Source organism: Allobosea sp. (genome assembly GCF_017308075.1).
GTDB lineage: Bacteria > Pseudomonadota > Alphaproteobacteria > Rhizobiales > Beijerinckiaceae > Allobosea.
In genome coordinates this window covers 112806-280899 of sequence record NZ_JAFKFX010000026.1, presented here as the reverse complement: position 1 = coordinate 280899, position 168094 = coordinate 112806, and the positions used below count along the sequence as shown (strand labels likewise).

Genomic DNA, 168094 nt, shown 5'->3' with positions numbered 1-168094 from the left:
CACGGTGGAAAGCACCGTCTTCGGTCGCATTCATGGCTGCGGGGAAACGGTCCTAAAAACCGGTCCTAACGCCCCTTTCGGGGCGGTCCTAAAACCGGAAATTATCTAGGAAAAGCAGTGAATGGCGCGCCCGAAAGGATTCGAACCTCTGACCCTCAGATTCGTAGTCTGATGCTCTATCCAGCTGAGCTACGGGCGCGTGGCAACGGAACGGAACGGCGGGAGCCGCGTTCGGCTGACGGATGTCGAATTAGCGAGTCGGGCCGCGCTTGGCAACCCCGTTCTCGCGACTTTCTTCGCGGATTTTTTTTAAAGGTCGCGGCCGGGCCTTTCCCGCCAGCCGGCCCGGGAGGCCGACGCCATGGTGCGAGACCTCGCCGGGCTGCCGCCGGAGCCGGCGTCCGGCACCGCCTCCAGCATACTGACCGTCAGCCCATCCTGCGCGACCAGACGCGGTCATGCAGCGTCATCCCGGCCAGCATGGCGACCACGAAAAGCGCGACCGGGGCCAGCCCCAGCGAGAGCGAGGCCAGCGCCGGGCCCGGACAGAAGCCGGCCATGCCCCAGCCCACCCCGAAGATCGCCGAGCCCAGCACCAGCCGCCGGTCCACCGGTGACGTCGCCGGCAGATGGAACTGCTCGTCGAAGACGGGGCGCCGCAGGCGCTTCAGCACGGCCATGCCGACGAGCGCGACCATGACCGCCCCGCCGAGCACGAAGGCGAGACTCGGATCCCAGGCCCCGAAGAGATCGAGGAAGCCACGCACCCGGGCAGGATCGAGCATGCCAGACATGGCGAGGCCGAGGCCGAAGACGGTGCCCGCCGCCAGGGCGGTGATCACTTGCGCGAATCGGTTCATGGCGCAGCGAGCCTCATCAGGGTAACGGTGACGATGCCGGCGAGAAGGAAGGTCGCGACCGCGACCGCCGAGCGCGGCGAGAACCGGGCGAGGCCGACGATACCGTGACCGCTGGTGCAGCCCGAGCCCATCCGCGTGCCGAACCCGACCAGGAGCCCGGCGAGCGCGATCACCGGCAGCGAGGCCGTGATCGTCACCGCTGGCCATTGCCCGGTGGCGAGCCGGTAGAGCGGTGGCCCGACGAGGAGCCCGATGACGAAGGCCGCATTGGTCGCGGCCTGCGTGCCGAGCACGAGCCGTCCGAGAATGCCGCTGATCCCGGCGACACGACCGTTCAGGAGCAGCAGCATGACGGCCGACAGGCCGATCAGCATGCCTCCTGCGAGCGATGGCAGATAGACCGTCATTCCGGCGCCTCCTCAGTACAGAAGATCTGGTGCAGCGTCTCGACCAGCCGCGCGGCCTTCGCCGCCGTCAGCCGGTAGAAGATCTGCTTGGCGTCGCGGCGCGTCTCGACCAGCCCGGCCTCGCGCAGCACGGTGAGCTGCTGCGACAGGGTCGGCTGGCGGATGCCGAGCATCTCCTCGAGCTGGCCGACCGAATATTCGCCCTCGACCAGGGTGCAGACCAGCATCAGCCGGTTGCGGTTGGCGAGGGTGCGCAGCAGTTCCGCCACCTCCCCTGCCTTGGTGGCGAGCTCTGCCCTGGTGTTCGCCTGTTCGGCTTGCATCGTCATCGCATCTCAGCCCCAGACCGCGCCCGGCAATGCGTCGAGCGGGATCTTCAGATAACGCCGGCCATTGCCTTCCGGCTCCGGCAGCCGGCCACCCCTGATGTTCACCTGCAGGGCATGGAGGATCAGCTTCGGCATCGGCAGCGTCTTGTCCCGGGCTTGGCGCAGCGCCACGAAGGAGGCTTCATCCTGGCCGGCGATATGCGGGTTGGCCCGCTTCTGCTCGCCGACTGTGCTCTCCCAGCGCGCTGCCCGGCCGCCCGGGCGATAGTCATGGCCGGTGAACAGCCGCGTCTCGTCGGGCAAGGCGAGAATGGCCTCGATCGAAGCCCATAGCGCCTTGGCGCTGCCACCGGGAAAATCCGCCCGCGCCGTGCCGGAATCCGGCATGAACAGCGTGTCGTGGACGAAGGCCGCATCGCCGATCAGATAGCTCACCGAGGCCAGGGTATGGCCCGGCGAGAACAGCACCGACGCCTCGAGCGATCCGAGCCTGAAGCGTTCGCCCGCCGCGAAGACCTTGTCCCATTGCGAGGCGTCGGCCGGAAAATCCGGCCAGTTGTAGAAATCCTTCCACAGACGCTGAACCGCGACGACCTCGGCGCCGATCGCCGTCGGCGCGCCGGTCTTCGCCTTGAGATAGGCGGCGGCCGAGAAATGATCGGCATGCGGATGGGTGTCGAGAATCCACTCGACGGTGAGGCCCTGCTGCGCGACATAGGCGAGGATGGTATCGGCACTGACGGTCGCGGTCGCGCCCGATTTCTCGTCGAAATCGAGCACGGGATCGATGATCGCACAGCGCGCCGTCGCCGGGTCTGCGACGACATATTGCACGCTGCCGCTGCGCGGCTCGTAAAAGCCCTTGACCTGCGGACTGCGGGCGCCCTCGCGGTCGAGCCAGGCTTTTGCGCCGGCAAGATCGAAGCCGAAGCGTGCGCCGAAACCCTGCACCTCCTCGGCCCTCATCCGTCCGCCCAGGACCTCGCCGAGCACATGCAGGGTCAAGGAGCGCATACCACCCTGGCAATGCGCCAGCACCGGCTCCGGCGCCGCGGCGAGCGCCGCCTGGAAGGCCTCGACATCGGCCCGGGTGATGGTCGTCCCGGTCACCGGTACGAAGCTGTAGGCCAGGCCCGCCTCGGTGGCCGCCTGCCTTTCGGCGGCCGAATCTGGCTGGCCCGGTTCCTCGCCATCGGGACGGTCGTTGACGATGGCCTTGAAACCCCGCGCGGCGAGGGACTTGAAGTCGACGAGGGAGGGCTGCCCAGCGACCGCAAGCCTCTCGGATATCTCGACGATTTTCATGGCGGCTCCCGTGGCTCGAAATTCAATATACATTTTCATATAATATATAATGACAGCTTGCAACCCCTTCGTCGCGCCACGCGGCCCCTCCCCGCTCTCATCGCGCGTTGACGCCGCCTCATTCCCGCCCTACTCGTAAACGCGACGGTTCCCTCACGGGATCAAAAGGGAACGCAGTGCGGGTGGCTCGCCACCCCATGCTGCGGCTGCCCCCGCAACTGTAAGCGGCGAGCCTTTCGCCATACGCCACTGGGGCCTCGGCCCTGGGAAGGCGGTGAGAAGGCGCTGACCCGCGAGCCAGGAGACCTGCCGTCAGTCGTGGTCACACGCGAACACGTTCGGACGGGGTGTTTCGATCGCTGGTTCACTTGCGCGCAACCCTTTCGGGTGCGGGCGGGAGATCGCGTTCGCGGTGACGTGCCACAACGTTGACCGCCGAGGTTTCTTCCGTGCTCCCCTTCCCCCAGACCGCCCTGCGCGGCCCCCTGCCGTTCGCCTTCCTGCTGCTCGCCGGCACCTCGTTGAACCCCCTTGCCGCCGGGGCCCAGTCGGGACCTGAAACGATCCGGCTCGACGAGGTCGTGGTCAGCGCCACCGGCACGCCGACCCCGGCACGCGAGGTCGCGAGCTCCGTCACCGTCATCACCGCCGACCAGATCCAGCGCGAGCAGCGCCGGACGCTGCCGCAGGCGCTCGCCGCCGTGCCGGGCCTCAACATCGTCCAGATCGGCGGCCCTGGCGGTCAGACCTCGGTGTTCATGCGCGGCACCAATTCGAACCACGTCAAGGTGCTGATCGACGGCATGGAGGCCAACGACCCGTCGACGCCGAACCGGTCCTTCGATTTCGGCTCGATGCTGACCGACGACGTCGAGCGCATCGAGGTGCTGCGCGGCCCGCAGAGCGGCCTCTACGGCGCCAACGCGATCGGCGGCGTGATCTCGATCGTCACCAGGCGCGGCGAAGGGCCGCCAAAGGCGACCGCGCGCGTCGAGGCCGGCTCGCACGGCACCTTCAACCAGGCCGTAGGCTTCAGCGGCGGCGACGACCGTTTCAACTACGCCTTCAACGTCTCCCATATGCGCTCGGACTCGACCGATTCCGTGCCGCCGAACCTGATCCCGCCGGGCGTGCGCGTGAAGCCCAATGCCTATGACGCCTATAGCTACTCCAGCCGCCTCGGCTTCGCCTTGACCGACACGCTCAGCGTCAACTGGGTCGGCCGCTATACCGACGGGCAGTTCCGCTCGACCTATGACAGCGGCTTCCCCAGCCGGCCGACATCCTATCGATCGCTTTCGAACTACGCCCAGGCCTTCACCCGCGGCGAGGTGGTCTGGGATCCGCTGGGAGGTCGCTTTGTGAACCGCTTCGGCGTGTCCTACTCGAACCAGGATCGCTCCTACCGCTCCCCCGACGCATTCGGAGCCCTCGGCCTGCCGACGGAGAATCTGGGTGAGCGGACCAAGCTCGATTGGCGGGGCGATCTCGAACTCGCCAAGGGGCACATGCTGATCGGCGGCCTCTCCTATGAGCGCGAGCGGCTGGACACCCCCAGCCTCACGGCCTCGAACGGCAACAAGGCGGCCTATCTCGAATATCAGGGCAATGTCGCCGACCGCTTCTTCCTGGCCGCCAACATCCGTCACGACCACGATGACAGCTATGGTGGCCACACCACCTACCGGATCGCGCCAGCCTACATCGTTCCAGGAACCGAGACCAAGCTGAAGGCGAGCTATGGCACCGGTTTCAAGGCGCCGACGCTCGCCGAACTCTTCATCGACTACCGGCCGGGCTTCAACTTCTTCGGCAACCCGAATCTCAAGCCGGAGGAAAGCCGTGGCTGGGACGTCGGCTTCGAGCAGCCGCTTCTGGACCGGCGCGTTCAGTTCGGTGCGACCTGGTTCCAGAACGACATTCAGAACCTGATCGCGACCAACGCGGCGCGCAACTCCTACGCCAATATCGGAAAGGCCGAGACGAAGGGCGTCGAGTCCTTCGCCGCGCTGCAGATCTCCGAGCAGTTGCGTGTCAGGGCCGACTACACCTTCACGCTCGCCAAGGATGAGGTCGCGCAACAGGGACTGCTGCGCCGGCCGCGTCACAAGGCAAGCGGCACCGTCACCTGGACCCCGATGGAGAAGCTCAGCCTCTCCGCGACGCTGATCTATGTCGGTCCCTGGGTCGACGGGAACCGGGACTTTTCGGTGCCTCGCCTGAAGGCCAAGGGCGCGACGCTGGTCAACCTCGCCGCCGAGTACAAGGCCACCGACAAGGTCACGGTCTTCGGACGCGTCGACAACCTGTTCGACAAGCGCTGGGAGAACCCCGTCGGCTTCCTCGTGCCCGGCTTCGGCGCCTTCGGTGGCGTCAAGGTCGCGTTCGGCGGATGATGGCGGACCGCCGCTCCAAACGCGCCCTCGGCGCAGCGCTCGTGGTCGCGAGCCTCGTGCTCGCGGCTACGCCGGCAGCGGGCGCGAGGCCGGAGCGCATCGTCTCGCTCAACATGTGCACGGACGAGCTCGTGCTGCGCCTCGCCGATCCCGCGGCGATCGCCTCGGTGACCTGGCTCTCGCAGGACCCGCGCAACGCCAATATGGCAGAGGCGGCCCGTCGGTACCCGGCCAATCACGGCCTCGTCGAGGAATTGCTGGCCTTCCGGCCCGATCTCGTCATCGCCGGGAGCTTCACCACCCGCAACACCGTCGCGCTGCTGAGGCGCGTCGGCGCACCGGTCAGGGAATTCGGCGTGCCGCGCGACCTCGGCGGGGTCAAGGCCCAGATCGCCGAGATGGCGGCGCTGCTCGGAGAGCCGGCCCGCGGCGAAGCCCTGATCGGCGAGATCGACGCCCGCCTCGCGTTCCTGGCGCAGCGTATCGGCAAGGAGCGGCCAAAGGCGCTGGTCCTGCGGCCGAACGGCTTCACCGTCGGGCGCGGCTCGCTCGTCGACGAGATCCTGACCAGAGCCGGCTTCGTCAACCTCGCCGCCGAGCTCGGCATCGACAATTACGGCCAGATCGCCCTGGAGACCGTGGCGCTCGGCGAGGCCGACATCCTGATCCTCAACACCAGCGAGGGCGGCCCGCCCTCGCTCGCCCATGAGATCCTGAACCACCCGCTGATCGGCAGGCTCGGCGACCGGCTGAGGCTCGTCGCCCTGCCCTCCAGGCTCTGGACCTGCGCCGGGCCGGCGGTGATCGACGCCATCGAAATGCTGATCGATGCGGCCGCCGCGCCGCGCAAGCCCAGGAGCGGACCGTGAACCCCGCCGCCACCGCCATCGCCACGGAAAGTCGCAGCCGCTATCGCTTTCTGGTCGCGCTGCTGACCGCCCTGCTCCTCGCCATGACGGCGCTCTCGGTCGCTGTCGGCTACGCGGATCTCGACCTTGGCGCAGCTTTCAGCGACTGGCTGGCCGGCCGCGCCAGCTTGCCGGCACTGGTTCTCGTCGAGTTGCGCCTGCCGCGCGCCTTGCTCGGCGCGCTCGTCGGCTTCAGCCTCGGCTTGGCGGGCGCCGCGATGCAGGGGCTGCTCCGCAACCCGCTGGCCGAGCCCGGCCTGCTCGGCATTTCCAGCGCCGCCGCCTTCGGCGCGGTGGCGATGTTCTATTCCGGCTTCGCCGGCGCCTTCCTGCTCGCCTTGCCGCTCGGTGGCATTGCCGGCGCGATGCTGGCGACGCTCCTGCTCTACGCTCTGAACGGGCGCGGCGCCGGCACCATGGCGCTGATCCTCGCCGGCGTCGCGATCAACAGCTTCGCCGGCGCGATGACCTCGCTCGCGCTCAATCTCGCACCGAACCCCTATGCGGCGCTCGAGATCGTCTTCTGGCTGATGGGCTCGCTCGCCGACCGCAGCATGGCCCATATCTGGCTGGTGCTGCCCCTGATGCTGCTCGGCTGGGCACTGCTGCTCTCCAGCGCCACCGCCCTCGACGGGCTCACCCTCGGCGAGGACACCGCCCGCAGCCTCGGCTTCGATCTCGGCTGGCTGCGCGCCCGGCTGATCGGCGGTGCCGCGCTGGCGGTCGGCGCCTCGGTCGCCGTCACCGGCGCGATCGGCTTCGTCGGGCTCGTCGTGCCGCATCTGCTGCGCCCGCTGGTCGGGCATCGCCCCGGCCGGCTGCTGCTGGTCTCTGGGCTCGGCGGCGCGATCCTGACGCTCGCCGCCGACATTGCCCTGCGGCTGATGCCGATCCGGCCCGAGCTCAAGCTCGGCGTGGTCACTGCCCTGATCGGCGCACCCTTCCTGTTCAGCCTGATCCAGCGGATGCGGAGGGCGGCGTGATGCAGATCGAAGCCAGGGACATCGCGGTCAGCCTCGGCGGCAAACTGGTGCTGCGCGGCATCGACCTTTCTTTGCGGGCTGGCGAGATGGTCGGCCTGATCGGCCCGAACGGCGCCGGCAAGACGACCTTGCTGCGTGTGCTCGCCGACCTGCTTCCGGCCGACGCCGGAAGCTTGCGCTATGACGGCCTCACCGCGAGGGCGCTCGGGCGCAAGACGTTGGCCAGGCGCATCGCCTTCCTGGCGCAGGGCGGCACGGTGCACTGGCAGATGCGGGCCGGCGCCGTCGTTGCGCTCGGCCGGCTGCCGCATCGCCGCCCCTTCGCCGATCAGAACGCAGCCGATCACGCCGCGATCGCGCGCGCCATGGCGGCCGCCGATGTCACTGGCTTCACCGAGCGCACGCTCGACAGCCTCTCCGGCGGAGAGCGCATGCGCGTCCTGCTGGCGCGGGCGCTGGCGGTCGAGGCCAGGATGCTGCTGGCGGACGAGCCGCTCGCCGGGCTCGACCCGCTCCATCAGCTCGAGGCGATGGCGCTGCTGCGGCGCACCGCACATGCCGGCGCCGGCGTGGTCGTCGTCCTGCACGATCTCAGCCTCGCCGGCCGCTTCTGCGACCGCCTCGTCCTGCTCGACCAAGGCCGCGTCTTGGCCGACGGCGCCCCCGATTCCGTTCTCGACGACGCCAATCTCGCCCGGGCCTTCGGCATCGAGGTCGCGCGCGGCGCACAGGACGGCCAGCCCTATGCCCTGCCCTGGCGACCGATCCCCCGCAAAGACGAGACTGCCTCATGACCAAGCGCGACATCACCGGCTTCATCCGCGAGCAGTTGCGGACGCAGAGTTCGCAATGGAATCTCGGCACCTTCGGCGCCATCGCCGAGTTCCAGCGCGATCCGGACGAGGCTTTCGTCCTGACCGACGAGCCCGGCCGGCTCGCCGCGACGACCGCACGTGGCGGCGTCGGCTTCGGCGATCTCTCTGCCGTCCGGCTCTTCGCCTCGGAGACCGCGATCGGCCAGAGCTGGAGCCACCGCATCTCGCTCTGCCTGCCGGCCGATGCCTGCGCCATGAACCGCCGTACGGTCCTGACCGAGCTCGGGCCCGACAGCGAGGCGCTCCGGCCACAGGACCGGGACGGCATCCTGTTCGACATGGGGCTCGGCACCTTGCAGGCCGATATCTGCATCCGCACCGCCGATCCCGGCCTGATCGGGACCTTACGCGCGGCGGCAGGGCGCTCGCTGTTCGAGTCCGGCAATCCCGCCATGGCCGCGATCGTCGCCGCCGGGCCGCATCGCGTCTTCATGGCGCGCTTCGGCCGCTGCGAGGTCTACCAGCCGATCCCGCCGGCCGACGGCAAGAGCCCCGAAGGCCCGCACACCCATGTCCTGCCGAAGCTGCTGCGCTCCGGCCGCACCCATGCCGCGACCGAGCCGGTGCCAGACGGCTTCGTGCCTTGCGCCCATCTCGTGCCGGCCCATCCGCTCAAGGATGGCCTCGGCCATCGCCGCCCCTGGGACCAACAGGCCCATGACGCCTTCCAGGCCATGCTCGGCGAGTACGGCGATGTCCGCCTGCTCGCCCTGAAGTCACGGCTCGCGGCCGCCATGGCCTCCGGAGCTCCGGCCGATGCGGCCGCGATCCCGGATGACCGTTTCGCCCGGCACGCCGCGAGGGTGCTGCTGCGCCAGATGCTCCAGAGCGGACATGCACCGGCGGCAAGCTGGACCGCCCTGCTCGAACGCGAGACCGGCGATGGCGACGAGGCAGCGGCCGCGGCAGACGATTACGGCCATGGCTGAAGGAAGGCCGGCGACCGGCGGGTCCGAACGCGTGTTCGAGCCGGCTGATCTGTCCAGCAGGAGCTTCGTCATCCCGGACAAGCGGCGAAGCGGCGCAGATCCGGGATCCACCTTAGGGCTATCGCGCTTTACGATGGATCCTGGGGCAAGCCCGGGATGACGTTCTGGATTCCAGCAAATGCGCTAAAGGCTAGCCCTGCCCGAGCTCCGCGTTGAGCTCCTGCGCCAGGCTCTCGTCGAGCGGCGCGCCGTCGGTCCAGCAATGCCGGACGATCGCAATCTTGCCGGCGTCGATCAGTGAATTCTCGTCGCCGGGCTGGCTGCTCTGCGGCCGGCCGCGCCTGATCCGCCAGACCGTGCGCTCGGGATCGTCCGCGACGATGTCGGCAGCGCCGGCGATCTTGTCGCGGCCGATCCGGGCCAGCCCGATCTCGGCAGGCAAGGTCTTGGGGAGGTTGACGCTGAGCCAGGCGCCCTCGCGCGCCCACTGCCCACGCCGCGCCCACAGACTGGCGAGCAGGGCCGTAAGCGCCGCGACGTCCTCCTCGCCATAGCCACCCTCCTTGACCCGCGACAGGCCGATCGCCGGCACGCCCCAGAAACAGGCCTCGCGCGCGATCGAGAGCGTGCCGGAATAGGCCGCGTCCTCACCGGTATTGCGGCCATGATTGACGCCCGAGAGCAGGAGGTCCGGCCGGCCGCCATCGCGGAACAGCACGGTCATGGCGCCGACGACGCAATCGGCCGGCGTGCCCGAGAGCGCGTAGACCTGGTTTTCGCGCCGCGTCAGCACGAGGTCGCGGTCTAAAGAGAGATGGTGGCTCGCCGCCGTCCATTTGCGCTCCGGCGCCACGACCCAGACATCGGACCAGAGGCGCGCGGCGGCGCGGCGCAGCAGGGCGATGCCCGGCGCGTCGATACCGTCGTCATTGGCGATCAGGATACGCATGGTTCAGCCTCAGATCTCGATGATGTCGCCCGGCTTGGGTGTAGGGTTGAGGCCCGGAATGCTGCGGGCCAGTGCACGCGCCGTGGCGGCGTCGCAGGAATGGGCCAGCACAACCGGTGCGCCATTGGCGGCGGCGAGCGCGGCATTCTCGGGCAGGGTCGGATGGGTCGGGAAGCGCAGCCATTGCGCCTTGCCCGCCGCCAGCAGGGCATCGCCAGGGCTGCCTTTCGGCACATGCCCGGTGAGCAGGACCGGCTGGCCCTCCGTCCGGGCCTGCGCGAGGGCGGCCGCCGAGGGGCCGGCCAGCCCCATCCCGTCATGGCAGAGCAGCGCCGCCTTCGGCAGCTTGTCGCCTTCGCGCCAGAGCAGCGCACCCGCGAGCTTGCGCGATAATTCGTCGGCAATGCCCGGAACCAGCCATTGCGTCGCGGCGATCTGCAGCGCCAGCGGCGCCTGCATCGAAGGATGGATCGCGATCGGCGTGTCGATCAGCGCGATCAGCTCGACGGAGCGGCCGGAAAGCGGCGTCGGCAGCACGGCGCCGCCCGGCTGCGCCTCGAGCCAGCGCGTCACGGCGAGGCCGCGTTCCCAGGCCGGCACCCGGTCCTCGCCATAGGAGGCGTCGAGCAGGAGAAGGTCGCAGGGCGGCATCGCGTCCATCGCGAAGACCGGGCTCGCCGGCACCACATCGCCGCAATAGCCGAGCCGGCGGCCATCGGCGCTCAGATGGCACCAGACCCCGCCGACGACATGGCCGCTGCGCCCGGTCTCGATCGCGATAGACCCGAGCCGGAAGGGCTTGCCCGCCTCGATGATCTCGAACCTCACCGCCTGGGCGAGCGCTCGTTCCTCGGCCGTGGCATAGGCCTGCAGCGTCGCATCGGTTTCGGCGGCAGCCTCGGCCGTCATCAGGATCCGGCCGGAAAACCCGTTGGCCAGACACCAGCCGAGCGCCCCGATATGGTCCTCATGCGCATGGGTGACGATGATCGCCTCGGTGGCGGCCAGCTCCTCCGGCGAGATCGCCGGATAGTAGCCCGGCCCGCGCGGCGCGCTGGTATCGACCCCGACATCGAGCAGAAGCCGGGTCGTGCCATGCGCGACGCCGATGCAGGTGCGGCCCTTCTCGCCGACACCGCCGTGAATTCTGAGCTTCATGCCGCGAGTTCCGGCTCCGGAATGACCCAGCCATCCCTGATATCGAGACGTATCGTTTCGCCGGGTGCGGCCGGCACCGGCTCGGGCGCGTCAAGATGCAGCACGGTCTCCTCGCTCGCCAGCGGGCGCACCTCCATGCGGAAATAGCCGCCCTGATAGGACAGGCGCTCGACGCGCGCGGCGAGGCCGCCCGCACCCGGAGCGATCGAGAAGTCGCGGGCCCGCAGACAGATCTTGGCCTGCGCGATCGCCGGCTGGTCGGACCGGCAGCGCATCACCGCTTCGACGCCGAGCACATCGACCTTGCAATGCCCCGCCTCAGGCTTCGAAAGCAGGCGCGCCGGCAGCACCATACCCTCGCCGATGAAGCCTGCCACCGTGGTGTTCGCCGGCTCGCGATAGAGCAGCGAGGGGCTGGCAAGCTGGAGCAGCCGGCCGCGGTCCATCACCGCGATCCGGTCGGCCAGCGCCATCGCCTCGGCCTGGTCATGGGTGATGTAGACCATGGTCGTGCCGGTGCGCTCGTGGAAGCGCGAGAACTCCTCCTCCATCGAGGCGCGCAGATGCACGTCGAGATTGGCGAGCGGCTCGTCGAGCAGCACCAGCGACGGCTCGGTGACGAGGCAGCGCGCCAAAGCGACGCGCTGGCGCTGGCCGCCCGAAAGCAGGCCCGGGCGCCGTTCGGCAAAGCCGGTGAGGCCGACGAGATCGAGCGCCGCGGCGACGCGCCTTGCACGCTCGGGGTCGCGCACGCCGGCGACCGTCAACCCATAGGCGACGTTTTCCGCCACGCTCATATGCGGCCAGAGCGCATAGGACTGGAAGACGATGCCGAGCTTGCGATGCTCCGGCGGCACATGCCGCTCGGGCGAGGAGAGCAGCCGGTCGCCAATGGTGATTTCGCCGCCATCGAGCTTGTCGAAGCCGGCGATCTGGCGCAGCAGCGTGGTCTTGCCGCAGCCGGAAGGGCCGAGCACCGCAATGAACTCGCCATCCTCGACATCGATGGAGACGTCGTCGAGCGCCGTATAGGACCCGAAATATTTGCGGGCCCGGTCGATCTTCAGTCGCGCCACGGCAGCACTCCCTGTGGCAGTTTCTTGGCGAAGAGCAGGGTCGAGAGCATCAGCCCGATGGTGACGAGGACCGTCACCGCCGCCAGTGCCGAGGCATAGGTCGAGTCGCCGCCCTGCTCGAAGGAGAACACCACCACGCCGAGCGTCTCCGTACCGGACGACCAAAGCAGGGCCGAGACGGTGAGCTCGTTGAAGGCGGTCAGAAAGATCAGCAGCGCACCCGCCACCGCCGCCGGCGCGACCAGCGGGAAGATGATGGTGACGAGCCGGCGTAGCAGCCCGGCACCGGCGATCTGGGCGGCTTCCTCCAGCGTCCGATCGAGCTGCAGATAGCCGCTGATGATCGGGCGCAGACCGAGCACCAGGAAGCGCGCGAGATAGGCGAAGACGATGATCCAGATCGTGTTGTAGAGCGAGAAGCCGAGCAGCGGCAGCGGCTTCAGGAAGAGCAGGATCGCGGCGATGGCGAGCACCACGCCCGGCATCGCATAGGGCAGCTCGGCAGCGACGTTGAGCAGGCGTAAGAGCCGCGACTTCTTCCAGACGATGAAATAGGCGAGCGGCACGCAGATCACCACGATCAGGATCGCGGCGGCGCCCGACATCAGGAAGCTATTGACGAAGGCGCGCTTCGAGGCGGCATGCTCAAGCAGCACATAGGCATAGTTGGCGAGCGTCGCGGTTTTTGCATTGAGCGGCACGCCGAAGGCCGGGATCAGCGAGGTCGTGATCAGGCCGAGAAAGGGCAGCGCCAGGATCAGGATCGCGACGGTCCAGAGCAGGATCTCGACCGGTGCGCGCCAGCGCCCGAGCTCGAAAGGCCGCGCCGCGCTCGACGTGGTGGTGATCCGGAAATCGCGCCGGCGCAGCATGAAATCCTGCAGCAGGATGCCGACCATGGCGATGAGGCCGATCAGCAGCGAGAGGATCGCGACCTCCGAGAGCACGCCCGGGCCGAGCCCGGCGAGGCGCTGATAGATCAGCGTCGGCAGCACCAGGAAATTGCCGGGAATGCCGAGAAAGGCCGGAATGCCGAAATTCCCGAGGCTAGAGACGAAGCAGAGCGCGATGCCGGCGATCAGCGGCGGCGTCATCAGGGGCAGTACGACGGTGCGCAGCACGGTGAGCGGGCTCGCCCCGGCGGCGAGGCCGGCCTCGATCAGCTCCTTCGGCAAGGCGCGCAGGCCGGCGCGCAGGGTCAGGAAGACCAGCGGCGCGTATTGCAGCCCGAGCAGCAGGATGATGCCCTCGCGCGAATAGAGCGGGTTCCTGCTGCCGAGCGGCGGCGCCATGCCGATCAGCTTGAGCAGCGTGCTCGACGGGCCGAAGAGCTGCAGCCAGGCCAGTGCCGTGACCTGCGGCGCGATCATCAGCGGCAGCACGAAGCAGAAGGTGAAGGCGTTGCGGGCGCGGATATCGGTCAGCGTCGTCAGCAGCGCCACCGTGCCGCCGAGCAGAACCGCGAGCACGGTGCCGGCGATGGCGGTGACCAGGCTGTTTGCCGTCGCCGTCCAGGTGGTCTGGCTGGCGAGGACCTTGCCGAGCGAGGAGGTCGAGAGCGCGCCGCCCGGCGCCAGCCCCTCAAAGACCAGCCGGCCGATCGGCAGCAGCGACAGCGCCGCGACGAGCAGGACGAGTCCCCAGAGGAGACCGGTCTCCACGACGCGCGTACGCGTCGTGGCAGCATCCACTAGGGACATGGGGCCGGTCTCAGTTGCCGAACATGGTGGCGAAGCGGGCCTTGTCGGCCTCGGTCGCCTTGACCACGGCCGCGATATCCGAGGCCATGACGTTGATCTTGGTGCCGGCCGGCAGCCAGGACGGCGAGCCGACGCTCGGCTTGGCCGGGATATAGCCCATGGTGAGCGCGAGCTTCTGGCCCTCATCCGAGAGGATGAAATCGACGAAGGCCTTCGAAGCCGCCTCGTTCTTGGTCGTCTTCAGGATCGCGACCGGCTCGGTGACCGCGGGGGCGCCTTCCTTCGGGAAGATGAACTCGACCGGCGAGCCCTGGGCCTTGGCGTTGAAGGCCATGAAGTCGACCAGCACGCCATAGGTCTTCTCGCCGCTGGCGACGGCGCGCAGCACGGCGCCATTGCCGCGCACCGCGACGGCCTCGTTGGCCTTGAGCTGCTCGAACAGCTTCCAGCCGAGATCGGGCCTCGCCGTCATGGTCGAGAGCATGATCGCGGCGGCGCCCGAATAGAGCGGGCTCGGCATCGAGATCTGGCCCTTCAGCTCGGGATTGCCGAGATCGTTCCACGAGGTCGGGCGGGTCTTGGCGCCGGTGTTGACGGCGATGCCGGTGGTGATCAGCTTCGAGCCGAAATAGGTCTTGTCAGCGTCGAACGAGCCGGGCTGCAGCCCGTCGACCTTGGCGCCGGAATAGGCGAGCAGGCGGCCATCCTTCTTCAGGATCTCCATGCTCGCCGCATCGGCGATCAGCAGCACGTCGGCGCGCGGCTGGCCGGCCGAGATCTCGGCCGCAAGCTTGCCCATGACTTCCGTGGTGCCGGAGCGGAAGATTTCGACCTCGACCTTGGGATAGGCCTTCTTGAAGGCGGCCGTCGTCTGCGCCGCGTCCTTCTCCGGCTGCGAGGTGTAGAGCACGAGCTTGCCCGCCGGCGCCTGGGCGAAGGCGGGGCTTACGGCCAGGAAGCCGCCGAGCGCGGCGATGACGAGGCTGCGTCTGGTCTGGGTCATTTTCTGTCTCCTCCGTTGTCTTCGTCGTCCTTGCCGCCTTAGGACGCCGGACGATCTTCGTCACTGTCGGGTAGCGGATCGTCGTTTCGGCCGCCGCATCGGGTCTGTAGCGCAGCTCTCGGCTTTCATCACAGGAGAACTTCCGGATTCTCCAGTGCCTCGCGCAGATCGGCCATGAAGCGCGCCGCCGTCACTCCGTCGATGATGCGATGGTCCGATGACAGGGTGAAGTTCGCCATCGGCCGCAGCACGATCTGCCCGTCCCGTCCGACTGGCTTCTCGACCGTGCGGCCGACGGCCAGGATCGCGCCCTGCGGCGGGTTGATGATCGCCGTGAAGCTGTCGACGCCGTACATGCCGAGATTGGAAATAGTGAAGGTTCCGCCGCCGAGCTCGGCCGGCGTCAGGCTGCGCTTGGCGACGCCCTCGCGCAGCCGCGCGAACTCCCGCGCCATGGCCGGCATGTCCATCGTGCCGGCGTCGCGCAACACCGGCACGACGAGATCGCCTTCGCGCTCCATGGCGATGCCGACATCGATGCGCTGATGGAAGCGCGTCGCCTCGCCTTCCGCCGAGGCGTTGAGCAGCGGGTGATGGCCGAGCACGCCGGCGGCGATCCGGGCGATCAGCACGGTCAGGCTCGGCTTCGGCGCGCCGAGCCGCTCATGCCTGGCGGCGAGCCGGCGCAGAAGCGCCTGCGCGGCGCTCATCTCGATTTCGCTGGAGAGATAGAAATGCGGCGCCGTGCGCATGCTCTCCGAAAGCCGCGTCGCGACGATGCGGCGAATGGCGGAGAAGGGCTTCAGCGTGTCGGCCGGGGCTTCGGCGCTGCGGCAGGTCGCGGCGGCACCATCGACTGCGACCGGTGCGGGAGCTGCCACCGCAGCGATATGGCTGCGGACATCGGCCTCGCCGATCCGCCCGCGTGGACCGGAGCCGGCAATGGCCCTGAGGTCGATGCCGTTCTGGCGCGCGACGCGGCGTGCGAGAGGCGTGGCGCGCAAGCCCACTGGAACAGCGCCGGCAGCGACGCCATTGCTCGCCTGGTTCGCAACGACTGTGGCCGTGGCGGAGGGCTGCGAAGCGGGCATCGCCGCAGGCTTTGCCGCCGGTGCCGCATCCTGCGTCTCGCCGTCGAGATAGATCCAGGCGACGGGCGTGCCGACTGCGATGGCGATGCCGGTCTCGGCCCGGATGCGGCGGATGGCCCCGCTCGCCGGCGCCTCGACCTCCATCACCGCCTTGTTGGTGCCGATCTCGAAGATCGTTTCGCCCTGGCGGACCTGATCGCCCTCCTTGACGTGCCAGGCCTCGATCGTGCCGGTCTCCATGTCCATGTCGACCTTGGGGAGGATGACCTCGACTGGCATCAGGCCTCTCCGCGGCGCAGGAGGTTGAGCGCGGCGGCGAAGATGTCGTCCTCTTGCGGCACCGCCGCCTTCTCCAGCACCGGATTATAGGGGATTGGCGCATCGACTCCGCCGAGGCGGACGATCGGCGCGTCGAGGAAGTCGAAGACCTCGCTCTCGGCGATCATGGCGGAAATCTCCGCGCCGATGCCCATGGTCTTGACGCCCTCATAGACCACCATCAGCCGGTGGGTCTTGCGCACGCTCTCGGCGATCGTGGTGAAGTCGATCGGGCGGATCGAGCGCAGGTCGATCACCTCCGCCGAGACGCCTTCATCCGCAAGCCGGGCGGCGGCCGCCTGCGCCTTCAGCGCCATGATCGAGGAGCCGACGATGGTGATGTCGGTACCTTCGCGGCGGATCGCCGCCTTGCCGATCGGCACGCGATAGGGCTCGGCCGGGACATGGCCCTTGGTCTTGTAGAGCAGCTTGTGCTCGAAGATCATCACGGGGTTCGGATCGTCGATCGCCGCCAGCAGCATGCCCTTGGCATCGTGCGGCGTGCTCGGCTGCAAGACCTTCAGCCCCGGCACATGGGCGAACCAGGCTTCCAGGCTCTGGCTGTGCTGGGCCGCGGCCCCGGTGCCCGAGCCGCCGGGCAGGCGCACCACCATCGGCACGCTCGCCTTGCCGCCGAACATGAAGCGGATCTTCGCCGCCTGGTTGACCAGCTGCTCCATGGCGAGCGTGACGAAATCCGAGAACTGGATCTCGACGACCGGCCGCATGCCGGTGATCGCGGCGCCGACCGCCGCCCCGGCGATGCCGAGCTCGCTGATCGGCGTGTCGATGACGCGCTCGGCGCCGAAGCGGTGGACGAGATCGCCGGAGACGCCGAAGGCGCCGCCATAGACGCCGACATCCTCGCCGAACAGGAAGACTCGGCTGTCGGCCTCCATCGCCTGGGCCAGCGCCTCGCGCACGGCCTCGGCATAGGAAAGCTCGCGCAGCTCCGCGGGCGCTTCGATCAGCTCAGATGGCATAGACGTCACGGGTCAGGTCTTTCGGATCGGGGTCCGGGCAGGTCCGGGCGAACTCGACGGCGGCATCGATCTCGCGCTGGGCGTCCTCTTCGAGCTTCATCAGCGCGGCAGCGTCGAACCGGTCATGGGCCTTGAGTTCGTCCTCGAGCCGCCGGATCGGATCCTGCGCCCGCCATTCCTCGATCTCTTCCTTGCTGCGGTAGAGATTGCGGTCGCTCTTGGAATGGCCACGCCAGCGATAGGTCTTGCACTCGATCAGCGAGGGGCCGCCGCCCTGGCGAGCCCGCTCGACCGCTTCTCGCGCCACCGCGGCGACGCCGGCGAGATCGTTGCCGTCGAGGCAATGGCCCGGCATGGCATAGGCGCTCGCCCGGTCGGCGACATTGGCGACCGCCATGGCGCGGGCGATGTCCATCGACATCCCGTATTTGTTGTTCTCGCAGACGAAGACGACCGGCAGCTTCCAGATCGAGGCCATGTTGAGCGCCTCGTGGAAGGCGCCCTCGTTCGAGGCGCCGTCGCCGAAGAAGACCATGCAGACCCGGCCGTTCTTCTGCGCCTTGATGCTCATGCCGACGCCGACCGCGATCGGCAGGCCGCCGCCGACGATGCCGTTGGCGCCGAGATTGCCACCCTCGACATCGGCGATGTGCATCGAGCCGCCGCGGCCCTTGCAGTAGCCGGTCTCCTTGCCGAAGAACTCGGCGAACATCAGCTTCGGCTCGGCGCCGCGCGCGATGCAGTGGCCATGGCCGCGATGGGTCGAGAGGATGTAGTCCTGCGCCTGCAGCGGCAGGGTCGTGCCGACCGCGCTCGCCTCCTGGCCGATCGAGAGATGCATCGTGCCGTGGATCAGCCCGCGCATATAGCTCGCCTCGGCCGCCTCCTCGAACTTCCGGATCAGGTGCATCCGGGTCAGCGCGGTACGCAGCGTCGCATCGTCGAGCGCCGCGAGCTCCGGCCGCTGGTTCGGCCGCGCCGTCTGCGCAGAACCTGTCTTCATGTCGTTCATGCCTGCATTCCCCCGCCGAGCGCGGCGACCATCGCGTCCTGCGCCCGTCGCACCTCGACGATCTTCAGGCGTTGATCGGGCGTGGCATCGGCCAGCGTGATCAACTCGCCCTTGCGTACCGCCCGCGTCATCGTCGCGCCCTGGGCGAGCCCGATCGGCAGCGCATTGCGCGCCTGCGCATCGGCCCGCGACAGGGCAAAGCCGCGATAGGCATATTCGCCGATCGCATCGAGCGTCTCGCCGACCGCAAGGTCGCGCTTGGCGACGCAGCCAACCTCGGCGCTCGGCACCGGCAGCGGACGCATATGGGACAGCCCGAACAGCGCGGCAGCTGCCGCCGAGAGCGGCACTTCCAGGCTGGTCAGGTGATAGGGCCGGAAGAAGGAATAATACGGTCCCGGCCCGAGATGCAGGTCGCTCATCCGCTCGCGCACCCTGGGATGGCGCATCTCGGCGACGCAGAACACGCCGGGCGCGACGCCCTTGGCGACAGTGAAATCGACGACGCCCTTGCGCGAGAGCAGGCCGCCCTCCTCCTTCGGACAGAAATAGTTCTGCAGCTCGGCGCGCGGCGCCTCCGGGCCGTGCATGCCCGGAATGTCGGGCACGAAGCCGCAGGCATTGGCGATCGCGACCATCTCGACCATGGTCTTCGAGCCGTCGACGAACTCGACCAGCATGCGCGGATTCATGTTCCGCCGGGTCGCTTCCTCGACATAGTCGGCCGGCACCGCCTCGATCCGGAACGGGTTGTTCTTGCCCTTGCCGGCGGCGACGACCGGATAGCCCATGGCGCGGACGAAATTGATCAGCTCCATCGCCGCCGCAGGCTCGTCGCCAGCACCGAGCGTGTAGACCACCCCGGCCTTCGCCGCCTCGGCGGCGAGATAGGAGCCGATGGTGATGTCGGCCTCGACATTCATCATCACGATGTGCTTGCGCGCCGCGATCGCAGCGAGCGCGACACGCGAGCCGGCCTCGGGATTGCCGGTCGCGTCGATGATCACGTCGACGACCGGCGAATTGCAGACGAGGTCGAGCGAGGTCGTCGCGGCGATGCGGCCCTTGCGCTGGGCGGTTTCGATCCCGGCCGCGTCGGAGACGGTCTCGGCGGCCGAGCCGGCGAGCGCCGCCGCCTGCACCACGCGCTCCGGCGCGATGTCGGCAACCGCGGCGATCGCGATGCCGGGCATCTGCGCGATCTGCACGACGATATCGGTGCCCATCTGGCCGGCGCCGATCAGCCCGACGCGGACCGGCCTGCCGGCCCGCTCGCGCTGCTCCAGCGCCTCGGCCAAGGTCAGCCCGGCCGTCGGCGACGCACCCATCGGAGGCGAAAATGCTGCCGCCATCGTCCGCTCATCTCCTCCCGGGAAGGATGGATCCTTGGAACATATGTTCATTCAACCAGACAAAAGGTCATTGCGTCGGTACTGTCAAGCGATCAGGATCGCGCCGGGATTGCCGAACCGCCGCCGGGAAGCGATGGTGCGGCGCGACGACGAGGAAACGACGGGAACTTCATGGCGCTGGAAGAGGAAGCCCGGGCGACAACGGAGCTGGTCGCGGACGCCAAGGTTCGCGCGGCCTGGCTCTATTATGTCGAGGGCCTGACCCAGGAGCAGATCGCCGAAGCGCTCGGGCTGAGCCGGGTCAAGGTCGTTCGCATCCTCGCGGCGGCACGCAATGAAGGCATCGTCCGCATCCGCATCGATGCGCGCTCGGCCAGGCAGGCCGCATTGGAGCGCGGCCTGGTCACGGTTTTCGGCCTGGACGAGGCGATCGTCGTGCCTGCGGCCCGCGATGCCGCCAACGTCCCCGCCCTGGTCGGCTATGCCGCCGGGCTCTGGCTGTCGGACATGCTAAAGGACAGCATGTCACTCGCCGTCGGTTGGGGCGAAACCCTGCACCAGGCGCTGCGCGGCATGCAGCCGCGCCAGATCGAGGCGATGTCGGTGGTCTCGCTGCTGGGGGGGCTGACCCATTCACGCAGCATCAACCCCTCCGCCGTGGCGCGCCGCGTCGCCGACATGTTCGGTGCCGACTGCTTCCAGCTGACCGCGCCGGTCTTCGTCTCGAGCGCCGAGATTCGCGATGCGCTCTGGCGCGAGCCGACCCTGCGCGCTTTGCGCGACCGGGCCCGCGCCGCCGATGTCGCCCTGCTCAGCATCGGCAGCCTCGGGCGGGATTCGACGCTGTTCCGCGAGGGGCTCGTACCGGAATCGGATCTTGAATCGCTGCGCGCCGCCGGTGCGGTCGGCGACCTGCTCTGCCATTTCATCGACGCCGAGGGCAGACCGGTGGACCACCCGGTGAACCGGCGTATCATGGCAGTGAGTCCATCCGATCTGACCGGGATCGGACTGGTCGCGATCGCCGGCGGCGGCGCCAACAAGGCCCCGGCCATCCGGGCAGCGCTGCGAGCCAGCGCGGCACGCGTCCTGATAACCGACGAAAGCGCGGCCGACGCGCTGTTGGCGAATATGGGGCAGAAGCATGACTGAGCGGCGCGAGGGCGGCGGACCGCGCCGGACGATCGGCACGGGAGCGTCGAGACCAGGCGGCAATCTGCAGCAACTCGCGCGCCATTCGCTGCAATTCCGGCCCTCGGATGTACGCCTCGTGCTCGAGCGGGTGCATTCGCATCTGGTCAAGCCGCGAATGAGCGCGGAGGAACTGCTCGACGTGGTGCGCGGCCTCGGCTTCGACAGCATCGAGGCCTTCGGCACCCGCATCGGGCTCGAACAGCGCACGGCCGAGAGCTGGTCGCGCTACGGCCTGTCGCGCGATGCCGCCCAGATTCTCCTCGCTCTGCTGAGCTATCGCCAGCGCCTCCTCGAGGCGATGGATGATTTCGAGAAGGAGACGCAGATCCCGCTCGACGGCTTCTTCGAGAACCACAAGCTGCCCTGAGCCCGGCGGAGCGCGACATGGTTCCGGCCGCCGGCCTTGACAGGGGCCGACACGGATTGCTGCCGAGGCCAGGATCATCGACCGACAACGGAGATCCGCTTTGACGACGACCGGGCCCAAACCGGGCTGCTGCAGCGTTTCGGGCGCACGACCGCCTGCCGCGAGAGCAGCCGGCATGGCGCCGCTGCCCTTGGGAGCGGGCCGCGACGAGACCGTCACGGTGGCGATCCCGGCCGGGCGCGCCGAGATCGGCACCGATCGGCCGCTTTTTCCCGTCGACGGCGAGGGACCGCGGCGCTTCGCTGAGCTGCCGGCCTACCGGATGGACGAGGCGGCCGTGACCAATGCCCGCTTCGCCGCCTTCGTCGCCGCGACCGGCTATGTCAGCGAGGCCGAGGAATATGGCTGGTCCTTCGTCTTCGAGCGCGATGTCGTCGGGCCTGCCGGCGATCTGCAGCGCCCGGGGGGCGCGCCCTGGTGGTGCCGTGTCGACGGCGCGAGCTGGCGGCAACCGGCGGGGCCGGGATCGACGATCGAGCAGCGCATGGACCATCCGGTCGTGCATGTCTCGCATCGCGACGCGCTGGCCTTCGCCGGCTGGGCGGGCGGGCGCCTGCCGAGCGAGGCGCAATGGGAACACGCCGCCCGCGGCGGTCTGCAGGGTGCACTCTATCCCTGGGGCGACGATGAGCCCGGCGATCAGGGACCCTTCCCCTGCAATATCTGGCAGGGCAGCTTTCCGAAGGCCGATAGCGGCGCCGACGGACATCGCGGCACGGCCCCGGCCCGCTCCTTCACGCCCAATGGCTACGGGCTTTACAATATGTGCGGCAATGTCTGGGAATGGTGTGCCGAGCCCTTCCGCGTCCGCTCGCTGAAGCGGGCCGCCCAGCAGCTCAACCGTGAGGCGGCAAGCGAGCGCCGGCAGGTGCTGAAAGGGGGGTCCTTCCTCTGTCACCGCTCCTATTGCCATCGCTACCGGATCGCCGCCCGCATCGGCTCGGCCCCGGATTCGAGCACCAGCCATATGGGCTTTCGACTGGTCCACCCGGCCTGAGGCGGCCGCGCCGACATCACCGCCGCACTGGCCTGGCGCGCTGGGGCATTGTCCTGCCCGCCTTTTTGTCCGAGGCTCGGCCGCGCCCTGCAACGGGGACGCATTCTTCACGAGGTCCGGCCGCCTTGCCTATTTCGCTGTTCAATCGCTACGCCGCCCTCGCCGGCTGCATCGCCGTCGCGCTCGGTTCGCTCCTGCTGCTGCCGCTCTGGTCCTGGCTCTGGCCCTTGACCCTGCTTGCCGGCATCCTCGCGCTGATCGGCCTTTATGATCTCGTGCAGACGCAGCATGCGGTACTGCGCAATTATCCGATCCTCGGCCATATCCGCTATCTCGTCGAAGGCATCCGCCCGGAGATCCGGCAATATCTGCTCGAAAGCGACGACGATCGGCTGCCCTTCTCGCGCAGCCAGCGCTCGCTGATCTATGCCCGCGCCAAGAACGAGGATGGCGACCGCCCCTTCGGCACCATGGTCGACGTCTATGCCGGTGGCTACGAGTTCATCGGCCATTCGATGCGACCGGCCGCAGTCGGCGATCCCGCGGGCTTCCGTATCGAGATCGGCGGGCCGCAATGCACCCAGCCCTATTCCGGCTCGGTGCTGAACATCTCGGCGATGAGCTTCGGCTCGCTCAGCGCCAATGCGATCCGGGCGCTGAACCGCGGCGCCAAGCTCGGCGGTTTCGCCCATGACACCGGCGAAGGCAGCATCAGCCCCTATCACCGCGAGAATGGCGGCGACCTGATCTGGGAGCTCGGCAGCGGCTATTTCGGCTGCCGCACCGCGGACGGTCATTTCGACCCCGAGCGCTTCGCCGCACAGGCGCGCGATCCGCAGGTCAAGATGGTCGAGATCAAGCTCAGCCAGGGCGCCAAGCCCGGCCATGGCGGCATCCTTCCGGCCCACAAGGTCAGCCGCGAGATCGCTCTCACCCGCGGCGTTCCGGAGGGCGTGACCTGCGTCTCGCCCGCGCGTCACAGCGCCTTCTCGACACCGATCGAAATGATGCAGTTCATCGCGCGCTTACGCGAATTGTCGGGCGGCAAGCCGGTCGGCTTCAAGCTCTGCCTCGGCCACCCCTGGGAATTCATGGGCATCGTCAAGGCGATGCTCGCCACCGGCATCCTGCCCGACTTCATCGTCGTCGACGGCGCCGAGGGCGGCACCGGCGCAGCGCCCGTCGAGTTCACCGATCATCTCGGCGTTCCGCTGCGCGAGGGCCTGCTCTTCGTCCACAACACGCTGGTCGGCACCAATCTGCGCAGCCGCATCCGCCTCGGCGCCAGCGGCAAGGTGGTCAGCGCCTTCGATATGGCGAGCGTCCTCGCCATCGGCGCCGACTGGGTCAATTCGGCGCGCGGCTTCATGTTCGCCATCGGATGCATCCAGTCGCAGAGCTGCCATACCAATCGCTGCCCGACGGGTGTCGCCACGCAGGACGCGCTGCGCCAGCGTGCCCTCGTCGTGCCCGACAAGGCCCAGCGCGTGCACAATTTCCACCGCAACACCTTGAAAGCGCTCGCCGAGATGCTCGCCGCCGCCGGCGTCAGCCATCCTTCGGAGCTGGGACCGCATCATCTGGTGCGGCGCACCAGCACGACCGAAATCAAGCTGTTCTCGCAGCTCCACCGCTTCCTCGAGCCGGGTTGCTTGCTCGAGAAGGGCGTCGACGGCGAGTTCTATGCCTCTGCCTGGAAGCTCGCGAGCGCCGAGAGCTTCGACGCGATCAGGGCCTGAGGCGCCTCCGGCCGATGACTGGCGGGGAGCAGATGAAGGCCCTGAAGTTCACGCCGCTGGCGAGCTTCAGCGGGCTGCGCGGGGTGCCGCTGCTCGCCCTCAGCCATAATGCGCTGTTTCCGGCCCTGACCCTCGACGCCGAGGGCGTGACCGTCAGGGTCCTGCGCTGGCACCGCCTGCGCTATGACGAGCTCGCCGTGATCGCGCTCGACCGCCGCCTCGGTCGGAAGCTGACCTTCGTGCCGAAGCGGGGCTGGCGCGATTTCACCGTGAGCTTCGCCGGGCCCGACATGCTGCGGGCCGTGATCGAGGTGCTGCGGCGCTTCGAGGCGCCGCTGTCTCCGCAGGCACTGGCCATTCTGTCCGGAAGCGCATCCACCCGTCTCTAGCGCAGCGCGCGCAGGGCATTGAGGATCACGACGATGTCGATCGCCTCCTGGAACAGCGCGCCCTGGACCGGCGGCAGATAGCCGAAAGCCGCGACCAGCATGCCGAGCACGGAGAGCCCGAGCCCGACGAAGACGCTCTGCAGGGCGATCATCCGCGTCCGCCGGGCCGAGGCGAGCGCCTTCGCCAACGGCTCCAGCGCATCGACCAGCAGCACGACGCCCGCCGCCTCCGAGGAGGCCGCGGCGCCGCGCGCACCCATGGCGACGCCGACGCTCGCAGCCGCCAGAGCCGGGGCGTCGTTGACGCCGTCGCCGACCATCATCACCGGCCCGGCCCGCTCTTCATCCCGGATGACCGCGACCTTGCCCTCGGGCGTCAGATCGCCGAGCACGGCATCGACCCCGAGGCTGGCCCCGACGGCGCGCGCGATCTCGCCGACATCGCCGGAGGCGAGCACGATCCGCTCGACACCGGCCCGGCGCAGGGTTTCGAGCGTCTCCCGCGCATCGTCGCGGAGCTGGTCCTGCAGCAGGATGATGCCGGCCAGCAAGCCATCGGCGGCAATAGCGACCATCAGCGTGCCCGGCGGCGCATCGGCGGCGAGCGCATCGGCATCGCCGCCCGTGCTGCGTCGCCCGACATAGCCGCCGCCGCCGATCGCGACGCGGCGCTCGCCGACCTTGCCCTCGATCCCCTTGCCGGGCGTCTCCGCGATCTCGGTCGGCGGCAGCAGCGCCAGACCGGCTTCGCTCGCCGCCTTGATCAGCGAGGTCGCGACGACATGCGCCGAGGCCTGGTCGAGGCTCGCCGCCAGCCCCAGCACCTCGTCCGGCGAGAAGCCGTTGACGGCGCGGATGCCGATGATCGTCGGCCGGCCCTGCGTCACCGTCCCGGTCTTGTCGAGCACGGCGATCCGGATGCGGGCCAGCGCTTCCAGCACGCCGCCATCCTTGACCAGGGCGCCCTTGCGGGCGCTCTTCGAGATGCCGGAGATGATCGCGACGGGCACGGCGAGGATCAGCGGACAAGGCGTCGCCACCACCAGCACCGCGAGGGCCCGGATCGGATCGCCGCTGAGGAGCCAGGCGGCGCCGGCGATGGCCAGCGTCAGTAGGAGGAAGCCGATGGCATAGCGATCGGCGAGGCGCGCCATCGGCGCCTTGCTCGCCTGCGCCTGCTCGACCAGCCGGACGATGCCGGCATAGGTGCTTTCCGCCGCCGGCCGGCTGGCGATCAGGTCGAAGGGCGCGCCGACCAGGGTCGCGCCGCTCAGTGCCTCCATCCCGCGTTCGAGGGTCTGCGGCAGCGATTCGCCGGTCAGCGCCGAAAGGTCGAGCACTGCGGCGCCCGCGGCGACATGCCCGTCGACCGGCAGCACGTCGCCGGTGCGGATCAGCAGGCGATCGCCCTGGCGCAGCTCGGCGGTCGCCACCTCCTCCAGCCCGCCATCGCGATAGCGCATCGCGGTGAAGGCGACGCGGCCGAGCAGCGCCGACATCTCCCGCCGCGCCCGCCCTTGCGCATAGGCTTCGAGCAATTGTCCGCCGGCATACATCAGCGCGACGACATTGCCGGCGAGCGGCTCGCCGAAGAGCAATGCGGCGCTCATCGACAGGGCCGCGACGATGTCGAGCCCGACATCGCCCCGGCGCAGCGAGCCGACGATCTGCACGAGCAGGGCGGCGAGAACCGGGAGCGTGGCGAGCGTCCAGACCCAGCCCGCCTCGGCGCCATGCCACCAGAGAACACCACCGATGGCTAGGCCCGAGAGCGCAACCGCGACCAGCGCGAGATCCAGCCGCTCGCGCCAGAAACCGGCGAGGCCGAGGTGCTGGCTCTTCTCGCGCCCGGCCGCGACGTCCCGCCTGCCGATTTCCGTCTCCGACACCGCCGACGCTCCCATGGATCGTTCGGCGAGCATTGTCACAGGCGCCCGGATTTTCCTACGGCCCGCCCCGCGCAACGCGGATACGCGGCAGCGCTTGACCCGAACGGCGTCAAGGGCGAACTGGACACCATCCGGGACCGGGCTGCCGGCGGCCCCGACAGCATCCCGATCGATCGACACAAAGGCGTCCCGGAAGGCACGTTCCCGAAGCAGGAACGGATTGCAGCCGGCGGAGCGCGCAAGGGAGCGGAAGACGACATGCAGCTCGTGCCAGTGAGCATCGTTTTCGATTTCGACGGGGTCATCGTCGACTCCGTCGCGATCAAATCGCAGGCTTTCCAGGACGTCTATGCCGACGCAACGCCGGAGCAGCTTGCCGCCATCGACCGCTATTACCATGCCCATGGCGGCGTCAGCCGACGCGAGAAGTTCCGCTATTTCGAGGCGGCGCTGTTCGGTCGCCAGACCGACCCGGCCGGGATCGAGGCACTGGCCGAACGCTACCGCACCATCGTCTATGAGAAGGTCGTCGCCTGCCGGCTGATCCCCGGCGCTCTCGACTTCCTGAACGACATCGCTCAGCGCCTGCCGCTGCATCTGGTCTCCGGCACGCCCCAGGAGGAGCTCGAGGCGATCGTCGAGCGCCGCGGCCTGCGCCATTTCTTCCAGCGCGTGATCGGCGCGCCGACCTTGAAGCCCGCCGCCTTCGCCGCGCTCACCGCCGAATATGGCCATGATCCCCGCCGCATGGTCGCGATCGGCGATTCGACCACCGAATTCGACGCCGCCCGGGGCATGGGCATGCCCTTCGTCGGCATCGTCGCCGAAGACATCGCCAACCCGTTCCCGCCGGCGATCCCGGTCCTGCCGGACATGACCGGCCTGGCACGGGCGCTCGGTCTCAGCGCGATGGCCGCCGCGACAGGCTGAGTGATACCGGCCGCAGCGGCAGCCGGAAGGCCTCAGCCCTCCGGCTTGCCGGTGAAGACATAGCCGACGCCGCGCACCGACTTGATCAGGGCCGGCGCCTTCGCATCGGGCTCGACCTTCTTGCGCAGCCTGGCGATCTGCGCGTCGATCGACCGGTCGAAGGCTTCAAGCATCCGCCCGCGGGTGCGCTCCATCAGCATGTCGCGCGAGAACACCCGTCCGGGATGGCCGGCGAGGACCGCCAGAATGTCAAACTCGCCGGTGGTCAGCATGATCTCGGCGCCGGCGGGGTCGAGCAGCTGCCGCCGGGCCAGATCGAGCTGCCAGCCGTCGAAGCGGATCAGCTCGCCATCGGTCTTCGGCGCAGGCACCTCGGCACGCGGCCGCCGGCGCAGCACCGTCCGCAGCCGGGCCAGCACCTCGCGCAGATGGAACGGCTTGGGAATGTAGTCGTCGGCGCCGATCTCGAGCCCGACGATCCGGTCGACGACATCGTCGCGGCCGGTCAGCATGATGATCGGCAGGTCGGAGCCGGCCCGGATCTCGCGCGCCAGCATCAGCCCGTCCTCGCCACCGGGCAGGACGAGATCGAGCAGGACGATGTCGACCCCGCCGCGCTGCAGGGTCTCGCGCATGCCACGGCCGTCGCCGACGGCGCTGACGCGATAGCCCTCGCCCTCGAAATAGCGGATCAGCATCTGCCGGATGCGCGCGTCGTCGTCGACGACGAGGATGTGCTCGGCGCGGCTCTGCGGCTCAGCCATGGCAAGATCGGGCGGCAGGCGGGCGGGCCAAGGCTGTTACAATCCGTTGCAATTCTCTACGCACGGTAACACGCGCATCGTTCCGGCGTCACGCGAGCAGGTTCAATTGCTACCATCGGATCGGAGGCGAAGACGGTGGCAATGATCATTGCAAGTGCGGTTTCCCAGCTGCCGGGGCGCGCCCCGATCCTTGCCGGCGCGCCGGACGTGCCGAGCCTGCACGGCCTGTTCTCGGGCCAGCCGCTCGAGAGCGTCGAGCCCGGCGCGACGCTGTTCTGGCAGGGCGACCGGTCGCGGCATGTCTTCGAGGTGCTGAAGGGCGTGCTGCGTCTGTACCGCATCCTGCCCGACGGGCGCCGGATCATCGTCGGCTTCGCGCAGGAGGGCGACATCATCGGCCTCGCACCCGACGCGCATTGCCAGGCCACTGCGGAGGCGGTGAACGAGGTCAGGCTGCGCCGGATCGAACGCTGCCGCTTCCGCACCCTCACCGACGCGTCGCCTGCCCTGACGCGCGAATTCATCGCCGCGCTCTGCGAGGAGGTCGCCGCTGCGCAGGAGCAGACGATGCTGCTCGCCCGCCGGGGTGCCGAAGAACGGGTCTGCGGCTTCCTGCTGCGGCAGATGCAGCGCGCTGCCGAGGGCGGCAATCCGGCAGCCACGATCCCTCTGCCGATGAGCCGTACCGACATTGCCGACCATCTCGGCCTCACCATAGAGACGGTCTCGCGGACCTTCACCAATCTGACCCAGCGCGGCGTGATCGCGCCGGAGGGGCGCCATGCCCTGTCCATCCGCCGCCCGGCGACGCTCGCCCGGCTTGCCGGCGCCGACAGCCAGGCCGATATTCGGCCGTGCGACACTGACGCGGCCCGGCAGGCCGCCTGGCCCCATTGATTCCTCGCGAGGCCGGATGACCAGAGCAATCCCCCCCACCGGAACGAGCTGGGAAAGCATCGACGAGCTCGTCCGGATCCTCGACGGCGCCAACCTGATCGTCCACGCGCTCGACGGCCGGATCCTGCGCTGGACCGCCGGTTGCGCGCAGCTCTATGGCTGGGACGCCGAGGAAGCCATCGGCCGCCATGTCGGCGAACTGCTCGGCACCGTCGCCGAGGGCGCGGCGGCGGCGATTTCCCATGAGCTGCGCGAACAGGGCAGCTGGCATGGCGAGCTGAGGCAGAACCATCGCAGCGGCCGGCCCGTCTTCGTCGCCAGCCGCTGTGTCGTGCTCTTGCCGGACGGGGAAGCCGAGCCGGTGGTCGTCGCCCAGAACATCGACATCAGCGACCTCAAATACGCGCAGGACGATCTCGCCGCGCGCGAATCGCATCTACGTTCGATCCTCGAGACCGTGCCCGAGGCGATGGTCGTGATCGACGATGTCGGCGAGATGATCTCCTTCAGCAAGGCGGCGGAGAAGCTGTTCGGCTACGCCGCCGATGAGGTCTGCGGCCGCAATGTCCGGATGCTCATGCCCAATCCCGACCGCGACCGGCATGACGGTTACATCGCGCGCTATGTCGCGACCGGCGAGCGCCGCATTATCGGCTTCGGCCGCGTCGTCACCGGCCAGCGCAAGGACGGCACCACTTTTCCGATGGAGCTCGCCATCGGCGAGGCCGCTGCCAATGGCAAGCGCATCTTCACCGGCTTCATCCGCGATCTGACCAGCCGGCATCGGATGGAGGAGGAACTGCGCCAGGCCCAGAAGATGGAAGCGGTCGGCCAGCTCACCGGCGGGATCGCCCATGATTTCAACAATCTGCTGACGGTGATCAGCGGCAATCTCGAAATGATCGAGCGGCGCCTGGAGGACAATGAGCTGGGCGTGCTGCTGCGCGAGGCCCAGGACGCCGCCGAGGACGGCGCCAAGCTGACCGGGCAGCTGCTCGCCTTCGGACGGCGCCAGACCCTCACGCCCAAGCTCACCGATATCGGCAGGCTGGTCTCGAACTTCGCCGACCTGCTGCGACGCACGCTCGGCGAGGCGATCGAATTGCGCACGGTGGTGACCGGCGCCGGCCACACCGCTTTGGTCGACACCGCCCAGTTGCAGAACGCACTCCTCAATCTCGCGCTCAACGCCCGCGATGCGATGCCGCGCGGCGGCCGTCTCACCGTCGAGATCACGCGCACGCGGCTCGATGCCGACTATGCCCAGAACCATCCGCAACTGCGGATCGGCGATTATGTCCTGCTCAGCGTCTCCGATACCGGCTTCGGCATGAGCGCCGAGGTGCAGCAGCGCGCCTTCGAGCCCTTCTTCACCACCAAGAGCGTCGGCGCCGGCAGCGGGCTCGGGCTCAGCATGGTCTATGGCTTCGCCCGCCAGTCGGGCGGCGATCTCCAGCTCCGGAGCGTGCTCGGCAAGGGCACGACGCTGCAGCTCTTCCTGCCGGCCGCCGCGCCGGCTCAAGCCGATCCAGCGCCACCGCCGGAGGAAGCGCCGCCCCCGGCCAGCCAGCCGCAGAGCCGCGAGCTGATCCTGGTGGTCGAGGACGATGCCAGGGTGCGGCGCGTCGCCGTCGCGCGGCTCGAAACCGAGGGCTATCGCGTGATCGAGGCCGCGACCGGCGCGCAGGCCCTCACGCTGCTCGGGGAGCATCCGGGGATCGGCCTGCTCTTCACCGACATCGTCATGCCCGGCGGCATGCTCGGCGACGAGCTCGCCAAGGAAGCGCGCCTGCTGCGGCCCGAGATCAAGGTGCTGTTCACCTCCGGCTATGCCGAGCCCGGCCTCCCCGGGCGCGATCTCGCCGAAGCTGGCTGGCTGAAGAAGCCCTATACGGCGCGAGAGCTGGCCACGCGGCTTCGCGAATTGCTCGACTGAGGAGCGCTGGCGCCGCCTGAGAGCGCGCCGGTCAGCCGAGCTTTCATTGAAAAGATGGGGAAAGGCCGCTGAACGTCGGCGCAGCGGCCTCGTCATTCCGGACAAGCCGCGCGAGCGGCGCCGCTCCGGGCTTCATCATAGGGCTGCGGAGCTTTGCGATGGATCCCGGCGCTCCGCTTCGCTATGGCCGGGATGACGGAGAGGTTTCGAGAGAACCTACGAGCGCTGCCGCGGAGCCGCGCCCCGCTGATCGGCCGCCGCCTCGGCCGCGACCGGCTCCGTGGCGAGGTCGTCATCGTCGAGGATGCGCCAGCCCGGCCCTTCCATGTCGCTGTACTGGCCGGTGCGCATGCTCCAGAAGAAGGCCGCGAGCCCGGTCAGCCCCAAAGCGAGCGCGAGCGGCATCAGCACGATCAGGATGTTCATGCGTTGCTCCCGTGACTGGCGGCAGCCGGCTGGCGGCCGGCCCGCAAGGCGTTGAGCGTGACGACCAGGGACGAGCCCGACATCGCCACCGCCGCCACCAGCGGGGTCGCGAAGCCGGCGATCGCGATCGGCACGGCGATGGCATTGTATAGCACCGCAAACCAGAGATTCTGCACCATCAGCCGGCGCGCCTTGCGCGCGATGCGCAGGCTCGCGGCGACCGGTGCCAGCTCCTCGCCGAGGAAGACGATGTCGGCAGAGGCCTGCGCCAGCTGGGTCGCGCTGATCGGCGACATCGAGGCGTGTGCGCGTGCCAGGGCCGGCGCATCGTTCAGCCCGTCGCCGACCATCAGCGTCCGACGGCCGCCGGCCGCAAGCCGCTCAAGCTCGGCGATCTTCTCGTCCGGCCGCTGCCCGGCCTTGAAGGCCGCGATGCCGAGCTGGCCGGCGAGTGGCGCGACCGCATCGACCCGATCGCCGGAGAGGATGACGACGTCGAGGCCGAGCGCCCGCAATTCGCGGATGCTCGCCGCCGCGTCGGGGCGCAAATGCTGGTCGACGGCGAAGACGGCGCAGCGCGAGCCATGGCGCCAGGCGATCAGCGAGGCCGCGGGATAGGCTGCGGACACGGCCGCTGCTTCGGCTTCGGCGCCACAGAAAGCTATGCTGCCGAGACGCATCTCGACATCGTCGACCACGGCGCTCAGCCCCACCCCGTGATGTTCCCGCACCGTCCCGAGCGGGCGCGGTTCGCCGGCTGCGGCCGCGATCGGGCGTGCCAGCGGATGCCGGCTCGCAGCCGCCAGCGCGCCGGCAGCCGCGAGGATTTCAGGGTCGATCGCCTCGCGATTGCTGAGCCCGGGTTCCGGCAGGGTCAAGGTTCCCGTCTTGTCGAAGACCACCGTGTCGACCTCGGCGAGGCGCTCCAGCGCATCGCCCTGCTTGAGCATGACCTTGCGCCGGAACAGCGCCGCCGCGGCGACGACCTGCACCGCCGGGATCGCGAGACCGAGCGCGCAGGGGCAGGTGATGATCAAGACGGTGATCGCGATGATCAGCGCCTGGTGCCAGGCGAGGCCGAACAGCATCCAGCCGAGGAAGGTCGCGAGCGCGGTCGCATGCACGACGGGGGCATAGAGCCTCGCCGCCCGGTCGGAGAGCCGGACATAGCGCGAGCGGCTCTCGACCGCCTGTGCCATCAGCCGGTCGATCTCCGAGAGCAGGGTCCCCGCACCGGCCGCCTCGACCCGGATCGTCAGCAGGCCCGAGAGATTGAGCGTGCCGGCATGCACACGCCCGCCGGCGGCGACCGAGACCGGTGCGGTCTCGCCGGTCACGAGGCTCTGGTCGAGATCGGAGGCTCCCGCCTCGACCAGCCCGTCAACGCTGACCCGCTCGCCCGGCCGCACCAGCACGAGATCGCCCGGCGCGATCGCGGCGATCGGCACGATGACGCTGCTGCCGTCGGCCGCCAGCCTCGTCGCCGTCTCGGCTTTGAGCGCCGCGAGATTGCCGGCGAGGTCGCGTGTGCGCCGCCGCATCAGCTGGTCGAGATAGCGCCCGATCAGGAGGAAGAAGATCAGCATCACCACGCCGTCGAAATAGGCGTGCTCGCCATGGTTCAGCGTGACGATGACCGACATGCCGAGCGCCAGAACGATGCCGAGCATGATCGGCACGTCCATGTTGACGGCGCCGGCCCGCAGCGCCCGCAGCGCGCTCTCGAAGAAGGGCCGGCCGGCATAGGCCGCCGTCGGCAGCGCGATCAGCGCCGAGAGCCAGTGGAAGAAATCCCGGGTGACCGGATTGATGTCGTTGCCGGTACCCGACCAGACCGAGACCGACAGCAGCATGATGTTCATCGAGGCGAAACCGGCGACGCCGAGATAGCGCAGCAGCCGCTTGTCCTCCTGCTGCGAGGCCTCGCGCTCGGTGCTCGGCAGGAAGGGATAGGCCTTGAAACCGAGCGCGGCGAGGCCGGAGATCACCGCCTCCGGCCGCAATGCCCCCTCGCGCCATTCGACGGTGACGCGCTTGAGGGCGAGATTGACGCGCGCGCTCAGAATGCCCGACTGCCCGGCCAGGCCGCGCTCGATCGCGTGCATACAGCCGGCGCAGCGTATGCCGTCGACGGCGAGCTCCATGCCGGCGACGCCGCCAGTGCCGTGCCGGACGAAGATCGAGAGGTCCTGGCCTTCAGCCATGGCTCAGTCCTTCAGCATCACGCGGCTGCGGGTGTCGAAGACGGCGGCGCCGTCGCGCTGGGCGCTCAGCACCAGCGTCCAGGCCCCGGCGGGCAGGTCCGACAGCTGCGCCTGATAGCGCCCGGGCGCGATCTCGGCGAGCACGACCTGCCGGTCGCTGCCGCGCCGCGCCGGATGCTCCAGCCTGACATCGACGGACAGCCCAACGACCGGCTGCCCGGACTTGTCCGCGAAGCTCACGGCCACCACCTCGGCACCGCCTTCCCGCCGCAGGTCGGCATCGACATGCCAGCCACGCTCGCCCTGCGCCCGCATCCGGGCGATCTCCTGATTGAAGCGCTGGCTGGTCTCGTAGGCGCTTTTCACGTCGACGCCCGGCATGGTCCGGATCGCGATCGTCATCATCACCGCGTTCACCCCGGCGACCACTGCGAAGAAGCCGATCATCGCGAAGAGCACGAAGCGGCCGCTGAGCCTGAACGGCGCGCGAGGCGCCGGCGGCAGGGCTGGCAGGTCGATCGGCATGGCAAAGCCTCCGCAGCAGGACATGGAGCTCTCGCTAGGGCAGGAACGGGAAAGCCTCGGAGCGAAGATTTCGCATGGACCCTGCCTCAACGCTTTGATCCCGATCAGATCGGGCCTCGGGCCGGCGCCGACTGCGCGCCCGCCCGAGGAAGTTCGGCGCTAAGGCGCCATGAAGTGATCCTCGGCCCGCACGACTTCGCCGGCGAAGAGATCCGAGGCGGTGATGGTGATCGGTTGCGACTTGTCGAGATGGACATCGGCCGGCACGGTGACCAAAGCGCGGACCTCGCGCGAGCTGTCGGCCTCGACCGTCACGATCGGCCGCGGATCCGCCGTCGCCTGCGCCTCGACCACCTCGATGCGCGCCCCCGCCGGCCCCGACACCGTCAGCGCGAAGGGCCGCGCCTCCGGCCGCTTGTTGAGCAGACGGACGGTGTAGCTGTTGCGGATCGAGCCGTCGCTGAGCTTGACGAACAGCGGCGAGCGTTCGTGCAGAACCGAGATATCGGCCATCTGGCGTGTCGCGAGCTGGTAGATCATCGCGCTGCCGACCACCAGGATGAGCGCGGCATAGGTCAGGGTGCGGGCGCGGATCGGCCGGTAAACCGGCTTCTGCCCGGCCTGCCGCCGCTTGACGTTGTCGTCGGTGTCGTAGGCGATCAGCCCGGCGGGATAGCCGACCTTGGCCATCACCGTGTTGCAGGCGTCGATGCACAGCCCGCACTGGATGCAGTCCATCTGCGCCCCGTCACGGATGTCGATCCCGGTCGGGCAGACCGCGACGCACTGGTTGCAGTCGATGCAATCGCCGGCCGGCGCGCCGGTGCTGCGCAGGCGCTGGGCCTGCTTGATCGAGACGCGCGGCTCGCCGCGATCATAGCGATAGGTGACGTTGAGCGCGTCGTCATCGGTTAGCGCCGCCTGGATGCGCGGCCAGGGGCACATATAGGTGCAGACCTGCTCGCGCATGATCCCGGCCAGCGTATAGGTGGTGAAGGTCAGGATCGCGATCCAGACATAGGCCGAGAGCGGCGCGGTGAAGGTCGCAAGCTCCTTCACCAGGGTCGGCGCATCGGCAAAGTAGAGCACCCAGGCGCCGCCGGTCCACCAGGCGATCACCAGCCAGACCGCGTGCTTGGCGGTCTTGCGCCAGGCCTTGTCGAAGGACCAAGGCGCTTCGTCGCGCTTGATCCGCTCGCGGCGGTCGCCTTCGAAGAAGCGCTCGACCACGAGGAAGAGATCGGTCCAGACCGTCTGCGGGCAGAGATAGCCGCACCACATCCGGCCCGCGACCGCATTCATCAGGAACAGCATGAAGGCTGCCAGGATCAGCAGCCCCGTGAAGTAGTAGACCTCCTGCGGCCAGATCTCGATGAAGAAGAAATAGAAGCGGTTATTGGCGATATCGGCCAGAACCGCCTGGTTCGGCAGATTCGGACCGCGGTCCCAGCGCAGGAAGGGCAGCAGGTAGTAGATGCCGAGGCAGAGGACCAGAATGCCCCATTTCACTCTCCGGTAAGGGCCGGAGACGCTCTGAGGATAGACCTTCTTCGACGGAGCGAAGAGTGGCAGGTCGTCTGCGTCGGCAGCTGACATCTTACTGACCCCCGCCCAGCGAATGCACGTAGACGGTCAGCGCCTTGATCGTCGTCGGGTCGAGGCGCTGGTTCCAGGCCGGCATCACACCGTTGCGGCTGTTGGCGATCGTCTCGGTCAGCGACGCCATGTCCATGCCGTAGAGCGAGATCGCGTCGGTCAGGTCGGGTGCCCCCATTTCGCGATTACCCTTGCCCTGGTCGCCATGGCAGGCGGCGCAGTTGTCCGCAAAGAGCTTGGCGCCGCCGCCGAGGTCGGCCTTCGGCTCGGTCGACAGGCCGGCGATCGAGCGGACATGGTTGGCGACGGCGCGGATCTGCGCGGCGTCCAGCATCTTCTCGCGGCCGAAGGCCGGCATCTGGCTGACGCGCGTATCGGGATCGCCGGCGAAGCGGATGCCGTGCTCCAGCGTCTTCTGGATTTCGGCGAAGGAGCCGCCCCAGAGCCAGTCGTCGTCATTGAGGTTCGGGTAGCCCTTGGCTCCGCCGCCGCCGACGCCGTGGCAGGCGGCGCAATTGTCGCCGAAGGCGGCCTTGCCCTGCGCCATGGCGATGCGGAACAGCTCCGGATTGGCCTTGATCTGCTCGAAGGAGGCTTCCGTCAGCCCCTTGGACTGGGCCGCGCGCTCCTGCTTCATCAGCGCCAGGTCCTGGGAGATCTCGATGCGCGAGGCATAGCCGATCACGCCCTTGGTCGCGTCGGTCACCAGCGGCCAGGCCGGGTAGACGATCCAGTAGCCGATCGACCAGATGATCGTGGCGTAGAAGATGCCGAGCCACCAGCGCGGCAAGGGCGTGTTCAGCTCCTGGATGCCGTCCCAATCATGGCCGGTGGTCGACTGGCCGGTCGCGGCGTCGATCTGCGGCGTGCTCTTGTGGTCCGCCATGGTTCAGTCCTCCCGCAGGGGGGTGCGGGCCGCTTCCTCGAAGCGGGCGCGGTTGCTCGGCCAGAAGGCGTAGGCGCAGATCGCCAGGAACAGGCCCATGAAATAGAGGACCCCGGTCGACTGGGCGAAATGGGCGAGCCAGGCATAGGTCGATGTCGTCATGACGGTGCTCACCGGATGTTGGCTTTGTCGTCGTAGAGCTTGAAGTCGACCAGCGTGCCGAGCACCTGCAGATAGGCGATCAGGGCATCGGCCTCGCTGATCTTCTGGGCATCGCCGTCGAAATCGCGGATCTGCGCCTTCGGATAGCGCTTCTCCAGCTCCGCGGCGCGCGGATGGTCGGGCGTCGCCTGCGCCTCGAGGTCGCGCTTGGCATCCTCGATCATCTCGTCGGTATAGGGCACGCCGCCGGCACGGTTGGCGCGCAGATGGTTGGCGATGTCGTTGTAGTTCAGCTCGGTCTTCGCCAGGAAGGGATAGCCCGGCATGATCGACTGCGGCACGAGATCGCGCGGCCGGTTGAGATGGGCGAGCTGCCATTCGTCGGAGTACTTGCCGCCGACGCGGGCGAGGTCGGGCCCGGTCCGCTTCGAGCCCCACTGGAACGGCTTGTCGTACATGCTCTCCGCAGCCAGCGAATAATGCCCGTAGCGCTCGATCTCGTCGCGCAGCGGCCGGATCATCTGGCTGTGGCAGTTATAGCAGCCCTCGCGCACATAGATCGCGCGGCCGGCGAGCTCCAGCGGCGTATAGGGCCGCATGCCCTCGACCTTCTCGATCGTGTTGCGCAGATAGAAGAGCGGCGCGATCTCGACCAATCCGCCGATCGAGATCACGATCAGCACCCCGATCACCAGGATGATCGAATTGGTCTCGAAGATCTTGTGCTTCGACCACAGCGACTGGCGCGGCGCCTGCTTGGGGGCGTCGAGGCTCGACATGGGACAGGCTCCTTACTGGGCGGGGACGAGCTGCGGATCGGGCGCGGGCTCGCGCTGCGACGCGCCGACCGCGTCGCTCCTCACCGTCATCCAGAGGTTGAAGGCCATGATCAGCGCGCCGGCCAGGAAGAGGCCGCCGCCCATCGCACGGATCACGTAATAGGGTTTCATCGCCGCGACCGTCTCGATGAACGAGTATTCGAGGAAGCCGAGCGAGGTATAGGCCCGCCACATCAGGCCCTGCATGATGCCCGAGACCCACATCGCCGAGATGTAGAGCACGATGCCGAGCGTCGAGACCCAGAAGTGCCAGTTCACCAGCTTGAGCGAATACAGACCCTTGCGGTTCCACAGCCAGGGCACGAGGCAGTAGATCGCGCCGAAGGAGACGTAGGCGACCCAGCCGAGCGCGCCGGAATGGACGTGGCCGATGGTCCAGTCGGTGTAGTGCGACAGCGAGTTGACCGCCTTGATCGACATCAGCGGGCCCTCGAAGGTCGACATGCCGTAGAAGGCGAGCGAGACGACCATCATCCGCAGGACCGGATCGGTGCGCAGCTTGTCCCAGGCCCCCGACAGCGTCATCAGCCCGTTGATCATGCCGCCCCAGGAGGGCATCCACAGCATGATCGAGAAGGTCATGCCGAGCGTCTGCGCCCAGTCCGGCAGAGCGGTGTAGTGCAGATGGTGCGGACCGGCCCAGATATAGAGGAAGATCAGCGCCCAGAAGTGGATGATCGAGAGCCGGTAGCTGTAGACCGGCCGCTCCGCACGCTTCGGCACGAAATAGTACATGATCGCCAGGAAGCCAGCGGTCAGGAAGAAGCCGACGGCGTTGTGACCGTACCACCACTGGAACATCGCGTCCTGAACGCCCGACCAGAGCACATAGGACTTCGGCGACAGCACCGAGACCGGCCAGGCCAGGTTGTTGCCGACATGCAGGACGGCGATGGTCAGGATGAAGCCGAGATAGAACCAGTTCGCCACATAGATATGCGGCTCCTTGCGCTTGGCCAGCGTCCCCAGGAAGACCAGGAGATAGACGACCCAGACCGCGGTCAGCCAGAGATCGGCATACCATTCCGGCTCGGCGTATTCCTTGCTCTGCGTAATGCCGAGCAGATAGCCGGTGCCGGCGATGACGATGAAGAGGTTGTAGCCGAGCACCACGAACCAGGGCGAGAGATCGCCGGCGAGGCGGGCATGGCTGGTGCGCTGGACCACGTAGAACGAGGTGCCGATCAGCACGTTGCCGCCGAAGGCGAAGATCACCGCCGAGGTGTGCAGCGGCCGGAGCCGGCCGAAATTGATCCAGGGCAGGTCGAAATTGAGGTCGGGGAAGGCGAGCTGCAGGGCGATGATCAGCCCCACGGTGAAGCCGGCGATGCCCCAGACCATCGCCGCGACGGTCGCGAACTTGACCGGCTCCATATTGTAGTTCGGCCGGCCGCCGATCTCCTGCGGCGCCGGAACCTGGCCGGGCCGGAAGCAGCGGTTCGCGATCAGGAACACGGACCCCAGCGCCGCCAGCGCCCCGAGGGCTGCATGGAAAGCGTACCCACGGTCCTCGGTCATCGCAGCGATCAGGATCAGCGGCAGCACGGCCGCGGCCGCGATCACCATCCCGCCTATCTCTCCTACCGTGGCCCGCCGGATCGGATAGCCTATCGCCGCCATGCGACACCCTTTCTTCTCGCTGCAGCGCAACACGGACGCCGCCCAGCGAGGGAGTTACTCCCGCGCGCGCCGCTCGGCCTTGATACAGATCAACTGACCCTGCAGCGTCTGAGGATACTGATGTTTTTCGAAGGAACGGCGCCAGTCGGCGCCGGGCTCGCGGTCATTTTGCACCGCAGCGAAACGCCGCGGCAGGCCCATCGCCGCCGCAACGCATTCAGCCCGCCGGAGAGGCCAGACCGGCGCGATCTCCCTTAGGCGATGGAGTCTTCAGGCCGCGGCGAGATTCGTCATGCCCTCGATGTCGAGCAGACGCACGCCATCGGGCACGATCAGGATCTTGCGGCTCTTGGCGAGCTTGCTGAAGGTTCGGCTGACCGTCTCGATCGTCAGTCCGAGGAAATCGGCGATATCCTGCCGGCTCATCGGCAGCTCGACCGTCGCCGAGGAGCGTCCGAGCCTCGTCCAGCGCTCGCGCATCGTCAGCAGGAAGCAGACCAGCCGCTCTTCGGCATTGCGGCGGCCGAGCAGCAGCATCTGCTCATGCGCCAGGGTCAGCTCATGCGTGGCATAGTCGTGCAGGCGGCGCAGCAGATGCGGCTTGGCGTCGACCAGCGCCGAATAGGCCGAACGGGGGAAGGCGCAGGCGGTGACGGTCTCGATCGCATCGGCCGAGAAGCCGAAGGCGTCGCGCATCGCCAGGCCGAGGAAGTCGCCGGGCAGGGCGAAGCCGACGATCTGCCGGCGCCCGTCGGGCAGGAGCTTGTAGAGCCGCACCGTGCCGCCGGTGATGTTGTAGACCGCCTCGGCCGGCTGGCCCTGAACGAACAGCGTTTCCTTGGCACCGAAGGTGACGGGGTGCGCCAGCGCATCGAGCAGAGCGAGCTCGTCATAGGCCAGGCAGGCGCAGATGCTCATCGGGCGAATGCCACAACTCTGGCAACCCGCCTTCTGGGGGCGTTGCTGGGCACAAGCCAAAACAGTGCAATCCACGGCGTCTCACCTCACTACGCCCCCGCATGGCGGGCACGCCGACCCGGGGAATAGTCATGCATCAAACCCTAGATTTGTAATTGATACGGATCAATGCGGGCGGGATGCCGCACCTGTCCTCTCCACCTGCCTGGGAGGGGCGTGACAAGGTGACCGAGGATATCCTGCAAGCACGGCGGATTGGAGCGGCGGAAGCGGGCCGGGCCTACCAGCTCGTCGCCATGTTCCATCCCGATATCAGCAAGGCGCAGTGGACGCGCTATCTGCGCTCCTTCAGCGCCAAGGACGGCCGGCGCGGCCTCGTCGTCCTCGAAGATGCCCGCGGCTGCATCCATGCGATCTTCGCCTTCGCCGTGCAGCGCTCGCTGCGCGACGAGGCGACGCTGCAGATCAGCGAACTCGCCACGGCCAGGCTCCCGGGCTCGGTACCGATGCGGGCCATGATGCGCTTCGCCGGCAAACTGGCGGCCGAACTCGGACTGCCTGCCGTCCTGCTCGACCTCGAACCGGTCTCGGTCGCGACCTTCGACGATCGCAGCCTGGCGCGCGCCGGCTATGCGCTCGATCGGGTCACGCTGCGGGCGTGCCCCCGCAGCTGAGCGCTGCCGGCCGGCCATCGCCCAAATCCAGATAGTTCGTACACGAACAATATCAATTCCGCCGCGCCCCCCCATTCGGGCTTGCCAGACGCGGCGTCGCCCCCGATGCTGACGCCGTTGCCACACGGCGATTCCGGCGCCGCGCCCCGCGCCGATCCAAAGGAGCTTTCAGCATTGAATTGGCACCATATCGGCTGCGATATGGCGAAGATTCCGCTCGCGCCGCATCCGGCCACGCCCGCCAAATTCGGCTTCCAGACCGGCGGATTCTCGCTCCTTACCCGCTTGACAAGATTTCCTCATGCTGAGATCGTTATTTGTATACAAATGAAATTTTGGCAGCATGCTGGAACGATAACAATCGCAGGCATGGACCTTATCGGGAGAGAGGCATGACGGATTTCTTTGGTTTCCGGCAGTTCGCGGCTGCTGCGGTCACGATGCTTTGCCTGCAGGCGCCGGTGCGCGCCGAGGAGATTTCCGTGACGCAATGGGGCGCGAGCCTCTATGGCGCACCCTATGCGGTCGCGATGGAGAAGGGGCTGTTCAAGCAGGCCGGCATCGACATCACCGGCATCATCGGCTCCGGCGGCGGCGGCACCACGGTCCGGAACATCCTCGCCAGCGCGACGCCCTATGGCGAGGTCGCGGTCTCCGCGGCGCTCGCCGCCAAGGCTCAGGGGCTCGACCTCGTCATCGTCAACACCGGGACGCGCAGCGTCGCCGAGGCCTCGATGGTCACCATGCCGAACTCCGAGGTGAAGAGCGTCGAGGATCTGGTCGGCAAGAAGGTCGCGATCACCTCGCCGAAATCCGTCTCGGAAATGCTCTTCCTGATGGTCCTGAAAGAGAAGGGCATCGACCAGGCCAAGGTTCAGCGCGTCGCCGCCGGCGGCTATGTCCCGGCGCTGACCATGCTCGAGCAGGGCGCGATCGCCGGCTCGGTGCTGATCGAGCCGCTCTCGATCATCCGCAAGGACAAGTACCGCACGGTCTACAAGGCCGGCGACATCCTGAAGCCGATGACCACCTCGGTCGGCATCACCACCCGCAAATTCGCGCAGGAGCACCCCGACAAGCTCAAGGCGATCATCGCGGGCCGCCGCGCCGGCGTGCAGGCGATCTACAAGGACCCGGCCGAGACCGCCAAGATCATCGAGAAGCTCTACAAGCTCGAGCCGGCAGTCGCCAAGGAAGCCGTCGACAACATGATCGGCCCGAAGATGTGGAGCGAGGGCGAGTTCAGCATCACCGAGCTCAACCGTATCGTCGAAGGCCTGAAGCTGATCGGCGAGGTCAAGAACGACATCGACTGGTCGACCGTGCTCGACAAATCCTTCCTGCCTGCCGATCTGCAGGCCAAGCAATGAACCCGGCCGCAGCGGGCGCCAAGGTCGTGACACTCAAGCAGCAACCGGCGCCCGTTGAAGCCCATGCGACGCTGCGCGGCGTCACGCGGATCTTCCAGCTGCCGAAGTCGACCCTGCACGCGCTCGGACCGATCGATCTGGATCTCGCCAAGGGCGAATTCTTCTCGGTCGTCGGCCCCTCGGGCTGTGGCAAGTCGACCTTGCTCGACATTCTTGCGGGGCTCAGCGCCCCGCAGGCCGGCACGGCGCATTTCGAGGGCAAGCCGGTCAACGGCGTGCCCGACGGGGTCGGCGTCGTCTTCCAGGAGGACGCCTCCTTTCCCTGGCTCAATGTCCGCGACAACGTCGCCTTCGGGCTCCGGCGCGCCGGCGTCGACCCGGCCGAGATCCAGCGCCGCGTCGACTATGCCATCGGCTTCATGGGGCTGAAGGACTTCGCGGCCTCCTTTCCGGCCCAGCTCTCCGGCGGCATGCGCCAGCGGGTCTGCATCGCCCGCACCCTGGTGATGCAGCCCAGGCTGATCCTGCTCGACGAGCCCTTCGGCGCGCTCGACCAGCAGACCCGCCTCTTGATGGGCGACGAATTGCTGCGGCTCTGGCGCGAAACCTCGGCCACGGTGCTGCTGATCACCCACGCCCTCGACGAGGCGGCGATGCTGTCCGACCGGGTCGGCGTGATGTCGACCAGGCCGGGCACCTTCATCGACTTCGTCGAAACCGGCTGGGAGCGCGACCGCGACAGCCGCGTGGTCTCGACCCCGCATTTCGGCGACATCACCGCCCGGCTCTGGGAGAAGCTGCGCGTCGAGGCGCTGAAGATCATGTCGGCCGGGAAGAGCTGAGCCATGTCGGAAAAATGGCTGCGCCTGATCGTCGTCGCGACGATGATCCTCCTGGTCGAGCTGCTCTGCCGGGTCGGCGTCATCCCCCGCATGGTGATGCTGGCGCCCTCGCAGATGGTGGTCGAGCTCGCCGAGATCCTGCGCACCGGCCAGTTCTCGGCCGATATCCGGACGACCTTCACCAACATCGCCATCTCGACGGCGCTCTCGATCGTGCTCGGCTTCGTCGCCGGCCTGATCATCTACTCGCTGCCGGCGCTGCGCCATGCGCTCGAGCCGCTTCTGGCGAGCTATTATGCCGTCCCGACCTTCGTCTTCTATCCGATCTTCATCACGCTCTTCGGCGTCGGCTCGGCCTCGATCATCGCGATCGCCGTGCTGCTCGCCGTGGTCTCGATGATCACCGCGACGCTGAACGGGCTCGACCGGATTCCGCGCGTGCTGCGCAAGACGGCGCAGATCTACCGGATGTCGCGGGCCAAGACCGCGCTCCTCGTCGAGCTGCCGGCGACGCTGCCTTATCTCTTCACCGGCGTGAAGCTTTCGGTCGCCTATTCCTTCATCGGAGTGATCGCCTCGGAGTTCATCCTCTCGGGCGCCGGGATCGGCTACGCCATCGCCTATGCCTACAACCTGTTCGAGAACGGGCACATGTACGCGCTGATCCTGCTCGTGCTGGTGACCGTCACCATCGTCAACACGATCCTCAACATGATCGACCGGCGCCTCCAGGCGCGCCGCCAGCGGTGAGGTGACGCCATGCCCAGACTCGCCGGCACTCTCATCGTCCTTTTGACCTTCATCCTGCTCTGGCAGGGCTTCCATCTCCTCGTCGGCTCCTCGGCCATCGCCTCGCCATTGCAGACCGTCGTCAAGCTCGGCTCGCTGCTCGGCACCGGCGAGTTCTGGCTCAACATCAGCGAAACGATGCGGGCCTTCGTCGCCGCTTTCCTCCTCTCGCTGCTCGGCGGCATCAGCCTCGGCATCGTACTCGGGGTCCGCAAGCTCGCCGGCAACGTCGCCGAGCCGATCCTGACCACGCTCTATTCTATCCCCAAGGTCGTGCTCTACCCGCTGGTGCTGCTCTGCTTCGGCCTCGGCATCTCCGCCAAGATCGCCTTCGGCGTGATGCACGGGCTGATCCCGATCACCCTGTTCTCGATGAACGCGATCCGCCAGATGAAGCCGGTCTACCGGCGCACCTCGCAGGTGATGCGCCTTTCGCCTTCGCAATCGGCCTTCACCGTGATCCTGCCGGCGATCCTGCCGGAGATCATCTCGGGCGTGCGCCTCGGCTTTTCGCTGACCCTGCTCGGCGTGCTGATCGGCGAGATGTTCGCCTCGCAGCGCGGTCTCGGCTTCCTTCTGACCAGCGCCATCAATCTCGGCCAGATCGACACGATCATGGCGATCGCGCTCCTGCTGACCGTCTTCGCGGTGAGCTGCAACAGCCTGATGATGCTGTTCAACCGCCAGCTGACACATCGCTAGGTCGGGCGGCGGCCCTGCCCTCGGCCCTCTTCGTCAGACCGGATCGGCGGAAAACTGTGCCGCTCCGGCATCCAGCTCCGAGAACCCGTCTTGCGATTTCAGACGGGCCTGATCCTGCGGAGCCATTCCGCCAGGGATGGCATCGCGAAGGATGCTTCAGGGGACCTGAAGCCATCGGGAGCAGGCTTCGAGACGCTGCGCCGCAGCTCCTCAGGAAAACGGGCTGCCATCCTCGAACCGGCTCCTGAGCCTTCCCGGCAAAGGATAGCTCCCTGCTCTTCCCCTGGCCGCCCGGGATGAGCTGTCAGAGGAAAAGTGGTGCCGACAAAGCAAAGCGGCCGGCCCATGACGGGGCCGGCCGCTTGCTTTTTATCTGCCGCTCAATCGGGCGGTTCAGCGCTCGACGAAGGCGCGCTCGATCACATAGTCGCCGGCCTCGCCATGGTTGCCTTCTTCCATGCCATGGTCCTCGAAGATCTTCTTGAGGTCGACCAGCATTTGCGGGCTGCCGCAGAGCATGAAGCGGTCGCTGGCGGGATCGAACGGGCCCAGGCCGATATCCTCGAAGAGCTGGCCCGAGGTCAGCAGATCGGTGATGCGGCCACGATTGCGGAAGGGCTCGCGCGTCACCGTCGGATAGTAGATCAGCTGCTCGCGGATCATCTCGCCGAGGAACTCGTCATTGGGCAGGTGCTGGGTGATCTGTTCGCCATAGGCGAGCTCGGCCACCTGCCGGCAGCCATGCACCAGCACCACCTTCTCATAGCGCTCATAGGTCTCGGGATCGCGGATCAGCGACAGGAAGGGCGCAAGGCCGGTGCCGGTGCCGAGCAGGAACAGGCGCTTGCCGTCCTTGAGATTGTCGAGCACCAGCGTGCCCGTCGCCTTCTTGCCGACGATGATGGGGTCGCCGACCTTGAGGTTCTGCAGGCGCGAGGTCAGCGGCCCGTCCGGCACCTTGATCGAGAAGAATTCGAGGTTCTCGTCGTAATTGGTGCTGACGACGCTATAGGCGCGCAGCAACGGCTTCTCGTCGACCTTGATGCCGATCATCGTGAACTGGCCGTTCTTGAAGCGGAACGTCGTGTCGCGGGTCGTCGTGAAGCTGAAGAGCGTATCGGTCCAGTGATGGACGCTGAGCACGCGCTCCTCGTAGAAATTGCTCATCTCGTCGTTCCTCGGTTAGCCCAGGAAAAAGCCGATCATCGAACGCAGGCAGGCAGCTATCACATCGCCGCGCGTTCGGAAAGAAGGTCGAGTTTGTCCGGTATTCCCTTCCAATCATCCGCATCGGCCGGCGGATCGCGCTTCTCGGTGATGTTCGGCCAGAGCGGCGCCAGCCTGGCGTTGAGCGCGAGCCACGCGGCCGCCCCCTCGGCATTGTCGGCGACGATCGCCTCGGCCGGGCATTCCGGCTCGCAGACGCCGCAATCGATGCACTCGTCAGGATGGATGACGAGCATGTTCTCGCCTTCATAGAAGCAGTCGACGGGACAGACCTCGACGCAATCCATGTATTTGCAACGGATGCAGGCGCTGGTGACTGCAAAGGCCATGCGTGATCCTTGCCGCTTGACAGGCTGGGAAGGCAGATGCAAAACTTGTTAGTACACAAACGATATGCCGCCTTCGATCACACTTGTCAATCGGGATCGGGACGGAGAGGATATCGCAGGCCTCACAGGAGGCGGCGAAGGCTTACGGGGCGGAACGAGATGGCTGAACTGCAGACGGCGACGGTCGGCGCCAACCACAAGCTGGTGATCAAGAATATCGGCTTGATGCTCTCCGGCGACATTGAGCGCCCGATCCTGGACGCCGACACGCTCGTCGCCATCGGCGGCAGGATCGCCGCGGTCGGCCGCTTCAAGGATCTCGACACCGACCAGGCCGACACCGTCATCGACGCCAACGGCACCGTGCTCTCGCCCGGCCTGATCGACAGCCATGTCCACCCCGTCGCCGGCGACTGGACGCCGCGCCAGAACCAGATCGGCTGGATCGATTCGACCATGCATGGCGGCGTCACCACCATGATCTCGGCCGGCGAGGTCCACACCCCCGGCCGGCCCAAGGACATTGTCGGGCTCAAGGCCATGGCGATCTATGCCCAGCGCGCCTTCACCGCCTTTCGCCCCGGCGGCGTCAAGATCCATGCCGGCGCGCCGGTGATCGAGCCCGGCATGGTCGAGCAGGACTTCAAGGACCTGGCCGATGCCGGCGTGAAGCTGCTCGGCGAGGTCGGCCTCGGCGGCGTCAAGGACGGCGCGCGGGCCAAGCAGATGGTGGCCTGGGCCCGCAAATATGGGATTCAGTCGACTATCCACACCGGCGGCCCCTCGATTCCCGGCTCCGGCCTGATCGGTGCCGACGTGGTGCTCGAGGCCGACACCGATGTCGTCGGCCATATCAATGGCGGCCATACCGCCTTGCCCGACAAGGAGATCCGCTGCATCTGCGAGGGCTGCAAGCGCGGCCTCGAACTCGTCCATAACGGCAATGAGCGCGCCGCGCTCTACACGCTGCGCGTCGCCCGCGAAATGGGCGAATTGCAGCGCGTCATCCTCGGCACCGACGGCCCCGCCGGCTCCGGCGTCCAGCCGCTCGGCATCGTCCGCATGGTCTCGATGCTGTCCTCGCTCGGCGATGTCCCGGCTGAAGTGGCCTTCTGCTTCGCCACCGGCAACACGGCGCGGATGCGCAGCCTCGATTGCGGGCTGATCGAGGTCGGGCGCAGCGCCGATTTCGTCTTCATGGACAAGGCCCAGCATTCCGCCGGCAGGAACTTCCTCGACTCGATCCAGCTCGGCGACCTGCCCGGCATCGGCATGATCGTGATCGACGGCATCGTCCGCAGCGGCATCAGCCGCAACACCCCGCCGGCCGAGAAGATCCCCTCCGTCCAGCACTGAGCGGGGGTCCACGCCCCATACCGCATGGTCGGCCTTGTGCCGACCATCCACGTCTTCGCTTCCATCGGCGAGGGCGTGTTCAGGACGTGGATGCTCGCCACGAGGGCGAGCATGACGGCGACGCACTTCCCCCGCGTCAAATCCCGCTTGCCGCGCGCCGCAACTTGTACTTATTCTCATTCGTATGCGAACGATTTGGGTCACGTGACGACAATCGCGATCAAAGGCGCCTCGCCCCGCCCGGACGAGCCATGAGAACGACGCGGCGCTTCGCCCTGCGCGTCAATGGCGCCGATCACCTCGTCGAGGGCGAGCCGCATACCCCCCTGCTCTTCTTCCTGCGCAACGACCTTTCGCTGAACGGCCCGAAATTCGGCTGCGGCCTCGGCGAATGCGGCGCCTGCACCGTGCTGATCGATGGCATCGCCGCCCGCGCCTGCGCCCTGCCGGTCCGGCTGGCGGAAGAGCGCGAGATCGTCACGCTCGAAGGACTCGCTGGCAGCGCGGGCCCCGATCCGGTCCAGCAGGCCTTCATCGACGCCCAGGCCGCGCAATGCGGCTACTGCATCAACGGCATGATCATGACCGCCAAGGCCTTCCTGGCCGTCAACCCGGCGCCGAGCGAGGCGCAGGTCCGCGAGGCGCTGCGCTATAATCTCTGCCGCTGCGGCACCCATGTCGAGATCGTCAGGGCCGTGATGCTCGCCGTCGCGCGCGCCCGGACCGGCGAGACGGGCACGCCATGAACCACAGCGCGATGAACGACAGCGCGCCGCCGCCTCCCCTCTCCCGCCGGGCGCTGCTGCGGCGCGGCGGGATCATCGCCGTCGTCGCGCCGCGCAAGGGCGCGCCCGCCGGGGACAGTTCCGAAGACGCGCTCGACCTGCATGTCTGCCTCACGGCCGAAGGGCGCATTCTCGCCTTTTCCGGCCATGTCGATCTCGGCACCGGCATCCGCACCGCGCTCGCCCAGATGGTGGCGGAGGAGCTCGACTTTCCCTTCGAGGCCGTCGAGATGGTACTCGGTGACACCGCCGATACCCCCGACCAGGGCGCGACCATCGCCAGCGAGACGATCCAGGTCACCTCGGTGGCGATGCGGATCGGCGCGACCCAGATCCGCACAAGGCTGATCGGGCTCGCCGCCGCGGCGCTTACCTGCAGCGAGGATGAGATCAGCCTGCGCGACGGCCGGCTCTATCGCGGCGAGGCCGACATCCCGGCGATCGGACTCGACACGCTGCTCGCCAATGAGCGCCTGCTGCTGCCGCTGGCCGAGAGCGCGCAGTTCAAGCCGATCGACCATCACAGGCTGATCGGCCGATCGGTGGCGCGGGTCGACATCCCCGCCAAGGTCGATGGCAGCTTCGTTTATGTCCATGACGTGCGCGTGCCCGGCATGCTGCATGGCCGTGTCGTCCGCCCGCCCTATTCCGGCATGGATGCCGGCGACTTCGTCGGGCGCAGCCTGATCGCAGTCGATCGCGACTCGCTCGCCGGCATTCCCGGCATCCGCGCCCTCGTCGTCGAGGGCGATTTCATCGGCATCGTCGCCGAGCGCGAGGAGCAGGCGGCGGAAGCGGCGCTCGCCCTGAAGGCCGAGTGGCGCTCGTTCACGCCGCCGGACCTCTCCGATGTCGCCCAGGCCCTGCGCACTCATCCCTCGACGCCGCGCCTGCTGGTCGACGAAGGCGATGTCGAAACTGCGCTCGGCAAGCTCGAGAAGCGGCTCGACCGCACCTATGTCTGGCCCTACCACATGCATGGCTCGATCGGCCCGTCCTGCGCCGTCGCCGATGTGCGCGCCGACGGCGTCACCGTCTGGAGCGGCAGCCAGAACCCGTTTCCGCTGCAGAACGACCTCGCCGTGCTCACCGGCCTGCCGCGCGAGCAGATCGACATCATCCGCCACGAAGCCGCCGGCTGCTATGGTCGCAACTGCGCCGACGACGTCGCCGCCGATGCGGTGCTGCTCTCGCGCGCCGTCGGCGCCCCGGTGCGCGTCCAGCTCACCCGCGAGCAGGAACATCTCTGGGAGCCGAAGGGCGCCGCCCAGCTGATCGACATCAAGGGCGGCCTCGGCCCCGGCGGCTCGCTGCCGGCCTATGACTTCCACACCTGGTATCCGTCGAACGCGGCGCCGACGCTCGCGCTGCTGCTGACCGGGCGGATCCCGAACCAGCCGGCGACGCTGCGCATGGGCGACCGCACCGCGGTGCCCTCCTACGACTACGAGAACATGCGGCTGACGGCCTATGACATGCCGCCGATCGTCCGCGCATCCTGGCTGCGCGGCGTCTCGGCCATGCCCAACGTCTTCGCCCATGAGAGCTATATCGACGAGCTCGCCCATGAGGCCGGCGTCGACCCCGTCGAGTTCCGCCTGCGCCACATCAATGACGAGCGCGCCGCCGAGCTGACGCGTGCCACCGCCGAACGCGCCAATTGGCAGCCGCATATCGGCCCGCGCATGGAGGAATATGGCGAGATCCTGCGCGGCCGCGGCTTCGCGCAGGCGCGCTATGTCCATGGCAGCTGGCCGGGCGTCGGCGCCGCCTGGGCCGCCTGGGTCGCCGATGTCGCGGTCAACCGCACGACCGGCGAGGTCACGGTCAGCCGCGTCACCGTCGGCCAGGACACCGGCATGGTCGTCAACCCAGCCGGCGTCACCCATCAGGTCCATGGCAATGTCCTGCAGTCGACCAGTCGTGTGCTGCGCGAGGAGGTGAGCTTCTCGCAGACCACCGCCGTCGCCGCCCGCGACTGGGGCGCCTACCCCGTCCTGACCTTCCCGGAACTGCCGGCGATCGACGTGCTGCTCCTCGACAAGCAGCACGAGGCGCCACTCGGCGCCGGCGAGTCGGCTTCCGTCCCCAGCGCCGCCGCCATCGTCAACGCCGTCTTTGACGCGACCGGCGTGCGCTTTCGCGAATTGCCGCTGACGCCCGAGCGCGTGCTCGCCGGCCTCGGGCGCTTACCGCCGTCAGCACCGGCCGCGCCGCAGCTTTCCGCCAAATCCCGCCGCTTCGGCCTGTGGAGCAAGCTCGGCGCCGCCTTTGCCGGTGCAGCGACCTTCGCCGCCGCCTCCTTCGCGCTCGCGCCGTCGATCGCTCCGATCGCCCGGCCCGATCCCGCGACCTGGTCGGCGGCGACGATCGAGAGAGGCCGCCAGCTCGCGGCGCTCGGCGCCTGCGCCGTCTGCCATACGGTGAAGGACGGCGTGCCCTATGCCGGCGGTCTCGCGCTCGAGACGCCTTTCGGCATGGTGATGACCACCAACATCACACCCGATCCGGAAACCGGCATCGGCAACTGGTCCTATCCGGCCTTCGAGCGGGCGATGCGCGCCGGCATCCACCGCGACGGCCGCCATCTCTACCCGGCCTTCCCCTATGCGAGCTACGCGAAAACCAGCGAGGCCGACCTCCAGGCGCTCTACGCCTTCCTGATGTCGCAGCCGGCGGTCAGGCAGGAGAACCAGCCGAGCCGGATGGTCTTCCCCGTCAATCTGCGCCCGCTGTTAGCCGGTTGGAACCTGCTGTTCCGGCCGCAGGGCGAGCTCAAGCCGGAACCAGCCCGCTCGGACGAGTGGAATCGCGGCCGCTATCTCGTCGACGGGCTCGGCCATTGCGGCGCCTGCCACACGCCGCGCAACGCGCTCGGCGCCGAGCGCGGCGGCCGCGCCTATCTTTCCGGTGGCGAGGCCGAGGGCTGGGAGGCGCCGGCCCTGACCAGGATCTCGGCCGGGCCGCTACCCTGGAGCGAGGCCGAACTCTACGCTTATCTGCGCACCGGAACCTCGCAGCATCACGGCGCCGCAGCCGGGCCGATGGCGCCGGTGATCGCGGAGCTCAAAGAGCTGCCGGATGCCGATATCAAGGCGATGGCGAGCTATCTCGCCTCACTCAGCGAGCCGCTGCCGGACGCCGAGATCGAAGCCCGCGCCAGCCGGATCGAGCTCGCCACCAGCGCCGCGGCAAATCCCGCGACCTCGCCGGTCGCACGCCTCTATCAGGGCGCCTGCGCCGCCTGCCACGAGCCCGGTCGCACGGCGGCGCTGGTCAATGCCGGGCCGGCGCTCGGCCTGTCCTCGAAGCTCCATGCCGCGACGCCGACCAATCTCGTCAACATGCTGCTGGAAGGCGGCCAGCATGGCATCGGCTCGATGCCCTCCTTCGCGACGGCGCTCGACGACCGCCAGATCGCCGAGCTCGCCGGCTATCTGCGCGGCCGCTTCGCCCGGGGGAAGCCGGGCTGGGAGGGGATTGAAGAGGCGGTCACGAAGGCGCGGAAAGCCGGACGCTGACCACTCGACGTCATGGTCGGGCTTGTTCCGGCCATCCGCATCTTCCTTCGCTCAACACGCGGATGCTCGCCACAAGGGCGAGCATGACATGGAGTTTCGAGCGCCAATCTGAAACGTGGACGCCTCTCAGCGCAGCCCGTCCTCGCCCTTGACCTCGTCATGGGTCAGGCCGCCGACGCGCGGCAGCGGGCGACCGCCGCTGGTCAGCGCCACCGCGACGACGATCTCGCCGGCGCGCGGCGCATCGGGAATGCGGACCTCCATGCCGTCGAAATGGCTGCGGACATAGGCGCCGGCCTTGTGGCCGAGCGGAATGTCGAGGACGACGCCGAGCGAACCGCGCTTCTTCGAGGACGGGATCAGAGCCGGCGCCTTGCCGAGCAGCTTGCGCAGCGGCGCGCCGAGCTTCGGGTGCAGGATCGCCGCCGCATGCTCATATTCGCCGTCCTCACCGACGGCGGCGGCCTTGCCATAGCCCTGCACGGCCTCGCCCTCGATGCCGAGCGCCTTCAGCGCATAGCGGCCGAGCAGGTCGCCGAGCTCCTCGCCGATCTCGATCAGCTCGGAGAGATCGGGCTGGTATTTGCCGGCGAAGGGATTGGCGATCACCGCCACCGCCGCGACCCGGCGGATCGCCGGCGCGACGGGCTGGCCCATCTCGGAATGGGTCTCGTCGAGTATGGTGACGATCTTGCGGATGGAAGCCTTCATCTCAGCCCGTCCTCGCCCTTGATCTCGCTCGCCTTCAGGCCGCCGACGCGGGCATGGATGCGTGAACCCGTCGTCATCACCAGCGCGAGCAGCAGTTCGTCGGCCCTGGGCGCGTCGGTGATGCCGATCTCGAAGGCGTCGAAATGGCTGCGGACATAGGAGGCGTTGACATGGGTGACCGGAATATCGAGCCGCGTGCCCGGCCCGCCGACCTTCTTGGTCGAAGGCACGATCGCCTTGGCGTCCCCCAGCAGTTCGCGCATCGCATAGCCACCCGGCACATGCCAGAGCGCGCCATGCTCGATCTCGCCGGCGGCGCCGACGATGGCACCCTTGCCATAGCCCTGGATCGCCTTGACGTCGCCGCCCATCGCCGCGAGCAGGCGCCGCGCCATGGCGAGGCCGAAGGGCTTGAGATCATCCATGAAGCCCTGGATGTCCTCGACATAGCGACCGGCGTAAGGATTGGCGATCACCGCCAGCGCCGCGCCGCGCTTCAGCGGCACGGACGCGGCCGGGCCGCCCTCGTGAAAGATCTCCTCCACGGTCACGGCATATTTCCGCACGACGATCTCAGGCACGGGCAAGTCTCCTCTCGGCTTGTTCTTGAAGGATCATAGGCGTGGCGAGAGCCCGGCTCACGCCCTGAAGATGCATCGCGGCGGCGACGATCAGGCCGGCTCCGCGCAGGTGCTGCGCCTCGGCGAGGCCGGCTGCGAGCGCCGTTTCGATTTCGGTCTCGGTCAGCGGTCCGACCTTGCGGGTGACGAGGCGCGCGCCGAGATCGCTGTCGACCTGGATGGCCTCGGCCGGCAGGCGCTCGATCGCAGCATGGCCCGGCAGGTCGATCGCATTGGCGATCACGGTCGCGGCCGCATCGGCCATGGCGGCGCTCGGGGCGAGCACGGTCACCGCCTCGGCGATGCCCAGTGAAAAGCTGCGGCCGAGATAGCCGGAGGTCGCGATGCCGCGCACCGGATCGCGGGCGGCGATGCTGGCGGTGGCGAAGAGATTTGGCCGGTCCGGACGTTCCACAAGGCCGATCCGGAAGGCCTCGCCATCGGCCAGATGCAGGGCGATGTCGCCGCCATTATTGACATAGGCACGCGCCAGCGGCGCAGCCTCGACCATGACGTCGAGGATTTCCTGCGCCACCGAGCCGGCAACAGCAGCCATCGGCGTGATGAAGATCCTGCCGGCGAAGGGGGCGACCGCCTGATGCATCCGCCGGGCGACCGGCCCTTCCGGAACCGGGCTGTTCGCCCGCACCGGCGAGCGTAGCAGGGCAAGCTCGCCGCAGAGCTCCGCGAGCAGCCCGTCGAAGCGCCGCATCGCCGCCCGATAGGCCGCCTCGACCGCCGCCGCCGGGCCGGTCGCCTCGACGACGAGGTCGATCGGCCCCTGCTGGAGCAGCAGGCGCTTGCCGTCTGGCAGCAGGCGCGCGGAGGGGGGCTCGAACATCGCTCAGCCGTGCGAGCGGCGTATCCGCTCCGGCGCCAGCGGCCAGGGATTGTCGAGCCGCTGCGGCAGCTTCAGCCGGCCGTCGGCGTTGAGCTCAGAAAGCGGCCGGACATGGTCCATATGCCCGCCGAGCTCCTGATAGTCGGAGAGCTTCATGGTGAATTCGAGCGGCGCGACCAGGGCCGGCGTCGGCACATAGCCGAAGGCGTTCTCGGGCAGGCGGGTGACGTCGACCATGAAGGTGATGCCGCCGCCCGGCCAGATATAGACCGGTGCGCCGCCGCAGGTGACATAGGTCAGCGCGTCCTTGACCGAGCGCGTCAGCCTGACGGGATTCTCGGTGACGCCGGCCCGCAGCGAACCGCCGGCGCCGCCGATAAACAGCACGGTCGAAAGCGCCGGCTCGCAATTCTCGGCGATGCGCTCGACCGGCTCGACCAGCCGCTCCGGCATCTGCATCTCGACCGGTACGAGCTTCTCGTCGAGCTCGTAATAGGCGGCGTGCTCGCCGGTGGTCGAGACCATCAGCAGGCGCAGGCCGGGATAGGCGACCTTCGGATCGAACGGCCCGAGAATGGTCAGGGGATCGCTGATATTGGTACCGCCCCAGCCGGTGCCGGGTTGCGCGACCTGGAAATAGCGGCCGGGCGTCGAGCGCCGCCCCTTCATCTTCAGGCCCGTCGCCGGCATGCCGAGCAGCTTGCCGGCCTGGTGCTCCGAGAGCACGCCGGTGATGTGGTCGTCGACGACCACGACCTCGTCGACCTTGCCATGCCATTGCTTGGCGAAGATGCCGATCGTCGCCGAGCCGCAGCCGACGCGCATCCGGCTTTCCTCGACGCCGTTGACGATCGGCGGCTTGCCGGCCTGGACGATGACGGTCTCGCCGCCATCGATCGTAAGCTCGACCGCCTTGCCGTTGCTGAGCTGGAGCAGCGCGTCGCAGGTGACGCGGCCCTCCTTCTTCGAGCCGCCGGTCAGGTGGTGAACGCCGCCGAGCGACAGCATCTGTGAGCCGTATTCGCCCGAAGTGACATGGCCGACCGCCTCGCCCTCGACGCGCACGATCGCGGTCTCCGGGCCGAGGAAGCGGTCGGTGTCGATCTTCACCTTGACGCCGCAATAGCTGAAGATGCCCTCGGTCACGACGGTGACCATGTCGACGCCGTCGACCTCGGAAGAGACGATAAAGGGCGCGGGCTTGTAGTCGGGATAGGTCGTGCCGGCGCCGATCGCCGTGACGAAGGTGCCGGGCTGGTGCAGGATGTCGCCATCCCATTCACGCGGGCCGGCGAAGGAAACCAACTCGCCGCCCTGATCGATGGTGCGGTCGAGCATCACATGCGGATCGACCCGGACGAGATTGCCGTCGACATTGCCATAGCGGTCGCAGGCACCGACCGCGCCCGGCTTGATGTAGCACATGACCGGACAGGCATCGCAGCGAATCTTGTCGTCGGCGGCCGTGGCCGTGGCCGTTTCCTCCAGGCTCATCGTCAACCCTCGCCGTCACTTCCGGCCATATCATTTGTATACAAATGATGGTGGCGCATGGTTGCCCGGCTGTCAAGTCGGCACTCTGCCCGGACGGGGTCCAGCCACCGGGCCGGGCAGAAGCGCGCAGGCCTGCTAAAGCCGCCACAGCCTGGGTTTTCTTCGCTTGCTCGCGCGATGAGCCAAAAGCCCGGCACCCGGCGAGACAGGCGGCCCGCTTGCCGCTATCCAGCTCTGATTGACAGCCCGAAAAATCGACTGTTATTATTCGTATACAAATAAATTTACCTTCGGATCGGCCGACCGATTCCGCGGGAAAAGGTCAAGGCGATCACGCCCGAGGAGGGGTTTCGATGTACGACAGCTTTGCGACGGATCGCCTGATCGATCTCTGGCTGACCGAGGATATCGGCGCCTGCGACCTGACCGTGCAGGTCATGATCGAGCCGGACGAGACCGGTAAGTTCCACATGAACGCCCGCGAGCCGATGATCGTCGCCGGCATCGAGGTCGCCGCCCGTGTCTTCAAGCGCTACGATCCCGAGCTCAAGGTGAAGCTGCTGGTCAAGGATGGCGACAAGGTCGAGAAGGGCGCCATCCTGATGGAGATCGAAGGCGCCGCGCGCAGCGTGCTGACCGCCGAGCGCACCGCGCTCAACATCGCCCAGCGCCTTTCGGGCATCGCCAACGAGACCGCGCGCTATGTCGCCGCCATCGCCGGCACCAAGGCGCGGCTGATCGACACCCGCAAGACCACGCCCGGCCTGCGCATGATGGAGAAGCATGCCGTGACCTGCGGCGGCGGCCTCAATCATCGCCTCGGCCTCGATAACGGCGTGATGATCAAGGACAATCATATCGCCGTGTGCGGCAGCATCACCGCCGCCGTCGAGCGCGCCCGCAAGACGCTGCCGGTGCTGACCAAGCTCGAGGTCGAATGCGACCGGCTCGAACAGGTCGAGGAGGCCGTCAAAGCCGGCGCCGATGTGATCATGCTCGACAACATGTCGGTCGCCGACATGACCAAGGCGGTCGGGCTGATCGCCGGCCGCGCCAAGGTCGAGGCCTCCGGTGGCATCCGCATCGACACGATCGGTCCGATCGCCCAGACCGGCGTCGACTATATCTCGACCAGCAAGATCACCCAGTCGGCACCCGCCGTCGACATCGGCCTCGACGAAGCCTGATCAGACCATGCGCCCGGGAACGTTCTTCTTTGTCGTCGGCCCCAGCGGCGGCGGCAAGGACACCTTGATCGACGGCGCCAGGCAGGTCCTGGAGCCAACCGGGCGCTATGTCTTCGCCAGGCGCGTCATCACCCGCCCCGCCGGCTCGCCCGGCGAGGCGCATGAGGCGGCGACGGATGCCGAATTCGCGGCACGCGAGGCCGCAGGCGATTTCCTCATCGGCTGGAGCGCCCATGGCCTGCGCTATGGCCTGCCCCGTAGCCTGCTGGGCGCGATCGAGAACGGCCGCCACGTCATCGCCAATGGCTCGCGCGCCGTCATCGCCGAACTGGCGGCGCTGCTGCCGCGTTTCGTCATCGTCGAGGTCACGGCACCGGCCGAGATCCTGGCGGCCCGCATCGCCGGACGCGGCCGCGAGCAGGGCAACGCCATAGGCGACAGGCTCGCCCGCAAGGTCGAGCCCTGGCCGGACGGCATCCGCACGGTCACCGTCTGCAATGATCAGAGCCCGGAAACCGGGATCGAGCGCTTCGTCGCCGCAGTCGAATCGGCCGCCAACACCTTGCGCCTGCGCCGCCTGCCGGTCTTCGCCGGGCGGGCCCATTGCGCCTGGCTCCCGGCCAAGGGCGAGCTCGTCAACGGTTTCGACTATCTCGGGCCGGGTCGGATCGAGATCACCGGCGCCGGCGCCAGCATCCGCTCCGACATCCAGGTCGCGGACCTGCCCGCCGCGCTCGCCCCCGACGAGATCGGCCTGTCCAGCGAGGCCTTTGCCGAGCTCGGCCTGGCCGAGGGCACTGAGGTCTCGATCCGGCGTACACCCTCGCCGGAAAGCCGCGCCGCACTGACTCGCAAGATCCAGGGCGGGGCGCTCTCGGAGGCGCAGTATCACACGCTGATCCGCGACATCGTCGAATCCCGCTATCCCGATGGCGAGGTCGCGGCCTTCCTCGTCGCGGCGACGCAGAAGCTCAGCGATGACGAGGTCGTCTCGCTCGCCCGCGTCCGCACCCGTTTCGCCCAGCAGATCAGCTGGTCCGACAAGATCGTTGTCGACAAGCATTCGATGGGCGGCATTCCCGGCAGCCGGATCACGCTGATCGTGGTGCCGATCATCGCCGCCCATGGCGCCTTCCTGATGCCGAAGACCTCGTCGCGCGCCATCACCTCGGCCGCCGGCACGGCCGATGCGATGGAGGCGCTCGCCGATGTCGAGCTCACCCCGGCGGAACTGCGCGCCTGCGTCGAGAAAGCCCGCGCCTGCATCGCCTGGAACGGCCGGCTGAACCATTCCGTCGTCGACGACGTGATGAACGCGATCACACGGCCGCTCGGCATCGATTCCAATCGCTGGTCCGTCGCCTCGATCCTGTCGAAGAAGAAGACGGCCGGCTCGACCCATGTGATCGTCGACCTGCCCTATGGCCCGCGCGCCAAGCTTAAATCGCAGGACGAGGCCGCCGATCTCGCCGCCCTGTTCGAGACGGTCGGGCGCGGGCTCGGCCTCGTCGTCGAGGCCTTCCCGACCGATGGCACCCGGCCGATCGGGCGCGGCATCGGCCCGGCGCTGGAATGCCGCGACGTCGCCTGGGCGCTCGACAACGACCCGCAGGCCCCCGCCGATCTCGTCGCCAAGGCGCTGTTCTTCGCCGGCCGCATCCTGGCCTGGGACCCGGCGCTGCGTTCGGTCGAGGCCGGACGCGCGCGCGCCGAAGAATTGCTGCGCTCGGGCGCGGCGCGGTCGGCCTTCGAGCGCATCGTCACGGCGCAGGGACGCCGCGAGCCGCCGGTGATGCCGGGGCTGCTGGTCCATACCGTTCGCGCCGAGCAGGCCGGCACGGTCACCGAGATCGATGGCTGGGCCGTCGCCGGCATTGCCCGGCGCGCCGGCGCGCCTTTCGACAAGGCCGCCGGCATCGATCTCCGCCGCAGCGTCGGCGACAGCGTCGCGATCGGCGATCCGCTCTTTGCGATCCATGCCAGCGCCTCGAGCGATCTCGAGGAGGCACGGGCGCTGGCGGCGCAGAGCGCCTGCTTCGTGATCAGATAGGCTGAGGAGCCCTCTCTTCTCAGCGCAACTGCTTAAGCAGCGAGAGCAGCGTCGTGCGCTGGCTCGTCGCCAGCGGCGCCAGCGTCACCTTGGTGACGGTCTCGGCCTTCGGCATCAATTCGCGGGTATAGGCCCGGCCGGCCTCGGTCAGCTGCACGATGACGCGCCGCCCGTCATCGGGGTCGGCAGTGGTGTGCACCAGCTTGCGCTTGATCAGCCGGTCGACCACGCCCTTGATCGTCGCCGCGTCCATCGCCGTCTGGCGCCCGAGCAGATTCTGCGAGCTGCCGCCTTCGAGATAGAGCCGCGACAGCACCGCCCACTGCGTCGGCGTCAGTTCCGGCCCCATGATCTCGTTGAACAGCGAGACATGGCGCTGGATCGCCTGGCGCAGGATGAAGCCGACCTGTTCGGAGAGGTCGTAGCTCTCCGCTTCGGGCTCGGCCGCGATGGCGTGGGAAGGGTCGGACCCCGACATTCAGCAATCCCCTTATCCTCACCGGATACGGTGTCGCGACCGCCGGGATAGCGATCGCAAAGGCGGGCAACGGCCCGTCCCTGCTATCTGGCCTCCCGGCGTGGGGTTTTCAATCGAATCTTGCCTTGCCCGCCCCCGACCAAGGGCGGAGGTCAGGGCTCCAGCCGTTTCACGGCGTCGCCTATGCGCTCGATCGCGGTCGTCAGCTGCTCGCGCGAGGTCGCGAAAGACACCCGGAAATAGGGCTCCAGCCCATAGGCCGAGCCCTGGACCACGGCGACATGACCCTCGCTCAGCAGATAGGAGACGAGATCGGTGTCGTCGGCGATGACCTTGCCGGCCGGCGTGCGCCGGCCGAGCAGGGCCGAGCATTCCGGATAGGCATAGAAGGCGCCTTCCGGCGAACGCGTCTTCAGGCCGGCGATCGCGTTCAGCCCCTCGGTGACGAGATCCTTGCGCGCGCGGTATTCCCCGACCGCCTGCGCCACGAAGTCCTGCGGCCCGGTCAGCGCCGCCACGGCCGCCGCCTGGGCGATCGAGCAGGGGTTCGAGGTGCTCTGCGACTGGATCTTGGCCATGGTGGCGATCAGCGGCGCCGGACCCGCGGCGTAGCCGATGCGCCAGCCGGTCATCGCATAGGTCTTGGAGACGCCGTTGACGATGAGCAGCCGCTCGCGCAGCTCGGGGCAGGCGGTCAGGAAGGAGCAGAACGGCGTCTGCGTGTAGTTGATGTGCTCGTAGATCTCGTCGGACATGACGAGCACCTGCGGATGCCGCGCCAGCACCGCGCCGAGCGCGGCGAGCTCCTCGCGGCTATAGGCGGCGCCGCAGGGATTGTTCGGCGCGTTGAACATCACCCAGCGGGTCTTCTTGGTCAGGGCCCGGTCGAGCGCCTCCGGCGTCAGCTTGAAATCGTCCTCGACCGGGCAAGGCAGCACCTTGGGCTCGCCGCCGAGCAGCAGCACCATGTCGGTATAGGAGACCCAGTAAGGCGCCGGCACCAGCACCTCGTCGCCCGGCTCCAGCGTCGCCAGCAGCGCATTGAAGATGATCTGCTTGGCGCCATTGGCGGCGGTCACCTCGCCACGCTGGAAAGAAAGCCCGTTCTCGCGGCTGAACTTCAGGACGATCGCGTCCTTCAGCTCGGGCGTGCCGTCGGCTGCAGTGTAGCGCGTCTCACCACGCCGCATCGCCGCGGCTGCCGCCGCGAGAACATGCGGCGGCGTCGCGAAATCGGGCTCGCCCAGGCTGAGATCGACGACCGGAACGCCGGCCGCCGTCATCCGCCTTGCCTCGATCGAGATCGCCATGGAGGGCGAGGGCTTGATCAGCCCGGCGCGCGTGCTCTGATACTGCATCGAGACCGATCCCGCTCCGCTCAGACCTTGACGTAGCCGAAGGCGAGGTCGCGCTCGGCCGCCGCCTTCTCGCGCTCGGCCGGCGCGCCATAGCCACCGCCGCCGGGCAGTTGCAGCACGAGCCGGCGTCCGGCCGGGACATGCTGGCGCCCCTTGGCCTGTAGCTTGGTGCCGTCGTCGAGCGACACCGAGCCCGGCGCGCCGTCCTGCCCGCCCTCGCGGCCGCGCGCCGGATGGGCGACGCGGTCGAACATGGCGTTGAAATGGAATTCGTGGCCCTTGGTCGCGCTGATCTCGACCACCTGGCCGAGCCCGCCGCGCCGCTTGCCTGCGCCGCCGGAGCCCTCGCGCAATTCCTTGCGCCAGAAGATCACCGGGCCGACATGCTCGGTCGCCTCGATCGACATGGTGTGGATGCCGCTCGGGAAAGCGGTGGCGCTGAGCCCGTCAACGCCGGGCCGGGCGCCGCCGCCGCCGCTGTTGAAGAGCAGCACCTCGGCGCGCTGGCCGCCGCCCTCGGGAGCGTCATCGCCGCCGAGCGGCCTGGCGGAAAGATGCAGGTTCCAGAGCGCGCCGGAGCCTTCGGCCGGGATCTTGCCGGGCAGCATCTTGTGGACCGCGCCGAGCACCGCATCCGGCACGAAATGGCCGAGCACATGGCGCACCGCGACCGGAGCCGGATGCTTGACGTTGAGGATGCAGCCCTCCGGCGCGGTGATCCTGAACGGCGCCAGCGAGCCGGCATTGTTCGGGATCTCCGGCGCGATCGAGCATTTCAGCCCGTAGCACGCATAGGCGACGGTATAGATCAGCGGGACGTTGATGCCCTTCGGGCTCGGCGGCGAGGTGCCGGCGAAATCCGTACCGATGCCGTTGCCGTCGACGGTGATCGTCACCGCGATGTCGATCGGGCTGCCATAGCCGTCGACGCGCATGACATTGTCGTAGACGCCATGCGGCAGGGCCGCGATCTTCTCCATGGTGGCGGCATGGCTGCGCTCGATCACGAAATCGGCGAGTGCCTCCAGATCGCCGATCCGGAACTCCTCCATCATGTCCATCAGCCGCTTGTGGCCGGTGTCGTTGCAGGCGGCGAGCGAATAGACGTCGCCGACGACCTGATGCGCCTCGCGGACATTGTTGCGCAGGATGTTGACGAGGTCGCGATTGACCTTGCCACGCTCGGCGAACTTCATGATCGGGATGAAGATGCCCTCTTCATAGACCTCGTTGGCATCCGGCCCGAAGCCGCGCCCGCCGACGTCGACGACATGCGCCGTGCAGGCGAAATAGCCGACCAGCACACCCTTGCGGAAGGACGGCGTCACCACCGTGAAATCGTGGAGGTGGCCGGTGCCCTTCCAGGGATCGTTGGTGATGTAGACATCGCCCTCGAAGATGTTCTCCTCGCCGATGTCGCGGATGAAGTGGCCGACCGCCTCCGCCATGGCGTTGACGTGGCCGGGCGTGCCGGTCACCGCCTGGGCGATCATCAGCCCGGCACGGTTGAAGACGCCGGCGGAGAGATCGCCGGATTCGCGCACCGAGGTGCTGAAGGCGGTGCGGATCAACGTCACCGCCTGCTCCTCGACGACGGAGATCAGGCGATTCCACATGATCTGCATGCGGACGTCGGACAGGGCGCTGGTGGCCATGGTTTCGCTCCTCTCGTCTCGGACTCAGGCGGTCTTCAGGCTGAGCAGCAGGCAGCCATCGGCCTGCATCACCGCCTCGCGCCCCGACGTCACGATTGTGGTGGTCTCGCGCTCGGTGACGATCGCCGGTCCGGCGACCCGGTCGCCGGGACGAAGCGAGGCGCGGGAGACGATCGCGGCCGGGACGAAGCCGTCGGCGGCGGCGTCAAAGAGCTGGCGCGGGGCGTCGCCGGCAACGCTGCGGCCGGAGGGCACGCCGCCGACCGCCGGTGCCGGCGGGGTCGGCGAGCTCGCGCGCAGCGACCAGCTGACGATCTCGATGTCGAGCCCGTCGATCAGCCGGTCGAACAGGCCCTCATAGGCCTCGTCGAACTGCCTGCGGAAGTGATCGCCGTCACCCGGACCATAGTCGCGGATCGCGATCGCGACCGGAATCTCCCAGCCCTGGCCGACATAGCGCATATAGGCGACGCATTCGAGCGCCGGCGCGATGCCGGGCGCGCCGGCATGGACGAAGGCGGTCGCCTCCTCGGCCAGCTCCCTCAGCACCTGGTTGATCCGCTCCGCGTCGAAGCGGCTGAGCCGGAGATAGGCGCTGCGCACCGATTCGAAGCCGAAAGGCGCGCGCAGGAAGCCGATCGCCGAGCCGACGCCGGCGCCGGGCGGCACCAGGAGCTTGTCGATGCCGAGCTTGTCGCAGAGCCGCGCCGCGTGCAGCGGCGCGGCGCCGCCGAAGGCGATCATGGTGAAGCCCGAGAGCTCCTTGCCGCTCTCCACCGCATGCATGCGGGCGGCGTTGGTCATGTTCTCGTCGACGATCTCGCAGAGGCCGAAGGAGGCGGTCGCCTCGTCGATGCCGAGCTTCTCGCCGATATCGCGGCGCAACGCCTGGCGCGAGGCCTCGCTCGAGAGCCTGATGCTGCCGCCGGCGAAATCCTCGGCGTCGAGCTTGCCGAGCAGGAGGTCGGCATCGGTGACGGTCGGCCGGTCGCCGCCGCGCTGATAGCAGGCCGGGCCGGGCTCGGAACCGGCGCTGTGCGGCCCGACGCGGATCTGGCGCATCGAGTCGACGGTGGCGATCGAGCCGCCGCCGGCGCCGATCTCGACCATCTCGATCACCGGGATCGAGATCGGCATGCCGCTGCCCTTCTTGAAGCGGTAGGTACGGGCGACCTCGAAGGTCTTGGCGGTCTTCGGCACCTGCTGCTCGATCAGGCAGATCTTCGCGGTGGTGCCGCCCATGTCATAGGACAGGACCTGGTCGAGCCCGTGGCCTGCCGCGATATGGGCGGCGAAGATCGCTCCGCCGGCCGGGCCGGATTCGAGCAGCCGCACCGGGAACTCGGCGGCGCTCTCGACGCTGATGATGCCGCCCCCGGAATGCATCATGAAGACCGGGCAGGAGGCGCCGGCCTCGCGCAGCCGGTCGACCAGCCGGTTGAGATAGGACGCCATCAGCGGCTTCACATAGGCATTGGCGCAGACGGTGTTGAAACGCTGGAACTCGCGCATCTGCGGCGAGACCTCGGCCGAGATCGAGACCGCCAGCCCCGGCGCGCGGGCGAGGAGCGCCGCGCGCATCGCCTGCTCATGCGCGTCGTTGAGATAGGAATGGATGAAGCCGATCGCGACGCTGTCATAGCCGCCGGCGACGATGCGCTCGGCCAGCGCCTCGATCTCGGCCGGGTCCGGCGCCTTGTGGACGCTGCCATCGGCCCCGATGCGCTCGTCGAGCACGAGGCGGTGGCTGCGCTCGACCAGGGGCGGCGGCAGGACGATGTCGAGATCATATTGCTCGAAGCGGCTTTCCGTCCGCATCTCGATGACGTCGCGGAAGCCCTTGGTGGTGATGAAGGCGGTGCGCGCGCCCTTGCGCTCGATCAGCGCATTGGTCGCCAGCGTCGTGCCGTGGATGATGATGTCGATCTCGCCGATGCCGATGCCGGCGATATCAGCCACCTGCAGCACGCCATCGATGATCGCCTGCTCGGGATTGGCATAGTTCGTCAGCACCTTGGTCGAATGCAGGCTGGCGCCGACCTCCACCACGATGTCGGTGAAGGTCCCGCCAATGTCGACGCCGACCCGGACCTGCTGTCCGCCATGACTCATGATCTGCTTCTCCGGAAAATCGGGGGCGCGTCAGGCCGAAGCCGGACGTGCGATGTCGAGGGCGCGGAAGCGCGCCGCCAGCGCGTCACCATGCCTGGTCAGCAGGCCGAGATCGCTGCCGACCGCGACGAAGCGGGCGCCCCAGTCGATATAGCGGCGGGCATCCTCCTCGAGCGGCGCGAGCACGCCGGTGACGGTCTGTCCGTCGCGGCCCAGCTCGAGCACCGAACGGATCGTCTGCTGGACACCGTCATCATGCGGATTTCCCAGCGCCCCGAGATCGGCGGAAAGATCGCTTGGTCCGATGAAGACCGCGTCGACGCCCTCGATGGCGGCGATATCCGCCGCAGCCTGCGCCGCCACGCCGGATTCGATCTGTACCGCGACGAAGCACTCCTCATGGGCGAGCGGGTGATAGCCCTTGACCCGGCCATAGCGGTTGGCGCGCTGCGAGACCGAATAGCCGCGAATGCCGTGCGGCGGATAGCGCGTCGCCCGCACCAGCGCCTGCGCCTGCTCGGCCGTCTGCACGAAGGGGAACAGGAAGGAGCGGATGCCCGAATCCATGAACTGCTTCACCGCATCCGGATCATGGCTGCGCATCCGCACCACGACCTCGGTCTCGTAGGCGGAAGCCGCACGGTGCTGTTCGATGATCGAGAGCAGATCATTGGGGCTGTGCTCGCCGTCGACGAGGAGCCAGTCATAGCCCGCTCCCGCCAGCACCTCGGTCACCACCGCGCTGCCGAGCGAACACCACAGCCCGACCTGCAGCCTGCCTTCGGCCAGGTTGGACTTCAGGGGATTACGAAGAGCCGTCATCTCAGTTTCCACCGTTCTGCTCTGCGGGTGCGGCCATCGCCAGCACCTCTAGTTGTATGACAACATATGAGACGGCGCGCCGCCCCGTCAATCTCGTGTCGCGGCCCTCCGCTGCGTCCGCCATTGCCGAGAGGCCGGGCAGGCAAGAGGGCCCCGACAGCCGCGGCGCGACGGTCGGGAGCGGATCCAAGCCCCCGTTCCGGCCGCGCGCTTCCTCAGCCCTGCATCATCTTCGGCAGCCCGGTGACGATCTGTGGAAAGACCACGATCAGCACCAGAAGCAGCATCAGCACGAAGAAGTAGGGGATCGCCGCCTTCGTGACCTGCAGGATGTCCTTTCCGGTGATGCTCTGCAGGACGAACAGGTTGAATCCGACCGGCGGCGTGATCTGCGCCGCCTCGATCAGCACCACCACGAAGATGCCGAACCAGAGCAGGTCGATCCCGGCCGCCTGCACCATCGGCAGCATCACCGAGGAGGTCAGCACGATGATCGAGATGCCCTCGAGGAAGCAGCCGAGGATCAGCATGAAGACCGCGAGCACGGCGAGCAGCGCATAGGGCGAGAGATTCATCGCCGCGACCCAGCTCGCCAGGGCCCGCGGGATGTCGACGAAGGCGACGGCGATCGTCAGACAGGCGGCGCAGGCGATGATGAAGGAGATCATGCACGAGGTGCGCATCGCCGACATCAGGCCTTCCATGAAGTCCTTGCGGGTGAAGCCGCCACCGGCCACCGCCAGGATCAGCGCCCCGATCACGCCGATCGTCGCGGCTTCCGTCGGTGTGGCGATGCCGCCATAGATCGAGCCGACGACCGAGCCGATCAGCAGCGCCACCGGGATCAGCCGGCGCGAGAGATAGAGCTTCTCAAGGAAAGGCACTGCCGGCTCGGGCGGCGGCATCTTGTCGGCATTGAACAGGCTCCAGATCGCCGTGTAGCCCATGAACAGGACCATCAGCAGCAGCCCGGGCACGACGCCGGCGATGAACAGCCGCGCGATCGAGACCTCGGCGGTAACGCCATAGACGATCATGATGATCGAGGGCGGGATCAGCAGACCGAGCGTGCCGGAGCCGGCCAGGGTGCCGATGGTGACGTTCAGCGGATAGTTGCGCCGCTGCAGCTCCGGCACGCTCATCCGCCCGATCGTGGCGCAGGTCACGGCCGAGGAGCCGGCGACGGCAGCCATGATGCCGCAACCGAGCACGTTGACGTGCAGCAGTCGGCCCGGCAGGCGCGAGACCCAGGGCGCCAGCCCCTGGAACATGTCCGAGGACAGCTTCGAGCGGAACAGGATCTCGCCCATCCAGATGAACAGGGGCAGCGAGGTCAGGGCCCAGCCCCAGCTCGAATCCCACAGCGTCGAGGCAATGAGCGAACCCATCGGCGCCGAGGTGAACAGCCCCATCATGACCATGCCGACCGTGAGCAGCGACAGCGCCACCCAGACGCCACCGGCGAGCAGCACAAGGAGCAGGCCCGCGAGGACCAGCGAGGAAACGACGACAGGATCCACGAGAGTCTCCTTCAGGCGACGGGCTTGTCGAGGCCGATCTCGTCGGGCGCCTCATAGCGCGGGCGACCGCCCTTCAGCTGCCAGACCAGTTCGTCGACGAAGGCGATCCACAGCACCGCGATGCCGAAGGCGACGCCCATCTGCGGAATCCAGAACGGCATGGCCAGGAGTCCCGGGCTGATATCGTTGAACTCGTGCGATTGCAGCGCGAGTTGCCCGACATGCCAGGCGAGATAGCCGACCACCACGGTGCCGAGCAGGCTGTTGAAGAGCTCGACAGGGCGCCGCAGGCCCGGCGGCAGCCGATCGACGATCAGGTTGATGCGGACATGCGCGCCGGAGCGGAAGGTATGGGCCAACCCGAAGAAGGTGGAGGCTGCGAGGCACATGCCCGCGGCCTCCGTGGCGTCGAGGGTGACGCCCCGTAGCCGCGCCACCATCTGGGCGATGATGGTGACGGCGATGCCGACCATGAAGGCTGCGGCGATGTAGCCGCAGCCGCGATAGAGCTTGTCGAGAAAGGCTCTGAGCACGGAAAGCCCCCGTTTCCTGCAGCTGGGCAGCGGTGCCTGGGGACTTACTTCATGCTCTTCTGATAGGCCTCGTAGACGGCCTTCTCGGCGTCATTGGCGGTGGCGAGCCACTCCTGGACCATCTCCTTGCCGATCGCCTCGATCCGGTCGAGCACTTCCTTCGGCGCCTGCGCGATGGTCACGCCATGGTCCTTCAGCACCTGCTCGCGCTCGGCGCTCGCCTTCTTGCTGAGCTCCCAGCCCCGCGCCGTGGCGCGCTCACCGGCTTCGATCAGCACCTTCTGCGTCGCCGGATCGAGCGCGCGCAGCGCCTTCTCGTTGACGATGATCGCGTTCTTGTTGTGCATCGTGCCGGTATAGGTGAAGTGCTTCACATAATCCCAGATCTGCACGTCCGTACCGGTCTGCGCGCTGGTCCACAGCGCCTGGATCATGCCGGTCGAGAAGGCCTGCGGCACTTCGGCGAAGGGCATGATCAGCGCCTCCATGCCGAGCTTTTCGCCAAGAATCTGGGTCTGCTTCGAATAGATGCGCAGCTTCTGGCCCTTCAGATCGGCGAGCGAGGTCACCGGCGCCTTGGTGTAGAAGCCCTGGCCAGGCCAGGCGACATAGGTCAGGACGCGCATGCCGTTCTTCTTGAACATCGCCTCGAAGAAGGGCAGCTGCGCGTTTTTCAGCAGCGTCGCCTTGTCATAGTCGGTGGCGACGCCGGGAATGTTGTCGAGGTTGAACATCGCAGCTTCGTTGCCGTAGACGCCGAGCCGGATCTCGCCGATCTGGACCTGGCCCGACTGCACCGCGCGCTTGACCGCGTCGAGCTTGATCAGGCTGTCATTGGAGCGCAGGTCGATCTTCAGCTTGCCGCCGCTCTTCTCCTCGACCTCCTTGATGAACTGCCGGATGTTCTGGGTGAAGAAGCTGCTTTCCGGATAGCCCGAAGCCATCGTCCAGCTGGTCTGCGCCTGGGCCGAGAGACTGGCAAAGCCGGCGGCTGCGGTGAAGGCGACAGTGGCAAAAAGCTTGCTGATCGACGACATGGAATCCCCCTCATCTGATTGGTGACTGGCCAAGGCCCGCCAGGTGGCGCCTGACCCGGCCGCGATACGTTGCGATCGCTCGATTTGACGTAGTCTGTCGTCGGTTGTCATACATGTCAAACGGAAAGCCGGGGACGCGTGCCTCATCTTTCCGCAACCGCTTGCACCCTGCAGGCGGCGGATTATTGATCGGATGTCATACCAAATGCGTGCTCCCGTTGCCGGGCGCGGAGCGCCATTCTAACGACCGCGGCTGTGTGAAATTCGAGGCCTCGTACATGCTGGGCAAGAGAGAACGCCTGTCGACGCAGCTCGCCCGACGACTGGCACAGAAGATCGCGGCCCAGGACTATCCGCCGGGCGGCAAGATTCCGACCGAGGCGGAGCTCTGCACGGCATACGGCGTCAGCCGGACCGTGGTGCGCGAGGCGATCGCCTCGCTGCGGGCCGACGGGCTGCTGGAATCGCGCCAGGGCGTCGGCGTTTTCGTCGGCTCAGGCGCGCGTCGCCTGCCCTTCGAGCTGGTCTCGGACGCCGATGGCAAGCTGACCGACGTCCTGCAGATCCTCGAACTGCGGATGAGCGTCGAGGTCGAGGCGGCGGGGCTCGCGGCGGAACGTCATTCCGCCGCCGCACTGCGGACGATCAAGGCACGGCTGCGCGACATCGACAAGGAACTGCGGACCGCGACCGGCGACCGCGGCCAGGCGGATTTCGAGTTCCACGTCGCCATCGCGCGCGCAACCGGCAACCCCTATTTCGAGAAGTTCCTCGCCTTCATCGGCCCGCTGATCATCCCGCGCGGGCGCTTCGGCGGCCTGCGCGACGACCGCCTGTCGGACCAGCAATATCACGCCGAATTGCAGGTCGAGCATGGCCGTGTGGTCGACGCTATCGCCAGCCGCGAAGCCAAGGCGGCCCGGGAAGCGATGCGCGCCCATCTCGGCGCCGCGCTGATCCGCTATCGCGCCCATCACTGACCCCCCGGGGCTCGGCGCACCAGCCCGGGCGATCATCTTTCCGAACTGCAGTCATGCGGCCACAAGGTCGCCACCCGGTGCCCGGCCATGGCAGCGCTTGACCGTCCGCATCCTCATCTGCTCAACTGTATCAGTGGATACACTTAGACAGTGAAGCGTCTGCGGCCAATTCGGATCGCGGGCGTGGGGCAAGCAACGGCATGGCTTTCACACGCGCTCCAGCTCCGGGCACGGCGCCCGACGAGGCTTATCTCGCCATCCTCGCCGGCATTCGCAGCGGCCGCTACGAGCCGGGCGAGCGCCTGATCCCCGAGGCGATCGCGCAGGAGCTGGCGATGAGCCGGATGCCGGTGCGCGAAGCCTTCCAGCGGCTCGCCAATGAGGGGCTCGTAATCATCCGGCCCAATCGCGGCTGCGTCGTCGCCGGCCTGACCGTCGACGAGATCTTCGAGGCCTTCGAGATCCGCTCGGTCCTGGAGGGGCTTGCCGTCCGCCTCGCCATGGCACGCGTCGATGCCGCCGTCCTCGCCGAGCTCGACGACCATCTGTCCCGCATGCAGCGCGCCGGGGAAGCCGGCGGCGATGCCTGGCTCGCCGCGCATCAGGCCTTCCACGCCTATATCTGTGGGCTGAGCCGGCGGCCCAAGCTCATCGCCCAGATCGCGGCGCTGCACATCGCCGTCGAGCCCTATATGCGGGTCTGGCTCCACCATGTCGCGCGGCCGAGCACGGCGACCCAGGCCCAGAACGAGATCGTCGCGGCGATCCGCAGCGGCGATGCCGCCCGGGCCGAAACGGTGATGCGCGAGCATGTCATGCGCACCGCGCCCAAGCTTGCCGCGTTCCTGCGCAGCAGCGGGTATCCGGCGGCGCGCCGGTCAGCCCAATCGGTACAGCCGGCAGCATCGGAATCCACCTGAACCAGAAGACCAGCGGCTGCCGCGCGAAGCCGGCAGCCATCGGAGGACGTCCGGGGACCACGGCAAGAACAGGGGATCATCATGGATCGACGCCAGTTTCTGAAAGCTTCCGCCGTCACCGCCTTCCTGCCCGCGGCTCCGCTCATCGCCCGTGCGCAGGACGCCAAGACCCTGCGCTTCGTGCCCTATTCCGACGTCGCGATCATCGACCCGATCTGGACCAACGGCTATTCGACCCGCACTCACGCGCTTCTCGTCTGGGACACGCTTTACGGGCTCGACGACCAGTTCCAGCCGCAGCCGCAAATGGTCGAAGGCCATCTCGTCGAGGATGACGGCAAGCGCTGGACGCTGACGCTGCGCCCCGGCCTCGTCTTCCATGACGGCAGCAAGGTGCTGGCCCGCGACGCCGTCGCCTCGATCAGGCGGTGGGGCGCGCGCGATACTTTCGGCCAGGCGCTGATGGCGGCGACCGAGGAGCTCTCGGCCCCGGACGACCGCACCATCCTCTTCCGCCTGCGCCGACCCTTCCCACAATTGCCGGCGGCGCTCGCCCGCCCGAGCGCGCTCGTCGCGGCGATCATGCCGGAAAGGCTGGCCCAGACCGACCCGTTCAAGCAGATTCCGGAGGCTATCGGCAGCGGGCCCTATCGCTACCTCACGGCCGAGCGCATCGCCGGAGCCCGTCATGTCTATGCCCGGCATGAGGGCTATGTGCCGCGCGAGGGCACGCCGAGCTTCACCGCCGGCCCGCGTACGCCTCTCCTCGACCGGATCGAGTTCAACGTCATGCCCGACCCGGCGACCGCGGTCTCGGCGCTGCAAACAGGGGCGGTCGACTGGGTCGAGCAGCCGATCATCGACCTGCTGCCGCTGCTGCGGAAGGACCCGAACATTGTCGTCGCGGTCAAGGATCGCAGCGGTATGGCCGGGCAATTGCGGCTGAACCACCTCCAGCCGCCGTTCAGCAATCCCGCCATCCGCCGCGTCGTGCTCAAGGCGATCAACCAGGAAGACTGCATGAACGCGGTCTGCGGCGGCGACCCAGAGGTCGAGCGCGGCAGCATCGGCTTCTTCCCGAGCAATTCGGCGATGGCGTCCGAGGTCGGTATCGAGGCGCTGAAGGCGCCGAAGGATTTCGGCAAGCTCAAGCAGGAGCTGGAAGCCGCCGGCTACAAGGGCGAGCGCGTCGTCTTCCTCGCCGGCCAGGACGTGCCGCGTATCGCGCTCGCCGCCGAGGTCGCGGCCGACGCCTTGCGCAAGATCGGCCTGAATGTCGATTTCGTCGCCGCCGACTGGGGCACGGTGCTGCAGCGCATCAGCAATCGCAGCCCGGTCGAGCAGGGCGGCTGGAGCTGCTACATCACCTATTGGTCGGGGCTCGACCTCGGCTCGCCGGCGACGAGCTCGCCCTTGCGCGGCAACGGCGCCAAGGGCAGCCCCGGCTGGCCGGACAGCCCGGCGATCGAGGCCTTGCGGGCGCGCTGGCTGGAAGCGCCCGATCTCGCCGGTCAGAAGGCGATCGCCCAGGAGATCCAGCTGCAGGCGATGCAGGACGTGCCCTACGTTCCCGCCGGCCAGTACTTCCAGCCCGTCGCCTATCGCAAGAACCTGACCGGCATGCTGAACGGCGTCCCGGTCTTCACCAATCTGCGCAAGGGCTGAGGCCCGCCCGCAATCCCTAAAGCCGGCGCGACGTTCCTTGCCGCGCCGGCCCCACCCGAACCCCGGCCCCTGGCCGGCCTGCCCGACGAAAGACCTGCCCGATGCGCGATTTCGAACTCCCCGGCCGCTCGCTCGCGATCAGCCGCAATGCCATGGCCGCGACTTCGCACCCGGCCGCGACGCTGGCCGCACTCGACATCCTGCGCGCCGGCGGCAATGCGATCGACGCGGCGGTCGGCGCCTGTGCCGTGCAATGCGTGGTCGAGGCCGGCTCGACCGGCATCGGCGGCGACTGCTTCGTGCTCTATTCGCCCGGCGGCTCGACCGATATCCGCGCCTATAACGGCTCCGGCCGCACGCCCGCAGCCGCAACGCTAGACTGGTACGCCAAGGCCGGCATCACCGCGCTTGAGCGGCATTCGCCGCATGCCGTCACCGTGCCGGGCGCGGTCGAGGCCTGGGCGCGGCTGGTCAAGGACCATGGCAGGCTGCCGCTCTCCGAGATCTTCCAGCCGGCGATCGCGCTCGCCCGCGAGGGCTACGCTATCACGCCGCGCGTCGCCTATGATCTCGCCGGCCAGCACGACACGCTGGTCCGCGACCCGAACGCCGCCGCGACCTTCCTCGTCGACGGCCAGCCGCCGCAGGCCGGCACCGTCCAGCATCAGCCGGGCCTTGCCGCGACCTTGGAGGCGATCGGCCGCGAGGGGCCGGACGCCTTCTATCGCGGCGAGATCGCCGCCGAGATGGTCGCGCATCTCAAGGCTGCCGGCGGCCTGCATACGCTGGAGGATTTCGCCGCGGCGCAGGGCGAATACGTCAAGCCGATCAGCACGAGCTTCCGCGGTCGCACCGTCTACGAATGCCCGCCGAACGGCCAGGGTATCATCGCGCTGATGATCATGAAGATCCTCGAACGCTTCCAGCCCAAGGGCGGCCCGCTCGAGGCCGGGAACCTGCATATCGAGCTGGAAGCGACGCGCCTCGCCTATGCGGCGCGCGACCGGCTCGTCGCCGACATGACGCAGGAGAAGGTGCCGGTCGAGTTGCTACTCTCGGACGGGCTCGCCGATAAACTCGCCGCCGCGATCGATCCCGCCCGCGCCACCGAGCCGCTGCCGGTCATCCCGGCCGGCGCCGAGCACAGCGACACCGTCTATATCTGCGTCGTCGACAAGGACCGCAACGCCGTCAGCTTCATCAACTCGATCTTCTCGCCCTATGGCAGCGGGCTGATGACCAGGAAATCGGGCGTGCTCTTCCACAATCGCGGCCAGAGCTTCGTGCTGAAGCCGGGCCACCCGAACGCGGTCGCGCCGCGCAAGCGCCCGATGCACACCATCATCCCCGGCATGGTCGCCGAGGGCGGCCGCGTCGTGATGCCCTTCGGCGTGATGGGCGGTCACTACCAGGCGATGGGCCATGCCCATTTCCTCGCCAAGCTCTTCGACCATGGCCTCGATTTGCAGGAGGCGATCGACCTGCCGCGCCTGTTCCCGCTGCCGGGCACGGCGACGGTCGAGGTCGAGGGACGCCTGCGCGAGAGCGTCGGTCCCGCGCTGGCGGCCCGCGGCTTCAAGGTCCAGCCGCCGAAGACGCCGATGGGCGGCGCCCAGGCGATCTGGATCGACTGGCAGAAGGGCACGCTGACCGGCGGCTCCGATCCGCGCAAGGACGGCTGCGCGCTCGGCCTCTGAATGGCCGAAGGGCTCGGTGTCCGGCGCTGCACGAATGCTGCGCCGGCATCGGCGCAGTTGACCTGCGAAGGTTTTGCGCGAGCAATGCGCGCCTCATCGCGAATCTGATCCGGACCCTCTCATGAACCAGCACCTCCCCGTCGTCGACCCGGTCAAGCTCGACCGGCTGGCGCAGGTCGCCGTCAAGGTCGGCCTCAATCTGCAGGAGGGGCAGGACCTCTTCCTGACCGCCCCGCTGGCGGCGCTGCCGCTGGTGCGGCGCATCGCCGAGCACGCCTACAAGGCCGGCGCCGGCCTGGTCACGCCGATCTTCTCCGATGAGGAGCTGACGCTGGCGCGCTATCGCTACGGCAGAGATGGCAGCTTCGACCGGGCGGCCGGCTGGCTGCATGAGGGTGCCGCCAAGGCCTTCGCCGCCAACACCGCCCGCCTCGCCATCGTCGGCGACAATCCGATGCTGCTCTCGGGCGAGGACCCGTCCAAGGTCGCCCGCGCCAACAAGGCGAACTCGCTCGCCTATCAGCCGGCGCTGGAGAAGATCGCCAATTTCGACATCAACTGGAACATAGTCGCCTATCCCGGCGCCGCCTGGGCCCGTCAGGTTTTCAAGGATGACGCCGAGGAGATCGCTGTCGCACGCCTCGCCGAGGCGATCTTCGCGGCATCGCGCGTCGACCGCGACGACCCCGTCTCCGCCTGGGCCGCCCACAACGCAGCTCTTGCCCAGCGAACGACATGGCTGAACGGCCAGCGCTTCGCGGCCCTGCATTTCACCGGGCCCGGCACCGATCTGACCATCGGCCTCGCCGATGGTCATGAATGGCAGGGCGGCGCCTCGACCGCCAAGAACGGCGTCACCTGCAACGCCAACATCCCGACCGAGGAGGTCTTCACCACGCCGCATGCGCGCCGGGTCGAAGGCTATGTCTCCTCGACCAAGCCGCTCTCCTATCAGGGCACGCTGATCGACGAGATTCAGGTCCGCTTCGCAGAAGGACGCATCGTCGAGGCGAAGGCCTCGCGCGGCGAGGAGGTGCTGAACCGGGTGCTCGACACAGACGAGGGCGCCCGCCGCCTCGGCGAGGTCGCGCTGGTGCCGCATTCCTCGCCGATCTCGCAGAGCGGCATCCTGTTCTACAACACGCTCTTCGACGAGAACGCCTCCTGCCATATCGCGCTCGGCCAGTGCTATTCGAAATGCTTCGTCGACGGCAGCACGCTGACGCCCGATGAGATCGCGGCGCAGGGCGGCAATAAGAGCCTGATCCATATCGACTGGATGATCGGCTCCGCCGCGGTCGACATCGACGGCATCAGGGCCGATGGCAGCCGCGTCGCCGTCTTCCGCAAGGGCGAGTGGGCCTGAAGACCACGCTCGCCGTCATGGTCGGGCTTGTCCCGACCATCCACGCCTTCCTTGGGACCATACGGTGTTCAAGGCATGAATGCTCGCCACGCGGGCGAGCATGGCGAAGCCTCGCAGGCTCAGTGCCGACCGCTTCCGGTGAAGCTGTCCCAGCCGATCGCGCCGCTCACCCCGGCGCGATCTGCAGCGGGTCGACCGAGATCGCCCGCTTCAGCGTGCGCAGCCCGAAGGTCGTGCGCGACTGGCGCAGGCCCGGCAGCCGGTAGATCTTCTCGCGCAGAAAGCGCTCATAGTGCTCGGTGCCGCTGACCACGGCCTTGACCAGATAATCATAGTCGCCGGTGACGAGATGGGCCTCGACCACTTCCGGGATGCGCGCCAGCGCCTCGCCGAAGCGGTCGAGCAATTTGTCGTCATGCTTGTCGAGCGTGATCTCGATGAAGACGACATTGTCGAGCCCGAGCGCGCGATGGTTGAGCACCGCGACATATTTCTCGATCGCCCCGCTCTCCTCGAGCCGCTTCACCCGCGTCCAGCACGGCGAGGGCGACAGGCCGACCTTCTCGGCGAGCGCGTTGATCGTCAGCCGGCCGTCCTCGTTCAGGGCCGAGAGGATGCGCCGGTCGATCGCATCGAGCTCATCGCCGCGCCGCGCCTTCACCGCCATAGAATGAATTTTCCGCGATACATCAAAACAGCAGAATTATCATCCGAGAATGAGCAAATCACAAGGCCATTTCGGCAAGAAATAGGCATTTCACAGCCCTAACATGCCCGCATAAGGACCGCGCCCAGACGGGCGCACCTGCAAACGTGCCTTGCGGCCCGCATCGTGGCGCGGAATGCTGGGTCGGACAGAGCCTAGGGAGCGTGGACATGACAGACCCCTCACCGCTTCGGTTCCATGTTCCCGTCCCGGCCAGTCGCCCCGGCGAAAAACCGGACTTCTCCCATGTCGTGATCCCCAAGGCCGGCTCGGTGCAGCGCCCGCCGGTCGATGTCGAGGCGAAGGAAATCCGCGACCTCGCCTATTCGATCATCCGCGTGCTCGACCGCGAGGGCGAGGCGGTCGGCCCCTGGGTGCCCGAGCTCTCCAAGGACGAGCTGATCCGGGGCCTGCGCCACATGCTGACGCTGCGCGCCTTCGATGCCCGGATGCAGATGGCGCAGCGCCAGGGCAAGACCTCGTTCTACATGCAGCACACCGGTGAGGAGGCGGTGTCCTGCGCCTTCCGCATCGCGCTCGGCCCGGGCGACATGAACTTCCCGACCTATCGCCAGGCCGGGCTCCTGATCGCGCACGACTATCCGCTCGTCGAGATGATGTGCCAGATCTATTCGAACGAGCGCGACCCGATGAAGGGCCGGCAATTGCCGGTGATGTACTCCTCCAAGGCGCACGGCTTCTTCTCGATCTCCGGCAATCTCACCACCCAGTTCGTCCAGGGCGTCGGCTGGGCCATGGCCTCGGCGATCAAGGGCGACAGCCGCATCGCCGCCGCCTGGGTCGGCGACGGCTCGACCGCCGAGTCCGATTTCCACGCCGCGCTGGTCTTCGCTTCGACCTATAAGGCCCCGGTCGTCCTCAACGTCGTCAACAACCAGTGGGCGATCTCGACCTTCCAGGGCATTGCGCGGGGCGGCTCCGGCACCTTCGCCGCCCGCGGCCTCGGCTTCGGCATCCCGGCACTCCGGGTCGACGGCAACGACTACCTCGCGACCTATGCCGTCGCGCAATGGGCGATCGAGCGGGCCCGCCGCAATCTTGGGCCCACGCTGGTCGAATACGTCACCTATCGCGCCGGCGCGCATTCGACCTCGGACGATCCCTCCGCTTACCGGCCCAAGCACGAATCCGACGACTGGCCGCTCGGCGACCCGATCGTCCGGCTGAAGCAGCACCTGATCGCGAGCGGCGCCTGGACCGAGGAGCGCCACAAGCAGACCGAGGCCGAGATCATGGCGACCGTGATCGCCGCCCAGAAGGAAGCCGAGAGCTTCGGCACGCTGCATGCCGGCGGCAAGCCCTCCGCCCGCGACATGTTCGAGGACGTCTATGCCGAGCTGCCGCCGCATCTGCGCCGCCAGCGCCAGCAGATCGGAGTGTGAGCATGGCTTTTTCGCATCGTCACCCTCCCCGTCATGCTCGCCCTTGTGGCGAGCATCCACGTCTTGAACACAGCCTTCGACCAGCGAAGACGTGGATGGTCGGGACAAGCCCGACCATGACGAAATGGTCGCGCCGCCTCTTCACGGGAGTCTGAGCCATGGCCCGCATGACCATGATCGAGGCGATCCGCTCGGCCCTCGACGTCTCGATGGGCCGTGACGACAACGTCGTCGTCTATGGCGAGGATGTCGGCTATTTCGGCGGCGTCTTCCGGTGCACCCACGGCCTACAGCAGAAATATGGCGTCAACCGCTGCTTCGACGCGCCGATCAGCGAGCTCGGCATCGTCGGCACCGCGATCGGCATGGCGGCCTATGGCCTGCGCCCCTGCGTCGAGATCCAGTTCGCCGACTACATGTATCCGGCCTATGACCAGATCGTCTCGGAGGCGGCGCGCCTGCGCTACCGCTCGGCCGGCGATTTCACCTGCCCGATGGTGATCCGCATGCCGACCGGCGGCGGCATCTTCGGCGGCCAGACCCACAGCCAGAGCCCGGAAGCCCTGTTCACCCACGTCTCCGGCCTGAAGACGGTGGTGCCGTCCAATCCGCGCGACGCCAAGGGCCTGCTGATCGCGGCGATCGAGGATCCGGATCCCGTGATCTTCCTCGAACCGAAGCGGCTCTATAACGGCCCCTTCGACGGCCATCACGACCGCCCGGTTACGCCCTGGTCGAAGCACGAGCTCGGCGAGGTCGAGGAAGGGCATTACACCATCCCGCTCGGCAAGGCGGCGATCCGCCGCGAGGGCGCAGCCGTCACCATCGTCACCTACGGCACCATGGTCCATGTCGCGCAGGCGGCCGCCGAGGAGACCGGCATCGACGCCGAGATCATCGACCTGCGCACCCTGCTGCCGCTCGATCTCGACGCGATCATCGCCTCGGTCTCGAAGACCGGGCGCTGCATCGTCCTGCACGAGGCGACGCTGACCTCGGGCTTCGGTGCGGAGCTGGCCGCGCTGGTGCAGCAGCACTGCTTCTACCATCTGGAGGCGCCGGTCCTGCGCATCACCGGCTGGGACACGCCCTATCCGCATGCCCAGGAATGGGCCTATTTCCCCGGCCCCGCCCGCGTCGGCGCTGCGCTGCGCGAGATCATGGAGAGCCGCTGATGGCCGAGCGCATCATCAAGCTGCCGGATGTCGGCGAGGGCATCGCCGAGGCCGAGCTGGTCGAGTGGCACGTCAAGGTCGGCGACATCGTCCGCGAGGATGATCTGATCGCCGCGGTAATGACCGACAAGGCGACCGTCGAGATCCCCTCCCCGGTCGAGGGCGAGGTCACCTGGGTCGGTGCCGAGATCGGCGACACCGTCGCGATCGGCTCGGCGCTGGTCAAGCTCAAGGTCGCCGGCGACGGCACCGCGACCGAGGAGCCGGCCGAAGCCGAAGCGCCGGTCGAGCCGCCCAGGGCCAAGCCCGCCGCGACGGCCCCGGTCACGGCTTCCGAGCCTGCCCCCAAGCAGATATCGACGCCGAAACCCGCAGCTGCACCCGCCCGCTCGGCACCCGTCGCCGCCCCGCGCCGCGCCGCCGGCGAAAAGCCGCTGGCCTCCCCGGCCGTCCGGCTGAAGGCGCGCGAGGCCGGCGTCGACCTGCGCCAGGTCCAGGGCTCCGGCCCGGCCGGCCGCATCACCCATGAGGACATCGACGCCTTCATCCAGCGCGGCCCCGAGGCCCCGGCCAAGGGTGGGCTCGTCACGAAGACGGCGGTGACCGAGGTCAAGGTCGTGGGCTTGCGCCGTCGCATCGCCGAGAAGATGGCGCTGTCGAAATCGCGCATCCCGCACATCACCATCGTCGAAGAGGTCGATGTCTCCGCTCTCGAAGACCTGCGCAGCGCGCTCAACAAGAAGCCGACCGCCGAGCGGCCGAAGCTGACGCTCTTGCCCTTCCTGATGCGGGCCATGGTCAAGGCGCTGGCTGAGCAGCCCAATATCAACGCGCTCTATGACGACGAAGCCGGGATCGTGCGCCAGCATGCCGGCATCGACATCGGCATCGCGACGCAGACGCCGTCGGGCCTGATCGTGCCGGTAGTCAAGCATGCCGAGGCGCGCGACCTCTGGGGCTGTGCCCTCGAATTGTCGCGCCTCGCCGAACGTGCCCGCGACGGCACCGCGACGCGCGACGAGCTCACCGGCTCGACCATCACCATCACCTCGCTCGGCGCGCTCGGCGGCATCGCCACCACCCCGGTGATCAACCATCCCGAGGTCGCGATCGTCGGCGTCAACAAGATGGTCGTCCGCCCGGTCTGGGACGGCGCCACCTTCGTGCCGCGCAAGATGATGAACCTCTCCTCCAGCTTCGACCACCGCGTCGTCGACGGCTGGGACGCCGCCGTCTTCGTGCAGCGCCTCAAGCAGTTGCTGGAAACCCCCGCGACGCTGTTCGTGGACCTGTGAGCGGCGGGAGCGAACCATGACCGACATCACCTGCAAGCTGCTCGTCATCGGCGCCGGCCCCGGCGGCTATGTCTGCGCCATCCGCGCCGGCCAGCTCGGCATCGACACCGTCATCGTCGAGAGCACCAAGCTCGGCGGCACCTGCCTCAATATCGGCTGCATCCCCTCCAAGGCGATGATCCATGTCGCCGAGGAGTTCGAGAAGGCCGCCCATGCCGCCGCCGGCAAGACGCCTTTCGGCCTGACCGCCGCCGAGCCGAAGCTCGATATGAAGCAGGCCGTCGCCTGGAAGGACGGCATCGTCCAGCGTCTCAACAACGGCGTCGCCGCGCTCCTGCGCAAGGCCAAGGTCAAGATCGTCCACGGCCAGGCCCGCTTCCGCGACGGCAAGACCGTGGCGGTCGAGACCGAGACCGGCCCGAAGCTGATCAAGGCCGAGACGATCGTGATCGCGACCGGCTCCGTCCCGGTCGAGCTGCCCTTCCTGCCCTTCGGCGGCAATGTCATCTCCTCGACCGGCGCGCTGGCGCTGACCGAACTGCCGAAGCGCCTCGTCGTGGTCGGCGGCGGCTATATCGGGCTCGAGCTCGGCACTGCCTTCGCCAAGCTCGGCGCCAAGGTCACCGTGGTCGAGGCGCAGGACAAGATCCTGCCGCTCTACGATGCCGAGCTGACCACACCGGTCGCCAAAAGTCTCTCGGCACTCGGCATCGAGGTCCTGACGGGCGCCAAGGCGCTCGGTCCGACCGCCAAGGGCGGCGGCCTGCGCATCGAGACCGCCGACGGCAAGGAGCGCGAGCTTCAGGCCGACAAGATCCTGGTCACGGTCGGGCGCGCCCCTGCGACCAGCAGGCTCGGCCTCGACGAACTGGTACTCGACATGGATGGCCGCTTCATCCGCATCGGCGAGCGCTGCGAAACCTCGATGCGCGGCATCTACGCCATCGGCGACGTCACCGGCGAGCCGATGCTGGCCCATCGCGCCATGGCGCAGGGCGAGATGGTCGCCGAGATCGTCGCCGGCGAGCCGCGGATTTGGGACAAGGCCTGCATACCCGCGATCTGCTTCACCGATCCCGAAATCGTCTCGGCCGGTCTTTCGCCCACGGAGGCCAAGGCCGCCGGCTTCGCGGTCAAGCTCGGTCAGTTTCCCTTCCAGGCCAATGGCCGCGCCATGACCCGCCATGGCGAGGCCGGCTTCGTCCGCGTCGTCGCCCGCGCCGACAACCATCTCGTCCTCGGCATCCAGGCCGTCGGACAGGGCGTCTCGGAGCTTTCCGCCGCTTTCGGCCTCGCCATCGAGATGGGAGCGAGGCTGGAGGACATCGCCGGCACGATCCACGCCCATCCGACCCTGGGCGAGGCCTTCCAGGAATCGGCGCTGAAGGCGCTCGGCCACGCCCTGCACATCTGAGGTGAACGCAGACAGGGGTACAACCCGGCGAGGGTTGACGTAGCGGCGCAGGCCGCTTCGACTGGCAAGATGGGCCAAGACGGGCCCGCCCTGACTGCCGGAGCCTGCCGACGTGACCGAACCCTGCGATCTCGATGCCGTGACGGCCCGCCGCCTGATCGGCGAGAAGAAGCTCTCCGCCAGCGAACTGCTCGAAAGCTGCCTGGCACAGATCGATGCGGTCGATCCCGCGGTGAATGCCATGGTCGCCCGCGACGATACGCGCGCCCGTGCCACGGCGAAGGCGGCGGATGCGGCGACCATGCGCGGCGAGGCCCTGCCCGCCCTGCACGGCCTGCCGATCGGCATCAAGGACCTGGAAGACGTCGCCGGGCTGCGCACCACCTATGGCAGCCCGCTCTTTGCCGATCACGTGCCGAAACAGGACCAGTTGATCGTTGCCTCGGTCCGCCGGGCCGGCGCCGTCATTGTCGGCAAGACCAACACGCCCGAATGGGGCGCCGGCGCCAATACCCGCAACGCCGTCTACGGCGTCACCGGCAATCCCTTCGATCCCTCGCGCTCCGCCGCCGGCTCCTCCGGCGGCTCAGGCGTCGCGCTCGCGACCAATATGGTGCCGATCGCCACCGGCTCGGACACCGGCGGCTCGCTGCGTAATCCGGCCGCGTTCAACGGCATCGTCGGTTTCCGCCCCTCGCCCGGCCTGGTGCCGAGCGACAAGCGGGCGCTCGGCTGGAACCCGCTCTCGGTGCTCGGCCCGATGGCCCGCACCGTGCCCGATCTCTGCCTGCTGCTCTCCACCATGGTCGGCGACGACGCCTGCGATCCGCTGGCGACGACGATCCATGGCAGCACGGTACGCCGCCCCGAGGACTTCGCCCGCCCGCAGGCCTGCGACCTCGCCGCGCTGAAAGTCGCGATCACCCCCGATTTCGGCTTCGCCCCGACCGAGAAGCACATCCGCGAGGTCTTCGCCGACAAGGTCGGCCGCTTCAGCCAGGTCTTCGCCCGCGCCGACGAGGCAACCCCGGACTGCGCCGGCACCGATGAGAGCTTCGAGGTGCTGCGCGCCGTCAACTTCCTCGCCGGACAGTATGAGCGGGTGCGTGACACGCCGGAGAAGGTCGGCCCCAATGTCCGCGCCAATGTCGAGGAAGGCCTGCGCTATGGCGCGCTCGACATCACCCGGGCGCTGAAGCAGCAGACCGTGATCTACAATGAATGGCAGCGCTTCTTCGCCGATTACGACGTCATCCTGTCGCCGGCGATGACGCTCTCGCCACGGCCCTGGTCCGAGCTTTACCCGGCCGAGATCGACGGCAAGCCGACGCGAACCTATTTCCACTGGCTCGCCATGGCCTATGCGGTGACCATCGTCGGCCACCCCGCGATCTCGCTGCCGGTCGGGCTCGACCGCAACGGCATGCCCTTCGGCCTGCAGATCGTCGGCCCGCGCGGCGGCGACGCCAAGGTTCTCGCGGTTGCGGCGGCGCTCGAAGCGCTCTTGGCCGGCGATCCGCTCACCGCCCGCCCGGTACCGGATATCGCCAGGCTGAAGGCTGCGCCGAAGCTCGCCGACAGCCCGAATTTCCTCGGCTTCGACTAGGAGGCATCAGCCCGTCCCATTCTACAAAGAGCAGAGAGAACAAGTTTCATCGACTGTTAGACTCAATCACAAAAGGGGAGAGACTATATGAAACGCCGCCAGTTCTTGCAGGGCACGGCAGCCGCCGCCCTTTTCGCGCCAGCCATGGCGCAGCAGGCCTTCGCGCAGGGAGCGAGCGCGACCGTGCTGAAGATGGCGCCGCAGGCCAACCTGACCTCGCTCGACCCGATCTGGACGACGGCGACCGTCACCAACAATCACGGCTACTACATCTTCGACACGCTCTATGGCGGCGATCTCAACCTGAAGCCGCAGCCGCAAATGGCCGAGGGCCATGAGACCTCCGCCGACGGCAAGGTCTGGAAGATCAAGCTGCGCGAAGGCCTCGCCTTCCATGACGGCCAGCCGGTGCGGTCGGCCGACTGCATTCAGAGCCTGAAGCGCTGGTGCCAGCGCGATCCCTATGGCCAGTTGCTCGCCAAAGCCGTCGAGGCCTGGAACGCCCCCGACGAACGCACCATCGAGATCAAGCTGACCCGGCCCTTCCCGATGATGCTGGACTGCCTCGCCAAGGCCGACAACCCGCCCTTCATCATGCCCGAGCGCCTGGCCCAGACCGACGCCACCAAGCAGGTCACAGAGATGACCGGCTCCGGCCCCTATAAGTTCGTCGCTGCGGAGTATGTCACCGGCAGCCGCGTGGTCTACGAGAAGAACGAGGCCTACAAGCCGCGCAGCGAGGCTCCCAGCCGCAATGCCGGCGGCAAGATCGCGCATTTCAAGCGCGTCGAATGGCCGATCCTGCCCGACCCGGCGACCGCCGCCGCTGCCCTGACCAAGGGCGAGATCGACTGGTGGGAGCGCCCGCTCGCCGATCTCCAGCCCCTGCTCGCCCGCAGCCCGGACGTCACCCGCGAGGTCATCGACAAGAACGGCCGCGGCTCGATCATGCGGCTGAACCATCTGCAACCGCCCTTCAACAATCCGAAGGTGCGCGCCGCCGTCCGCATGGGCGTCAACCAGGAAGACTATATGCGGGCCTCGCAGGGCGACGACACCACCGCCTGGCAGGTCTGCCGGAACCTCTGGTGGCGCGGCACGCCCTATTATACCGGCGAGCTCGAGGAGCTGATGCCGCAGAGCCTCGACAAGGCCAAGGCGGCGCTGAAGGAATCCGGCTACAACGGCGAGAAGGTCGTCATCATCAACCCGACCGACTTCCCCGATATCGGCCCGCTCGGCGACGTCACCTACGAGCTGCTCAAGTCGATGGGCATGAATGTCGAGATGGCGGCGAGCGACTGGGGCACGGTGATCCAGCGCCGCAACAGCCGCGAGCCGGTCGAGAAGGGTGGCTGGAGCATCTTCCACACCACCGGCGCGGCGGTCGGCTGGGGCAACCCGGCCCTGTCCAATCTCGTGCGCGGCCCCGGCGAGAAGGGCTGGTTCGGCTGGTGGACCAATGCCAAGGCCGAGGAACTGGCCGAGGAATGGCTCTACGCGCCGGACGAGGCCGCGCAGAAGAAGGCGGCGGTCGCGCTCGGCCGGCTGGCGCTGGAGGAATGCGCCACCATCCCGCTCGGCCAGTTCGTCATCAAGACCGCCTATCGCAAGAACCTGACCGGCATGCTGCCGGGCTCGGCGCCCTATCCCTGGGGGCTGAAGCGGGTGTGAGGCCTCGCCGTCATTCTCGGGCGGCGCACAGCGCTGACCCGAGAATCTCGTGCCGGTAAGGTGCGGGGAACCCTCTCCTGTAAGGAGAGGGCAGGGTGAGGTGTAGGCCGTCGAACCAGCTCCGCGAGCGCTCACCGCCCAGCCGCGTTCAGGCCAACGATTTCTCTCCCGAACACCTCACCCCTACCCCTCTCCTTCCAGGAGAGGGGTTCTACCGCGGTGGCTCGTGCGCCTACGCCGTTCCCGCCGCCACCGCCGCAGACCAGGGCGAGATCGCGTCGCTGATCCCTTCCGCCGCGCCCTTTTCCGCCCGGATGATGTTCGGGCAGGCGAAATTCAGCGGCAGCACGCCGTGCTCGACCACGGTCAGCGGCCCGGCGGCCGCGAGCGCCTCCAGCGTCGCCTCCGGCAGGCGGGCATCGGCGCTGGTGCCGTCGGGGCCGGAAACGTCGATACGCGGCTGGTGCGCGACCTCCTCGAGGCTCATCCCGCAATCCAGGGTGAAGGCGAGCGTCTGATAGACGCTCGGCAGGATGCGGCGTCCGCCCGAAGCACCCGCGGCATGGCGCGGCCAGCCGCCATCGGCCGGCGTCACCACCACCGGGCACATATTGCACAAGGGGCGAGCACCCGGCGCGATCGCGTTGGCGCTGCCGGGGCGCGGATCGAACCACATCATGCCGTTGTTCATCAGCACGCCGGTCTCGGGCAGGACATAGCGGCTGCCCATCGAGGAGAGCAGCGTCGTGGTCAGGGCGACGAGATTGCCCGCGCCATCGACCACGGTGAGATGGGTGGTGCAGGTCTCACCCGGCTCCTTCGCCATCTGCGCGGCGCCGAGGCCGGCAAGCCGGCTGGAATAGGCCTGGCGCATCACCTGCGAGAGCCTGGCGAACCAGGCGGCATCGGGCACGCCGGCGGGGGGCCGGCTGTCCGCCATGCCCTCGATCACCGCCTGCAGCGTCGGCGCCGCGGTCAACCCGCCGGCGGTGTGGATGCGATGCGTGCCGCGCCAGTCGATCACCGGTGCCTCGCGCACGCTGGCGACGCAATCGGCGAGGTCCTGCGCATCGACGACGCCGCCGGCCGCGGCAATGTCGGCCGCAAGCCGCTTCGCCAGCTCGCCGCGATAGAAATCGTCGAGTCCGGCCTTGGCCAGATGCTCCAGCGTCGCTGCGAGATTGCCGAGCGGCCGGAAGCCCGGCACGCCCTGATAGGGCGGCACCGGCGGCAACCCGTCCGGCAGGTAGATCCGGGCACTCTCCTCATAGAGCCGCAGGATCGCGGCCGAGGAGGCGATCTTCAGCGTGGTGTACCAGTCGAGCGCCAGCCCGCGCTTGGCCAGCCCGATCGCCGGCTGGAGCAGTTCGGAGACCGGCATCGTCGTGCCAAAGCGCTCCTTCAGCGTCTTGTAGCCGGCGACGGAGGACGGGATGCAGAAGGAGAGCGGCCCGTGGATGTTGCGGTCGCCGACCACGCCGGGCCAGGCGAAGAAATCGAGCTTCATCTCGCCGGTCAGCGGATAATCGGCCGGGTCGGCCCGGCGCGGCGCCACCGGCCCGAAATCGACGACCTGCGCCCGGCTCTCGCCAGCCTTCAGCACGACGCCGAAGCCGATCCCGCCGAGGCCGCTGTTCCAGGGCTCGACCGCGGCCAGCGCGAAGGCAGTCGCGACCGCCGCGTCGGCGGCATTGCCGCCAGCTTCGAGGATCGCGGCGCCGGCCGCGGCCGCCTCGTGGTTCTGCGAGACGACGATGCCGCCGCGCCCGCGCGCCGCCGGTTTTTCCAGCTTCCAGTTCTGCGTGCGATAGGCTTCGGCGCGGCGCGGTTCGATGGTCATATTCGGTCTCTCCGGACGATCTCACCGCCAAGCTTGCATGGCCGCCGGCCGCGGTCACCGGCTGCCGGCGAAGGGCTGCCACGCATTCACAGCGTGCGCAGCTCCTCCTTCTTGACCTTGCCCGTCGCGGTCATCGGCAGGGCCGGGACGATGCGGATCTCCGGCACCTTGTAGGCGGCCATCCGCGCCTTGCACCAAGCAGTGAGCGCGGCCTCGTCCGGCTGCTCGGCGGCCGCCGGGTTGAGGCAGATATAGGCGACCGGCACCTGGCCGCGCTCGGCATCCTCGCGGCCGATCACGCCAGAGCCGGCAATGGCAGGATGCTGGCCGAGCAGAGCCTCGATCTCGGCCGGGAAGACGCTCATGCCCTTGACCTTGAGCATCTCCTTGCGCCGGCCGAGAAAGTGCAGATAGCCCTCGGTATCGATCACGCCGATATCGCCGGTGTGCAGGAAGCCGCCGCGGATCGCCTCGGCCGTGGCCTCCGGTCTGTTCCAGTAGCCCTTCATCAGCGAGGGCGAGCGCATGCAGATTTCGCCCTCCTCGCCGAGCGGCTTCAGCGCGCCGGTCTCGAAATCGCAGATCTTGAACTCGGTCCCCGCCTGCGGCAGGCCGACGAAGACCGGTTGCGACAGAAGATCGAAATCGTCCTGCTGCATCCCGACGCTGAAGGAATCCATGGTGTGCGTCTCGGTCATGCCCCAGGCGGCCTCGACCATGGTGCCGCCGGTGAGCGCGCGCCAGCGCCGGCGGAAATCCGGATTGAGCTTCTTGACGAAGGAGGAGACCCGCACCCGCTTCAGCGATGTCAGGTCGAACTCTTGCACGCGCTCATGTTCGAGCACCTCGACCGTGTTGTCGACGAGCAGATAGGAGAAGCTCGCCTGGTAGCGCTCGACCGCCGCCATGAAGCCGACGGGATCCCAGCGCGCCATCAGCACGACGGTCGCCCCCGCGACGATCGGGAAGAGCAGGCCGGTATCCTCGCCGGCGATCCAGAAGATCGGCACGAAGTTGACGACGACATCCTCCGGCGTCAGCGCGAAGCTGGTCGAAAGCGCGGTCGCCGCCGTGTAGAGCATGTCGCCCTGCGTATGGACGCAGCCCTTCGGCATGCCGGTGGTGCCGCCGGTATAGTTCAGCGCCGCGACCGCATCGAGATCGGGGACGATCTCCGGCACCGGACCGCGACAGGCCGCTAGCGCCGGCATCAGCTCGATCTCGTTGTCGCCTGCCGGCAGGCGCGGCTGCAGCACGGCGGCAGGCGCCGGGAAGCTCGGTTCGGCCGGCATGAAATCGGCGAAGCCGGTGACGAAGACCGTCTTCACCGAAGTCTCGCCGCGGACCTTGCGCAGCACCGGCAGCAGCGCATCGAGGCAGATGACGACTTCGGCGCCGGTGTCGTTGAGCTCATAGGCGAGCTCCGCCTCGCGGAAGAGCGGATTCACCGGCACATGCACGCAACCACGCTTCAGGATGCCGAAGAAGGCGATCATGAATTGCGGGCAGTTGGGCAGGAAGACCGCGATCCGGTCGCCATGGCGCACGCCATGCTCGTTGAGCAGTGCGGCGAAGCGCTCGCTCAACCGATCGAGCTCGGCATAGCTGATCTCCCGGCCGTAGAAGATGCAGGCCGGCTTTTCCGGCTGGCGCCGCGCCCATTCCCGGAGATGCTCGCTGATCGCGATCTCGCCGAGCGGATAATGCGGCTTTCGCGGCAATTCGGGCGGCCAGGCCTTGTCCCAGAGGGCATGCAACCCAGCCAGATAGGCGGCTTCCTGCAACTGCAAACCCGTCTCCTCCCGCTCTGCCCTGGCGCCATCTGCGGAGCGCTGCGACGGCCCCGAGAAGAATCGATCTTTCGGGGCACCGCAAGTGCACAGGCGCCCGGCGCTACGGTGCGTTCACTTGCCAAGAACGAGATTGGGCAGCCAGGTCGTCAGCGGCGGCCAGAGCGTGACCGCGATGAGCACGGCGAGCAGGGGAAGCAGCCAGGGCACGATCGCCCGCGACATCGCCTCGAACGAGATCTTGGCGATCTTCGAGGTTACGAAGAGCACCACCCCGACCGGCGGCGTGATCGTGCCGATCATCAGGTTGAGCACGAAGATCAGGCCGAACTGGATGGGATCGATACCGAACTGCGCGGCCGCCGGCGTCAGGATCGGGATCAGGATCAGCATCGCCGCCAGCGCTTCCATGAAGCAGCCGACGAAGAGCAGCAGCAGATTGACGATCAGGAGGAAGACCAGCGGATTGCCGGCGAGGTCGACCAGCATCGGCCCGACCGTCTGCGGGATGCGCGAGATCGACAGGCACCAGCCGAGCGCCGCCGCCGTCATCACCAGCGCCAGCACGACGCCGGTCGTCTCGACCGTCTGCACGACGAGCTCCGGCAGTTCGTTCAGCGAGAAGCTGTTGTAGACGAAAAGACCGAGCACGATCGCATAGGCGGTCGCGACCGCCGCCGCCTCTGTCGGCGTGAAGATGCCGAGCATCATGCCGCCGAACAGGATGACCGGCGTCATCAGCGCCCAATGCGCCTCCTTATAGGCAATCCAGAGCTGCGCCGTGCCAGGGAAGGGATGGCGCGGCAGGTCGCGCTTCTTGGCGACATGCACGACCATCGCCATCAGCGCGCCGGCCATCAGCAGGCCGGGGATGACCCCGGCAAGGAAGAGCCCGCCGATCGAGACGTCGGCAGAGACCCCATAGATCACCATCGGCAGCGAGGGCGGGATGATCGGCCCGATCGTCGCCGAAGCCGCGGTGATCGCCGCTGCCGTCTCGGGATCGTAGCCCTCATCCTGCATCGCCTTGATCTCGAGCGTGCCGACGCCGCCGGCATCGGCCACCGCCGAGCCCGACATGCCGGCAAAGATCACGCTGGCGAGGATGTTGGCGTGGCAGAGCCCGCCACGCAGCCAGCCGACGCAGGCGGTGGCGAAGGCGAAGATCCGGTCGGTGATCCCCGCCGAATTCATGATGTTGCCCATCAGGATGAAGAGCGGCGCCGCCAGCAGCGGGAAGGAATTGGCGGATTGCGCGATCTTCTGCGGCACGATGCCGAGCGGGAAGCCGCCGAGAAAGGCAAAGGCGATCGCCGCCAGCCCCATCGAGACGAAGAGCGGCACGCCGAGCAGGAGCGCGGCGAACCAGACCGGCAGGATCTGCAGCATCAGCGTGCTCATAGCGGCTGCGTCCCCGGCTCGACGGCTTCGATCTTGCGGCCGGCGACGACGTCGCCGATCTCGGCCAGCGCCTGCAGGATCAGGGCTAGGCCGGCGAGCGGCATCACCACGTAGAGCGCCGCGCTGCTCACCGGCAGCGCGATCGATTCGACATCCCAGTTCCGCTCGATCAGCCCGAAGGAATAGCGGACAAGGACCGCCGCGAAGACGATGATCGCCACCTGCGTCGCGACCTCGAGCACCCGCCCGGCCGGCCTCGGCAGGCGGTCGGCGAAAATGGTGATCCGGATATGCGAGCGCCGTCTCGCCGCGATGATCCAGCCGACGAAGCCGGTCCAGACCAGAAGATACTGGGCGAGCTCATCCGTCCAGGCCAGCGGCGCGTTGAGCTGGCGCGAGGCGACCCCGAGCAGCACTGCGACGAGCAGCGAAAGCAGCAGGGCGACGGCGGCGGCGCGCACCAGCCGGTCAGTGAGAGCGACGAGGGATTTCATTGGCGTCCGTCTCAAGGGCGCGGGGAACCCCTCTCCTGGAAGGAGAGGGGCAGGGGTGAGCTGTTCGGAGCGGAAACGTTGGCATGAACCCAATCGCGCGGTGAGGGCTCGCGGCACTGGTCGAACCGCCTACACCTCACCCTGCCCTCTCCTTCCAGGAGAGGGTTCCCCGCGCCCGTATCGGCCATCTTTGAGTCCTACAGCGCCGCGAGTGCGTCCCAGGTGCCCTTGCCCCATTTGCCCTCGAACTGCTTCGGCAAGCTCGCCAGCACCGGCTTGCTGAAGCTCTCCAGATCGGGCTCGGTGACGGTCATGCCCGCCGCCTTCAGCGTCGCGACGAGGCTACCCTCTTGGCTGGCGAGCTCGGCATCCTGCCAGGCGACGCCATTGGCGATGGCAGCTTCGAGGATCGTCCGGTCGGCTTCCTTCAACCCCTTCCAGAAATCCTGGTTCACGATGATCAGGCGCGGGGTGATGATGTGGCCGGTCAGGATCAAGTGCTTCTGCACCTCCTGCAATTTGGCGCTGTGGATCGTCGGCAGCGGGTTCTCCTGGCCATCGACCGCGCCCTGGCTCAGCGCCAGGTAGAGTTCGTTGAAGTTGACCGGCGTCGCCTTGGCGCCCCAGGCCTCGACCATGGCCCGGAACGTGTCGACCGGCGGCACGCGCAGCTTCAGGCCGGCGACATCGGCGGCGCTCTTCACCGCTTTTGAGCCGGTGGTCAGGTGGCGCTTGCCGTAATAGGTCACCGCCGCCATGCGCATGCCGCGCTTCTTGGCGAGCTCGTCGTTCATCTGGGCGAAGATCGGCGCCTTGGCGACCTTGGCCATATGGGCGGGATCGCGCCAGAGATAGGGCGCCTCGATCACCGAGAGCTGCGGCAGGAAGGAGCCGAGCGCGGCGGCGCCGTCCGTGGTCATGGTCAGCGCGCCCGAAGCGACCGATTCCATCATGTCCTTGCCGGAGCCGAGCTGGCCGGCCGGGAAGGACTGAATGTCGACGCGACCCGCGGTCTTCTCCTTCACCTCCTTGGCGATGCGGTCGACCATCTGCACCTGCGGATGGGTCGTCGGCAGCATCTCGCCCCAGCGCAGCACGGTCGCCTGGGCCCGCAGCACGCTCGGCATCGCGATCGCGGCGCCGGCCGCGGCCGAGCCGGCGAGAAAGCCACGCTTGGTCAGCTTCGTCATGATTGTCCTCCTCCCTGTGTGACGCTTGCGCTCTCCTTCACTCCCTCATCCCGAGGAGCGATCTTGAGATCGCGTCTCGAAGGATGAGGGTTTGGAGATCGAGCGCCTTGGTCTTCTCCCTCAGAACGGCCGGTTTCCGGCTCGATTATGGGTCTCAGTAGCTCATCGCCCGGGTGCGGGCGTTGTTGATGTGCTCGCTCATCGCCGCGGCGGCCGCCTCCGGATCGCGCGTCTCGATCGCCGCGATGATCTTCAGATGGTCCTGCATCACCGGCACGATGATGCTGTTGTGGATGCGCGTCTCGTATTGCCGGATCAGCCTGATCTTCAGCCAGGTGACGCGGAAAGCCTGACTGACGATGTCGTTGTCGAGGTGATCGATGATCGCCTCGTGCATCAGCCGGTCGACATCCTCGGCCTCCTCGATCAGCGCCTGACCTTCCTCTCCGGCCTCGGCGCGCCGTACGATCGCCTCGTGACGCTCGCGCTGCTCGGCTATCTCCGCGTCGCTGGCATTGCGGGCATAGGCCGCCGTCGCCTCCTTTTCGAGGAAGAGCCGGAACTGGAAGGCATTGCGGATCAGGTTGAGGTCGACATGGGCGACCTGCATGCCGCGCTGCGGCACGGTCTTGATCAGCCCTTCCGCTTCCAGCCGCGGGATGAGCTCGCGGATGGCGCCGAGCGGGAAGCCCGTCATTGCGACGAGCTCGCGCTGGGTGACGAACTGGCCCGGCTTGATCTCGCGGGCGAGCAGCCGCTCGGTGAAGCTGGCATAGGCCCGCTCCCTGAGCTTCAGCGGCTCGCCTTCGCGTTCAGGCTCGGACTGGCTCATCTCGTCCCCTTTCAGGCCGCCTTGGCGCGTGTAATCTGGTCGAAGGCCGCGAAGAGCCGCTTGCGCTGGCTCTCGTCGAGCGCAACCAGCGGCGCCCGCATCGCGCCATAGCCGGCATCGCCATGCAGATGGCCGACCAGCGCCTTCACCGCCGGCAGCACCGGATAGGAACAGATCTCGTCGACCAGCGCGTTCACCACCGGGTTCTCGATGCCGTCATAGACCAGGGGCCGGAGCAGCTGCGGCACGAGGTTGGCGACGCCGCAGATCGAGCCCTGCGCGCCGGCCCGCACCGCCCGCGCCAGCAGGCGCTCGTCGCCGACCAGGATGGCGAGCTCGCCATGCGCCTTCAGGAAGGCCTCGGTCGTCGGATAGTCGCAGGAGGAATCCTTGACGCCGGTGACGACGCCCGGAAACGCCTTCTTCAGCCGCTCGACCAGGCCGACCGAGATGTTGACCGCCGTCACCGAGGGGATGTGGTAGAGGATGGTGTTGCGCGCCGACGGGCCGAGCTTCTCGAAGAACTGCGAGAACCAGGCATAGAGCCCCTCGTCGCTGACACCCTTGAAGTAGAAGGGCGGCGCGACCAGCAATCCCTTCGCGCCGATGCTTAGCGCCGTCTGCGCCTGCTCGACCGCCTCGTGCAGCGAGGCGGCGGCGATGCCGGCATAGATCTGCCGGGCGGGGTCAATGCCGGCGCCGACCAGCGCGCCCAGCATCGCGGTGCGGGCCGGGGCGCCGAGCGCCGCGCCCTCTCCGGTCGTGCCGAACAGGGTGACGCTGTCGCATCCATTGGCCAGCACGTACCTGGCATGGTGCACCAGCCGCGGCAGGTCGACGGCGCCGCCCTCCCGCATCGGCGTGGTGATGGCGCAGGAGAGGCCGAAGCGGTTGGGGTCGAGGGCCATGGAGATCATCTTTCCCAGAGCTTGTTAAACTGACATGTTAGACAAAGGTTAGCGCGCAGACAGACCGGCGGCAAGCGGATCAGCCATCCTTGAGCCCTCCGGCGGAGAGGCCGGCGACGATCTCGCGCTGGGCGAGCACGGTCAGCAGCAGCACCGGCAGCGTCACCAGGAGCGCGGCGGCCGCGAGAGGTCCCCAGGAGATCTGCTCGAAGGTCAGCGAGTTGTAGACGGCCGAGGGCAGCGTCCGGCTCGCCTTGCCGCCCAGCACCACCGAGAAGATGAAATTGTTCCAGGAGAAGATGAAGGCGAGGATGCCGCCGACGACGATGCCGGGCCGGGCCAGCGGCAGGGCGACATGGCGGAAGGCCTGCCAGGTCGTGGCACCGTCGATGCGCGCCGCGTCCTCGAGTTCCATGGGCACGTTCTCGAAATACCCGATCATGATCCAGACGATGATCGGGATGGTGATGACCAGATGCGTGATCACCAGCGCGGTGATCGTGCCGACCAGCCCGGTGATCTGGAACAGCAGGAAGAGCGGGATCAGATAGGACAGCGCCGGCGTCATCCTCGCGATCAGGATCAGGATCGCGAATTTGGTCGCCTTGCCACGTGCGATGCCGTAGCCGGCCGGCACGCCGACGGCGAGGCCGACCAGCACCGCCCCGCCCGTAACCAGGATCGAGTTCCAGAGATAGAGCGCGAAATTGTTCTTCTCGAACACGTCGAGATAGTTCGCCAGTGTCGGCGGGTTCGGGATGAAGACCGGCGGGAAGGCGGTGTTGTCGAGCTCGTTCTTCAGCGAGAGCGAGATCATCCAGAGGAAGACCAGCACCGCCGGCGAGACCAGCACGAAGACCGAGGCGTAGAAGCCGAGCTTCTTGGCGAGCCGCTGCATCACGCGTTCCACTTCGACTTCTGGCGCGCATAGAGCAGCAGGAGCGAGAGCATGATGATGATCACGAAGAAGATCACCACCACGGCCGAGGCGTAGCCGATCTTGTAGAACTGGAAGGCCTGTAGGTAGAGGAAGATGTTGAGCGTCTCGGACGCCGTGCCCGGCCCGCCCTGGGTGATCACGAAGATCGTGTCGAAGGCCTTCAGCGCATCGATGGTGCGGATCACGATCGCCACCATGATGAAGGGCCAGACCAGCGGCAGCGTAATGTGGCGGAACATGTGCCAGTCATTGGCACCGTCGATCAGCGCCGACTCGTAGGGCTCCCGCGGCAGCCCGGCGAGCCCGCCGAGCACGATCAGCATCACCAGCGGCGTCCAGTGCCAGACCTCGACCAGGACCAGCGTCGGGATCACGGTGCTGGGCGAATAGACCCAGGGCTGCGGGCCGATACCGACCAGCGAGAGCAGATAGTTCAACACCCCGAGCTGCGGGTGGAACATCATCGTCCAGACCAGCGCCACCGCGACCGGCGTCGCCATCATCGGCATGACGAAGATGGTGCGCAGCAGGCCGCGGAACGGGAATTCGCGATGGAAGACCAGCGCCGCGGCGGTGCCGAAGACGATCGGCAGCACCACGGCCAGCACCGTGAAATAGAAGGTGTGCCCCATCGATTCGATGAAGCGCGGATCGCGCAGCAGCTCGGCATAGTTCTGCAGGCCGACGAATTCCGGCCCGCCACCGATCTTCCAGTCCTGGCTCGACATGTAGAGCGTGAACAGCCAGGGAAAGACGATCACGCTGGCGACGATCAGCACCGCCGGCAACGAGAACAGCCAGTAGCGCGGCGTGAAATCCTTCGAATCCGCTGGAGATGGCGGCGCCGAATTCGCGAGGCCGGAGGCTGGCAAGGTGGTGCTGGTCATCTGCTGCTCTGGAAACTCACGCCGTCATGCTCGCCCTTGTGGCGAGCATCCACGTCTTGAACGTCGCGCCGGGGGAAGACGTGGATGGTCGGGACAAGCCCGACCATGACGCGTCCAGCGGCCAGTCGCCGTCGCCTCAGCCCTGCTCGCTCTTCGCCAGCACCGGCGCGAAGGCCTCGGTCGCCTTCTTCAGCTCGGTCGCGACATCCGCCCCGCCGATCATATTGGTCAGGCCAACGCCGAAGACGTCGCGGAACTCGGTAACCGGGACGATCTGCGGCAGGGCGGCGCGGGCGATCTTCGCCGACTGCAGCAGGCAGTCGAAATACTGCTTGCCGAATTTCGAGGACTCGATCGTCGCCTTGTCGAGATAGGCCGAGGAACGGGCCGGCGCGCCGGCACCCGCCTTCAGCATGGCGAGCTGCTGGGCCTTGTTGGTGATGAACTGGATGTAGAGCCAGGCGGCTTCCTTCTTGGCGGAACCGCGCGAGATGCCGATGCCGTCGCCGAACATGCCGGCATGATGCGCCTTCGGACCCGGCGGGGTGACGCCATAGCCGACCTTGCCGACGATGCGCGACTTCGAAGGATCCTCGAGCGGGGTCGCGAAGCCGATACCGTCGAGCCACATCGCGGCGCGGCCCTGCATGAAGGTGGTCTGGCATTCGTTCCAGTTGAAGCCGACCGAACCGACGGGACCGGTGTCCTTGTTGAGCTTCTTGTAGAGCTCGCCGGCCCAGATCGCCTCCGGACCATCGGTCTGCAGCTTGCCGTCGGCCGAGGTGGTCTCGACGCCCTGGCCGAGCAGCAGGCAGGCCCAGACCGGAACGTTCGCGTTCTTCAGCCCGCGCGAGACGAAGCCGGCGACGCCCTTGGCCGGGTCGTGCAGCTTGGCGGCAGCGACCGCCATCTCGTCCATGCTCTTCGGGAAGGCGACACCCTTCGCGTCGAAGAGCTCCTTGTTGTAGTAGACCATCCAGTAGTCGACGAAATAGGGCAGCGTATCGAGCGCCCCGTCGGCCTGACGGGCATAGGCCACGGCGCCGGCGCCGAAATCCTCGAAATTGAAGTCGGGCGAGGTCAGCGAGGCGTCCTTGATGAAGGGCGAGAGATCGGCGAACCATTTGCCCTTGGCCGCCATGCGCTTTTGCACATGCAGCGAGATCGCGCTGACGTCGAAGCTCGGCTTGCCCGAGGCGAACTCGATCACCGCCTTCTGGCGCTGCTGCTGCTCCGGCACCTGCTCGGAGGAAACCTTGATCCCGGTGAGCTCGGTGAACTCCTTCTCCGCGGCCTGGAACAGGTCCGAACGCGGGTTCTTGACCAGCAGAACGTCGATCGACTGGCCGGAAAAGCGCTTCCAGTTGAAGGCGGCCTGGGCGTGCGCCTCGCGCAGCACCAGCGGCGAGGCGACCGCACTGGTCGCGCCGAGCGCGGCGGCGCCGCGCAGCAGGCCACGCCGCGTCGGCTTCAGAATGCTGTCGGTCATGATCGTCCTCCCTGTCGATATGAGAAGGCCGCTCCGGGCCCTTTGATCCGATGCCGGCAGGCCGCACCCGCGAAGGGCGGCCCGTGCCGAGGCGGCGACGCTAATCCTGTTCAAACGCGGTTGCAAGCTGACATGTTGGCGTGCACATAGTGTTGAACCTCCAGCGCGGCCTCACGCCAATGACAGCATCGATGCTCCCCTCGAGACCGCTCGGCCGCTCCGGACTGACACCGAGCACACTCGGCTTCGGCGGCGCCCCGCTCGGCGATCTCTATGCCCATCTCGACGAGGCCACCGCCATCGCGACGGTCGAGGCAGCGCTCGCCGTCGGCGTCAGCCTGATCGACACCTCGCCCCTCTACGGACACGGCCTGTCGGAGCACCGCATCGGCGCGGCGCTGCGCCGCTCGGACAGGAAGGACGTCATCATCTCGACCAAGGTCGGCCGCGTGGCGGAGCCTTTCGCCGGGCGCGGCGACGGCTCGGGCTATCTCGGCGGCCTGCCGCACGGCCTGCGCTTCGACTACTCCCATGACGGAGCCATGCGCTCACTCGAACAGTCGGCGCTGCGCCTTGGCGTCGACCATCTCGACATCGTCCTGATCCATGACGTCGATGTCTGGACCCATGGCGCCGACCGGATCGAGGCGCGCTTCGCCGAAGCCATGGACGGCGCCTATCGCGCCCTCGACCGGCTGCGCTCCGCCGGCGCCGTCAAGGCGATCGGCGTCGGCGTCAACGAAGCCGAAATGTGCGAGCGCTTCGCTCGCGCCGGCGATTTCGACACCATGCTGCTCGCCGGGCGCTATTCGCTGCTGGAACAGCCGGCGCTCGCCTCCTTCATGCCGCTCGCTTTGGAAAAAGGCATCGGCCTGCTGCTCGGCGGCGTCTTCAATTCCGGCATCCTCGCCACAGGGCCTGTCGTCGGCGCCCGCTATAATTATCGTCCGGCCCCGCCCGAGATCTGCGCGCGCGTCGCCGCGATCGAAGCCGTCTGCATCCGTCATGGCGTGCCCTTGCGTCGCGCCGCCCTGCAGTTCCCGCTCGGCCATGCCGCGGTTTCGAGCCTGGTGATGGGCGCCGTCAAGCCCAGCGAGGTCGCAGACCAGCTCGCCGAGCTTTCCGCTCCCATCCCCCCTTCCCTCTGGCTCGAGCTGAAGGCCGAAGGCCTGCTCGGCGCCGATGTCCCGGTTCCGGGGTGACGCCATGCGGATCGACGCGCATCAGCATTTCTGGAGCCTCGCCCGCGGCGATTATGGCTGGCTGACCCCGGCGCTCGGCGTGATCCATCGCGATTTCGGCCCGGACGACCTCGAGCCGCTGCTGGCCCGCCACGGCATCTGCCGCACCATCCTGGTCCAGGCAGCGCCAACCGAGGCCGAGACGGCCTATCTGCTCGATCTTGCCGCGAGCACCCCCTTCGTCGCCGGCGTGGTCGGCTGGACCGATTTCGACGTCGGCAATGGCGCTGAGCGCATCGCAGAGCTTGCGGGCAACCGTCTGCTCGTCGGTCTGCGGCCCATGGTGCACGACATCGCCGATGATCGCTGGCTGGCACGCCCCGCCCTGGCGCCGGCCTTTCATGCCATGGCGGAACAGGGTCTCGTCTTCGACGCGCTGCTGAAGCCCCGCCATATCGCGCCGATGCTCGACATGCTCCAGCGACAGCCTGACCTCGCCTGCATCATCGACCACGGCGCCAAACCCGATCTGGCGCGCGGCGAGCTTTCCGCCTGGCGCGAGGGCATGACGGCGCTCGCCGCGCATAAAAATGTCTTCTGCAAGCTCTCGGGGCTCGTCACCGAAGCACGCGCCGACTGGACGTTGGCGACGCTCCGGCCGGCCTTCGAGCATCTGCTCGGCGCCTTCGGGCCCGAACGCCTGATCTGGGGCAGCGACTGGCCGGTGGTGACGCTGCGGGCGAGCTATGCGCAATGGTTCGGCGCCACGGATGCCCTGCTCGCCACCCTGCCGAACGCAGAGCGCGAAGCCATCCTCGGCGGCAATGCCCGCCGGCTCTATATCTCGCAGCGCGGACGCAACTGAGATGCTCAGGAACCTCGATCCGGTCCTCTCCGCCGATCTGCTCTGGGTGCTCGCCGCCATGGGCCATGGCGACGATCTCGCTCTGGTCGACGCCAATCATCCGGCCGAGACGATAGCGCGCGCCACCACGAGCGGCCGGCTGGTCCGCCTGCCCGGTCTCACCATGGCACGAGCGGCGCGCGCCATTCTTTCGGTGCTGCCGATCGACGATTTCGAGCCCGAACCGGTACGCCGCATGCTGGTCGTCGGCGATCCCGCGGCGCTTCCCGAGGTGCAGGCCCAGGTGCAGGCGGAACTCGACCGCGCCAACGAAAAGGCTATGCCGCTCGTCGGAATCGACCGCTTCGCCTTCTACGAAGCGGCCAAGTCCGCCTTCGCCGTGGTCCAGGTCGGCGATCCCCGCCCCTATGGCTGCTTTCTTCTGCGCAAGGGCGTGATCGCCGGCCCGCCCGGCTAGCGCTGCGACGTTCTGATTCTTCCGGCGTCCCCGAGGCGCTTGTCTGGCTTTTTAATATGCATTTACAATACATCTTTTGTCGCCTAGAAATCTGGCCTTCGGACCTCTTTCAGGGCTGCTGCAATGGTCGACCGAGCCGTATCCCGCGCCCCGACGGGCGCTCCCGCCACCGCCGCGCGCGCCGGGGGCGACAGCTCCCATGGCCAGGGTGACAGCACCCTGGTCCCGATGCTGATCAGCGGCCTGGTCCTGGTCGTCATCGCCATGATCGGGGTGATGATCTTCGTCTGAGAGCAGGCGAAGGGTGGCTCCACGCCGATACCCAGACAAGCGCACCGGGAGCGCCGGCGTGATCGCGTGAGGCTGTGACCATGTCGGCGCCCGCCGACGCCTGCCTTCGCGATAGCGAGGCGGATGGTACGACGAAACGGAGCGAAGTCGAACCTGCGCGATGGGTTGGTGGGCGGCATCGCGCCAAGAAAGATGGTGCCCCTGGCCGGGATCGAACCAGCACTCCTTGCGGAACTCGATTTTGAGTCGAGCGCGTCTACCAATTCCGCCACAGGGGCCCCTTGCGGGCGGCGCGGACTATAACTGTCGATCCGGCCCGGTCAATCTCGCGTGAGCGGCTTTTTTCACTCCAGCCCGGCATGGACGGCGCCGGCGCAGCCGGATAGCTAGAAGCGCATCGCCTCCGGCAGGTTCAGCGCCGGATGCGCCGTCATCGTCAGAGGGCCGCAGCATGGCTTCCGCGAACACGCCACCCGCTGCCGCCCTGCCGCCGGAACGGCGCGGCGCCTTCCAGCGCCTCTATCTCTGGACCTTGTCGCTCGCCGCACGCCCGGCCGCCCAGCTCTGGCTCGCCGTGGTCGCCTTCGTCGAGAGCTCCTTCTTCCTGATCCCGGCCGATGTCCTGTTCGTGCCGATGGCGCTGGCCGACCCACGCAAGGCCTATCGCTACGCCCTGGTCGCGACCGCATTCTCGACGCTCGGCGGCATCGCCGGCTACGGCCTCGGCTATTTCGCCTTCGATGCGCTCGCTCGGCCGGTCCTCGCCTTCTATGGCAAGCTCGCCGCCTTCGAGGCGCTGCGCGCCTGCGCCGGGCCGGACACCACTCTGCTGCTGCTGACCACTTCCGGCCTCGCACATCTGCCGCCGATCAAGGTGGTGACGATACTCGCCGGCGCCGTGCAGGTCGGGCTCGGCTTCTTCGTCATCTCCTGCGTGCTCGCCCGCGGCGCCCGCTTCTTCGCCCTCGCCTACCTGCTGCGTCGCCATGGCCCGGCGATCCGCCATTTCATCGAGCGACGCCTCAAGCTGATCGCCCTTGGCGGCGCTGCCCTGCTGATCCTGCTCTATTTCGGCCTCAAGCTGCTGACAGGCTCCGGCCAACTCTTTTCCTGCTGAGCGACACATGACCTCCACGCCTCTCACCGACCTCTTCGCAAAGCCGCGCCGCGTCATCGCCCTGATCGGCCTCGCCAGCCTCGCGCTGATCGCCGGTGCCTGGTTCTTCGAGCTCGTCGTGCTGCTGCGGCCCTGCAAGCTCTGCCTCGAGCAGCGCGTCCCACATTACGCCGCGATCGGGCTTGCCGCCGTCGCGCTGCTGCTCGCCCGCTCGCGCCTCAGTCAGCTCGTGGCCCTTGCCGCCCTCGCTCTGCTGATGGCCTGGAGCACCGGGCTCGGCATCTACCATTCCGGCGTCGAATGGGGCTGGTTCGCCGGCCCGAACGATTGCGGCGGCGCGGTCGCGCCCGCCGCATCCGGCATGCAGGACTTCATGAAGCAGTTGCAGACGGTCCGCGTCGTCTCCTGCACCGAGGCGGCCTGGCGCTTCCTCGGCCTCTCGCTCGCCGGCTGGAATGCTCTCGCCTCGCTCGGGCTGCTTATCGCAGCACTGCTGGGATTGAAGAGCGCAGCGAGAGTGGCTGGCGGTTCGCCAGCGTGAATCCATTGGCGTAACGGCCGAGAACCGGAGCGCAGCGGACTGATGTCCGTGAGCACCGGAAGCGCGGGCGGTCGCGTCAAGCGGCCGCGCTGGTAGAACCGAGAGCCACTCTCAGGGTTCGAGCTCGGAATCCCAGTAGAGATAATCGAGCCAGCTCTCGTGCAGATAGTTCGGCGGGAAGAGCTTGCCGTTGCGGTGCAGATCGTTGATCGACGGCGCGAAGGGCTTCTGCATCGGGATCATGCCGACGGTGTTCGGCATCTTGTCGCCCTTGCGCAGATTGCAGGGCGAGCAGGCTGCGACGACGTTCTCCCAGGTCGTCAGCCCGCCCTTGGAGCGCGGAATGACATGGTCGAAGGTCAGTTCCTCGCGCCCCAGGCAGTACTGGCAGGCGAAACGGTCGCGCAGGAAGACGTTGAAGCGGGTGAAGGCGGGGGTACGCGAGGGCTTGATATAGGTCTTGAGCGAAACCACCGAGGGCAGCTTCATGTTGAAGCTCGGGCTGCGCACCACGGTATCGTATTCGGAGACGATGTTGACCCGGTCCATGAAGACCGCCTTGATCGCGTCCTGCCAGCTCCACAACGACAGGGGGTAGTAGCTCAGCGGCCTGAAATCCGCGTTGAGCACCAAAGCCGGACAGCCATCCGGCGAAGCCATCGGATGCATTACATGCGCCGTCACCCGTATCGCGCCTCCGCTTAATCGAGCCGGACGAATCCCGTAGCCCGATAATGTAAGCGCGAGACGACAGGATTGTGAAGCGGCGATGTTGCGGCGCGAATGGGAAACGGGATTTAGGACACCAGCCGGGGCGACGCGGACGCCACCGATCTTCCGTGATGCAGGCCGGAGCGCAGCCTAGCGCCGGAATCCATCATAGGCACAGGCGCTCTACGATGGTTTCCGGAGCGCGCGCCTTCGGCGCCTTGTCCCGAATGTCGGTGACCGTGAGGGGCGCCTGCGCGCCCTAGCGGGTCGGGACCGGCTTCTCGCCGCGATAATCGTAGAAGCCGCGCTTGGTCTTGCGACCGAGCCAGCCGGCCTCGACATATTTCACCAGCAGCGGGCAGGGCCGATACTTGGAATCGGCCAGCCCGTCATGGAGCACCTGCATCACCGAGAGGCAGGTGTCGAGGCCGATGAAGTCGGCGAGCTGGAGCGGCCCCATCGGGTGATTGGCGCCGAGCCGCATCGCGGTGTCGATGGCCTCGACCGAGCCGACGCCCTCATAGAGCGTGTAGACGGCCTCGTTGATCATCGGCAGCAGGATGCGGTTGACGATGAAGGCCGGGAAATCCTCGGAGACCGAGGCCGTCTTGTGCAGACGGGCGACGAAGTCCTTGGCGAGCTCGAAAGTGTGATCGTCGGTCGCGATGCCGCGGATCAGCTCTACGAGCTGCATCAGCGGCACCGGGTTCATGAAATGTATGCCGATGAAGCGCTCCGGCCGGTCGGTCGCCGCCGCAAGGCGGGTGATCGAGATCGAGGAGGTGTTCGAGGCGAGCAGCGCGTCGGGCCGCAGATAGGGGCAGACCGCGGTGAAGATCTTGCGCTTGATCTCCTCGCTCTCGGTCGCAGCCTCGATCACCAGGTCGCAGGCGCTCAAGCCTTCGAGAGACGGCGCCGCGGAAATCCGCGACATGGCGTCGCGCCGGATCTCGTCGGCGATGGCGCCCTTCGAGACCTGGCGGGCCATGTTGCCGTCGATCGTCGCCAGCGCCGCCTTGATGCGGTCCTCGGCGATATCGTGCAGCTTGACCTCGAACCCGGCCACAGACGCCACATGGGCGATGCCGTTGCCCATCTGCCCGGCACCGATGATGCCGATCGTCCTGATCTCTTGGTCCATGTGACGCTTCTGTTTCCCGGTGGCTGGAGCCGGATGCCTTTCAGGGGAAGCGCACTGCGTTCCCACCTCGAGACATCCCGTCTCCCGACATGACGTTAGGGCGGAATGCGAAAAACCGGCCCCCGCTTTTTCGCATTCCGCTCTGGCGCGGGCCGCATCGCTGCGACCCGCGAGGTTTCGGCTTACTTGCCGATCTTGGCGAGCTCGGCCTCGAGCTCGGGCATGATCGTGAAGAGATCGCCGACCAGGCCGTAATCGGCGACCTGGAAGATCGGCGCTTCCTCGTCCTTGTTGATCGCGACGATCACCTTGGAGTCCTTCATGCCGGCGAGATGCTGGATCGCGCCGGAGATGCCGACCGCGACATAGAGGTCGGGCGCCACGACCTTGCCGGTCTGGCCGACCTGCCAGTCGTTCGGGGCATAGCCGGCATCGACCGCGGCGCGCGAGGCGCCCATGGCAGCACCGAGCTTGTCAGCGACCGGCTCGATCACCTTGCCGAAATTCTCCGCCGAGGCGAGCGCACGCCCGCCCGAGACGATGATCTTGGCCGAGGCGAGCTCCGGACGGTCGGACTTGGCGACCTCCTCGCCCTTGAAGCTCGAAATGCCGGTGTCGGCCACGACAGCGACGCTCTCGATCGGCGCGTTCGCCGAACCGTCGCCGGCCGCCTGGAAGGAGGCGCCGCGCACGGTGATGACCTTCTTGGCATCGCCCGACTGAACGGTCTGGATGGCGTTTCCGGCATAGATCGGCCGCTCGAAGGTATCGGCCGAGACGACCTTGGTCACCTCGGAGATCTGCATCACGTCGAGCAGGGCGGCGACGCGCGGCATCACGTTCTTACCGGTCGTGGTGCCCGGCGCGACCAGCGCGTCATAGGCGCCGGCGAGCGAGACGATCAGCGCCGCCAGCGGCTCGGCGAGGCGGTGCTCATAGGACGCGTCCTCGGCATGCAGCACCTTCTCGACACCGTCGAGCTTGGCGGCAGCTTCAGCGACGGCCTTGGCGTTGTGGCCGGCGACCAGGACATGCACGGGCGCGCCGAGCGCCTTGGCGGCAGTCAGGGCCTTGCGGGTCGCCTCGTTGAGGGTCTTGTTGTCGTGCTTGGCGAGCAGCAGCGTCGTCATGGTTCAGAGCACTCCCGCTTCGTTCTTCAGCTTGGAGACAAGTTCGGCAGCGGAGGAGACCTTGACGCCGGCCGAGCGGCTCGGCGGCTCCGCGGTCTTCAGCACGGTCAGGCGCGGCGCGACATCGACGCCGAGCGTCTCCGCCGTGGTCTCGTCGAGCGGCTTCTTCTTCGCCTTCATGATGTTCGGCAGCGAGGCGTAGCGCGGCTCGTTCAGGCGCAGATCGGTGGTGACGATCGCCGGCAGCTTCAGCCCGACGGTCTGCAGGCCGCCATCGACCTCGCGGGTGACGTCGACCGAGCCGTCGCCGACCGCGACCTTGGAGGCGAAGGTGCCCTGTGGCCAGCCGAGCAGCGCCGCCAGCATCTGGCCGGTCTGGTTGGCGTCGTCGTCGATCGCCTGCTTGCCGAGGATCACCAGGCCGGGATTCTCCTGCTCGACCAGCTTCTTCAGGATCTTGGCGACGGCGAGCGGCTCGACCGTACCCTCGACCTTGACCAGGATGCCGCGATCGGCGCCCATGGCGAGGCCGGTGCGGATCGTCTCCGCCGCCTGCGCCGGGCCGATCGAGACCACGACGACCTCGGTCGCCTTGCCGGCTTCCTTCAGCCGCAGAGCCTCCTCGACGGCGATCTCGTCGAAGGGGTTCATCGACATCTTCACATTGGCCAGCTCGACGCCCGAGCCGTCCGCCTTCACGCGGATCTTCACGTTGTAGTCGACGACCCGCTTGACAGGCACGAGAATCTTCATGGGCGCTTCACCGTTCGGGAGAGATGGACCGTGACCCGGTGCCGAACGAAATCGCGGCAGTTCGGCATCGCGGCCCGCGGCTGGAATGCGCGGGGACCGTAGCGACGGGAATTTGCCGTTGTCAACGGCGTGAAGGTCGCGCCGGGCTCAGGCCGGGCGCCCGAACAGCGTTTGACCGCGCCGGATCAGGAACGGCGTCAGCGCCGCGCCAGCCCCCAGCCCGCCGAGATGCGCCCACCAGCCGACAGCGCCCTGCTGGTCGAACAGCGCCGAAAGCAGCTGGAACAGGATCCAGGCGCCGAGCGCGTACATCGCCGGGATACGGATCGGAATCCACTTGAAAGCGAGCCCCCAGACGCGCACGCGCGGGTAGAGCATCAGATAGGAGGCGATCACGCCCGAGATCGCACCGGAGGCGCCGACCAGCGGCTGTTCCGAGTCGGGATTCATCAGCGCGTGCAGCAGCGCCCCGGCGATGCCGCAGAGCATGAAGAAGACGAGGAAGCGCAGATGGCCCATCGCATCCTCGACATTATCCCCGAAAACCCAGAGGAACAGCATATTGCCGACGAGATGGGCGAAACTGGCATGCAGCAGGATGCCGGTCATCAGCGTCAGCCAGGGCGGCGCCTTGAACAACTCAGGCGGCAATTGCGCCTCGCCGAACAGCACCGCCGGAATCGTGCCGAACCCGGCGAGAACCGCGATCTCGCTCGCCTCGCTGGTCCAGTGCATCAGCACGAGCCGCAGCAGGATGCAGATCGCGATCAGCGCATAGGTGACATAGGCGACGCGGATGAAGCGCATCGGCACGCCGTCATGCAGCGGCACGAACATCGGTTCAGCGGTTCTGCCCGGGCGTCCAGAGCACGTCGCCCCCCGCCCTGGCGTTGAGATAGCGGGAGGCAACGAAGAGGAAGTCCGAAAGCCGGTTGATGAATTTCAGCGCCGGCTTCGCCACGCTCTCGCCCTCGATGCCGGCGAGCTCGACCATCAGCCGCTCCGCCCGCCGGCTGACCGTGCGCGCGAGATGAAGGTGGGCGGCGGCCGGTGTGCCGCCGGGCAGAACGAAGGAGCGCAGCGTGCCGAGCCCCTTGTTCAGCGTGTCGATCTCGGCCTCGAGCCGGTCGACCTGCGCCTGGACGATGCGCAGCGGCTCCCATTCCAGCTTCTCGCCGGTATCGGGCGAGGCGAGCTCGGCACCGAGGTCGAAGAGATCGTTCTGGATGCGGCCCAGCATCGCGTCGACGCTCGCATCCTCGGAGGCGCAGTGCAGCCGCGCCATGCCGACGCAGGCATTGGTCTCGTCGGTGGTGCCGTAGGCGGCGATGCGCAGGTCGAATTTCGGCCGGCGCGCCCCGGTGGCGAGCGCCGTGGTGCCGTCGTCGCCCGTGCGTGTGTAGATGCGATTGAGAATGACCATGACAGCTTTATAGCGCGCCGCCGCGCCGGCGGAAGGGGTGGTTTCGCCGCGCGCTCAGCCGAGCCGCAGCGGCAGCAGCCCCGGCTCCTTCAGCGTCTCCAGCGCGATCTCGGAGCGCACCCGGGCGACGCTCTCATGCGGCAGCAGCACCTCGTTCACCAGCCGCGACAATTCCTTGAGATCGCCGACCGCGACCTTCAGCATGTAATCGGCCTCGCCGGTCAGGGCATGGGCCTCGAGCACGGCCGGGGTGAGCTTCACCAGATCGCGGAAGCGCCGGGCATTGTCGCGCGAATGGGTGTTCAGCGCGACATGGATGAAGACGGTGACAGAAAGCCCGATCGCCTCCGGGTCGATCAGAGCGCGATAGCCGCGCACTACGCCCTCCTGCTCGAGCCGCTGGCGTCGGCGCGAGACCTGGCTCGCCGACAGGCCGATCTTCTCGGCCAGCGCACCATTGGTCAGCGAGGCGTCCTGCTGCAGCGCTTCGAGCAGGCGCCAGTCGAATGCGTCGAGGGCGGGCATTTCGTGAGCGTTTCCGTTCCATGATGCACGTTTCGTGCAAATGAAGCGCTCGTCGGACCAATTTTGCAAGATCATCGCCGCAGCGATGCGCGACCATGCTCCATCCAGATTGACCCAGGAGGAGGACGCCATGGGCCCGTTTCCGCACGACACCGCCCCGCCTGCCATTTCCGATGCCAATCCGATGGGCACGGACGGTTTCGAGTTCGTCGAGTACGCCCACCCGGAGCCGGAGAAGCTCGGTGCGCTATTCGAGACGATGGGCTTCACCAAGGTGGCGAAGCACCGCTCCAAGAAGGTGACGCTCTATCGCCAGGGCGACGTCAATTTCGTCGTCAACGCCGAGCCCGATTCCTTCGCCCAGGGTTTTGCCGCCGCGCACGGCCCCTGCGCCTGCGCCATGGCCTTCCGGGTCGTCGATGCCAAACACGCCTTCGAGCGCGCGGTATCGCTCGGCGCCGAGCCCTATGACAGCAAGGTCGGCCCCGGCGAACTGCAGATTCCGGCGGTCAAGGGCATCGGCGGCTCGCTGCTCTATTTCGTCGAGCGCTATGGCGAAAAGGGCTCGATCTGGGATGTCGACTTCGAATGGCTTGGCGAGCGCGACCCGCACCCCGAGCAGGCTGGGATGTATTATCTCGACCACCTCACCCACAACGTCATGCGCGGCCGCATGGACCATTGGGCCGACTGGTACGGCAAGCTCTTCAATTTCCGCGAGATCCGCTTCTTCAACATCGAGGGCAAGCTGACCGGCCTGATCTCGCGCGCCCTGACCTCGCCTTGCGGCAAGATCCGCATCCCGATCAACGAGTCGCTCGACGACAAGAGCCAGATCGAGGAGTACCTGCGCCAGTACAAGGGCGAGGGCATCCAGCATGTCGCGCTCGGCGCCCGCGACATCTATGCCAGCGTCGAGCAATTGCGCGCCAACGGCCTGCCCTTCATGCCCTCGCCGCCCGCGACCTATTACGAGAAGGTCGATGGCCGCGTGCCGAACCATGGCGAGCCGGTCGAGCGCCTGAAGGCCAACGGCATCCTGATCGACGGCGAGGGCGCGGTCGCGCTCGGCGAGAAGGCCGGCCGGATGAGCAAGGTGCTCCTCCAGATCTTCTCCGCCACCGTGGTCGGACCGATCTTCTTCGAGTTCATCCAGCGCAAGGGCGATGACGGCTTCGGCGAGGGCAATTTCCGCGCCCTGTTCGAATCGATCGAGGAGGACCAGATCCGCCGCGGCGTGCTGAAGCCGCAGGCGGCGGAGTAGACCGCGTCCCCGTCATGGTCGGGCTTGTCCCGACCATCCACGTCTTGGCGCCGCCGCCCCAACGCGACGTTCAAGACATGGATACTCGCCACAAGGGCGAGCATGAAGGTGGAGACAGCGAGTCAAACCGCCAGCGTCGGCGCCGTCATCGCCTCGCGCAGCGCCTGCGCGAAATGCCGGGCCGCGATCCCCGCCCCCGGGGCGATCAGCAGCGCCACCGAAAGCTCGAACAGTGCCGGCAGCCCATCGCCCGGAGTGAGCCGCCGCAGCCCGGTCGGCACGGCGCTCTCGGTGATCGCCGTGACGCATAAACCGGCCTCGACCGCCGAGAGCAGCCCGGCCATGTGCGAGGAGGAAAAGACCAGCCGGTGCGGCCGCTCGGCCGCCTCGAGCGCCGCCAGGATGCGCGGCCTCGCCCGGCAGCCCTCGTTGAACAGGCCGAGCGGCAGGGTTTCGTCCAGCTCCGGCCGGTGGCCGCGCCCCGCGACCCAGACCAGTGGCTCGCGCCTGAGACGCTCGCCCTTGGGCCGGCCAGGATCCTGGGTGATCACCGCCAGATCGAGCTCGCCGGCTGCGACCGCCGGCTCGATCCGCTTCGAGAGCTCGCAATGCACTTCGAGCTCGACGCGCGGATGCTCGGCCGAGAAGCGCATGATCAGCGGCCGCAGATAGGCGTCGACATAGTCGTCTGGCACACCGATGCGCAGCCGCCCCGAGGCCTTGTCGCCGGCGAGCTCGGCCCGCGCCTCGCATTCGACCGCAAGCAGGCGGCGCGCATGGGCGAGCAGCCGCTCGCCGGCCTCGGTCGGCGTGACGCCGCGGCGCGACCGCTCCAGCAACTGCCTGCCGAGCGTCGCCTCGAGATTCTGGATGCGCCCGGAGACCGCCGATTGTGTCCTGCCGAGCCGCTGTCCGGCGGCAGTGAAACCACCGGTTTCAGCGACCGCGACCAGCATGGCGAGCGCGTCGAGATCGAGATGGGTGGACATGCGACCTTCCATCGGAAACGCTTATAGATGAATCAAAATAATCCATTTTTCCGATCGCTGGAAGCGGTGTACACGGGCCTCCGTAGATCAGCCGTCTTCTGGACAAGCGGCGAAGCCGCGCAGCGCCGAAATCCCTCGTAAGGGTCACTCTACGATGGCTTCCGGCACTCCGCTTCGCTGCGGCCGGAATGACGGCGTTTCGTCGTCTTGTCGCATCCGAAAACCAGCATGTCCGCCCCCGGCCTCTCCCTGTCCGATCGTCCGGCCTCGCCGGCCTTCGCCATGTTCCTCATTCTGATGCTGGGCGCGACCAGCATCGGCTTCTCCGGGATTTTCGTCCGCTTCGCCGATGTCGGGCCGGCCGCCGCCGGCTTCTGGCGCATGGTCTTCGCGCTGCCGGTTCTCGCGGCCTGGATGGCGCTGGAGGGCCGCCGCACCGGCACGGCGCGTAGCGGCTCGGGCGCGCTCTGGCCGATCGCCATCGCCGGCGTCGCCTTCGGCGTCGACGTCACGCTCTATAACGGCGCACTGCTGCACACGACCATCGCCAACGCCTCGCTGCTCGGCAATCTCGCACCGGTCGGCGTGATCCTCGGCGGCTGGCTGATCTTCGGCGAGCGGCCGACGCTGCGCATCCTCGGCGCGCTGCTGCTGGCGCTCGGCGGTGCCGGCATGCTGGTCCTGCCCAAGCTCTCGGGCACCTCCGCCGCCGGCGGCTCGCTGCTCGGCGACACGCTCGCCGTCGGCGCCGCCTTCTCCTATGCCGCCTATATCCTCGCCGTCCGCCGGGCCCGCAACCGCGCCGATGCCGGCCGCATCGGGCTGATCTCGACGGCGATCTGCGCCATCGTCTGCCTTGCCACCGCATTCGTCCTCGGCGAGACAATCCTGCCGCAGAGCCTGACCGGCTGGCTCGCCGTCGCGGCGCTCGGCCTGATCGCCCATGCCATGGGCCAGGGGCTGATCACCCTGGCGCTCGGCCATTACGGCGCCAACGCGACCTCGCTGGTCATGGTCTGGCCCTCGCTGGTCTCGGTGCTCGCCGCCTGGGCGATCTTCGCCGAGCAGCCCTCCCCTGCTCAGGCCTTCGGCGGCGTCGCGATTCTGGCCGCCGTGCTGATGGTCCGGAAAGGCTGAGATCCGGCTTCGCCTGAGGCCGCGCGCTTCACGCTTTCATCGTCGACCGATCCAAACCGCTCCTCCGGCGTTTAGCCGGCAGGAGGAGCTGTCATGACACGACATTCGATGGCGACGGCCTGCGTCGCGGCCGCCCTGCTGCTTCTGGCGCAACCGGGCGCTGCCGAGCAGGAGGCCGGCCGCGAAACCGATTTCCTGCGTTCGCTCGAAGGCCGCTTCAGCGGCAACGGCACGCTTCAAAGCGCCGGCGGCGGCAGACGCTCGCTCAAATGCCGGTTCGATGGCGACCAGCAGGGCGCGCGGCTCAGCCTCGGCGGCAGCTGCCGCACCGCCCTGATTTTCAGCACCGCGATCCGGATCGAGCTTCGGCACGATCCGGCGACCGGGCGCTATGCCGGCAGCTTTCGCGAGAGCACGGGGACCGCGGCCGATCTCGGCGGCCGGCGCCAGGGCGAGCGTCTGACCCTCGCCTTCACCGAAACCGCCGAGAGCGTGCGGCCGAACCCGCCGGCGACCCTGACCATCACCCGCCGGCAGGGCAGCATCACCCTGACGCTGCGCGGCAGCAAGCCGGGACAGGGCCAGAATCTCGACCTCGCCTTGCGCGAGGAGTGACGCGCAGAGGAGTGACGCGCAAAAGAAAGAGCCCGCCCGGAGGCAGGCCCTTGTTCTTCTACTCCGCCGCCAGTCGCGGCGAGGGGAGCTTGCCGGCCATCGCCTTGGCGCTGGCTTCGCCCGGCATGTGCTCGGGATCGTGGATCGGCTCCCAGGTCGATTCATCCTCGGCCTTGCTGAAGAAGCGGCCGAAGGCCCAAGCCAGCAGGCGCCCGAGATCGTCCATCACCGTGTAGAAGGACGGCACGAAGACGAGGCTGAGCACGGTCGAGACGATCAGCCCGCCGATCACCGCGATCGCCATGGGCGAGCGGAACTCGCCGCCATCGCCGACGCCATAGGCGGAGGGCAGCATGCCCGCCGCCATGGCGATCGTCGTCATCACGATCGGCCGGGCCCGCTTGCGGCCGGCCTCGATCAGCGCCGTCATCCGGTCCTTGCCGCGCCCGACCTCCTCGACCGCGAAATCGACCAGCATGATCGCGTTCTTTGTGACGATGCCCATCAGCATCAGGAGGCCGATATAGACCGGCATCGAGACCGGATTGTTGGTCGCGAGCAGCGCGATGACCACGCCGCCAAAGGAGAGCGGCAGCGAGAGCAGGATGGTGATCGGCTGGAAGACCGAGCCGAACAGCAGGATCAGCACGGCGAGCACCAGCATCAGGCCAGTCGTCATCGCGGTGATGAAGCCCTGCACGACCTCGCCCTGGATCTCGGCATCGCCGGTCGCGGCGATGCGCACGCCCTCGGGCAGGCCGACCTCCGCGACGATCTTGTTGAAGGTCTCCTGGGCGGTGCCGAGCTCGAAGCCACGCTTCAGATCGGCGCCGATCGCGGCCCGGCGGACACGGTCATAGCGGTCGATCGAGGACGGGCCCTCGCCGAAGCCGATCTCGGCGACCGCGGTGAGCGGGACCGAGACGCCGTTGACATTGGTGACGCGCAGCGCCGCGATGTTGCGGATATCGGTGCGCGCCTGCTCGTCGAGCTGAACGCGGATCGGCACCAGCCGGTCGCCGGCGTTGAACTTGGCGAGATTGGCGCCGATATCGCCGATGGTCGCGACCCGGATCGCCTCCGAGATCGCCTCCGGCGTGACGCCGAGATTGGCGGCCTGTTCGAGCTTCGGCGTGACCCGCATCTCCGGCCGGCTCAGCGACCCGGCGGTGGCGACGTTGAGATAGCCGTCGACCTTGCGCATCCGCGCTTCGATCCGGGCCACCGCCTCGTCGAGCGCCGCCCCGTCCTTGGACAGGATCGAGAAGGCCATTTCGCGCTCGCCGCGCTCATTGACATACCAGGCGCGGACATCGGGCACCGCGGCGAGCTTCTCGGCGATCGTGACCTTGAGTTCCTTTTGCGGGATGGCACGCTCGGCCTTCGGCTGCAGCATGATGAAGACCGCGGCGCGGCGAACCTCGCGCTGTCCGGTCGGCGATGCCCCGCCCAGCACGAAGACACGGGTGACCTCCGGGATTTCGCGCAGCTTGTCGACGATCTTGTCGGAGGTGATCCGGGTGTCCTCCAGCGTCGAGCCGGGCGGCAATTCGACTGATGCGACGACGCGCGCCGTGTCCTCGTCCGGGATGAAGCCGGTCGGCAGCATCGAGGTGGCCTGGATCGAGCCCCAGAGGAAGACGAAGCCGATGGCCAGCGTCAGATAGCGCACCTTCAGCGTCGCCTTGAGCAGCCCGACATAGCCGCGCATCACGAGCCCGTCCTTGGGCTCCTGATGGTCCATCGGCCGCATCAGATAGGCCGCCATCATCGGCGTGATTAGGCGCGCGACCAGGAGCGAGAACAGCACCGCGACCGCGACGGTGAGTCCGAACTGTCGGAAATACTGGCCGGCGACGCCGCCCATGAACGAGACCGGCGCGAAGATCGCGACGATGGTGAGCGTGATCGCGATCACCGCGAGGCCGATCTCGTCGGCCGCCTCCATCGCGGCGCGATAGGGCGACTTGCCCATCTTCATGTGCCGGACGATGTTCTCGATCTCGACGATGGCGTCGTCGACCAGGATGCCGGTGACCAGGGTGATGCCGAGCAGGCTGACGAGATTGAGCGAGAAGCCCATCATCTCCATCGCCCAGAAGGTCGGGATCGCGGAAAGCGGCAGAGCGACCGCGGTGATCAGCGTCGCGCGCCAGTTGCGCAGGAACAGGAAGACGACGAGCACGGCCAGCGCCGCACCCTCCAGCAGCGTCTCCATCGCCGCCTTGTAGTTGCCATGGGTATAGGAGACGGCGTCGTCGATCGACTTCAGCGCGATCTCGGGATAGCGCCTGTTGAGCTCGTCGATCTTGGCCGCGACCACATCCTTGACCGAGAGCTCGCTCGACCCCTTCGAACGGAAGACCGCGAAGGAGACCACCGGCTGCTTGTCGAGCCGGCCGAAGGCGCGTGGTTCCGAGTTCGAATCCTCGACGCGGCCGAGTTCCTTCAGACGGACCTCGCGCCCGCCGGTGAGCTGGATCTTGCTCTCGGCCAGCTCGGCGACGCTGCGTGCGCCGGCGAGCGTGCGAATCGCCTGTTCCTGGCCGCCGACCTCGCCGCGCCCGCCGGCGAGATCGACATTGGTGGCGCGGATCTGGCGGTTGACCTCGCCGGCGGTGACGCCGAGCGCGAGCAGCCGGTCGGGATCGAGCGAGATCCTGATCTCGCGATCGACGCCGCCATAGCGCTCGACCCTCCCGACGCCCTTCAGCCCCTGCAATTCGCGCGCGACGACGTCGTCGACATGCCAGGAGAGCTGTTCGAGCGTCATGCCGGCGGAGGCCGCGCCATAGGTCAGGATCGACTGGCCCTCGACATCGATGCGCTGGATCACCGGCTCGTCGATCTGGCGCGGCAGATCGGCCCGGATCTTGGCGATCGCGTCCTTGACGTCGTTGACCGCCCGGTCGGTATCGGTCTCCAGGCGGAACTCGATCAACGTCGTCGAGGCGCCGTCGGTCAGCGTCGACATCACATGCTTGACGCCGGTGATGTTGGCGACCGCGTCCTCGACGCGCTTGCTGACCTGGCTTTCGAGCTCGGCAGGCGCCGCGCCGGACTGCGTCACCGTCACCGAGACCAGCGGCACGTCGATGTTCGGGAAGCGCGTCACCGGCAGCTTCGAGAACGAGAGCAGGCCGAGCACACAGAGCACGACGAAGAGCAGGATCGCCGGAACCGGCTTGCGGATCGACCAGGCTGAGAAGTTGATGTTCATGGCCGGGCTCGTCAATTCGTCGTGACCGGCGTGATCACGTCGCCATTGCGCACGAAGGTGCCGGCGCGCGCCACGACGCTCTCACCCTCGGCGAGGCCGGAAAGGACTTCGGCCCGACCATGGCCGATCAGCCCGAGCTCGACCGACTTAGTCGTGACCTTGCCATCCTTGACGGCCTGCACCGTCACCCCGCCGCGGCTATAGGTCAGCGCCGACAGCGGCAGGACGAGACTGGTCTTGCGGCCGGTCTCGATCACGCCGCGGGCGAAGGAGCCGATCGCCACTGGCGGATTGCCCTTGAGCGCGATCCGCACCCGCCCAAGCCGCGAGGCCTTGTCGACCTCCGGCGCGATCAGCCGGATCTCGCCTTCCAGGGGCTGGGCCGCCCCCGCCGGCGTCACCGTCACGCGCTGGCCCGGCTTCAGCCCGGGGATCTCGACTTCCGCAACCTCCGCCTCGAGCTCGACCGCTCCGTCGGCGATGACCTTGAACAGCGGCTCGGCCGACGCCATCGCGGCCATGGCGCCGAGCCGCGCATTGCGGCGGCTGACGATCCCGGCCTTGGGCGTCCTGATGTCGGTGCGCGCCAGCTTGACGTCGATATCCTTGCCCTGCGCCTTCGCCAGGGCGAGATCGGCGGACATGATCGCCAGGTTCTGCTTGGCCGAGTTCAGCCGCGCCTGCGCCGCCCGGGCGGCGGTGGCGCGCAGATCATAGGTCTCGACGCTGGCATTGCCGCTGTCGCGCAGGGACTTCGTCCGCTCGAAAGCGTTGTTCGCCTGCACGAGATTGGCCTCGGCCTCGACGATCTGCGCCTTGGCCTGATCGACGCCCGCCTCGGCGCGCTGAATCTGTGCGTCGTTCTGGCTGCGCTGGACATCGAGGCTGACGCGCGAGAGCCGCGCCAGAACCTGGCCGGCGGCAACGCGATCGCCCTCCTCCGCCAAGAGCTCGGTGATCACGAAACCATCGATCTCGGGTGTCACCATCACCTCGTCGCGGGCGATCATCGAACCGGAAACGACGACGCTCTGGACGATCTCGTCGCGCTTGGCCGATGTCACCGTGATCGCCGGCCCGGCCTGGGTCGGCTGCACGGCCGCGGCGGCCGGCGCCTGGGCCAGGCCGATCGCCGGGAAGCCGGCGGAGGCGAGGAAGGACAGCGCGGCGAGGGTCTTGCGGAAGCTGGGCATGGGTGCGGCTCTTTGCGCGTTCATGGTTGCTCGCCCTGGCCCGGTGGCAGCAGCAGGACCTGCGCCAGACCGCGCATCGCGGCGAAAAGCGTCTCGGCGCCGGCGGCGCCGTCGAATTCGGGGTCGACGGCGCGCCGGCAGAAGAAGCCATCGGCCATCATGAAAATCGCCTGCAGAAAGCGCGCTTGATCGAGATTGACCGGCAGCTCGCCATTCTCGCGGGCGACCGCGACCGCCGCAGTCACCCCCTGCTCGACCGTGCCGTCGATGCTCGCGCACATCTGCGCCATCTGCGGATTGCGGGCCGCCTCCGCCCAGATCTGCAGGGCGATGATCGCCTTCTCGCGCGGCTTGTGCACGAGATGGAAACGCCCGAGCTCCTCCAGCTGGTCGAGCAGTCCGCCCTTGTCCGGGTCGAGCCCGGCGAAATCGGCGGCGATCTCGCTGCGATCGCGCTCGGCGATGCCGGCGACGATCGCGTCCTTCGAGGGAAAATAGCGATAGAGATTGCCGGGGCTCATGCCGGCTTCGAGCGCGACATCGTTCATCGTCGCGGCATGGAAACCGGAGCGCGCGAAGACGCGCTCCGCTGCGTCGAGAATGCGGATATGGCGCTCGGAGGGGCCGCGTTCGGCCGGTAGCTGGTCTGCGATCTGCGACAAGGCACGGCCAAATAAATGAGAATGAACGTTCATTCTCATGCCGTAACGCAACCCGGCTGTCAACTGCGAATACGGCCAATGGTTGTATGACTGGTAAACGACGGCGTCAGATTGCATTGCGCATGCTCCCTGTGCGACGGCGCCATGGCCGCCATGTCGCTTGCCCCCTTGCCGCTGCCGGCCCGAAGCCGCATTCTCCCCCGCATCTGGCCATGCCGAGAGTTCGGGGACGCGACCGACCGCCGCGATGAACGACCAGTCCTTTCGCCTCCCGCCCCGGCACCGGCTGCGAACGCGCCTCGACGACCTGCCTGCCACCCGGAAACCCGTCCTGATCGTCCTCCATCAGGAGAACTCGACCGCAGGCCGGGTCGGTCGGTTGCTGGTCGAGCGTGGCCATGCCCTCGACATCCGCAAGCCGCGCTACGGCGACCCACTGCCCGCGACGATGCGCGACCATGCCGGCGCGGTGATCTTCGGCGGCCCGATGAGCGCCAATGATCCCGACGATTTCGTCAAGGCGGAGATCGACTGGATCGGGACCTGCCTGAAGGAAAACGCCGCCTTTCTCGGCATCTGCCTGGGTGCCCAGATGCTGACCCGTCATCTCGGCGGCACGGTCTACGCTCATCCGCAGGGCCGGGCCGAGGTCGGCTATTACCGGCTCGACCAGACCGAAATTGGCAGGAGCCATGCGGACTCCGCCGGCTTCGCCTGGCCCGGAACAGTCTATCAATGGCATCGCGAAGGCTTCGATTGCCCGCCCGGGGCCGAATGCCTGGCGACCGGATCCGATTTCCCGGTGCAGGCGATCCGCGCCGGGGAGAGGGCCTATGGCATCCAGTTCCACCCCGAGGTGACGCCCGCCATGATGTGCCGCTGGTCCGTTCGCGGCCATGAGCGCACGCTGATGCCGGGCGCGCAACTGCGCCAGCAGCATCTCGACGGCTGGTACCAATACGACCCGGCCGTCCGCGGCTGGCTCGACGCCTTCCTCGACCATTGGCTGAAACAGCCGGAAACCGCCGAGCCATCGACATGAGCCGCAGCATCCTCGTCCTCGGCGCCGGCATTGTCGGCGTCTCCTGCGCGCTCGCCCTGCAGCAGCGCGGCTTCGCCGTGACGCTGCTCGACCGGCGCGAGCCCGGCCGCGAGACCTCCTATGGCAATGCCGGGGTGATCGGCCGCTCCTCGCTGGTGCCGCTCAACAATCCCGGGCTCTACGCCAAGCTGCCGGGCTATCTCGGCAACCGCCATCCCGCCCTGCATCTCGACTGGCGCCGCGCGCTGACCAGCCCGGGCTGGATGCTACGCTTTCTTTGGGAAGCCCGGCCTTCGCAGGCCGTGGCCCGGATCGCGGCGATGGACGGGCTGACCGCGACGGCGGTCACGCTGCACCGCGCCCTGATGCAGCAGGCCGGCATCAGCCATCGCCTGCGCGAGACCGGCACGCTCAAGCTCTGGCGTAGCGAGGCGGGGCTCGCGGCGGCCCGGGCCGAACAGGCCCTGCTGCAGGCCCATGGCATCGCATCCGAGATCCTCGACCGGCAGGGCATCTCCGCCCTTGAGCCATCCCTGAGACCGATCTTCCCGACCGGACTGTTCATCGCGGCCAATGGCTCGGTCGACTCGCCCGGCGCCGTCACCGCCGGCTACGCCGCCCTGTTCGTCGCCCGCGGCGGCACGCTCGTTCAGGACGAAGTCACCGCACTTCGCCGGGAGGGCACGCTCTGGCGGGTTCAGACTGCGCAGCGCCTGCACGAAGCCGGCGACGTCGTCGTCGCGCTCGGCCCCTGGAGCGCCGATCTGCTGCGCCCGCTCGGCCTCGACCCCAAGCTCGATGTCGAGCGCGGCTATCACCGCCATTTCGCGGCGAGCGACGGCGCCCGTCTGAGCCGGCCGGTCTATGACGTCGACGCGGCCTATTTCATGACGCCGATGGAAGAGGGCTACCGCGTCACCAGCGGCGTCGACCTCAGCCGGCGCGACGCGCCCGACCAGTTGCGCCAGATCGAAAGCGTCACGCAGAGCGCGCGCGAAGCCTTCCCGCTCGGCGCGGTCCGCGGCAAGACTTGGCGCGGAGCCCGGCCGACCCTGCCGGATTCGCTGCCGATGATCGGCGCCGCGCCCGAGCATCAGGGCCTCTGGCTCGCCTTCGGCAACCAGCATCTCGGCTTCTCGACCGGCCCGATGACCGGCGAACTGCTCGCGGCGCTGCTCAATGGCGAAACGCCACCGATCGACCCGAAGCCCTATGCGCCGGGGCGGTATCTCTGAGGCGGCCTCCACGCCTCATTGCTGCCGCGCGGATCACGCCAACAAAAAACGCCAGCCCGGGGGCTGGCGTTGATCGAGAACCGGAAGCGCTGGCCGCCTTCAGACCTGGCGCGCCACCATCATCTTCTTGACCTCGGCGATCGCCTTGGCGGGGTTCAGCCCCTTCGGGCAAGCATTGGCGCAGTTCATGATGGTGTGGCAGCGATAGAGCCGGAACGGATCCTCGAGATCGTCGAGGCGCTCGCCGGTAGCCTCGTCGCGCGAGTCGATCAGCCAGCGATAGGCCTGCAGCAGCGCCGCCGGGCCGAGATAGCGATCGCCATTCCACCAATAGCTCGGGCAGGAGGTCGAGCAGCAGGCGCAGAGAATGCACTCATAAAGCCCATCGAGCTTCTCCCGATCATCCTTGGCCTGCGACCATTCCTTCTCCGGCGCCGGCGTCGTCGTCTTGAGCCAGGGCTCGATCGAGGCGTGCTGGGCGTAGAAGCGGGTGAGGTCGGGGACGAGATCCTTGACCACGGGCATGTGCGGCAGCGGGTAGATCGCGACCTTGCCCTTGGACCCGCACTCGTCGATGCCGGTGGTGCAGGCGAGCCCGTTCTTGCCGTCCATGTTCATGGCGCAGGAACCGCAGATGCCCTCGCGGCAGGAGCGCCGGAAGGTCAGCGTCGGGTCGACCTTGTTCTTGATCCAGATCAGCGCGTCGAGAACCATCGGCCCGCAATCCTCGCGGTCGACATAATAGGTGTCGGTGCGCGGATTGGCGGTATCGTCGGGATTCCAGCGATAGACCTTGAACTCGGTGACCTTCTTGGCGCCGGCCGGCTTCGGCCAGGCCTTGCCCTCGGTCAGGCGGGAGTTCTGAGGAAGATTAAATTCAGCCATCTGTCAGATCGTCCTCAATACACCCGCGCCTTGGGCTTGATGTACTCGATGTCGTTGGACAGCGTGTAGGTGTGCACCGGACGGTCGTCGAGCGTGACGGTGCGCTTCTCGTCGTCGATCCAGGCGAGCGTGTGCTTCATCCAGTCCTTGTCGTCGCGGTTCGGATAGTCCTCGCGCGCATGAGCGCCGCGGCTTTCCGGACGGTTCAGCGCCGAATCCATGGTCACCACGGCCTGGGTGATCAGGTTCTCGAACTCCAGCGTCTCGATCAGGTCCGAGTTCCAGATCAGCGAGCGGTCGGTCACGGCGATGTCGGTGATGCCGCCCCAGACCTCGTGGATCAGCTTGTGGCCCTCTTCCAGCGTCTCGCCGGTGCGGTAGACCGCGCAGTTGTTCTGCATGGTCCGCTGCATGCGGTCGCGCAGATCGGCCGTCGAGGTTCCGCCCTTGGCATTGCGGTACTTGTCGAGGCGCGACAGCGAGAGATCGGCTGCGTTCTTCTGCAGCTCCGGCTGCTTCTCGCCGGCCTTGACCGTCTCGGCGCAGCGCAGCCCGGCGGCACGGCCGAAGACGACGAGGTCGATCAGCGAGTTCGAGCCGAGGCGATTGGCGCCGTGGACGGAGACGCAGGCCGCCTCGCCGATCGCCATCAGGCCCGGCACCACCGCATCGGGATCGCCGCCGACCTTGGTCAGCACCTCGCCGTGGAAGTTCGTCGGGATGCCGCCCATGTTGTAGTGCACCGTCGGCAGCACCGGGATCGGCTCGCGGGTGACGTCGACGCCGGCGAAGATCTTGGCGCTTTCCGAGATGCCCGGCAGGCGCTCGTGCAGGATCTTCGGGTCGAGATGGTCGAGATGCAGGTAGATGTGGTCCTTGTTCTTGCCGACGCCGCGCCCGCCACGGATTTCCATGGTCATCGAGCGTGAGACGACGTCGCGCGAGGCGAGGTCCTTGGCCGAGGGGGCATAGCGCTCCATGAAGCGCTCGCCCTCGGAATTGGTGAGGTAGCCGCCCTCGCCGCGCGCGCCTTCGGTGATCAGGCAGCCCGAACCATAGATGCCGGTCGGGTGGAACTGCACGAACTCCATGTCCTGCAGCGGCAGGCCGGCGCGCAGCACCATGCCGCCGCCGTCGCCGGTGCAGGTATGGGCCGAGGTCGCCGAGAAATAGGCGCGACCATAGCCGCCGGTCGCCAGGATGGTCTGCTGCGAGCGGAAGCGGTGCAGCGTGCCGTCGTCGAGCTTGAGCGCGATCACGCCGCGGCAATGGCCGTCATCGTCCATGATCAGGTCGATGGCGAAATACTCGATGAAGAACTCGGTATTGTAGCGCAGCGCCTGGCCATAGAGCGTGTGCAGCATGGCGTGGCCGGTACGGTCGGCGGCGGCGCAGGTGCGCTGGGCCGGCGGGCCTTCGCCGAATTCGGTGGTCATGCCGCCGAAGGGACGCTGGTAGATCTTGCCGCTCTCGGTGCGCGAGAAGGGCACACCCCAGTGCTCGAGCTCATAGACCGCGGCCGGGGCGTTGCGGACGAGATATTCGATCGCATCCTGGTCACCGAGCCAGTCCGACCCCTTGACGGTGTCGTACATGTGCCACTGCCAGGTGTCCTTGCCCATATTGCCGAGCGAGGCGGCGACGCCGCCCTGGGCCGCGACGGTGTGCGAGCGCGTCGGGAAGACCTTGCTGATGCAGGCGGTGCGCAGGCCGGCCTGCGAGCAGCCGACGGTGGCACGCAGGCCCGCGCCGCCGGCGCCAACGACGACAACGTCGAAGCTGTGATCGGTGATCGGATAGGCTTGGCCGGTATAGGCCGGCCGCGCGGGGCCACGGGTGATCGCCATGGGTCAGCCTCCGAACGACAGCTTGAGCAATGCGAAGGCGCAGGCGGCGCCGACCGCGATCGCGAAGAAGGTGTTGGCCATCACGGCCAGGATCTTCAGGCCCTCGCTGTGGATATAGTCTTCGATGATGACCTGCATGCCGAGGCGCATATGCACCGCTCCCGAGATCACGAAGAGCAGCATCAGGATCGCCACCAGCGGGTTGGCCAGCGTCGCGACGGCGGCCGCATAAGGCTTGCCGATCAGCGAGATCACGACACAGAGGAAGGCCAGCGTCAGCAGGACGTTGGCGACGGCGGTGACACGCTGCAGCCAGAAATGTCCGGTGCCGGACTTGGCTGAGCCGAGGCCGCGGACGCGGGCGAGCGGGGTGCGCATCGACGAGTTTGAGAGCATCGGCGTTTCCTCAGCGCAGGGCGTAGGCGGCGATCCAGACCAGCAAGGTCAGGACGCCGGAGACCAGGCCGCTGAACTTGGCGAGGTTCATCCGGGTCTGCGGATCATAGCCATGGCCCATGTCCCAGACGAAATGGCGCAGCCCGCCGACCATGTGGTGGAGCAGCACGAAGGTGTAGCCGAACAGCACGAGGCGGCCGAGCACCGAGCCGGCGATCGCCTGCGCAGTATCATAGGCGGCAGGGCCGGACGCCGCGGCGACGAGCCAGAAGGCGACCAGCAAGGTGCCGCCATAAAGCGCCGCTCCAGTGGCGCGATGGGCGACCGACATCGCCATCGTCCAGGACCAGCGGTAGATCTGCAGATGCGGCGAAAGCGGGCGCGCCGCCGGTTTGACCTCGGCCAAGTTGAACTCTCCCGAACCTTCAAGCTCGCCAATGAACGATCGCTTGGTATCGTTCTAGAGTGAATGGCTCTCTAACGAAACCCGACCTCTGCTGCAATGCGAGAGCGTCAAGGCTCGGTTACAGAAACGCAATCCTGTAACTTTAGCTCGCCGGATCCCGCTCTTGCAAGCCGCCATGCGAAAGCCGGCCCGCCTGCTGCCTTCAGGCTCCGAACCGGGAGGATATGCGGTTCGGACCGCGCCTGGCAGGCTTTCAGCGCGGCAGCAGCGCCCAATAGTCGAAATCGAGGATGACGCCCTCGGCATATTGGTCGCCCAGTTTCAACGGGTGCTCGTTGCAGGGCAGGTTCTTGGCCGCGACGAGCCGCAGGCGCAGCGCCCCGACATCCTCCCGTCCCGGCAGCTCGGCCGCCTCGAGCACCTCGCTCCAGGCATAGACCGTGTCGCCGGCGAAGAGCGGCGCGACATGCCGGCCGGCATTGATCGCCGCGACATGGAAGGCATTGCCGAGCCCGTTGAAGGACAGGGCTCGCGCCAGGCTGATGACATGGCCGCCATAGATCAGGCGCTTGCCGAAACGGGTTTCGCGCGCGCCATAGCCGTCGAAATGCACCTTGGCGGTGTTCTGGTAGAGCCGCGTCGCGATCTGATGCTCCGCTTCCTCGACGGTCATGCCGTCGACATGGTCGATGCGCTCGCCCGCCCGGTAGTCGCCCCAGCGGAAGGGCGAGCCGGCGAGCCCGTCATCATAGCCGGCGAGCGCGAGCGCCGGGCAGCTCTCACCCAGGGCGTCCGGAAGCACTGCCTTGGGCAGCTCGGGAACGAGTTCGAACGCCGCCGGCGTACCGGGGCTGCGCTTGCGCACCAGCACCCAGCGGGCATAGCTCAGCACGATCTCGCCATGCTGGTTGCGGCCGATCGAGCGGACATAGACGATGCCGGCCTCGCCACCCGAGGTCTGTTTCAGCCCGATGACCTCCGAGGTCGCCGAGAGCGTATCGCCCGGATAGACCGGCCTCAGGAAGCGGCCATCGGCATAGCCGAGATTGGCGACGGCGTTGATCGAGATATCCGGAACGGTCTTGCCGAAGACGATATGGAAGACCAGGAGATCGTCGACAGGCGCGGCAGGGTAGCCGATCGCCTTGGCCAGCGCGTCCGAGGACTGCACCGCGAAGCGTGCCCCGTAGAGCGCCGTGTAGAGCGCGACATCGCCGCTCGTCACCGTGCGCGGCGTCGCATGCACGATCGTCTCGCCCAGGCGAAAATCCTCGAAGAAGCGGCCGGGGCTGGTCTTGGGGGCGATCTCGGACATGACGGGCTCTCGTTGCGGAAACGCGATTGTGCGCTGCAACGGGGGCGCAGGTAAAGCCGGCAGCGGGTAGGATCGCGACAGCCCGGCCGAAGCGCGCCGAAGAGCCCTCCGGCCGCCGCTTCGGCGCATTGGCGATGCGAGAGCCGCCTACCCCGCCACCGTCTGCAGACGGGCGAGATCGACATTGGCACCGCAGACGAGGACGCCGACCCGCTCGCCCGGCCCCGGCTTATAGGCGCCGTGGAGCAGCGCCGCGAGCGCCGCAGCCCCACCAGGCTCGACCGCGAGGCGGAAATCGCGCCAGAGCGCGCCTTGCGCCTCGCCGATCGCGCTGTCGGGCACGAGCACGACATGATCGACCGTGTCCTTGCAGACATCGTAGACGAGCTGACCGACATTGCGCGCGCCCAGCGAATCCGCCGCGACGGAGGCGACCTGCACGGTCACCGGCGCCTTGGCCTCCAGCGCCGCCTGCAACGCCCGCGAGCCTTCCGGTTCGACGCCGACGACCTTGACCCTGCTGCCTGCGAACCAGGAGGCGATGCCGGAGATCAGCCCGCCACCGCCGACCGCGACGAGCACCGTGTCGAGATCCGGCTCCTGGCTCTGCCATTCCTTCCCGAGCGTGCCCTGGCCGGCCATCGTCTCAGGGGCGGCGAAGGGATGGATCTTGAGCGCGCCCGTTTCGGCGACGAACTGGTCGCAGGCCGCCTGGGCGTCATCATATTGCGCGCCGCCGATGCGGACATCGGCGCCGAAGCGCCGGATCGCCTCGACCTTCGCGGCCGGCGAGATCTCCGGCACGAAGATCGTCGCCCTGACCCCGCGCTTGCCGGCGGCATAGGCGACGGCCGCGCCGTGATTCCCGCCCGACGCCGCCGCCACCCCGGCAGCCGGGACATCGAGCGAGAGCAGATTGTTGAAGGCACCGCGCGTCTTGAACGAGCCGGCATGCTGCAGGCATTCGAGCTTGAGCGAGACATCGGCGCGCGATCCGAAGGCGCCGGTTCCGAGCCGCATCACCGGCGTGGTGCGGGCATGGCCGGCGATGCGTTCGGCCGCGGCTTCGATCATCGGGCGCGGAACGGGCTGGTCAGACATGGCGATATCCTGCGAAGCGGGCCGATCCGGCGCGAAGCTCCAGATCGCGATGGGAAGACCGTGGCTATCGCGTCCCGGCCGATCCGGAAAGGGTCTCCCACGCCCGGCCGCAATGTGCCGGGCGACGATCAGGGCCGCGAGTGCGTCGAGCACGTCATCGGCTGCGGCACCGCGAGGTGGCGCGGCGGCCAGCACCTCTTCGGCGAGGCCGGCGGCCCGCAGCAGCGCCCGCCGCTCCGCCATGCCTTCGGGATTGACGACGCCCTTGATCTTTTTGGGGTGCTGCAGGGGCGCGCCCCGCAAGGTGCGGAAGGCGAGCTCCGGATGCACCTCGAAGATTGCCCCGCGCCAGGCGGGCTCCGCCCGCAGGAAACCGTCGATCTCGCGGATCTTCGGGAAGAGGTGGAAGCCCTGCCGCGACACTTTGCGCGGCGGCGACGAGGTCGCGAGCGCGGCGCTGCAAGCTTCCCGATAAGTGTCGGCATAGACCGCGGCCCGCGAGGGAATCGCGAAGACCGAGGATTGCCGCGCCCCGAGCAGGCTGCGTACGGCCTGCTCCGGCCCGCGGCCGGCCCGCTCGATATGGTCCGGCAGGCCGATCGGCATGTCGACCGCGACCAGGCTGCCCGGCGGCAAGCTGCGGATCAGGCCACTCCAGCTGCGCTCGACCCGCAGGGTCGGGGCCTTGGTTGTCGAAACGTCACAGGAAGCTGCGATCCAACCGGCCTTGCAGCCATCCACGCCCACGATCCAGCCCATTCTCGAATTCTCCCGCCCGGGGGTGACGTCGCCATTGCGCAGCGTTTAGTGTGCGCTGCAATAAGAACCGTGAGGAGTGTCGCCATGACCGAAATCCGTCCGCGCCGCAGCGTGCTCTATATGCCCGGCTCCAATGCCCGCGCGCTCGAAAAGGCGCGCGAGATCGCGGCCGACGCCCTGATCCTCGATCTCGAGGACGCGGTCGCGCCAGAGGCCAAGGACCTCGCCCGCACCCAGGTCTGCGACGCCGTCAAGGCCGGCGGCTATGGCCGACGGGAACTGGTGATCCGCACCAACGGGCTCGACACTCCCTGGTTCGATGCCGATCTGGCCGCCGCCACGGAAGCCGCGCCCGACGCGATCCTGATCCCGAAAGTCGCTTCCCCGGAGACGCTGGTCGAGATCGGCCAGCGTCTGGTCGGGCTCTGGGCCAAGCCGGAGACGCAGATTTGGGCGATGATCGAGACCCCGCTCGCCATCCTCGACTGTGAGCGCATTGCCCGCGCCGCGCGCGATCCCTCGACCCGGCTCGCCTGTTTCGTTCTCGGCACCAACGACCTCGCCAAGGAGACACGCGCGCGTTTCGTGCCCGGCCGGGCGCCGATGCTGCCCTGGCTCACCACGGCCATCCTGGCGGCGCGCGCCCATGGGCTCGACGTGATCGACGGAGTCTACAACGACCTCAAGAACGAGGCCGGCTTCCTGGCCGAGTGCGAGCAGGGCCGCGATCTCGGCTTCGACGGCAAGACGCTGATCCATCCCAATCAGGTCGGGGCCGCCAATACCGTTTTCGCCCCTGAAACTGCCGAGCTCGAGCGCGCCCGCGCGATCATCGCCGCCTTTGAGCAACCCGAGAACGCCGACAAGGGCGCGATCCAGCTCGATGGCCGCATGGTCGAGCGCCTGCATGCCGAGATGGCGCGCCGTGTCGTCGCGCTCGCCGAGGCGATCTGAGCCGCGCTGTTCGGATCGATTTCGCTCGGGATCGCCTGCCAGGAGGGCCGCGGCGCCTTCACGCCTCAGGCGGGGGGCTGCGGCTCTGTTGGCAGGCCCATCACGAAGGCACGCTCGTGATGCGGTCCGGCGTCACAATAAAAAAGGCCGGGAGCAAGCTCCCAGCCTCTCAATTCCGTCGATCGGCTCCGCGTCAGGCGGCCTTGCGATCCTCAAAGACGCCGCGGAACTCGCGCAGCTGCACCAGCTGCTCCGCAAGGCGCTTCTGCTCGGCCTCGTCCTGCGAGCCGGCGAGACGGGTCTCGGCGGTCACGATTTCCTGGTCGAGCACAGAAAGGTTGACGTCCTCGATGAAGCGAGCCTGCTCCGCGAGAATGGTCAGGCTCTCGGCATTGACCTCGGCGATGCCGCCGGAAACGTAGAATTCCTTGCCGTTGTTGGCATCGGTCTGGAGCATCACGATGCCGGGCTTCAGCACCGCCACCAGCGGGGCGTGACCGGCCAGGATCGTCATCTCGCCCTCGACCGAGGGGACGATGACGCTGACGACCTCGCCCGAGAACAGGATGCGCTCCGGCGAGACGAGTTCGAACTTGAAGGTGGCCATCGTACAATCTCTCCAGGCTCGTCATGGTCGGGCTTGACCCGACCATCTCTGAAACCAGTGTCTTCTCGTCCAGAGATTCTCGGGCCAGGCCCGAGAATGACGCGTGTCACGTCTCCCGGCCGGCAGGGCCGGCCGGATTGGCCCGTGAAACTTACGCCGCTTCGGCGGCCAGGCGCTGCGCCTTCTCGATCGCCTCGTCGATCGAGCCGACCATGTAGAAGGCCGCTTCCGGCAGGTGGTCGTACTTGCCCTCGACCAGACCCTTGAAGCTCTTGATCGTGTCCTCGAGCGCGACGAGCTTGCCCGGCGAGCCGGTGAAGACTTCGGCGACGTGGAAGGGCTGCGACAGGAAGCGCTCGATCTTGCGGGCGCGGGCGACCGCCGTCTTGTCCTCTTCCGAGAGCTCGTCCATGCCGAGGATCGCGATGATGTCCTGCAGCGCCTTGTAGCGCTGGAGGATCTGCTGGACCTGGCGGGCCACCGCATAGTGCTCCTCGCCGACGATGGCGGGCGAGAGCATGCGCGAGGTCGAGTCGAGCGGGTCGACCGCCGGGTAGATGCCCTTTTCCGCGATCGAGCGCGAAAGCACGGTCGTGGCGTCCAGATGGGCGAAGGAGGTCGCCGGGGCGGGGTCGGTCAGGTCGTCCGCCGGCACGTAGATCGCCTGCACCGAGGTGATCGAGCCCTTGGTCGTGGTGGTGATGCGCTCCTGCAGCGCGCCCATGTCGGTGGCGAGCGTCGGCTGATAGCCCACCGCCGAGGGGATGCGGCCGAGCAGCGCCGACACTTCCGAACCCGCCTGGGTGAAGCGGAAGATGTTGTCGACAAAGAACAGCACGTCCTGGCCCTGGTCGCGGAAGTGCTCGGCGACGGTCAGGCCGGTCAGGGCGACGCGGGCGCGGGCGCCCGGCGGTTCGTTCATCTGGCCATAGACGAGGGCGCACTTGGAGCCGGCCGCCGAGCCGCCGTTCTCCTTCGGGTCCTTGTTGACGTTCGACTCGATCATCTCGTGATAGAGGTCGTTGCCCTCGCGGGTACGCTCGCCGACGCCGGCGAACACCGAGTAGCCGCCGTGGGCCTTCGCGACGTTGTTGATCAGCTCCATGATCAGCACGGTCTTGCCGACGCCGGCGCCGCCGAACAGGCCGATCTTGCCGCCCTTGGCGTAGGGAGCCAGGAGGTCGACGACCTTGATGCCGGTGACGAGGATCTGCGCCTCGGTCGACTGCTCGGAATAGCTCGGGGCCGGCTGGTGGATGCCGCGCGAGGTCGCGGCACCGATCGGGCCGGCCTCGTCGACCGGCTCGCCGATCACGTTCATGATGCGGCCCAGGCACTCGTCGCCGACCGGCACCGAGATCGGGGCGCCGGTGTCAGTGACGGACTGGCCGCGCACCAGACCTTCGGTCGAGTCCATGGCGATGGTGCGCACGGTGTTCTCGCCGAGATGCTGCGCCACCTCGAGGACCAGGCGGTTGCCGAGATTGTCGGTCTCGAGCGCGTTCAGGATCTCCGGCAGGGCGCCGTCGAACTGCACGTCGACGACAGCGCCGATGACCTGCGCGACGCGGCCGGTACCGGTGTTGGCGGGCTTCTCGGCGGACTTGGTCTTGGTTGCGGCTTTGGCCATGGTTTTAAAACCTCGGATTCGCGTTCAGCGTGTCGGTGGCCGGCGCGCCGGCCTAATGTTCAGGCGGCGATTAGAGCGCTTCCGCGCCGGAGATGATCTCGATGAGTTCCTTGGTGATCATCGCCTGACGCGAGCGGTTGTAGATCTGCGTCTGCTTCTTGATCATCTCGCCCGCATTGCGGGTGGCGGAGTCCATCGCGGACATGCGGGCGCCCTGTTCGGAGGCGGCGTTCTCGAGCAGCGCCCGCAGCACCTGGACCGTCAGGTTGCGCGGCAGCAGCGTCTCGAGGATCTCGCCTTCCTCGGGCTCGTAATCATAGACCGCTTCGGTGGTCGCGGTGCCGGCCGGGATCTCGGCCGGAATGATGCGCTGGGCCGTCGGGATCTGCGAGATCACCGATTTGAACTTCGAGAAGAAGATCGTCGCGACGTCGAACTCGCCGGCGGCGAAGCGCGTCAGGATGTTCTGGGTGATCGCCTCGGCATTGGCGAAGCCGACCTGCTTGAACTCGCGCAGGTCGACGACCTGGATGATGTCGTTCTCGAACAGCCGCTTCAGGGCGTCATAGCCCTTCTTGCCGACGCAGAGGATCTTGACCGTCTTGCCCTCGGCCTTGAGCGCCTGCGCCTTGTCGCGCGCCAGGCGGGCGATCGATGAGTTGAAGGCGCCGCACAGGCCGCGCTCGGCGGTGAAGACCACGAGCAGGTGGACCTTGTCCGAGCCGGTGCCGGAGATCAGGCGCGGCGCGCTGTCGCCGGAGATGCCGCCGGCGAGATTGGCCAGCACCTTCTCCATGCGCTCGGCATAGGGACGAGCGGCTTCGGCCGCCATCTGGGCGCGGCGCAGCTTCGCCGCCGCGACCATCTGCATGGCCTTGGTGATCTTCTGCGTCGCCTTCACCGAGGCGATCCGGTTACGCAGGTCCTTCAATGAAGGCATGTTTAGCTCTCACCCCGTCATGACCGCGCGCGGCCAATCCCGTCTCGATCCGCAGCGGCCGCGATCTTCGCGACCAGCCGTGTCCTTGACCCTCATGGCCGGGCATTCGCCCGGCCAGGCGCTTGCACGCCTCAGGCGAACGTCTTGGCGAAGCCCGAGACGATGTCCTTCAGCTTCGCGGCGTTCGCGTCCGAAAGATCCTTCGTCGAGCCGATCTCGTTCAGCAGGTCGGCATGCTTGGCACGGACCAGCGAGAGCAGGCCGTCCTCGAAGGCGCGGACCTTGTTGACCGGCAGCGGGTCGAGATAGCCGTTGACGCCGGCATAGATCACGACCGTCTGCTCTTCCATCTTCAGCGGCGAGAACTGGCCCTGCTTCAGGAGCTCGGTCAGGCGGGCGCCGCGGTTGAGCAGGCGCTGCGTGACCGCGTCGAGGTCCGAGCCGAACTGGGCGAAGGCCGCCATCTCGCGATACTGGGCGAGCTCGCCCTTGATCTTGCCCGCGACCTTCTTGGTCGCCTTGGTCTGCGCGGCCGAGCCGACGCGCGACACCGAGAGGCCGACGTTCACCGCCGGGCGGATGCCCTGGTAGAACAGGTCGGTCTCGAGGAAGATCTGCCCGTCGGTGATCGAGATCACGTTGGTCGGGATATAGGCCGAGACGTCGTTGGCCTGGGTCTCGATGACCGGCAGCGCCGTCAGCGAGCCCTTGCCGGCGGCGTCGCCCATCTTGGCGGCGCGCTCGAGCAGGCGGGAGTGGAGATAGAACACGTCGCCCGGATAGGCCTCGCGGCCCGGCGGACGGCGCAGCAGCAGCGACATCTGGCGATAGGCGACGGCCTGCTTGGAGAGGTCGTCATAGATGATCACGGCGTGCATGCCGTTGTCGCGGAAATACTCGCCCATGGCGCAGCCGGCGAAGGGCGCCAGGAACTGCATCGGGGCGGCGTCCGAGGCGGTCGCGGCGACGACGATCGAGTACTCCAGCGCGCCGCGCTCTTCGAGCACCTTCACGAACTGGGCGACGGTGGAGCGCTTCTGGCCGACGGCGACGTAGACGCAGTACAGCTTCTGCTGCTCGTCAGCGCCTTCGACGTTGAGCGACTTCTGGTTCAGGATCGTGTCGAGCGCCACGGCGGTCTTGCCGGTCTGGCGGTCGCCGATGATCAGCTCGCGCTGGCCGCGGCCGATCGGGATCAGGGCGTCGATCGCCTTGAGGCCGGTCGCCATCGGCTCGTGCACCGACTTGCGCGGAATGATGCCGGGCGCCTTGACGTCGACGCGGGCGCGGGTCTTGGCCTTGATCGGGCCCTTGCCGTCGATCGGGTTGCCGAGCGCGTCGACGACGCGGCCGAGCAGCTCCTTGCCGACCGGCACGTCGACGATGGCGCCGGTGCGCTTGACGGTCTGGCCTTCCTTGATCTCGCGGTCGGAACCGAAGATCACGACGCCGACATTGTCGCTCTCGAGGTTGAGGGCCATGCCGCGCACGCCGGACTCGAACTCGACCATCTCGCCGGCCTGGACCTTGTCGAGGCCGTAGACGCGGGCGATGCCGTCGCCGACGGAGAGAACCTGACCGACTTCGGTGACGGACGCCTCGGACCCGAAATTGCTGATCTGGGTCTTCAGGATCGCGGAGATTTCAGCGGCGCGGATGTCCATCAGCCGACCTCTTTCATGGCAAGACGAATTGAATTGAGTTTGGTTTTCAGGGACGCATCGACCATGCGCGAGCCCATCTTGACGACGAGTCCGCCGATGATGGCCGGGTCGATCTTCACGGAAAGCGCGACATCCTGGCCAGCGACGTCCTTGAGAGTCGCGGTGATGTCCTTGAGCTGGGCGGCGGAGGGCTCCTCGGCCAGCGTCACCTCGGCGCTGACGATGCCCTTGGCCTCGGCGACCTTGGCGCGGTAGGCGCGGATCATGCCCGGCAGCGCGAACAGACGGCGCTTGCTGGCGACGAGGCCGATGAAATTGGCGGCGAGACCCGCGATCCCGGCCTTGGCGAGCAGCGCGTTGACGGCCGCGACCTGATCCTGGGCGGAGAAGGCCGGGCTGCCGATCAGCCGCCGCAGATCGGCGCTCTCGGCGATCATCGCGCTGAAGGAATCGAGATCGGTGGCGACGGCATCGACCGTCTTGGCCTCAGTGGCCAGCTCGAACAGAGCCGTGGCATAGCGCCCGGCAACACCCGAGACAGGGGACTGTTCCTGCGATCCGCCCTGGGCCACGCTTCGCTCTCTCTTCCAAGGGACCGCCCCGGCGACCTTCTGACGAAGGTGGAGTGCATGGTCCCGACGCTGCGATGATCAAGCGCACGCCCGCCCGTTGCCAGGGCGCGCCGCGCTTGGATTGCGGCGGTGCACTAGCATGGGGATCGGGGGGCCGCAACCCGACGGAACGGGGTAGCGCACGCTTTGGATGCGGTCAAAGGAAGCGCCCCATGCGCCAACCGCGCGACAAGGCCGGCGACTCGGCCCGCAGCCACGCTCGATGCAGGCTCCAACCGGCCGGTCCGGTGCTCGGACTCTGGAGGCGACATGGCGCCTTTCGGCAAGGCCGATCGCGGTCCGGCACATTTTCGCACGAGGCGGCCGCCGGCTCGCGCGAAGACAATTCTACATGACAGGGGCGCAGGGCGTTTTCGCGTTTCGGCGAAACTCGGAGATTCGCTAGAGAAAGCTCTGCGGATCGACATCGACCGCCACCCTGACCGAGCCCTTCGGCCGCGGCGCCCGCTTCAGCCAGGCCCGCAGATAGCCCTGCAGATCGATCTCCCGTGAGGTGCGCACGATCAGCCGCATGCGGTGGCGCCCACGCAGGATGGCGAGCGGTGCCTCGGCCGGCCCCAGGACGGCGACGCCGGCCGGCGCCTCGGCGCAGCGGGCCAGCGCCCTTGCATGGGTCTCGGCCTCGGCCTGCGCATTGGCCGAGACGATCAGTGCCGCGAGGCGCCCGAAGGGCGGCAGCCCGGCCGCCTCGCGCGCCGCCGTCTCTGCGGCGTAGAAGCGTTCGGGATCGCCGGAGACCAGCGCCTTCAGGACGGGGTGAGCGGGATCATGGGTCTGCAGCAATGCGCGCCCCGGCTTCTCGCCGCGCCCGGCCCGGCCGGTGACCTGCCGCAGCGCCTGGAAAGTGCGCTCGGCGGCGCGCGGATCGCCCGAGGTCAGGCCGAGATCGGCATCGACCACGCCGACCAGCGTCATGCCCGGGAAATTATGGCCCTTGGCGACGAGCTGGGTGCCGATGACGATGTCGAACTCGCCTTCGGCGACTGCCATCAGCTCCTGCTTCAGACGTTCGGTCCCGCCCGGGAAATCGCTCGACAGCACGATCGCCCGCGCCTGCGGGAACAGGGTCGCGACCTCCTCGGCAAGGCGCTCGACACCGGGGCCGCAGGCGGCCAGCGTCTCCGGCTTGTGGCAGGAAGGGCATTCATGCGGCCGGCGCTCGACATGGCCGCAATGATGGCAGACCAGAGCGCGGCGGAAACGATGGTCGACCAGCCAGGCCGAGCAGTTCGGGCACTGGAAACGATGGCCGCAGTCGCGGCAGAGCGTCAGCGGCGCATAGCCGCGCCGGTTGAGGAAGAGCAGAGACTGCTCCTTCGCCTCGAGATTGGCCTCGACCGCCTTGATCAGCGCGCCGGAGATCCAGCGCCCGCGCTCGGGCTTGTCGCGGCGCAGGTCGACCAGGCCGAGCGTCGGTAGATGCCTCCCACCGAAGCGCTCCGGCAGCTTGAGGTGGAGATAGCGCCCGCGCTCGGCATTGACCCGCGTCTCCAGCGAGGGCGTCGCCGAGGCCAGCACCACCGGAGCGCTCTCGATCTTGCCGCGCACCACCGCCATGTCACGGGCGTGATAGGCGACGCCGTCCTCCTGCTTGTAGGCGGCTTCGTGCTCCTCGTCGACGATGATCAGGCCAAGGTCGCGATAGGGCAGGAACAGCGCCGAGCGTGCGCCGGCGACGACCAGCGCCTCGCCCTCGGCGATCGCCGCCTGCAGCCGCTCGCGGCGGCGCCCGCTCACCGCCGAATGCCAGAGCCCCGGCCGGACGCCGAAACGCGCCTCGAACCGGTCGATGAACTGCGCCGTCAGCGCGATCTCGGGCATCAGGATCAGGCTCTGGCGCCCGAGCCGGATCGCCTCGGCGACTGCCTCGAAATAGACCTCGGTCTTGCCGGAGCCGGTGACGCCCTCGAGCAGCGCGACGCTGTAGGCCTGGCTGCGCACGGCGGCGACGAGACGCTCCGCCACCTCCTGCTGGCCCTCGGAGAGCGCCGGCCTCGCATGGTCCGGATCGGGCCTCGCGGCGATCGCCTGCTGGGGCAGTGCCTCGACGCAGAAGGTACCGGCATCGACCAGCGAATCGATCACCGCGGCACTGACCGCGGCCGCCTCGGCCAGCGCCGACTTGCCGACCAGCAATCCGCCTTCGGCCGCGGCGATGGCGCGGGCGCGGGCCGGCGTCATCCGGGCCGGCGGCGGGCCGACGAGCCGCACACCGAGCTTGGGGCGCTCGGGCCGGCCGTCCGGCGGCCGGCGCAGGGCGAGTGCCAGCACCGAGCCCTTGGCGGCGAGCGTGTACCAGGCGACCCAGTCGACCAGTTTCATCAGCGCCGGATCGAGCGGCGGCAGGTCGAGCTTGGCCGCGACCTTCTTGAGGTTGCCGCCGCGGCCCGAGCCGCGTTCCCAGACCACGCCGATCGTCTCGCGCGGCCCGAGCGGCACCTGAACGACGTCGCCCGGCGCGAGCGCGAGCCCGGCCGGGACGGCGTAGCTGTAAGCCTGGTCGAGACCGAGCGGGATCAGCACCTCGACCGTGCCGCCGCCCTGCCCCTCGTCGAGCGCATCGTCCATGCGCCCGTCTCTAGCACTGATTCGCCGCGATGGCCGGCGAGAAGCGAAGTCGCCGCCGGCGAGCGGCTCAGGCGGCCACGGGCTGGCGCCGCCCGAAGGGCAGCGCCTTCCAGGCCATCATGGCCCAGAGCAGCATGGTCAGCACCCCGAGCGTGCCGGCGATCGGCCGGTCGAGGAAGCCGACGAAGGAGCCGCTCGCCTTGATCATCGAGCTCATGAAGTTCTGCTCGAGCATCTCGCCGAGCACCAGGCCGAGGATCAGTGGCGCGACCGGGATGCCGTGTTCCTCGAGCAGCCAGCCGAAGACGCCCATGACGACCATCAGCACCACGCCGTAGAGCGAGTTGGTCATGGCGAAGGAGCCGACCATGCAGAAGATCAGGATCACCGGCAGCAAGATGTTGCGCGGCACGCGCAGGATCTGCTTGGCCGATTTGATCGCCACCCAGCCGAGCGGGAACATCAGCAGATTGGCGAGGATGAAGATGATGAAGACGGCATAGATCAGCTCCGGCGTCTGCAGGAAGACGGTCGGACCGGGGTTCATGCCCTTCATGTAGAGCACGCCGATGACGATCGCCGTGATCGAATCGCCGGGGATGCCGAAGACCAGGGCCGGGATCCAGGCGCCACCCAGCGCCGAATTGTTGGCCGAGGTCGAATCGACGATGCCTTCGATATGGCCGGTCCCGAACTTCTCGGGCTCCTTCGACATCTTCTTCGAGACGGCATAGGAGACCCAGGCGGCGATGTCGGCGCCGGCGCCCGGCAGGGCCCCGATCACGGTGCCGATCACCGAGCCGCGGATGAAGTTCTTCCAGTAGCGCCGCGCCACCGCGCCGAGCCCGGCGAACATGTTGCCGACCGCCTGCTGGATCCGCGCCCCGGTCGCCTCCATCGTCACGGCACCGCGCAGCAGCTCCGAGACGGCGAACATGCCGATCAGCGTCGGGATGAAGTTGATGCCCGACAACAGGTCGACATTGCCGAAGGTGAACCGCGGCTGGCCCGCCGCGGGGTCGATGCCGACCGTGCCGATGGCGAGGCCGATGAACAGCGAGAGCAACCCCTTCAGCGGATCGCCCGTTCCGATGAAGACCGCGCAGGTCAGGCCGAGGCAGGCAAGCCAGAAATACTCGAAGGAGGAGAAATTGATCGCGACCTCGGCGAGCACCGGCGCCAGCAGCACCAGGATGGCGACGCCGAAAATACCGCCGAGCACCGAGAAGACCAGATTGACGCCCATGCACAGATCGAGCTGACCCTTCTTGGTCATCTCATAGCTCTCATCGGCATAGGCCGCCGAGGCGGGCGTGCCGGGCATGCGCAGCATCGCCGCCGGGATGTCGCCTGCGAAGATCGCCATGGCGGTCGCGGTGACGATCGCGCCGAGAGCCGGCACGGGCGCCATGAAGAAGGTGACCGGCACCAGCAGCGCCGTGGCCATGGTCGCGGTCAGCCCCGGCATCGCTCCGACGAACATGCCGAACACGGCCGAGCCCATGATGATGGCCAGGACATAAGGGTCGAAGACCAGCCCGAAAGCGGTTGCGATTGCGCCCATTACCGCCTCCTCAGAGCACGCTGTCGAGAATGCCGCGCGGCAGCGGCACGCGCATCATCGAGCTGAAGAACCAGTGGACCAGCAACGTCATGCCGACCGCCACGATGACCGCCGTCAGCGGCCTTACGCCGAACCAGAGAAAGAGCACGAGCTGGATCAGCATGGCGCTGGGAATGAAGCCGAGGGGCTCGGAGGCGAGGATGTAGAACGCCATGGCGCCGAGCATCAAAGCGAAGGAGGCGACGCGGCGCGGCTGCGAGGTCCAGCCGTCGAGCAGGAGCCAGCGTCCGCCTGCGGCATGCTCGCGCCAGCCGCGGAGCATCAGCAGCACCGAGCAGCCGATGATTCCGGCACCGAGAATGCGCGGAAACAGGCTCGGCCCGTATTGCTGGCCAGGGAACGCCGGAAATGAAAAGGTCATCGCGATCATGGCGGCGGCGATCGCGAGGAACACCAGCCCGACCACGGCGTCGTTGAAACGCATTGGCAGTCTCTCCATCGACCCGCGCGGCAGTCCCGCGCGGGGCCAGGGCCGGCAAAGCCGACCCGTTCGAAATCAGGTTGAAATCAGGCCTTCTTCGCCAGCCCGGCGGCGCTCATCGCCGCCGCCATCGCCTTGTCGCCGTCGGCCATGAACTTGGTGAAGCCGGCCTGGTCGGCGAAAGTCATGCCGAAGCCGCGGGCATTCATGAAGTCCTGGAACTCCTTCGACTCATAGGCCTTCTTCAGCTCGGCGACGAGCTTGGTCTGCACCGCCTCGGGCAGCCCCTTCGGCCCGGCGATGCCACGCCAGGCGCCGACCGAGTAGTTGATGCCGAGGGTCTCGTTGAGGGTCGGCACGTCCTTGAACTGCGGGTTGCGCGCCTTCGCCATGATGGCGAGCGACTTCGCCTTACCGGCATCGAGCATGGCACGCGCCTCGGGGACCGAGCAGGTGACGATGTCGATGCCGCCCGCCGCCAGGTCCTGCATCGCCGGCGCCGCGCCGTTCGACGGGGCCCAGGCGACATGGTCGGGCTTAAGGCCCATGGCGACCAGCCAGCCGATCAGCGCCAGGTGCCAGATGCCGCCCTGACCGGTGCCGGAGGCCTTGAACTTGCCGGGAGGCGCAGCCTTGATCGCATCGGCCAGCGCCTTGATGTCCTTGTAGGGGCTCGAGGCCGAGACCTGCACGCCCGGCGGGTCCTCGTTCATCAGGGCGAGCGGCGTATAGCTGGTCGGATTGAGCTCGGTCAGGCCCTGATGATGCATCATCGTGATTTCGACGGTGATCATGCCGATCGTGTAGCCATCGGGTGCCGCCGTCGCGATCGCCGAATGGCCGACCACGCCCGAGCCGCCGGTCCGGTTGACCACGTTGACGGGCTGGCCGAGGCTCTTTTCCAGCATGGCGGCGACGATGCGCGCCGTAGCGTCTGTGCCGCCGCCGGCCCCCCAGGGGCAGACTAGGGTCACCGGCCGGTTCGGCCATTGCGCCTGGGCGATCGCCGGGTTCGCAATCAGCCCGGTCGCACCGGCAGCCGCGGCACCTTTCAGAATCGTACGTCTGCTGAACTCACTCACGGTAGCGCTCCTCCACTTCAATCGATTTAGAAGGTGACAGCTTCTCCGCGCAGCGGGGCCATCTTGAACTTCGGGCGCCATCTGAACTGATTGCAGCCGCAGAGGCAACAGTTTTGCATGCAGTATGCACCGGCTTGCATGCAAGTTTTCCTCAGGGCACGCAGCTCACGGGGACCACTGCCTTTCCGGCGGCCGCGACGATCGCGCCGGTGCTTTGCTCCGGCGCATCGCCTTTCGCGGCCGGAATCCGGGTCTGCGTCCGGGCCAGGAATGCCTGCAACGCTCCCATGTCCGCCATCGCATAACTCCGCTGCGGAGCGACGCCGGCGACAAGCGCCTTGTCCGAAGGACCGGCAGTGACGAGCCCGGTAAGCCGGCCTTGCCGATCGAAGACCGGGCTGCCCGCCCCACCCGGCTGCAGCGGCGCGAGCACGGCCTCGCCGCGCAATTCCGCGGCCAGCGCGACGGCGCCGCGTGCCGCGCCATTGCCGTCGAAGCCAAGCACCACAGCGGCTTGCGCCGGCTGCGCCGCATTGTCGCGCAGGCCGAGACCCGGCTGCTCGCCGAGGCCAGGCACGTCGAGCAGGGCGAGCCCGCTCGCCTGATCCTGCAGCCGCAATTTTGCCGGATGTCCGCCGACCTTCAGCGCTTTGCAGGCCTCGACCGCGACTCCGGCCGTCAACACCAGCTCCCGGGCCACGACGAGGCCGACACCGAGGCGCTCGGTCGCCGCAGCCACCGGCGTCGCACTTGTCGCCGCGGCGCCGACCGAGGGCGCTGCGGGAGCCGAGCCGGTCGGGAACGGCTCGAAACTGTCGGCGATCGCGGTTACGACCTTGTCGAAGCTTGCCGCCACCGCCTTGTCGTAACCGACGGAGAAGCCGCGCAGGCCGCCGGGTCCGCTCGCCTGCCTGCGGAAAAACCTGCCACCCGCCGTCTCGCCGGCGACAACGAAGAAGCTCGGCTGCAGCAGCTTGTAGGTGATGCGGCGCGGCACGTTCGGATTGACGGCGATCTGCCGCTCGAACAGCGCCGCCAGCGGCTCGCTCGCCGGCCCGGCGCTGACATCGAGCGTGATTCTGCCATCGGCACTCTGCCAGCGGCTGCCGCCGTTCGGCAGGGCTTCGCGCTTCGGCAGCAGCCTTTGCGGGATGCCAATGCGCACGCCGGTGCGCTCGTCCGTGACGACCGCGAACCCCGCCGTCTCGCGCGCCGTCCGCGCCAGCCGGGCGAGTTCCTGCCGTTCCGCCGGGCTCAACTGGCCGTCCGGCTGACCACGCCCGGCCTTGAAGCCATTGACGGCCCGGAAGGTCAGCGGTCCGAAATTGCCGGTGGCGGCGCTGTTGAGATGCCCGGTCCAGATCAGATCGACCTGGATCGCCTTGCGTTCGGCTTCTGACAGTCCCTCGAAGATGCGCGTCGCGGCTTCCAGGCGCGGATCCGCAGGGCGCGGCTGTGCCAGCGCCGGCCCATGGCAAAGCAGCAGAACTGCGATGAGACCGGGAATCGACCGGAAACTGATCAAGACGACCTCCCGTTCAGGCGCGCAGGCAGTGCTGCGGACCGCTATTCAGCGCGAGCCGTGCCGCCGAGGCAAGGGGGACGAGGCGCAGGTCGAGGATGACGGACGATTTGACGAACCGCTCGGCGAAAACCGCTCAGACCTCGCCAAACGCGCCGGTTGGCCCGGTCTTGCAAGTTGCGCTAGTCGGGCCTGATGATAGCCTCGTTTCGGCCACGGCGCGACGTTACGTCATCGCGTCGACGCCTGCCGCGGCTATCCTCGTGCCGCCTGCTGCCTTCCCGGAGACCGAGCCATGTCCCTCCTCGCCCGTCTCGCCCTCATCCTCGGTCTCGCTCTCGCTGCCGCTCCGGCCTTGGCCCAGAAGGCCTATGTCCGGCCCGATCTCGCCGGTGACGGCCAGCGGCTGGAGGAAAGGCTGAAACGCGAGGTCGGGGCGAGCCAGCGTCCCCTCGCGACGCTGCTGCGCGACGGCAATGCCGCGCTTTCCCGCGGCGATGCGCGCGGCGCCCTGCCTCTCGCCAATGCCGCCGCCATGGCCGATCCGGCCAATCCCGCCGGCTGGCGCCTGATGGCGCAGGCCGCGATCGGCATCGAGCCGCGCGATTATCGCGAACGCTATGAATTGCGCGAGCGCGCCGTCAGCGCCGCCTATCTCGCCTATCAGCGCTCGAGCTCGCGCACCGAGGAGGCGACCTCGCTCGGCGTCCTCGCCCGCGTCTTCGAGAAGAACGAGCTCTGGCGCCCCGCCCTGACCACCTATCGGCTCAGCCTCGACATCGCCGACAATGCCTCGCTGCGCAGCGACTACGAGGCGCTGCGGGCCCAGCGCGGCTTCCGCCTGCTGTCCAACAAGGTCGATTCCGACGCGGCGAGCCCGCGTGCCTGCTTCGAGTTCTCCGAGCCGCTCGCCCGCGGCCGCGTCGACTTCGCGCCCTATGTCGCGATCACCGGCAAGGGCGACTTCGCCGTCAGCGCCGAAGAACGCCAGCTCTGCGTCGACGGCCTGCGCCATGGCGAGCGCTACGGCTTCGTCATCCGCCAGGGCGTACCCTCGGCCCTGCCCGACGAGAAGCTGCTGAAATCCTCCGATTACGAGGTCTATGTCCGCGACCGCGCCCCGTCCGTGCGCTTCACCGGCAAGAACTACGTGCTGCCGCGTACCGGCCAGCAGGGCGTGCCGGTCGTCTCGGTCAATGCCGGCAAGCTCGACCTCGAGGTGATGCGCATCGGCGACCGCAACCTGATCAACTCGGTCCATTCCGAGGACTTCCTGAGCCAGCTCGGCAGCTACAATGCGGGCCAGATCGCCGCGGACAAGGGGGCCAGCGTCTGGAAGGGCACGATGGACGTGAAGTCCGAGCTCAACAAGGACGTCGTCACCGCCTTCCCGGTGCTGGAGGCCGTCGGGCAGCTCCAGCCCGGCGTCTATGTGATGTTCGCCAGGCCGAGCGGCACCCAGCCGGCCAGCAGCCCGGATGGCGACTACGACTATGACGGCTCGCCCCGGGCGACGCAGTGGTTCGTCGTCTCCGATCTCGGCCTGACCTCCTTCTCCGGCCCCGACGGCGTGCATGTGCTGGTGCGTTCGCTCGCCGACGCCACACCCGTCGCCAATGCCGAGCTGCGCCTGATCGCCCGCAACAACGAGGTGCTGGCGACGATCCGCTCCGACCGCAACGGCTATGCCCGTTTCGACGCCGCCCTCGGCAAGGGCCAGGGCGGCAACGCGCCCGGCCTCATCACCGCGACACTCGCCGAGGATTACGGCTTCCTCGATCTCAAGCAGACGGCGTTCGATCTGTCCGACCGCGGCGTGAAGGGCCGCGTCGCGCCCGTCGGGCTCGACGCCTTCCTCTACACCGAGCGCGGCGTCTATCGCTCCGGCGAGACGGTCTATCTGACCTCGCTGCTGCGCGACGCCAAGGGCGCCGCCGTCGCCGGCCTGCCGCTGACCCTGGTGGTCAGGCGGCCGGACGGCGTCGAATATCGCCGCCGCCAGGTCGAGGACCAGGGGGCGGGCGGCCGTGCCCATTCGATTCCGCTGATCTCCGGCGCCCAGACCGGCACCTGGCGGGTTCAGGCCTATTCCGACCCCAAGGGCGCCGCGATCGGCGAGGTCTCCTTCCTCGTCGAGGACTATGTCCCCGAACGGCTGGAACTGACGCTCGCGCCGAAGAAGCCGGTCCTGCAAGCCGGCGAGCCTGCCGAGATCGACGTCTCCGCCCGCTATCTCTACGGCGCCCCCGGTTCCGATCTCGACGTCACCGGCTCGATGACGGTGCGGGCCGCCGGGCAGAGCGCGATCCCCGGCTTCGCCGGCTATGAGGTGGGGCTCACCGACGAGGCCTTCGAGCCGCAGCAATCGGAGTTCGAGGACACGGCCAAGACCGACGCCAGCGGCAAGGTCACGCTCGTCAACCCCGTCGCCGAGCCGGAGGCCAACCGTCCGCTCGAGGTCGAGCTGACGGTGCGCGTCGGCGAGCCCGGCGGGCGCGCCATCGCCCGTTCGGTGACGCTGCCGATCGTGCCCAAGGGCGCTGCCATCGGCGTGCGGAAAACCTTCAAGGACGGCGAGCTCGGCAACGGCCAGACCGCCAGTTTCGACGTGATCATGGCCAATGGCGACGGCCGCCGGATCGGTCGGCAGGGCCTCAAATGGACGCTCTCCAAGGTCACCCGCAACTATCAATGGTTCTATCAGGACGGCCGCTGGAACTATGAGGGCGTGAAGCAGACGCGCCGCGTCTCCGATGGCGAGATCGCGGTTGCCGAGAACGCCCCCGCTCGCATCGCTGCGCCCGTGCAATGGGGCAATTACCGGCTCGACGTCACGGCCGACGGCGCCGATGCCACCGAGACCAGCGTCTCCTTCAGCGTCGGCTACGAAACCGACAAGGCCGCCGACACGCCCGACGTGCTCGACGTCGCGCTCGACAAGGCCGCCTATACCGATGGCGAATCGATGCAGGTCCGCCTGACCGCGCGCTTCACCGGCAAGGCGACGCTCGCCGTGCTCGGCGACGGCATCAGCGAGATCCGTACTGTCGACGTCTCGCCCTCCGGCACCACGGTCAATCTGCCGGCCAGGGCGGGCTGGGGTGCCAGCGCCTATCTCGTCGCCCTCGCCCATCGCCCGATGGATCAGCAGGCCCAGCGCATGCCCGGCCGTGCCATCGGCCTCGCCTGGTTCGCGATCGGCAAGGAAGAGCGCAACCTCGCCATCGACCTCGGCGCGCCCAATCTGGTGCGGCCGCTCTCGACCCTGTCGCTGCCGGTGAAGGTCACCGGCGCCAAGGCCGGCGAGGAAGCCTTCGTCACGGTCGCAGCCGTCGATGTCGGCATCCTCAACCTGACCCGTTTCGAGAGCCCCGACCCGAGCAGGTTCTTCTTCGGCCAGCGCCAGCTCGGCCATGAATTGCGCGATCTCTACGGCTATCTGATCGACGGCATGCAGGGCGTGCGCGGCGCGATCCGCTCCGGCGGCGACGCCGCCCCGCAGCTCAATGGCGAGGCGCCGACCCAGGAGCCGCTGGCGCGCTATTCCGGCGTGGTCAAGCTCGGTCCCGACGGCACCGCCAAGGTCGATTTCGAACTGCCGGCGTTCAATGGTTCGGTCAGGGTCATGGCCGTCGCCTGGTCGGCCGGCAGGACCGGGCAGGCGAGCGCCGACGTCTTCGTCCGCGACCAGCTCGTGGCGCAGGCGACGCTGCCGCGCTTCCTGGCGCTCGGCGACCAGTCGCGCTTTCACCTGCAGATCGACAATGTCGAGGGCCCGGCCGGCTCCTATCTGGTCGATCTCGACGTCAAGGGCCCGGTCGTCGTCGGCGCCGACGCGACCCGCAGCAGCATGACTTTGGCAGCCGGGGCGAAGGGCTCTCTGACCATCCCGGTCACCGCCGCCGGCCTCGGCCGGGCGAGCTTCGACGTCAAGGTCTCCGGCCCGAACGGCATCGGCACGGTGCAGAATCTGGCGGTCAGGGTGCAGCCCTCGACGCAGACCATCGCCCGCCGGATCATCAGGCCGATCCCGGGAGGCGGCTCGCTGACCGTCTCCTCCGACCTGCTGGCCGATCTCGTGCCGGATTCGGGCGCCGTCTCGATCTCGGTCTCGCCGGTCGCCGCACTAGACGTTTCGGCGATCCTCAAGGCGCTCGACCGCTACCCCTATGGCTGCACCGAGCAGACGATCAGCCGCGCTCTGCCGCTGCTCGTCGTCAACCGGCTGGCCTCGATGGAGCAGCTCGCCCTCGACGGCAATGCCGACGAGCGCGTCAATGCCGCGATCGAGCGCGTCCTCGCCCGCCAGGGTGGCAACGGCTCCTTCGGCCTCTGGAGCATCGGTGGCGAGGATCTCTGGCTAGACGCCTTCGTCACCGATTTCCTGACGCGGGCCCGCGAGCGCCAGTTCGCGGTGCCGCAGACGGCGTTCAACATGGCGCTCGACCGCCTGCGCAACCAGGTCGTCAACACCAGCGAGATCAACAAGGAGGAAGCGGCCGGCATCGCCTATGCTCTCTATGTGCTCGCTCGCAACGGCCGGCCGGTGATGGGCGATCTGCGCTATCTCGCCGACAACAAGCTCGCCGATTTCGCCTCGCCTTTGGCCCGCGGCCAGATCGGTGCGGCGCTTTCCCTGCTCGGCGACCGGCCCCGTGGTGCCGCCGCCTTCAGCAACGCGCTCGGCCGCCTGCAGCAGACCAGCGATGACGGGCTCTCGCGCGCCGATTACGGCTCGCGCCTGCGTGACGGGGCGGCGCTGCTCGCCCTGATCGCCGAGAGCAATGGCGACCGGGCCGAGCTGAACCGCGCCGCCGATATCGTCCAGAATGCCCGCCAGAGCGCGCGCTACACCTCGACACAGGAGAATATGTGGATGGCGATGGCCGCAGCGGCCATGGCCAAGGAGGCGGAAGGCATGACGCTGACCGTCGACGGCACCGAACGCAAGGGCGCGCTCTACCGCACGGTTCCAGCCGCCGCGCTGGAGGGCAAGCCGCTCGTCATCGGCAACCCCGGCACCGCCTCGGCCAATGCGGTCCTGACCGTCTCCGGCATCCCGACCACGCCGGAGCCGGCGCTGAACCAGGGCTTCGCACTGGAACGCACGCTCTTCAGCATGAAGGGCGAGCGGGTCGACCCGTCGCGCCTGCGCCAGAACGAGCGCTATGTCGTGGCGCTCAAGGTCACCGAGCCGGCGGCGCGCTATGGCCGGCTGCTGCTGGTCGATCCCGTCCCGGCCGGGCTCGAGATCGAGAACGCCAACCTGACCGAGGGCGCTTCTGTCGAAGGGCTGAACTGGCTGAAGCAGGAGGTCGCGCCCGTCCACACCGAGGCGCGCGACGACCGCTATGTCGCCGCCTTCGAGCGCAGCGGCAGCAGCAACCAGCCGCTGAGCTACACCGTCGCCTATATCGCCCGGGCCGTCTCGCCCGGCCGCTATGTCCAGCCGGCGGCAGTGATAGAGGACATGTACCGCCCGGACCGCTTCGGCAGGACCGCGTTCGGCACGGTCGACATCACCTCGGCGAGGTAGGATCAAGGTGAGCGCGCCGCACGATAGGCCAAGCGCGACAGAACCTCCTCTTCCTTCGGGGAGAGAAGGAAAGCGCGCGTGGCCACGCCGCCTCGCTTACCCCGGAGCCGGCATCCTCGCCCTGGTAGCCGCCACGACGGGCGCGCTGTTCTGGTACGCCTCCACCCTCTCGCCGCTCGACCTCTCGGCTGCCAGCGATCGCTCCACCGTGGTGCTCGACCGCGAGGGCAAGCTGCTGCGCCCCTTCGTCACCGCCGATGGCCGCTGGAAGCTGCCGGTCGGCGCAGCCGATGTCGATCCGCGCTATCTTTCCATGCTGAAGGCCTATGAGGACAAGCGCTTCGACGCGCATCTCGGCGTCGATCCGCAGGGCCTGATCCGTGCCGCCGTCCAGATGCTGGGCAATGGCCGCATCGTTTCCGGCGGCTCGACGCTGACCATGCAGGTGGCGCGCCTGCTCGAACCGCGCCAGGAACGCTCGCTCTCGGCCAAGCTCAGGCAGACGGTGCGCGCGCTCGAACTCGAACGGCGCTTCAGCAAGACTGAAGTTCTCGACCTCTATCTCACCCTCGCCCCTTTCGGCGGCAATCTCGAAGGCGTGCGCGCCGCGAGTTTCGCCTATTTCGGCAAGGAGCCGAAGCGGCTCTCGACCGCCGAGGCGGCACTGCTGGTCGCGCTGCCGCAATCGCCGGAAACCCGCCGGCCCGACCGTTTTCCGGAGGCCGCGCGCAAGGCCCGCGAACGCGTGCTCGCCAAGGCCGAGGCCGCCGGTCTCGTCACACCGGGCGAAGTCACCGCCGCCCGCGACGAGCCGATACCGACGGCGCGAAAACCCTTCCCGGCGCTGGCCCCGCATACCGCCGAGCAGGTCGTCGCCGGCTCTCCCGAGCAGAAGCGGCATCGCCTCAGCCTCGATGCCCGCTGGCAGGCGACCCTGGAACAGCTCGCCCGCGAGCGCGCCATCGGCCAGGGACCGCAGCTCTCGATCGCCATCCTCGTCGCCGACAACGAGACCGGCGAGATCCGCGCCTCAGTCGGAGGCGTCGACTATTTCGATGCCGGGCGCGCCGGTTCGCTCGACCTGACGCAGGCCCTGCGTTCACCCGGCTCGGCACTGAAGCCCTTCATCTACGCGCTCGCCTTCGACAATGGCCTCGCCCATCCAGAGACCATGCTGGAAGACCGGCCGACCCGCTACGGTCTCTATGTGCCCGAGAATTTCGACCTCGGCTTCCAGGGCATGGTCAGCGCCCGCAAGGCGCTGCAGCTCTCGCTCAACCTGCCGGCGGTCGAATTGCTCTCGGCGCTCGGCCCGCAGCGTTTCCTGTCGCGGTTGAAGGATGCCGGCGCCGCCATCGCCATGCCCAGGGAGAGCGGCGCGCCCGGCCTCGCCATCGGCCTCGGCGGGCTCGGCATCACGCTCTCCGACCTGACACGGCTCTATGTCGGACTCGCCCGCGGCGGCGAGGTCGTGCCGCTGAAGGTCACGGCCGCGACCGATCCCGGCACCGTCCCGCTGCGCCTCGTCGAGCCGGTCGCTGCCTTCTATGTCGCCGACACGCTGCTCGGCGCGCCGCCGCCGCTGAACGCCGCGCCGGGGCGGATCGCCTACAAGACCGGCACCTCCTATGGCTATCGCGATGCCTGGGCCGTCGGCTTCGATCGCAGACACACCATCGGCGTCTGGGTCGGCCGGGCCGATAACGGCGCGGTGCCCGGCCTCGTCGGGCGGGCGGTTGCGGCGCCGATCCTGTTCGACGCCTTCGCCCGGATCGGCCACGATCCCCGCCCCTTCATGCAGCCTCCCGGCGTGATCGCCGCGACCAGCGCGACCCTGCCGCCGCCCTTGCGCCATCTGCGCCAGGATGTGCCCAAGACGGTGGCTGCGCTAGCGACGCCGGGGCTGAAGCTCGCCTTCCCACCCGAAGGCGCCCGCATCGATCTCGCCGCCTCGGCTCCCGAGGGCGGGCGGCCCCAGCTCGGCCTCAAGGTCGCCGGCGGCGTCGCTCCCTTCACCTGGCTGGTCGACGGCGCGCCGATCACCGGTCCGGTCCGGCGCCGCGAGACGGAATGGCAGCCGCCCGGCAAGGGTTTCGTGCGGATTTCGGTGGTCGATGCCGCCGGCGCCAGCGAGAGCGTCTCGGTCAGGCTGCAATAGCACTCACCGTCATTGCGAGCGGAGCGAAGCAATCCAGAAGGACTGCGCGCGCCACTGGATTGCTTCGCTCCGCTCGCAATGGCGCTTCAGGCCTCACTCCGCCGGCTGCGGATGAGCCTTTGCGGTCTCCGGCTCCTCGCCATGCATCGGCCGCCGTGCCCGCGACAGATAGCTGTAGGCGACCGGCACGACATAGAGCGTGAGCAAGGTGCCGAAGGTCATGCCGCCGACGATGACCCAGCCGATCTGCGAGCGGCTCTCGGCGCCGGCGCCGGAGGCGAGCGCCAGCGGCACCGCGCCCAGCACCATCGCGCCGGTGGTCATCAGGATCGGGCGCAGACGCAGCTCCGCCGCCTCGACCAGCGCCTCCAGCATCTCCTTGCCTTCCTCGCGCAGCTGGTTGGTGAATTCGAGGATCAGGATGCCGTGCTTGGTGATCAGACCGACCAGCGTGATCAGCCCGATCTGGCTGTAGACGTTCATCGTCCCGCCGGTGAAATACAGCGCCGCCAGCGCCCCTGTCATCGAGAGCGGCACCGAGACCATGATCACCACCGGGTCGATGAAGCTCTCGAACTGCGCCGCCAGCACCAGATAGATGAAGCCGAGCGCCAGCAGGAAGACGAGCAGGATCGACGAGCCCGACTGCTTGAACTCGCGGCTCTGGCCGGAATAGTCGTTCTGGTAGGAGGCGGGCAGGATCCGCGCCGCCGCCTGCTCCAGCACGGTCAGCGCGTCGCCCAGCGAATAGCCCGGCCCCGGCACGGCGGTGATGGTCGCCGAACGCAGCTGGTTGAAGCGGATCAGCTCCTTGGGCGCGACATTCTCCTCGACCCGGACGAGGCTCGACAGCTGCACCACCTGGCCGCCGCGGCCCATCAGATAGATCGACTGCAGCGTCTGCGGCGTGTTGCGATCCTGGCCGGCGACCTGCAGCATCACGTCGTACTGCTCGCCGTTCATGTTGAAGCGCGTCACCTGGCGACCACCGAGCAGGGTCTCCATGGTGCGGCCGATCACGTCGACGCCGACGCCGAGATCGGCGGCGCGCTGCCGGTCGATCGAGACCTTGATCTGCGGCTTGTCGAGGATCAGGTTGGTCTCGAGATTGGTCAGCGCCGGATGGCCCTGCACCTCGGCGATCAGGCGGTCGACGTTCTGCTTGATTTCGGCATAGGAATCCGAGGAGCGCAGCACGAACTCGACCGGCTTGCTGTTGGCGCCGCCCTGGCCGAGCGAGGGCGGGTTGGTGGCGAAGAGCCGGATGCCGGGGATCTGCGACAATCCCTTGTTGATCTCGGCCACCAGGCTCTGCTGCTTGCGCTGGCGCTGCTCCCAGGGCTTCAACCGGGCGAAGGCGATGGCCCGCGTCACGTCCGGGAAGCCGACGATGACGAGATAGGTCTCGACCTCCTGGATCTTGCTGAAATAGTCCTCGACGCGCCGCGCGTAGTCGGCGGTGAAGGACATGGTAGCCCCTTCCGGAGCCACGCCGATCGCGGTGATCGTGCCGCGATCCTCGACCGGGGCCAGTTCCGAGCGCAGATTGGTGAAGAAATAATAGCTGCCGCCGGCGACACCGAGCGCCAGCAGCACGATCAGCGGCCGGACCGACAGCGCAAAGCGCAGCGAGCGGCGATAGCCGCTGGAGAGCGCCTCGAAGAAACGTTCGAGCGCATTGTAGAGGAAATTGTGCTTGTTCTCGTGGCGCAGGAGCTTGGCGCACATCATCGGCGTCAGCGTCAGCGCGACGAAGCCGGAGACGAGCACGGCGCCGGCGAGCGTCAGCGCGAACTCGATGAAGAGCTTGCCGGTGCGCCCCGTCGAGAAGGCCATCGGCGCATAGACCGCGACCAGGGTCAGCGTCATCGCAACCACGGCGAAGGCGATCTCGTTGATGCCCTTGATCGCCGCCTTGGTCGGCTCCATGCCGTCCTCGATATGGCGGTGGATGTTCTCCAGCACCACGATCGCGTCGTCGACGACGAGGCCGATGGCGAGCACCATCGACAGCAGCGTCAGCGTGTTCACCGTGAAGCCGAGCGCATACATCAGCGCGAAGGCGCCGATCAGCGAGACCGGGATGGTGACGAGCGGGATCAGCGTCGCGCGCAGCGAACGCAGGAACAGGAAGATGATCAGCACGACCAGCACGACCGCCTCGGCGATCGTGGTGTAGACCGCCTTGATCGAGCGATCGATGAAGATCGAGGTGTCGTAGGAGGTCGCGATCGACATCCCGTCCGGCAGGTCCTCGATGATGCCGGGCAGGGCCTGCTGGACGCCGGCCGAGACGTCGAGCGGGTTGGCGACAGCCTGCTTGACGATGCCGATCGTCACCGAGGGCGTGCCCTTGAACCAGGCGGCGTTGCGCTCCTCGCGGGCGCCGAGCTCGACCCTGGCCACGTCGCGCAGGCGGACCGGGAAGCCGTTCGCATCCTTGACGGTGATCTGCTGGAACTGCTCGGGCGTGTTCAGGCTGGTCTGCGAGAGAACCGTGAATTCGCGGTCATTGCTCTCGATGCGCCCGGAGGGGATCTCGACATTCTGCGCCCGCAGCGCCGCCTCGACCTCCTGCACGGTGATGGCATAGGCCGCCATCCGGGCCCGGTCGAGCCAGATCCGCATGGCGTATTGGCGCTGGCCGAGAATGCGGACCTCGGCGACGCCGGTGATGTTCTGGACGCGGTCGGCGATGAAGCGGTCGGCGAAATCGGTCAGCTCCAGCGGTGAATGCCGCGTGCTGGTCAGCGACAGATACATCACCGGCTGGGCGTCGGCCTCGACCTTGGCGATGATCGGCTCGTCGATCTCGTCGGGCAGGCGCCCGCGCACCCGGCTGACGCGGTCCCGGACGTCGGAGGCGGCGACGTCGGGGTCGACATCCGGGCGGAAACGCACGGAGATCTGGCTGCGCTCCTGGCGGCTGGTCGAGGTGATGGTCTCGATGCCCTCGATGCCGGCGATCGAGTTCTCCAGGATCTGCGTGACCTGCGTCTCGATGATCTCGGCGCTGGCGCCGCGATAGGTCGTCTGCACGGAGACGATCGGCTCGTCGATGTTCGGATATTCACGCACCGTCAGGCGCGTATAGGAGACGAAGCCGATCAGGACGACGAGCAGGCTGAGGACGGTGGAGAGGACCGGCCGACGGACGAAGAGCTCGAACAGGCTCATTGCACCGCGCCCGGAACGGCGGCCGGCAGCGCGCTCGTCTGAACGCTCGCCTTCTGCTTGATCGAGACGGTCGAGCCCTCGCGCAGGCGCATCTGCCCGGCGGTGACGATCTGCATGCCGGGCTTCAGCCCGCGCACGATTTCGACCTTGCCCGGCAGGCGCTTGCCGAGCTCGACCGGGATGCGCTTGGCCTTGCCATTCTCGACGATGAAGACCATCTTGCCGATGCCGTCCGGCACCACCGCCGTCTCCGGCACGACCAGCGCGTTCTCACGCTGATTGACGACGATGGTGAGGCGGGCGAACAGGCCGGGCTTCAGCACGAGATCGCCATTGGGAACCTTGGCGCGCAGCTTGACCGCGCGGCCGTTGATGTCGACCACCGGATCGATCGCGAAGATCTGGCCGGAGAACGGCCGGTCGGGCACGGCATCGACCTTGAGCTGAACCGGCTGCCCGACCTTGAGCTGGGTCAGGAAGATCTCGGGCACCCGGAAATCGATCTTGATCGGGTCGATATTGGTGAGCGCGACCAGCGGCTTGCCGACCGAGATATAGTCGCCGACGCCGACCGAGCGCAGCCCGACCACGCCGGTGAACGGCGCCTTGATCGTCGCCTGGGCGAGCTTCGACTGGACCAGCTGAACGCGCGCCTCATGCGAGGCGAGCTGGGCCGTCGCCTGTTCCAGCGCCACCTGCGTGCCGGCGCCGCGCGAGACCAGCGAACGATTGCGGTCATAGGTGTCGCGAGCTAGCGAGAGGTCCGCCTGCGCCTGCTTCAGCTCGGCGTCGAGGATGGCGGTGTCGAGCTTGACCAGCTCCTGCCCCTCCTGGACGCGCTCGCCCTCCCGGAAGCCGAGCGAAATCACGCGGCCGGCGATCTCGGAGGCGATGATGATCGCCTCATCGGCGGCGAGGGTGCCGAGCGCCTCGACTTCCTCGTTCACGGTCATGCTCTCGACCGCGCCGACCTCGACGGGAACGCCCGGATTCGGCGCATTCGCGGCCGCCTGCGCCGGCTGGCCGACCGGCCGGAAATGCTTCTGGTAGGCATAATAGCCACCGCCTGCCAGCCCGGCGATGACAAGGAAGAGGATGAAACGCTTCATGAGGCTGGACGCTCCGGTGCCGCGCGCGAAATCTAGACTGGACGGTCCAGTTCGATAAAGTCCCAAAAGGGCGGAAGCATGATAGGCCCGTCGAGCCAGCGCCGTACACTGCGCGCCGCAAGGGAAGCAAGGGCAATGCCGACCGAGAAATCGCGGCCGGACAAGCATGGCGCGATTACCCGCGCCGCCGCCGAGATGTTCCTGGCCGAGGGCTTCGACCGCGCGAGCCTCGGCCAGATCGCCCAGCGCGCCGGCGTCTCGAAGCAGACCATCTACAGCCATTTCGCCGACAAGGAGGCGCTGTTCAAGGCGATCTGCGCCGAGCTCACTGAAAAGCTGACGATTCCGCTGCGAGAAGCATTGAATCCTGGGGCGGATCTGCGCGCCGCGCTGATCCGTCTCGGCGAGGATGCGCTCGCGATGATGCTGCATCCGGCCTCGCTAGACCTGCACCGCCTGATCGTCAGCGCGGCGACGCGCTATCCCGAGCTCGGGCGCGCCGCCTATGAGGCCGGCGCGGCACGGATGATCGAGTATCTCGGCACCCTGATCGGCGAGCGTTCACGATCCGGTGATGGCTTCACGCGAGCGATCGACGAGCCCCGCGCGCAACTGTTGGCGGAGCAGTTCATCGGCATGCTGCGCGGCTTCCACCAGGCGCGCGGCCTGCTCGGCGTGCCGCCGGCTCCGGCCGAAGCGCGCCAGCGCTATGTCCAGGCTTGTGTCGATCTGCTGCTGCGCGGTGCCTGAGCCGAGGCGCGGGCCGCGTCACGGCACTGTCATCTACCGCCGATAGGGCTCGCTCGCGATTGCGAGGAGAGCTGCCGATGCTGCGTATCGAGGGTCTGACCAAGCGTTTCGGCGGCAAGGCCGCCGTCGACAACGTCACCCTGTCGATCCCGCGAGGCGAGATGGTCGGCGTGATCGGCCGCTCCGGTGCCGGCAAGTCGACCTTGCTGCGCATGCTGAACCGGCTCTCCGACCCGAGCGAGGGGCGCATCCTCAGCGGCGAGCGCGACGTCACCGCCCTGCGCGGCGGCGCGCTGCGGGGTTGGCGGCGTGACACTGCCATGATCTTCCAGCAGTTCAACCTGGTCGGGCGCCTCGACGTGCTGACCAATGTGCTGCTCGGCCGCCTCAACCATCGCTCCGCGGCGCTGACGCTTGTGAAGAGCTTCTCGCAGGACGACAAGATCCGCGCCATCGCGGCGCTCGAGCGGCTCGATATGGGCCATCTCCTGGCCCAGCGCGCCGAGACCCTGTCCGGCGGCCAGCAGCAGCGCGTCGCCATCGCCCGCGCTCTGGTCCAGGAGCCACAGATCATCCTCGCCGACGAGCCGATCGCCTCGCTCGACCCGCGCAACTGCCAGATCGTCATGGACGCGCTGTTCCGGATCAACCGCGAGGACGGCATCACCGTCATCTCCAACCTGCACCATCTCGACATCGCGGCGAAGTATTGCGACCGGCTGATCGGCATGGCTGCCGGCAAGGTCGTGTTCGACGGTCCGCCCCATGCTTTGACCAGCGAGATCGCGGCCGAGCTCTACGGCATCGAGGCCAAGGACGCCGGTGCCGAGGCGCTCGATGCGCTCGACGTCATCGCCACCTCCGAGGCGCGGCGCATCCGACAGAACGTCGCCTGAGCGGATCCTCCGCAGGCAACGCCTACCCCGACCACCAGACTACCCCCCAAGGAGCACTCTCATGCTGACCCGCCGTCATACCCTGACGCTTGCCGCCGGCCTCGCCGCGACGCTCGCCGCCCCCGCCTTCGCGCAGGACTGGAAAGCCAAGTATCCCGAACTCGTCTTCGCGATCATCCCGGCCGAGAACGCCTCGGGCGTGACCGAGCGCTACACCCCCTTCGTCAACTATCTTTCGAAGGAACTCGGCACCAAGGTGACGCTGCGCATCGCCAACGACTACGCCGCGATCATCGAAGGCCAGCGCGCCGGCAACATCCACATCGCCTCCTATGGCCCGTCCTCCTTCGCTCGCGCCCGCATGACCGGCGCCAAGGTCGATGCCTTCGCCATCGAGACCAATCTCGACGGCACCAAGGGCTATCATTCGGTCTTCTACGTGAAGAAGGACTCGCCCTATCAGAAGGTCGAGGACCTCAAGGGCAAGAATCTCGGCCTGGTCGACCCGAACTCGACCTCCGGCAACAATGTCCCGCGCTTCGCGCTGAACGGCATGAAGATCGAGCCCGAGACCTTCTTCGGCAAGGTCGTCTACACCGGCAGCCACGAGAACGCCGTCATCGCCCTGCAGCAGGGCACCGTCGACGTCGCCGCCAACTGGTGGAACGACGAGCAGGAATCGAACCTGCAGCGCATGGCCCGCAAGAACATGGTCAAGGCCGAGGATTTCCGGATCATCTTCAAGTCCGAGCAGATCGTGAACTCGCCGCTGGCCTATCTCAGCGACCTGCCGGAAGAGCTCAAGGCCAAGATCCGCGACGCCGTCCTCAACATCACCACCAAGGACAAGGCCGCCTTCGACAAGATCTATGAAGGCAAGCAGGGCCCGCTCGTCGCCGTCGACAACAAGGCCTACGACCCGATCATCGAGCTGAACAAGTTCGTCGACGCGCTTCGCAAGAAGAAGTCCTCGTAAGCATAGCCTCTCTCCCCTCTCCCGGATGGGAGAGGGGCCGGGGGTGAGGGACCGCCCTCACCACGGCATGCTCGACATTGGAGTGGCCGCACCGCGCTCTGGCGTTTGCCCGCAGGCCCTCACCCCTACCCCTCTCCCATCCGGGAGAGGGGTTCCCCGCGCCTCTCCGGCCAGGGCTTATCATCCCATGACGCTCCCTCTCGCCTCCGGCGCCCCCGCTATCGCCACCCATGCCGAGCTCTACCGGCGCGAAATGGCGGCCAAGCGCCTGCAGACCCTGCTGGGCCTCGCGATCTTCGCCATCTGCGTCGTGCTCGCCGGCATCGGCGCCGAGGTCGACCTGAAAAAATTCGCCGAGAACGCCTGGCGCTTCCCGAAATACATCCTCGAGACCATGCCGACGCTCCGGCTCGCCACCTTCGGTGCCGATCTCAAGGAATGGTACTGGGGCATCAATGGCTGGCTGAACCTGCTCTGGCAGACTGTCGTCATCGCCTATGTCGGCACCGTGCTCGGCGCCGTCGGGGGCTTCCTCCTCTGCTTTGTCGCCGCCGGCAATCTCGGCCGCTCGACCGGGCTGCGCTGGGTCACGCGCCGCTTCCTCGAATTCTGCCGCACCGTGCCGGAGATCGTCTTCGCGCTGATCTTCGTCATCGCCTTCGGACTCGGCCCGCTGCCGGGGGTGCTCGCCATCGCCATCCACACCATGGGCGCGATGGGCAAGCTCTTCTCCGAAGTCGTCGAGAACATCGACATGAAGCCGGTCGACGGCCTCAACGCGACGGGCGCCGGCTGGTGGCAGACCGTGCGCTTCGCCGTCGTGCCGCAGGTGCTGTCGAATTTCGCGAGCTACACGCTGCTGCGCTTCGAGATCAATGTCCGCGGCGCCTCGATCATGGGCTTCGTCGGCGCAGGCGGCATCGGCCAGGACCTGATCGAGGCGATCCGCAAATTCTACTTCACCGATGTCAGCGCCATCCTGCTGCTGATCATCGTCACCGTCATGCTGATCGACTACGGCACCGAGCGTCTGCGCCACGCCTTGCTGAGCCTGGAGCATCGCCCATGAGCCTCGCCCTCTCGGCCGCCGACCGCGCCGCGCTCGTCGCCCGCCACAAGATCGCGATCGACGGCTCGCTCAAGGCGAGGATCATCACCCTCGCCGTCATCGGCGGCCTCGTCGGACTCTTCGTCTACGGTCTGAGCACGCTCGAAACCTCCTTCGCACGGTTCTTCGCCGGCTTCGCCAATCTCGGCACCTTCGTGGTGCTGATGCTGCCGCCCGATCCCGGCTCGCTCGCCCGGGCCGTCATCTTCGTCAAGGCGTTGTTCGAGACCATCGCCATCGCCTTTCTCGGCACCATCCTGGCGGCGATCCTCGCCTTCCCGCTCGGCTTCCTCGCCGCCAAGAACGTCGTCGCCAACCGCGTCGTCCACTTTTTCGCCCGTCGCTCGATGGATACGGTGCGCGGCGTCGACGCGCTGATCTGGGCGCTGATCTGGGTCAATGTCGTCGGCCTCGGTCCCTTCGCCGGCATGCTCGCCATCATGACCAGCGATCTCGGCGCCTTCGGCAAACTGTTCTCAGAGGCGATCGAGGCCGCCGACCGCAAGCCTGTCGACGGTGTCGCCTCGGTCGGCGGCGGCAAGCTGCACGAGATCCGCTTCGGGCTGATCCCGCAAGTGCTGCCGGTGATCGCCAGCCAGGTGCTCTATTACATCGAGTCGAACACCCGCTCCTCGACCATCATCGGGATCGTCGGCGCCGGCGGCATCGGCCTCTATCTCGCCGAGACGATCCGCACGCTCGAATGGCAGCAGGTCTCCTTCCTGATCCTCTTGATCCTGGCGGCGGTGACGACGATCGATTTCATCTCCGGCAAGCTGCGCCACGCCATCATCGGCAAGCGGGCGATCTGACGTTCTCCCCGCCATGGTCGGGCTTGTCCCGACCATCCACGACTTTGCTTCACTGATCGAACAGGGCGTTCAGGACGTGGATGCTCGCCACAAGGACGAGCATGACGGCGACGGCCAAGCTGGGCCTCACTCCCCGAAGGGCTCGACCACCATCTCCATGCGCTCGCCGGCGAAGGCGCTGTTGACGATGTGGATCGGCGTCAGGTCCGGCAGCGCGTCGAGCCCATGGGTCTGCAGCACCGCCGAGCCCGGCGCGATCGAGAGCAGCGCCGCCTCGCGCTCGGTGGCGAGCCGCGCCGCCAGCCTTGTCGAACTCCGGACATAATCGGGAATGCCGCAGGCCTTGAAGGCGGCGGTGATCGAGCCCCCGGCTTCGCGCAGGATCGCGTCGAAGCCCGGAAAACGTTCGGCGCAGAGATAGTGGATGCCGGTGCCGACCGGCGTCCCGCCCGCCCGGCTCAGGGTCTCGATCGCCCAGAGCGGCGTACCCTCGGCTAGCCCCAGCGCCGCGCAATGCTGCGCTTCGCCGGCGACGATCTCGGCCGCCAGCACCGAACTCGACACCGCGATGCCGGCGGCGCCGAAATTGGTGCGCATGCTGACCCGGCGGCCGAGCCGGTAGGGAAAGCGCGGGGCGGTTACCTGCGTGCCGCGGCCGCGCGACACCGTGACGAGGCCGCATTCGGCGAGATGGCGAAAAGCCTGCCTCACGGTATGGCGGTGCACGCCATAGTGCTCGGCGAGCGCCACCGAGGCCGGCAGCGTGTCGCCCGGCCGATACTCGCCCTGCTCGATCGACGCCGCCAGCGCATCGGCGATCCGCCGCCAGGCCGTGCCGGCCTCGCCGGCCGCAGTCTCGGAAACGGTATCCGTCATGAAAATTTCATCTGAAATGTATAGACCTTTCTCAGGTTCAGATCCATGATAGTCTAGACATTAGAGATTGGCGAGAGGCCTCACCGGATGACTCAAACCGCAACACGGCAGCACTGGATGGCCGTGCTGGCCCGCGCCTCGCGCTGCGAGATCGAGGCCTTGCTGGCGCAGGCCGGGCCGCAGCCCGAACACGAAGTCCTCAAAGCGCCCGAAACCGGCACCGTCATGGTCGAAGGTCGCGCCGGTGGTGCCGGGCGGCGCTTCAATCTCGGCGAGGCGACGGTGACGCGCTGCGTCGTCCGCCTGGGCGGTGGCAGGATGGGCTTTTCCTATGCCCTCGGCCGCGATGCCGGCAAGGCGCGGCTGGCGGCGATCACCGACGCGCTGCTCCAGGACGAGTCCGAGGCCGGCCCACTGCGGCAGGGCGTCGGCGCGCTGGCCGAGAAGCAGCAGGCGGCGCGCGAACTCGCCTCGCGCAAGGCTGCCGCCACCAAGGTCGATTTCTTCACGCTGGTCCGGGGCGGCTGATGGCTACGAACGAAACCCTGCTCGGCGCCGGCTTCTCGGACCCGGTCTTCCAATCGCAGACAGCTTTCCGGGCCCTGCTGGCGGCGCTCTCCGAGCCCGGGCAGGCCCGTGAGCTCGCCATCGCCGTCGCGCCTCCAGCCGGGCTGGAGCCTGCCAGCGCCCTCGCGCTGCTGACGCTCGCCGATTACGAGACGCCGATCTGGCTGCCCGCCGCCCTGCGCGACGGGCCGGCGGGCGCCTGGCTGCGCTTCCATTGCGGCGCGGCCCTCGTCGAGGACCCCGCCCGCGCCGCCTTCGCCGTGATCGACGGCGCAGCGCTCGAGCCCAAGCTTGCCGCCTTCAACAGCGGCGACGACCAGTTTCCCGACCGCTCGACCACGGTGATCGTGCAATGCGCCGCGCTCACCGGCGGAGAAGTGGTGACCCTAGAAGGCCCGGGCATCGCCGGGACCTGCGAGATCGCGCCCTCCGGCCTGCGCCCCGGCTTCTGGGCCGAACTCGCCGCCAATGCCGCGCTCTACCCCTGCGGTGTCGACCTCATCCTGAGCCAAGGTGCGCGCCTCATCGGCCTGCCGCGCTCGACGCAAATCCTGGAGACCCGCTGATGCCCCGCCGGGAGCTTTACTGATGTATGTCGCGGTCAAGGGCGGCGAAGCCGCCATCCTCGCCACCCATGATCTCGTCGCCGAAGCCCGCCGCGGCGACGAGAGCGTGCCGGAAATCGCAGTCGCCCAGATCCGCGAGCAAATGGGTCTCGCCTGCGGTCGCGTGATGAACGAAGGCTCGCTCTACGATCCCGATCTCGCGGCGCTGGCCCTGAAGCAGGCGCAGGGCGACGCGATCGAGGCCGCCTTCCTGATGCGCGCCTACCGCACCACCCTGCCGCGCTTCGGCTCCTCCGAGCCGCTCGATACCGCGAAGATGGCGATCCGCCGCCGTGTCTCGGCGACCTACAAGGATCTGCCCGGCGGTCAGGTGCTCGGCCCGACCTATGACTACACCCACCGGCTCTTCGATTTTGCCCTGATGGACGAGGCGGCTCCAGGAGAGGTGCAGGCCCGTCCGGCTGCGCAGCCGCTCGACGCCTCGATGCCCCGCGTGCCCGACATTCTCGGCGCCGAGGGGCTGATGGAGGAGGAAGCGCCGCCGGAAGGCGATCCGCGGCCCTTCGATCTCACCCGCGAGCCGGTCTCCTTCCCGGCCGAGCGCGACGTCCGGCTACAGGCGATGGCACGCGGCGACGAGGGCTTCCTGCTCGGCCTCGGCTATTCCGTGCAGCGTGGCTTCGGCAACAGCCATCCCTTCGTCGGCGAGGTCAGGGTCGGGGAGGTCTGCGTCGAATTCGTGCCGGAGGAGCTCGGCTTCGCCGTCGATCTCGGCGAGATCACCTTGACCGAGTGCCAGATGGTCAACCAGTTCGCCGGCTCGAAGGACGTCCCGCCGCAATTCACCCGCGGCTACGGGCTCTCCTTCGGCCATAGCGAGCGCAAGGCGATGTCGATGTCGCTGGTCGACCGGGCGCTGAAGGCGCGCGAATTCGGCGAGGCGGCGACCTATCCGGCGCAGCAGGACGAGTTCGTGCTCTACCACTCCGACAATGTCGAGGCAGCCGGCTTCGTCGAGCATCTGAAGCTGCCGCACTATGTCGATTTCCAGGGTGAGCTCGAACTGATCCGCCGCATCCGCAGGGAGCGGCAGGAGCGCCAGGACAAGCACGCCGATCAGGCGAATGAAGCGCTGCCGGAGGCCGCGGAATGAACGCGCATCAGAGCGTCGGCGAAAACAACAAGCCGGCTTACAATTACGCCTATCTCGACGAGCAGACCAAGCGGATGATCCGGCGGGCCCTGCTCAAGGCGGTCGCGATCCCCGGCTACCAGGTGCCGTTCGGCTCGCGCGAAATGCCGCTCGCCCGCGGCTGGGGCACTGGCGGCATCCAGGTCACCGCCGCGATCATCGGCCCCGACGACCGGCTCAAGGTGATCGACCAGGGCGCCGACGACACCACCAACGCCGTCTCGATCCGCCGCTTCTTCGAGCGCACCGCCGATGCGCGCACGACCGAGGCGACCGACGAGGCGACGATCATCCAGACCCGCCACCGCATCCCGGAAGCGCCGCTGAAGAGCGGCCAGATCATGGTCTACCAGGTGCCGCAGCCCGAGCCGCTGCGGAAGCTCGAGCCGCACGAGGCCGAGACGCGCAAGATGCACGCCTGGGCCGAATACGGGCTGATGCAGGTCAAGCTCTACGAGAACATCGCCCGCTTCGGCGAGGTCACGACGACCTATGATTATCCGGTCATGGTTAATGGCCGCTATGTCATGGCGCCCTCGCCGATCCCGAAATTCGACAATCCGAAGATGCAGAGGTCGCCGGCGCTGCAGCTCTTCGGTGCCGGGCGCGAGAAGCGCATCTATGCGGTACCGCCGCATACCAGCGTGCGCAGCCTCGATTTCGAGGACCACCCCTTCCGCATCCAGAGCTGGGAGCAGCCTTGCGGGCTCTGCGGCGCCGCCGATTCCTATCTCGACGAGGTGGTGATCGACGACCAGGGCGGGCGCATGTTCGTCTGCTCCGACAGCCATCATTGCGAGACGCGGCGGGCGGAAGGCCATCGCGGCGCCATGCTCGCCGACGCCTCGGCGCTGCATCTGGTCGAGGACGAGGCCAAGTCATGAACATTCAGGTCAATCCGCAGCAACTCGCACTCGATCCGGCCTCGCTGCTCTCGGTCGCCGGCGTCTCCCGCTTCTATGGCGAGCGCATCGGCTGCGCCGATGTCTCCTTCGATCTCTGGCCGGGCGAGGTGCTCGGCATCGTCGGCGAATCCGGTTCCGGCAAATCGACCCTGCTGCGCTGCCTCGCCGGCATCGACAAGCCCGACGCGGGCGAGGTGCTCTTTCGCGGCGGTACCGAACCGCTCGACATCTATTCGGTCGCCGAGCAGGAGCGGCGCCGGCTGATGCGCACCGCCTGGGGCATCGTCCACCAGAATCCGCGCGACGGTTTGCGCATGGACGTCTCGGCCGGCGGCAATGTCGGCGAGCGCCTGATGGACAATGGCGCCCGCCATTACGGCAAGATCCGCGAGACCGCGCTCGACTGGCTGCAGCGTGTCGAGATCGCCGCGGGGCGCATCGACGACCGGCCGCGCCAGTTCTCCGGCGGCATGCAGCAGCGCCTGCAGATCGCCCGCGTGCTGGTCTCCGAGCCCCGGCTCGTCTTCATGGACGAGCCGACCGGCGGCCTCGACGTCTCGGTCCAGGCGCGACTGCTCGACCTCCTGCGCGTGCTGGTGCGCGATCTCGGCCTCGCCGCGATCATCGTCACCCACGACCTCGCCGTGGCGCGCCTGCTCACCGACCGGCTGATGGTGATGAAGGATGGCCGCGTCGTCGAGCAGGGCCTGACCGACCAGGTCCTCGACGATCCCCACCACGCCTACACCCAGCTCCTGACATCCGCGGTGCTGACGGTATGAGCCTCTCGTCGCACTCGCTCCCGTCATGGTCGGGCTTGTCCCGACCATCCACGTCTTCGTTCTTCAAGAGCGGCGTTCAAGACGTGGATGCTCGCCACAAGGGCGAGCATGACGGTGGGAGCTTCGTCACATCCTCGTCACCGCGCCGACACAAGGCACTGATCCCATGACCACGATGATCCAGGTCGAGAACGTCGCCAAGGAATTCACCCTGCACAATCAGGGCGGAGTGCGCCTTCCCGTGTTCGACAATGTCAACTTCTCGGTCGCGGCCGGCGAGGCGCTGGTCCTGGCCGGGGCTTCCGGCGCCGGCAAATCGAGCCTGCTGCGCATCCTCTACGGCAATTACCGCCCGACCTCCGGCAGGATCGCCGTCACCCATGCCGGCCGGCCCATCGACATCGTCACCGCCGTGCCGCGCACCGTGCTCGACATCCGCCGCCGCACGCTCGGCTTCGTCTCGCAGTTCCTGCGGGTGATCCCGCGCGTCTCGGCGCTCGACATCGTTCGCGATCCCCTGCTCGCCCGCGGAGCCAGCGCCGAGGAGGCGAGCGAGCGCGCCAAGGCCATGCTGGCGCGGCTCAACCTGCCGCCGCGGCTCTGGGACCTCGCGCCCGCGACCTTCTCCGGCGGCGAGCAGCAGCGCGTCAACATCGCCCGCTCCTTCGTCGACCCCTCGCCGATCATGCTGATCGACGAGCCGACCGCCTCGCTCGACGCCGGCAACCGCAATGTCGTGGTAGAGCTGATCGCCGAAGCCCGTGCGCAGGGTTCGGCGATCGTCGGTATCTTCCATGACGAGGCCGTGCGAGAGGCTGTGGCGACCCGCTATCTCGACATCACCGATTTCCGGAAGGCCGCCTGATGACCACCATCCTTACCAATGCCAGGCTGATCCTCGAGAACGAGATCGTCGACGGCAGCATCGCCTTCGACGAGACCGGCATCCTCTCCGTCGACCAGGGCCGTTCCTCGCTGCCGGCGGCGATCGACGTGCAGGGCGACTATGTCGCGCCCGGCCTCGTCGAGATGCACACCGACAACATGGAAAAGCACTTCATGCCGCGCCCCAAGGTCTTCTGGCCGAACGGGCTGGCTGCGGCGCTGGTCCATGACGCGCAGATGGCGGCGTCCGGCGTCACCACGGTTTACGACGCGATCTGCGCCGGCACGCCCTTCTCGGCCAAGGATTATCGCAAGGACATCTTCGCCGATGTCATGGACGCGCTCCGGCTCGGCACCGCCGAAGGCGTCTTCCGCATCGACCATCGCATCCATATGCGCTGCGAGCTGACCAGCCCCGACCTCTTGCGCGACATCGAGCCCTATCAGGACGACGGGCTCGTCCAGCTGGTCTCGCTGATGGACCACACGCCCGGCCAGCGGCAATGGCGCAATATCGAGCATCTGCGCACCTATTCGCTCGGCACCGGCAAGACCGAGGCCGAATTCGAGGAGGATGTCGTCGTCCGCCAGCGCGAAGGCGCCGAGAATGTCAGCCGCAATTGGAGCGCCGTGGTCGAGATGTTCCGCTCCCGCGGCATCCCGATCGCGACCCATGACGATACCACGGTCGAGCATGTCGAGGCCGGCATCGCCTCGGGCGCAGTGATCTCGGAGTTCCCGACCACGGTCGAGGCGGCGCAGGCCGCCAAGCAGCGTGGCCTCGCCACCATCGCCGGGGCACCCAACGTCGTCCGCGGCGGCTCGCATTCCGGCGGCGTCTCGGTATCGGAGCTGGCGGAGAAGGGCCTGCTCGACGGGCTCTCCTCCGACTATGTCCCCGCCAGCCTGCTCCAGGCCGTGCTGAAGCTGCACGCCGCCCACGGCGTCGCCCTGCCCGAAGCGATGGGCATGGTCACCTGGAAGGTCGCCGACATTCTCGGCCTCCGCGATCGCGGCCATCTCAAGCCCGGTCTGCGCGCCGATCTGCTGCGCTTCCGGACGCTCGGCGCGACGCCGGTGCTCAACGCCGTCTGGTCGAAGGGCGAGCGCGCGTTTTGACCACGACCCCGCCGCGCTACGCCATCTATTTCGCGCCTGCCGCCGACAGCGCCCTCTGGCGCTTCGGCAGTGCGACCCTGGGCTATGACGCCACCACCGGCGGCGAACTGCCGGGTGCGGTGCCACCGGGCTGCGAGGCGCTGGACTGGCCGGCGCTCACCGCCGAGCCGCGGCGCTATGGCTTCCATGCGACGCTGAAGGCGCCGTTCGAGCTCTCGGACGGCCGCAGTGAAGGGGCTCTGCGCGCCTTCGCCCGCAATTATGTCGCCGGCCGCGCGCCGGTCGGGCTCAAAGGGCTCGCCGTCGACGCGCTCGGCCACTTCGTCGCCCTGACCCCGGCCGAGCCGAGCCAGGCGCTGCAGACTCTCGCCTTCGATGTCGTCCAGGCCTTCGAGCCCTTCAGGGCGCCGCTCTCGCAGGCCGATCTGGCGCGGCGGCTGCAAAGCCCGCTGACCCCGGCGCACCGGGCCTATCTCGAGGCCTACGGCTACCCCTATGTCGGCGACGCCTTCCGCTTCCACATGACCCTGACCGGCGCCTTGCCGCAGGACCTCGTCTCTCCCGTCAAGACGGCGCTCGTCGCAGCGCATGCACAGGCGGTTCCGCCCGGCGAGGTGCTGCTCGACCGGATCGCGATCTTCAAGCAGGCCGATCGCGCCAGCCGCTTCACCCTGCTCGACGCCCTGCCTTTCGGCTGAAGCACGAGCCGCGGCGTGTCAGACTGGCTCGGCCGAGGCGCGCAGCAAATCCAGGAGATCGGCCGCGCCTTCGGTGATCGTCCGGTCGTTGACGATCCGCCGCAGCTCGGCGCGCTCGGTCGTCAGCGGCGCCTCGCGGGACAGCCGGGCCGCGATATCGGCCTCGCTCTCGCGCCCGCGCGCCGCGAGCCGCTTCGCCAGAACGGCCGCCGGCGCGGTGATCTCGACCACGACGACACGCTCCGCCAGGGCCTCCGCCGCACGGATCGCACCGCGCGAGATGTTTGCGATCACCACCTGCCCCATGGCGAGGCCGGCGAGCTCGCGCACCGGGATGCCGTAATCCAGGCCATGGGCGGCCCAGCTCAGGGCGAGCTCGCCGCGCGCCCGGGCGGTCACGAAACCGGCTTCGTCGCAGCTGTCATGGTCCTCCGCCCCGGCGAGCGCCGGACGGGTGATCAGGCGACGTGCGAAGCGGAAGCGCCGATCCTCGGCGAGCGCGCGGCGGGCAGCGTCCATCAGCGCATCCTTGCCGGCCCCGGATGGGCCGACCACCAGCACCAGCACGCCGGCCAGGGCCGGCGCCGCGATCATCGTTTCAGCAGAGGAATGCGTCATGGTGGCCAAGAAGCTCGGACTTGAACCGGTGATCGACCCCACCGCCAGGGTGCGGCAGGCGGTGCTCGGCCGCTATACCGAGATCGGCGCCCGCACCGCCTTCGCCGAGTCCAGCCTCGGCGACTACTCCTATGTCGTGAACGACGCGGATGTCATTTACACGACAATCGGCAAGTTCTGCTCGATCGCCGCCCATACCCGCATCAACCCGGGCAACCACCCGATGCAGCGGGCGAGCCAGTCGCATTTCAGCTATCGCTCATCCGCCTATTTCGACGATGCGCAGGACGATGCCGACTTCTTCGCCTGGCGCCGCTCGACCCCGGTCACGATCGGCCACGATGTCTGGATCGGCCACGGCGCCATCGTCCTGCCGGGCCGCAGCATCGGCACGGGCGCGGTGGTCGCCGGTGGCGCGATCGTCACCAAGGATGTGCCGGACTACAGCATCGTCGCCGGCAACCCGGCCCGCATCATCCGCCGGCGCTTCCCGGAGGCGATCGCCGAGCGGCTCAAGGCGCTCGCCTGGTGGGATTGGGAGCATGCGCGCTTACGCGCCGCGCTCGCCGACTTCCGGGCGCTCGGCGTCGAAGCCTTCCTGGAGAAATACGAGGGCTGACGGCAAGCGCGCGTCATGCTCGGGCCTGACCCGAGCATCTCCCGCAAGAGATTCTCGGGCCCACGCTTCGCTTCGCCCGAGAATGACGAAGCAGTTCAGGCCTTCGCCTTGGCCTTCTTCGCGCGCTCGACCGCCTCGAGGATCAGTTCCTTGGCCTTGGCGGCGTCGCCCCAGCCGGTGAACTTCACCCATTTGCCGGGCTCGAGATCCTTGTAGTGCTCGAAGAAGTGCTGGATCTGGTCGAGCGTGATCTTCGGCAGGTCCGTGTAGTTGTGGACGTTCTCGTAGCGCCTGGTCAGCTTCGGCACCGGCACGGCGATGATCTTCTCGTCGCCGCCGCCCTCGTCCTCCATCATCATCACGCCGATCGGGCGGACCGCGATGTAGGATCCCGGCACCAGCGGGCGGGTATTGGCGACCAGCACGTCGCAGGGATCGCCATCCTCGGAGAGCGTGTGCGGGATGAAGCCGTAATTCCCGGGATAGCGCATCGGCGTATAGAGGAAGCGGTCGACGAAGAGCGTGCCGGCCTCTTTGTCCATCTCGTATTTGATCGGTTCGCCGCCGATCGCGACCTCGATCACGACATTGACTTCGTCGGGGGGATTCTTGCCGATGGAGATGGCGTCGAGGCGCATGAACGAGACCTGTCTATGGACGATACTGGCGCGCCTTATGCCGGCTCGCGCCGCAAAGGCCAAGTCCGACCTTCTGCCCAATCGTCATCCCCGCCCTGCGGTAGGCACGGCTCGCCCGGATTTGCGCGCGAGCGCCGGCGCTGGTATCGGGCCAGCATGGAAGAGAGCATGACGAGATGCTGAACCGCTTGCGGCGGGACGAGGACCGCTATGCCAGGCGTATGGCACGAATCGCGCGCTGGGACCGCCCGCTCGGCGGCCGGGTCGACCGGCTGCGCGCCTGGGCCAACATGCTGCTGGTCGACCATGGCATCTTCCGGCTCGCCTATCTCAACGCCCACCGTGTCACGCCGCGGCTCTGGCGTGCGGCACAGCCGGCACCAGGCGATATCGCCTGGTTCGCCCGACAGGGGGTGCGCACCATCGTCAATCTGCGCGGCGGGCGCGAGCACGGCTCCTGGCAGCTCCAGCGCGAGGCCTGCGAGCGCCACGGCGTCGCCCTGATCGACTTCGTGCTGCGCTCGCGCGGCGCCCCTGATCGCCAGACCATCCTGTCGGCACCGCAATTCTTCGACGAGCTTGCCCTGCCCGCACTGGTGCACTGCAAGTCCGGCGCCGACCGGGCCGGCTTCTTCGCCGCGCTCTATCTGCTGGTCCATGAAAAGCGCCCGCTGAAGGAGGCCATGGCCGCGCTCTCCTTCCGCTACGGCCATTTCCGCTTCGCCAAGACCGGCATCCTCGACACCTTCTTCGAGGCCTATGAGCGCGAAGGCGAAGCCAAGGGCATCGCCTTCCTCGACTGGGTCGCCAATCACTACGATCCCGAGCGCCTGGAACGCGAGTTCAGGCCGGGCTTCCTGTCCTCGCTGCTCGCCGACCGGCTGATCCGGCGCGAATAGCCGGGCCGGCTGCTCAGATCCGGGAGCCCTGCGGCAGCGCCTTGGCAGCTCCACCGCCGCCGAAGCCCGTCCAGGTCAGACAGGCATGGGCGCACATCCGCAGCAGCGACATCGCGCCGATCGCGCACAGCATCGCCAGCGACAATTTGCCGAACCAGGCGATCAGCGCCAGCGTCGCGACCAGGGCGACGGCATTGATCATCATCGGATGCTGCGGGTCGCGCGACAGCGTCCCGATCTCGTTCAGCGGTGCGACCAGCGCAATGCCGACATAGAACAGCGTCAGGATCGACAGCACCGTCCCGATGCCGTGCCATTGCGTCTCCTCGAGCCAGGGATCGAGGAGGAGCACGAAAGCGGCCGCGCTTGCGAACAGGGCGAAGGCGGCGACGATCAGCCCGCCGGTCAGGATCCGGGCCCAGCGCCGACGCGCCGGCCCCTGTCGGCTGCGCAGGCTGCTCATCACCAGCGGCAGGGTGACCGCGCCGAACATCTGCGTCGGGACATCGAGCAGGCGCATCGCCAGCGCGACATGCGCGGCGAAGACGGGATCGGAGGAGAAGGGCAGCGCAAGCAGCGGCGCGACCGAGAAGCCGAAGGAGAGCAGGGCCGAAGGCAGCAGCAGGCGCGGCGCCGCGCTCCATTGCCGGACCGAGCGCCGCAGCTCGCGCACCGACCACTCGGCCTGCAGCGCCAGCCGCTGGAAAGCGAAGCGACGGCGCCAGCCGAGATAGCCGGCCGAAACGGCATGACCGATCGCATCGGCGGCGAAGAGGGCCAGCGAGGACGCGCCGAAGGGCAGGATCAGCGCCAGCATCGCGCCGGGCTGGATCACGGCCTGAAGCAGGCCGGCATTGCCGAGCGCTCGGAAATCGCCCTCCGCCGTGGCTTCGGCCGTCGCCAACCGGATCGCCGCCCGGCCCGCGAGCGAGAACACGAAGAGCGCTGCATGGCCGGCCAGAACAAGGCCCAGCGTCGAGGACGCGATCGCCGCGAGCCCGACCAGCGCGAGGAAGCCGACGCCCGTCACGACCGAAAGCCGGAAGGCCCGTCCCAGCCGGTCGGGGTCGCTGTTCTGGAAGAACACGGTCTCGAAACGGAGCAGTGCCGCAATCGAGAGAAAATTGGCGAGAGCGGAGTAGATCGCGAATTCGGCGAAGGCCTGGGGCGGGCAGAGCAGCGCTGCGATCAGCAGCCCCCAGACGGAGAGGAAGCGCGCCTGGACATAGCGCAGCGCCAGCAGGATTCCGGCGGCGATGCCGCCGCCCGGGCGCAGCGAGCGCAGCGCGCCCTGAGCCAGCTCGGGGCGCACTGCCGACAAGGGCGCCAGAGCTCGCTCCAAAGTCGCCTGCGCAGCCATTCCAAGCGCCTCTGTCGGGATTTCGGGGGTGGTCCCCGCCGCCTTCCCGGGTCTTTCGGCGGCCTTGCGAGAACGGGGCGAGAGCCGTTGTGCCGCTCTGCGCATACCGTGCCGCAACCTCGACAGTGCGCTCACGTGGTTAACAGATCCTTGACGAAACCCGCGCGGCAGACCGGCAGGGGCTCCATCTGGGCACCGGGCATGGCGAGAAGATGGCGAGCGCTGCCCCTTGGTCAGGCACCCACCCCAAGGGCAGGCGCCTCTTCGCGGCCCAGCGCCGTGACCTCCATCGCCTCAGACGAAGTCGCGCTGCAGCGCTTCGAAGCGGGCGACCTGGTCGGCGAGCAGCGCGCGTTGCTCGTCGCGGCGGACGAAGACCTTGAACATCGCCTCGCCGGCGCCGTTGAAGAACTGCACCGAGCAGGAGCGCCGGCCATGGAACTGCCGGTCGACCAGCGCGATCCTGGTGCAATTGCCGGCCTTGATGTGCCCGCCGATCGGGCTGTCGCCATGGATGTTGTAATAGCCGTGACCGAAGGAGCCGACCGGGAGCGAGCCCTCGCATTCGAGCACGATGTCCGGCGTGTGCACGATGAACAGCACGGTGCCCCAGCTGGAGAGCTCCAGCCAGAGCGCCTCGAAACGCTCGGCCGGGATGAAGCGGCGCTGCTCTTCCGGCGCCGCCTCGAGCACGGCGAGCGTCGACACGCCGACCTCGCGGGCGATCGCCTCGATGACACCGTCCGGCTTGGCAGCGAGCGCCTGCCTGACGCGTTCCATAGGGTCGGTGACCGGCGGTTCCTGGCCTGCCGGAGCAAGCGCCTGCGAGATCGGCATGTCCGCCCTCCCCCTTATTCCGCCGCCTGGCGCGGCAGATGCGGGTTGCGCTCGCTCAGCACGGTCTCGAAGCCCTCGAACTCGGGATGACCGAGATAGATCGGCGTCGGGCGCGGCTGGCCCGCACTGCGATGCGATTCGCGGAACTGCTCGGACTTGGTCCAGGCCGTGAAATCCTCCTTCGAGGCCCAGGTGGTGTGCGAGGAATAGAGGGTGTGATCCTCCTTCTCCGGCCCCTTGAGCAGATGGAAGGCGATGAAGCCCTTCATCTCGTCGAGCCGCGTCTTGCGCGACGACCAGATCGACTCGAACGTCGCCTCCTCCCCCTTGACGACCTTGAAGCGATTCATGGCGATGAACATGGGTTTTCCTCGATAGGCTGACGGACAAAGACGGACGATAGGACGGCAGGCGTCGAAGCACTGCAAGCGCCGCGCCACACTTGACCCATCTTAGTAAAACTGAATATCACCGTCAACAATGGCTCAGTAATTACAGTTTTTAATGATTATAAACAGAGCCTATACTTTGGAATCACCATAAACAGACGATGCCGCCGGACCCTGGCGGCATCGCACTGTTGGACCCGACGAGACCGAGCCATGCAATACATGCCATCGCCCGCGACCGCCCCCCTTGCCGGCATCAAGGCCAAGCGCCTCGGCCGGGAACTCACGGCCGCCATCGGGTTGACGCTTCTCGCCGCCTCCAGCCTCGCCGGCAGCCAAGCCTGGCCCACCCGGATGGCGCAGACGGGCTTCGGCTTCGTCGCCAGCGCTCAGGCGCAATCCGCCCAGCGCATCGTCGCGGTCGGCGGCGTCGTCACCGAAGTGCTCTACGCGCTCGGCCTGCAGGACAGCGTGGTCGGCGTCGACACCACCAGCCTGTGGCCGCCGGAGGCGCTGAAAGAGAAGAAGAATGTCGGCTATGTCCGGGCTCTCTCGGCCGAAGGCGTGCTCTCGCTGAAGCCCTCGCTGGTGATCGCGGTCGAAGGCGCGGGCCCGCCCGACGCTCTGGCGCTGGTCCGCGAGGCCGGCCTGCCGATGGCGCCGGTGCCCGAGGCGCTGACGCCCGAGGCCGTGGTCTCGAAGATCGAGATCATCGGCAAGGCGGCCGGCGCCGAGGAACCGGCAAGGCAGCTCGCCGCCGGCGTCCGGACGCGCTTTGCCGAGCTCGACAAGCTGCGCGCCGGCCTGCCGAAGCAGAAGCGCGTGCTCTTCGTGCTCTCCTTGCAGAACGGCCGCACCATGGTCGGCGGCCGCAACAGCAGCGCCGACGCCATCATCGCGCTCGCCGGCGGCGTCAATGCCGCCGAGGCGGTCGAGGGCTTCAAGCCGATGACCGACGAGGCGATCATCACCGCCGCCCCGGACCATGTGCTGATGATGCGCCACAGCGCCGCTCCCTCCCAGACGCCCGAGGAGCTCTTCGCCATGCCGGCCTTCTCCCAGACCCCGGCGGCCAAGGCGAAGAGCCTGATCCGCATGGACGGGCTCTATCTGCTCGGCT

At 67.9% G+C, this 168094-nt stretch carries 149 protein-coding genes, 2 tRNA genes and 1 riboswitch (1 of these 152 running past the window's edge); of the genes, 65 read left to right on the top strand and 86 right to left on the bottom strand.

Going from position 1 to position 168094, the window contains the following annotated elements:
• Positions 1–122 precede the first annotated feature (122 nt).
• The 5 genes from J0J10_RS08150 to blh all read right to left on the bottom strand — a co-directional run bounded on the left by J0J10_RS08150 (position 123) and on the right by blh (position 2901).
• Positions 123–199, bottom strand: a tRNA-Arg gene (locus J0J10_RS08150).
• Positions 200–428: 229 nt separating this feature from the next.
• Entirely contained in the window at positions 429–860 is a 432-nt protein-coding gene (locus J0J10_RS08145; protein WP_291646023.1) for a YeeE/YedE family protein, read from the bottom strand.
• A complete protein-coding gene (locus tag J0J10_RS08140; RefSeq protein WP_291646022.1) occupies positions 857–1267 on the bottom strand; it encodes a YeeE/YedE family protein in 411 nt (136 codons plus the stop codon). The genes J0J10_RS08145 and J0J10_RS08140 overlap by 4 nt, the downstream gene beginning before the upstream one ends.
• The gene (gene bigR, locus J0J10_RS08135) at positions 1264–1596 is read right to left on the bottom strand and encodes a sulfite-sensing transcriptional repressor BigR (protein ID WP_291646021.1); all 333 of its coding nucleotides are present in this window, start codon (positions 1594–1596) and stop codon (positions 1264–1266) included. Before bigR ends, J0J10_RS08140 begins: the two co-directional genes overlap by 4 nt.
• 6 nt (positions 1597–1602) lie before the next feature.
• A complete protein-coding gene (gene blh, locus J0J10_RS08130; RefSeq protein ID WP_291646020.1) occupies positions 1603–2901 on the bottom strand; it encodes a bifunctional sulfur transferase/dioxygenase Blh in 1299 nt (432 codons plus the stop codon).
• A 128-nt stretch (positions 2902–3029) separates the two neighbouring features.
• A riboswitch (cobalamin riboswitch) is annotated at positions 3030–3229 on the top strand.
• 121 nt (positions 3230–3350) lie between these two features.
• Between blh and J0J10_RS08125 the strand changes: the two genes are divergently transcribed.
• From J0J10_RS08125 to J0J10_RS08105, 5 genes are all read left to right on the top strand, one after another.
• Positions 3351–5297, top strand: coding sequence for a TonB-dependent receptor plug domain-containing protein (locus tag J0J10_RS08125; RefSeq protein WP_291646019.1), 1947 nt, complete (start codon positions 3351–3353; stop codon positions 5295–5297).
• Complete coding sequence (locus tag J0J10_RS08120) at positions 5297–6166, top strand: ABC transporter substrate-binding protein (RefSeq protein WP_291646018.1); 870 nt, start codon at positions 5297–5299, stop codon at positions 6164–6166. Before J0J10_RS08125 ends, J0J10_RS08120 begins: the two co-directional genes overlap by 1 nt.
• Positions 6167–6249: 83 nt before the next feature.
• Complete coding sequence (locus J0J10_RS08115; protein WP_291646033.1) at positions 6250–7188, top strand: FecCD family ABC transporter permease; 939 nt, start codon at positions 6250–6252, stop codon at positions 7186–7188.
• Positions 7188–7982, top strand: a complete 795-nt coding sequence (locus tag J0J10_RS08110) for an ABC transporter ATP-binding protein (RefSeq protein WP_291646032.1) — start codon at positions 7188–7190, stop codon at positions 7980–7982. Before J0J10_RS08115 ends, J0J10_RS08110 begins: the two co-directional genes overlap by 1 nt.
• Entirely contained in the window at positions 7979–8992 is a 1014-nt protein-coding gene (locus tag J0J10_RS08105) for a DUF6925 family protein (RefSeq protein WP_291646017.1), read from the top strand. The genes J0J10_RS08110 and J0J10_RS08105 overlap by 4 nt, the downstream gene beginning before the upstream one ends.
• A gap of 190 nt (positions 8993–9182) precedes the next feature.
• On the opposite strand, the gene J0J10_RS08100 is transcribed toward J0J10_RS08105, so the two are convergent.
• The 9 genes from J0J10_RS08100 to J0J10_RS08060 form a co-directional block, all read right to left on the bottom strand.
• Positions 9183–9941, bottom strand: coding sequence for a 5'/3'-nucleotidase SurE (locus J0J10_RS08100; protein WP_291646016.1), 759 nt, complete (start codon positions 9939–9941; stop codon positions 9183–9185).
• Positions 9942–9950: 9 nt separating this feature from the next.
• Entirely contained in the window at positions 9951–11099 is a 1149-nt protein-coding gene (locus tag J0J10_RS08095; protein ID WP_291646015.1) for an MBL fold metallo-hydrolase, read from the bottom strand.
• The gene (locus J0J10_RS08090) at positions 11096–12175 is read right to left on the bottom strand and encodes an ABC transporter ATP-binding protein (RefSeq protein WP_291646014.1); all 1080 of its coding nucleotides are present in this window, start codon (positions 12173–12175) and stop codon (positions 11096–11098) included. The genes J0J10_RS08095 and J0J10_RS08090 overlap by 4 nt, the downstream gene beginning before the upstream one ends.
• Positions 12163–13875 (bottom strand): ABC transporter permease, encoded by a 1713-nt coding sequence (locus J0J10_RS08085; RefSeq protein ID WP_291646013.1) that lies wholly within the window; start codon positions 13873–13875, stop codon positions 12163–12165. Before J0J10_RS08085 ends, J0J10_RS08090 begins: the two co-directional genes overlap by 13 nt.
• A gap of 10 nt (positions 13876–13885) precedes the next feature.
• Positions 13886–14878 carry an ABC transporter substrate-binding protein gene (locus J0J10_RS08080; RefSeq protein ID WP_291646012.1) on the bottom strand — a complete coding sequence of 331 codons (993 nt, stop codon included), beginning with the start codon at positions 14876–14878 and terminating at the stop codon, positions 13886–13888.
• Positions 14879–15006: 128 nt separating this feature from the next.
• The gene (locus J0J10_RS08075; protein WP_291646011.1) at positions 15007–16248 is read right to left on the bottom strand and encodes a dihydrolipoamide acetyltransferase family protein; all 1242 of its coding nucleotides are present in this window, start codon (positions 16246–16248) and stop codon (positions 15007–15009) included.
• A complete protein-coding gene (locus J0J10_RS08070) occupies positions 16248–17270 on the bottom strand; it encodes an alpha-ketoacid dehydrogenase subunit beta (protein ID WP_291646031.1) in 1023 nt (340 codons plus the stop codon). Before J0J10_RS08070 ends, J0J10_RS08075 begins: the two co-directional genes overlap by 1 nt.
• Positions 17260–18273 carry a thiamine pyrophosphate-dependent dehydrogenase E1 component subunit alpha gene (locus J0J10_RS08065; RefSeq protein ID WP_465247170.1) on the bottom strand — a complete coding sequence of 338 codons (1014 nt, stop codon included), beginning with the start codon at positions 18271–18273 and terminating at the stop codon, positions 17260–17262. Before J0J10_RS08065 ends, J0J10_RS08070 begins: the two co-directional genes overlap by 11 nt.
• Before the next feature lie 5 nt (positions 18274–18278).
• Positions 18279–19634: an NAD(P)H-dependent oxidoreductase gene (locus J0J10_RS08060; protein ID WP_291646009.1), complete on the bottom strand. Its 1356-nt coding sequence runs from the start codon at positions 19632–19634 to the stop codon at positions 18279–18281.
• A 171-nt stretch (positions 19635–19805) separates the two neighbouring features.
• On the opposite strand from J0J10_RS08060, the gene J0J10_RS08055 reads away from it, so the two are divergent.
• The 5 genes from J0J10_RS08055 to J0J10_RS08035 all read left to right on the top strand — a co-directional run bounded on the left by J0J10_RS08055 (position 19806) and on the right by J0J10_RS08035 (position 24380).
• Positions 19806–20786 carry a sugar-binding transcriptional regulator gene (locus tag J0J10_RS08055; RefSeq protein ID WP_291646008.1) on the top strand — a complete coding sequence of 327 codons (981 nt, stop codon included), beginning with the start codon at positions 19806–19808 and terminating at the stop codon, positions 20784–20786.
• Positions 20779–21195, top strand: coding sequence for a hypothetical protein (locus J0J10_RS08050; RefSeq protein ID WP_291633862.1), 417 nt, complete (start codon positions 20779–20781; stop codon positions 21193–21195). The genes J0J10_RS08055 and J0J10_RS08050 overlap by 8 nt, the downstream gene beginning before the upstream one ends.
• A gap of 175 nt (positions 21196–21370) precedes the next feature.
• The gene (locus J0J10_RS08045) at positions 21371–22252 is read left to right on the top strand and encodes a formylglycine-generating enzyme family protein (protein ID WP_291646007.1); all 882 of its coding nucleotides are present in this window, start codon (positions 21371–21373) and stop codon (positions 22250–22252) included.
• A gap of 125 nt (positions 22253–22377) precedes the next feature.
• A complete protein-coding gene (locus tag J0J10_RS08040) occupies positions 22378–23991 on the top strand; it encodes an FMN-binding glutamate synthase family protein (RefSeq protein WP_465247169.1) in 1614 nt (537 codons plus the stop codon).
• Between the two features lie 32 nt (positions 23992–24023).
• A complete protein-coding gene (locus J0J10_RS08035; protein WP_291646006.1) occupies positions 24024–24380 on the top strand; it encodes a hypothetical protein in 357 nt (118 codons plus the stop codon).
• Here J0J10_RS08035 and J0J10_RS08030 read toward each other — a convergent pair.
• The gene (locus J0J10_RS08030) at positions 24377–26284 is read right to left on the bottom strand and encodes a heavy metal translocating P-type ATPase (protein WP_291646005.1); all 1908 of its coding nucleotides are present in this window, start codon (positions 26282–26284) and stop codon (positions 24377–24379) included. The two genes, J0J10_RS08035 and J0J10_RS08030, sit on opposite strands and share 4 nt — an antisense overlap.
• Positions 26285–26527: 243 nt before the next feature.
• Here J0J10_RS08030 and J0J10_RS08025 point away from each other — a divergent pair, with 243 nt between their 5' ends.
• Positions 26528–27199: an HAD family hydrolase gene (locus J0J10_RS08025; RefSeq protein ID WP_291646004.1), complete on the top strand. Its 672-nt coding sequence runs from the start codon at positions 26528–26530 to the stop codon at positions 27197–27199.
• A 32-nt stretch (positions 27200–27231) separates the two neighbouring features.
• On the opposite strand, the gene J0J10_RS08020 is transcribed toward J0J10_RS08025, so the two are convergent.
• Entirely contained in the window at positions 27232–27963 is a 732-nt protein-coding gene (locus J0J10_RS08020) for a response regulator (RefSeq protein WP_291646003.1), read from the bottom strand.
• A 141-nt stretch (positions 27964–28104) separates the two neighbouring features.
• Between J0J10_RS08020 and J0J10_RS08015 the strand changes: the two genes are divergently transcribed.
• Both J0J10_RS08015 and J0J10_RS08010 read left to right on the top strand, forming a co-directional pair.
• Complete coding sequence (locus J0J10_RS08015) at positions 28105–28860, top strand: Crp/Fnr family transcriptional regulator (protein ID WP_291646002.1); 756 nt, start codon at positions 28105–28107, stop codon at positions 28858–28860.
• A gap of 16 nt (positions 28861–28876) precedes the next feature.
• Positions 28877–30796, top strand: a complete 1920-nt coding sequence (locus J0J10_RS08010; protein WP_291646001.1) for a hybrid sensor histidine kinase/response regulator — start codon at positions 28877–28879, stop codon at positions 30794–30796.
• Positions 30797–31012: 216 nt separating this feature from the next.
• On the opposite strand, the gene ccoS is transcribed toward J0J10_RS08010, so the two are convergent.
• From ccoS to J0J10_RS07965, 9 genes are all read right to left on the bottom strand, one after another.
• Complete coding sequence (gene ccoS, locus J0J10_RS08005; protein WP_291633835.1) at positions 31013–31222, bottom strand: cbb3-type cytochrome oxidase assembly protein CcoS; 210 nt, start codon at positions 31220–31222, stop codon at positions 31013–31015.
• Positions 31219–33426 carry a heavy metal translocating P-type ATPase gene (locus J0J10_RS08000; protein WP_291646000.1) on the bottom strand — a complete coding sequence of 736 codons (2208 nt, stop codon included), beginning with the start codon at positions 33424–33426 and terminating at the stop codon, positions 31219–31221. Before J0J10_RS08000 ends, ccoS begins: the two co-directional genes overlap by 4 nt.
• 3 nt (positions 33427–33429) lie before the next feature.
• Positions 33430–33951 (bottom strand): FixH family protein, encoded by a 522-nt coding sequence (locus J0J10_RS07995; RefSeq protein ID WP_291633832.1) that lies wholly within the window; start codon positions 33949–33951, stop codon positions 33430–33432.
• A 159-nt stretch (positions 33952–34110) separates the two neighbouring features.
• On the bottom strand, positions 34111–35547 hold the full coding sequence (gene ccoG, locus J0J10_RS07990) for a cytochrome c oxidase accessory protein CcoG (protein WP_291645999.1): 1437 nt from the start codon (positions 35545–35547) through the stop codon (positions 34111–34113).
• A gap of 1 nt (position 35548) precedes the next feature.
• Positions 35549–36433, bottom strand: a complete 885-nt coding sequence (ccoP, locus tag J0J10_RS07985; protein ID WP_291645998.1) for a cytochrome-c oxidase, cbb3-type subunit III — start codon at positions 36431–36433, stop codon at positions 35549–35551.
• Between the two features lie 3 nt (positions 36434–36436).
• Positions 36437–36595, bottom strand: a complete 159-nt coding sequence (locus J0J10_RS07980; protein ID WP_291633826.1) for a cbb3-type cytochrome oxidase subunit 3 — start codon at positions 36593–36595, stop codon at positions 36437–36439.
• Between the two features lie 8 nt (positions 36596–36603).
• The gene (gene ccoO, locus J0J10_RS07975; protein ID WP_291645997.1) at positions 36604–37374 is read right to left on the bottom strand and encodes a cytochrome-c oxidase, cbb3-type subunit II; all 771 of its coding nucleotides are present in this window, start codon (positions 37372–37374) and stop codon (positions 36604–36606) included.
• Positions 37375–37386: 12 nt separating this feature from the next.
• On the bottom strand, positions 37387–39054 hold the full coding sequence (gene ccoN / locus J0J10_RS07970) for a cytochrome-c oxidase, cbb3-type subunit I (protein ID WP_465247168.1): 1668 nt from the start codon (positions 39052–39054) through the stop codon (positions 37387–37389).
• A 270-nt stretch (positions 39055–39324) separates the two neighbouring features.
• Entirely contained in the window at positions 39325–39972 is a 648-nt protein-coding gene (locus tag J0J10_RS07965) for a helix-turn-helix domain-containing protein (RefSeq protein WP_291633820.1), read from the bottom strand.
• A 224-nt stretch (positions 39973–40196) separates the two neighbouring features.
• Between J0J10_RS07965 and J0J10_RS07960 the strand changes: the two genes are divergently transcribed.
• From J0J10_RS07960 to J0J10_RS07935, 6 genes are all read left to right on the top strand, one after another.
• Positions 40197–40646, top strand: coding sequence for a hypothetical protein (locus J0J10_RS07960; RefSeq protein WP_291645995.1), 450 nt, complete (start codon positions 40197–40199; stop codon positions 40644–40646).
• A gap of 105 nt (positions 40647–40751) precedes the next feature.
• On the top strand, positions 40752–41042 hold the full coding sequence (locus J0J10_RS07955; protein WP_291645994.1) for a hypothetical protein: 291 nt from the start codon (positions 40752–40754) through the stop codon (positions 41040–41042).
• On the top strand, positions 41039–42016 hold the full coding sequence (locus tag J0J10_RS07950; protein WP_291633814.1) for an ABC transporter substrate-binding protein: 978 nt from the start codon (positions 41039–41041) through the stop codon (positions 42014–42016). The genes J0J10_RS07955 and J0J10_RS07950 overlap by 4 nt, the downstream gene beginning before the upstream one ends.
• Entirely contained in the window at positions 42013–42858 is an 846-nt protein-coding gene (locus tag J0J10_RS07945) for an ABC transporter ATP-binding protein (protein ID WP_291633812.1), read from the top strand. The genes J0J10_RS07950 and J0J10_RS07945 overlap by 4 nt, the downstream gene beginning before the upstream one ends.
• 3 nt (positions 42859–42861) lie before the next feature.
• Complete coding sequence (locus tag J0J10_RS07940; protein ID WP_291633810.1) at positions 42862–43608, top strand: ABC transporter permease; 747 nt, start codon at positions 42862–42864, stop codon at positions 43606–43608.
• A 9-nt stretch (positions 43609–43617) separates the two neighbouring features.
• Positions 43618–44349 carry an ABC transporter permease gene (locus tag J0J10_RS07935; RefSeq protein ID WP_291645993.1) on the top strand — a complete coding sequence of 244 codons (732 nt, stop codon included), beginning with the start codon at positions 43618–43620 and terminating at the stop codon, positions 44347–44349.
• A gap of 393 nt (positions 44350–44742) precedes the next feature.
• On the opposite strand, the gene J0J10_RS07930 is transcribed toward J0J10_RS07935, so the two are convergent.
• The gene (locus tag J0J10_RS07930; RefSeq protein ID WP_291633806.1) at positions 44743–45516 is read right to left on the bottom strand and encodes a ferredoxin--NADP reductase; all 774 of its coding nucleotides are present in this window, start codon (positions 45514–45516) and stop codon (positions 44743–44745) included.
• 59 nt (positions 45517–45575) lie between these two features.
• A complete protein-coding gene (gene fdxA, locus J0J10_RS07925) occupies positions 45576–45905 on the bottom strand; it encodes a ferredoxin FdxA (protein WP_291645992.1) in 330 nt (109 codons plus the stop codon).
• A gap of 159 nt (positions 45906–46064) precedes the next feature.
• Between fdxA and J0J10_RS07920 the strand changes: the two genes are divergently transcribed.
• From J0J10_RS07920 to J0J10_RS07910, 3 genes are all read left to right on the top strand, one after another.
• Positions 46065–47261: an amidohydrolase family protein gene (locus tag J0J10_RS07920; RefSeq protein ID WP_291645991.1), complete on the top strand. Its 1197-nt coding sequence runs from the start codon at positions 46065–46067 to the stop codon at positions 47259–47261.
• Between the two features lie 251 nt (positions 47262–47512).
• Positions 47513–48007 (top strand): (2Fe-2S)-binding protein, encoded by a 495-nt coding sequence (locus J0J10_RS07915; RefSeq protein WP_291645990.1) that lies wholly within the window; start codon positions 47513–47515, stop codon positions 48005–48007.
• Positions 48004–51567, top strand: a complete 3564-nt coding sequence (locus J0J10_RS07910; RefSeq protein WP_291645989.1) for a molybdopterin cofactor-binding domain-containing protein — start codon at positions 48004–48006, stop codon at positions 51565–51567. The genes J0J10_RS07915 and J0J10_RS07910 overlap by 4 nt, the downstream gene beginning before the upstream one ends.
• A 126-nt stretch (positions 51568–51693) precedes the next feature.
• Here the strand turns inward: J0J10_RS07910 and J0J10_RS07905 are convergent, their stop codons facing one another.
• From J0J10_RS07905 to J0J10_RS07890, 4 genes are read right to left on the bottom strand one after another with little or no spacing between them, the layout of a single operon-like run.
• Entirely contained in the window at positions 51694–52278 is a 585-nt protein-coding gene (locus J0J10_RS07905) for an amino acid synthesis family protein (protein ID WP_291645988.1), read from the bottom strand.
• Positions 52275–52859 carry an amino acid synthesis family protein gene (locus J0J10_RS07900; protein ID WP_291645987.1) on the bottom strand — a complete coding sequence of 195 codons (585 nt, stop codon included), beginning with the start codon at positions 52857–52859 and terminating at the stop codon, positions 52275–52277. Before J0J10_RS07900 ends, J0J10_RS07905 begins: the two co-directional genes overlap by 4 nt.
• Positions 52852–53739 carry a UPF0280 family protein gene (locus J0J10_RS07895; RefSeq protein ID WP_291645986.1) on the bottom strand — a complete coding sequence of 296 codons (888 nt, stop codon included), beginning with the start codon at positions 53737–53739 and terminating at the stop codon, positions 52852–52854. Before J0J10_RS07895 ends, J0J10_RS07900 begins: the two co-directional genes overlap by 8 nt.
• A 3-nt stretch (positions 53740–53742) precedes the next feature.
• Positions 53743–55233 carry a 6-hydroxynicotinate reductase gene (locus J0J10_RS07890; RefSeq protein ID WP_291645985.1) on the bottom strand — a complete coding sequence of 497 codons (1491 nt, stop codon included), beginning with the start codon at positions 55231–55233 and terminating at the stop codon, positions 53743–53745.
• Positions 55234–55586: 353 nt separating this feature from the next.
• On the opposite strand from J0J10_RS07890, the gene nadC reads away from it, so the two are divergent.
• Both nadC and phnN (J0J10_RS07880) read left to right on the top strand, forming a co-directional pair.
• Positions 55587–56420, top strand: a complete 834-nt coding sequence (nadC, locus tag J0J10_RS07885) for a carboxylating nicotinate-nucleotide diphosphorylase (RefSeq protein WP_291645984.1) — start codon at positions 55587–55589, stop codon at positions 56418–56420.
• A 7-nt stretch (positions 56421–56427) separates the two neighbouring features.
• Complete coding sequence (gene phnN / locus J0J10_RS07880; protein ID WP_291645983.1) at positions 56428–58470, top strand: phosphonate metabolism protein/1,5-bisphosphokinase (PRPP-forming) PhnN; 2043 nt, start codon at positions 56428–56430, stop codon at positions 58468–58470.
• Positions 58471–58489: 19 nt separating this feature from the next.
• On the opposite strand, the gene J0J10_RS07875 is transcribed toward phnN (J0J10_RS07880), so the two are convergent.
• The 8 genes from J0J10_RS07875 to J0J10_RS07840 all read right to left on the bottom strand — a co-directional run bounded on the left by J0J10_RS07875 (position 58490) and on the right by J0J10_RS07840 (position 67985).
• The gene (locus J0J10_RS07875; RefSeq protein ID WP_291633782.1) at positions 58490–58948 is read right to left on the bottom strand and encodes a MarR family winged helix-turn-helix transcriptional regulator; all 459 of its coding nucleotides are present in this window, start codon (positions 58946–58948) and stop codon (positions 58490–58492) included.
• Between the two features lie 152 nt (positions 58949–59100).
• The gene (locus tag J0J10_RS07870) at positions 59101–60306 is read right to left on the bottom strand and encodes an aminotransferase class I/II-fold pyridoxal phosphate-dependent enzyme (RefSeq protein WP_291645982.1); all 1206 of its coding nucleotides are present in this window, start codon (positions 60304–60306) and stop codon (positions 59101–59103) included.
• Positions 60307–60326: 20 nt separating this feature from the next.
• Positions 60327–61961 carry a hydantoinase B/oxoprolinase family protein gene (locus J0J10_RS07865; protein ID WP_291645981.1) on the bottom strand — a complete coding sequence of 545 codons (1635 nt, stop codon included), beginning with the start codon at positions 61959–61961 and terminating at the stop codon, positions 60327–60329.
• Between the two features lie 24 nt (positions 61962–61985).
• Entirely contained in the window at positions 61986–64073 is a 2088-nt protein-coding gene (locus J0J10_RS07860) for a hydantoinase/oxoprolinase family protein (RefSeq protein ID WP_291645980.1), read from the bottom strand.
• A 30-nt stretch (positions 64074–64103) separates the two neighbouring features.
• Positions 64104–64895, bottom strand: a complete 792-nt coding sequence (locus J0J10_RS07855) for an HpcH/HpaI aldolase family protein (protein ID WP_291645979.1) — start codon at positions 64893–64895, stop codon at positions 64104–64106.
• 215 nt (positions 64896–65110) lie between these two features.
• Positions 65111–66415: a TRAP transporter large permease gene (locus J0J10_RS07850; RefSeq protein ID WP_291633772.1), complete on the bottom strand. Its 1305-nt coding sequence runs from the start codon at positions 66413–66415 to the stop codon at positions 65111–65113.
• A gap of 11 nt (positions 66416–66426) precedes the next feature.
• Positions 66427–66948 carry a TRAP transporter small permease gene (locus tag J0J10_RS07845; RefSeq protein ID WP_291633770.1) on the bottom strand — a complete coding sequence of 174 codons (522 nt, stop codon included), beginning with the start codon at positions 66946–66948 and terminating at the stop codon, positions 66427–66429.
• Positions 66949–66992: 44 nt separating this feature from the next.
• Positions 66993–67985, bottom strand: coding sequence for a TRAP transporter substrate-binding protein (locus J0J10_RS07840; protein ID WP_291645978.1), 993 nt, complete (start codon positions 67983–67985; stop codon positions 66993–66995).
• A gap of 278 nt (positions 67986–68263) precedes the next feature.
• On the opposite strand from J0J10_RS07840, the gene J0J10_RS07835 reads away from it, so the two are divergent.
• From J0J10_RS07835 to J0J10_RS07815, 5 genes are all read left to right on the top strand, one after another.
• Positions 68264–68965, top strand: coding sequence for a FadR/GntR family transcriptional regulator (locus J0J10_RS07835; RefSeq protein ID WP_291633766.1), 702 nt, complete (start codon positions 68264–68266; stop codon positions 68963–68965).
• A 200-nt stretch (positions 68966–69165) separates the two neighbouring features.
• Positions 69166–69885 carry a GntR family transcriptional regulator gene (locus tag J0J10_RS07830; protein ID WP_291633764.1) on the top strand — a complete coding sequence of 240 codons (720 nt, stop codon included), beginning with the start codon at positions 69166–69168 and terminating at the stop codon, positions 69883–69885.
• 81 nt (positions 69886–69966) lie between these two features.
• On the top strand, positions 69967–71550 hold the full coding sequence (locus tag J0J10_RS07825) for an ABC transporter substrate-binding protein (protein ID WP_291645977.1): 1584 nt from the start codon (positions 69967–69969) through the stop codon (positions 71548–71550).
• Between the two features lie 101 nt (positions 71551–71651).
• Positions 71652–73247: a gamma-glutamyltransferase gene (ggt, locus tag J0J10_RS07820; protein ID WP_291645976.1), complete on the top strand. Its 1596-nt coding sequence runs from the start codon at positions 71652–71654 to the stop codon at positions 73245–73247.
• 121 nt (positions 73248–73368) lie between these two features.
• A complete protein-coding gene (locus J0J10_RS07815; RefSeq protein WP_291645975.1) occupies positions 73369–74613 on the top strand; it encodes an aminopeptidase in 1245 nt (414 codons plus the stop codon).
• Positions 74614–74779: 166 nt separating this feature from the next.
• Here the strand turns inward: J0J10_RS07815 and J0J10_RS07810 are convergent, their stop codons facing one another.
• Positions 74780–75280, bottom strand: a complete 501-nt coding sequence (locus J0J10_RS07810) for an Lrp/AsnC family transcriptional regulator (RefSeq protein WP_291645974.1) — start codon at positions 75278–75280, stop codon at positions 74780–74782.
• A gap of 209 nt (positions 75281–75489) precedes the next feature.
• Between J0J10_RS07810 and J0J10_RS07805 the strand changes: the two genes are divergently transcribed.
• The 6 genes from J0J10_RS07805 (at position 75490) to J0J10_RS07780 (ending at position 83886) form a co-directional block, all read left to right on the top strand.
• Positions 75490–76722, top strand: coding sequence for a thiamine pyrophosphate-dependent enzyme (locus J0J10_RS07805; protein ID WP_291645973.1), 1233 nt, complete (start codon positions 75490–75492; stop codon positions 76720–76722).
• 158 nt (positions 76723–76880) lie between these two features.
• On the top strand, positions 76881–77897 hold the full coding sequence (locus tag J0J10_RS07800) for an alpha-ketoacid dehydrogenase subunit beta (RefSeq protein WP_291633751.1): 1017 nt from the start codon (positions 76881–76883) through the stop codon (positions 77895–77897).
• Positions 77897–79192 carry a dihydrolipoamide acetyltransferase family protein gene (locus tag J0J10_RS07795; RefSeq protein WP_291645972.1) on the top strand — a complete coding sequence of 432 codons (1296 nt, stop codon included), beginning with the start codon at positions 77897–77899 and terminating at the stop codon, positions 79190–79192. The genes J0J10_RS07800 and J0J10_RS07795 overlap by 1 nt, the downstream gene beginning before the upstream one ends.
• Positions 79193–79208: 16 nt before the next feature.
• On the top strand, positions 79209–80606 hold the full coding sequence (gene lpdA / locus J0J10_RS07790; RefSeq protein WP_291645971.1) for a dihydrolipoyl dehydrogenase: 1398 nt from the start codon (positions 79209–79211) through the stop codon (positions 80604–80606).
• 112 nt (positions 80607–80718) lie between these two features.
• The gene (locus tag J0J10_RS07785) at positions 80719–82212 is read left to right on the top strand and encodes an amidase (protein ID WP_291645970.1); all 1494 of its coding nucleotides are present in this window, start codon (positions 80719–80721) and stop codon (positions 82210–82212) included.
• A gap of 87 nt (positions 82213–82299) precedes the next feature.
• Complete coding sequence (locus tag J0J10_RS07780; protein WP_291645969.1) at positions 82300–83886, top strand: ABC transporter substrate-binding protein; 1587 nt, start codon at positions 82300–82302, stop codon at positions 83884–83886.
• A gap of 232 nt (positions 83887–84118) precedes the next feature.
• Here the strand turns inward: J0J10_RS07780 and J0J10_RS07775 are convergent, their stop codons facing one another.
• The 10 genes from J0J10_RS07775 to J0J10_RS07730 form a co-directional block, all read right to left on the bottom strand.
• Complete coding sequence (locus J0J10_RS07775; RefSeq protein WP_291645968.1) at positions 84119–85726, bottom strand: gamma-glutamyltransferase; 1608 nt, start codon at positions 85724–85726, stop codon at positions 84119–84121.
• Between the two features lie 86 nt (positions 85727–85812).
• Entirely contained in the window at positions 85813–87516 is a 1704-nt protein-coding gene (locus J0J10_RS07770; protein WP_291645967.1) for an AMP-binding protein, read from the bottom strand.
• Positions 87517–87630: 114 nt separating this feature from the next.
• Positions 87631–88917 (bottom strand): TRAP transporter large permease, encoded by a 1287-nt coding sequence (locus tag J0J10_RS07765; RefSeq protein WP_291645966.1) that lies wholly within the window; start codon positions 88915–88917, stop codon positions 87631–87633.
• On the bottom strand, positions 88914–89411 hold the full coding sequence (locus J0J10_RS07760; RefSeq protein WP_291645965.1) for a TRAP transporter small permease: 498 nt from the start codon (positions 89409–89411) through the stop codon (positions 88914–88916). The genes J0J10_RS07765 and J0J10_RS07760 overlap by 4 nt, the downstream gene beginning before the upstream one ends.
• A 197-nt stretch (positions 89412–89608) precedes the next feature.
• Positions 89609–90601: a sialic acid TRAP transporter substrate-binding protein SiaP gene (locus tag J0J10_RS07755; protein WP_291645964.1), complete on the bottom strand. Its 993-nt coding sequence runs from the start codon at positions 90599–90601 to the stop codon at positions 89609–89611.
• Between the two features lie 154 nt (positions 90602–90755).
• Entirely contained in the window at positions 90756–91433 is a 678-nt protein-coding gene (locus J0J10_RS07750) for a GntR family transcriptional regulator (RefSeq protein ID WP_066479364.1), read from the bottom strand.
• Positions 91434–91444: 11 nt separating this feature from the next.
• Positions 91445–92341 carry a dihydrodipicolinate synthase family protein gene (locus tag J0J10_RS07745; RefSeq protein ID WP_291645963.1) on the bottom strand — a complete coding sequence of 299 codons (897 nt, stop codon included), beginning with the start codon at positions 92339–92341 and terminating at the stop codon, positions 91445–91447.
• A gap of 79 nt (positions 92342–92420) precedes the next feature.
• Positions 92421–93239: a carbohydrate ABC transporter permease gene (locus tag J0J10_RS07740; RefSeq protein ID WP_291641342.1), complete on the bottom strand. Its 819-nt coding sequence runs from the start codon at positions 93237–93239 to the stop codon at positions 92421–92423.
• Positions 93239–94168: a carbohydrate ABC transporter permease gene (locus tag J0J10_RS07735; RefSeq protein WP_291645962.1), complete on the bottom strand. Its 930-nt coding sequence runs from the start codon at positions 94166–94168 to the stop codon at positions 93239–93241. The genes J0J10_RS07740 and J0J10_RS07735 overlap by 1 nt, the downstream gene beginning before the upstream one ends.
• 136 nt (positions 94169–94304) lie before the next feature.
• Positions 94305–95657 (bottom strand): ABC transporter substrate-binding protein, encoded by a 1353-nt coding sequence (locus tag J0J10_RS07730; protein ID WP_291645961.1) that lies wholly within the window; start codon positions 95655–95657, stop codon positions 94305–94307.
• 191 nt (positions 95658–95848) lie between these two features.
• On the opposite strand from J0J10_RS07730, the gene J0J10_RS07725 reads away from it, so the two are divergent.
• The 4 genes from J0J10_RS07725 to J0J10_RS07710 all read left to right on the top strand — a co-directional run bounded on the left by J0J10_RS07725 (position 95849) and on the right by J0J10_RS07710 (position 98451).
• A complete protein-coding gene (locus tag J0J10_RS07725) occupies positions 95849–96859 on the top strand; it encodes an aldo/keto reductase (RefSeq protein ID WP_291645960.1) in 1011 nt (336 codons plus the stop codon).
• Between the two features lie 4 nt (positions 96860–96863).
• Positions 96864–97703, top strand: a complete 840-nt coding sequence (locus J0J10_RS07720) for an amidohydrolase family protein (RefSeq protein ID WP_291645959.1) — start codon at positions 96864–96866, stop codon at positions 97701–97703.
• 1 nt (position 97704) lies between these two features.
• Positions 97705–98160, top strand: coding sequence for an RbsD/FucU family protein (locus tag J0J10_RS07715; protein WP_291645958.1), 456 nt, complete (start codon positions 97705–97707; stop codon positions 98158–98160).
• A gap of 123 nt (positions 98161–98283) precedes the next feature.
• The gene (locus tag J0J10_RS07710) at positions 98284–98451 is read left to right on the top strand and encodes a hypothetical protein (RefSeq protein ID WP_291645957.1); all 168 of its coding nucleotides are present in this window, start codon (positions 98284–98286) and stop codon (positions 98449–98451) included.
• A gap of 193 nt (positions 98452–98644) precedes the next feature.
• Here the strand turns inward: J0J10_RS07710 and J0J10_RS07705 are convergent.
• Positions 98645–98729 (bottom strand) — tRNA-Leu (locus tag J0J10_RS07705).
• Positions 98730–98902: 173 nt separating this feature from the next.
• Between J0J10_RS07705 and J0J10_RS07700 the strand changes: the two genes are divergently transcribed.
• Both J0J10_RS07700 and J0J10_RS07695 read left to right on the top strand, forming a co-directional pair.
• Positions 98903–99568, top strand: a complete 666-nt coding sequence (locus tag J0J10_RS07700) for a YqaA family protein (protein WP_291645956.1) — start codon at positions 98903–98905, stop codon at positions 99566–99568.
• Between the two features lie 7 nt (positions 99569–99575).
• Positions 99576–100109: a disulfide bond formation protein B gene (locus tag J0J10_RS07695; protein WP_291645955.1), complete on the top strand. Its 534-nt coding sequence runs from the start codon at positions 99576–99578 to the stop codon at positions 100107–100109.
• A gap of 111 nt (positions 100110–100220) precedes the next feature.
• Here J0J10_RS07695 and J0J10_RS07690 read toward each other — a convergent pair whose 3' ends face one another.
• From J0J10_RS07690 to J0J10_RS07660, 7 genes are all read right to left on the bottom strand, one after another.
• Complete coding sequence (locus J0J10_RS07690) at positions 100221–100778, bottom strand: HNH endonuclease (RefSeq protein WP_291646029.1); 558 nt, start codon at positions 100776–100778, stop codon at positions 100221–100223.
• Between the two features lie 301 nt (positions 100779–101079).
• The gene (locus J0J10_RS07685) at positions 101080–101961 is read right to left on the bottom strand and encodes a 3-hydroxybutyryl-CoA dehydrogenase (RefSeq protein WP_291641325.1); all 882 of its coding nucleotides are present in this window, start codon (positions 101959–101961) and stop codon (positions 101080–101082) included.
• A 182-nt stretch (positions 101962–102143) separates the two neighbouring features.
• On the bottom strand, positions 102144–103091 hold the full coding sequence (locus J0J10_RS07680; protein ID WP_291645954.1) for an electron transfer flavoprotein subunit alpha/FixB family protein: 948 nt from the start codon (positions 103089–103091) through the stop codon (positions 102144–102146).
• A 3-nt stretch (positions 103092–103094) separates the two neighbouring features.
• The gene (locus J0J10_RS07675; protein WP_291645953.1) at positions 103095–103844 is read right to left on the bottom strand and encodes an electron transfer flavoprotein subunit beta/FixA family protein; all 750 of its coding nucleotides are present in this window, start codon (positions 103842–103844) and stop codon (positions 103095–103097) included.
• A 147-nt stretch (positions 103845–103991) separates the two neighbouring features.
• Positions 103992–104681, bottom strand: a complete 690-nt coding sequence (locus tag J0J10_RS07670; RefSeq protein ID WP_291641320.1) for a rhomboid family intramembrane serine protease — start codon at positions 104679–104681, stop codon at positions 103992–103994.
• 4 nt (positions 104682–104685) lie between these two features.
• Complete coding sequence (locus tag J0J10_RS07665) at positions 104686–105267, bottom strand: cob(I)yrinic acid a,c-diamide adenosyltransferase (protein ID WP_291645952.1); 582 nt, start codon at positions 105265–105267, stop codon at positions 104686–104688.
• A 54-nt stretch (positions 105268–105321) separates the two neighbouring features.
• Positions 105322–105792 (bottom strand): Lrp/AsnC family transcriptional regulator, encoded by a 471-nt coding sequence (locus tag J0J10_RS07660; RefSeq protein WP_291645951.1) that lies wholly within the window; start codon positions 105790–105792, stop codon positions 105322–105324.
• Between the two features lie 130 nt (positions 105793–105922).
• Here J0J10_RS07660 and hppD point away from each other — a divergent pair, with 130 nt between their 5' ends.
• A complete protein-coding gene (hppD, locus tag J0J10_RS07655) occupies positions 105923–107056 on the top strand; it encodes a 4-hydroxyphenylpyruvate dioxygenase (protein WP_291645950.1) in 1134 nt (377 codons plus the stop codon).
• A gap of 122 nt (positions 107057–107178) precedes the next feature.
• Here hppD and J0J10_RS07650 read toward each other — a convergent pair whose 3' ends face one another.
• Positions 107179–108045, bottom strand: a complete 867-nt coding sequence (locus J0J10_RS07650; RefSeq protein WP_291645949.1) for a LysR family transcriptional regulator — start codon at positions 108043–108045, stop codon at positions 107179–107181.
• Positions 108046–108273: 228 nt separating this feature from the next.
• On the opposite strand from J0J10_RS07650, the gene J0J10_RS07645 reads away from it, so the two are divergent.
• Together J0J10_RS07645 and J0J10_RS07640 are read left to right on the top strand one after the other, a co-directional pair.
• On the top strand, positions 108274–109182 hold the full coding sequence (locus J0J10_RS07645; protein ID WP_291645948.1) for a DMT family transporter: 909 nt from the start codon (positions 108274–108276) through the stop codon (positions 109180–109182).
• Positions 109183–109275: 93 nt separating this feature from the next.
• The gene (locus J0J10_RS07640) at positions 109276–109797 is read left to right on the top strand and encodes a hypothetical protein (protein WP_291645947.1); all 522 of its coding nucleotides are present in this window, start codon (positions 109276–109278) and stop codon (positions 109795–109797) included.
• Positions 109798–109855: 58 nt separating this feature from the next.
• On the opposite strand, the gene J0J10_RS07635 is transcribed toward J0J10_RS07640, so the two are convergent.
• From J0J10_RS07635 to J0J10_RS07625, 3 genes are read right to left on the bottom strand one after another with little or no spacing between them, the layout of a single operon-like run.
• Positions 109856–113017 carry an efflux RND transporter permease subunit gene (locus tag J0J10_RS07635; protein WP_291645946.1) on the bottom strand — a complete coding sequence of 1054 codons (3162 nt, stop codon included), beginning with the start codon at positions 113015–113017 and terminating at the stop codon, positions 109856–109858.
• 11 nt (positions 113018–113028) lie between these two features.
• A complete protein-coding gene (locus J0J10_RS07630; protein ID WP_291645945.1) occupies positions 113029–114210 on the bottom strand; it encodes an efflux RND transporter periplasmic adaptor subunit in 1182 nt (393 codons plus the stop codon).
• 20 nt (positions 114211–114230) lie between these two features.
• Complete coding sequence (locus J0J10_RS07625; RefSeq protein ID WP_291645944.1) at positions 114231–114872, bottom strand: TetR/AcrR family transcriptional regulator; 642 nt, start codon at positions 114870–114872, stop codon at positions 114231–114233.
• A gap of 247 nt (positions 114873–115119) precedes the next feature.
• On the opposite strand from J0J10_RS07625, the gene J0J10_RS07620 reads away from it, so the two are divergent.
• The gene (locus J0J10_RS07620) at positions 115120–115914 is read left to right on the top strand and encodes a glutamine amidotransferase (protein ID WP_291645943.1); all 795 of its coding nucleotides are present in this window, start codon (positions 115120–115122) and stop codon (positions 115912–115914) included.
• Positions 115911–117149, top strand: a complete 1239-nt coding sequence (locus J0J10_RS07615) for an NAD(P)/FAD-dependent oxidoreductase (protein WP_291645942.1) — start codon at positions 115911–115913, stop codon at positions 117147–117149. Before J0J10_RS07620 ends, J0J10_RS07615 begins: the two co-directional genes overlap by 4 nt.
• A 99-nt stretch (positions 117150–117248) precedes the next feature.
• On the opposite strand, the gene J0J10_RS07610 is transcribed toward J0J10_RS07615, so the two are convergent.
• From J0J10_RS07610 to J0J10_RS27020, 6 genes are all read right to left on the bottom strand, one after another.
• Positions 117249–118034 carry a succinate dehydrogenase iron-sulfur subunit gene (locus J0J10_RS07610; protein ID WP_066479300.1) on the bottom strand — a complete coding sequence of 262 codons (786 nt, stop codon included), beginning with the start codon at positions 118032–118034 and terminating at the stop codon, positions 117249–117251.
• A gap of 14 nt (positions 118035–118048) precedes the next feature.
• Positions 118049–119881 carry a succinate dehydrogenase flavoprotein subunit gene (sdhA, locus tag J0J10_RS07605; RefSeq protein WP_291642417.1) on the bottom strand — a complete coding sequence of 611 codons (1833 nt, stop codon included), beginning with the start codon at positions 119879–119881 and terminating at the stop codon, positions 118049–118051.
• A gap of 3 nt (positions 119882–119884) precedes the next feature.
• Positions 119885–120277 carry a succinate dehydrogenase, hydrophobic membrane anchor protein gene (sdhD, locus tag J0J10_RS07600; RefSeq protein ID WP_291642414.1) on the bottom strand — a complete coding sequence of 131 codons (393 nt, stop codon included), beginning with the start codon at positions 120275–120277 and terminating at the stop codon, positions 119885–119887.
• 10 nt (positions 120278–120287) lie between these two features.
• Positions 120288–120683, bottom strand: coding sequence for a succinate dehydrogenase, cytochrome b556 subunit (gene sdhC, locus J0J10_RS07595; protein WP_291642412.1), 396 nt, complete (start codon positions 120681–120683; stop codon positions 120288–120290).
• A gap of 253 nt (positions 120684–120936) precedes the next feature.
• On the bottom strand, positions 120937–121998 hold the full coding sequence (locus tag J0J10_RS07590; protein ID WP_291645941.1) for a MaoC family dehydratase: 1062 nt from the start codon (positions 121996–121998) through the stop codon (positions 120937–120939).
• A gap of 147 nt (positions 121999–122145) precedes the next feature.
• Positions 122146–123858 carry a serine/threonine dehydratase gene (locus tag J0J10_RS27020; protein WP_366825067.1) on the bottom strand — a complete coding sequence of 571 codons (1713 nt, stop codon included), beginning with the start codon at positions 123856–123858 and terminating at the stop codon, positions 122146–122148.
• Between the two features lie 84 nt (positions 123859–123942).
• Between J0J10_RS27020 and J0J10_RS07575 the strand changes: the two genes are divergently transcribed.
• On the top strand, positions 123943–124812 hold the full coding sequence (locus J0J10_RS07575) for an HpcH/HpaI aldolase/citrate lyase family protein (RefSeq protein WP_291645940.1): 870 nt from the start codon (positions 123943–123945) through the stop codon (positions 124810–124812).
• 193 nt (positions 124813–125005) lie between these two features.
• Here the strand turns inward: J0J10_RS07575 and J0J10_RS07570 are convergent, their stop codons facing one another.
• The 10 genes from J0J10_RS07570 to J0J10_RS07525 all read right to left on the bottom strand — a co-directional run bounded on the left by J0J10_RS07570 (position 125006) and on the right by J0J10_RS07525 (position 137505).
• Positions 125006–125419, bottom strand: coding sequence for a F0F1 ATP synthase subunit epsilon (locus tag J0J10_RS07570; RefSeq protein ID WP_291642407.1), 414 nt, complete (start codon positions 125417–125419; stop codon positions 125006–125008).
• A gap of 151 nt (positions 125420–125570) precedes the next feature.
• Positions 125571–127049 carry a F0F1 ATP synthase subunit beta gene (gene atpD, locus J0J10_RS07565; protein ID WP_291645939.1) on the bottom strand — a complete coding sequence of 493 codons (1479 nt, stop codon included), beginning with the start codon at positions 127047–127049 and terminating at the stop codon, positions 125571–125573.
• A 70-nt stretch (positions 127050–127119) separates the two neighbouring features.
• The gene (locus J0J10_RS07560) at positions 127120–127989 is read right to left on the bottom strand and encodes a F0F1 ATP synthase subunit gamma (protein WP_291645938.1); all 870 of its coding nucleotides are present in this window, start codon (positions 127987–127989) and stop codon (positions 127120–127122) included.
• A 131-nt stretch (positions 127990–128120) separates the two neighbouring features.
• Entirely contained in the window at positions 128121–129653 is a 1533-nt protein-coding gene (gene atpA / locus J0J10_RS07555; protein WP_291645937.1) for a F0F1 ATP synthase subunit alpha, read from the bottom strand.
• Positions 129653–130225 carry a F0F1 ATP synthase subunit delta gene (locus tag J0J10_RS07550; protein WP_291645936.1) on the bottom strand — a complete coding sequence of 191 codons (573 nt, stop codon included), beginning with the start codon at positions 130223–130225 and terminating at the stop codon, positions 129653–129655. Before J0J10_RS07550 ends, atpA begins: the two co-directional genes overlap by 1 nt.
• Positions 130226–130666: 441 nt before the next feature.
• On the bottom strand, positions 130667–132853 hold the full coding sequence (locus J0J10_RS07545; protein WP_291645935.1) for a primosomal protein N': 2187 nt from the start codon (positions 132851–132853) through the stop codon (positions 130667–130669).
• Positions 132854–132920: 67 nt separating this feature from the next.
• Positions 132921–134417: a tripartite tricarboxylate transporter permease gene (locus tag J0J10_RS07540; RefSeq protein ID WP_291645934.1), complete on the bottom strand. Its 1497-nt coding sequence runs from the start codon at positions 134415–134417 to the stop codon at positions 132921–132923.
• Positions 134418–134427: 10 nt separating this feature from the next.
• Positions 134428–134901 (bottom strand): tripartite tricarboxylate transporter TctB family protein, encoded by a 474-nt coding sequence (locus J0J10_RS07535; RefSeq protein WP_291635671.1) that lies wholly within the window; start codon positions 134899–134901, stop codon positions 134428–134430.
• A gap of 83 nt (positions 134902–134984) precedes the next feature.
• Positions 134985–135980 carry a tripartite tricarboxylate transporter substrate binding protein gene (locus tag J0J10_RS07530; protein ID WP_291645933.1) on the bottom strand — a complete coding sequence of 332 codons (996 nt, stop codon included), beginning with the start codon at positions 135978–135980 and terminating at the stop codon, positions 134985–134987.
• A gap of 151 nt (positions 135981–136131) precedes the next feature.
• Positions 136132–137505 carry a serine protease gene (locus J0J10_RS07525; protein WP_291645932.1) on the bottom strand — a complete coding sequence of 458 codons (1374 nt, stop codon included), beginning with the start codon at positions 137503–137505 and terminating at the stop codon, positions 136132–136134.
• A 292-nt stretch (positions 137506–137797) separates the two neighbouring features.
• On the opposite strand from J0J10_RS07525, the gene J0J10_RS07520 reads away from it, so the two are divergent.
• Together J0J10_RS07520 and pbpC are read left to right on the top strand one after the other, a co-directional pair.
• Entirely contained in the window at positions 137798–143038 is a 5241-nt protein-coding gene (locus J0J10_RS07520; protein WP_291645931.1) for an alpha-2-macroglobulin family protein, read from the top strand.
• Between the two features lie 7 nt (positions 143039–143045).
• Positions 143046–145196, top strand: a complete 2151-nt coding sequence (gene pbpC, locus J0J10_RS07515; protein WP_465247167.1) for a penicillin-binding protein 1C — start codon at positions 143046–143048, stop codon at positions 145194–145196.
• 93 nt (positions 145197–145289) lie between these two features.
• Here pbpC and J0J10_RS07510 read toward each other — a convergent pair whose 3' ends face one another.
• Together J0J10_RS07510 and J0J10_RS07505 are read right to left on the bottom strand one after the other, a co-directional pair.
• Positions 145290–148373 (bottom strand): efflux RND transporter permease subunit, encoded by a 3084-nt coding sequence (locus J0J10_RS07510; RefSeq protein ID WP_291645930.1) that lies wholly within the window; start codon positions 148371–148373, stop codon positions 145290–145292.
• Positions 148370–149482, bottom strand: a complete 1113-nt coding sequence (locus J0J10_RS07505) for an efflux RND transporter periplasmic adaptor subunit (protein WP_291645929.1) — start codon at positions 149480–149482, stop codon at positions 148370–148372. Before J0J10_RS07505 ends, J0J10_RS07510 begins: the two co-directional genes overlap by 4 nt.
• 135 nt (positions 149483–149617) lie before the next feature.
• Here J0J10_RS07505 and J0J10_RS07500 point away from each other — a divergent pair, with 135 nt between their 5' ends.
• The 5 genes from J0J10_RS07500 (at position 149618) to phnE (J0J10_RS07480) (ending at position 154024) form a co-directional block, all read left to right on the top strand.
• Positions 149618–150232, top strand: coding sequence for a TetR/AcrR family transcriptional regulator (locus tag J0J10_RS07500; RefSeq protein ID WP_291645928.1), 615 nt, complete (start codon positions 149618–149620; stop codon positions 150230–150232).
• 77 nt (positions 150233–150309) lie between these two features.
• Positions 150310–151128: a phosphonate ABC transporter ATP-binding protein gene (gene phnC / locus J0J10_RS07495; RefSeq protein WP_291645927.1), complete on the top strand. Its 819-nt coding sequence runs from the start codon at positions 150310–150312 to the stop codon at positions 151126–151128.
• Between the two features lie 61 nt (positions 151129–151189).
• Positions 151190–152104, top strand: a complete 915-nt coding sequence (gene phnD / locus J0J10_RS07490) for a phosphonate ABC transporter substrate-binding protein (RefSeq protein ID WP_291635651.1) — start codon at positions 151190–151192, stop codon at positions 152102–152104.
• A gap of 187 nt (positions 152105–152291) precedes the next feature.
• On the top strand, positions 152292–153173 hold the full coding sequence (phnE, locus tag J0J10_RS07485; RefSeq protein ID WP_291645926.1) for a phosphonate ABC transporter, permease protein PhnE: 882 nt from the start codon (positions 152292–152294) through the stop codon (positions 153171–153173).
• Complete coding sequence (phnE, locus tag J0J10_RS07480; RefSeq protein ID WP_291645925.1) at positions 153170–154024, top strand: phosphonate ABC transporter, permease protein PhnE; 855 nt, start codon at positions 153170–153172, stop codon at positions 154022–154024. Before phnE (J0J10_RS07485) ends, phnE (J0J10_RS07480) begins: the two co-directional genes overlap by 4 nt.
• A 126-nt stretch (positions 154025–154150) precedes the next feature.
• Here phnE (J0J10_RS07480) and phnF read toward each other — a convergent pair whose 3' ends face one another.
• Entirely contained in the window at positions 154151–154900 is a 750-nt protein-coding gene (phnF, locus tag J0J10_RS07475; RefSeq protein ID WP_291645924.1) for a phosphonate metabolism transcriptional regulator PhnF, read from the bottom strand.
• Between the two features lie 87 nt (positions 154901–154987).
• On the opposite strand from phnF, the gene phnG reads away from it, so the two are divergent.
• The 8 genes from phnG to J0J10_RS07435 all read left to right on the top strand — a co-directional run bounded on the left by phnG (position 154988) and on the right by J0J10_RS07435 (position 161614).
• Positions 154988–155428, top strand: a complete 441-nt coding sequence (gene phnG / locus J0J10_RS07470) for a phosphonate C-P lyase system protein PhnG (protein WP_291645923.1) — start codon at positions 154988–154990, stop codon at positions 155426–155428.
• A complete protein-coding gene (gene phnH, locus J0J10_RS07465; protein WP_291645922.1) occupies positions 155428–156033 on the top strand; it encodes a phosphonate C-P lyase system protein PhnH in 606 nt (201 codons plus the stop codon). The genes phnG and phnH overlap by 1 nt, the downstream gene beginning before the upstream one ends.
• Positions 156034–156055: 22 nt before the next feature.
• Positions 156056–157186, top strand: a complete 1131-nt coding sequence (locus tag J0J10_RS07460) for a carbon-phosphorus lyase complex subunit (protein WP_291645921.1) — start codon at positions 156056–156058, stop codon at positions 157184–157186.
• Positions 157183–158109, top strand: a complete 927-nt coding sequence (locus J0J10_RS07455; protein WP_291645920.1) for an alpha-D-ribose 1-methylphosphonate 5-phosphate C-P-lyase PhnJ — start codon at positions 157183–157185, stop codon at positions 158107–158109. Before J0J10_RS07460 ends, J0J10_RS07455 begins: the two co-directional genes overlap by 4 nt.
• Entirely contained in the window at positions 158106–158912 is an 807-nt protein-coding gene (gene phnK / locus J0J10_RS07450; RefSeq protein ID WP_291645919.1) for a phosphonate C-P lyase system protein PhnK, read from the top strand. The genes J0J10_RS07455 and phnK overlap by 4 nt, the downstream gene beginning before the upstream one ends.
• A 166-nt stretch (positions 158913–159078) precedes the next feature.
• Positions 159079–159777: a phosphonate C-P lyase system protein PhnL gene (phnL, locus tag J0J10_RS07445; protein ID WP_291635635.1), complete on the top strand. Its 699-nt coding sequence runs from the start codon at positions 159079–159081 to the stop codon at positions 159775–159777.
• Entirely contained in the window at positions 159777–160916 is a 1140-nt protein-coding gene (locus tag J0J10_RS07440) for an alpha-D-ribose 1-methylphosphonate 5-triphosphate diphosphatase (RefSeq protein ID WP_291645918.1), read from the top strand. The genes phnL and J0J10_RS07440 overlap by 1 nt, the downstream gene beginning before the upstream one ends.
• The gene (locus J0J10_RS07435) at positions 160913–161614 is read left to right on the top strand and encodes a DUF1045 domain-containing protein (RefSeq protein WP_291645917.1); all 702 of its coding nucleotides are present in this window, start codon (positions 160913–160915) and stop codon (positions 161612–161614) included. Before J0J10_RS07440 ends, J0J10_RS07435 begins: the two co-directional genes overlap by 4 nt.
• An 18-nt stretch (positions 161615–161632) precedes the next feature.
• On the opposite strand, the gene phnN (J0J10_RS07430) is transcribed toward J0J10_RS07435, so the two are convergent.
• Positions 161633–162232, bottom strand: coding sequence for a phosphonate metabolism protein/1,5-bisphosphokinase (PRPP-forming) PhnN (gene phnN, locus J0J10_RS07430; RefSeq protein ID WP_291645916.1), 600 nt, complete (start codon positions 162230–162232; stop codon positions 161633–161635).
• On the opposite strand from phnN (J0J10_RS07430), the gene J0J10_RS07425 reads away from it, so the two are divergent.
• Complete coding sequence (locus tag J0J10_RS07425; protein ID WP_291635627.1) at positions 162231–162851, top strand: LbetaH domain-containing protein; 621 nt, start codon at positions 162231–162233, stop codon at positions 162849–162851. The two genes, phnN (J0J10_RS07430) and J0J10_RS07425, sit on opposite strands and share 2 nt — an antisense overlap.
• Positions 162852–162946: 95 nt before the next feature.
• Here the strand turns inward: J0J10_RS07425 and ppa are convergent, their stop codons facing one another.
• Positions 162947–163489, bottom strand: a complete 543-nt coding sequence (gene ppa / locus J0J10_RS07420; RefSeq protein ID WP_291645915.1) for an inorganic diphosphatase — start codon at positions 163487–163489, stop codon at positions 162947–162949.
• A gap of 176 nt (positions 163490–163665) precedes the next feature.
• Here ppa and J0J10_RS07415 point away from each other — a divergent pair, with 176 nt between their 5' ends.
• Complete coding sequence (locus tag J0J10_RS07415; protein WP_291635624.1) at positions 163666–164388, top strand: fused DSP-PTPase phosphatase/NAD kinase-like protein; 723 nt, start codon at positions 163666–163668, stop codon at positions 164386–164388.
• Positions 164389–164401: 13 nt separating this feature from the next.
• On the opposite strand, the gene J0J10_RS07410 is transcribed toward J0J10_RS07415, so the two are convergent.
• The 3 genes from J0J10_RS07410 to J0J10_RS07400 form a co-directional block, all read right to left on the bottom strand.
• Positions 164402–165748: a hypothetical protein gene (locus tag J0J10_RS07410; RefSeq protein ID WP_291645914.1), complete on the bottom strand. Its 1347-nt coding sequence runs from the start codon at positions 165746–165748 to the stop codon at positions 164402–164404.
• 294 nt (positions 165749–166042) lie between these two features.
• Positions 166043–166585, bottom strand: coding sequence for a heme utilization cystosolic carrier protein HutX (hutX, locus tag J0J10_RS07405; RefSeq protein ID WP_465247166.1), 543 nt, complete (start codon positions 166583–166585; stop codon positions 166043–166045).
• 14 nt (positions 166586–166599) lie between these two features.
• Complete coding sequence (locus J0J10_RS07400) at positions 166600–166947, bottom strand: antibiotic biosynthesis monooxygenase family protein (RefSeq protein ID WP_291635620.1); 348 nt, start codon at positions 166945–166947, stop codon at positions 166600–166602.
• A 240-nt stretch (positions 166948–167187) separates the two neighbouring features.
• Here J0J10_RS07400 and J0J10_RS07395 point away from each other — a divergent pair, with 240 nt between their 5' ends.
• Positions 167188–168094 carry the 5' portion of a heme/hemin ABC transporter substrate-binding protein gene (locus J0J10_RS07395; protein ID WP_291645913.1) on the top strand. 89 nt of this gene lie beyond the right edge of the window, so only the first 907 of its 996 coding nucleotides appear in the window; its start codon is at positions 167188–167190; its stop codon lies beyond the right edge, outside the window.

Coding starts and splice junctions, on each gene's coding strand:
- J0J10_RS08055 (WP_291646008.1), top strand. CDS start 19,806: ATGGCGCTGGAAGAGGAAGCCCGGGCGACAACGGAGCTGGTCGCGGAC.
- J0J10_RS07560 (WP_291645938.1), bottom strand. CDS start 127,989: ATGCCTTCATTGAAGGACCTGCGTAACCGGATCGCCTCGGTGAAGGCG.
- J0J10_RS07685 (WP_291641325.1), bottom strand. CDS start 101,961: ATGGACCAAGAGATCAGGACGATCGGCATCATCGGTGCCGGGCAGATG.
- J0J10_RS08110 (WP_291646032.1), top strand. CDS start 7,188: ATGCAGATCGAAGCCAGGGACATCGCGGTCAGCCTCGGCGGCAAACTG.
- J0J10_RS08045 (WP_291646007.1), top strand. CDS start 21,371: ATGGCGCCGCTGCCCTTGGGAGCGGGCCGCGACGAGACCGTCACGGTG.
- ppa (WP_291645915.1), bottom strand. CDS start 163,489: ATGCGCCTCGACGCCATCTCCATCGGCAAGAATCCCCCCGACGAAGTC.
- J0J10_RS08050 (WP_291633862.1), top strand. CDS start 20,779: ATGACTGAGCGGCGCGAGGGCGGCGGACCGCGCCGGACGATCGGCACG.
- ccoG (WP_291645999.1), bottom strand. CDS start 35,547: ATGTCAGCTGCCGACGCAGACGACCTGCCACTCTTCGCTCCGTCGAAG.
- J0J10_RS07740 (WP_291641342.1), bottom strand. CDS start 93,239: ATGCAGCGGCTCGCCAAGAAGCTCGGCTTCTACGCCTCGGTCTTCGTG.
- phnD (WP_291635651.1), top strand. CDS start 151,190: ATGCTGACCCGCCGTCATACCCTGACGCTTGCCGCCGGCCTCGCCGCG.
- J0J10_RS07505 (WP_291645929.1), bottom strand. CDS start 149,482: ATGAAGCGTTTCATCCTCTTCCTTGTCATCGCCGGGCTGGCAGGCGGT.
- ccoN (WP_465247168.1), bottom strand. CDS start 39,054: ATGGCGGCGATAGGCTATCCGATCCGGCGGGCCACGGTAGGAGAGATA.
- phnN (WP_291645983.1), top strand. CDS start 56,428: ATGCGCCCGGGAACGTTCTTCTTTGTCGTCGGCCCCAGCGGCGGCGGC.
- J0J10_RS08025 (WP_291646004.1), top strand. CDS start 26,528: ATGCAGCTCGTGCCAGTGAGCATCGTTTTCGATTTCGACGGGGTCATC.
- J0J10_RS07890 (WP_291645985.1), bottom strand. CDS start 55,233: ATGAGCCTGGAGGAAACGGCCACGGCCACGGCCGCCGACGACAAGATT.
- blh (WP_291646020.1), bottom strand. CDS start 2,901: ATGAAAATCGTCGAGATATCCGAGAGGCTTGCGGTCGCTGGGCAGCCC.
- J0J10_RS08080 (WP_291646012.1), bottom strand. CDS start 14,878: ATGACCCAGACCAGACGCAGCCTCGTCATCGCCGCGCTCGGCGGCTTC.
- J0J10_RS07745 (WP_291645963.1), bottom strand. CDS start 92,341: ATGGCCCTCGACCCCAACCGCTTCGGCCTCTCCTGCGCCATCACCACG.
- J0J10_RS27020 (WP_366825067.1), bottom strand. CDS start 123,858: ATGGGCTGGATCGTGGGCGTGGATGGCTGCAAGGCCGGTTGGATCGCA.
- J0J10_RS07775 (WP_291645968.1), bottom strand. CDS start 85,726: ATGACCATCGAACCGCGCCGCGCCGAAGCCTATCGCACGCAGAACTGG.
- ccoP (WP_291645998.1), bottom strand. CDS start 36,433: ATGGCGGACCACAAGAGCACGCCGCAGATCGACGCCGCGACCGGCCAG.
- J0J10_RS07590 (WP_291645941.1), bottom strand. CDS start 121,998: ATGTCCGAGATCGCCCCCAAGACCAGCCCCGGCCGCTTCTTCGAGGAT.
- J0J10_RS08020 (WP_291646003.1), bottom strand. CDS start 27,963: ATGGCTGAGCCGCAGAGCCGCGCCGAGCACATCCTCGTCGTCGACGAC.
- sdhD (WP_291642414.1), bottom strand. CDS start 120,277: ATGCTCTCAAACTCGTCGATGCGCACCCCGCTCGCCCGCGTCCGCGGC.
- J0J10_RS07940 (WP_291633810.1), top strand. CDS start 42,862: ATGTCGGAAAAATGGCTGCGCCTGATCGTCGTCGCGACGATGATCCTC.
- J0J10_RS07700 (WP_291645956.1), top strand. CDS start 98,903: ATGGCTTCCGCGAACACGCCACCCGCTGCCGCCCTGCCGCCGGAACGG.
- J0J10_RS08095 (WP_291646015.1), bottom strand. CDS start 11,099: ATGAAGCTCAGAATTCACGGCGGTGTCGGCGAGAAGGGCCGCACCTGC.
- J0J10_RS08030 (WP_291646005.1), bottom strand. CDS start 26,284: ATGGGAGCGTCGGCGGTGTCGGAGACGGAAATCGGCAGGCGGGACGTC.
- J0J10_RS07995 (WP_291633832.1), bottom strand. CDS start 33,951: ATGCCGATCGACCTGCCAGCCCTGCCGCCGGCGCCTCGCGCGCCGTTC.
- J0J10_RS07540 (WP_291645934.1), bottom strand. CDS start 134,417: ATGGGCGCAATCGCAACCGCTTTCGGGCTGGTCTTCGACCCTTATGTC.
- atpD (WP_291645939.1), bottom strand. CDS start 127,049: ATGGCCAAAGCCGCAACCAAGACCAAGTCCGCCGAGAAGCCCGCCAAC.
- J0J10_RS07735 (WP_291645962.1), bottom strand. CDS start 94,168: ATGACCAGCACCACCTTGCCAGCCTCCGGCCTCGCGAATTCGGCGCCG.
- J0J10_RS07615 (WP_291645942.1), top strand. CDS start 115,911: ATGAGCCGCAGCATCCTCGTCCTCGGCGCCGGCATTGTCGGCGTCTCC.
- J0J10_RS07675 (WP_291645953.1), bottom strand. CDS start 103,844: ATGAAGATTCTCGTGCCTGTCAAGCGGGTCGTCGACTACAACGTGAAG.
- ggt (WP_291645976.1), top strand. CDS start 71,652: ATGCGCGATTTCGAACTCCCCGGCCGCTCGCTCGCGATCAGCCGCAAT.
- J0J10_RS07410 (WP_291645914.1), bottom strand. CDS start 165,748: ATGGCTGCGCAGGCGACTTTGGAGCGAGCTCTGGCGCCCTTGTCGGCA.
- J0J10_RS08140 (WP_291646022.1), bottom strand. CDS start 1,267: ATGACGGTCTATCTGCCATCGCTCGCAGGAGGCATGCTGATCGGCCTG.
- J0J10_RS07670 (WP_291641320.1), bottom strand. CDS start 104,681: ATGTTCGTGCCGCTGCATGACGGCGTGCCGATGCGCTTCATCCGCGTC.
- J0J10_RS07630 (WP_291645945.1), bottom strand. CDS start 114,210: ATGCCCAGCTTCCGCAAGACCCTCGCCGCGCTGTCCTTCCTCGCCTCC.
- J0J10_RS07455 (WP_291645920.1), top strand. CDS start 157,183: ATGAACGCGCATCAGAGCGTCGGCGAAAACAACAAGCCGGCTTACAAT.
- J0J10_RS07710 (WP_291645957.1), top strand. CDS start 98,284: ATGGTCGACCGAGCCGTATCCCGCGCCCCGACGGGCGCTCCCGCCACC.
- J0J10_RS07660 (WP_291645951.1), bottom strand. CDS start 105,792: ATGCCCGCCCTCGACGCATTCGACTGGCGCCTGCTCGAAGCGCTGCAG.
- J0J10_RS07915 (WP_291645990.1), top strand. CDS start 47,513: ATGAGAACGACGCGGCGCTTCGCCCTGCGCGTCAATGGCGCCGATCAC.
- J0J10_RS07920 (WP_291645991.1), top strand. CDS start 46,065: ATGGCTGAACTGCAGACGGCGACGGTCGGCGCCAACCACAAGCTGGTG.
- J0J10_RS07650 (WP_291645949.1), bottom strand. CDS start 108,045: ATGTCCACCCATCTCGATCTCGACGCGCTCGCCATGCTGGTCGCGGTC.
- J0J10_RS07825 (WP_291645977.1), top strand. CDS start 69,967: ATGGATCGACGCCAGTTTCTGAAAGCTTCCGCCGTCACCGCCTTCCTG.
- J0J10_RS07805 (WP_291645973.1), top strand. CDS start 75,490: ATGACAGACCCCTCACCGCTTCGGTTCCATGTTCCCGTCCCGGCCAGT.
- J0J10_RS07795 (WP_291645972.1), top strand. CDS start 77,897: ATGGCCGAGCGCATCATCAAGCTGCCGGATGTCGGCGAGGGCATCGCC.
- J0J10_RS07765 (WP_291645966.1), bottom strand. CDS start 88,917: ATGAGCACGCTGATGCTGCAGATCCTGCCGGTCTGGTTCGCCGCGCTC.
- J0J10_RS07800 (WP_291633751.1), top strand. CDS start 76,881: ATGGCCCGCATGACCATGATCGAGGCGATCCGCTCGGCCCTCGACGTC.
- J0J10_RS07930 (WP_291633806.1), bottom strand. CDS start 45,516: ATGAGCAATTTCTACGAGGAGCGCGTGCTCAGCGTCCATCACTGGACC.
- J0J10_RS07945 (WP_291633812.1), top strand. CDS start 42,013: ATGAACCCGGCCGCAGCGGGCGCCAAGGTCGTGACACTCAAGCAGCAA.
- ccoO (WP_291645997.1), bottom strand. CDS start 37,374: ATGTCGAGCCTCGACGCCCCCAAGCAGGCGCCGCGCCAGTCGCTGTGG.
- J0J10_RS07715 (WP_291645958.1), top strand. CDS start 97,705: ATGCTCAGGAACCTCGATCCGGTCCTCTCCGCCGATCTGCTCTGGGTG.
- J0J10_RS08105 (WP_291646017.1), top strand. CDS start 7,979: ATGACCAAGCGCGACATCACCGGCTTCATCCGCGAGCAGTTGCGGACG.
- J0J10_RS07835 (WP_291633766.1), top strand. CDS start 68,264: ATGCTGGGCAAGAGAGAACGCCTGTCGACGCAGCTCGCCCGACGACTG.
- J0J10_RS07460 (WP_291645921.1), top strand. CDS start 156,056: ATGTATGTCGCGGTCAAGGGCGGCGAAGCCGCCATCCTCGCCACCCAT.
- phnG (WP_291645923.1), top strand. CDS start 154,988: ATGACTCAAACCGCAACACGGCAGCACTGGATGGCCGTGCTGGCCCGC.
- J0J10_RS07665 (WP_291645952.1), bottom strand. CDS start 105,267: ATGGTCATTCTCAATCGCATCTACACACGCACGGGCGACGACGGCACC.
- nadC (WP_291645984.1), top strand. CDS start 55,587: ATGTACGACAGCTTTGCGACGGATCGCCTGATCGATCTCTGGCTGACC.
- J0J10_RS08010 (WP_291646001.1), top strand. CDS start 28,877: ATGACCAGAGCAATCCCCCCCACCGGAACGAGCTGGGAAAGCATCGAC.
- J0J10_RS07415 (WP_291635624.1), top strand. CDS start 163,666: ATGCTGAACCGCTTGCGGCGGGACGAGGACCGCTATGCCAGGCGTATG.
- J0J10_RS07520 (WP_291645931.1), top strand. CDS start 137,798: ATGTCCCTCCTCGCCCGTCTCGCCCTCATCCTCGGTCTCGCTCTCGCT.
- J0J10_RS08015 (WP_291646002.1), top strand. CDS start 28,105: ATGATCATTGCAAGTGCGGTTTCCCAGCTGCCGGGGCGCGCCCCGATC.
- atpA (WP_291645937.1), bottom strand. CDS start 129,653: ATGGACATCCGCGCCGCTGAAATCTCCGCGATCCTGAAGACCCAGATC.
- J0J10_RS07855 (WP_291645979.1), bottom strand. CDS start 64,895: ATGACGGCTCTTCGTAATCCCCTGAAGTCCAACCTGGCCGAAGGCAGG.
- sdhA (WP_291642417.1), bottom strand. CDS start 119,881: ATGGCGATCACCCGTGGCCCCGCGCGGCCGGCCTATACCGGCCAAGCC.
- J0J10_RS07950 (WP_291633814.1), top strand. CDS start 41,039: ATGACGGATTTCTTTGGTTTCCGGCAGTTCGCGGCTGCTGCGGTCACG.
- J0J10_RS08000 (WP_291646000.1), bottom strand. CDS start 33,426: ATGGCTGAAGGCCAGGACCTCTCGATCTTCGTCCGGCACGGCACTGGC.
- bigR (WP_291646021.1), bottom strand. CDS start 1,596: ATGACGATGCAAGCCGAACAGGCGAACACCAGGGCAGAGCTCGCCACC.
- J0J10_RS08060 (WP_291646009.1), bottom strand. CDS start 19,634: ATGGCGGCAGCATTTTCGCCTCCGATGGGTGCGTCGCCGACGGCCGGG.
- J0J10_RS07895 (WP_291645986.1), bottom strand. CDS start 53,739: ATGTTCGAGCCCCCCTCCGCGCGCCTGCTGCCAGACGGCAAGCGCCTG.
- J0J10_RS07545 (WP_291645935.1), bottom strand. CDS start 132,853: ATGGACGATGCGCTCGACGAGGGGCAGGGCGGCGGCACGGTCGAGGTG.
- lpdA (WP_291645971.1), top strand. CDS start 79,209: ATGACCGACATCACCTGCAAGCTGCTCGTCATCGGCGCCGGCCCCGGC.
- J0J10_RS07570 (WP_291642407.1), bottom strand. CDS start 125,419: ATGGCCACCTTCAAGTTCGAACTCGTCTCGCCGGAGCGCATCCTGTTC.
- J0J10_RS07935 (WP_291645993.1), top strand. CDS start 43,618: ATGCCCAGACTCGCCGGCACTCTCATCGTCCTTTTGACCTTCATCCTG.
- J0J10_RS07720 (WP_291645959.1), top strand. CDS start 96,864: ATGCGGATCGACGCGCATCAGCATTTCTGGAGCCTCGCCCGCGGCGAT.
- J0J10_RS07440 (WP_291645918.1), top strand. CDS start 159,777: ATGACCACCATCCTTACCAATGCCAGGCTGATCCTCGAGAACGAGATC.
- J0J10_RS07870 (WP_291645982.1), bottom strand. CDS start 60,306: ATGCAGTATCAGAGCACGCGCGCCGGGCTGATCAAGCCCTCGCCCTCC.
- hutX (WP_465247166.1), bottom strand. CDS start 166,585: ATGCCGATCTCGCAGGCGCTTGCTCCGGCAGGCCAGGAACCGCCGGTC.
- J0J10_RS07725 (WP_291645960.1), top strand. CDS start 95,849: ATGCTCCCCTCGAGACCGCTCGGCCGCTCCGGACTGACACCGAGCACA.
- J0J10_RS07575 (WP_291645940.1), top strand. CDS start 123,943: ATGACCGAAATCCGTCCGCGCCGCAGCGTGCTCTATATGCCCGGCTCC.
- phnK (WP_291645919.1), top strand. CDS start 158,106: ATGAACATTCAGGTCAATCCGCAGCAACTCGCACTCGATCCGGCCTCG.
- J0J10_RS07500 (WP_291645928.1), top strand. CDS start 149,618: ATGCCGACCGAGAAATCGCGGCCGGACAAGCATGGCGCGATTACCCGC.
- J0J10_RS08070 (WP_291646031.1), bottom strand. CDS start 17,270: ATGCCATCTGAGCTGATCGAAGCGCCCGCGGAGCTGCGCGAGCTTTCC.
- J0J10_RS07760 (WP_291645965.1), bottom strand. CDS start 89,411: ATGAAATCCCTCGTCGCTCTCACTGACCGGCTGGTGCGCGCCGCCGCC.
- J0J10_RS07730 (WP_291645961.1), bottom strand. CDS start 95,657: ATGACCGACAGCATTCTGAAGCCGACGCGGCGTGGCCTGCTGCGCGGC.
- J0J10_RS07750 (WP_066479364.1), bottom strand. CDS start 91,433: ATGAGCCAGTCCGAGCCTGAACGCGAAGGCGAGCCGCTGAAGCTCAGG.
- J0J10_RS07965 (WP_291633820.1), bottom strand. CDS start 39,972: ATGAGCATCTGCGCCTGCCTGGCCTATGACGAGCTCGCTCTGCTCGAT.
- phnC (WP_291645927.1), top strand. CDS start 150,310: ATGCTGCGTATCGAGGGTCTGACCAAGCGTTTCGGCGGCAAGGCCGCC.
- ccoS (WP_291633835.1), bottom strand. CDS start 31,222: ATGAACATCCTGATCGTGCTGATGCCGCTCGCGCTCGCTTTGGGGCTG.
- phnL (WP_291635635.1), top strand. CDS start 159,079: ATGACCACGATGATCCAGGTCGAGAACGTCGCCAAGGAATTCACCCTG.
- J0J10_RS07860 (WP_291645980.1), bottom strand. CDS start 64,073: ATGAGTCATGGCGGACAGCAGGTCCGGGTCGGCGTCGACATTGGCGGG.
- J0J10_RS07640 (WP_291645947.1), top strand. CDS start 109,276: ATGACACGACATTCGATGGCGACGGCCTGCGTCGCGGCCGCCCTGCTG.
- J0J10_RS07510 (WP_291645930.1), bottom strand. CDS start 148,373: ATGAGCCTGTTCGAGCTCTTCGTCCGTCGGCCGGTCCTCTCCACCGTC.
- J0J10_RS07695 (WP_291645955.1), top strand. CDS start 99,576: ATGACCTCCACGCCTCTCACCGACCTCTTCGCAAAGCCGCGCCGCGTC.
- J0J10_RS07955 (WP_291645994.1), top strand. CDS start 40,752: ATGCTGACGCCGTTGCCACACGGCGATTCCGGCGCCGCGCCCCGCGCC.
- J0J10_RS07755 (WP_291645964.1), bottom strand. CDS start 90,601: ATGACGAAGCTGACCAAGCGTGGCTTTCTCGCCGGCTCGGCCGCGGCC.
- J0J10_RS07815 (WP_291645975.1), top strand. CDS start 73,369: ATGAACCAGCACCTCCCCGTCGTCGACCCGGTCAAGCTCGACCGGCTG.
- J0J10_RS07535 (WP_291635671.1), bottom strand. CDS start 134,901: ATGCGTTTCAACGACGCCGTGGTCGGGCTGGTGTTCCTCGCGATCGCC.
- phnE (WP_291645926.1), top strand. CDS start 152,292: ATGACGCTCCCTCTCGCCTCCGGCGCCCCCGCTATCGCCACCCATGCC.
- J0J10_RS08075 (WP_291646011.1), bottom strand. CDS start 16,248: ATGCCAGTCGAGGTCATCCTCCCCAAGGTCGACATGGACATGGAGACC.
- J0J10_RS07400 (WP_291635620.1), bottom strand. CDS start 166,947: ATGTTCATCGCCATGAATCGCTTCAAGGTCGTCAAGGGGGAGGAGGCG.
- J0J10_RS07645 (WP_291645948.1), top strand. CDS start 108,274: ATGTCCGCCCCCGGCCTCTCCCTGTCCGATCGTCCGGCCTCGCCGGCC.
- J0J10_RS07780 (WP_291645969.1), top strand. CDS start 82,300: ATGAAACGCCGCCAGTTCTTGCAGGGCACGGCAGCCGCCGCCCTTTTC.
- phnN (WP_291645916.1), bottom strand. CDS start 162,232: ATGACGCATTCCTCTGCTGAAACGATGATCGCGGCGCCGGCCCTGGCC.
- J0J10_RS07980 (WP_291633826.1), bottom strand. CDS start 36,595: ATGACGACATCGACCTATGCCTGGCTCGCCCATTTCGCCCAGTCGACC.
- J0J10_RS08145 (WP_291646023.1), bottom strand. CDS start 860: ATGAACCGATTCGCGCAAGTGATCACCGCCCTGGCGGCGGGCACCGTC.
- J0J10_RS08035 (WP_291646006.1), top strand. CDS start 24,024: ATGAAGGCCCTGAAGTTCACGCCGCTGGCGAGCTTCAGCGGGCTGCGC.
- J0J10_RS07905 (WP_291645988.1), bottom strand. CDS start 52,278: ATGAAGGCTTCCATCCGCAAGATCGTCACCATACTCGACGAGACCCAT.
- phnH (WP_291645922.1), top strand. CDS start 155,428: ATGGCTACGAACGAAACCCTGCTCGGCGCCGGCTTCTCGGACCCGGTC.
- J0J10_RS08100 (WP_291646016.1), bottom strand. CDS start 9,941: ATGCGTATCCTGATCGCCAATGACGACGGTATCGACGCGCCGGGCATC.
- J0J10_RS08115 (WP_291646033.1), top strand. CDS start 6,250: ATGACGGCGCTCTCGGTCGCTGTCGGCTACGCGGATCTCGACCTTGGC.
- J0J10_RS07680 (WP_291645954.1), bottom strand. CDS start 103,091: ATGACGACGCTGCTGCTCGCCAAGCACGACAACAAGACCCTCAACGAG.
- fdxA (WP_291645992.1), bottom strand. CDS start 45,905: ATGGCCTTTGCAGTCACCAGCGCCTGCATCCGTTGCAAATACATGGAT.
- J0J10_RS07830 (WP_291633764.1), top strand. CDS start 69,166: ATGGCTTTCACACGCGCTCCAGCTCCGGGCACGGCGCCCGACGAGGCT.
- hppD (WP_291645950.1), top strand. CDS start 105,923: ATGGGCCCGTTTCCGCACGACACCGCCCCGCCTGCCATTTCCGATGCC.
- J0J10_RS07635 (WP_291645946.1), bottom strand. CDS start 113,017: ATGAACATCAACTTCTCAGCCTGGTCGATCCGCAAGCCGGTTCCGGCG.
- J0J10_RS07910 (WP_291645989.1), top strand. CDS start 48,004: ATGAACCACAGCGCGATGAACGACAGCGCGCCGCCGCCTCCCCTCTCC.
- J0J10_RS07840 (WP_291645978.1), bottom strand. CDS start 67,985: ATGTCGTCGATCAGCAAGCTTTTTGCCACTGTCGCCTTCACCGCAGCC.
- phnE (WP_291645925.1), top strand. CDS start 153,170: ATGAGCCTCGCCCTCTCGGCCGCCGACCGCGCCGCGCTCGTCGCCCGC.
- phnF (WP_291645924.1), bottom strand. CDS start 154,900: ATGACGGATACCGTTTCCGAGACTGCGGCCGGCGAGGCCGGCACGGCC.
- J0J10_RS08065 (WP_465247170.1), bottom strand. CDS start 18,273: ATGAAGACAGGTTCTGCGCAGACGGCGCGGCCGAACCAGCGGCCGGAG.
- J0J10_RS07425 (WP_291635627.1), top strand. CDS start 162,231: ATGGTGGCCAAGAAGCTCGGACTTGAACCGGTGATCGACCCCACCGCC.
- J0J10_RS07610 (WP_066479300.1), bottom strand. CDS start 118,034: ATGGCTGAATTTAATCTTCCTCAGAACTCCCGCCTGACCGAGGGCAAG.
- J0J10_RS07875 (WP_291633782.1), bottom strand. CDS start 58,948: ATGTCGGGGTCCGACCCTTCCCACGCCATCGCGGCCGAGCCCGAAGCG.
- J0J10_RS08085 (WP_291646013.1), bottom strand. CDS start 13,875: ATGTCCCTAGTGGATGCTGCCACGACGCGTACGCGCGTCGTGGAGACC.
- J0J10_RS07810 (WP_291645974.1), bottom strand. CDS start 75,280: ATGGCGGTGAAGGCGCGGCGCGGCGATGAGCTCGATGCGATCGACCGG.
- J0J10_RS07690 (WP_291646029.1), bottom strand. CDS start 100,778: ATGCATCCGATGGCTTCGCCGGATGGCTGTCCGGCTTTGGTGCTCAAC.
- J0J10_RS07865 (WP_291645981.1), bottom strand. CDS start 61,961: ATGGCCACCAGCGCCCTGTCCGACGTCCGCATGCAGATCATGTGGAAT.
- J0J10_RS07620 (WP_291645943.1), top strand. CDS start 115,120: ATGAACGACCAGTCCTTTCGCCTCCCGCCCCGGCACCGGCTGCGAACG.
- J0J10_RS08120 (WP_291646018.1), top strand. CDS start 5,297: ATGGCGGACCGCCGCTCCAAACGCGCCCTCGGCGCAGCGCTCGTGGTC.